224 protein-coding genes, 2 tRNA genes, 1 other RNA gene, 1 pseudogene, 1 riboswitch and 1 other annotated feature (2 of these 230 only partly in view) are annotated in these 225635 nt (G+C 58.1%); of the genes and pseudogenes, 122 read left to right on the forward strand and 106 right to left on the reverse strand.

Annotated features, from left to right (window positions below; genetic code table 11):
* A protein-coding gene (locus tag JL05_RS14480) for a YdfD/YebW family protein (protein ID WP_004934567.1) crosses the window boundary here: on the reverse strand, positions 1 to 145 show its 5' portion. It extends 47 nt beyond the left edge of the window; the window shows 145 of its 192 coding nt (coding positions 1-145); its start codon is at positions 143 to 145; its stop codon lies off the left edge, out of view.
* Positions 146 to 373: 228 nt separating this feature from the next.
* On the opposite strand from JL05_RS14480, the gene lysM reads away from it, so the two are divergent.
* The 5 genes from lysM to JL05_RS14495 all read left to right on the forward strand — a co-directional run bounded on the left by lysM (position 374) and on the right by JL05_RS14495 (position 3257).
* A complete protein-coding gene (gene lysM, locus JL05_RS14485) occupies positions 374 to 820 on the forward strand; it encodes a peptidoglycan-binding protein LysM (RefSeq protein WP_015378169.1) in 447 nt (148 codons plus the stop codon).
* Between the two features lie 265 nt (positions 821 to 1085).
* The gene (locus JL05_RS25585; RefSeq protein ID WP_004934560.1) at positions 1086 to 1241 is read left to right on the forward strand and encodes a hypothetical protein; all 156 of its coding nucleotides are present in this window, start codon (positions 1086 to 1088) and stop codon (positions 1239 to 1241) included.
* Positions 1242 to 1264: 23 nt separating this feature from the next.
* Positions 1265 to 1429, forward strand: a complete 165-nt coding sequence (locus JL05_RS25590; RefSeq protein ID WP_004934557.1) for a hypothetical protein — start codon at positions 1265 to 1267, stop codon at positions 1427 to 1429.
* A 105-nt stretch (positions 1430 to 1534) separates the two neighbouring features.
* Positions 1535 to 2476 (forward strand): pirin family protein, encoded by a 942-nt coding sequence (locus tag JL05_RS14490; protein WP_033632812.1) that lies wholly within the window; start codon positions 1535 to 1537, stop codon positions 2474 to 2476.
* A gap of 427 nt (positions 2477 to 2903) precedes the next feature.
* Entirely contained in the window at positions 2904 to 3257 is a 354-nt protein-coding gene (locus tag JL05_RS14495) for a DUF1304 domain-containing protein (protein ID WP_033632813.1), read from the forward strand.
* A 21-nt stretch (positions 3258 to 3278) separates the two neighbouring features.
* Here the strand turns inward: JL05_RS14495 and JL05_RS14500 are convergent, their stop codons facing one another.
* The gene (locus JL05_RS14500; protein ID WP_004927697.1) at positions 3279 to 3665 is read right to left on the reverse strand and encodes a helix-turn-helix domain-containing protein; all 387 of its coding nucleotides are present in this window, start codon (positions 3663 to 3665) and stop codon (positions 3279 to 3281) included.
* Between the two features lie 446 nt (positions 3666 to 4111).
* Positions 4112 to 4324 carry a YccJ family protein gene (locus JL05_RS14510; protein WP_004927694.1) on the reverse strand — a complete coding sequence of 71 codons (213 nt, stop codon included), beginning with the start codon at positions 4322 to 4324 and terminating at the stop codon, positions 4112 to 4114.
* A gap of 184 nt (positions 4325 to 4508) precedes the next feature.
* Here JL05_RS14510 and JL05_RS14515 point away from each other — a divergent pair, with 184 nt between their 5' ends.
* Positions 4509 to 4748, forward strand: a complete 240-nt coding sequence (locus JL05_RS14515; RefSeq protein WP_004927692.1) for a DUF2766 family protein — start codon at positions 4509 to 4511, stop codon at positions 4746 to 4748.
* Positions 4749 to 4788: 40 nt separating this feature from the next.
* Here the strand turns inward: JL05_RS14515 and JL05_RS14520 are convergent, their stop codons facing one another.
* Positions 4789 to 5022: a YobH family protein gene (locus JL05_RS14520; protein WP_004927690.1), complete on the reverse strand. Its 234-nt coding sequence runs from the start codon at positions 5020 to 5022 to the stop codon at positions 4789 to 4791.
* A 176-nt stretch (positions 5023 to 5198) separates the two neighbouring features.
* Between JL05_RS14520 and mgrB the strand changes: the two genes are divergently transcribed.
* Positions 5199 to 5342: a PhoP/PhoQ regulatory lipoprotein MgrB gene (gene mgrB, locus JL05_RS14525; protein WP_016927395.1), complete on the forward strand. Its 144-nt coding sequence runs from the start codon at positions 5199 to 5201 to the stop codon at positions 5340 to 5342.
* A gap of 81 nt (positions 5343 to 5423) precedes the next feature.
* Entirely contained in the window at positions 5424 to 5699 is a 276-nt protein-coding gene (locus JL05_RS14530) for a YebO family protein (RefSeq protein ID WP_033632816.1), read from the forward strand.
* A 39-nt stretch (positions 5700 to 5738) separates the two neighbouring features.
* Here JL05_RS14530 and fos read toward each other — a convergent pair whose 3' ends face one another.
* Entirely contained in the window at positions 5739 to 6146 is a 408-nt protein-coding gene (fos, locus tag JL05_RS14535; protein WP_033632817.1) for a fosfomycin resistance glutathione transferase, read from the reverse strand.
* Between the two features lie 170 nt (positions 6147 to 6316).
* Here fos and JL05_RS14540 point away from each other — a divergent pair, with 170 nt between their 5' ends.
* The 3 genes from JL05_RS14540 (at position 6317) to JL05_RS14550 (ending at position 8467) form a co-directional block, all read left to right on the forward strand.
* Complete coding sequence (locus tag JL05_RS14540) at positions 6317 to 6619, forward strand: phage protein NinX family protein (RefSeq protein WP_004927682.1); 303 nt, start codon at positions 6317 to 6319, stop codon at positions 6617 to 6619.
* A 74-nt stretch (positions 6620 to 6693) separates the two neighbouring features.
* Complete coding sequence (locus tag JL05_RS14545) at positions 6694 to 6930, forward strand: DUF4060 family protein (protein WP_004927680.1); 237 nt, start codon at positions 6694 to 6696, stop codon at positions 6928 to 6930.
* Between the two features lie 175 nt (positions 6931 to 7105).
* A complete protein-coding gene (locus tag JL05_RS14550; RefSeq protein ID WP_033632818.1) occupies positions 7106 to 8467 on the forward strand; it encodes an amino acid permease in 1362 nt (453 codons plus the stop codon).
* 46 nt (positions 8468 to 8513) lie between these two features.
* On the opposite strand, the gene JL05_RS14555 is transcribed toward JL05_RS14550, so the two are convergent.
* Positions 8514 to 8804 carry a hypothetical protein gene (locus JL05_RS14555; RefSeq protein WP_033632819.1) on the reverse strand — a complete coding sequence of 97 codons (291 nt, stop codon included), beginning with the start codon at positions 8802 to 8804 and terminating at the stop codon, positions 8514 to 8516.
* Between the two features lie 219 nt (positions 8805 to 9023).
* Here JL05_RS14555 and JL05_RS14560 point away from each other — a divergent pair, with 219 nt between their 5' ends.
* The gene (locus JL05_RS14560) at positions 9024 to 10058 is read left to right on the forward strand and encodes an MBL fold metallo-hydrolase (RefSeq protein WP_015378161.1); all 1035 of its coding nucleotides are present in this window, start codon (positions 9024 to 9026) and stop codon (positions 10056 to 10058) included.
* Positions 10059 to 10142: 84 nt separating this feature from the next.
* On the opposite strand, the gene JL05_RS25395 is transcribed toward JL05_RS14560, so the two are convergent.
* Positions 10143 to 10433, reverse strand: coding sequence for a hypothetical protein (locus JL05_RS25395; RefSeq protein WP_139182584.1), 291 nt, complete (start codon positions 10431 to 10433; stop codon positions 10143 to 10145).
* A 306-nt stretch (positions 10434 to 10739) separates the two neighbouring features.
* Here JL05_RS25395 and JL05_RS24900 point away from each other — a divergent pair, with 306 nt between their 5' ends.
* Positions 10740 to 10856 carry a DUF2627 domain-containing protein gene (locus tag JL05_RS24900; protein ID WP_002211058.1) on the forward strand — a complete coding sequence of 39 codons (117 nt, stop codon included), beginning with the start codon at positions 10740 to 10742 and terminating at the stop codon, positions 10854 to 10856.
* Between the two features lie 41 nt (positions 10857 to 10897).
* The gene (gene cspE, locus JL05_RS14565; protein WP_002221949.1) at positions 10898 to 11107 is read left to right on the forward strand and encodes a transcription antiterminator/RNA stability regulator CspE; all 210 of its coding nucleotides are present in this window, start codon (positions 10898 to 10900) and stop codon (positions 11105 to 11107) included.
* Positions 11108 to 11161: 54 nt separating this feature from the next.
* On the opposite strand, the gene pgeF is transcribed toward cspE (JL05_RS14565), so the two are convergent.
* A complete protein-coding gene (pgeF, locus tag JL05_RS14570) occupies positions 11162 to 11878 on the reverse strand; it encodes a peptidoglycan editing factor PgeF (protein ID WP_033632820.1) in 717 nt (238 codons plus the stop codon).
* Positions 11879 to 12039: 161 nt separating this feature from the next.
* Between pgeF and rlmA the strand changes: the two genes are divergently transcribed.
* The gene (gene rlmA, locus JL05_RS14575) at positions 12040 to 12858 is read left to right on the forward strand and encodes a 23S rRNA (guanine(745)-N(1))-methyltransferase (protein ID WP_033632821.1); all 819 of its coding nucleotides are present in this window, start codon (positions 12040 to 12042) and stop codon (positions 12856 to 12858) included.
* Between the two features lie 62 nt (positions 12859 to 12920).
* On the opposite strand, the gene mntP is transcribed toward rlmA, so the two are convergent.
* The 5 genes from mntP to manX all read right to left on the reverse strand — a co-directional run bounded on the left by mntP (position 12921) and on the right by manX (position 17090).
* Positions 12921 to 13490, reverse strand: a complete 570-nt coding sequence (mntP, locus tag JL05_RS14580) for a manganese efflux pump MntP (RefSeq protein WP_004927615.1) — start codon at positions 13488 to 13490, stop codon at positions 12921 to 12923.
* Positions 13491 to 13501: 11 nt separating this feature from the next.
* A riboswitch (yybP-ykoY riboswitch) is annotated at positions 13502 to 13685 on the reverse strand.
* 218 nt (positions 13686 to 13903) lie between these two features.
* Positions 13904 to 14362, reverse strand: coding sequence for a DUF986 family protein (locus JL05_RS14585; protein ID WP_033632822.1), 459 nt, complete (start codon positions 14360 to 14362; stop codon positions 13904 to 13906).
* A gap of 53 nt (positions 14363 to 14415) precedes the next feature.
* A complete protein-coding gene (locus JL05_RS14590; protein ID WP_015378157.1) occupies positions 14416 to 15258 on the reverse strand; it encodes a PTS mannose transporter subunit IID in 843 nt (280 codons plus the stop codon).
* Between the two features lie 15 nt (positions 15259 to 15273).
* Positions 15274 to 16074 (reverse strand): PTS mannose/fructose/sorbose transporter subunit IIC, encoded by an 801-nt coding sequence (locus JL05_RS14595; RefSeq protein ID WP_033632823.1) that lies wholly within the window; start codon positions 16072 to 16074, stop codon positions 15274 to 15276.
* Positions 16075 to 16130: 56 nt separating this feature from the next.
* Positions 16131 to 17090: a PTS mannose transporter subunit IIAB gene (gene manX / locus JL05_RS14600; RefSeq protein ID WP_031299690.1), complete on the reverse strand. Its 960-nt coding sequence runs from the start codon at positions 17088 to 17090 to the stop codon at positions 16131 to 16133.
* Between the two features lie 562 nt (positions 17091 to 17652).
* Between manX and JL05_RS14605 the strand changes: the two genes are divergently transcribed.
* Entirely contained in the window at positions 17653 to 19197 is a 1545-nt protein-coding gene (locus JL05_RS14605; protein WP_033632824.1) for a TerC family protein, read from the forward strand.
* Between the two features lie 16 nt (positions 19198 to 19213).
* Here the strand turns inward: JL05_RS14605 and JL05_RS14610 are convergent, their stop codons facing one another.
* From JL05_RS14610 to pabB, 4 genes are all read right to left on the reverse strand, one after another.
* Positions 19214 to 20800 carry an EAL domain-containing protein gene (locus tag JL05_RS14610; RefSeq protein WP_033632825.1) on the reverse strand — a complete coding sequence of 529 codons (1587 nt, stop codon included), beginning with the start codon at positions 20798 to 20800 and terminating at the stop codon, positions 19214 to 19216.
* Positions 20801 to 21068: 268 nt separating this feature from the next.
* Entirely contained in the window at positions 21069 to 22433 is a 1365-nt protein-coding gene (gene sdaA, locus JL05_RS14615; RefSeq protein WP_004927589.1) for an L-serine ammonia-lyase, read from the reverse strand.
* A gap of 446 nt (positions 22434 to 22879) precedes the next feature.
* Positions 22880 to 23458 (reverse strand): CoA pyrophosphatase, encoded by a 579-nt coding sequence (locus JL05_RS14620; RefSeq protein ID WP_033632826.1) that lies wholly within the window; start codon positions 23456 to 23458, stop codon positions 22880 to 22882.
* On the reverse strand, positions 23455 to 24828 hold the full coding sequence (gene pabB, locus JL05_RS14625) for an aminodeoxychorismate synthase component 1 (protein ID WP_033633639.1): 1374 nt from the start codon (positions 24826 to 24828) through the stop codon (positions 23455 to 23457). The genes JL05_RS14620 and pabB overlap by 4 nt, the downstream gene beginning before the upstream one ends.
* Before the next feature lie 523 nt (positions 24829 to 25351).
* Here pabB and JL05_RS14630 point away from each other — a divergent pair.
* Positions 25352 to 26353: a glycosyltransferase gene (locus JL05_RS14630; RefSeq protein WP_033632827.1), complete on the forward strand. Its 1002-nt coding sequence runs from the start codon at positions 25352 to 25354 to the stop codon at positions 26351 to 26353.
* Positions 26354 to 26423: 70 nt separating this feature from the next.
* On the forward strand, positions 26424 to 26663 hold the full coding sequence (locus JL05_RS14635) for a YoaH family protein (RefSeq protein ID WP_015378151.1): 240 nt from the start codon (positions 26424 to 26426) through the stop codon (positions 26661 to 26663).
* 34 nt (positions 26664 to 26697) lie between these two features.
* On the opposite strand, the gene purT is transcribed toward JL05_RS14635, so the two are convergent.
* The gene (purT, locus tag JL05_RS14640) at positions 26698 to 27876 is read right to left on the reverse strand and encodes a formate-dependent phosphoribosylglycinamide formyltransferase (RefSeq protein WP_033632828.1); all 1179 of its coding nucleotides are present in this window, start codon (positions 27874 to 27876) and stop codon (positions 26698 to 26700) included.
* A gap of 246 nt (positions 27877 to 28122) precedes the next feature.
* Here purT and cspE (JL05_RS14645) point away from each other — a divergent pair, with 246 nt between their 5' ends.
* The 5 genes from cspE (JL05_RS14645) (at position 28123) to yebF (ending at position 31053) form a co-directional block, all read left to right on the forward strand.
* The gene (gene cspE / locus JL05_RS14645; RefSeq protein WP_004927572.1) at positions 28123 to 28332 is read left to right on the forward strand and encodes a transcription antiterminator/RNA stability regulator CspE; all 210 of its coding nucleotides are present in this window, start codon (positions 28123 to 28125) and stop codon (positions 28330 to 28332) included.
* 147 nt (positions 28333 to 28479) lie between these two features.
* Complete coding sequence (gene dbpA, locus JL05_RS14650) at positions 28480 to 29862, forward strand: ATP-dependent RNA helicase DbpA (RefSeq protein ID WP_031299688.1); 1383 nt, start codon at positions 28480 to 28482, stop codon at positions 29860 to 29862.
* A gap of 88 nt (positions 29863 to 29950) precedes the next feature.
* On the forward strand, positions 29951 to 30274 hold the full coding sequence (locus tag JL05_RS14655) for a YebG family protein (protein WP_004927565.1): 324 nt from the start codon (positions 29951 to 29953) through the stop codon (positions 30272 to 30274).
* A 39-nt stretch (positions 30275 to 30313) separates the two neighbouring features.
* Complete coding sequence (gene yqfB / locus JL05_RS14660) at positions 30314 to 30622, forward strand: N(4)-acetylcytidine aminohydrolase (RefSeq protein WP_021503892.1); 309 nt, start codon at positions 30314 to 30316, stop codon at positions 30620 to 30622.
* A 71-nt stretch (positions 30623 to 30693) separates the two neighbouring features.
* Complete coding sequence (yebF, locus tag JL05_RS14665) at positions 30694 to 31053, forward strand: protein YebF (RefSeq protein ID WP_015378148.1); 360 nt, start codon at positions 30694 to 30696, stop codon at positions 31051 to 31053.
* Positions 31054 to 31110: 57 nt separating this feature from the next.
* Here the strand turns inward: yebF and JL05_RS14670 are convergent, their stop codons facing one another.
* The 5 genes from JL05_RS14670 to mdtH form a co-directional block, all read right to left on the reverse strand.
* Positions 31111 to 31674, reverse strand: coding sequence for a lipoprotein (locus JL05_RS14670; protein WP_033632830.1), 564 nt, complete (start codon positions 31672 to 31674; stop codon positions 31111 to 31113).
* A 152-nt stretch (positions 31675 to 31826) separates the two neighbouring features.
* The gene (locus JL05_RS14675) at positions 31827 to 33467 is read right to left on the reverse strand and encodes an ABC1 kinase family protein (protein ID WP_033632831.1); all 1641 of its coding nucleotides are present in this window, start codon (positions 33465 to 33467) and stop codon (positions 31827 to 31829) included.
* A gap of 32 nt (positions 33468 to 33499) precedes the next feature.
* Entirely contained in the window at positions 33500 to 34147 is a 648-nt protein-coding gene (grxB, locus tag JL05_RS14680; RefSeq protein ID WP_033632832.1) for a glutaredoxin 2, read from the reverse strand.
* A 127-nt stretch (positions 34148 to 34274) separates the two neighbouring features.
* Entirely contained in the window at positions 34275 to 34523 is a 249-nt protein-coding gene (locus JL05_RS14685) for a hypothetical protein (protein ID WP_004929632.1), read from the reverse strand.
* Between the two features lie 73 nt (positions 34524 to 34596).
* Positions 34597 to 35802 (reverse strand): multidrug efflux MFS transporter MdtH, encoded by a 1206-nt coding sequence (gene mdtH / locus JL05_RS14690; RefSeq protein WP_033632833.1) that lies wholly within the window; start codon positions 35800 to 35802, stop codon positions 34597 to 34599.
* A 346-nt stretch (positions 35803 to 36148) separates the two neighbouring features.
* Here mdtH and rimJ point away from each other — a divergent pair, with 346 nt between their 5' ends.
* From rimJ to murJ, 4 genes are all read left to right on the forward strand, one after another.
* A complete protein-coding gene (gene rimJ, locus JL05_RS14695) occupies positions 36149 to 36733 on the forward strand; it encodes a ribosomal protein S5-alanine N-acetyltransferase (protein WP_004929636.1) in 585 nt (194 codons plus the stop codon).
* Between the two features lie 9 nt (positions 36734 to 36742).
* Positions 36743 to 37390: a YceH family protein gene (locus JL05_RS14700; RefSeq protein WP_033632834.1), complete on the forward strand. Its 648-nt coding sequence runs from the start codon at positions 36743 to 36745 to the stop codon at positions 37388 to 37390.
* The gene (locus tag JL05_RS14705; RefSeq protein WP_033632835.1) at positions 37383 to 38303 is read left to right on the forward strand and encodes a Gfo/Idh/MocA family protein; all 921 of its coding nucleotides are present in this window, start codon (positions 37383 to 37385) and stop codon (positions 38301 to 38303) included. The genes JL05_RS14700 and JL05_RS14705 overlap by 8 nt, the downstream gene beginning before the upstream one ends.
* Before the next feature lie 106 nt (positions 38304 to 38409).
* Positions 38410 to 39945 (forward strand): murein biosynthesis integral membrane protein MurJ, encoded by a 1536-nt coding sequence (gene murJ, locus JL05_RS14710; protein WP_033632836.1) that lies wholly within the window; start codon positions 38410 to 38412, stop codon positions 39943 to 39945.
* Positions 39946 to 40007: 62 nt separating this feature from the next.
* Here murJ and argS read toward each other — a convergent pair whose 3' ends face one another.
* Positions 40008 to 41738: an arginine--tRNA ligase gene (gene argS / locus JL05_RS14715; RefSeq protein ID WP_015378141.1), complete on the reverse strand. Its 1731-nt coding sequence runs from the start codon at positions 41736 to 41738 to the stop codon at positions 40008 to 40010.
* Positions 41739 to 42568: 830 nt separating this feature from the next.
* Here argS and JL05_RS14720 point away from each other — a divergent pair.
* Positions 42569 to 43135, forward strand: coding sequence for a VOC family protein (locus JL05_RS14720; RefSeq protein ID WP_033632837.1), 567 nt, complete (start codon positions 42569 to 42571; stop codon positions 43133 to 43135).
* On the opposite strand, the gene JL05_RS14725 is transcribed toward JL05_RS14720, so the two are convergent.
* Complete coding sequence (locus JL05_RS14725; RefSeq protein WP_033632838.1) at positions 43132 to 44280, reverse strand: MalY/PatB family protein; 1149 nt, start codon at positions 44278 to 44280, stop codon at positions 43132 to 43134. The genes JL05_RS14720 and JL05_RS14725 overlap by 4 nt on opposite strands.
* A 101-nt stretch (positions 44281 to 44381) precedes the next feature.
* Here JL05_RS14725 and cutC point away from each other — a divergent pair, with 101 nt between their 5' ends.
* A complete protein-coding gene (gene cutC / locus JL05_RS14730) occupies positions 44382 to 45140 on the forward strand; it encodes a copper homeostasis protein CutC (protein WP_015378138.1) in 759 nt (252 codons plus the stop codon).
* Between the two features lie 131 nt (positions 45141 to 45271).
* Here cutC and JL05_RS14735 read toward each other — a convergent pair whose 3' ends face one another.
* Positions 45272 to 47092 (reverse strand): putative phage tail protein, encoded by a 1821-nt coding sequence (locus tag JL05_RS14735; RefSeq protein ID WP_033632839.1) that lies wholly within the window; start codon positions 47090 to 47092, stop codon positions 45272 to 45274.
* Positions 47093 to 47530: 438 nt separating this feature from the next.
* On the opposite strand from JL05_RS14735, the gene JL05_RS14740 reads away from it, so the two are divergent.
* Together JL05_RS14740 and JL05_RS14745 are read left to right on the forward strand one after the other, a co-directional pair.
* Positions 47531 to 47935: a YuaE family lipoprotein gene (locus JL05_RS14740; RefSeq protein WP_033632840.1), complete on the forward strand. Its 405-nt coding sequence runs from the start codon at positions 47531 to 47533 to the stop codon at positions 47933 to 47935.
* Positions 47932 to 49905: an FKBP-type peptidyl-prolyl cis-trans isomerase N-terminal domain-containing protein gene (locus JL05_RS14745; RefSeq protein WP_050501249.1), complete on the forward strand. Its 1974-nt coding sequence runs from the start codon at positions 47932 to 47934 to the stop codon at positions 49903 to 49905. The genes JL05_RS14740 and JL05_RS14745 overlap by 4 nt, the downstream gene beginning before the upstream one ends.
* A 36-nt stretch (positions 49906 to 49941) precedes the next feature.
* On the opposite strand, the gene cmoB is transcribed toward JL05_RS14745, so the two are convergent.
* The 5 genes from cmoB to JL05_RS14770 form a co-directional block, all read right to left on the reverse strand.
* Positions 49942 to 50913, reverse strand: a complete 972-nt coding sequence (cmoB, locus tag JL05_RS14750) for a tRNA 5-methoxyuridine(34)/uridine 5-oxyacetic acid(34) synthase CmoB (RefSeq protein WP_015378134.1) — start codon at positions 50911 to 50913, stop codon at positions 49942 to 49944.
* Positions 50910 to 51653, reverse strand: coding sequence for a carboxy-S-adenosyl-L-methionine synthase CmoA (gene cmoA, locus JL05_RS14755; protein WP_033632842.1), 744 nt, complete (start codon positions 51651 to 51653; stop codon positions 50910 to 50912). The genes cmoB and cmoA overlap by 4 nt, the downstream gene beginning before the upstream one ends.
* Before the next feature lie 102 nt (positions 51654 to 51755).
* Entirely contained in the window at positions 51756 to 52151 is a 396-nt protein-coding gene (locus tag JL05_RS14760) for an MAPEG family protein (RefSeq protein WP_004932387.1), read from the reverse strand.
* Positions 52152 to 52253: 102 nt separating this feature from the next.
* Entirely contained in the window at positions 52254 to 53069 is an 816-nt protein-coding gene (locus JL05_RS14765; protein ID WP_139182589.1) for a DUF72 domain-containing protein, read from the reverse strand.
* A gap of 53 nt (positions 53070 to 53122) precedes the next feature.
* Positions 53123 to 53701 (reverse strand): hydrolase, encoded by a 579-nt coding sequence (locus tag JL05_RS14770; RefSeq protein ID WP_033632844.1) that lies wholly within the window; start codon positions 53699 to 53701, stop codon positions 53123 to 53125.
* A gap of 254 nt (positions 53702 to 53955) precedes the next feature.
* Between JL05_RS14770 and JL05_RS24905 the strand changes: the two genes are divergently transcribed.
* From JL05_RS24905 to ruvB, 7 genes are all read left to right on the forward strand, one after another.
* Positions 53956 to 54147 (forward strand): FmdB family zinc ribbon protein, encoded by a 192-nt coding sequence (locus tag JL05_RS24905; RefSeq protein WP_033632845.1) that lies wholly within the window; start codon positions 53956 to 53958, stop codon positions 54145 to 54147.
* A 74-nt stretch (positions 54148 to 54221) separates the two neighbouring features.
* A complete protein-coding gene (gene aspS / locus JL05_RS14780) occupies positions 54222 to 56006 on the forward strand; it encodes an aspartate--tRNA ligase (protein WP_033632846.1) in 1785 nt (594 codons plus the stop codon).
* Positions 56006 to 56452, forward strand: a complete 447-nt coding sequence (gene nudB / locus JL05_RS14785; protein ID WP_004932373.1) for a dihydroneopterin triphosphate diphosphatase — start codon at positions 56006 to 56008, stop codon at positions 56450 to 56452. Before aspS ends, nudB begins: the two co-directional genes overlap by 1 nt.
* Before the next feature lie 19 nt (positions 56453 to 56471).
* Positions 56472 to 57215 carry a YebC/PmpR family DNA-binding transcriptional regulator gene (locus JL05_RS14790; RefSeq protein ID WP_004932370.1) on the forward strand — a complete coding sequence of 248 codons (744 nt, stop codon included), beginning with the start codon at positions 56472 to 56474 and terminating at the stop codon, positions 57213 to 57215.
* Positions 57216 to 57272: 57 nt separating this feature from the next.
* Positions 57273 to 57794: a crossover junction endodeoxyribonuclease RuvC gene (gene ruvC / locus JL05_RS14795; protein ID WP_004932367.1), complete on the forward strand. Its 522-nt coding sequence runs from the start codon at positions 57273 to 57275 to the stop codon at positions 57792 to 57794.
* A gap of 112 nt (positions 57795 to 57906) precedes the next feature.
* Positions 57907 to 58521 carry a Holliday junction branch migration protein RuvA gene (gene ruvA, locus JL05_RS14800; protein ID WP_004932365.1) on the forward strand — a complete coding sequence of 205 codons (615 nt, stop codon included), beginning with the start codon at positions 57907 to 57909 and terminating at the stop codon, positions 58519 to 58521.
* 19 nt (positions 58522 to 58540) lie between these two features.
* On the forward strand, positions 58541 to 59545 hold the full coding sequence (gene ruvB / locus JL05_RS14805; protein WP_033632847.1) for a Holliday junction branch migration DNA helicase RuvB: 1005 nt from the start codon (positions 58541 to 58543) through the stop codon (positions 59543 to 59545).
* Between the two features lie 61 nt (positions 59546 to 59606).
* Here ruvB and znuB read toward each other — a convergent pair whose 3' ends face one another.
* The gene (znuB, locus tag JL05_RS14810) at positions 59607 to 60392 is read right to left on the reverse strand and encodes a zinc ABC transporter permease subunit ZnuB (RefSeq protein ID WP_015378131.1); all 786 of its coding nucleotides are present in this window, start codon (positions 60390 to 60392) and stop codon (positions 59607 to 59609) included.
* On the reverse strand, positions 60389 to 61147 hold the full coding sequence (znuC, locus tag JL05_RS14815) for a zinc ABC transporter ATP-binding protein ZnuC (protein WP_004932357.1): 759 nt from the start codon (positions 61145 to 61147) through the stop codon (positions 60389 to 60391). The genes znuB and znuC overlap by 4 nt, the downstream gene beginning before the upstream one ends.
* Before the next feature lie 78 nt (positions 61148 to 61225).
* Between znuC and znuA the strand changes: the two genes are divergently transcribed.
* From znuA to lpxM, 3 genes are all read left to right on the forward strand, one after another.
* Entirely contained in the window at positions 61226 to 62170 is a 945-nt protein-coding gene (znuA, locus tag JL05_RS14820; RefSeq protein WP_033633640.1) for a zinc ABC transporter substrate-binding protein ZnuA, read from the forward strand.
* 21 nt (positions 62171 to 62191) lie between these two features.
* On the forward strand, positions 62192 to 63514 hold the full coding sequence (mepM, locus tag JL05_RS14825) for a murein DD-endopeptidase MepM (RefSeq protein WP_004932347.1): 1323 nt from the start codon (positions 62192 to 62194) through the stop codon (positions 63512 to 63514).
* Between the two features lie 149 nt (positions 63515 to 63663).
* Positions 63664 to 64632, forward strand: a complete 969-nt coding sequence (gene lpxM / locus JL05_RS14830) for a lauroyl-Kdo(2)-lipid IV(A) myristoyltransferase (protein WP_004932345.1) — start codon at positions 63664 to 63666, stop codon at positions 64630 to 64632.
* Between the two features lie 49 nt (positions 64633 to 64681).
* On the opposite strand, the gene JL05_RS14835 is transcribed toward lpxM, so the two are convergent.
* The 3 genes from JL05_RS14835 to JL05_RS14845 form a co-directional block, all read right to left on the reverse strand.
* A complete protein-coding gene (locus JL05_RS14835; protein WP_033632848.1) occupies positions 64682 to 65563 on the reverse strand; it encodes a leucine-rich repeat domain-containing protein in 882 nt (293 codons plus the stop codon).
* An 84-nt stretch (positions 65564 to 65647) separates the two neighbouring features.
* Positions 65648 to 67090, reverse strand: a complete 1443-nt coding sequence (gene pyk, locus JL05_RS14840) for a pyruvate kinase (protein WP_004932339.1) — start codon at positions 67088 to 67090, stop codon at positions 65648 to 65650.
* A 189-nt stretch (positions 67091 to 67279) separates the two neighbouring features.
* Entirely contained in the window at positions 67280 to 68152 is an 873-nt protein-coding gene (locus JL05_RS14845; protein WP_021503871.1) for a MurR/RpiR family transcriptional regulator, read from the reverse strand.
* Positions 68153 to 68599: 447 nt separating this feature from the next.
* Between JL05_RS14845 and zwf the strand changes: the two genes are divergently transcribed.
* The 4 genes from zwf to mdtI all read left to right on the forward strand — a co-directional run bounded on the left by zwf (position 68600) and on the right by mdtI (position 72108).
* Positions 68600 to 70075: a glucose-6-phosphate dehydrogenase gene (zwf, locus tag JL05_RS14850; RefSeq protein WP_033632849.1), complete on the forward strand. Its 1476-nt coding sequence runs from the start codon at positions 68600 to 68602 to the stop codon at positions 70073 to 70075.
* A 154-nt stretch (positions 70076 to 70229) separates the two neighbouring features.
* Positions 70230 to 70871: a bifunctional 4-hydroxy-2-oxoglutarate aldolase/2-dehydro-3-deoxy-phosphogluconate aldolase gene (locus JL05_RS14855; protein ID WP_004932329.1), complete on the forward strand. Its 642-nt coding sequence runs from the start codon at positions 70230 to 70232 to the stop codon at positions 70869 to 70871.
* A 552-nt stretch (positions 70872 to 71423) separates the two neighbouring features.
* Entirely contained in the window at positions 71424 to 71792 is a 369-nt protein-coding gene (gene mdtJ / locus JL05_RS14860; protein ID WP_004932327.1) for a multidrug/spermidine efflux SMR transporter subunit MdtJ, read from the forward strand.
* A complete protein-coding gene (gene mdtI / locus JL05_RS14865) occupies positions 71779 to 72108 on the forward strand; it encodes a multidrug/spermidine efflux SMR transporter subunit MdtI (protein ID WP_004932324.1) in 330 nt (109 codons plus the stop codon). Before mdtJ ends, mdtI begins: the two co-directional genes overlap by 14 nt.
* Positions 72109 to 72170: 62 nt before the next feature.
* On the opposite strand, the gene JL05_RS14870 is transcribed toward mdtI, so the two are convergent.
* Complete coding sequence (locus JL05_RS14870) at positions 72171 to 72515, reverse strand: RidA family protein (RefSeq protein ID WP_015378124.1); 345 nt, start codon at positions 72513 to 72515, stop codon at positions 72171 to 72173.
* A gap of 133 nt (positions 72516 to 72648) precedes the next feature.
* Here JL05_RS14870 and yoaA point away from each other — a divergent pair, with 133 nt between their 5' ends.
* The 5 genes from yoaA to rnd all read left to right on the forward strand — a co-directional run bounded on the left by yoaA (position 72649) and on the right by rnd (position 79138).
* Positions 72649 to 74565, forward strand: coding sequence for a DNA repair helicase YoaA (gene yoaA, locus JL05_RS14875; protein WP_004932318.1), 1917 nt, complete (start codon positions 72649 to 72651; stop codon positions 74563 to 74565).
* 79 nt (positions 74566 to 74644) lie between these two features.
* On the forward strand, positions 74645 to 75346 hold the full coding sequence (gene tsaB, locus JL05_RS14880) for a tRNA (adenosine(37)-N6)-threonylcarbamoyltransferase complex dimerization subunit type 1 TsaB (protein WP_033632850.1): 702 nt from the start codon (positions 74645 to 74647) through the stop codon (positions 75344 to 75346).
* Positions 75347 to 75446: 100 nt separating this feature from the next.
* Positions 75447 to 76037, forward strand: coding sequence for a Slp family lipoprotein (locus tag JL05_RS14885; RefSeq protein WP_033632851.1), 591 nt, complete (start codon positions 75447 to 75449; stop codon positions 76035 to 76037).
* A gap of 209 nt (positions 76038 to 76246) precedes the next feature.
* A complete protein-coding gene (gene fadD / locus JL05_RS14890; protein WP_033632852.1) occupies positions 76247 to 77935 on the forward strand; it encodes a long-chain-fatty-acid--CoA ligase FadD in 1689 nt (562 codons plus the stop codon).
* 81 nt (positions 77936 to 78016) lie between these two features.
* On the forward strand, positions 78017 to 79138 hold the full coding sequence (rnd, locus tag JL05_RS14895) for a ribonuclease D (protein ID WP_033632853.1): 1122 nt from the start codon (positions 78017 to 78019) through the stop codon (positions 79136 to 79138).
* 237 nt (positions 79139 to 79375) lie between these two features.
* Here rnd and minE read toward each other — a convergent pair whose 3' ends face one another.
* From minE to minC, 3 genes are read right to left on the reverse strand one after another with little or no spacing between them, the layout of a single operon-like run.
* Positions 79376 to 79645, reverse strand: coding sequence for a cell division topological specificity factor MinE (minE, locus tag JL05_RS14900; protein ID WP_004932303.1), 270 nt, complete (start codon positions 79643 to 79645; stop codon positions 79376 to 79378).
* A 3-nt stretch (positions 79646 to 79648) separates the two neighbouring features.
* The gene (minD, locus tag JL05_RS14905) at positions 79649 to 80461 is read right to left on the reverse strand and encodes a septum site-determining protein MinD (protein ID WP_004932300.1); all 813 of its coding nucleotides are present in this window, start codon (positions 80459 to 80461) and stop codon (positions 79649 to 79651) included.
* A gap of 25 nt (positions 80462 to 80486) precedes the next feature.
* Positions 80487 to 81182: a septum site-determining protein MinC gene (gene minC, locus JL05_RS14910; protein ID WP_033632854.1), complete on the reverse strand. Its 696-nt coding sequence runs from the start codon at positions 81180 to 81182 to the stop codon at positions 80487 to 80489.
* Between the two features lie 136 nt (positions 81183 to 81318).
* Here minC and JL05_RS14915 point away from each other — a divergent pair, with 136 nt between their 5' ends.
* From JL05_RS14915 to ycgN, 4 genes are all read left to right on the forward strand, one after another.
* On the forward strand, positions 81319 to 81591 hold the full coding sequence (locus JL05_RS14915; RefSeq protein ID WP_004932294.1) for a YcgL domain-containing protein: 273 nt from the start codon (positions 81319 to 81321) through the stop codon (positions 81589 to 81591).
* An 88-nt stretch (positions 81592 to 81679) separates the two neighbouring features.
* Positions 81680 to 82642: a lytic murein transglycosylase gene (locus JL05_RS14920; RefSeq protein WP_238545867.1), complete on the forward strand. Its 963-nt coding sequence runs from the start codon at positions 81680 to 81682 to the stop codon at positions 82640 to 82642.
* Positions 82643 to 82700: 58 nt separating this feature from the next.
* Positions 82701 to 83357 (forward strand): fumarylacetoacetate hydrolase family protein, encoded by a 657-nt coding sequence (locus tag JL05_RS14925; protein WP_033632856.1) that lies wholly within the window; start codon positions 82701 to 82703, stop codon positions 83355 to 83357.
* Positions 83358 to 83479: 122 nt separating this feature from the next.
* On the forward strand, positions 83480 to 83926 hold the full coding sequence (ycgN, locus tag JL05_RS14930) for a cysteine cluster protein YcgN (RefSeq protein WP_004932284.1): 447 nt from the start codon (positions 83480 to 83482) through the stop codon (positions 83924 to 83926).
* A gap of 113 nt (positions 83927 to 84039) precedes the next feature.
* Here the strand turns inward: ycgN and JL05_RS14935 are convergent, their stop codons facing one another.
* The 3 genes from JL05_RS14935 to nhaB all read right to left on the reverse strand — a co-directional run bounded on the left by JL05_RS14935 (position 84040) and on the right by nhaB (position 87720).
* On the reverse strand, positions 84040 to 84801 hold the full coding sequence (locus JL05_RS14935; protein WP_033632857.1) for an aspartyl/asparaginyl beta-hydroxylase domain-containing protein: 762 nt from the start codon (positions 84799 to 84801) through the stop codon (positions 84040 to 84042).
* Between the two features lie 702 nt (positions 84802 to 85503).
* Positions 85504 to 86034 (reverse strand): disulfide bond formation protein DsbB, encoded by a 531-nt coding sequence (gene dsbB / locus JL05_RS14940; RefSeq protein WP_033632858.1) that lies wholly within the window; start codon positions 86032 to 86034, stop codon positions 85504 to 85506.
* A gap of 120 nt (positions 86035 to 86154) precedes the next feature.
* On the reverse strand, positions 86155 to 87720 hold the full coding sequence (gene nhaB, locus JL05_RS14945) for a sodium/proton antiporter NhaB (protein WP_033632859.1): 1566 nt from the start codon (positions 87718 to 87720) through the stop codon (positions 86155 to 86157).
* Between the two features lie 243 nt (positions 87721 to 87963).
* Between nhaB and fadR the strand changes: the two genes are divergently transcribed.
* A complete protein-coding gene (gene fadR / locus JL05_RS14950; RefSeq protein ID WP_004932271.1) occupies positions 87964 to 88683 on the forward strand; it encodes a fatty acid metabolism transcriptional regulator FadR in 720 nt (239 codons plus the stop codon).
* Positions 88684 to 88739: 56 nt separating this feature from the next.
* Here fadR and JL05_RS14955 read toward each other — a convergent pair whose 3' ends face one another.
* Entirely contained in the window at positions 88740 to 90275 is a 1536-nt protein-coding gene (locus JL05_RS14955) for a SpoVR family protein (RefSeq protein WP_016927460.1), read from the reverse strand.
* A gap of 298 nt (positions 90276 to 90573) precedes the next feature.
* On the opposite strand from JL05_RS14955, the gene zinT reads away from it, so the two are divergent.
* The gene (zinT, locus tag JL05_RS14960; protein ID WP_033632860.1) at positions 90574 to 91224 is read left to right on the forward strand and encodes a metal-binding protein ZinT; all 651 of its coding nucleotides are present in this window, start codon (positions 90574 to 90576) and stop codon (positions 91222 to 91224) included.
* A gap of 46 nt (positions 91225 to 91270) precedes the next feature.
* Here the strand turns inward: zinT and JL05_RS14965 are convergent, their stop codons facing one another.
* Entirely contained in the window at positions 91271 to 91588 is a 318-nt protein-coding gene (locus tag JL05_RS14965) for an antibiotic biosynthesis monooxygenase family protein (RefSeq protein WP_033632861.1), read from the reverse strand.
* Positions 91589 to 92127: 539 nt separating this feature from the next.
* Between JL05_RS14965 and JL05_RS14970 the strand changes: the two genes are divergently transcribed.
* Positions 92128 to 93432 carry a D-amino acid dehydrogenase gene (locus tag JL05_RS14970; RefSeq protein ID WP_028127472.1) on the forward strand — a complete coding sequence of 435 codons (1305 nt, stop codon included), beginning with the start codon at positions 92128 to 92130 and terminating at the stop codon, positions 93430 to 93432.
* A 76-nt stretch (positions 93433 to 93508) separates the two neighbouring features.
* Positions 93509 to 94582 (forward strand): catabolic alanine racemase DadX, encoded by a 1074-nt coding sequence (gene dadX, locus JL05_RS14975; protein WP_033632862.1) that lies wholly within the window; start codon positions 93509 to 93511, stop codon positions 94580 to 94582.
* Between the two features lie 8 nt (positions 94583 to 94590).
* Here dadX and JL05_RS14980 read toward each other — a convergent pair whose 3' ends face one another.
* The 3 genes from JL05_RS14980 to JL05_RS14995 form a co-directional block, all read right to left on the reverse strand.
* A complete protein-coding gene (locus JL05_RS14980; RefSeq protein ID WP_033632863.1) occupies positions 94591 to 95784 on the reverse strand; it encodes a multidrug effflux MFS transporter in 1194 nt (397 codons plus the stop codon).
* 77 nt (positions 95785 to 95861) lie between these two features.
* On the reverse strand, positions 95862 to 96422 hold the full coding sequence (locus JL05_RS14985) for a 3'-5' exonuclease (RefSeq protein ID WP_033632864.1): 561 nt from the start codon (positions 96420 to 96422) through the stop codon (positions 95862 to 95864).
* 306 nt (positions 96423 to 96728) lie between these two features.
* Positions 96729 to 97211: a hypothetical protein gene (locus tag JL05_RS14995; RefSeq protein ID WP_004932246.1), complete on the reverse strand. Its 483-nt coding sequence runs from the start codon at positions 97209 to 97211 to the stop codon at positions 96729 to 96731.
* A 225-nt stretch (positions 97212 to 97436) separates the two neighbouring features.
* On the opposite strand from JL05_RS14995, the gene JL05_RS15000 reads away from it, so the two are divergent.
* Positions 97437 to 97730 carry a hypothetical protein gene (locus JL05_RS15000; protein WP_015378107.1) on the forward strand — a complete coding sequence of 98 codons (294 nt, stop codon included), beginning with the start codon at positions 97437 to 97439 and terminating at the stop codon, positions 97728 to 97730.
* 264 nt (positions 97731 to 97994) lie between these two features.
* On the opposite strand, the gene JL05_RS24910 is transcribed toward JL05_RS15000, so the two are convergent.
* Positions 97995 to 98171 carry a GhoT/OrtT family toxin gene (locus JL05_RS24910; protein WP_015378105.1) on the reverse strand — a complete coding sequence of 59 codons (177 nt, stop codon included), beginning with the start codon at positions 98169 to 98171 and terminating at the stop codon, positions 97995 to 97997.
* A gap of 826 nt (positions 98172 to 98997) precedes the next feature.
* Here JL05_RS24910 and JL05_RS15010 point away from each other — a divergent pair.
* Positions 98998 to 99687 carry an alpha/beta hydrolase gene (locus JL05_RS15010; protein WP_004932239.1) on the forward strand — a complete coding sequence of 230 codons (690 nt, stop codon included), beginning with the start codon at positions 98998 to 99000 and terminating at the stop codon, positions 99685 to 99687.
* A 181-nt stretch (positions 99688 to 99868) separates the two neighbouring features.
* Here JL05_RS15010 and JL05_RS15015 read toward each other — a convergent pair whose 3' ends face one another.
* The 3 genes from JL05_RS15015 to yeaG form a co-directional block, all read right to left on the reverse strand.
* The gene (locus JL05_RS15015) at positions 99869 to 100099 is read right to left on the reverse strand and encodes a biofilm development regulator YmgB/AriR family protein (protein ID WP_004932237.1); all 231 of its coding nucleotides are present in this window, start codon (positions 100097 to 100099) and stop codon (positions 99869 to 99871) included.
* A gap of 337 nt (positions 100100 to 100436) precedes the next feature.
* Entirely contained in the window at positions 100437 to 101705 is a 1269-nt protein-coding gene (locus JL05_RS15020; protein WP_004932234.1) for a YeaH/YhbH family protein, read from the reverse strand.
* A gap of 132 nt (positions 101706 to 101837) precedes the next feature.
* Positions 101838 to 103772 carry a protein kinase YeaG gene (gene yeaG / locus JL05_RS15025; RefSeq protein WP_004932230.1) on the reverse strand — a complete coding sequence of 645 codons (1935 nt, stop codon included), beginning with the start codon at positions 103770 to 103772 and terminating at the stop codon, positions 101838 to 101840.
* A gap of 426 nt (positions 103773 to 104198) precedes the next feature.
* Between yeaG and JL05_RS15030 the strand changes: the two genes are divergently transcribed.
* Positions 104199 to 104963 carry a MipA/OmpV family protein gene (locus JL05_RS15030; RefSeq protein ID WP_015378103.1) on the forward strand — a complete coding sequence of 255 codons (765 nt, stop codon included), beginning with the start codon at positions 104199 to 104201 and terminating at the stop codon, positions 104961 to 104963.
* A gap of 94 nt (positions 104964 to 105057) precedes the next feature.
* On the opposite strand, the gene JL05_RS15035 is transcribed toward JL05_RS15030, so the two are convergent.
* A complete protein-coding gene (locus JL05_RS15035) occupies positions 105058 to 105933 on the reverse strand; it encodes a D-hexose-6-phosphate mutarotase (protein ID WP_021503854.1) in 876 nt (291 codons plus the stop codon).
* 194 nt (positions 105934 to 106127) lie between these two features.
* Positions 106128 to 107123, reverse strand: coding sequence for a glyceraldehyde-3-phosphate dehydrogenase (gene gapA, locus JL05_RS15040; RefSeq protein WP_016927474.1), 996 nt, complete (start codon positions 107121 to 107123; stop codon positions 106128 to 106130).
* Between the two features lie 348 nt (positions 107124 to 107471).
* Here gapA and msrB point away from each other — a divergent pair, with 348 nt between their 5' ends.
* Together msrB and JL05_RS15050 are read left to right on the forward strand one after the other, a co-directional pair.
* Positions 107472 to 107885: a peptide-methionine (R)-S-oxide reductase MsrB gene (gene msrB, locus JL05_RS15045; protein WP_004932219.1), complete on the forward strand. Its 414-nt coding sequence runs from the start codon at positions 107472 to 107474 to the stop codon at positions 107883 to 107885.
* Between the two features lie 63 nt (positions 107886 to 107948).
* Positions 107949 to 108221: a YeaC family protein gene (locus JL05_RS15050; RefSeq protein ID WP_004932218.1), complete on the forward strand. Its 273-nt coding sequence runs from the start codon at positions 107949 to 107951 to the stop codon at positions 108219 to 108221.
* Positions 108222 to 108264: 43 nt separating this feature from the next.
* Here JL05_RS15050 and chiD read toward each other — a convergent pair whose 3' ends face one another.
* The 4 genes from chiD to sppA form a co-directional block, all read right to left on the reverse strand.
* A complete protein-coding gene (chiD, locus tag JL05_RS15055) occupies positions 108265 to 109542 on the reverse strand; it encodes a chitinase ChiD (protein WP_033632865.1) in 1278 nt (425 codons plus the stop codon).
* A gap of 233 nt (positions 109543 to 109775) precedes the next feature.
* Positions 109776 to 110408: a bifunctional nicotinamidase/pyrazinamidase gene (gene pncA / locus JL05_RS15060; RefSeq protein ID WP_033632866.1), complete on the reverse strand. Its 633-nt coding sequence runs from the start codon at positions 110406 to 110408 to the stop codon at positions 109776 to 109778.
* A 22-nt stretch (positions 110409 to 110430) separates the two neighbouring features.
* A complete protein-coding gene (ansA, locus tag JL05_RS15065; RefSeq protein ID WP_016927477.1) occupies positions 110431 to 111447 on the reverse strand; it encodes an asparaginase in 1017 nt (338 codons plus the stop codon).
* 93 nt (positions 111448 to 111540) lie between these two features.
* The gene (gene sppA, locus JL05_RS15070) at positions 111541 to 113397 is read right to left on the reverse strand and encodes a signal peptide peptidase SppA (protein WP_033632867.1); all 1857 of its coding nucleotides are present in this window, start codon (positions 113395 to 113397) and stop codon (positions 111541 to 111543) included.
* Positions 113398 to 113557: 160 nt separating this feature from the next.
* On the opposite strand from sppA, the gene JL05_RS15075 reads away from it, so the two are divergent.
* The 5 genes from JL05_RS15075 to JL05_RS15095 all read left to right on the forward strand — a co-directional run bounded on the left by JL05_RS15075 (position 113558) and on the right by JL05_RS15095 (position 118646).
* Complete coding sequence (locus tag JL05_RS15075; RefSeq protein WP_033632868.1) at positions 113558 to 114109, forward strand: NAD(P)H nitroreductase; 552 nt, start codon at positions 113558 to 113560, stop codon at positions 114107 to 114109.
* A 157-nt stretch (positions 114110 to 114266) separates the two neighbouring features.
* Entirely contained in the window at positions 114267 to 115310 is a 1044-nt protein-coding gene (gene selD, locus JL05_RS15080) for a selenide, water dikinase SelD (protein ID WP_033632869.1), read from the forward strand.
* An 8-nt stretch (positions 115311 to 115318) separates the two neighbouring features.
* Positions 115319 to 116428 carry a tRNA 2-selenouridine(34) synthase MnmH gene (gene mnmH, locus JL05_RS15085; RefSeq protein ID WP_033633641.1) on the forward strand — a complete coding sequence of 370 codons (1110 nt, stop codon included), beginning with the start codon at positions 115319 to 115321 and terminating at the stop codon, positions 116426 to 116428.
* Positions 116428 to 118353 (forward strand): DNA topoisomerase III, encoded by a 1926-nt coding sequence (locus JL05_RS15090; protein WP_004932196.1) that lies wholly within the window; start codon positions 116428 to 116430, stop codon positions 118351 to 118353. Before mnmH ends, JL05_RS15090 begins: the two co-directional genes overlap by 1 nt.
* On the forward strand, positions 118350 to 118646 hold the full coding sequence (locus JL05_RS15095) for a YnjH family protein (RefSeq protein ID WP_033632870.1): 297 nt from the start codon (positions 118350 to 118352) through the stop codon (positions 118644 to 118646). Before JL05_RS15090 ends, JL05_RS15095 begins: the two co-directional genes overlap by 4 nt.
* Before the next feature lie 21 nt (positions 118647 to 118667).
* On the opposite strand, the gene JL05_RS15100 is transcribed toward JL05_RS15095, so the two are convergent.
* The 8 genes from JL05_RS15100 to JL05_RS15130 form a co-directional block, all read right to left on the reverse strand.
* Positions 118668 to 119069, reverse strand: coding sequence for a pyrimidine (deoxy)nucleoside triphosphate diphosphatase (locus JL05_RS15100; RefSeq protein WP_021503849.1), 402 nt, complete (start codon positions 119067 to 119069; stop codon positions 118668 to 118670).
* Positions 119070 to 119113: 44 nt separating this feature from the next.
* Complete coding sequence (xthA, locus tag JL05_RS15105; RefSeq protein ID WP_004932192.1) at positions 119114 to 119920, reverse strand: exodeoxyribonuclease III; 807 nt, start codon at positions 119918 to 119920, stop codon at positions 119114 to 119116.
* Positions 119921 to 120021: 101 nt separating this feature from the next.
* Entirely contained in the window at positions 120022 to 120594 is a 573-nt protein-coding gene (locus JL05_RS15110) for an LOG family protein (RefSeq protein WP_004932190.1), read from the reverse strand.
* Between the two features lie 191 nt (positions 120595 to 120785).
* Positions 120786 to 120913, reverse strand: a non-coding RNA gene (locus tag JL05_RS24450) — RtT sRNA.
* A 47-nt stretch (positions 120914 to 120960) separates the two neighbouring features.
* Positions 120961 to 121045: transfer RNA gene (locus JL05_RS15115), tRNA-Tyr, on the reverse strand.
* A 97-nt stretch (positions 121046 to 121142) separates the two neighbouring features.
* Positions 121143 to 121227 (reverse strand) — tRNA-Tyr (locus tag JL05_RS15120).
* 175 nt (positions 121228 to 121402) lie between these two features.
* Positions 121403 to 122251: a formyltetrahydrofolate deformylase gene (purU, locus tag JL05_RS15125; RefSeq protein ID WP_004932187.1), complete on the reverse strand. Its 849-nt coding sequence runs from the start codon at positions 122249 to 122251 to the stop codon at positions 121403 to 121405.
* Positions 122252 to 122319: 68 nt separating this feature from the next.
* Positions 122320 to 122784 carry a YchJ family protein gene (locus tag JL05_RS15130; RefSeq protein ID WP_033632871.1) on the reverse strand — a complete coding sequence of 155 codons (465 nt, stop codon included), beginning with the start codon at positions 122782 to 122784 and terminating at the stop codon, positions 122320 to 122322.
* Positions 122785 to 122902: 118 nt separating this feature from the next.
* Here JL05_RS15130 and rssA point away from each other — a divergent pair, with 118 nt between their 5' ends.
* From rssA to JL05_RS15155, 5 genes are all read left to right on the forward strand, one after another.
* Positions 122903 to 123805 (forward strand): patatin-like phospholipase RssA, encoded by a 903-nt coding sequence (gene rssA, locus JL05_RS15135; protein ID WP_033632872.1) that lies wholly within the window; start codon positions 122903 to 122905, stop codon positions 123803 to 123805.
* A gap of 103 nt (positions 123806 to 123908) precedes the next feature.
* Complete coding sequence (gene rssB / locus JL05_RS15140) at positions 123909 to 124922, forward strand: two-component system response regulator RssB (protein WP_004932178.1); 1014 nt, start codon at positions 123909 to 123911, stop codon at positions 124920 to 124922.
* 213 nt (positions 124923 to 125135) lie between these two features.
* Positions 125136 to 126053 (forward strand): UTP--glucose-1-phosphate uridylyltransferase GalU, encoded by a 918-nt coding sequence (gene galU / locus JL05_RS15145; protein ID WP_033632873.1) that lies wholly within the window; start codon positions 125136 to 125138, stop codon positions 126051 to 126053.
* A 40-nt stretch (positions 126054 to 126093) separates the two neighbouring features.
* Entirely contained in the window at positions 126094 to 127437 is a 1344-nt protein-coding gene (locus tag JL05_RS15150; protein ID WP_004932175.1) for a UDP-glucose dehydrogenase family protein, read from the forward strand.
* 9 nt (positions 127438 to 127446) lie between these two features.
* Positions 127447 to 128457, forward strand: coding sequence for an NAD-dependent epimerase (locus JL05_RS15155; protein ID WP_015378092.1), 1011 nt, complete (start codon positions 127447 to 127449; stop codon positions 128455 to 128457).
* A gap of 186 nt (positions 128458 to 128643) precedes the next feature.
* Here the strand turns inward: JL05_RS15155 and hns are convergent, their stop codons facing one another.
* A complete protein-coding gene (hns, locus tag JL05_RS15160; protein WP_004932170.1) occupies positions 128644 to 129051 on the reverse strand; it encodes a histone-like nucleoid-structuring protein H-NS in 408 nt (135 codons plus the stop codon).
* A 700-nt stretch (positions 129052 to 129751) separates the two neighbouring features.
* Between hns and JL05_RS15165 the strand changes: the two genes are divergently transcribed.
* Positions 129752 to 130336, forward strand: a complete 585-nt coding sequence (locus tag JL05_RS15165) for a thymidine kinase (protein ID WP_015378091.1) — start codon at positions 129752 to 129754, stop codon at positions 130334 to 130336.
* A gap of 119 nt (positions 130337 to 130455) precedes the next feature.
* Here the strand turns inward: JL05_RS15165 and adhE are convergent, their stop codons facing one another.
* On the reverse strand, positions 130456 to 133128 hold the full coding sequence (gene adhE / locus JL05_RS15170) for a bifunctional acetaldehyde-CoA/alcohol dehydrogenase (RefSeq protein ID WP_033632874.1): 2673 nt from the start codon (positions 133126 to 133128) through the stop codon (positions 130456 to 130458).
* Between the two features lie 531 nt (positions 133129 to 133659).
* Between adhE and JL05_RS15175 the strand changes: the two genes are divergently transcribed.
* The 7 genes from JL05_RS15175 to oppF all read left to right on the forward strand — a co-directional run bounded on the left by JL05_RS15175 (position 133660) and on the right by oppF (position 142376).
* Complete coding sequence (locus tag JL05_RS15175) at positions 133660 to 134304, forward strand: YchE family NAAT transporter (RefSeq protein ID WP_015378089.1); 645 nt, start codon at positions 133660 to 133662, stop codon at positions 134302 to 134304.
* Positions 134305 to 135000: 696 nt separating this feature from the next.
* Positions 135001 to 136638, forward strand: a complete 1638-nt coding sequence (locus JL05_RS15180; protein WP_033632875.1) for an ABC transporter substrate-binding protein — start codon at positions 135001 to 135003, stop codon at positions 136636 to 136638.
* Positions 136639 to 136786: 148 nt separating this feature from the next.
* The gene (oppA, locus tag JL05_RS15185; RefSeq protein WP_033632876.1) at positions 136787 to 138424 is read left to right on the forward strand and encodes an oligopeptide ABC transporter substrate-binding protein OppA; all 1638 of its coding nucleotides are present in this window, start codon (positions 136787 to 136789) and stop codon (positions 138422 to 138424) included.
* An 82-nt stretch (positions 138425 to 138506) separates the two neighbouring features.
* The gene (gene oppB, locus JL05_RS15190; RefSeq protein WP_004932150.1) at positions 138507 to 139427 is read left to right on the forward strand and encodes an oligopeptide ABC transporter permease OppB; all 921 of its coding nucleotides are present in this window, start codon (positions 138507 to 138509) and stop codon (positions 139425 to 139427) included.
* Between the two features lie 14 nt (positions 139428 to 139441).
* On the forward strand, positions 139442 to 140350 hold the full coding sequence (gene oppC, locus JL05_RS15195) for an oligopeptide ABC transporter permease OppC (protein ID WP_004932149.1): 909 nt from the start codon (positions 139442 to 139444) through the stop codon (positions 140348 to 140350).
* Positions 140351 to 140361: 11 nt separating this feature from the next.
* Positions 140362 to 141378: an ABC transporter ATP-binding protein gene (locus JL05_RS15200; protein ID WP_015378086.1), complete on the forward strand. Its 1017-nt coding sequence runs from the start codon at positions 140362 to 140364 to the stop codon at positions 141376 to 141378.
* Positions 141375 to 142376: a murein tripeptide/oligopeptide ABC transporter ATP binding protein OppF gene (gene oppF / locus JL05_RS15205; RefSeq protein ID WP_004932143.1), complete on the forward strand. Its 1002-nt coding sequence runs from the start codon at positions 141375 to 141377 to the stop codon at positions 142374 to 142376. The genes JL05_RS15200 and oppF overlap by 4 nt, the downstream gene beginning before the upstream one ends.
* A 73-nt stretch (positions 142377 to 142449) precedes the next feature.
* Here the strand turns inward: oppF and JL05_RS15210 are convergent, their stop codons facing one another.
* Entirely contained in the window at positions 142450 to 142773 is a 324-nt protein-coding gene (locus JL05_RS15210; RefSeq protein WP_004932139.1) for an HI1450 family dsDNA-mimic protein, read from the reverse strand.
* A gap of 56 nt (positions 142774 to 142829) precedes the next feature.
* Positions 142830 to 144290 carry a cardiolipin synthase gene (cls, locus tag JL05_RS15215; protein ID WP_004932137.1) on the reverse strand — a complete coding sequence of 487 codons (1461 nt, stop codon included), beginning with the start codon at positions 144288 to 144290 and terminating at the stop codon, positions 142830 to 142832.
* 242 nt (positions 144291 to 144532) lie between these two features.
* Here cls and JL05_RS15220 point away from each other — a divergent pair, with 242 nt between their 5' ends.
* Positions 144533 to 144709, forward strand: a complete 177-nt coding sequence (locus tag JL05_RS15220; RefSeq protein ID WP_025159792.1) for a YciY family protein — start codon at positions 144533 to 144535, stop codon at positions 144707 to 144709.
* Between the two features lie 152 nt (positions 144710 to 144861).
* Positions 144862 to 145299 (forward strand): IS200/IS605 family transposase, encoded by a 438-nt coding sequence (tnpA, locus tag JL05_RS15225; RefSeq protein ID WP_033633558.1) that lies wholly within the window; start codon positions 144862 to 144864, stop codon positions 145297 to 145299.
* A 78-nt stretch (positions 145300 to 145377) separates the two neighbouring features.
* On the opposite strand, the gene JL05_RS15230 is transcribed toward tnpA (JL05_RS15225), so the two are convergent.
* A complete protein-coding gene (locus JL05_RS15230) occupies positions 145378 to 145869 on the reverse strand; it encodes a Dps family protein (RefSeq protein WP_004932132.1) in 492 nt (163 codons plus the stop codon).
* A gap of 200 nt (positions 145870 to 146069) precedes the next feature.
* Entirely contained in the window at positions 146070 to 147542 is a 1473-nt protein-coding gene (gene smfY / locus JL05_RS15235; protein ID WP_033632877.1) for a multidrug efflux MFS transporter SmfY, read from the reverse strand.
* Between the two features lie 127 nt (positions 147543 to 147669).
* On the opposite strand from smfY, the gene JL05_RS15240 reads away from it, so the two are divergent.
* Entirely contained in the window at positions 147670 to 148233 is a 564-nt protein-coding gene (locus JL05_RS15240; protein ID WP_033632878.1) for a TetR/AcrR family transcriptional regulator, read from the forward strand.
* A 143-nt stretch (positions 148234 to 148376) separates the two neighbouring features.
* Here the strand turns inward: JL05_RS15240 and JL05_RS15245 are convergent, their stop codons facing one another.
* The 5 genes from JL05_RS15245 to JL05_RS15265 form a co-directional block, all read right to left on the reverse strand.
* Entirely contained in the window at positions 148377 to 149384 is a 1008-nt protein-coding gene (locus tag JL05_RS15245; protein WP_033632879.1) for a substrate-binding domain-containing protein, read from the reverse strand.
* A gap of 33 nt (positions 149385 to 149417) precedes the next feature.
* Entirely contained in the window at positions 149418 to 150395 is a 978-nt protein-coding gene (locus JL05_RS15250; protein ID WP_016927501.1) for an ABC transporter permease, read from the reverse strand.
* 76 nt (positions 150396 to 150471) lie between these two features.
* A complete protein-coding gene (locus tag JL05_RS15255; RefSeq protein ID WP_004932117.1) occupies positions 150472 to 151977 on the reverse strand; it encodes a sugar ABC transporter ATP-binding protein in 1506 nt (501 codons plus the stop codon).
* Positions 151974 to 153491, reverse strand: a complete 1518-nt coding sequence (gene xylB, locus JL05_RS15260; RefSeq protein WP_033632880.1) for a xylulokinase — start codon at positions 153489 to 153491, stop codon at positions 151974 to 151976. The genes JL05_RS15255 and xylB overlap by 4 nt, the downstream gene beginning before the upstream one ends.
* 4 nt (positions 153492 to 153495) lie before the next feature.
* Positions 153496 to 154530: an NAD(P)-dependent alcohol dehydrogenase gene (locus JL05_RS15265; RefSeq protein ID WP_033632881.1), complete on the reverse strand. Its 1035-nt coding sequence runs from the start codon at positions 154528 to 154530 to the stop codon at positions 153496 to 153498.
* A 228-nt stretch (positions 154531 to 154758) separates the two neighbouring features.
* Here JL05_RS15265 and JL05_RS15270 point away from each other — a divergent pair, with 228 nt between their 5' ends.
* Both JL05_RS15270 and JL05_RS15275 read left to right on the forward strand, forming a co-directional pair.
* A complete protein-coding gene (locus tag JL05_RS15270; protein ID WP_033632882.1) occupies positions 154759 to 155313 on the forward strand; it encodes a D-lyxose/D-mannose family sugar isomerase in 555 nt (184 codons plus the stop codon).
* A 71-nt stretch (positions 155314 to 155384) separates the two neighbouring features.
* The gene (locus JL05_RS15275) at positions 155385 to 156386 is read left to right on the forward strand and encodes a LacI family DNA-binding transcriptional regulator (RefSeq protein WP_015378079.1); all 1002 of its coding nucleotides are present in this window, start codon (positions 155385 to 155387) and stop codon (positions 156384 to 156386) included.
* A 24-nt stretch (positions 156387 to 156410) separates the two neighbouring features.
* On the opposite strand, the gene JL05_RS15280 is transcribed toward JL05_RS15275, so the two are convergent.
* Positions 156411 to 157355: a DMT family transporter gene (locus tag JL05_RS15280; RefSeq protein WP_033632885.1), complete on the reverse strand. Its 945-nt coding sequence runs from the start codon at positions 157353 to 157355 to the stop codon at positions 156411 to 156413.
* Positions 157356 to 157446: 91 nt separating this feature from the next.
* Between JL05_RS15280 and JL05_RS15285 the strand changes: the two genes are divergently transcribed.
* Complete coding sequence (locus JL05_RS15285) at positions 157447 to 158292, forward strand: LysR substrate-binding domain-containing protein (RefSeq protein ID WP_033632887.1); 846 nt, start codon at positions 157447 to 157449, stop codon at positions 158290 to 158292.
* Between the two features lie 109 nt (positions 158293 to 158401).
* Here the strand turns inward: JL05_RS15285 and JL05_RS15290 are convergent, their stop codons facing one another.
* Complete coding sequence (locus JL05_RS15290) at positions 158402 to 158698, reverse strand: YciI family protein (protein WP_004932096.1); 297 nt, start codon at positions 158696 to 158698, stop codon at positions 158402 to 158404.
* Between the two features lie 175 nt (positions 158699 to 158873).
* Between JL05_RS15290 and JL05_RS15295 the strand changes: the two genes are divergently transcribed.
* Both JL05_RS15295 and tonB read left to right on the forward strand, forming a co-directional pair.
* Positions 158874 to 159527: an epoxyqueuosine reductase QueH gene (locus tag JL05_RS15295; RefSeq protein WP_015378073.1), complete on the forward strand. Its 654-nt coding sequence runs from the start codon at positions 158874 to 158876 to the stop codon at positions 159525 to 159527.
* Between the two features lie 236 nt (positions 159528 to 159763).
* Positions 159764 to 160507 carry a TonB system transport protein TonB gene (gene tonB / locus JL05_RS15300; RefSeq protein WP_033632889.1) on the forward strand — a complete coding sequence of 248 codons (744 nt, stop codon included), beginning with the start codon at positions 159764 to 159766 and terminating at the stop codon, positions 160505 to 160507.
* Between the two features lie 67 nt (positions 160508 to 160574).
* Here the strand turns inward: tonB and yciA are convergent, their stop codons facing one another.
* Together yciA and JL05_RS15310 are read right to left on the reverse strand one after the other, a co-directional pair.
* Positions 160575 to 161003, reverse strand: a complete 429-nt coding sequence (yciA, locus tag JL05_RS15305) for an acyl-CoA thioester hydrolase YciA (RefSeq protein ID WP_004932085.1) — start codon at positions 161001 to 161003, stop codon at positions 160575 to 160577.
* Positions 161004 to 161079: 76 nt separating this feature from the next.
* Positions 161080 to 161619: a septation protein A gene (locus tag JL05_RS15310; RefSeq protein ID WP_004932082.1), complete on the reverse strand. Its 540-nt coding sequence runs from the start codon at positions 161617 to 161619 to the stop codon at positions 161080 to 161082.
* A 221-nt stretch (positions 161620 to 161840) separates the two neighbouring features.
* On the opposite strand from JL05_RS15310, the gene JL05_RS15315 reads away from it, so the two are divergent.
* Positions 161841 to 163544 (forward strand): SulP family inorganic anion transporter, encoded by a 1704-nt coding sequence (locus tag JL05_RS15315; protein ID WP_033632891.1) that lies wholly within the window; start codon positions 161841 to 161843, stop codon positions 163542 to 163544.
* Positions 163545 to 163596: 52 nt separating this feature from the next.
* Here the strand turns inward: JL05_RS15315 and JL05_RS15320 are convergent, their stop codons facing one another.
* Together JL05_RS15320 and JL05_RS15325 are read right to left on the reverse strand one after the other, a co-directional pair.
* Positions 163597 to 164349 (reverse strand): YciC family protein, encoded by a 753-nt coding sequence (locus JL05_RS15320; protein WP_004932079.1) that lies wholly within the window; start codon positions 164347 to 164349, stop codon positions 163597 to 163599.
* Positions 164350 to 164383: 34 nt separating this feature from the next.
* Entirely contained in the window at positions 164384 to 164824 is a 441-nt protein-coding gene (locus JL05_RS15325; protein ID WP_033632893.1) for a YkgJ family cysteine cluster protein, read from the reverse strand.
* A gap of 286 nt (positions 164825 to 165110) precedes the next feature.
* Here JL05_RS15325 and ompW point away from each other — a divergent pair, with 286 nt between their 5' ends.
* Positions 165111 to 165743: an outer membrane protein OmpW gene (gene ompW / locus JL05_RS15330; protein WP_016927514.1), complete on the forward strand. Its 633-nt coding sequence runs from the start codon at positions 165111 to 165113 to the stop codon at positions 165741 to 165743.
* Positions 165744 to 165787: 44 nt separating this feature from the next.
* Here the strand turns inward: ompW and JL05_RS15335 are convergent, their stop codons facing one another.
* The 6 genes and pseudogenes from JL05_RS15335 to JL05_RS15365 form a co-directional block, all read right to left on the reverse strand.
* Complete coding sequence (locus JL05_RS15335) at positions 165788 to 166102, reverse strand: BON domain-containing protein (RefSeq protein ID WP_004932073.1); 315 nt, start codon at positions 166100 to 166102, stop codon at positions 165788 to 165790.
* 216 nt (positions 166103 to 166318) lie between these two features.
* Positions 166319 to 167125: a tryptophan synthase subunit alpha gene (gene trpA / locus JL05_RS15340; protein WP_033632895.1), complete on the reverse strand. Its 807-nt coding sequence runs from the start codon at positions 167123 to 167125 to the stop codon at positions 166319 to 166321.
* The gene (trpB, locus tag JL05_RS15345) at positions 167125 to 168315 is read right to left on the reverse strand and encodes a tryptophan synthase subunit beta (protein WP_016927517.1); all 1191 of its coding nucleotides are present in this window, start codon (positions 168313 to 168315) and stop codon (positions 167125 to 167127) included. The genes trpA and trpB overlap by 1 nt, the downstream gene beginning before the upstream one ends.
* 41 nt (positions 168316 to 168356) lie before the next feature.
* Complete coding sequence (trpCF, locus tag JL05_RS15350; RefSeq protein WP_172402668.1) at positions 168357 to 169718, reverse strand: bifunctional indole-3-glycerol-phosphate synthase TrpC/phosphoribosylanthranilate isomerase TrpF; 1362 nt, start codon at positions 169716 to 169718, stop codon at positions 168357 to 168359.
* 3 nt (positions 169719 to 169721) lie between these two features.
* A pseudogene (gene trpD, locus JL05_RS25760) lies at positions 169722 to 171318 on the reverse strand (bifunctional anthranilate synthase glutamate amidotransferase component TrpG/anthranilate phosphoribosyltransferase TrpD).
* On the reverse strand, positions 171318 to 172880 hold the full coding sequence (locus tag JL05_RS15365) for an anthranilate synthase component 1 (RefSeq protein WP_033632897.1): 1563 nt from the start codon (positions 172878 to 172880) through the stop codon (positions 171318 to 171320). Before JL05_RS15365 ends, trpD begins: the two are co-directional and overlap by 1 nt.
* A 24-nt stretch (positions 172881 to 172904) precedes the next feature.
* Positions 172905 to 173008: a sequence feature (Trp leader region), on the reverse strand.
* 239 nt (positions 173009 to 173247) lie between these two features.
* On the opposite strand from JL05_RS15365, the gene rnm reads away from it, so the two are divergent.
* The 5 genes from rnm to rluB all read left to right on the forward strand — a co-directional run bounded on the left by rnm (position 173248) and on the right by rluB (position 177279).
* On the forward strand, positions 173248 to 174129 hold the full coding sequence (rnm, locus tag JL05_RS15370) for an RNase RNM (RefSeq protein WP_033632898.1): 882 nt from the start codon (positions 173248 to 173250) through the stop codon (positions 174127 to 174129).
* A gap of 48 nt (positions 174130 to 174177) precedes the next feature.
* Positions 174178 to 174798, forward strand: coding sequence for an L-threonylcarbamoyladenylate synthase (locus JL05_RS15375; RefSeq protein ID WP_004932058.1), 621 nt, complete (start codon positions 174178 to 174180; stop codon positions 174796 to 174798).
* A gap of 115 nt (positions 174799 to 174913) precedes the next feature.
* A complete protein-coding gene (locus tag JL05_RS15380; protein WP_004932057.1) occupies positions 174914 to 175273 on the forward strand; it encodes a Rap1a/Tai family immunity protein in 360 nt (119 codons plus the stop codon).
* Positions 175274 to 175422: 149 nt separating this feature from the next.
* Complete coding sequence (locus tag JL05_RS15385) at positions 175423 to 176220, forward strand: alpha/beta fold hydrolase (RefSeq protein WP_033632899.1); 798 nt, start codon at positions 175423 to 175425, stop codon at positions 176218 to 176220.
* 162 nt (positions 176221 to 176382) lie between these two features.
* Positions 176383 to 177279: a 23S rRNA pseudouridine(2605) synthase RluB gene (gene rluB, locus JL05_RS15390; protein ID WP_015378049.1), complete on the forward strand. Its 897-nt coding sequence runs from the start codon at positions 176383 to 176385 to the stop codon at positions 177277 to 177279.
* Between the two features lie 39 nt (positions 177280 to 177318).
* Here the strand turns inward: rluB and cobO are convergent, their stop codons facing one another.
* Together cobO and JL05_RS15400 are read right to left on the reverse strand one after the other, a co-directional pair.
* Positions 177319 to 177909, reverse strand: a complete 591-nt coding sequence (gene cobO / locus JL05_RS15395; protein WP_004930707.1) for a cob(I)yrinic acid a,c-diamide adenosyltransferase — start codon at positions 177907 to 177909, stop codon at positions 177319 to 177321.
* A 13-nt stretch (positions 177910 to 177922) separates the two neighbouring features.
* A complete protein-coding gene (locus JL05_RS15400; RefSeq protein WP_033632900.1) occupies positions 177923 to 178684 on the reverse strand; it encodes a YciK family oxidoreductase in 762 nt (253 codons plus the stop codon).
* 359 nt (positions 178685 to 179043) lie between these two features.
* On the opposite strand from JL05_RS15400, the gene sohB reads away from it, so the two are divergent.
* Positions 179044 to 180090 carry a protease SohB gene (sohB, locus tag JL05_RS15405; RefSeq protein ID WP_004930703.1) on the forward strand — a complete coding sequence of 349 codons (1047 nt, stop codon included), beginning with the start codon at positions 179044 to 179046 and terminating at the stop codon, positions 180088 to 180090.
* Between the two features lie 51 nt (positions 180091 to 180141).
* Here the strand turns inward: sohB and JL05_RS15410 are convergent, their stop codons facing one another.
* Positions 180142 to 180393 carry a YciN family protein gene (locus JL05_RS15410; RefSeq protein WP_004930700.1) on the reverse strand — a complete coding sequence of 84 codons (252 nt, stop codon included), beginning with the start codon at positions 180391 to 180393 and terminating at the stop codon, positions 180142 to 180144.
* Positions 180394 to 180820: 427 nt separating this feature from the next.
* On the opposite strand from JL05_RS15410, the gene topA reads away from it, so the two are divergent.
* The 3 genes from topA (at position 180821) to cysB (ending at position 185376) form a co-directional block, all read left to right on the forward strand.
* Entirely contained in the window at positions 180821 to 183418 is a 2598-nt protein-coding gene (gene topA / locus JL05_RS15415; protein ID WP_015378045.1) for a type I DNA topoisomerase, read from the forward strand.
* A gap of 174 nt (positions 183419 to 183592) precedes the next feature.
* Positions 183593 to 184030: an IS200/IS605 family transposase gene (gene tnpA / locus JL05_RS15420; protein ID WP_033633558.1), complete on the forward strand. Its 438-nt coding sequence runs from the start codon at positions 183593 to 183595 to the stop codon at positions 184028 to 184030.
* 371 nt (positions 184031 to 184401) lie between these two features.
* A complete protein-coding gene (gene cysB / locus JL05_RS15425; RefSeq protein ID WP_004930690.1) occupies positions 184402 to 185376 on the forward strand; it encodes an HTH-type transcriptional regulator CysB in 975 nt (324 codons plus the stop codon).
* 65 nt (positions 185377 to 185441) lie between these two features.
* Here cysB and JL05_RS15430 read toward each other — a convergent pair whose 3' ends face one another.
* Positions 185442 to 186299: a DUF6216 family protein gene (locus JL05_RS15430; protein WP_134942537.1), complete on the reverse strand. Its 858-nt coding sequence runs from the start codon at positions 186297 to 186299 to the stop codon at positions 185442 to 185444.
* Positions 186300 to 186600: 301 nt separating this feature from the next.
* On the opposite strand from JL05_RS15430, the gene acnA reads away from it, so the two are divergent.
* On the forward strand, positions 186601 to 189273 hold the full coding sequence (gene acnA / locus JL05_RS15435) for an aconitate hydratase AcnA (protein ID WP_021503816.1): 2673 nt from the start codon (positions 186601 to 186603) through the stop codon (positions 189271 to 189273).
* Positions 189274 to 189329: 56 nt separating this feature from the next.
* On the opposite strand, the gene ribA is transcribed toward acnA, so the two are convergent.
* Entirely contained in the window at positions 189330 to 189923 is a 594-nt protein-coding gene (gene ribA / locus JL05_RS15440) for a GTP cyclohydrolase II (protein ID WP_004930678.1), read from the reverse strand.
* Positions 189924 to 190202: 279 nt separating this feature from the next.
* Here ribA and pgpB point away from each other — a divergent pair, with 279 nt between their 5' ends.
* The gene (pgpB, locus tag JL05_RS15445) at positions 190203 to 190964 is read left to right on the forward strand and encodes a phosphatidylglycerophosphatase B (protein ID WP_033632902.1); all 762 of its coding nucleotides are present in this window, start codon (positions 190203 to 190205) and stop codon (positions 190962 to 190964) included.
* A gap of 22 nt (positions 190965 to 190986) precedes the next feature.
* Here pgpB and JL05_RS15450 read toward each other — a convergent pair whose 3' ends face one another.
* Positions 190987 to 191781 carry a DeoR/GlpR family DNA-binding transcription regulator gene (locus JL05_RS15450; protein WP_004930674.1) on the reverse strand — a complete coding sequence of 265 codons (795 nt, stop codon included), beginning with the start codon at positions 191779 to 191781 and terminating at the stop codon, positions 190987 to 190989.
* A gap of 388 nt (positions 191782 to 192169) precedes the next feature.
* Between JL05_RS15450 and JL05_RS15455 the strand changes: the two genes are divergently transcribed.
* The 11 genes from JL05_RS15455 to lapB all read left to right on the forward strand — a co-directional run bounded on the left by JL05_RS15455 (position 192170) and on the right by lapB (position 203038).
* Entirely contained in the window at positions 192170 to 192973 is an 804-nt protein-coding gene (locus JL05_RS15455) for a transketolase (RefSeq protein WP_033632903.1), read from the forward strand.
* A gap of 2 nt (positions 192974 to 192975) precedes the next feature.
* Positions 192976 to 193881, forward strand: a complete 906-nt coding sequence (locus JL05_RS15460; protein ID WP_004930670.1) for a transketolase family protein — start codon at positions 192976 to 192978, stop codon at positions 193879 to 193881.
* Between the two features lie 10 nt (positions 193882 to 193891).
* Positions 193892 to 194692 (forward strand): GolD/DthD family dehydrogenase, encoded by an 801-nt coding sequence (locus JL05_RS15465; RefSeq protein ID WP_033632904.1) that lies wholly within the window; start codon positions 193892 to 193894, stop codon positions 194690 to 194692.
* 63 nt (positions 194693 to 194755) lie between these two features.
* On the forward strand, positions 194756 to 195688 hold the full coding sequence (locus JL05_RS15470) for a D-ribose ABC transporter substrate-binding protein (protein WP_033632905.1): 933 nt from the start codon (positions 194756 to 194758) through the stop codon (positions 195686 to 195688).
* Between the two features lie 64 nt (positions 195689 to 195752).
* Positions 195753 to 196370 (forward strand): DUF2291 family protein, encoded by a 618-nt coding sequence (locus JL05_RS15475; protein ID WP_033632906.1) that lies wholly within the window; start codon positions 195753 to 195755, stop codon positions 196368 to 196370.
* Between the two features lie 9 nt (positions 196371 to 196379).
* A complete protein-coding gene (locus JL05_RS15480; protein ID WP_033632907.1) occupies positions 196380 to 197879 on the forward strand; it encodes a sugar ABC transporter ATP-binding protein in 1500 nt (499 codons plus the stop codon).
* Positions 197880 to 197889: 10 nt separating this feature from the next.
* Complete coding sequence (locus tag JL05_RS15485; protein ID WP_004930657.1) at positions 197890 to 198954, forward strand: ABC transporter permease; 1065 nt, start codon at positions 197890 to 197892, stop codon at positions 198952 to 198954.
* Positions 198947 to 200470 carry an FGGY family carbohydrate kinase gene (locus JL05_RS15490; RefSeq protein WP_033632908.1) on the forward strand — a complete coding sequence of 508 codons (1524 nt, stop codon included), beginning with the start codon at positions 198947 to 198949 and terminating at the stop codon, positions 200468 to 200470. Before JL05_RS15485 ends, JL05_RS15490 begins: the two co-directional genes overlap by 8 nt.
* On the forward strand, positions 200467 to 201264 hold the full coding sequence (locus tag JL05_RS15495) for an SDR family oxidoreductase (RefSeq protein WP_004930652.1): 798 nt from the start codon (positions 200467 to 200469) through the stop codon (positions 201262 to 201264). The genes JL05_RS15490 and JL05_RS15495 overlap by 4 nt, the downstream gene beginning before the upstream one ends.
* Positions 201265 to 201556: 292 nt before the next feature.
* The gene (locus tag JL05_RS15500; protein ID WP_033632909.1) at positions 201557 to 201859 is read left to right on the forward strand and encodes a LapA family protein; all 303 of its coding nucleotides are present in this window, start codon (positions 201557 to 201559) and stop codon (positions 201857 to 201859) included.
* Positions 201860 to 201865: 6 nt separating this feature from the next.
* On the forward strand, positions 201866 to 203038 hold the full coding sequence (gene lapB / locus JL05_RS15505; protein WP_015378034.1) for a lipopolysaccharide assembly protein LapB: 1173 nt from the start codon (positions 201866 to 201868) through the stop codon (positions 203036 to 203038).
* A 61-nt stretch (positions 203039 to 203099) separates the two neighbouring features.
* Here the strand turns inward: lapB and JL05_RS15510 are convergent, their stop codons facing one another.
* Together JL05_RS15510 and bhsA are read right to left on the reverse strand one after the other, a co-directional pair.
* Positions 203100 to 203399 carry an Arc family DNA-binding protein gene (locus tag JL05_RS15510; RefSeq protein WP_033632910.1) on the reverse strand — a complete coding sequence of 100 codons (300 nt, stop codon included), beginning with the start codon at positions 203397 to 203399 and terminating at the stop codon, positions 203100 to 203102.
* Between the two features lie 172 nt (positions 203400 to 203571).
* Positions 203572 to 203832: a multiple stress resistance protein BhsA gene (bhsA, locus tag JL05_RS15515; RefSeq protein ID WP_015378032.1), complete on the reverse strand. Its 261-nt coding sequence runs from the start codon at positions 203830 to 203832 to the stop codon at positions 203572 to 203574.
* A gap of 329 nt (positions 203833 to 204161) precedes the next feature.
* Here bhsA and pyrF point away from each other — a divergent pair, with 329 nt between their 5' ends.
* Positions 204162 to 204890: an orotidine-5'-phosphate decarboxylase gene (gene pyrF, locus JL05_RS15520; protein WP_004930640.1), complete on the forward strand. Its 729-nt coding sequence runs from the start codon at positions 204162 to 204164 to the stop codon at positions 204888 to 204890.
* Between the two features lie 10 nt (positions 204891 to 204900).
* Positions 204901 to 205227: a stress response translation initiation inhibitor YciH gene (yciH, locus tag JL05_RS15525; protein WP_033632911.1), complete on the forward strand. Its 327-nt coding sequence runs from the start codon at positions 204901 to 204903 to the stop codon at positions 205225 to 205227.
* Positions 205228 to 205415: 188 nt separating this feature from the next.
* On the opposite strand, the gene osmB is transcribed toward yciH, so the two are convergent.
* The 4 genes from osmB to JL05_RS15545 form a co-directional block, all read right to left on the reverse strand.
* On the reverse strand, positions 205416 to 205634 hold the full coding sequence (gene osmB, locus JL05_RS15530; RefSeq protein ID WP_004930634.1) for an osmotically-inducible lipoprotein OsmB: 219 nt from the start codon (positions 205632 to 205634) through the stop codon (positions 205416 to 205418).
* A 271-nt stretch (positions 205635 to 205905) separates the two neighbouring features.
* Positions 205906 to 206652 (reverse strand): DeoR/GlpR family DNA-binding transcription regulator, encoded by a 747-nt coding sequence (locus JL05_RS15535; protein ID WP_004930631.1) that lies wholly within the window; start codon positions 206650 to 206652, stop codon positions 205906 to 205908.
* Between the two features lie 50 nt (positions 206653 to 206702).
* Positions 206703 to 209135, reverse strand: a complete 2433-nt coding sequence (locus tag JL05_RS15540; protein WP_033632912.1) for a formate C-acetyltransferase/glycerol dehydratase family glycyl radical enzyme — start codon at positions 209133 to 209135, stop codon at positions 206703 to 206705.
* Between the two features lie 4 nt (positions 209136 to 209139).
* Positions 209140 to 210039, reverse strand: coding sequence for a glycyl-radical enzyme activating protein (locus JL05_RS15545; RefSeq protein WP_033632913.1), 900 nt, complete (start codon positions 210037 to 210039; stop codon positions 209140 to 209142).
* 149 nt (positions 210040 to 210188) lie between these two features.
* Here JL05_RS15545 and fsa point away from each other — a divergent pair, with 149 nt between their 5' ends.
* Positions 210189 to 210854: a fructose-6-phosphate aldolase gene (gene fsa / locus JL05_RS15550; protein ID WP_015378028.1), complete on the forward strand. Its 666-nt coding sequence runs from the start codon at positions 210189 to 210191 to the stop codon at positions 210852 to 210854.
* 48 nt (positions 210855 to 210902) lie between these two features.
* Here fsa and JL05_RS15555 read toward each other — a convergent pair whose 3' ends face one another.
* Positions 210903 to 212969 (reverse strand): carbon starvation CstA family protein, encoded by a 2067-nt coding sequence (locus JL05_RS15555; RefSeq protein WP_033632914.1) that lies wholly within the window; start codon positions 212967 to 212969, stop codon positions 210903 to 210905.
* A 385-nt stretch (positions 212970 to 213354) separates the two neighbouring features.
* Here JL05_RS15555 and JL05_RS15560 point away from each other — a divergent pair, with 385 nt between their 5' ends.
* Entirely contained in the window at positions 213355 to 214518 is a 1164-nt protein-coding gene (locus JL05_RS15560; RefSeq protein ID WP_033632915.1) for a M20 aminoacylase family protein, read from the forward strand.
* A gap of 51 nt (positions 214519 to 214569) precedes the next feature.
* Entirely contained in the window at positions 214570 to 215859 is a 1290-nt protein-coding gene (locus tag JL05_RS15565) for an MFS transporter (protein WP_373365532.1), read from the forward strand.
* A 74-nt stretch (positions 215860 to 215933) separates the two neighbouring features.
* Here the strand turns inward: JL05_RS15565 and JL05_RS15570 are convergent, their stop codons facing one another.
* Together JL05_RS15570 and gloA are read right to left on the reverse strand one after the other, a co-directional pair.
* On the reverse strand, positions 215934 to 217868 hold the full coding sequence (locus tag JL05_RS15570) for an exoribonuclease II (protein ID WP_033632918.1): 1935 nt from the start codon (positions 217866 to 217868) through the stop codon (positions 215934 to 215936).
* A gap of 186 nt (positions 217869 to 218054) precedes the next feature.
* Positions 218055 to 218582, reverse strand: a complete 528-nt coding sequence (gene gloA / locus JL05_RS15575) for a lactoylglutathione lyase (RefSeq protein WP_004930603.1) — start codon at positions 218580 to 218582, stop codon at positions 218055 to 218057.
* Positions 218583 to 218681: 99 nt separating this feature from the next.
* Here gloA and JL05_RS15580 point away from each other — a divergent pair, with 99 nt between their 5' ends.
* Entirely contained in the window at positions 218682 to 219536 is an 855-nt protein-coding gene (locus tag JL05_RS15580) for a LysR family transcriptional regulator (protein ID WP_015378022.1), read from the forward strand.
* A 15-nt stretch (positions 219537 to 219551) separates the two neighbouring features.
* Here the strand turns inward: JL05_RS15580 and JL05_RS15585 are convergent, their stop codons facing one another.
* On the reverse strand, positions 219552 to 221858 hold the full coding sequence (locus JL05_RS15585) for an FdhF/YdeP family oxidoreductase (protein WP_033632919.1): 2307 nt from the start codon (positions 221856 to 221858) through the stop codon (positions 219552 to 219554).
* A 282-nt stretch (positions 221859 to 222140) separates the two neighbouring features.
* On the opposite strand from JL05_RS15585, the gene dacD reads away from it, so the two are divergent.
* Together dacD and JL05_RS15595 are read left to right on the forward strand one after the other, a co-directional pair.
* Positions 222141 to 223310, forward strand: a complete 1170-nt coding sequence (dacD, locus tag JL05_RS15590; protein ID WP_033632920.1) for a serine-type D-Ala-D-Ala carboxypeptidase DacD — start codon at positions 222141 to 222143, stop codon at positions 223308 to 223310.
* A 65-nt stretch (positions 223311 to 223375) separates the two neighbouring features.
* The gene (locus tag JL05_RS15595) at positions 223376 to 224281 is read left to right on the forward strand and encodes a LysR family transcriptional regulator (protein ID WP_033632921.1); all 906 of its coding nucleotides are present in this window, start codon (positions 223376 to 223378) and stop codon (positions 224279 to 224281) included.
* A 43-nt stretch (positions 224282 to 224324) separates the two neighbouring features.
* On the opposite strand, the gene JL05_RS15600 is transcribed toward JL05_RS15595, so the two are convergent.
* Entirely contained in the window at positions 224325 to 225509 is a 1185-nt protein-coding gene (locus JL05_RS15600; RefSeq protein WP_033632922.1) for a CMD domain-containing protein, read from the reverse strand.
* A gap of 17 nt (positions 225510 to 225526) precedes the next feature.
* On the opposite strand from JL05_RS15600, the gene JL05_RS15605 reads away from it, so the two are divergent.
* Positions 225527 to 225635: the 5' portion of a hypothetical protein gene (locus JL05_RS15605; RefSeq protein ID WP_004930590.1), read on the forward strand. Its footprint extends 149 nt past the window's final position; only the first 109 of its 258 coding nucleotides appear in the window; it begins with the start codon at positions 225527 to 225529; its stop codon lies off the right edge, out of view.

Below are 225635 nucleotides of genomic sequence, written 5' to 3' on the forward strand. Positions count from 1 at the left end.
ACTCTTCCATGGGATAACAGCCGGCGTGTCGCAAGTTCTGTTCCTTCATCGCGACCAGGCATTGCGGCTCGTCGCGCAATATATCGACCACCATTTCACTGCAGCCGCCATCCAGATAACAGACAAACATCACCAATGCGTACATCGTCGCACGCCTCCTTCGTCGAGTTGCCTTGTCTGCAACAGTGTAGGTAGAAAAGCGCGATTTTTCAGCATCATTGCACGATAAGTCGCCATGGAAACGCCGCTGACGACACTTTCGGAATACTCTACCCGTTTCTGACGCCGTGAGCGGATGGCATATCCTTTTGTCGATGCTAAGCTTAACAAGCCTTACTTAAACGAATTACTGCAACCATCAAAAGGAGTGAATATGGGCTTGTTTAACTTCGTCAAAGAAGCGGGCGAAAAACTGTGGGATACAGTCACCGGCAATGCCTCCGCCGAAGATCAAAGCGCCAAACTCAAGGAGCATCTCGATAAGAGCGGCCTGCCGGGCACTGACAAAGTGAATGTGCAGGTGGTCGATGGTAAAGCCGTAGTGACCGGCGACGCCGTCAGCCAGGAGTTAAAAGAGAAGATCCTGGTGGCTATCGGCAACGTGGCGGGTATCAGCGGTGTGGAAGACAAGGTGGCGGTAGCGCAATCCGACGCCGAGAGCCGCTTCTATACCGTGAAGAAGGGCGATACGCTGAGCGCGATCTCTAAAGAGATGTATGGCAACGCCAATCTGTACAACAAGATTTTCGAAGCCAACAAGCCGATGCTGTCGAGCCCGGACAAGATTTATCCGGGGCAGGTGTTGCGTATCCCGCAATAACGCGTCGGTCTACCCTGGCCCGGTTACGTACCGGGCTTTTTTTTGTCCTCTGCAATCGGCGTCTCTTATTTCCCTGCGATCTCCATGCCAGTGACATCTCCCCTGTGTACTTGCTCGCTCACCGGCAGGCGCGGTGTTGACCCTGATGGGGAAAATTGATAGCGTCATCCCCCGGTTGAGGCCGGAGCGACCAAGTCAGCGACGTTGGCGCCTTATTCTGAGGGGATGTTTTGCCCCGCCAAACAGCAACGCAGCAGTTGAACGAGTGAAAACCGATTTAGTGAAACAAGAGCGTAACGCCTCAACGGATAAAAATTATCGAGAAACCTTGGGTGATGCGCAATTTGCGATCGTCGTGTTGGCGGTGGCGTCCTGCTCACTGATTATCTTTACGCTGGCGGTCACGCTGTGGGTGACCTGACGCGATTAACTAGGGGAGATAAAATGGAGCCTAATCTCCATGATGAAACCAAACTGCTGGCGATCATCGGCCTGTTGGTGTCCGTGCTGCTGGTGGTATCAATTCTCTTTGGCGTGACCTATTTCTCCGATCTCAGGCACGCGCATGACGATATAGACATCAAGAGCTGCTATATCAAAGCCCCCTGAACCGCGCGAACGTGCCTGCACGTCGCCGCTCTGCGGGGGAGCTGTCCTGTGTTAAGCTTGGGCGGTTACCCTTGGCGAATCGGCGCCATTCAGGAGGTCTTTGCGATGAGTCAGCCACGTCCTACGCTCTCTTCACCTTCACGCGAGTGCCCCGTCGTTGACGGCGTGCGCCAGATACAACGTATTGCCGTGCGTAACGCCGAAGTGGGGGGCATTCCGATCAACCGCGCGTTGCCAACCCGGGAGCGGCGCACCGTCGGCGCCTGGTGTTTTCTCGATCACGCCGGGCCGACGGTATTCAACGGCACTTCACCCGGCATGGATGTGGGGCCGCATCCGCACACCGGGCTGCAAACGTTCACCTGGATGATAGAAGGTGAGGTGCTGCACCGAGACAGCCTTGGTAGTGAGCAGGTGATTCGCCCGGGTCAGGTTAACCTGATGACCGCAGGGCACGGCATTGCGCATACGGAACAGTCGGTGGGTGAGCAACGGCGATTGCATGCTGCGCAATTATGGATCGCGCTGCCGGCCGAACATGCCGACATGGCGCCACGCTTCGATCATTATCCTGACTTGCCGCAATGGCAGAATAACGGCGTGAATCATCGTTTGTTGGTCGGGGAATTTGGCGCGTATCGTTCACCGGTGTTCACTCTTTCGCCATTAATCGCCATTGATCTGGAATGGGAAGAAGCGGCAAGAATCGAATTGCCGTTGCGCGATGATTATGAAATCGGCTTTTTGCCCCTTATTGGTGCATTTGAACTTAATGATGAAACCTTTTCACCTGATGAATTCGCTTATTTGGGCATAAAGAATAACTCTATTGGGTTAAATGCACGGAAGGGGAGCCGGGGATTACTCATCGGTGGGGCGCCATTAAACGAAGAGATCCTTATCTGGTGGAATTTCGTTGGCCATACCAAGGCTGAAATTACTCGGGCTCAGCATGATTGGGAACAAGGCGCGCCGCGTTTCCCGCCGGTTAGCGGTTATTCTGGTGAGCGCATGACCGCACCGCGCCTGCCCTGGAACGATGTTTGATAGCGTTAGGATATAATCGCCGCGATTATTCGGCTTATTTCGCTCTAATAAGGCGTAATTAATGTGATCGCGGCTCCAGCTTTACGACAATATAAGGTTTCTCGGCGGAAAAGTGATCTGGCGCATATAACGACAGTGAGAAGAAGTTTAGGATAATCCTCAGGAAGTCAGGTTGTCTCCCGTCAGTCAGATGTCAGTGAGGTCATTATGAGTCAGGTACTTTATCGTGCAAGATTGTCCCATGTCGTGGTTGCCACGGCGCTGTTTTGGGTCTCTGTCGCGGCATTGTTGGTCGCCGTATTAAACTAACCTCAAAAAATGACTCCTGCATAAACCCGCTTCGGCGGGTTTTTTTATCTCCGCCGATGGGGAGGCGAGCGAAGGTGTTTATAATTGATGGCATCTTCAATAAACGACTGGAACCATCATGAAGTTCTTTGCCGATATTTTGCTGCTGCTCATCGCAGCGCTCCATCTTTATATCCTGGTGCTGGAAATGTTCCTGTGGCGTACGCCCCTCGGCAGGCGCGCATTCGGCACAACGGCGGAGTTCGCCGCAGCCACGCGGGTGTTGGCCGCCAATCAGGGGTTGTACAACGGCTTTCTGGCGCTGGGCCTGGTATGGGGCTATTGGCGTGAAGATGTGGCGCTGCAGCTGTTCTTTCTCGGGTGTGTGCTGGCGGCCGGGGTGTTCGGCGGGTTGAGCGCCAGCCGCAAAATTTTGTGGGTGCAGGCGCTGCCGGCCGCGATCGCGATGCTGGCGGTCTGGGGGGCGCGTTAACCCGCCGACTTGCGGCGAGCTTCAGGCGGATTTTTGGTGAATGACGTGCAGCGGCGGATCGATGTGCAGATCAACGCTCAAATCCTGGCGGAAATCATAGGGTGTGATATTAAAACGCTTTCTGAACATGTAGGTGAAGTGGGACTGTGAACCGAAGCCAAAGTCCAGGGCGATGTCGAAGATCGACGCTTCACTGCTGCGCAGTTGATAGACTGCGCCGGCCAGACGGCGTTCGCGAATGTATTTACCGAGCGAAATCCCTGTCGCTTCTTTGAACAGCTTCTGCATGTGCCACAGCGAGTAGCCGGAGTACTCGGCCAGCTCTTCGAGATGGATCACTCGTCCGAGGTGAGTTTCGACCCATTTGCTGAGGGCGCAGACCAACGAGAGGTGGTGTTCTTGTATCATCAGTGCGTCAGTGTGAGACCTACATAGCGGTGAAGTATACACAACTTGCCGCCGTGGACAAAAATGCCGCCGGTGACGGAGGGCAATTATTCGGAAAAACCGTTTGACCGCCGCTTGTCAGCCGAAAGGAAAAACGGCTAATCTGAGACTGTCGCCGCCGCGGTGGGGGACGCAAAGAAAGCCGCAGCAAGAACCGCCAAAACAGAGTCAGCCGTAACAACTCAACGTTGATGGGGTGATCGCATGTTAATGACAGTGATTATTACTCTGGTTGTAATCGTGGGCGTCGGCGCTTTTATGGCGACGCCGGTGATGAGCATGAAGAATGCGGAAAGTGTGGGAGGTGAAGAACCGTGAGAGCAAGAAGACATGCACGCCGCTGAGCGGGGCGAGCGCTAATCGGGAAAGCCTGGGTCAGAAACCCGGGCTTTTTGTTGCGTAACCGCTCAAACGTTTTTCCGCTCGACGGTTTCTTCTCCCCAATAAAGCTGGTCGGCGGTGGTTTTGGCAAAGGCCTTTTCCAACGCCTCATCACTGCCTTCTTCCCAGATTTTCTGCGCCAACACTTCATCGTTCCCTGCCAGCTCAAAAATGGCTTCGGCGATTTCCACCGAAGTTTCACGCACTGTCGCCCAGGATTTCACATTGTGATTCGCCATAACTTTCTCCTGTTGGTTGTGGCTTGCGGGTGGTTTTTACCACCGCCATGCAGCAAGTATAGGCCAATCCGCCGCAGGCTTTTGCCCGCCGGTGCGCAGAATGGGGAAAAAGACGGGGAGTGCGGGCAATGGCGCGGATGCCATGCTATTCTGTGCGGCGTTTGAATCAAGAAGGAAATTTATTATGTCTGACATGCTGAGCAACGAGCAGGAACTGGCTTCCGATCTGGTCGCTTGCCAACTGGTCATCAAACAGATTCTGGACGTTATCGACGTGATTGCGCCGACCGAAGTGCGCGACAAGATGGCGGGTCAGCTCAAAAGCATCGATTTCTCCACGCATCCTGCCGGCGCCGATCCGGTGACCCGCCGAGCGATTGACAAGGCGATTGCGCTGATCGAGATGAAGTTTACCCGCAACTGAGGCGGGGCCGCCGCAAAGCGGCGGCGTCGGGCGGTGGCGGTTAATCCACCACCGTTTCGATTTTCTTGAACAGCGGGCAGTCGGCTACGCCGATGAAACCGTTGTCGCCATTCACGTACTGGGCGATCGCCACGTTGCGCGCCGTCAGGTATTTGCACTGCAACCCCAACCCGCCAACGTTTTTGTTGCTGCCGATCAGCACGCCGTAGCCAGAGATCAAAAAGCCGCCGTAAATGACCGCCAACACCAATACCCACTTAATCAATTTGCTCATCGTATTTCCTCGTTATCCCTGAGGGTTCATCTAGCCACGGCGCCTATGCGAGGGCAAGGGTAACAGTCTGAAAACCGGGCGATAGCCAGAAATCTAAACGGAAAGTTAAACTTCGTTTAACTTCGCTGTGATAACATGCGCGATAGGTTACCAAGATAACAATGAGGCTGCTAAATTTGTTGCGAAAAAAAATCCTCGTGATAATGACGGCCGTCGCTGCCTGCCTGTTTTTCTACCTGCTGGCGCTGGACAGCTATTGCGACGATGGTGGAAATTTTGCGTTGGGCATCTGTTCGGTAACCCGCTTCGTGCCCTGGTAAGCAATTTTTGGCAGGGATGTTCGCACGGCCGCCGCGAGTGTTAAGATGGCTGTCTGAATTTCGCAGTAGATAGGGTTGTCCATGTACGATTTAGGTTTTGGCCAGAACGGCCTGTTGTCGCTGGCCCTCGCCGCCGTGGCGTTGCTGGCCGGGCTGTGGGTCTGGTTCCTGGTGAACCGCGCCAGCGTGCGCGCCAATGAGCAGATTCGCCTGCTGCAGGAGATTGCCGAGCAACAACGCCAGCAAACGGCGCTGTTGAAGCGTATGGCGCACCGCGCCGGCGCAGACGGCGCCGCTGCTGCTGACGACGAACTCAACCCCGCGCTGGATTTCAAAGGTTTCATCCCCGAACGTTGAGCATGATGCCCCGGCCGACGGCAGCGTCGCCGGGGCGCCTCAGTAAAACACCATGCCCTGATACGGCTTTTCCCGGCATGCCGTCAGGCGGCTGGCCAAATCGCCGGCATGGATCTCCAATTGATGCCCATCGGGATCGAGAAAATAGAGTGATTCGCCTTCGCTGCGATTGCTTTTCCACTCTTCGACGCCGGCCTGGCGCAACCGCTCGCTGACCTGCTCAATGTGTTCCGGCGCGACGCTGAAGGCGTAATGGGTGTAATCGCGCTCGCGTTGTTGCATGCGCGTTTCATCCAGCGACAGGCATAGCCACAACGGCCCTAACGACAGATAGGCGCCGCCTTGCCAGCGGGCGTGCGGGATAAATCCCAACAGATGACGATAAAAATCGAAGCTGCGATCGAGATTGCTGACGGCGAGCGTCAGATGGTTAAGGCCGGTCAACATGCATGCGTTCTCTGGGCGCTGAACAGGGAGAAAAGTTTACGCAGGCGCTAAGGAAAGATAAAGGGGACAAAGCATTAGTAGAGATAATGTGAAAACCGGCGGCGCTGTCATAAAACTGTCGTACAGACATCGTAATGTAGCGCGAACCTTACGAAAGCTGGATGAAGCCGATGATTAAATGGTACGAAGAAAGCGATGCCGAAGTGAACCGCAGCATTGCGCTGCTGACCGGAGAGAACCCGGACAAGTGGTATCCCTACGGTGGTGTGAAAGGTAAAGATTACTGCAAGAATCCCTCCGATGCCTGGCCGATCATTTGCGCCAACAAAATCAGTCTGAACCCCGACAACCAAAGCGACAGCCCGCAGTGGCAGGCGCGCATGAGCACTCAGGGCGGTGAATGGCAGGCGGACAGCGCCAGCCCGCTGCGCGCGGCGATGATCTGCTTCCTGATGAGCCGACAGGCTAACTGAGTCGAACAATACCGGTGATTGGTAAGAGTTTCTCCTTTTTCTAATAACAGAGCTGTCGTTGGCGGAGGCTGTTTATGAAGCGCATTATCAAAGGTGATAAAAACTTGTCTCATCTGGTGATTGCCCATGCGGCGATCGATCGTCATGCCGAAAGCTTCGGCCAGCGCCGTCAGGGCTGGCCCTCGACCTACCTGATAAAATATCAAAACGATCGCGTGGCGGTGGAAGTGGTCACGCGTAGCCAATCTTATGTCGCCACGCTGATGATCGGCGCGCGCAATCTGACCAAACTGTGCGGTATGCCTGGCTAAACGCTGCCGTTATCCGCTTTCTCGCGGTAAAAAAATCGCGCTCCGGCCTGCCGTCTCGGGGCGCTTCTCCTTGATGCTCACGGGGTTAAGTGTTAAAAAGCCGCCCGCAGATACATTTATTGATTGGTGAAATCTTGGCCGATAGCGGCAAGGGTATACGCCATATGAGGATAAGATGGGCGGTCAGCATCAGGATACTCCGCTAAAACGCGGTTTAAAAAACAGACACATACAGCTTATTGCCCTCGGGGGCGCCATCGGTACCGGTTTATTTCTCGGCATTGCGCAAACCATTAAAATGGCCGGCCCCGCCGTGCTGCTGGGCTACGCCATCGGCGGTTTTATCGCGTTTTTAATCATGCGCCAGCTGGGTGAAATGGTGGTGGAGGAGCCGGTCGCCGGCTCTTTCAGTCACTTTGCCTATAAATACTGGGGCGATTTCGCCGGCTTCCTTTCCGGCTGGAACTACTGGGCAATGTTCATTCTGGTCGGCATGGCGGAATTGACCGCCGTCGGCATCTACATTCAGTACTGGTGGCCGGAGATCCCCACCTGGGCCTCTGCCGCGCTGTTTTTCGTGCTGATCAACCTGATTAACCTGGTGAACGTGCGCCTGTACGGCGAAACCGAGTTCTGGTTCGCCATCATCAAGGTGGTGGCGATTGTCGGCATGATCGTCTTCGGCGCCTGGCTGTTGGCCAGCGGTAACGGCGGGCCGCAGGCCAGCATCACCAACCTCTGGCAGCAGGGCGGCTTTATGCCGCACGGCTTCTCCGGGCTGGTGATGGCGATGGCGGTGATCATGTTCTCGTTCGGCGGGCTGGAGATGGTCGGCATCACCGCGGCGGAAGCCGCCGATCCGCGTCGCAGCATTCCCAAAGCCACCAATCAAGTGGTGTACCGCATCCTGATCTTCTATATCGGCTCGCTGACCGTGCTGCTTTCGCTCTATCCGTGGGGGCAAGTGGTGGAGGGCGGCAGCCCGTTCGTGCTGATCTTCCATGCGCTGAACAGCAATCTGGTGGCAACGGTGCTCAACGTAGTGGTATTGACCGCCGCGCTGTCAGTTTACAACAGCGGCGTTTATGCCAACAGCCGCATGCTGTTCGGGCTGGCCAGCCAGGGCAATGCGCCGCAGGTGCTGACGCGCGTGAATAAACGCGGCGTGCCGGTGCTGTCCATCGCGCTGTCGGCGTTGATTACCTCGATCGGCGTGCTGATCAACTACCTGATGCCCGGCAAGGCGTTTGAGCTGCTGATGGCGCTGGTGGTGTCAACGTTGGTGATCAACTGGGTGATGATCTGCCTGGCGCACCTGAAGTTCCGTGCCGCCAAGAACCGCCAGGGTGTCATCCCCAGCTTTAAGGCGCTGTGGTATCCGTTCGGCAACTACCTGTGCCTGGCGTTCCTCGGCCTGATTCTGGTGATCATGTATTTCAGCGAAGGGATCCGCATTTCGGTGCTGCTGATACCGGTATGGGTTGCGGTGCTGTGGTGCGGGTTCATGCTGACGCGCCGTAAAGGCGCCAAGCGTTAATCTGCGTGCTGCGGAGGCGTATTGCCCGCCTCCGCTTCTTTTCTCGTTAGCCGCGCGGCATAAAGGCGCGGCCCTCGCCGTGACCCCGCCCCAGCAGTTTCCGGCACAGCAGCAGCAGGGTGCTGATGATGTCGATGGTCACCACGCTGAGCATCAGCAGGGTCAGCATGAAGAACCCGAGCAGCGAACCGCCAAGCAGCACCAGCGGTGCAGGCACGCGCACGCGGCGCAGCTTCATGGCGAAATACATTTTCCAGTATTGCTTCTGCGCCAGCAGCGCGCTACGAATACGGCGCCCCAGGCCTGCGCCTGATTTGCGGGATGTCGAACGACTCATAACTTCTCCTTTTCTGTATGCCCTACAAGTCAATCACAAAGATCTTAAGAGAGTCTTAACGGGCTCTTGGCGGCCCTGGCTTTCCACCGGAGTGAGACAACAGCATACGGCAAAAGGTCCCGAGATGCAGCGCACGGCTGACAAAGTGCGAGCTTCATCGGGTTTGTTACACTGAAAGTCATGCCCGTGCAGGGCGCTGTGGTCGGGAGAAAAGGCAGGATGAAAAGAATCAACCGTTATTACGACGCGGCCAAGGCGCATCATACGCCGGAGGGATTTCGCAACCTGGAACCTTCGCGGCGCCAGGAGGGCGATCTTCGGCGTTGGCAAGATGAACGCAAGCGGCAGGGGCTGCCCAGGCCGCCGCAGCAGGGTTACGCGCAATTTACCCAGCGCTGGTGGCAGCCTGCCGATCTCAGTGGCAGCGACGACAGCGTCTGGTGGTTGGGGCATGCCTCGATGCTATTGCGATTGAGCGGCCGCTATATCCTGATCGATCCGGTATTGTCCGAACGTGCATCGCCGCTGAGCTTTTACGGCCCAAAGCGCAGAACGCCGCCGCCGTTGACGGTGGGGCAACTGCCGGCGGTGGATGTGGTACTGATCTCCCATAACCATTATGACCACCTCGACAGGCGCACGGTACGGCAATTGGCGCGGCGTTTCCCGCAGGCTGAGTTCATCGTGCCGTTGGGGTTGAAGCGCTGGTTTCGACGCTACCGGCTGAAGGTGCATGAACTGGACTGGTGGCAGAGCCTGTCACTGGGCGAGCTGACGGTCTATGCCACGCCGGCGCGGCACTGGAGCATGCGCACGCTGTGGGATCGCAATCGCTCGCTGTGGTGCGGGTGGGTGATCCACCATCCGGCGCTACGGTTTTATTTTTCCGGCGACAGCGGTTATTCGGAACGGCTGGCGGAGATCGGTCAACGGCTGGGGCCGTTCGACGTGGCTGCGCTGCCGATCGGCGCCTATGCGCCGCGCTGGTTTATGCAGGAGCAGCATATGGATCCGCAGCAGTCGGTGGCGCTGTATCGCGAGCTGAATCAGCCGCGAGCCATTCCCATCCATTGGGGAGTATTTGAACTGGCGGATGAGTCGCTGGACGAACCGCCGCAGCAGCTGAACCTGGCCCTGAGCGAGGCGGGGTTGGAGCAGCATCAATTCCTCCCGCTGAAGATTGGCGAGCGCATCGCGTTGCAGGGCTCATCGCCTGCGTTACCTAATCACCCGGCGGCGCAGCGGGATGAATAAAGTCAATGGTTTGAAAGCGCAGCTGTAATTAGCAGAATTGATAAGTGCGGGTGGTGATTCAAATAACCCCCGTGTTTTCAGGATTTAATTCAACGTTGAACTTTCGTTATTGATAAGATTATTCCGGCTATTGAGGTTAATGACATTCGGATTATTTATGATGAGCCCACCGGCAGCGGAAGATGTGCCGGCGCTTTGCATGCTTATGCATCCGTTGTGCAGGGCAGAGACGTTGCCGCCGACCCGTGCGCCGTTCTCGCCCGCGCCGTTTGGCGGCAGGCCGGAAAGCCGATGATGAATGGGCTTTCCGGCGGTAAATGGTCGGAGGAGCGATGAATAAATTGGCCCCCGTTCATCGATATTCAAATGTTGCATATCACATTCCATAAAGATTCAAATTTTTTAACGCTATAAGCGGCAAAAAAGCGGAAATGATGAGACGCAAAGGCGTCAATACGATGAAAGTTTTGTTAAAACTCCAGCAGAATGCGGGGTCTGGCGCAGTGATTTTGGCAAGCAGAAAATAGCCGATGCTTCAACATCTTTTGGCCTATTTAAGCAAATGTTGCGCTCGACCGTTTCAAATATGTGCGACATGTCGTTCAGTGATTAAAAATGGCTTGCCATCGCATACAGAGTATGTGATAACGCATCTGGGTAAAACGAGGTACAGTTCTGTATATGTGTGGCATTTTCAGTAAAGAAGTTCTGAGTAAAGACGTTAGCGTTGAATACCGCTTCTCTGCCGATCCTTATCTTAGTGCCTCAAGCAGTAACGACTCTAGTTTGTCTATGTAACGCCCTCGGGCGGTTTAAACAATCCAAAGGAAATACTCAAGATGGCAAAGATCAAAGGTCAAGTTAAGTGGTTCAACGAGTCTAAAGGTTTCGGTTTCATCACCCCGGCTGACGGCAGCAAAGACGTGTTCGTACACTTCTCTGCAATCCAGGGTAACGGCTTCAAAACCCTGGCTGAAGGCCAGAACGTTGAGTTCGAAATCCAAGATGGCCAGAAAGGCCCATCTGCAGTAAACGTTACTGCTATCTAATCAGCGTCAGCTGTACAAAAAGCCCGCCTTCGCGCGGGCTTTTTCGTTTCCGTGTCATCCGGTGGCGATGATGATGCCGGCGTACTGGTTGCGGTCTTTGATCCCCGGATGCGTCGGATCCTGCGCGCGCCGGTGGCTGTTGCGGCGATGGCTGGTGTATTTGAAGCGCTGCGGCCGCTGTGGGTCGACGTCCGGCGTGCAGATGGTGCAACTGCCGGCGCGGTCAACGGCGGCGAAGCCGAGCGCCGCCAGCTTGTATTCGGCAATTGCGGCCAAATCGAGATGCCGGTAATGCGGGCTGATCAGCGTGGCGGGCAGCGGCAGGCGCTGTTTAAAACTCTCCACCAGCGCTTCATCGACTTCGTAGCAGCACGGGCCGGCGGCAGGGCCGATGGAGACGACCCAATCGGCGGTGTCGCCGTCCTGGCGAATGCGTGCTGCCATCTGTTCCAGAATGCCGTCCAGCAGCCCGCGCCAGCCGGCGTGCACCGCAGCGATGGCGCTGCCGTCACGGCGGCTGAACAGCACCGGCAAACAGTCCGCCGTCAGTACGCTGAGCAGAATGCCGGGCTGGCGAGTATAGAAACCATCGGCCTCGCCGCATGCCTGCGCCGGCTGCAGCACATCGACGATGCGGGTGCCGTGCACCTGTTTTTTTTCCGGCAGCGTGGCGCTGTAGGGCAGCAGATGCCCGGGCAGCAGCGCGAGTTTGCTGCCGAAGCCGTGCTGAATGTGGGGCACCGCATCGAGCAGCGCGGAACGATCGCTCATAAGTTATGTTCACCTGCATGAGAAAACAGACTCTCAGTGTAGCCAGCTTTTTCCCCGCTTGGCCAGGTGTTGTTGGCGACGAAAGCGAGCGGGGATGCGCCTTGCATCAAGCCGACGCCTTCTTTAGACTAGCCGCGCCCTGTCTTTCTGGAAGCCCATTCATGTCTTATCAATGCCCCCTGTGTCATCAACCGCTGCATTTTTCCTCACAACACTGGCGTTGTGACGGCAATCATCAGTTCGATCAAGCCAAAGAAGGTTACGTGAATCTGCTGCCGGTGCAGCACAAACGATCGAAGCAGCCGGGAGACAGCGTAGAAATGATGCAGGCACGGCGCGCGTTTCTCGCCGGCGGATATTATCAGCCGTTGCAGGCGCAGGTGGCCGAATGGCTGGATTCGGCGCTGGCGGCCGATGCAGGCGCGTTATTGGACATAGGCTGCGGGGAAGGGTATTACACCGCCGCCGTGGCCACACGGCTGGCTCAGGAGCGCAATATGGCGGTCTATGGGCTGGACGTCGCCAAGGTGGCGATCCGTTATGGCGCCAAACGTTATCCGGCGGTCTCGTTCTGCGTTGCCTCCAGTCACCGTTTGCCGTTCGCCGACGGGGCGTTGGACGCGGTCTTGCGCATTTATGCGCCTTGCAAGGCGGAGGAGCTGGCGCGGGTAGTGAAGCCGGGCGGCGTGGTGCTGACGGTTTCGCCGGGCCCGCGTCATCTGTACCAGCTGAAAGAGCAGGTGTACCAGCAGGTGCAGCTGCATGCCGAACAGGATGAACAGTTCGCCGGTTTCGACTGTCAGCGCAAAGAGGCGCTGGCCTATACGATGACCCTACCGGGCGCGCAGGCCGCCAATCTGCTGCAGATGACCCCGTTCGCCTGGCGCGCTACGCCGGAGGTGCAACAGCGGTTGGCCGAGGGCGGCGAGTTTGTGTGCGAGACGGATTTCGTGTTGGCGTTGTACCGACGTCGCGCTTAAGGGGTCTTGAACTCAGAAACAAAAAAACCTGCCGCGGCAGGTTTTTTTGCAGTTCGGTCGCCTCAGGCCAGGTAGCCGAGGTGCTCCAGCAGGATGTTGACGCCGATGCCGATCAACACCACGCCGCCGAGGATTTCGGCGCGTTTGCCCAGCAGCGGGCCGATAAAGCGGCCGATCATCATGCCCAACGTTGCCATGATCATGGTGGCGCAGCCGATGGCCATTGCGGTGTGCACGATGTTCACCTGCAGGAAGGCCAGACCGACGCCGATCGCCATGGCGTCCAGGCTGGTCGCGATAGCGGTGGCCACCAATATCCAGAAGCCGTGGCGTTTGACCTTCTCTTCTTCGTCGGGCCTGTTGCGCACCCCTTCGACAATCATGCGCATGCCGAGAATGAACAGCAGCGAGAAGGCGACCCAGTGATCCCATTCCATGATGTATTGGCTGGCGAACAGGCCGATGGCCCAACCGATGAGCGGGGTGATTGCTTCGACCACGCCGAAGATCAGACCGGTGCGGATCGCTTCGCGAAAGCGCGGCTGATGCAGACTGGCGCCTTTGCCGATAGAAGCGGCGAATGCATCCATGGACATGCCGAAAGCGAGAATAAGCGTTGCTGAAAGGTTCATGTGAAATAGCCTCGGCCGGGTGGCTCCATATACACGTAACCCACCCCCAACCAAACGACGGAGTTACGTGTCTATGGTCTCGCCAACCTTACCTGGCTGCCCGCACCACGTTTCATACGACGAAACGAGTATGTTGATACGGGCGTTTCTGGCGCTTTATTCTCCAGAAACCGGCTACTCCCCAATGACGGCGCAACCATACCATATTATTTCCGCTACCGACAACTTTATTCTGGCGCGATTTTTGTTCTTAATTGAGACTCGTTTTCATTAATCTGAGTTCATGTGGGAATATAATGTAGACGTGGGTAAAAATGTTGCAGAAATAATAGTCGGAAATGAAATGGCGCTGCTGATTAATTACCCACAGACAGCGCAAGGTTTGAGCGAGAATGAAATTAATTTCCCTTTATTTATTGATTATCAACGAAAAAATTGTATATCTTCTCCAGGTCATCCAATTGCGTCACCTGAACTAACAGCCGGCGCTGCTCCAGGTCGATGGCCAGAATGCCGTCCTCCGATAAATTCATGGCTTTAATGCGGTTATATTCGACAAAAACATTGGCGAAGAAAAAACCGTGCGCTTTAAACACCATTTTGGGCGAGCGGATATAAGCAATATAGATGGCGAGCAGCGCCAAAGAAATAAGCAGATAAGTGGTTAATGGCGCGCCGTTGGCGGTGACGTTACGGTAAATCAGAATGGCGATCAGGCCGACGAAAATCAGGCTGTCGAGGCGGTTGCGGCGTTTGAGCGGCACTTTGAGCCGCGTTTTGCCTTTCAGCAGATCCATGCCGAATTCGTCGTACAGCGAATACAGCAACAGCAGGGCGATAAACAGCATCAGTACGGCGTCGGTCAGTGACATCTCTTGCTCCACACATAAAAAAGCCGGGGGTTGCCCCCGGCCGTTTCGAACGATTACAGGCCCAGCAGGCCAATCCAATAGCCAAAGATACCGATGACGAAGAAGCCTATGATGATCCACAGTGCGTTGACTTTCTTGCGCAGCAGCCACATACAGGCGAAGGTCAACAGCAGCGGCACCAGGCCCGGCATCAGCTGGTCGAGGATGGTCTGCACCGTGGTGACGTTGGTATGCCCGGTCTGGTCGGTGATCTTGGACACCACCAGCGGGATATTCACGTGCGTCCACTTGTTGACCAACGCGCCCATGACAAACAGGCCGAGAATGGACGCTCCTTCCGTCAGTTTCTGCAGGAAGCCGCCGCCCATGTCGTTGACGATATCCACCCCTTTACGGTAACCGTAGGCCACGCCGTAATAGCGGGTCAGCAGGCGCACCAGGTTGAACAGCACGAAGAACAGGATCGGTCCGAGCAGGCTGCCGCTCATGGCGATGCCCGCCCCAAGCGCGGCGAATACCGGCCGCACGGTGCCCCAGAAGATCGGGTCACCGACGCCCGCCAGCGGCCCCATCAAACCAACCTTGATGCCGTTGATTGCGGCGTCGTCGATCGGTGCGCCGTTGGCGCGTTGCTCTTCCATCGCCATGGTCACGCCGAGCACCGGTGCCGCCACGTAAGGGTGAGTGTTGAAGAACTCCAGGTGACGCTTGATCGCCTGTTTGCGGTCGTCATTGTTTTCCGGATACAGGCGACGGATCACCGGCACCATCGAGAAGCAAAAACCCAGCGCCTGCATGCGTTCGAAGTTCCATGAACCCTGGAACAGGTTCGAGCGCAGGAATACGCCGCGAATATCGGCCGGCGTGAGTTTCTTTTGAGCAGTTGTATCAACCATTTCTCTCACCTATTCCTAGTCGAGTTCGTTATCGAGATCGTTCGCGTTAGCCGGGCTGGCCTGGACAACCTGAGACTTGTTGTATTTCGGGCTGAGCTGGATATACAGCACGGCCATCACCACGCCGATGACGCCGAGCGCCACCAGGTTGAAGTTGGTGAAGGCGGCGGTAACGAAACCGAGATAGAAGAACGGCATCAGGTAGCCGGCGCGCATCATGTTAATCACCATCGCGTAACCGACCACCACGATCATGCCGCCGGCGATGTTCAGGCCGCTGGTGACCACTTCCGGGATCGAGTTGAGCAGGGCGTGCACCCCGGCGGTGCCCACCGAGATGGCGACGATGACCGCCGGGATGGCGATACGCATTGCCTGCAGCAGCAGGGCGCCGACATGGATCCAGCTGATGGCGCGCAGGCTGCCGCGCTCCGCCGCGCTGTCCGCTGCGTGCTGGAAGGCCACGGTGAGGGTTCGCACGATGATGGTTAATACCTGGCCGGCCGCCGCCAGCGGAATGGCCAGGGCGATACCGGCGCCGACGCTTTGCCCGCCGGCGATGACCAGGATGGTCGAGATGATGGACGCCAGGGCGGCATCCGGCGCGACCGCCGCGCCGATATTCATCCAGCCGAGGGCGATCATTTCCAGCGTACCGCCGATGATGATGCCGGTTTTCATATCGCCGAGAATGAAGCCGATCAGGGTACAGGCGACCAGCGGACGGTGGAACTGGAACTCGTCGAGGACGGAACCCATCCCGGCGATACAGGCAACGATAAATATCAGCACAATCTGAAGAGTGGTGATCTCCATTGCACTTCTCCTATGACCAAAAAAGCTCTGAGTAAAATAATCAGCGGCTGGCGCCACTAATTGAGTTTGTTAATCAGGTCCATCATTTTTAGCCGGCTGTCGGACGAGACCTTACGCACCTCCAGCTCGATACCGCGATCGTTCAGTTTCTTAAACGCTTCGATATCTTTTTCATCGACGGAAACGGCGTTGTTCACCTGGGTTTTTCCCTGGCGGAATGCCATGCCGCCGATATTGACGGATTGAATATCCACGCCGCCTTCCACCAGCCGCCAGACGTCGGTCGGGTTGGTAAACAGCAGCATCACGCGGTCGTTGGCGTATTTGGGGTTGTTCCAGACGCGGATGGCCTTCGCCACGTCCACCACGTGGGCGGTGACGCCCGGCGGGGCAACCTGAGTCAGCAGGGTTTTGCGTACATGATCGGCGGCGACTTCATCGCTGACGACGATAATGCGGCTGACGTTGGTCTCTTTGGTCCAGCGGGTGGCGACCTGGCCGTGAATCAAGCGGTCATCGATGCGCGCCAGGCCGATTTTCATGTGGTCGTTCGGCCCCAGCGGCGCCTGAGGGGCAGCGGCTTTGGCGACGGGCGCCACGGGTTTTGCGGGTTCTTCCTGCGGTTTTTTCAGCGCTTTCACGCCTTCTCGGCCGGTTTCCAACGCCAGCGCCACCAGTTCATCGAAAGCGGGGTTGTCGTCCCGCGCCATGAAGGTTTCCACCAGCATCGGGATGTTGACCCCGGTGACGACCTCATAGTTTTCTTTGTCGACCGCAATGCGGCTGGCGGCGTTGAACGGGCTGCCGCCCCAGGTATCCACCAGGAACAGCACACCGCCGCTGGTATCCAATCCACTGATTTTTTCGTTGTACTTGACGATTAACGTTTCGGCATTCTCACCGGGAACGAAGTCTATAAAGGCGACGTTGTCCTGCTCGCCCAATAGCATCTCCGCCGTTTTCAGCAGTTGTTCCGCTGCAGCCCCGTGTGTGCCGATGATAATAGCTATTGCCACTCGCTACCTCCTCGTTGAACTCCAGGCGCGGTTTGTGTCGTTTCTCCGCGCCGTCTTGGCAGTCACTTCCGCGGTTCAGATACATTATGGTAGAAAAAAAGAAACGCACGCCTAACATTTCTCACGCAGTATCAAATGCCTGTGCGTGATATTTCACGAACGCGAGATTTATTTTAGTGAGTGAAAAAATATTTTTTGTGACGCTGCTCCGCTATTGAATGCTCGGAGAAATCTTAGCTGTCGCAGACGATATGGCGTGGCGTCACCCTAAACCGCCGTTGAAAAAGCCGCTTTGTCCCCCAGAAAAATCCTGATACAGTAATTTCCTCTTTCATCACTAAGGAGTGAAGGGCCTCAGCCCTCCCTATGGACTGTCACCGAAGTAACTGTTTTTCCAGGTTTCACCCGCCACCTGCTGGCGTTGCATATGCTGTTCGGCCCTTCGGCCATCTCCCGGTAATCCCATCCCGTCACTTTGCTATTGTCGACTGCGCCCATGCAGCGGCGGCATCGTCACGTCTGAGCGGCGTGCGCTCATTCCCACTTTTTTCTGGAGTCTGATATGGAATTTTTAATGGACCCCTCTATTTGGGCGGGGTTGCTTACGCTGGTGGTGCTGGAAATCGTGCTGGGCATCGACAACCTGGTGTTCATCGCCATTTTGGCCGACAAGTTGCCGCCGAAGCAGCGCGATAAAGCGCGCATCATCGGCCTGTCGCTGGCATTGCTGATGCGTTTGGGCCTGCTGTCGGTGATCTCCTGGATGGTAACCCTGACCACGCCGCTGTTCTGCGTCGGCGATTTCAGCTTCTCCGGCCGCGATCTTATCCTGCTGTTCGGCGGGGTATTCCTGCTGTTCAAGGCCACCATGGAGCTGCATGAACGGCTGGAAGGGCAGACGCACCAGGATGGCGCCAACCGCGGTTACGCCAAGTTCTGGGCGGTGGTGGTGCAAATCGTGATCCTTGACGCGGTGTTCTCGCTCGATGCGGTGATTACCGCCGTGGGCATGGTGAACGATCTGCCGGTGATGATGGCGGCGGTGGTGATCGCGATGGCGGTGATGCTGCTGGCGTCCAAACCGTTGACCAACTTCGTCAATGCGCACCCGACCATTGTGGTGCTGTGCCTGAGCTTCCTGTTGATGATCGGTCTGAGCCTGATCGCCGAAGGCTTCGGCTTGCATATTCCTAAAGGCTATCTGTACGCCGCGATCGGCTTCTCGATCCTGATTGAATTGTTCAACCAGATCGCGCGTCGCAACTTTATCAAGCATCAGGCGCGTCGCCCGATGCGCGAGCGCACCGCGGAAGCGATCATGCGCCTGATGGGGCAGCAGCGTGCGCAGCAGGCGGACGACGCGGTGGCGTTGCCGAGGGATGAAACCTTTGCGGCGGAAGAGCGTTATATGATCAGCGGCGTGCTGACGCTGGCCTCGCGCTCATTGCGCAGCGTGATGACGCCGCGCACTGACATCTCCTGGGTCGACTGCGAGCGCTCCCGTGATGAGGTGCGCGCACAGTTGCTGGATACGCCGCACAGCCTGTTCCCGGTGTGTCGCGACTCTGTGGATGAGATCGTCGGCGTGGTACGCGCCAAGGATCTGCTGGTGGCGCTGGAGCAAGGGGAAGATATCGCCGAGTTTGCCGCCCGCACGCCGCCGATCGTGGTGCCGGAAACCATGGATGTCATCAAGCTGCTGGCGGTGCTGCGCCGCGCCAAAGGGCGCCTGGTGGTGGTCACCAACGAGTTCGGCGTGGTGCAGGGGCTGGTGACGCCGCTGGATGTGCTGGAAGCGATTGCCGGCGAGTTCCCGGACGAAGATGAAACGCCGGACATCGTGGCGGAAGGCGACGGCTGGCTGGTCAAAGGCGGGACCGACCTGCACTCGCTGGAACAGGCGCTGGCCTGCGATGACCTGGTCAGCCCAACCGCAGACTACGCCACTCTGGCGGGGCTGCTGTTAGCCCACTACGGCCAGATGCCGGTGGTGGGGGACACCATTGAACTGAACCACCTGCGTTTCGATATCGTCGAGGTCTCCGACTATCGCATCGAGTTGGTGCGTGTCACCCGCATCGTCTTCGACGAACCGGCGCATTCGTAACCCACCCGCCGGAGGCTCAGGCCTCCGGCGTATTTTCTTCTGTTTTCCTGACGCGCGATTCGTACTGCTGCAACCACAGCGGGAAAACGTGGATCGGCATCGGCTTGGCGAAATAATACCCCTGCAGGGCATTGACTTCGCGTGAGCGCAGATAGTCGGCCTGTTCCGCCGTTTCTACCCCTTCAGCCACCAGCTTCAGCTTCAGCCGCTGCGCCAGCGTAATGATGGTATCGGTCACCGTGGCGTTGACCGCGTCGGTACCGATGGCCGCGGTAAACCCGCGGTCGATCTTTAACACGTCCGGGCTAAGGTTCTTCAGGTAGCTCAGCGAGCTGTGGCCGGTGCCGAAATCGTCGATGGCCAGCATGATCCCCATGTCTTTCAGCGTCCGGATCTGGTCATGCTGGATCGCCGACAGCGCGGTGCGTTCGGTCAGCTCCAGCATCAGTGACGGCATCGGATGCGCCGGTAGCCAAATCCGGCGGATATCGTCGATGATGTTGAGCGTTTTAAAGTGTTCGGCGGCGACGTTGATGCTGATGTAGAACGACGGTCGCGGCGGGAACAGCTGCAGATTTTCCGTCACGGTGTTCATCAGATAACGGGTCAGCGGAATGATCAGCTCATGCTGCTCGGCCAGCGGAATAAACACGTCGGGGGAGATCCACCCTTGCCGCTTCTTTTTCCAGCGCAGCAGCATCTCGACGCCGGCGCAGCGCCCGGTGTCGCTATGGATGATGGGCTGGCAATAGACGCGGAACTCGCGATGGGTGATGGCATGGCCGATGTGATAAGACAGGCTCATGCGGTTAGCGGTGAGCAGATAGACCACATAGGCGGCCAACAGGCTGATCAGCAGCGCCAGCGGGATATGGCGCGGCAGTGCGGAAAGCGCCAGCATGCCGATCTGCGGGCCGAACAGCGAAATCGAGAACGGGTATAGCGCAGAGCCGGCGGTGTAGCGCAGATCGTTGGTCAAGGTGTCACGGCTCAGGATTTCACGTCGGCCGTATTCCAGGCTGCTGTCAGCCACGTTCAGCACCACGCGCTGAACGTAAGGCTCCTGCGGCTCGAGTAAAAAGTTGGACAGCAGCTCGATATTAAACACGTGCAGCACGCCGCTGGTTTTATCGTGGGGGGATGGCGTCCACATCACCAGCGTGGGCAGGCCTTTGCTCACCGCCAGCGAGGGGCGCAGCGCCAGCCTGGCGTTGCTGTTGACGAAGGTCGGCATTACCGCGGCCAGCTGATAATGACGGGAACCAAACAGGCTGGAGCAGTAAATAATGCCGTTTTTTACCAGCAACATGGCGCGTAGCGCCTGATTCTGCGCGGCGCGAAAGCGCAGGGCCGACGAAACGTTCTCGCAGGGCTGGTCCAGCATGTCCATGCTGCGCTCCGCCTGCAGCTGAGCCGGCGTCAACAACTGGTTGAGCTTGCCGACGGTGCGGGTGGCCAATGTCTGTTGGCTCAGCTCGATACTTTTGACCTCTTGATAGTAACGGGTATACAGCGATACCAACAGAATAGCCGCGCCCACCGCTCCGGCCAGCAGCCAACGGTAATAACGATATCGGGACGCGGCGAGGTGGGTCATCAACATCCGGTAAATCCTTGTTCGGTAATCCAGCCCCGAGTCACGGTCAGGTCATAGATCCTTAAGTTGCGCTCGGCTAATTCTAGCCTGAGGTTATACAAGATTGATGGTAACTCAGTAAATTATTTCGATTTGGCAAAACAGAAGGTCAATTTGCAGGCTAACCGCCGGATCGATGAGAGAAATGCAGGATTTTTTCTGGTGACATTGTCACAAAAGGCGGCCAATGAATTGATTACCCATAAAAAACCCCGCCGGGTGGCGGGGTTGTCTGTCAGTCGCATTGCACCTTGATTGCCAGGCCGCCGCGTGACGTTTCGCGGTACTTGGCGTTCATGTCTTTGCCGGTTTCGTACATGGTCTCGATCACCTTATCCAGCGAAACGCGCGGCTCGCTGGTGCGGCGCAGGGCCATGCGGGCGGCGTTGATCGCCTTGACCGAAGCGATGGCGTTGCGCTCGATGCACGGCACCTGCACCTGGCCGGCGACCGGGTCACAGGTCAGACCCAGGTTATGTTCCATGCCGATCTCCGCCGCCACACAGACCTGCTCAGGGCTGCCGCCCAGCAGTTCGGCCAGACCGGCCGCCGCCATGGAGCAGGCAACGCCCACTTCACCCTGGCAACCGACTTCGGCGCCGGAAATGGAGGCGTTCATCTTGTACAACGCGCCGATCGCACCCGCCGCCATAAAGTAGCGGATGTAGATATCCGGGCTGACGGACTCGATGAAGTGATCGTAGTAAGCCAGCACCGCAGGCACGATGCCGCAGGCGCCGTTGGTCGGCGCGGTGACCACGCGGCCGCCGGCGGCGTTTTCTTCGTTAACCGCCAGCGCGAACATGTTGACCCAGTCGATCACGTTCATCGGATCGCTGGACAGTTTGTCCGACGCCACCAGCATGCGGCGCAGCGCGGAGGCACGGCGCGGTACGCGCAGCGGCCCCGGCAGTACGCCTTCGGTGTTCAGACCGCGATCGATACAGGCGCGCATGGTTTGCCAGACGTTGCCGAAGTAGGTCTCGATCTCTTGCTTGCTGTGCAGCGCCAGTTCGTTCTGCATCACCATGCCGGACAGCGACAGGCCGGTCTCGCGGCAGTGGTCGAGCATTTCGCGCGCGGAGTTGAACGGATAGGGCATTTGCAGTTCTTGCTCGGCGGCCTTGCCGAAATTCTCCTCGTCGACGATGAAACCGCCGCCGATAGAGTAATAGGTCTTGCTGTACACTTCTTTATCGCCGGCGAAGGCGTGGATCTGCATGCCGTTTTCGTGCAGCGGCAGGTTGTCGCTGCGGAAGACCATGCCGCCGTCGCGCGGGAAATCGACTTCATGCAGGCCGTTGGCCAGCATCAGGCGTTGACGTTGTTCTACATCGCGAATAAAACCCGGAATGCTATCGATATCGACAGTGTCCGGCATGTTGCCGGCCAGGCCGAGAATGATGGCGATATCGGTATGGTGACCTTTGCCGGTCAATGAGAGTGAGCCGTAAACGTCTACGGCAACACGCGTGATAGAAGGCATCAGGCCTTTATTTACCAGATCGTCGACAAACTGTTTGCCGGCTTTCATCGGTCCAACCGTATGAGAGCTGGACGGGCCGATGCCGATCTTAAACATGTCGAAAACGCTAATCACGCTAAAACTCCTTAAAGAGACGTATTGTTATGGCTGCGGCGGTCAAAAACCGCGCAGGGAACAGCGATATTGTAAAAGGGCCGTGCGGGTTCGGCTGCCTTTTTCGCATGAAATTAAATAATCCGTGGTGTCGCTTTTTTTACTGATTACCCGGGGCGAACCCTTGTGCGGGGTATCCGCTTTCGCCCAAGCTCCATTAGCGGTAATCGCGCCAGCTTTCCGTGCTGAACGCCGCCGGCTTAATCCCTGTTTCTACAGTGGTTTATCTCGGACGGTGGTATTTTACAGGTATTTCGTAAGGTTTAAGAGAGGGTTTACAGTTTTTTTAAAACCATTCAACCGAAACGGTAGTTGAAAAAGCGATCAAATGAAGTGATAGCGATCGCTTTACCCGCCGCGGAGGCCGGCAACCGTGCCAGATTGCGAGTCAGATCACGTAATGCGGGCTAAATACTGACCTGTTGCGCCAGGCGCCGAATGATGGCGGCGGTCAGCCCCCAGATAAACTGGCTGTGATACCAGGAGAGGTAGATGCGGTGCGTATGGCCGGCGCGATGAATATCCAGCGGATAGTAACGCGACAGGGTCAGCGCTTCCCGCAGGGGCATCTCGAACACGTCCGCCACTTCGCCTTCATTGGCGTGGAACTGCACGTCCGGCGGGATGAGGCCGACGATAGGGGTAACCTGAAATCCGGTGCTGCTGTCGAGCGGCGCCATTTGGCCGAGGACAGTCACCGCTTGCGGCGGTATCGCCACTTCTTCCTGCGCTTCTCGCAGCGCCGTGACGATCGCCGATCCGTCTTCGGCGTCGGTTTTGCCGCCGGGGAAGGCCACTTGACCGGCATGTTTGCGCAGCGAGTCGGCACGGCGGGTCAACAGCAGCGTCGGCTCGGCGCGGCAGACGATCGGGATCAGCACCGCCGCCGGGCGCACATGGTGCGAAATCTGCGTCGCCTGCGGCAGCTGCAGTTGAAAACGGCTGATAAAGGCGTGCAGTGAGGCCGATGAGTTCGATGGGATCACGACAGGGCATACTCCCCTAGCTGCGGCAAAATGCGGCCGACCTTGTCGAAGGTCTCCTGGTATTCCGCCTGCTCCTGGCTGTCCGCTACGATGCCGCCGCCGGCGGAGCAGTGGATGCGACCGTTTTCGGTGACGAGCGTGCGAATGGTGATATTGGTGTCCATGGTGCCGCAGGCGCTCAGGTAACCGATGCTGCCGCAATAGGCATTGCGGCGCTGCGGCTCCAACTCTTCGATGATTTCCATCGCGCGCACCTTGGGCGCGCCGGTGATCGAACCGCCGGGGAAGCAGGCGCGCAGCAGTTTGGCCGCCGAGGTATGGTTTGGCAGGGTCGCGGTGATGGTGCTCACCAGGTGATGCACGGCGGGGAACGGCTCCACGGCGAACAGTTCCGGCACCCGTACGCTGCCAGGCTGGGCGACGCGACCGATATCGTTGCGCAGCAGATCGACGATCATCAGATTTTCAGCGCGATCCTTGGGTGAATCGGCCAAACGGCGAGCCTGCGCGGCGTCCTGCTCCGCGTCCGCCAGCCGCGGCAGCGTGCCCTTGATCGGGCGGGTTTGGATACGCTGCTGCTCCAGCCACAGGAAGCGCTCGGGAGAGACGCTCAGTACGCTGTTGTGCGGCAAGCGCAGGAAGGCCGAGAACGGCGCGCGGTTGCAGGCGCTCAGGCGGCAGAACGCCTGCCATTCATCCCCCTGATAGTCGGCGGAGAATCGTTGTGCCAGATTAATTTGGTAACAGTCGCCGCTGCGCAGGTAGTGCTGAATACGTTGGAATTTCTCGCCGTATTGTCGCCGGCTCATATTGGCGCGCCAGTCGCTCAGCAGCGTGAAAGGGCGTTCTGTAGGTGCGGTTTGGCTATTGAGCCAGCGCCAGCGCTGCTCCACATCGCCATAGCTGAGCAGCGTCAGGGTTTGCAATTGGTGGTCGGCGATCGCTGCCCAGTCATAAATGCCCACTGCCATATCCGGCAAAGCGAGGTCGGCTTCGGCCAACTGCGGCAGGGTTTCCACCCGGCGCCCAAGATCGTAGCCGAACAGTCCCAGAGCTCCGCCCTGAAACGGCAGGTCCGGATTAAACGCCGGCTGCCAGCCTTGCGCCGCCAGTTGCTGCTGCAGCAAGGAGAACGGATCTTCCTGCGACTGAATGGTGACGCCGTCACTTTCGATTTGCGTGTCGGCACCCTGGGTGGTGAGTGTCACGCGCGGTTGTGCGACCAGGATATCGAAACGGTTGTGCGAATGGTCGGCAAAGCCCGAATGCAGCAGCATCGCCCAAGGCTGCGATGAAAGCGGGGCGAAAAGCGTCATCAGGGCACGGCGGCTGTAGGGCAAAGATTTTATGTTTGGGGCGGTTACGCTCATGAACGTCAATAAACCTGGCTGTGAGGACGGCGATATCTGGCGGCTAGTGTGCCATAGACGGCCACGTCATGCATGTTTTGCCATGCGAGACATGCAGCACACCTCACATAAACGGTAGTTCAATAAACCTGAAATAAGGCATTTTTTGCGCCATTGTTTATACTTCGATATGTTAAAAATTTAACGTCAAAATAACTGGAAGCATTTTTCACCGAGGGCGCAAGACCCGAGAAATATAAAAAAAGATTCGTTAATTTCATAAATTTATTATTTCTGCTTGTTATTAGAAGCGGGGGAGATGTTGCTATGCCCGATTTTAGCCAACGTCGCCACCCTTTGGAATTAATGGATTAATTACTCAGCGCTTTTCTGGCGCGGGTTTGAGAAAGAAAGGCCAGTTCGGTCCCATTAGCCAGCGCGGGAATTTGCAGGTTTCACGCCTATCCCAAGCGTACGCAGACCGAATGAGTCTTTTAGAAAAATAAAATTATTATTTTGTTACATTATTATTGAAGAGCTGACTATGTCGTTAATGCTGAGCGTGATCGTCCCGATGCACAATGCGGGGGAATTATTGGAGCCTTTCCTGGCCTCGCTGTTGGCCCAGCGCGAGCAACGGTTGGAGGTGATCATCGTCAACGATGGTTCCACTGACGGTTCAGGAGAGATCGCGCACCGTTACGCGGCGGTACATCCGCATATTCGTGTGATCGATCAGGCCAATGCCGGTGTTTCTAACGCGCGTAATGCCGGGCTTGCCATTGCCCAAGGCAAATATGTGGCGTTTCCCGATGCCGACGACTTGCTGGCGCCGGAGATGTATTCCACGCTGCTGGAACAGGCGGAAAAACACCAATTAGACGTGATGCAATGTAATGGCGAGCGCTATTTCACCAGCCAAGATGAATTGCAGCCGATTTTTCCCGAGGCGCGTTTGCGTACCACCGATGTTATCAGTGGCGTGCAGTGGTTTGAACGTGCGCTGAAATCGCGAAAGTTTATTCACGTTGTATGGCTGGCAATATATCGCCTCGACTTTATTCGCCAGCATCGGCTTTATTTCGAGCCGGGGTTACATCACCAGGATATTCCCTGGACGACAGAAGTCATGTTTAATGCCAAACGGGTCAAATATTTAAGTACGCCGCTGTACCGTCAACGGGTGCACGACAAGTCGATCAGTAATCGTCGGCGCATCGGTAAGGCGAACGTGGAGTATCAACGCCACTATATGAAAATCGTCGAAATGCTGGAGCGGCTCAACCAGCGCTATGCGGGCACTATCGTCATTCGTCCGGCTTTCCATTGGCAAATCACCCGCGAAGCGCTGGGCATTTGCCACAGCATTCGTCGCGAACCGGAACCGGCTGCTCAGAGTCAGATCACCGAAGAGTTCTATCAGCGCGGTATCGACAGAGCGATGTTCGCCAATGCGCGCGGCCTGAAGCAGGGGTGGCATGTCATGCTGTGGCGGCATCGCCTGAAGCAGTGGCGCAACGATAACGGCTGTTCGCAACCGGCCTGACGCACCAGACGTTGGGATCCGCCGCTTTAGCGCGTATACTCCTTCTCCCTTTTGCCGGAGAGAACGACACATGCATGCAGGTATGCCATTACTGAATCACGCGGAGCAGCAGGAAGCGGCGGATCGCATCCATCAACTGATGGAGCAGGGCATGAGCAGCGGTGAGGCCATTGCTCGCGTTGCGCAGGAAATTCGCGAGAAGCATCAGGGTGCTCAGGTTGCGGTATTGTTCGATGACGAAGACGAGCAACATGAGGCCGCACCGGAGGCGTCGCGGGATGACGATGCTGAAGAAGACGAAGACTATTGACGTTATCGGGGCCGCGCAAGCGGCCCCGTGAGTATCAGCCGTTGACCGTCACGGCGGCGGCGGCTTGTTTCGCTTGCTCCACCGCCAGTTCCGTCGTGTTGGCCGTCGCCAGCGCTACGCCCAGACGACGTTGCCCGGCGATCTCCGGTTTGCCGAACAGGCGCAGCTGGTTGTGCCCGCGCAGCGCATTTTCCAGTCCGCTGAAACGCACATCGCTGCTGGTGAGCTGCGGCAGGATCACCGCCGAAGCGGAAGGGCCGAACTGGCGGATGGCGCCAATCGGCAACCCGAGAAACGCGCGAACGTGCAGGGCGAACTCGGACAGATCCTGTGAGATCAACGTAACCATGCCGGTATCGTGCGGCCGCGGAGACACTTCGCTGAAGATCACATCGTCGCCGCAGACGAACAGCTCCACGCCGAACAGGCCGAATCCGCCCAGGGCTTTCACCACCTTCTCCGCAATAGCCTGAGCACGGCTCAACGCCGTGGCTGACATGCGCTGCGGTTGCCAGGATTCGCGATAATCTCCGTCTTCCTGACGATGGCCGATCGGCTCGCAGAAATGTACGCCGTCCACGGCGCTGATGGTCAGCAACGTAATTTCAAAATCAAATCTTACCAACCCTTCGACGATCACCCGGCCGCCGCCGGCACGTCCACCCTGTTGCGCGTAATCCCAGGCGCTTTGCAGCTGCTCAGGCGCGCGGATCAGGCTTTGTCCTTTGCCGGAAGAACTCATCACCGGTTTGACGATGCACGGATAGCCGATGTGCTCGACCGCCTGCCGGAAAGCCGCTTCGCTGTCGGCAAAGCGATAGCTGGAGGTAGGCAGGCCAAGTTCTTCCGCCGCCAGACGGCGGATGCCTTCGCGGTTCATGGTCAGGCGCGTGGCTTCGGCGCAGGGCACCACGCGTTGGCCCTGACGTTCAAGTTCCACCAGCATGGCGGTGGCGATCGCTTCGATTTCGGGAACGATATAGTCCGGCCGCTCTTGTTCGATAACGGCTTTCAACGCGTCACCGTCCAGCATATTGATGACGTGACTGCGGTGCGCCACATGCATGGCGGGGGCGTCGGCATAGCGATCGACGGCGATCACTTCCAGACCGAGGCGCTGGCATTCAATGGCGACTTCTTTACCCAGCTCCCCGGAGCCGAGCAACATAACGCGGGTGGCGGAAGGGCGCAGGCCGGTTCCAATCGTTAACATAGTTTCGTACCTGGATTGGTGAAAGTAAGCGGATTGATGATCGGCGGGCAGTATATACGAAAACGATTGCGTTCACAGCCGCCGCGCCAGGTTTGTTGCTAACTTACTGTTTTTATAACAAGCAGAAATATTTGCCCTGCCTGGGCGATTGTGCGTTAATAAGCGACGGCGAAAGAAGGCCTATATATAGCAAGGTTTTCGCGTCTCGTGCCGTCAAGGCAGGTTTATCAAGTAAAGGAAACACAAATGAGCAAGATCACTGGTCACGTTAAATGGTTCAACGAAAGCAAAGGTTTCGGCTTCATCACGCCTGCCGACGGCTCTAAAGACGTTTTCGTTCATTTTTCCGCTATCGTTAGCGATGGTTTCAAGACTCTGGCTGAAGGCCAGCAGGTTGAATTCTCCATCCAGGACAGCCAACGTGGCCCAGCCGCAGCCAACGTCGTTGCGATTTAACGACTGAGCCGCCAAGAAACCCGCCGCCGGCGGGTTTTTTTATGCCCGCTGCCCGTAACGCCGCCCATCTCTGTTATCATTTACCGCTGATTCGGCGCCAACCTGCGGGCGCGCCGCCATTCCATTCGTCATATAAGAGTTATCGCCGTGAGCACAGTTTCTTTTTCTTCCCTGCCTCTGCCAGCCGAACAGTTGGCCAACCTCAACGAACTGGGGTACGCCAAAATGACGCCGGTGCAGGCCGCCGCGTTGCCCGCTATCCTGCAAGGGCGAGACGTGCGCGCCAAGGCGAAAACCGGCAGCGGCAAAACGGCGGCATTCGGCATTGGCTTGCTGAATAACATCGTCGTTACTCAGGTTGCCACGCAGGCGCTGGTGCTCTGTCCCACTCGCGAGTTGGCCGATCAGGTGAGCAAAGAGCTGCGTCGCCTGGCGCGTTTCACGCAAAACATCAAAATTCTGACGCTGTGCGGTGGCCAACCGATGGGGCCGCAGCTCGACTCGCTGGTGCACGCGCCACACATCGTGGTGGGGACGCCGGGGCGCATTCAGGAGCATCTGCGCAAGAAAACGCTGCTGCTGGACGAGCTGAAGGTGTTGGTGCTGGATGAGGCCGACCGCATGTTGGATATGGGTTTCGCTGACGATATCGACGATGTGATCAGCTACACGCCGCCGCAGCGTCAGACGCTGTTGTTTTCCGCCACTTATCCGGCGGGCATCGAACGCATCAGCGAGCGTGTTCAGCGTCAGCCGCTGAGCGTCGAAGTGGACGATGACGAAGCGCAGACCGCTATCGAACAACGCTTTTATGAGACTACGCGCGAGCAGCGTCCGGCGCTCCTGGTGTCGGCCATTCGCTACCATCAACCCGCGTCCTGCGTGGTGTTCTGCAATACCAAGCGCGATTGTCAGACAGTGCTTGAGGCCCTGGAGGCCCGCGGCATCAGCGCGCTGGCGCTGCATGGCGATCTGGAGCAGCGCGACCGCGATCAGGTGTTGGTGCGCTTCGCCAATCGCAGTTGCCGAGTGTTGGTGGCGACCGACGTCGCCGCTCGCGGGCTGGACATCAAAGAGCTGGAGCTGGTGGTTAACTACGAACTGGCGTTCGATCCCGAAGTGCATGTGCACCGTATCGGCCGCACCGGCCGCGCCGGCATGAGCGGGCTGGCGATCAGCCTGTGCACGCCGCAGGAGATGGCGCGGGCGCATGCGATTGAAGACTACCTGCAGATGACCGTCGATTGGGCGCCGGTGTCCGAGCTGAGCGGGGCGGCCAACGGCTCGCTGGAGGCAGAGATGGTGACGCTGTGCATCGACGGCGGCCGCAAGGCGAAGATCCGTCCCGGCGATATCCTTGGCGCGCTGACCGGCGATGCCGGGCTGACGGCGGCGGAAGTGGGCAAGATCGACATGTTCCCGGTGCATGCCTACGTCGCGATCCGTAAAGCCAGCGCGCGCAAGGCGTTGCAACAGCTGCAACAGGGCAAAATCAAAGGCAAGAGCTGCAAGGTGCGGCTGCTGAAATAAGCCGAAGGCGGGCGGCGGTTTGCCCTCCCGCCATTATCTATTTATACTGTATGTAATTACAGTTATTTGAGTATTTGAGGACGCACGCATGGCGGTTGAAGTTAAATATGTGGTGGTGAGAAACGGTGAGGAAAAAATGACTTTCGCGAGCAAGAAAGAAGCCGACGCCTACGACAAAATGCTGGATCTGGCGGATAACCTCGGAGAGTGGCTGCAACAGGCGCCGCTGAACCTGGACGACGAACAGCGCGAAGGGCTGAGCTTCTTCCTGGCAGAGAATAAAGATGCGCTGGGTCTGATTCTGCGCGGCGCTTCACCGGCGGAAACCCTCAAGAAACCGGCGGAAGCGAAAGCGAAAAAAGCGGCCTCTAACTCAAAAGAGGGATCTGCGTCAGAAAAGCAAGCGGCATAATGACTTATGTTGCGGTGTTGTGATGAAAAAGGATCTAAAATGAGCCGTGAAATAACTTTCTTCAGCCGCTTTGAGCAAGATATTCTGGCCGGGCGCAAAACCATCACCATTCGGGATGCCAGTGAGTCGCACTTCGAACCGGGCGAGGTATTGCGCGTAAGCCGCAATGAAGACGGCGTATTTTTCTGCTTTATCGAAGTGCTGTCGGTAACGCCGGTGCGCCTGGACGCGCTGACTGAACGCCACGCACAGCAGGAGAACATGTCGCTCGGCGAACTGAAGCAGGTGATCAAGGAAATCTATCCGGGCCTGGATTCGCTGTTTGTCATCGAGTTCGTCAAACGGTAAACCCTTTGCCGAAACCCTGTTGTGAGCCAGGGATGGGCGCCCGGATAGCGCTAATCACAACGGGAGGAGATATGAAAAAAACGGGTTTGGCTATCGCCTTGTTGGCCATGATGGGAGCATCGACTGCGGTGTGGGCGCAGGATCACGAGCAGCGCGCCGCCAAGGTGGGGCAGTGTGCGGGTCTGCAGCCGGCGGATATCGCCGCCCAGGTCAAGCGCGACTTCTTGCAGAACCGCATCACGCGCTGGGAATCGGACAAAAAGCTGCTGGGCACCGCCACCCCGATCGCCTGGGTCAGCCCGGATGCCATCACCGGCAAGGATCAGGTATGGCAGGTGCCGTTGACGGTGCGTGGCACCAAGGCAGATAAAACCTACAACGTGACGCTCAACTGCAACACCGGCGAGATCGCCTACAGCGCGCCGCAGTAACGCTTTTTTGGCAATAAAAAGCCCGCCTGGCGGCGGGCTTGATGTCCCCAGACGGCGTCAGTCGCTGAACGGTATCACCAACTCACCCGGTTTCACTTCCAATCCCTTCGCCAGTTTTTTCGCCAGCGCTTCGGTTTTGCTGTTGTCAGGATTCAGCACATAAGCCGGTTTTTGGTCGAAGTAAGACTTCAGTGACTGGTTCAGATATGGCGTCAGCGCTTTCATCACCGTCTGCATTTTTTCCGGCTGCACGCTGTAATCGGTCAGTTCCATGTCTTTCAGGTAAATGGCGCCCTGTGCGCGGTCGTAAACCGGCTGCGCTTTCAGCGTCAGCTTCAGATCCGCGGTCTGCGGGCCGAGAATCGACGTGATGTTGACCTTGGCGTCGCCGGAAAGGGTGACTTTTCCCGGCTCGCTGCGGCCGATCTGGCTTTGCAGCTGCGTCAGCACGATGTTGGCGTCCACCAGGCCGGGCACGCCGATCTGCTTCTGATAGTCGTTATGTTTCTGCAGGTAATCATTCACTTCCTGCTCGCTCAGGGTGTACTGGGTCAGTTGATTGCAACCGGCCAATACGCCGGCGAACAGCAGGGCGGCTGCGCCCATCAGGATCTTCTTCATTAATGCCTCATTGCGACTGCTGGCGAAAAGTGCTGCAGATAATTGATTAATCATTATAAACGTTCCGCCTGCGCGTGAAAACGGCAGGCGGTGATGTGCAGAGGATAGTGCGCGCAAAAGCGGGCGACACCTATCGGATAACGCCGAAAGCGTCAGCTCCGCAATCGCAGCGCCAGGAGGATCACGCCGGCCAGGCAGGCCGCGGCCCCCAACAGCGGGAACAGCGGAATGCCCCACAACTGCAGTGAGGAGTGCATCAGATAAGGCGCCAGGCCCAGGGCGAAAGCGGCGGTGACAATGGCGATAGCCAGGGTGACGGCGGCGCGTTCCAGCGCTTTGCTCAACTGGCCGAGATTACTGACGTTGATATCGGCATTGAGCTGCCCGCGTTTTAGGCGGCGCACCAACAGCCGCAGGGTTTGCGGCAGTTCTTCCCCGGCGTCGAGCGCTTCCCCGCCCAGGGCCAACAACCGCTGGCGCACGGCGTCAGGGGCATAGCGTTGCAGCACCGTTTGTTGCAGCATCGGTTTGAGCGTGGCGACGATGTCAAAGGCTGGATCCAATCGGTGCAGCACGCCGTCGGCGGTGATTAACGCCTTGAACAGCAGCACCAGATCGGGCGGCAGCGCCAACTGGTGTTCACGCGCCATCACCAGCAGGTCGGTCAGAGCCTTGCCCAACGTCAGGGTGGCGGCGGCCTGTTTGTCGAGAAAGTTTTGCGCCGCCAGCTCCAGATCCATCAGATCCAGCGGTTCGCTGTCCGACCAGGCGATCAGCGTGTTGACGATGCCTTCGGACTGACGATCGGCGATGGCCTGCAGCAGCAGAAGCAACTGATTGCGCCGCCGCTCAGACAGTTGGCCCACCATGCCGAAGTCGATAAAGCCGACGCGGTCACCGCTCAGCGCCATGACGTTGCCGGGGTGAGGATCGGCGTGATACAACCGATGCTCCAGCACCATGCTCATAAAGGCGCGCGCGCCGCGTTGCGCCAGCAGCGGGCCGTCAAAGCCCGCCGCCGCCAATTGCTGAGGGTTCTCCGGCGCGGTGCCGGGCAAGTACTCCTGCACTAACAGACGTGGAGACGACCATTGCCAATAGATTTTTGGCACGACCACATCGGGTTCATGCGCGAACATCCCGGCGACGCGATCGCAGTTATGCCCTTCGTGAGTTAAATCCAGCTCATGATTGAGCGCCGTCGCCAGCGCTCTGACCATCTGCCGCGGCCGATAGCGTGCCAGCGTGGGGCTCTGCTGCTCCACGGTTTCCGCCAGCGAGGCCAGCAGCCGCAGATCGGCGTGGATGGTTTTCGCCAAACCGGGCCGCAGCACTTTCACCACTACCTGTTCGCCGCTGTGCAAGCGGGCGCGGTAAATTTGCGCCATCGACGCCGCGGCCAGCGGCGTGCGATCGAATTCGGCGAACAGCCGCTCGGGCTCATCGCCCAGGTCGGCAACGATCTGGGGTGCCAGCGTTTTCCATGGCAGCACCGCTGCCTGGCTGTGCAGGCGATCCAGTTCGTCGGTCCAGGCGGGATCCAGAAGATCAGAACGCGTGGCCAGGATCTGGCCGAATTTGACGAAGGTCGGGCCCAGCGCCTCGAGCGCTTCGCGCAGCCGCTCGGGCAGGGTTTGTGCGTCCTGTTGGGCGGATCCAGCGCGGGCGCCGCGCAGCAAAGCCCCCAGGCCCAGCAGACGCAGAACGTCTTGCAGGCCGTAACGAATCAGAACGGAGGTAATTTCCTTCAGCCGCGCCCGATCGCGAGCGGTGGCGAGCACCATTTTCAGCATCAGTACGCCCTATCCTTTGGGTTATTCAAACGTTATTGTTCCATGTCCAGCAGCAACGGCACCTCGCAGCGCTGCGCCATGCGGTTGCGGTAGGTTTCCACGTTCTCCGGCAGCGCGACCCCGGCGACGATCGACAACGAGCGCAGCAGCGGGAACAGGTGGATATCGTCCTCGGACAGCTCGCCGTTTACCGCTTCGGCGGAGACGATCAGCGGTGACAGGGTTTGCAGATCGGCCTCCAGCTGGGCGATCAGATCGGCGCTGTTGGCGAGATGCTCGGCGAAATCACCGATTGACGCCTGCTTTTTATCGATAAAATAACGGCGGGCGCTGTCGGTGGCGAACTCTTCGAAATCGGCATGCGCAATACGCGGCAACAGCAATTTTGCGCTGTACCCGCCGACCCGCTGCAGCCACTCGGCAATGGCCGGGTTGGTGCGGCCGGTCAGCACCGGCTTGCCGTCCAGGTTATCGACATAGCGCACGATATCCAGGCTTTCCGGCATCGCTTCGCCGTTGTCTTTGACCAGGATAGGCACCATTTTTTGGCCGATCAGGTTGAACGGAGTCGTCTCATCGTCGTTGAGCAACGTGACCAGACGAATCGGCAGACGTTTCAGGCCAAAAATCATGCGGGCTTTAACGCAGAATGGGCAATGATCGTAAATGAACAGTTTCATGCTTGCTCCGGGTTGTCAGGTTTTAACAGCAATAGTTACCACAGCTTATCGAGGCTGTCTTGACGTGCGTGTGTTGGATGGTGCGTTATTGCGATATTGCCCACGCACCGGCGCGGGCTAGGGGGCGTTATTTCTTGGCCGGTACCGAGTTGAGCACATCGATCAGGTGAATGCGAGCTTCTTCCAGGTCGATTTTGTCACGTTCGTTGGCGGCGGTGACGACCTGCAGCTGTTTGATAATATCGTTTTTCAGGCCGGCGTCGCTGGCGAGGATATGGGCCAGAGCCTTTTCCACCAGGGTGGAACGCGCATAAATCATGCGCAAGTTCAGTATCATATGTTCGAGTAGTTGCGGTAATTTTGCTTCTTCACTCATGCCGACGGGCTCCTGTGGGGGTTTTTACTAACAGGATAGCAGCTGTTGCCGATTCGGCCGGATTTGTATGGCGTTAACCGCCGCGCAGCATCATCGATGCACTGCGCCGCGGGCTGAACTGCCAGTACAGCGCCAGCAACGTAGCGAAGCCCACTGCCCCAAGCAGCAACCAGGGTAGCTCCGGCATGTTCATCGTGCGTCCGGTATCGTACATCCAGCCGCCGCCGGTGTAACCTAACGCGCCACCCAGCGCCAGACCAAGGCGGCTAAAGCCCATATAGCTGCCACGCGCACGTGGATCGGCCAGCGAAGCGCTCAGCGTTTCGCGCGCCGGTTCGGCGATGATCGAACCCAGGTAGAAACAGCAGATCAGCGTGAACACGCCTTGCAGGCTGCTGGCGAGGCCGATCGGCAGCAGGCTGAGCGTCATCAGCAGCAGGCCCGCCATCAGGCGTTGTTCAAGCCGAAAATGTTTTTCACCCCAACGCGCCAGCGGATAGAGCAGCGACAGCGACAGCGCCGCTTCGATCGCGTACATCCATTTCACCGCCGCCGGTGAGCCGGCGATTTCATTGACCACGATCGGCAGCATCAGCATCACCTGTACCGCCAGCATATAGTAGCCGGTCAGCGTCAGGACATAGGTGAGGAAGCGGCGATCGCGCACGACCCGCAACATGCCTTCTTTCATCGGCACGCGCACGGTGGAGATGCGGTAAGCCGGCAGTAGCCAGGCGTTCCAGCCGGCGGCCAGCACGAAGATCGCCGCCCCGACCCAGCAGACAAAGTGGAAATCGTACTGCAGCAGCCAACTGCCGATCAGCGCGCCGACGACCGCACCGGCGCTGTCCTGCATCATCAGCAGCGAGAAAAAGCGGCCGCGTTCGTGCGGACGGGTCAGTTTAATCACCAAAGCGGTGCGCGGCGGATCGAACAGCGTGCCGCCGAGGGCGGACAGCGCGCAGGAGAACCACAGGATCCACGGCGCATCGGCCATCGCCATGGTGGCGAAACCGGCGGCGCGCAGCAGCATGCCGGTGACGATCATCGGCTTGGCACCGAAGCGATCGGCGATGGCGCCGCCAAAGATGCCGAGCCCTTGTTGCAGCAGCTGACGCAAACCCAGCGCGATGCCGACGATCAACGCCGCCCATCCCAATTGATCGACGAAGCGGATCGAAATAAGCGGGAACACGACAAAGAAGCCTAAAACCACCAGCAGGTTGTCGAGCAACAGAAAATATTTACCCAAGCTGCGCGCTTGCGATACCAGAGACATGCTTCACCATGAGCAATTAAGAGAGAGGGGGAAGGCAACCCCACCATTCTCTACTCAATTGCCGGACGGCGACAGGTGCGGAGTAGATAATATTTTTTTATCGTCAAGGTGTTACCTGTGCTGCAAAATGGGCGGAAAAACGCCGTAAAACGCGTATTCGGCGATTTACTGAGCGACCGAGGTTTTACCTCGGGGGCGGGCTACGGTTATATTGAATGCAGGGAAGTGCGGTTCTGAAGCGCTATTGGCAAAATAAAATCATGCCATCAGATCGGCATCGGATGATTATCCACGCGGCTTCCCAATAAATACTTCTTATCGAACCGTTTTGACTGCGGGGGAAATGATGTTCGGCTACCGCTCTGCATCGCCAAAAGTACGCCTTACTACCGACCGGATGGTGGTCCGTTTAGTGCATGAACGGGATGCCTATCGTCTGGCGGATTATTATGCCGAGAACCGAGCCTTTCTCAAACCCTGGGAGCCGGTACGCGACGAAAGCCATTGTTATCCTTCCGGCTGGCAGGCGCGTCTGGGCATGATCGCTGAAATGCAAAAGCAGGGCAGCGCCTACTATTTTATCCTGCTCGATCCAGAAGAGCAGGAAGTGCGCGGCGTGGCGAACTTCAGCAACGTGCTGCGCGGTTCGTTTCACGCCTGTTTCCTCGGTTATTCGCTGGGGGAGAAATGGCAGGGGCAGGGGCTGATGTTCGAAGCCTTGCAGTCCGCCATCCGCTATATGCTGCGCCAACAGCGCATGCACCGCATCATGGCCAACTATATGCCGCACAACCAGCGCAGCGGCGCATTGCTGACGCGTCTGGGATTCGAACGCGAAGGTTACGCCAAGGATTACCTGCTGATCGACGGCCAGTGGCAAGACCACGTTTTGACGGCATACACCAATAAAGAGTGGCTACCCCCACGTTGAGGCCAAACGATGAAATATGAATTGAACGCCAAAGAGGCCCGGGTCATCGGCTGCCTGTTGGAAAAACAGGTGACGACGCCGGACCAATACCCGCTTTCGCTGAATGCCATTACGCTGGCATGCAACCAAAAGACCAACCGTGAACCGGTGATGGATCTGAGCGAAAGCGAGGTGCAGCAGCTGCTCGATCTGTTGCTGCGCAAACATTTCCTGCGCACCCTCAGCGGATTCGGCAACCGGGTAGTGAAGTACGAGCAGCGGTTTTGCAATTCCGAATTTGGCCAGCTGAAACTTTCGCCCGCCGAACTGGCGGTGATTGCCACCTTACTGCTGCGCGGCGCGCAAACGCCCGGCGAGCTGCGCACCCGTACCAATCGGATGCACGAGTTCAGTGATGTCAGCGAGGTCGAACAGGTGTTGCAACAGCTGGCCACGCGAGAAGATGGCCCGTTCGTGGTGCGCCTGGCGCGTGAGCCGGGCAAGCGCGAAAGCCGATTCATGCATCTGTTCAGCGGCCAGATTGATGAAGCGCCGCCGGCGGCGTTCGAATCCGAGGACGACGGCGAACTGAGCGCCAGGGTTAGCGCATTGGAAAGCGAAGTGGCGGAACTGAAACGGCAGTTGCAACACCTGTTGGTGAGGGATGCGAATGACTAAATTGCGTGTAGGCGTGGTGGGATTGGGCAGTATCGCGCAGAAGGCTTACCTGCCAATCCTCGGCCAGGCGGCGGATTGGTCGCTGGTGGGCGGTTTTTCGCCCAATCAGCAAAAAGCGCAGCCGCTGTGCGATAGCTACCGCATGGCCTGTTTCTCCCGGCTGGACAGCCTGGCCGAACAGTGCGACGCGGTCTTTGTTCACAGCAGCACCGCCAGCCATTTTTCGGTAATAGGCGAGCTGCTGAACCGCGGCGTACACGTTTACGTCGATAAACCGCTGGCGGAGACGCTGGAGCAGGGCGAGCAGTTGCTTGAGCTGGCCGAGCGGCGAGGCAAAACGCTGATGGTGGGGTTCAACCGGCGTTTCGCGCCGCTTTACCGGCAGCTCAAGCAGCAAATGAACCAGCCGGCCTCCATTCGCATGGATAAACATCGGGCGGACAGCGTCGGCCCGCACGATCTGCGTTTTACCCTGTTGGATGATTACCTGCATGTGGTGGACACGGCGCTGTGGCTGGCGGGCGGCGGCGAGCAACTGCTGAGCGGCAGCGTGCGCACCAACGCCGCAGGCGAAATGCTGTACGCCGAGCATCACTTCGCCTGCGGCGATACGCAGGTGACGACCAGCATGCATCGCCGCGGCGGCAGCCAGCGCGAAAGCGTGCAGGCGGTGACAGACGGCGCGCTGTATCAGTTGACCGATATGCGCCACTGGCTGCGTGAAGATGCGCAGGGCGAGTTGGAACAACCGGTGCCTGGCTGGCAAAGCACGCTGGTGCAACGCGGCTTCGACGGTGCGGTGCGGCATTTCCTTGATGCCGTCGCCAATCAGAGCGCGCCAGAAACCGGCGGCGAACAGGCGCTGCTTGCCCAGCGGGTGGTCGAGCGTTTGCTGCGGGATAACTCTATGTAACATCTGGCGGTAGCTATTCTTTTCCGGATGCGTAAACTGAGCCGATTGTTTCACTGACGCCTGCTGTTGCAGGCGTTGATATTTACGGTACCTATCAGACAACCACATGAACCTACTCAAATCCTTGGCTGCCGTCAGCTCGATGACGATGTTTTCGCGGGTGTTGGGCTTTGCCCGCGATGCGATCGTCGCGCGGGTGTTCGGGGCCGGCATGGCAACGGACGCCTTCTTCGTGGCGTTCAAACTCCCGAATCTGTTACGCCGTATCTTTGCCGAAGGGGCATTTTCGCAGGCCTTCGTGCCGATCCTGGCCGAATACAAAAGCCAGCAGGGCGACGAGGCGACACGCACTTTTATCGCCTATGTCTCCGGGCTGCTGACGCTGGTGCTGGCGGTGGTGACGGTGCTGGGGATGTTGGCCGCGCCCTGGGTTATCTATCTCACCGCGCCGGGCTTTACCGATACGCCCGACAAGTTTGCCCTGACGTCGGCGCTGCTGCGCATCACATTTCCCTATATTCTGTTGATCTCGCTGGCGTCGCTGGTGGGGGCGATCCTCAATACCTGGAACCGCTTCTCGATCCCGGCCTTTGCGCCAACGCTGCTTAACGTCAGCATGATTGGCTTCGCGCTGTTCGCCGCGCCGTATTTCCACCCGCCGGTGCTGGCGCTGGCGTGGGCGGTGGTAGTGGGCGGCGTGCTGCAACTGGGTTACCAGCTGCCGCACCTGCGCAAGATCGGCATGCTGGTGCTGCCGCGCATCAAATTGGGCGATGCCGGAGTCTGGCGGGTAATGCGTCAGATGGGGCCGGCGATCCTTGGGGTGTCGGTCAGCCAAATCTCGCTGATCATCAATACTATCTTCGCATCGTTCCTGGTATCCGGCTCGGTGTCCTGGATGTACTACGCCGACCGCCTGATGGAATTTCCTTCCGGCGTGTTGGGCGTGGCATTGGGCACCATCCTGCTGCCGTCGCTGGCCAAAAGCTTCTCGAGCGGCAACCACGATGAGTATTCGCGCCTGATGGATTGGGGGCTGCGCCTGTGCTTCCTGCTGGCGCTGCCGAGCGCCATCGCGCTGGGCATTTTGGCCAAACCGTTGACCGTCTCGCTGTTCCAGTACGGCAAGTTCAGCGCCTTTGACGCGGCGATGACGCAACGCGCGCTGGTGGCTTACTCGGTGGGGCTGATGGGGCTGATCGTGGTTAAAGTGCTGGCGCCGGGCTTCTATTCGCGGCAGAACATCAAAACGCCGGTCAAGATCGCTATCATCACGCTGATCATGACGCAGGTGATGAACCTGGCGTTTATTGGTCCGCTGAAGCATGCCGGCCTGGCGTTGTCGATCGGCTTGGCGGCTTGCCTGAACGCCTCGCTGCTGTATTGGCAGCTGCGCAAGCAGAAGATCTTCCAGCCACAGCCGGGTTGGGCGCTGTTCCTCACTAAGCTGGTGATCGCCGTGCTGGCGATGTCGGCGGTGCTGATTGGCGTGATGTGGCTGATGCCGGCCTGGGATCAGGGCAATATGCTGGAACGTTTGCTGCGTTTGGCGGCGGTGGTGGTGGCCGGTGTCGTGGCCTACTTTGGCGTGCTGGCCGGGTTGGGCTTCCGCCCGCGTGATTTTGCGCGCCGCGTCGCCTGAGCCGAATGCAAGAACAAAAAAAGGTCGCCTTGGCGACCTTTTTACTTTCCGCGCGGTGCGGCTTACATACGTTCGACGGTTTCGATACCCAGCGTATCCAGGCCGGTTTTCAGCGTTTTAGCGGTCAGCAGCGCCAGCTTCAGGCGGCTCTGACGGGTTTCTTCGCTGTCGGCGTTCAGGATCTGGCAGTGCTCGTAGAAGCCGGAGAACAAGCCGGCCAGATCATACAGGTAGCTGCACATGACGTGAGGCGTGCCTTCACGTGCGACGGTGGTGAGCACCTCTTCGAACTGCAGCAGGCGGGTAGCCAGCGCAATTTCACGCTCTTCGGTCAGCGTCAGCGGCAGTGTCAGGCTGCTTTCGTCGATCCCGGCGCGCTTGAATACCGATGCCACACGGGTATAGGCGTATTGCATATAAGGCGCGGTATTGCCCTCGAAGGCCAGCATGTTGTCCCAGTCGAAGACATAGTCGGTGGTGCGGCTTTTCGACAGATCGGCGTATTTCACCGCGCCGATGCCGACCACGCGGGCCACGGTCTTCATTTCGTCTTGCGGCATATCCGGGTTTTTGCCGGCGATCAGCTGTTCGGCGCGTTCGATGGCTTCATCCAGCAGATCGGAGAGCTTCACCGTGCCGCCCGAGCGGGTTTTGAACGGCTTGCCGTCTTTGCCCAGCATCATGCCGAACATGTGGTGTTCCAGCGAGACGGACTCCGGCACATAACCGGCCTTGCGCACGATGGTCCAGGCCTGCATCAGGTGCTGATGCTGACGGGAGTCGATGTAATACAGAACGCGGTTGGCGCCCAGAGTTTCGTAGCGATACTTGGCGCAGGCGATATCGGTGGTGGTGTAGAGGTAGCCGCCATCCTTTTTCTGGATGATGACGCCCATCGGGTCGCCGTCCTTGTTCTGGTATTCGTCGAGGAACACCACGGTGGCGCCTTCGCTTTCCACCGCCAGCCCTTTGGCTTTCAGATCGGCGACGATGCCCGGCAGCATCGCGTTATACAGGCTTTCGCCCATCACGTCGTCTTCGGTCAGCGTGACGTTCAGGCGGTTATAGGTCAGCTGGTTTTGCGCCATGGTGATGTCGACCAGCTTGCGCCACATTTTCAGGCAGTACTGATCGCCGCCCTGCAGCTTCACGACGTAAGCGCGCGCACGCTCGGCGAACTCGGCGTCTTCGTCGTAGTGTTTTTTGGCTTCGCGATAGAACTGTTCCAAATCGGACAGGCCCATATCGCTGGCGTTTTCGTTCTGCATTTTTTCCAGGTAGGCAATCAACATGCCGAACTGAGTGCCCCAGTCACCGACATGGTTGGCGCGAATCACTTTATGGCCCAAAAACTCCTGGGTACGCGCCGCGGCGTCGCCGATGATGGTGGAGCGCAGGTGGCCGACGTGCATCTCTTTCGCCACGTTCGGTGCGGAGTAGTCGATAACGATGGTTTGGGGCTCAACCGGCGCAATGCCCAGCTTCGGTGCGTTCAGCACCTGATCGGCCTGGCGGGCGACCCAATCGCTGTTCAGGAAAATGTTGATAAAGCCGGGACCGGCGATTTCCACTTTACCGGCGACGTCGCCGAGATCCAGCAGTTGCACCACTTTTTCCGCCAGCTGACGGGGCGGCATGCCCAGCTTTTTGGCGACTGACATCACGCCGTTGGCCTGGTAATCACCAAACTGCGCCTTGGCGGAAGGGCGGACCTGCGCTTCGCAATCGGCTGGCGCGCCAGCGGCGATCAGCGCCTGGCTGACTTTATCTGAAAGAAGAACCTGAATATTCACCGGGTTACCTTAATGACGAACGAGGGGCTGAAGCCAGCCCCTGCGGGATTCAACGGTGGCGGGCGCGATGTGCGACCGCCACAAAACAGCCTGTAATTGTAACCGATCTGACGGAGCCCGTCAGCAGTTGGCGCGGCCGCTGCGATGAAACAGTTGTCGAGGGCGGCGCGTTGATTGCCGGAAGGTGAAAGCAGAATGATCTGAACAGAATGTACGAAGGGGAGAGTTGCGAAGCTAGCGCTTTTTATTGCGGCGACCGGCATCCAGCGTGTTGGCGCTGCGTGATTTGAAATGACGGTAGATGGCGTATACGGCGATAATTATCAACACCAAGGATATCGTCAGCAATAACATAATGATCATCTCGAATTTAAATTTCCTCCAAAGTAGCTGAGTTGTCTTGGTGAATCAATTGCCCGGGGGTAAATTAAGATAATCCTTAGTTTCACATCAATTAGTGGGGTTTATTGTCTTCTTTTACAATAGGTTGTGCTTATGGTTTTATGTGGTTTCGATAAGTGGATCAGGTTTGATTAAACCAGACTATTCAATCGAGTTGCCCAATGGACTGCAGAGAGTTTTGTGCAAAATAACTTAAATCATAGCGTCATGAAGAAAAGGTATAATGGCTTGCGAAAAATCTTATTTTTTATTTTTCTGTTGCTTTAATAAGCTGTCATCTTAATAAGGGACTGGTTTTTTTATTCTCCCCGTCCGCAACCAAAAATCATTCTGAACTGCCGCCGAAAAACGTCGTAACGGTGGCGAGCACTGCCGCCACCGTGTAAATTACCGCGTTTAACTTTGCGCTCCGTTGTTTTGAGGTTTCTATGACCACTCCCTTGCAGGCCATTGCCGAGCTTGACGATCTGAAGCTCGATTTGCCGCGTTTCGAGCAGGCGCTGCATCAATTTGCCGCCAAATTGCGGCTTGATCTGGCCGCGTTCACCGCCGATCACATCTCCCTGCGCTGTCACCAGAATGCCACCGCCGAACGTTGGCGCCAGGGGCTGATGCAGTGCGGGACACTGCTATCCGAATCGATGATCAACGGGCGGCCTATCTGTCTGTTCGATTTGTCTCAGCCGCTGGCCGTAGGGCCGTGGCGGATAGACTGCATCGAGCTGCCGTATCCTGGGGAGAAATGCTATCCGCACGAAGGCTGGGAACACGTCGAATTAGTGCTCAGTGGTGATCCTCAGACGCTGTACGCTCGGGCGTTGAGCCACCTTGCCGATGAGGCATTGTTGGCGCCGGGGATCAAGCTGAAGCAAAGCTCGCCAAAAGGCGAGGGCGAGCGGCTACCGAACCCGACGCTGGCCATCACCGACGGAACGGTCACGATCAAGTTTCATCCGTATTCCATTCGAGACATCGTCGCCAGCGAACAAGGTTAGCCAGGCAGCGCCGCACAGGCTCGCGCCATGCGATCGAGCGCTTCATCGAGCAGGGCCCATCGGCAACCAAAATTAAGCCGTACAAAGCGCCGATCGCCGAAGTCCAAGCCGGCGCTTAACCCAACGCCCGCACGTTCGAAGAACTGATGCGGGTTATCTACCGGCAGCGCGCTGCAGTCTATCCAGGCCAGGTAGGTGGCCTCGACGGGCAGCAACGTCAATCCCGGCATGGCGTTGATACGCTTTGTCAGACGATCGCGATTGGCGCGCAGATAAATCAACTGCTCATCCAGCCAGGGTTGTCCGTATTGATAAGCCGCCTGCGCCGCCACCAGCGCCAACAGATTGACCTCCGGCACGATGCCGCTGCGCGCGCGTTTCAGCTTTTGTCGCAATGCTTCGTTGGGAACGATCGCCATTGAGGCGCCGAGCCCGGCGAGATTAAACGTCTTTGACGGTGACATCAGCGTCACGCTGCGTTGGGCCGCGTCTTCATTCAGGGTGGCGAAGGGGATATGCCGCGCGCCGGGCTCAAGCAGCAGTTCGCAGTGGATTTCATCCGAACAGACGATTAAATCGTGTTCGCGAGCGAACTGATGGTGCTGCAACAACTCCTCTCGGCGATACACGGTGCCACCGGGGTTCTGCGGGTTGCACAGCAACAGGAGTTTTTCGTTGCCGTTGAGCTGATCATGCGTCGAGGAAAAATCCAGTCCCCAACGTTGGTTGACCGCTGTTAGCGATACCGGAAGGTGTTTACGCCCGGCGAATTTGGCCGCTTTGCGAAACGGCGGATAAATGAGCGAGGGGGCCAGCGTGCTCTGATGTTCTTCGGTGCAGGCCCGCACGCACAGGTTCAGGCCACACACCAGGCCAGGCAGGAAAATGATCCATTCAGGCTTGATGTGCCAATCGTAGCGCTCTACCATGCGGCGGATAAAAACCTCAATAAGATCAGGGGATTGGTGGGTGTAGCCGAATACGCCGTGTGCTACGCGGCGCTGCAAGGCTTCGATCACCGCCGGCGGTGAGGTGAAATCGCTGTCGGCGACCCACAGCGGGATGATGTCGCTGCCGCGATATTTATCCCACTTAACGCTGTCACTGTGACTGCGGTCTACCCATTGATCAAAATTGAATGCCATAGTGATAACCCTGAGCCGGTTTATGCCTATGCATGAGCCTACGTGAGAAATGAAGAAATGAACAATTGCCGCCGTATGTTGGCCGTTATCTGGGGGTGACAATGATAAAACTGGAAGTTTGTTGCTTTAGCGTCGACTGTGCGCTGACGGCCGAACGGGCGGGCGCCGATCGCATCGAGTTGTGCGCCAGCCAGAGCGAAGGGGGATTGACGCCGAGCTATGGCACGCTGCGTCTGGCGCGTGAGCGGGTTGCGATCCCGGTGCATCCGATCGTTCGCCCGCGCGGTGGCGATTTCTGCTACGGCGCGGTGGATTTCGAAGTGATCAAACAAGATATCCGCCAAATTCGCGAGATGGGGTTCCCCGGCGTGGTGGTTGGCATGCTGGACGACGAAGGGCACATCGATCTGCCGCGCATGCGCGAAGTGATGAGGCTGTGCGAAGGCATGGCGGTGACGTTCCATCGCGCGTTCGATATGTGCCAGAATCCGATGGTGGCGCTGGAGCAACTGACCGAGCTGGGTGTGGCGCGCATTCTGACCTCCGGCCAGCAGCAGAGCGCCGAACTTGGCCTGCCGTTGCTGCGCGATTTGCGCCAGGCCAGCCAAGGCCCGGTGATCATGGCGGGTGCCGGCGTGCGCCTCAGCAATCTGCATAAGTTTGTCGATATCGGCCTGCATGAACTGCACAGCTCTTCCGGCCATCTGGTGCCGTCGACCATGCGTTATCGCAAGGCGGGCGTCACCATGTGTTCCGATAACGAATTTGACGAATTTAGCCATTATTGCGTGGATGGCGAAATGGTGGAGGCGATGAAAAACGCGCTGGCCTTGGTTGATCCTCTGGCGCAAAGCGCATAAACACGCAGTTAGCCGCGTTTGACAACCGGTTTCCGGGCCGTAAGACCCCTTTGCGTGTCACTGAGCCCTCGGCGATCACGCAAGTACCAGGCCCCGGCGTTTTGCCGGGGCTTTTTTTATGCCGCGAGAGACTATTGCAACGTGTCAGGCGAGAAGTCGAAGATTTCACCCGGGCTAATGCCGCAGGCTAAAATGCGCACCGTATTATTGCCACTGCCGGGATTGACCAAGATATCGTGGATAGTGCGATTGTTGTTCATGACAAAACGCGCGTAGTAAAGGTTGCCGATGCGTATCCAGGGAATAGCCTGATTGCTCTCGACAGTGTCGGTATAGTTATCGTTGAACGAGCGGGCCCAAATGCCAGTCGAAGCTTGCGCGGTAGATTGATCGCCGATAGAGGATGCGATGGCCCAGAATGTCCTCGGTCCCATGCTCCGATGAATACGTTGACCCAAACCTTTGTAGGCCGGGTTGTCGCCAGTGGCTGTCAGAAGATTGCTGTCTACCGTCAGTTTCCCGTCGATAAACCAGCCTGTAGGCTGATTATCAGCACCGATGGCGATCAGATTGCTGTTCGTCAAATAATTTAGCGGGGCCTCATGCAGCTGATAACTGCGCTGTGCAATGCTCAGTGTGCCTCTGAGAATGTTGTAACCCGCTTCATTGTTCAGACTGCCGTTTGTCCACATTGGCATAACGGTGTTGCTGAATGAGAGTTGATACCCAGCGTTAGCTTCGAAGCGAATAGCCTGGGGCGACAGTGTGCCCTTGGGCCCATTGGCGGTAGCGAAGTTAACATTACTGATTTGAACTGGGGTGATATTAGATTGGCTGGTGGATTTTCTTAATACCAGGAATCCCCCAACGGCATCACCATAATCATTGATGTAGGAACCGTTGGCGATTTGAATATTGGCGGAGGAATCTGAGTCGATATCGATGCCGGTACCATTTCTGTCTGCCATGAAATTGCTTAGGCTGAGACCGCCTAAATAGGAAGTTCCTTGTGTTGTGGTTTTGATAAAGATCTTTTTGCCATAAGAGAATACATTCACCATAAACGTATTGTCGTGGCGATCGAAATTGAAAGCACAAGAACCGGCTACGGCGATAGAGGCAGTAACCGCGTTTTCTGTCGGACGCACGACATTGGCATTGACGTGAACATTGGTAAATCTGTTGATGTCCCTGCTTTCATAAACCCTGTAGTCGCAGCGGACTGCCCAACCGTAGATATTCTCAAAGTTGTTGGCTTCTCCTCGAGCTTCAACAAAGTCATAGGCGCCTACATAACGGCAGTTGGCGACTGACAGAGCGCCACCTGCCGTAATGGTGGCACCGTATTGAACGAATGCCTCCGGCTGGGTGGCAGTATATTTTTGATCCGGGTAGAGGAACGACCAACCATCAAAGACAACATTCTTATCGCAGGCGAAACAAACCGTACCCGCGGGTTTCTTGATAATGAAAGCACTGTCGTCCGCAAGGCCTGCCCGATTAGGACCATTGCTTGTGAGGCTTGCAGGGCCTTGAGCAATACCGCGACGGGAGCCTCTCACAGTGACGCCGCTAGCGACGTTGATAGGCTGAGCACTGGTCAGCAGATATTGAGCATTTTCCGAAGCATAGACCACTTTGTTTTTTAAACTCGCGGCATAGTTTAATGTCGCGCTGATTGCTGCATCCGAGGCGGAGGCACCACTGGGATCGGCGCCGAAGTGATCGAAACTAAGTTTCTGCTCCAGTCGTTTCCAGCGGGCTCCTCCCGATGTAACCACCACGGTGCCGTTATTGTCCGCACTGGTTGTATCCGTTTTCGCATAATAGAATTCTCCGCCGCCGGCGAAACGTCCGGCGGAGTGAGAAACTAAAAAGACAATCTGGTCATCTGTAACTGGCGTCAGATTACGCAATTCACTGATATTATTTACACTAATCATATTGCTCATGGTATTTCTCCTGTTGGTTGGCAACATGATTGTCAATCAGACGGGACGATTGAAACAGTCGATAAGGTTTGTAGGACGCTGATACAGCGTAAAGTCAGGCCCCGGCGTTTTGCCGGGGCTTTTTTTATGTTTTGTAAAGACCATTTGCCCGTTTCAACGCGGTATCTCGGTCGACCAAGCCCCCATATCTTCTTGCGATCGTCATGTCCTGCTGATAAGTTTGTGAGTTAAAATCCTTTAAATATCATAATATTAAATGATTTTTTTGTATGTATTGATGCGGTGAATTATTGGCGTCATGCCTCTCAACGCTGCGTCTGCGTTTTCATGTCCGAACACAGCCTGGCTGATGGCCGGAACATCACAGCACCAATGAGGAGAGCCGTCGGCGCAGCCACAGAGCACGTCGACGGCGGACTTTACAAGGAGATAACGATAATGACCCGAACGGCACACTGTTTGACCGCTGCGCTTTTGCTGACGTTGGCCCTGACCGGCTGCCAGACCGCCAAGCGGCCTGTTTCTACATTGAGTAAGCCGCCCAGCGCAGAAGAAGTTGCGGAGCAAGATAAGCGGCAGCGTGAGGCCGAGCGCATGCAACAGTGCCAGCGCGAACTGGATGCCATGCGCGGCATGGATAACGAGAAATATCAGAAATTCAAACGCGAGTTCGATACCTTGATGAGCGGCGCCGCGCAGTATGCCGGGGTACGTCAGCGGGTCAATACGGGCACGCAGGAAACCGTCGACGCGCTGTATCGTTATCGCACCAGCCGTCTCTGCGCAGACATCAGTTCTGCCATGATGACCGGCCTGGCTGAGCGCGGAGAACGCGCCCAATGACCCCTCGTGCAAGAAAGGCATTACTGAGCCTGATGATACCGCTGGCGTTTGCGCCAGCGGTGGCCGCGGCGGATGACGATGTGCCGGCGTTATTGCAGTTTGCCGAGCGTTATCAGCGGCAGGATGCACCGGCGGCTGATACCGTGGTTACCCCATCTCGGGAAACCCAAAAGCCGGCGTCCCGGCCGATTCAGATTCGTGAAACGGCTGCGCAGAGAAAGCAACTGACGCAGCTGCAAAAGGCGCTGCGTGAGAAAGAGACTCGATTGGAACAACAGCAAGCCGCTATTCAATCACTGCAGCAGGAGCTGACCGCGCTGCGCGTTGCGTCATCCCTGACGGCTGCCGATAAACCGGCACCTGCTCCCGATCTGAGCGCGTTGAGCGACTTCGCCAGCGGCGTGCGACAGGCGCTGAATCTGACGCCGCAGGAACGCAAGGCTCAGGCGCAGATCGCCGAAGCGCAAGCCGCGTTAGCGCGGCAAAAGCAACAAACCGCGGAGCGAGATCGGCGCATTGCCTTGCTGGAACAACGGCTGGCGGCCTTGCCTAAACCAGCGGAAAACGTTCGGCAGCAGGTTTGGGAGGAGAAGCTGGCGGCGGCGCAAACCGCCAACGATAAAGCGCGTCAGCGTTATGAACAGGACAAAAAAGCGGCCGCTGCTGAGCTGGAACGACAGAAGGCCGAAGCCGCCAAGTTGACGGGGGAACTGCAGCGGCAGCTGGCACAACTGCAGAAAGAACAGGGTGTCCAACGACAACAGGAGGGGCAACAAGAGAAAAGCCTGAAGACAGCGCTGGCGCAGCAACAGGCCGAAGCCGCCAAGTTGACGGGGGAACTGCAGCGGCAGCTGGCACAACTGCAGAAAGAACAGGATCTCCAACGCCAACAGGCCGAAAAACAGGAGAAAAACCTGAAGATGGCGCTGGAGCAGCAAAAGACCGAGACCGCCAAAGCGACGGGGGAACTTCAGCAGCAACTGGCAGCGCTGCAAAAAGAGCGTGATGACCAACGCCAGCAGGCCGAGCAGCAAGAGAACAGCCTGAAGGCGGCGCTGGCAAAGCAGGCGATAGAAGCCGCCAAAGCGACGGAGGAACTGCAGCGGCAGTTGGCGCAACTGCAGGAAAAAAACAAAACGCAAACCGAGCAGGCCAAAACGCTGGAACAACGTCTGGCGGCGGTGACGGCGGAAAGCGCGCAGGCAGCGCAGAAGAGGGATGAAGCGACGCAACGGGCGGATAAAACGGCGGCGGAGCTGGCTGCCGCCCATCAGGCTCAGCAAGCTTTGCAAGACGAACTGAGCGGGCTGAGATCGCGGGCCAAATGGTTGCCGGAGGTGAAAACGCTGAAGAAAAAGCCGGAACAACAGAGCTATGCTGCCGGCGTCGCCCTGGGGCGCGATATCCAAACGATGCTGGCGGAGCGTAAAAATTGGGGCATCACACCCGATAAAACCGTGCTGCTGGCCGGCGTGATCGATACCTTCAACGGCCATTACCAGTTGAGCGATGCGCAGCTGACCCGCGCATTGGCGGAGTCGGAAAAAGCGGTGAACGACGCCAGAAGCCAGACGGCGAAGAGGCAAACCAGCAAAGGCGAAGCGTTCGTTGCCGAGTTCAAAAAGAAGAAGGGCACGCAGAAGTCGCCAGCCGGCTTCTGGTATCGCATCGATTATGCGGGTGATGAAACCATTGCGGAAAACGCGCGGGTGGATATCGTGGTGAAAGAGAGCTTAACCGACGGCAGCGTGATCCAGGATATGGATCGCAGTGGAAAGGTGATGTCTCAGCCGCTTTCCGCCTATCCGCCGTTGTTCCGCGAGGCGATCGGCCATCTGAAAAATCACGGTTCGCTGACGATGGTGGTGCCTCCGGAGTTGGCGTACGGTGAAACGGGCTATGCGCCGCAGATCCCGCCGAACGCGACGATGGTGTATGAGCTGCGGATTGTCGATGCCGGCAACGGGTAAGTTGAGGCCGGCGCAGGCCGGCCCGATTAGCAAGCGCTAGGGCTTTTTGGCGGTCAATACGGCGCGCAGCGGCGCAGGATAGCCTTCAACCGTTTTGCTGCGGTCGTTCGGGTCGAGGAATTCAGCCAGCGACTCGCTGGTCATCCAGTCTGTACGGCGCTGTTCTTCGAGGCTGGTGACGCACATATCGGCGATTTTCACGTCGACGAAGCCGCATTTCTCCAGCCAGCATTTCAGCGCTTCGGCGGAAGGAATGAAATACACGTTGCGCATCTGCGCATAACGGTCGCCCGGCACCAGCACCTGGTGGCGATCGCCTTCCACCACCAGCGTTTCCAGCACCAGTTCGCCTTCAGCTACCAGCTGATTTTTCAACTGATACAGATGATCGAGCGGCGAGCGGCGGTGATACAGCACCCCCATCGAGAACACGGTGTCGAATGCCGCCAGTTCCGGCAACTGCTCGATGCCGAGCGGCAGCAGGTGGGCGCGCTGATCGCCGCCCAACAGCTTGCGCACCGCTTCGAACTGGCACAGGAACAGCTGCATCGGATCGATGCCTACGGCAAAGTGTGCGCCGGCGCCGATCATGCGCCACAGGTGATAACCGCTACCGCAGCCGACGTCGAGAATGGTGCGTCCGGCCAACGGGGAGATGTGCGGCAGCACGCGATCCCACTTCCAGTCGGAATGCCATTCGGTATCGATATCGATGCCATACAGCGAGAACGGCCCTTTACGCCACGGCATCAGGGTGCGCAGCATTTTCTCGACGCCTTCACGCTGGCCCGGTGACAGGCCAGGCTCCATCTCAGCGCGCACGCCGTGCAGCAGATCGAGACGGGTGGGGGTCAGCGTCGGCAAATGCTCCACCGAGTTGAACCACTGCTTGAATTTGCCGTGCAGCGATTCGCGTTGCCAGGCGCTCAGCTGCGCGGGCAGCGTATCCAGCCAGTGGCTGAGGGGGCTCTTGGCAATGCGCTGATAGAAATCACCGAATTCGATCATTGCGCATCCCCCGCTTTCAGGGCGATCAGCGAACCGAAGTTGAAGCACTGGAACCACACTTCAGCATGCTCGAATCCGGCCTGTTGCAGACGCGCCTTGTGCGCCTCCACCGAATCGGTCAGCATCACGTTTTCCAGCATGCTGCGTTTTTGGCTGATCTCCAGCTCGCTGTATCCGTTGGCGCGTTTGAAATCGTGGTGCATGTTGAACAGCAGCTCGCCGACTTCGGCGTCTTCAAAGCTGAACTTCTCCGACAGCACCAGCGCGCCGCCTGGGCGCAGGCCACGATAGATTTTCTCCAGCAGGCGCAGGCGATCGGCCGGCTCGAGGAACTGCAGCGTAAAGTTCAGTACCACCATTGAGGCGTCTTCGATGTCGATGTCGCGAATGTCGGCTTCGATGACATCAACCGGCGTGTCAGCGCGGAAGGCGTCAATATGGCGGCGGCAACGTTCTACCATCGCCGGCGAATTGTCGACGGCGATGATATTGCAGCCGGGCACCTTGATATTCCGCCGCATTGACAGCGTCGCCGCGCCCAGCGAGCAGCCCAGGTCATACACCCGGCTGTCGGGTTGCACAAAACGTTCGGCCAGCATGCCGATCATCGAGATGATGTTGGAATAGCCGGGAACGGAGCGTTGGATCATGTCGGGGAATACTTCGGCGACGCGTTCGTCGAAGGTCCAATCGCCCAGTTTGGCGATGGGGGCGGAGAAAAGAGTATCGCGGTTTGGCATAGCGGCAAATCAGTTCAGAATTCGAAGCTGCGTAGTCTAACAGAAAAGCGCAAAAAAGCGGAGCGGAAGCAGGCGGCGCGGCCGCCTGATGATAAAACGGGATCAGTGCAGGCTGAAAATCAGATCCCAAGGCAGATAGAAGATATTTGCCAGAACCATCAACAACAAAGAGATATAGGTCGCGGCCATGCCTGAACGGCGCCAACGAACCTCGCGGTTGCGTAAACCGTAGTAATGCACCAACCGCCCGGCCATCAGCATCAGGCCGCAGAGGTGAATCATCCAGATTTCTGCGCCGTTCATTTCCATGATCACCAGCAATACGGCAGCGATAGGAATGTATTCAACGGCGTTGCCATGCACGCGGATGGCGGTCTGCAATTCGTAGAAACCGCCGTCGCCGTAGGCTACGCGGTACTGCATCCTTAACCTGACTACGTCATAAGAGAGTTTGATCAACAACAATGCGCCGAGCACCACATAAAGCGCGCTTACCATTTTTAACTCCGTTCCCTAACCAAAACTGGCAGCCAGCATCATAGCCGTCATTGTATTCACTGTCGCGGGGAAATATTTGATGTTATTGGTCAGATTAATAGGTCAAAACAGTGCATCTTGTTCTGGCCAGTCTGGCGGCGCAGGCAAAGCAGGGATCGCCAGGCGCAACTGCTGCCAAATTTTTTGCGCCTGCTGGGGCGAATCGCCGTTGTCCGGCGTATGAATAAACAGATAGGGCTGATGCTGTTGCTGCCACAGCGGCAGTTTTTGTTGCCAGGCTTCGAACCAGCGCAGGTTATCGGCCAGTTGGTCACCGCCGATAAAGCGCACCAACGGTTGGTCGGCGGTGACCAGAGCGTGTACCGGCAGCTTCGGTTTTTTCTGCTGGGCATCGCGCACGGCGGCGGTATTGGGGGCGGCGTGATGCACCGGGCGGCTGTCGAGGATCACCCGATTGATGCCGCGCTGGTGTAACCCCTGATTCAACGCGCGCTCTTCCTCACCCTTGGCGAAAAACGCCGGATGACGCACTTCTACGCCGTAAGTGAATTCCTGCGGCAGGCTTTCGAAGAACTGCCACATGCGCGGCAGCTCATCGGGGCCGAAGGCGGCGGGCAGCTGCAGCCACAACTGGCCGATGCGCTGATGCACCGGGCCCAGGCAGTGGTAAAATGCCTGTAGCTCGGCGGCGCAGTTGCGCAGGGCGGCCTTGTGGCTGATGTCCGACGGGAATTTGAAGCAGAAGCGAAAATCGTCGCCGGTCATGTCGCGCCAGCGCTGCACGATTTCCAGTTTCGGCAGCGCGTAGAAGGTGGTGTTGCCTTCCACGCAGTTGAAGTAGCGGCTGTAATCCGCCAAATCACGCAGCCCGATACGATTCCAGGCTGAATGTTGCCACTGCGGCAGTCCGATGTAGATCACGGCGTCGTCTTCCTTTACTTGTGCTTGGTTTATCAGGCTACAACTTAACGTTACCGCTCGAGCGCGGCAAGAATTTCGCCGGTGTCGCGCACCCGCGCCAAACGCGGGAAGATGTGTTCGAACGCGAAGCGGTGCATTTCCGTGTTCTGCGCGCTGCAGACGTCTTCGGCGATCACCAGCTCATAGCCGTGCTCCCAGGCGGCGCGGGCGGTGGATTCCACGCCGATATTGGTGGATATGCCGCCCAAGACTACGGATTTGATGCCGCGGCGGCGCAGCTGCAAGTCCAGATCGGTGCCGTAGAAGGCGCCCCATTGGCGTTTGGTGATCAGAATATCGTTGTCGCAGACCGCCAGCGGCGCGGGGAATTCCCACCAGCTGGCCGGCAAACCGCCGGCGGGCGCGGGAGCCGGTTTATCCACCGGTTGTTTCAGCGCCTCGGCGAAGGAGTCTGACCAACCGACGCGCACCAACAGCACCGGCGCGCCCAGCATGCGAAAACGGGCGGCCAGCAGGGCGGCGTTCGCCACCACCTGGTCGGCGCCGTGCGGGCCGCCGGCGTAAGGCAGAATGCCGTTTTGCAAATCGATCAGCACCAGAGCGGTGGTTTGGGCGTCAAGTTTCAGCATGGATTTCATCTCGTTGCGAAGTGGATAAAAACTGTTCGGCGCGTCGGGCGAGCTGCGTTCGGCGCAAAACCGGGGGAGAATCAGGCTACGTGAAAAAACTGTCGCAGGTTAATGGGAAATTTGTTAACCGATGTGTTGATTCGAACAAAAACGCGCCATTTAGTGCAGTAACAATGCTGTGTTCGCACTTATCGGGCGGATGAATTTCCTTTATAATGACTCCCTTTTTTCAACACTCTTTAATCCAACGACCTATGCCGATTTATGAATATGCATGTGGTGCTTGCAACCATCGGTTAGAGAAATTGCAAAAATTTTCCGATGCGCCGCTGGCAGACTGCCCGGCGTGTGGGCAGCCCGCGTTGACCAAGTTGATTTCATCTTCCGGTTTCCAGCTTAAGGGCACCGGCTGGTATGCGACGGATTTTAAACCGGGCAACAAGTAGAATTTATCAGATAACAGCCGCGCGACAGGGGCGCAGTAGCCCGGCGCGGCATCGGCTGTGTAAAAGGATAGCGTATGCGTACTGAATATTGCGGGCAGTTGAATCTGTCCCACGTGGGCCAGGAAGTCACTCTGTGTGGTTGGGTCAATCGTCGTCGCGATCTGGGCGGCCTGATCTTTATTGATATGCGCGACCGCGAAGGCATCGTGCAGGTGTTCTTCGATCCGGACCAGAAAGTGGCGTTCGACAAGGCCTATGACCTGCGCAATGAGTTCTGCATCCAGATCGTCGGCACCGTGCGTGCGCGTCCGGACAGCCAGATCAATAAAGATATGGCTACCGGCGAAGTGGAAGTGTTCGCCCACGCGCTCGAGATCATCAACCGCTCCGAGCCGCTGCCGCTGGACTCCAACCAGGTCAACAGCGAAGAAGCGCGCCTGAAATACCGTTACCTCGATCTGCGTCGCCCGGAAATGGCCGAGCGTCTGAAGACTCGCGCCAAAATCACCAGCTTCGTACGCCGCTTTATGGACAGCCACGGTTTCCTCGACATCGAAACGCCGATGCTGACCAAAGCGACGCCGGAAGGCGCCCGCGATTACCTGGTGCCGAGCCGCGTGCACAAGGGCAAATTCTACGCGCTGCCGCAGTCTCCGCAGCTGTTTAAACAGCTGCTGATGATGTCCGGCTTCGATCGTTACTATCAGATCGTCAAATGCTTCCGTGACGAAGACCTGCGTGCGGACCGTCAGCCCGAATTCACCCAGATCGACGTCGAAACCTCCTTCATGACCGCCGAGCAGGTGCGTGAAGTGATGGAGAAGCTGGCGCGCGAACTGTGGCTGGACGTGAAGGGCGTGGATCTGGGCGATTTCCCGGTCATGACCTTCGCCGAAGCGATGCGTCGCTTTGGTTCCGACAAGCCGGACCTGCGTAACCCGCTGGAGCTGGTGGACGTGGCCGACCTGGTCAAGGACGTCGAGTTCAAAGTGTTCTCCGGCCCGGCCAACGACGACAAAGGCCGCGTGGCGGCGATCCGCGTACCGGGCGGCGCACAGCTGACCCGCAAGCAGATCGACGAGTACGGCGCTTTCGTCAACATCTACGGCGCCAAAGGCCTGGCCTGGCTGAAGGTCAACGACCGCGCCGCCGGCATGGAAGGCGTGCAGAGCCCGATCGCCAAATTCCTCAGCGCGGAAGTGCTGGAAGCCGTCCTGGCGCGCACCGGCGCGCAGACAGGCGACATCCTGTTCTTCGGCGCCGACAGTTTCAAGATTGTCACCGATGCGATGGGCGCGCTGCGCCTGAAGCTGGGTCGCGATCTGGGGCTGACCCAACTCGACAGCTGGGCACCGCTGTGGGTGGTTGACTTCCCGATGTTCGAAGAAGACGAAGAGGGCGGCCTGGCGGCGATGCACCACCCGTTCACCTCGCCGCGCGACATGAGCCCGGAAGAGCTGGCCGCAGCGCCGGTCAACGCCATCGCCAACGCCTATGACATGGTGATCAACGGTTACGAAGTGGGCGGCGGTTCGGTGCGTATTCACCGCAGCGAAATGCAGCAGACGGTATTCAGTATTCTGGGCATCGACGAACACGAACAGCGCGAGAAGTTCGGCTTCCTGCTGGACGCGCTGAAGTACGGCACGCCGCCGCACGCCGGCCTGGCTTTCGGCCTGGACCGTTTGGTGATGCTGCTGACCGGCACCGACAACATCCGCGACGTCATCGCCTTCCCGAAAACCACCGCGGCGGCCTGTCTGATGACCGACGCACCGAGCTTCGCCAACCCGGCGGCGCTGCAGGAGCTGGCGATCAGCGTGGTAAAGAAAGCCGGTGCGGAACAAGAGAGCGAGTGATGAGTTACAAGCGCCCTGAATCTATCCTGGTAGTGATTTACGCGAAATCCAGTGGTCGGGTGCTGATGTTACAGCGGCGCGACGATACCGAGTTCTGGCAGTCGGTCACCGGCAGCCTGGAACAGGATGAGTCGCCGCCGCATGCCGCGCGGCGTGAGGTCATGGAAGAAGTGGGCATCGATATCGAAGCAGAGCACCTGCCGTTGTTCGATTGCCAGCGCTGCGTGGAGTTTGAACTCTTTGTCCATTTGCGACATCGCTATGCGCCGGGAACCACGCGCAATAAAGAGCACTGGTTCTGTCTGGCGTTGCCCGAGGAGCGCGATCCGGTGATTACCGAGCATCACGCTTACCAATGGCTTGAGGCGGCCGAGGCCGTGAAGTTGACCAAGTCGTGGAGCAATCAGCAGGCGATTGAAGAGTTCGTGATCAATTCAGTCCAGTAGTTTTTTTCGGAGATTTTTTATGGCAGGTCATAGTAAGTGGGCCAACACAAAGCACCGTAAAGCGGCGCAGGACGCCAAGCGCGGTAAAATTTTCACCAAGATTATTCGTGAGCTGGTCACGGCCGCCAAGCTGGGCGGCGGCGATCCGGATTCCAACCCGCGTCTGCGCGCGGCGATGGACAAGGCGCTGTCGAACAACATGACGCGCGACACCATGAACCGTGCAATCGCGCGCGGCGTGGGCGGCGATGATGATACCAATATGGAAACCATCATCTATGAAGGTTACGGTCCTGGCGGCACCGCCGTCATGATCGAATGCCTGAGCGACAACCGCAACCGCACCGTGGCGGAAGTGCGCCACGCCTTTACCAAATGCGGCGGCAACCTCGGCACCGACGGTTCCGTGGCTTATCTGTTCACCAAGAAGGGCGTGATCACCTACGCACCGGGCCTGGATGAAGACAGCGTAATGGAAGCGGCGTTGGAAGCCGGTGCGGAAGACATCGTGACCTATGACGATGGCGCCATCGACGTGTTCACCGCCTGGGAAAGCCTGGGCGCGGTGAAAGACGCGCTGACCGCGGCGGGCTTCGAAGCCGAAGCGGCGGAAGTGTCGATGATCCCATCGACCAAGGCCGACATGGACGCGGAAACCGCGCCTAAGCTGTTGCGCCTGATCGATATGCTGGAAGACTGCGACGACGTGCAGGAAGTTTACCATAACGGTGAAATCTCCGACGAAGTGGCGGCGACGCTGTAATCCGGTAAAACGGGCGCCGCCGTTCGGCGGCGCCGTGCATGCAAGGTGGATGTAGATATGGCGATCATACTCGGTATCGATCCCGGCTCGCGCGTCACCGGCTATGGCCTTATCCGCCAGCAGGGGCGCCAGTTGAGCTATATCGCCAGCGGCTGCATCCGCACGGTGGTGGACGACATGCCGACGCGGCTGAAGCTGATTTACGCCGGCGTCAGCGAGATCATCACCCAGTTTCAGCCCGATTTCTTCGCCATCGAACAGGTGTTTATGGCCAAGAACCCGGATTCGGCGCTCAAGCTCGGCCAGGCGCGCGGCGTCGCGATCGTGGCGGCGGTGAATCAGAACCTGGAAGTGTTCGAGTATGCGGCGCGGCAGGTCAAACAAACCGTGGTCGGCACCGGCGCGGCCGAAAAGGCGCAGGTACAGCACATGGTGCGCTCGCTGCTCAAACTCTCGGCAAACCCGCAGGCGGATGCCGCGGATGCCCTGGCCATCGCCATCACCCACTGCCACCTCAGCCAGAACGTGCTGCGAATGAGCGAAGGGCGGCTGAACCTGGCGCGCGGGCGTTTGCGCTGACGCGAAACGATGATTGCTCAGGCTGGATATTCATCCAGCCTTTTTTATGTTATAAGCTTTACCAGCAACGGCATGGCAGGGCGCCATGCCCGGTCATTCTGCAGGAGGGTAAATGATAGGTCGTCTCAGAGGAAATATTCTGGAAAAGCAGCCGCCGCTGGTGTTACTGGAGGCGAACGGCGTGGGTTATGAAGTGCACATGCCGATGACCTGCTTTTACGAGCTGCCGGAACTGGGGCAAGAGGCCATCGTGTTTACCCACTTCGTGGTGCGTGAAGACGCGCAGCTGCTGTACGGTTTCAACGACAAGCAGGAGCGCGCGCTGTTCCGCGAGCTGATTAAGGTCAACGGCGTCGGGCCGAAACTGGCGCTCGCCATCCTGTCGGGCATGTCCGCGCAGCAGTTCGTCAGCGCGGTGGAGCGCGAAGAGATCACCGCACTGGTCAAGCTGCCGGGCGTGGGCAAAAAAACCGCCGAGCGCCTGGTGGTCGAGATGAAAGACCGCTTCAAAGGGCTGAACGGCGATCTGTTCAACAACAGCAGCGAGATCAGCCTGCCGGCCGCCGCCGACAAAACGCCGGAAGCGGACGCAGAAGCCGAAGCTGTCTCGGCGCTGGTGGCGCTGGGCTATAAGCCGCAGGAAGCCAGCCGCATGGTCAGCAAGATTGCCAAGCCGGGCGCCGACTGCGAAACCCTGATCCGCGACGCGCTGCGCGCCGCCCTGTAAGGCCGAAAAGGGGTAGATAATGATTGAAGCCGATCGCCTGATTTCCGCCGAACCGATCAACGAAGAGGAGATCCTCGATCGCGCCATTCGTCCCAAGCTGCTGACCGAATACGTCGGCCAGCCGCACGTGCGCGAGCAGATGGAGATCTTCATTCAGGCGGCCAAGCAGCGCGGCGACGCGCTCGACCATTTACTGATCTTTGGCCCGCCGGGGCTGGGGAAAACCACCCTGGCCAACATCGTGGCCAACGAAATGGGCGTAAATTTGCGCACCACTTCTGGCCCGGTGTTAGAGAAGGCGGGCGATTTGGCGGCGATGCTGACCAACCTCGAACCGCACGACGTGTTGTTCATCGACGAAATTCACCGTTTGTCACCGGTGGTGGAAGAAGTATTGTATCCGGCGATGGAAGACTACCAGCTGGATATCATGATCGGCGAAGGGCCGGCGGCGCGTTCGATTAAGCTCGATCTGCCGCCGTTTACCCTGGTGGGTGCCACCACCCGCGCCGGTTCGCTGACCTCACCGCTGCGCGATCGCTTCGGCATTGTCCAGCGGCTGGAGTTTTATCAGGTGGCGGATCTGCAGCACATCGTCTCGCGCAGCGCCGGGTGCCTGGGGCTGGAGCTGTCCGACGAGGGCTCCCATGAAGTGGCCCGCCGCGCGCGCGGCACGCCGCGTATCGCCAACCGCCTGTTGCGCCGGGTGCGCGATTTCGCTGAAGTGCGCGCCAACGGCGTGATCAGCGGTTCGGTAGCGGCGCAGGCGCTTGATATGCTCAACGTCGATGCCGAAGGCTTTGACTATATGGATCGTAAACTGCTGCTGGCGATTATCGACAAGTTTACCGGCGGCCCAGTCGGGTTGGATAACCTGGCGGCGGCGATCGGTGAAGAGCGCGAAACCATCGAAGACGTGATTGAACCGTTTCTGATCCAGCAGGGCTTTATCCAGCGCACGCCGCGCGGCCGTCTGGCGACGCAGCACGCCTACCGGCACTTTGGTCTCGAACGCGAAGAGTAAATTTTTAATCCGCCAATAAGAAAGGGCCGCAGATGCGGCCCTTGTCATATCCCGGCTTTAATCAAGCCTGTTGTTTTTTGAACAGGCTCAGCGTGAACAGCACGGCAGCGCAGAGCACCACCGAAGGGCCGGCCGGCGTATCGTAAAATGCCGAGAAGGCCAGGCCGCCGGTAACCGCCACCATGCCGAGCAGTACCGCGACGCCCGCCATCTGCTCCGGCGTGCGCGCGAAGCGGCGAGCGGTGGCCGCCGGAATGATCAGCAGTGAGGTGATGATCAGCGCGCCGACGAATTTCATCGCCAGGCCGATGGTCAACGCGGTGACCAGCATCAGCACGGTACGTGCCCGCGCCAAATTGACGCCGTCGACGTGCGCCAGCTCCGGGCTGATGGTCATCGACAGCAGATCTCGCCATTGCCACCACAGCACCAACAGCACCACGGCGACGCCGCCGGCGATCATCACGATGTCGCTCAGCGTGACCGACAGCAGATCGCCGAACAGGTAGGCCATCAGATCGACCCGCACGTTGGACATCAACGCCACCACCACCAGACCCAGCGACAGGGCGCTGTGGGCCAGAATGCCGAGCAGGGTATCCACCGAAAGTTGCGGGCGGCGTTCCAGCCACACCAAGGCCAGAGCCAGCAGCAGCGTAATGGCGATCACCGCATAGAAAGGATTGATGTCCAGCAGCAGACCAAAGGCGACGCCGAGCAGCGAGGCGTGCGCCAGGGTATCACCGAAGTAGGACATGCGGCGCCAAACCACAAAGGAGCCCAGCGGCCCGGCGGCGCTAGCCAGCAACACCCCGGCCAGCCAGCCGGGAAGTAACAATTCGATCATGCTTCGCGGCTCCCGGTTTTCTTCAAGACAATTCTTCCTTGCAGGTCGTGGCGGTGGTTGTGATGGTGGCGATACACCGCCAGCTGCTCTGCGCCGCGGTTGCCGAACATGGCGATGAATTCGGGATGCATCGAGACCACCTCCGGCGCGCCGGAGCAGCAGATGTGCTGATTGAGGCACAACACCTCGTCGGTTTTCGCCATCACCAGATGCAGATCGTGCGAGACCATCAGTACGGCGCAGCCCAGCTCCTTGCGCAGCTGATCGATCAGATCGTACAGCGCCAGTTGGCCGTTGACGTCCACCCCTTGCGTGGGTTCGTCCAGCACCAGCAGCTGCGGTTTATTCAGCAGCGCTCGCGCCAGCAGTACGCGTTGGTTCTCGCCGCCGGAGAGCTTTTGCATCGGCTGGTCGAGCAGGTGGGCGGCGTGCACGCGCTTGAGCGCCGGCAGAATGTCGGCTTTCTTTACGCCGGGTTTAAGACGCATAAAGCGGCTGACGGTCAGCGGCAGGGTGGCGTCGAGGTGGAGTTTTTGCGGCACGTAGCCGATGCGCAGGTCGGGCTCCCGCTCCAGCGTGCCGGCGGTTGGTTTGACCAATCCCAGCACCACGCGTACCAGTGTGGATTTGCCCGCGCCGTTCGGGCCAAGCAGCGTGAGAATACGGCCGGGCTGCAGGCTGAGGGAAATGTTCGACAGCACCTTGCGGCTGCCGAAGGCGACGGAGATATTTTTTAGCGTTATCAGTGTAGACATCTCGAGATTACAGGTTGCAGAACGAAGCGGATGTTATAATATCACGCCTTGTTGATGAAAACGATGGGATTACTGATGATGGCAAAGAAAAATAAATGGCTGCAGCGCACGCTGCTGGCCAGCGCACTGTTGATGGCCGGCCCGCTGAGCAGCGCTTCCGCTGCGGTGGTGACCTCGATTCGCCCCTTAGGCTTTATCGCTTCGGCGATCGCCGACGGCGTGACGCCGACCGAGGTGTTGCTGCCGGACGGCGCTTCGCCGCACGATTTTGCGTTGCGTCCTTCCGATATCCAACGCTTGCGTTCCGCTGACCTGGTGTTGTGGGTCGGGCCGGACATGGAAGCGTTCTTGAACAAGGCGCTGGTGCCGATCTCGGCGACCCGAAAGCTGGCTATCAGCGAACTGCCGGCGGTGAAGCCGCTGCTGATGAAAGGCGAAGAGGACGACGATCATGAACATGCAGGCGAAGCGCATAACCATGCCGATGACGATCATGGGCATCATCACGGCGAGTACAATATGCACGTTTGGCTGTCGCCGGAGATAGCAAAAGTGACCGCGATCGCGATTCACGACAGATTGTTGGAACTTATGCCGCAAAATAAGGACAAATTAGACGCAAACCTGCGCCAGTTCGAGAATCTGCTGACGCAAACTGACAAAAATGTTGGTAACATGCTTACGCCTGTGCAAGGTAAGGGTTATTTTGTTTTTCATGATGCTTACGGCTACTTTGAAAAACACTACGGTTTGAGTCCGCTGGGCCATTTCACCGTCAATCCCGAAATTCAGCCTGGAGCACAGCGCCTACACCAAATTCGAACACAGTTGGTTGAGCAGAAAGCGGTATGCGTTTTTGCTGAGCCACAATTCAGGCCGGCCGTAATCAATGCCGTCGCCAAGGGTACCAAAGTGCGTTCCGGAACGCTGGACCCGCTGGGCACCGGCATCGCGCTGGGGAAGGACAGCTACGGGAAATTCCTGACACAGTTGTCAAACCAGTACGTGAGCTGCCTGAAGTAAAGCTTATGAGGATAATATCGAGTGCAGCAGATAGTCCGAACTATCGCTCTGGCGTATAACAACCTGCCACGGCCCCACCGCGTCATGCTGGGGTCGCTGACAGTCGTCACATTGGCCGTCGCTGTTTGGCGGCCTTTTGTTTACCACCCAGAACACAACCCCATCGCCAAGAGCGTCGAGTTAGAATCCAGCCAGATGCGGTCATTGCTCCCTGAAGCCAGTGAACCGATAGATGTCGACCAACCCACCCCCGATGACGAAATCCCGCAGGATGAGCTGGACCAGAAGGATGCCGGCGATGATGGCGTGCATGAATATGTGGTTTCCACCGGTGACACCCTTGGCAGCATTCTGACGCAGTACGGCATCGATATGTCGGATGTCACCTTGCTGGCTTCGCAAAACCGCGATCTGCGCAATCTGAAGATCGGCCAACAGCTGTCGTGGACCGTGAACGACGCAGGCGATTTGCAGCAGTTGACCTGGGAGGTTTCCCGCCGCGAAACTCGCACCTATGATCGCGTCGGCAACAGCTTCAAGGAGTCAAAAGAGGCGCAGCAGGGCGAATGGCGCAACAACGTGATCAGCGGCCGGGTCAACGGCAGCTTCGTCAGCAGCGCCGGCGACGCCGGGCTGAGCCGTAACGAAATCAACTCGGTGATCAAGGCGTTGCAGTGGCAGCTCGATTTCCGCAAGCTGCGCAAAGGCGATCAGTTCTCCGTGCTGATGTCGCGTGAGCATTTCGACGGTAAGAAATCGCAAAGCCAGCTGTTGGGCGTGCGTTTGCGCACCGGCGGCAAGGATTACTATGCGATCCGCGCCGAAGACGGCAAATTCTACGATCGCCAAGGCTCTGGCCTGGCGCGCGGCTTCATGCGTTTCCCGACCATGAAACAGTTCCGCATCTCCTCCAACTTCAACCCGCGCCGCGTGAACCCGGTGACGGGCCGCGTGGCGCCGCACAAGGGCGTCGATTTCGCCATGCCGGTCGGCACGCCGGTGCTGGCGGTCGGTGACGGTGAGGTGGTGATCGCCAAACGCAGCGGCGCAGCGGGCAACTATGTGGCGATCCGCCACGGTCGTCAGTACACCACGCGCTATATGCACCTGAAAAAACTGTTGGTGAAACCAGGCCAGAAGGTGAAACGCGGCGATCGCATTGCGCTCTCCGGCAACACCGGCCGCTCCACCGGGCCGCATCTGCACTTTGAACTGTGGACCGGCCAACAGGCGGTGAACCCGCTGACGGCCAAACTGCCGCGTTCCGAAGGGCTGGGCGGCAAAGACCGCAGCGATTATCTGGCGCAGGTGAAGGAAGTGGTTCCTCAGCTGCAGTTGGATTAACGCCCCCTTTTTCCGGCGCTTCGGCGCCGTTAATTTCATCGGCCTGATTGCGGGCCGATGCTGTTTTACCTGGGCGGTTCGCGGTTGTTAATTGCAAAATCGGTGCTGGCAATTATGATTAGCCGAATCGCTAAGCCAAGAGCATGTGCATGCAAAACGAGAAGAAATCGAACGTAGAGTTCATTCCGCAGTTTCAAAAAGCCTTTTTATATCCGCGCTACTGGGGCGTGTGGTTGGGAACCGGTCTGATGGCCGGCATTTCGCTGGTGCCTGCGCGCCTGCGCGATCCGGTGCTGGGTGCGGTCGGCAAACTGGCCGGCAAGCTGGCGAAGGGCGCGCGCCGTCGTGCCCGCATCAACCTGCTGTATTGCTTGCCGGAATTGCCGGAAAGCGACCGTGAGCACATTATCGACCAGATGTTCGCCTGCGCGCCGCAGTCGATGGTGCTGATGGCGGAGCTGGCCTGCACCAAGCCCGAGAAAGTGCTCAAGCGCGTGCGTTGGCACGGTGAAGAGGTGTTGGACAAGATCCGGGCGGAAGGGCGCAACGTGATTTTCCTGGTGCCTCACGGCTGGGCGGTGGATGTGCCGGCGATGTTGATGGCCGCGCGCGGCCAACCGATGGCGGCGATGTTCCACAACCAGCGCAATCAGCTGATCGACTACCTGTGGAACGCCGTGCGTCGTAAATTCGGCGGCCGCATGCACGCGCGCAATGACGGCATCAAACCCTTTATCAGTTCAGTGCGCCAGGGGTATTGGGGTTATTATCTGCCCGATCAGGATCACGGCGCTGAGCACAGTGAGTTTGTCGACTTCTTTGCCACCTATAAAGCGACCTTGCCGGCGGTCGGGCGGCTGATGAAGGTATGCCGTGCGGCGATCGTGCCGTTGTTCCCGGTGTACGACGGCAAAACCAGCATGCTGGATATCTATATTCGCGAGCCGATGGACGATCTGGCCGAAGCCGATGACCCACGGATTGCCCGCCGTATGAATGAAGAAGTGGAAAACCTGGTGGGCCCGAACCCGGAGCAGTACACCTGGATCCTCAAACTGTTGAAGACGCGCAAAGAAGGGGAGATTGAACCCTACTCGCGCGACGATCTGTATCGTTAATCCTTTCTACCGCTAACGCCGGCAGGGTCACATCCCGGCCGGCGTTTCTTCAGATGTGTACCCTACAGCCGCGAGCCCGCAGGATGTCGACGATTTTAGGCGTGTGGGTGAAATCATTCCAGCGCAGATCAAGCTTGCGCAGTCGACTCAGTTCGCCGAGGCTTTCCGGCAGATCGCTCAGGCGGTTGGCGCGCAGATCCAGGCTTCTCAGCGCCGTCAGCTCACCGATATTTTCCGGCAGGCGCGTCAGCTGGTTGAAACGCAGGTTCAACTCGCTCAACCGCGGCAGCCGGCAGAAGGCTTCCGGCAGTTCGGCGATGGCGTTGCTGGCCGCGTCGAGTATCTCCAGCCCACCGAGCTGTGCCATTTCCGCCGGCAGCGCGGTCAGGGCATTTTTCATGATATGCAGTTCGCGCAGCGCGCGCAATTGCCCGATTTCGCCGGGCAGGCTGCCGATGCGGTTGTTGTATAAACGCAGCTCCTGCAATGCCGCAAGCCTCGGTATCGCCAGGGGCAAAACGGCCAGGCGGTTGTCGGTCGCATTGAGGTAAACCAGTTGCTGTAGCTGCGCCAGCGAGTGCGGCAGATCGCTAAAGCCGTTATCGCTCAGGTAGAGGTATTTCAACCGATGCAGTTGGCCCAGCTCTTCGGGGAGCTCGCTGGCGCGATTGTGGCCGAAGTCGAACATCTCAAGCTGTTGCAACTGGCCAATCTCCGGCGGCAGGCGGTCGAGCTGATTGCAGGAGATGTTCAGCACCTGCAGGTTGCGGTGTTGCAAGATGGAGGCGGGGAAGGCCGTCAGCTGATTGTCGTACAGGCTGATTTTGCGCAGCGCATGGCCGGTTAGCTGCGATTCGTCGAGCTGCGTCAGACCGCGCCCATCGAGATCGAGTGCATCACCGGTCGAGGCTGGATTGCGTTGGTGGAGCATGGCGTTCTCCGTCGTTTATGGCGGTGTCAGGGCAAAAAAATGCCGGCCAACGTGAGCCGGCCGGCATGTCGTCTGCGGCGTGGATTACTCGACGCGCAGAATACGGCTGGTATTGGTGGTGCCGACGGTTTCCATCACGTCGCCCTGGGTGACGATCACCAGATCGCCGGAGACCAGGAAGCCTTTGTCACGCAGGCGATTGACGGCTTCATTGGCGGCGATCACGCCGTCTTTGTGGCTGTCGAAATATACCGGCGTCACGCCGCGATACAGCGCGGTCAGGTTAAGCGTGTGCTCATGCCGCGACATGGCGAAGATCGGCAGGCCGGAGCTGATGCGCGACATCATCAGCGCAGTGCGGCCGGATTCGGTCATGGCGATCAGCGCGGTGACGCCTTTCAGGTGGTTGGCGGCATACATCGAAGACATGGCGATCGCCTCTTCGATGTTGTCGAACTGTACGTCCAGGCGGTGTTTGGAAACGTTGATGCTCGGGATCTTCTCGGCGCCCAGACAAACGCGCGCCATCGCCGCCACGGTTTCCGCCGGGTATTGGCCAGCGGCGGTTTCCGCCGACAGCATGACGGCGTCGGTGCCGTCCAGCACGGCGTTGGCCACGTCCATGACTTCGGCGCGGGTCGGCATCGGGTTGGTGATCATCGACTCCATCATCTGGGTCGCGGTGATCACTGCGCGGTTCAGGGTGCGGGCGCGGCGGATCAGTTTCTTCTGAATGCCGACCAGTTCCGGATCGCCGATTTCGACGCCCAGGTCGCCACGGGCGACCATCACCACGTCGGAGGCCAGAATAATGTCGTCCATCGCTTCGTCGGTGCAAACTGCTTCGGCGCGCTCAACCTTGGACACGATCTTGGCGTTGCAGCCGGCATCGCGCGCCAGGCGGCGGGCATAGTTCAGATCTTCACCGGTACGCGGGAAGGAGACCGCCAGGTAGTCGACGCCAATCTTGGCGGCGGTCACGATGTCCGCCTTGTCTTTTTCTGTCAGGGCTTCGGCCGACAGGCCACCGCCGAGTTTGTTGATGCCCTTGTTGTTGGACAGCGGGCCGCCGACGGTCACTTCGGTAAACACTTTCATGCCCTGAACTTCGAGCACTTTCAGCTGAACGCGGCCGTCATCGAGCAGCAGGACGTCGCCCGGCACCACGTCGGCTGGCAGGCCTTTATAGTCGATACCGACTTTTTCTTTATCGCCTTCGCCTTTTGACAGGTTGGCGTCCAGCAGGAATTTATCGCCCACGTTGAGGAAGATTTTGCCTTCCTTGAAGGTGGAGACGCGAATTTTCGGCCCTTGCAGATCGCCGAGGATAGCGACGTGACGCCCCAGTTTAGCAGCGATTTCGCGCACTTTGTCAGCGCGAGCCTGGTGATCTTCCGGGCTGCCGTGGGAGAAGTTAAGCCGAACTACGTTGGCACCGGCGGCAATGATCTTTTCCAGATTATTGTCGCGGTCTGTAGCCGGACCCAGGGTGGTAACGATTTTGGTTCTTCTGAGCCGTCTGGACATGTATTACTCCGTTGACTGGTGAAGCAAATATTGGTGTTGCGATAACGTCGGATAACGAAACCAGGCGTGAAATGTAATTTTACAACACTGATATTTCACCCGGGTTACCCGCATGAGCATGTTAACAGGGTACCGCCTCTGATGCCGTCATTCAAATGTCTGTTGAACGGCGATTTTTTCTTCGTCGGGTCACGAATCAAAACTGTTGGGAATGACCACGCCTTTATCAAAGCGCGATTCTTTGAGCGCTTCTTTGACCCGCTTCAAGTTATCTCTGAATTTAGCCCCTCGGCGCAAGGTAAATCCGGTGGCAAGCACGTCAATGAGCGTTAATTGCGCGATCCGCGACACCATCGGCATGTAAACGTCGGTGTCTTCGGGCACGTCGAGCAGCAGGGCCAGGGTCGCCGCCTGGGCGAGCGGGGTGTCGCGCGAGGTGATAGCCAGTACCGTGGCGTCGTTCTCCCGCGCCAGGTGGGCCATCTCCACCAGATTCTTGGTGCGGCCGGTGTGTGAGATCAGCACCACCACGTCGCCTTCGCTGGAGTTCATGCAGCTCATGCGCTGCATGACGATGTCATCAAAGTAGACCACCGGAATGTTGAAGCGGAAAAATTTGTTCATCGCATCGTGCGCCACTGCCGCGGAGGCGCCCAGCCCGAAGAAAGAGATCTTTTTTGCCTGGGTGAGCAGGTCAACCGCACGATTGATTGCGGCAATATCCAAATTTGCCTTTACTGTATCCAGGCTGGCCATTACCGATTCGAAGATCTTGCTGGTATAGGAATCGACGCTGTCATCTTCCTCAACGTTACGGTTTACGTAGGGCGTGCCGTTAGCCAGGCTTTGGGCGAGATGCAGTTTGAAATCGGGAAAGCCTTTGGTATCAAGGCGGCGGCAAAAGCGGTTGACGGTAGGTTCGCTGACGTCGGCCATGCGCGCCAGCGTGGCGATGCTGGAGTGAATGGCGGTCTGCGGGGAGGCCAGGATCACCTCGGCGACTTTCCTTTCAGATTTGCTCAGGCGTTCCAGATGGCTCTGGATTTTGTCCAGCGTATTCATATAACGAGAGTCACTCATGGTTTTATCCCTGTGGCTTTCAAGCAACAGCGTCGAATTTCGCCCGTGTTCGCCGTGCAAGCAGACGCCAAACGAGCGGCTGTAACCTGGAATCGATAGGGTATGTCGATTTCAAACAAAGGAGAAATCAATGCCGGTTTAGTGAAAATATACTACGTGCTGGTAACCGTTGGCAGTCTCGACACGGCGTATGCAGGGTTTTTTCACCAGAATATGACCTGTGTCTAACTTTCATAATGGTAACAGAGCGTCAAAAAAGACGAAAAATTACAGTTTTGCCCGTGGTGAGGGCGTTGGCGTAGATTGGCGCTTTCCACTGGAATCTTGAAGCCTTTTTTTCTGCTTTGCTCCGGGTTTGCTGGCCGTAGTCAAACAGAGTACATTAGTAATGTAAGAAAATTACAAATATCCTGCAACGAGGAGATGAACATGGCGGTAACCTCTACAGCCCAGGCGTGTGACCTGGTTATTTTCGGCGCGAAAGGTGATTTGGCGCGCCGTAAGCTGCTGCCTTCCCTGTACCAGTTAGAGAAAGCCGGACACATCCACCCGGATACGCGGATCATCGGCGTCGGCCGCGCGGAGTGGGATAAACAAGCCTATACCGAAGTGGTCAAGGAAGCGCTTGGCACCTTCATGAAGGAAAAACTGGATGACGAACTCTGGGCCACGCTGAGCGCGCGCCTGGACTTCTGCAACCTGGACGTCAACGACAGCAAGAACTTTACCAAATTGGGTAAAATGCTGGTTCAGAAGCACCGCACCACCATCAACTACTTTGCCATGCCGCCAAGCACCTTTGGCGCCATCTGCAAAGGGCTGGGCGAAGCCAAGCTGAACCATGAGCCGGCGCGCGTGGTGATGGAGAAACCGCTGGGCACCGATTTGGCGTCCTCACGCGTGATCAACGATCAGGTGGCGGAGTACTTCAACGAATCCCAGGTTTACCGTATCGACCACTATCTCGGCAAAGAGACGGTGCTGAACCTGTTGGCGCTGCGTTTCGCCAACTCGCTGTTCGCCTCCAACTGGGATAACCGCACCATCGATTCGGTGCAGATCACCGTAGCGGAAGAGGTGGGCATCGAAGGGCGTTGGGGTTACTTCGACCAGGCCGGCCAGATGCGCGACATGATCCAGAACCACCTGCTGCAGATCCTGACCATGATCGCCATGTCGCCGCCGGCGGATCTGACGACCGACCGCATCCGCGACGAGAAGGTGAAGGTGCTGCGCTCGCTGCGCCGCATCGATCAGACCAATGTCCGGGAAACCACCGTGCGCGGTCAGTACACCGCCGGCTTCGTCCAAGGCAAGAAAGTGCCGGGTTATCTGGAAGAGGAAGGGGCGAACAAGAGCAGCAGCACCGAAACCTTCGTCTCTATCCGCGTGGATATCGACAACTGGCAGTGGGCCGGCGTGCCGTTCTACCTGCGTACCGGTAAACGTCTGCCGACCAAATGTTCGGAGGTGGTGGTGTACTTCAAAAACCCGCCGCTTAACCTGTTCAGCGATTCTTACCAGCAGTTGCCGCAGAACAAGCTGACCATCCGCCTGCAGCCGGACGAAGGCATCGAAATTCAGGTGCTGAACAAGGTGCCGGGGCTGGATCACAAGCACCGCCTGCAGACTACCAAGCTGGACCTGAGCTTCTCGGAAACCTTCAACCAGGAGCACGTGGCGGACGCCTATGAGCGCCTGCTGCTGGAGACCATGCGCGGCATTCAGGCGCTGTTCGTGCGCCGCGATGAAGTGGAAGAAGCCTGGAAGTGGGTCGACTCCATCATGGACGCATGGAAAGCCGACAACGAGGCGCCTAAGCCTTACCAGGCGGGTACCTGGGGGCCGGTGGCGTCGGTGGCGATGATCACCCGCGACGGCCGCTCCTGGAACGAGTTCGAATAATGCGTAATGCCGGCAGCCTGTCTGCCGGCTTTTTTTTGCCTGCGATCTGCGCGCGGGCCTCATCACTTACGGTACGGCCGGACGTCCGCGCATTTGTGCGGAGCCCTGTGGCAGGGGCGTGCCATTGTTAACCGCGAGTAATGGAGAAATAACGATGAAAAACTGGAAAACCAGCGCCGAGCAGATCCTGACGGCGGGGCCGGTGGTGCCTGTTATCGTGATCAACAAGCTGGAGCAGGCGGTGCCGCTGGCGAAAGCGCTGGTTGCCGGCGGCGTGCGGGTATTGGAGGTGACGCTGCGCACCGCCTGCGGGCTGGAGTCTATCCGCGCTATCGCCGAAGAGGTGCCGGAGGCGATCATCGGCGCCGGTACGGTGATCAACCCGCAGCAGCTGCGGCAGGTGACCGAAGCCGGGGCGCAGTTCGCCATCAGCCCAGGGCTGACCGAGGCCTTGCTGCAGGCGGCGACGGCGGGACCCATCCCGCTGATCCCGGGCATCAGCACCGTGTCTGAACTGATGCAGGGCATGGATCACGGCCTGCGCGAATTTAAATTCTTCCCGGCGGAAGCCAACGGCGGCGTGAAGGCGCTGCAGGCGATCGGCGGCCCGTTCCCGCAGGTGCGTTTTTGCCCGACCGGCGGCATTACGCCAAACAATTACCGCGATTATCTGGCGCTGAAAAGCGTGCTTTGCATCGGCGGTTCCTGGCTGGTGCCGGCGGACGCGCTCGAAAAAGGCGACTATGCGCGCATCACTGAACTGGCGCGCAGCGCCGTCAGCGGCGCCGCGTTGTAACCCGCGCTAGGCCTGGGGTTGGCGCTTATTTGCTCACCCGCGGATATCGCAAGGCTCAACCCTTTGTTGAGCCTTTTTTAATTTTTATCGTGATTAACTTTCTTATTTTTAACCCGTTTTTTTCTGCTTTTTGATGAAAACGGCAGTTTGCTTTCTTATTTTGGCTGTGGTAAAAATATCTCAGTTGAAAATTTTACTTTTATGAGGATATTGGGCAAATCGCACGGTGTGCGGCTGATAATAGAGAACTATTATGATGACTATTAACGGAACTACCCTCAGAACCTCTACGTGCCAACTCTTCCTGTCTGCGATCCTTGCCAGTGAGCATCACTGGTGCAGCGAGCTATAGCGTCTTTCTCCCTTAACCGGTGCGGGTAGCGGGCTTAGGCCTTCGTTCTACCGTTCAGCCGGGCAAACATTCTTTTTGCGTTTGGGTCAGTTTATCCCCAGGGATCTCTGCGTCTTGCGCGCCGTACTGTGGCCGTTCGACGAGATAAATCGGGATAAATATGCCTTGGCGCGCGTTATTCGCCGTTTGGGAGAAAAATTATGATTTATTGGATCTTTTTAGGTTTGGCCATCATGACCGAAATCATCGGCACCTTGTCGATGAAATACGCCAGCGTCAATGGCGGCATGATTGGGCATATCGTGATGTACGTGATGATCACCGCGTCTTATGTGTTGTTGTCAGTAGCGGTAAAACGCGTGGCGTTGGGCGTGGCCTATGCGCTGTGGGAAGGCATCGGCATTCTGTTCATCACCCTGTTCAGCGTGCTGTGGTTCGACGAGCCGATTTCGGCGCTGAAGGTGCTGGGTCTGGCTACGCTGATCGCCGGCATCATGCTGGTGAAATCCGGCACCCGCAAAGAGCGAAAACAGGTCAGCCCGCGAGGTGACAACCATGCAACAGTTTGAGTTGTACCATATTGGGTTTCTGGGATTGGCCATCGTGCTGGAAATCATCGCCAACATCTTCCTGAAGATGTCGGACGGCTTCCGTAAAATTTGGCTGGGGCTGTTGTCGCTGCTGTCGGTGCTCGGCGCGTTCAGCGCCCTGGCGCAGGCGGTGAAGGGCATCGATCTGTCGATCGCTTATGCGTTGTGGGGCGGTTTCGGTATCGCCGCCACCATCGCTGCGGGCTGGATCATGTTCGGCCAGCGGTTAAATGCCAAAGGCTGGATCGGCCTGGCGCTGTTGCTGGCGGGGATGGTGATCCTTAAACTGTCCTGATAGCGGGCAATAAAAAACCGCAGGCGTTGCCGTCTGCGGTTTTTTTTCGTCTGCGCTCAGGCTTACAGCGCGGCGATGATTTTGATTTCCACTTTATATTTCGGATTCATCAGCTGCGCCTGCACGGTGCAGCGTACCGGCGCGCTGCCGGCAACCACCCAGGCGTCCCAGGCGGCGTTCATCGCGGCGAAGTCGGCGGTATTGGCCAGGAAGATGGTGGCGTCCAAAATGCGGCTTTTATCCGAGCCTACGCGCGCCAGCAGCACGTCGATGGCTGCAAGGGCGTTGGCGGTCTGCGCGGTCGCGTCATCATCCAGGTTCTCCGGCACGCTGGTATAGTAAACGGTCTCGTTGTGCACCACGGCTTCGGACCAGCGCTGATCGGGATCAATTCTTTCGATATTCATTTGCTTATCTCCATATCATAGTCCCGCTAAGGGTAGCACAGCCGGTGATGAAAAAGCGCGGCGATAAAGTGGGTGGTAGCCGGGCGGCAGGCTTGGCATAATCACCGCTGAATGACACCGGCAGAGAGACAGCGTGACAGACGATTTTGCAACAGACGGCGCATTGGCGCAGGCTATCAAGGGATTCAAACCGCGTGAGCCGCAGCGGCAGATGGCGCAGGCCGTCACCGAAGCGATCAATTTCAAGCAGGAACTGGTGGTGGAAGCCGGCACCGGCACCGGCAAAACCTTCGCTTATCTGGCGCCGGCGTTGCGCGCCGATCGCAAAGTGATCATCTCGACCGGTTCGAAAGCGTTGCAGGATCAGCTGTATGCGCGCGATCTGCCCACCGTCGCCAAGGCGCTGAAGTACAAAGGCAAGCTGGCGCTGCTGAAGGGGCGCTCCAACTACCTGTGTCTGGAGCGTCTTGAGCAGCAGTCGATGGCCGGCGGGGAGCTGGCGGGGCAGACGCTGATCGATTTGGTGCAGCTGCGCAAGTGGTCGTCGCAGACCAAAGAAGGCGACATCAGCACCTGCAGCGAAGTGGCGGAAGACAGCTTCGTCTGGCCATTGGTGACCAGCACCAATGACAACTGTCTCGGCAGCGATTGCCCGCTGTATCAGGATTGCTTCGTGGTTAAAGCGCGCCGCCGCGCGATGGATGCGGATGTGGTGGTGGTGAACCATCACCTGTTCCTGGCGGATATGGTGGTGAAAGAGGGCGGTTTCGCCGAGCTGATCCCGGAAGCCGAGGTGATGATTTTCGATGAGGCGCACCAAATCCCCGACATCGCCAGCCAGTATTTTGGCCAGCAGCTCACCAGCCGCCAATTGTTGGATCTGGCGAAGGACATCACCATCGCCTACCGCACCGAGGTGCGCGATGCCGCCCAACTGCAAAAAAGCGCCGATCGTCTCAGCCTGAGCACGCAAGATTTTCGCCTTAATCTGGGAGAGCCGGGTTTTCGCGGCAATCTGCGTGACGTGCTCGGGGAGCCGAACGTGCAGCGCGCTTTGTTGCTGCTCGATGACGCGCTGGAGCTGTGTTACGACGTCATGAAACTGTCGCTGGGGCGTTCGGCGCTGCTGGATGCCGCCTTTGAGCGCGCCACGCTGTACCGCGCGCGCCTCAAACGCCTCAAGGCGGTGACGGAGCCGGGCTACAGCTATTGGTATGAGTGCAATTCGCGCCACTTCGTGCTGGCGCTGACGCCGTTGACGGTGGCCGATCGTTTCCGCGAAATGCTGGACGAGAAGCCGGGCAGCTGGATCTTTACCTCGGCCACGCTGTCGGTCAACGATCAGCTGGGTCACTTCACCGAACGGTTGGGGCTGACCAAGGCCAAAACGCTGCTGCTGCCGAGCCCGTTCGACTATGCCAAACAGGCGTTGCTGTGCGTGCCGCGCTTTTTGCCTTCGCCGAATCAGCCCGGCGGGGCGCGCCAGCTGGCGCGCATGCTGCGGCCATTAATCGAAGCCAACAACGGCCGCTGCTTCTTCTTGTGCACCTCGCACCAGATGATGCGCGAGCTGGCGGAAGAGTTTCGCGCCACGATGACGCTGCCGGTGCTGTTGCAGGGGGAAACCAGTAAAGGCCAGCTGTTGGCGCAGTTCGTCGCCGCCGGTAACGCGCTGCTGGTGGCGACCAGCAGCTTCTGGGAAGGGGTGGACGTGCGCGGCGATGCGCTGTCCTGCGTCATCATCGATAAACTGCCGTTCACGTCACCGGACGATCCGTTGCTGAAGGCGCGCATTGAAGATTGCCGCCTGCGTGGCGGCGATCCGTTCAATGATGTGCAGTTGCCGGATGCGGTCATCACCCTGAAACAGGGCGTCGGCCGTTTGATCCGCGACACCGACGATCGCGGCGTGCTGGTGATTTGCGATAACCGTCTGGTGATGCGCCCTTACGGCGAGGTGTTCCTCAATAGCCTGCCGCCCACGCCGCGCACCCGCGATCTGAAGCAGGCAATCGCCTTCCTGCAGGCCGCCGACACGTCGGCCACGTGAAAGATGAAGGGCTTACGGGGCTGTGCTACAATGCGCGCCCTGTATGAAAAACCCAGTTTTATTCCCGCCAGAGGTTGGCATGTCCACGCGAATTTTAGCGATCGATACCGCGACGGAAGCCTGTTCCGTCGCCGTCTGGAATCAAGGCGAAATCCACGCCCTGTTTGAGCTGTGCCCACGCGAGCATACGCAACGAATTTTACCTATGGTGCAGCAGGTGCTGGCGGAATCCGGTCTGGCGCTCAACCAGCTCGATGCGCTGGCCTTCGGCCGTGGCCCCGGCAGCTTTACCGGGGTGCGCATCGGTATTGGCATCGCTCAAGGCCTGGCGCTGGGCGCCGATCTGCCGATGATCGGCGTTTCCACGCTGCAAACCATGGCGCAGGGCGCCTGGCGCGTCAGCGGCGCGGAGCGTGTGCTGGCGGCGATCGATGCGCGCATGGGCGAGGTCTACTGGGGGCAGTTCGAACGCCAGGCGGACGGCCGCTGGTTGGAAAGCGAAAGCGAGGCCGTGCTGTCGCCGGCGCAGGCGCTGGAGCGTGCGCAGCGCCTGCAGGGCGAATGGGCCCATGTTGGCACCGGGTGGCAAACCTATCCCGACTTGGTCAAGGGTTCCGCGTTGAGCGTACGTGACGGCCAAATGCTGTTGCCGCAGGCGGAAGACATGCTGCCGCTGGCGCTGCAGGCCTGGCAAGAAGGGCTGGCGGTAGCGGTGGAAAACGCCGAGCCGACCTATCTGCGCAATGAAGTCACCTGGAAAAAACTGCCGGGCCGCGACTGATCGCGGCGTATTGTGCTGATGTTGATGCCGGGCGATGAGGGGTTGCAACTTGAACGATGAAACGCGGTCAAAGTTACAGCCATTTCAGGAGATTGCGACCATGTTAATCCGCACTGCAAGTAAAAAGCTGTCGCTGCTGGCCGTCGCCTGCGGCGCGCTGGTTTTATCCGGGTGCGTCACCGTACCGGATGCGATCAAAGGCTCCAGCCCTACGCCGGTGACTCAGCTGTCCTCGGTACAAAATGCACCCAACCTGTTTACCGGCGCGGAAGCCCGTTTCGGCGGCACCGTGGTAAACGTCGCCAACGAACAAGGGCGCACGCTGCTGGAGATAGCGGCGGTGCCGCTCGACAGCGGTGCGCGGCCGATACTGGGTGAACCGTCGAACGGTCGCTTGCTGGCCACGGTGAACGGCTTCCTCGAACCGGTCGATTTCAAAGGCCAACTGGTGACCGTCGTCGGCCCTATCACCGGCCTGAAAGAGGGGCGGATCGGCATGACGCCGTATCGCTTCGTAACGATGAACGTGACCGGTTTCAAGCGCTGGCATCTGGTGCAGCAGGTGGTGATGCCGCCGGCGCCGATGGGCCCTTGGGGCTGGCGCGGAGGTCCGTGGGGACCCGGTTGGGGCGCAGGCTATGGCTGGTACAACCCTGGCCCGGCACAGGTGCAAACCATCGTAACCGAGTAGCATACGCTTGATGTGAACACATTTGACAGGGCGGCTCAGGCCGCCCTTTTGTTTTTTGGGATAAGGAATATCCGACAATTAGTGACGTACATCGCAACCTGAATAATGTTTAAAACCCGAACTGGTCTGCTGAGTTAAAATATTGTTATGGTTAGGCTGCGAGTTTGAGGGCTGCGATGATAATTAGTAATGATTTCAGGAGTAATACCTTGGATAAGGTCTGGTTAAAACGGTATCCGGCAGATGTGCCCGCAGAGATTGATGCCGATCGCTATTCGTCGTTGATCGAAATGTTTGAGCATGCCGTGCAGCGCTATGCCGATCAGCCCGCCTTTATCAATATGGGCGAGGTGATGACCTTCCGCAAACTGGAAGAACGCAGCCGGGCTTTCGCGGCTTACCTGCAAAATGAACTGGGCCTGAAGAAGGGCGACCGCGTCGCACTGATGATGCCTAACCTGTTGCAATACCCCATCGCCCTGTTCGGCATTCTGCGCGCCGGCATGGTGGTGGTCAACGTCAACCCGCTGTATACCCCGCGTGAGCTGGAGCACCAGTTGAACGACAGCGGCGCCAGCGCCATCGTCATCGTGTCCAACTTCGCCCATACGCTGGAAAAAGTGGTGTTCAACACTCAGGTTAAGCACGTGATCCTGACGCGCATGGGCGATCAGCTGTCGGCCGCCAAAGGTACGCTGGTCAACTTCGTGGTCAAGTACGTCAAGCGTCTGGTGCCCAAATACAACCTGCCGGACGCCATTTCATTCCGCAGCGCGCTGCAGCGCGGCCGCCGCCTGCAGTATGTAAAACCGGACATCATTAATGCCGATCTGGCCTTCCTGCAATATACGGGCGGCACCACCGGGGTGGCGAAGGGCGCGATGCTGACGCACCGCAACATGCAGGCCAACCTCGAGCAGGCCAAGGCCGCCTATTCGCCTCTGTTCCGCGAAGGGCAGGAACTGGTGGTGACGGCGTTGCCGCTGTATCACATTTTCGCGCTGACGGTGAACTGCCTGCTGTTTATCGATCTGGGCGGGCGCAATTTGCTGATCACCAACCCACGCGACATTCCAGGGCTGGTGAAAGAACTGGGCAAATATCCGTTCACCGCCATGAGCGGGGTGAATACGCTGTTCAACGCGTTGCTGAACAACGAAGAGTTCCACAAGCTCGATTTCTCTACGCTGCGTTTCTCGGTCGGCGGCGGCATGTCGGTGCAAAAAGCGGTGGCCGAGAAGTGGGAGAAAACCACCGGTAAACACCTGCTGGAAGGTTATGGCCTGACGGAGTGCGCGCCGTTGGTGGCCGGTAACCCTTACGATCTGAAACACTACAGCGGCAGCATCGGCCTGCCGGTGCCGTCGACGGACATTCGTCTGGTGGACGACAATGGCCAGGATGTACCGCCGGGCGAACCGGGCGAACTGTGGGTCAAAGGGCCGCAAGTTATGTTAGGCTATTGGCAGCGCCCGGGCGCCACCGACGAAGTGCTGAAAGATGGCTGGTTGGCGACCGGCGATGTGGTGACCGTAGACGAGCAGGGGTTCGTGCGCATCGTCGACCGCAAGAAAGACATGATCCTGGTCTCCGGTTTCAACGTTTACCCGAACGAGATCGAGGACGTGGTCAGCCAGCATCCGAAAGTGCTGGAATGTGCGGCGATCGGTGTGCCGAGCGAGGTCTCCGGCGAAACGGTGAAGATCTGCGTGGTGAAGAAAGACGCCTCGCTGACCAAGGAAGAGCTGCTGACCCATTGCCGTCGGCACCTGACCGGGTATAAAGTGCCTAAAATTGTTGAGTTCCGCGATGAACTGCCGAAGTCTAACGTCGGCAAGATTTTGCGGCGAGAACTGCGCGATGAGCTAAAAACGCCGAAGCCGGCCGATGCCGCCTAGGTGTCGCTCTCGCGCCTGACTATCAACAACGCCGGTGAATGCCGGCGTTGTTGTGTTTGAATCCTACAAGAGAATGATGTTTTGAATTATCAGTTGATCACTACCGATGCCGGATTGCAGCAGGTCTGCGAGCAGGCGAGAAAGCATGCCCAGATTGCGCTGGACACCGAGTTTGTCAGAACGCGCACCTACTATCCGCAGCTGGGCCTGATCCAGCTCTACGACGGTGAACAACTCTCCCTTATCGATCCTCTGCCGATCAAGCAATGGCAGCCGTTTGTCGACCTGCTGGCCGACACCGCCGTGGTGAAGTTCCTGCATGCCGGCAGTGAAGATCTCGAAGTGTTTCTCAACGCCTTTAAAACGCTGCCGACGCCGATGGTCGATACCCAGATCCTGGCGGCCTTTACCGGCCGGCCGCTCTCCTGTGGCTTCGCGACGCTGGTGGCGGAGTACATGAAGGTTGAGCTGGACAAGAGCGAGTCGCGCACCGACTGGCTGGCGCGCCCGCTGACTGAAAGACAGTGCGTGTATGCGGCCGCCGACGTGTTCTATCTGCTGCCGATGGCTAAACAGTTGGTGCAGGAGACCGAAGAGGCCGGTTGGACCGCGGCGGCCAATAACGAGTGCCTGCTGCTGTGCCAGCGCCGTAGCGAGACGCTGGCGCCGGCATTGGCCTACCGCGAAATCAGCAACGCCTGGCAGCTGCGCCCGCGTCAGCTCGGTTGTCTGCAGAAGTTGGCGGAATGGCGGCTGCGCCAGGCGCGTGAGCGCGATCTGGCGGTGAACTTTGTGGTGCGTGAGGAGAACCTGTGGCAGGTGGCGCGCTATATGCCGTCTTCGCTGGGAGAACTGGATTCGCTGGGTCTGAGCGGGCCGGAGATCCGTTATCACGGTAAAACGCTGCTGGCGCTGGTGGCGGAGGCCGAAGCGCTGGACGAGTCCGAGTTGCCGGCGCCGTTGGCCAACCTTATCGATCAGCCGGGCTACAAGAAGGTGTTCAAAGACATCAAGGCGGCGATCGCCACCGTCAGCGAGCAAAGCGGGTTGAGCAGCGAGCTGTTGGCATCCCGTCGCCAAATTAACCAATTGTTGAACTGGCATTGGAAACTGAAGGACGGCGAAAGTCGCCCTGAATTAATCAGCGGCTGGCGCGGCGATTTATTAATGGCGCCGTTGCAGGACATCCTGAAAGATTATTAATCGCTGATTATCACCAGGGCAGGGTAGGGAAACTCTGCTCGGGTGAATATAGGCAGGAAATAATGCGTTGAAGGTAAATCTGGCCAGAATTTACTTTAAACGAGGTGGCGGCAAAGTTAATTGGGAATTGTCCCAAAGGGAAAAATCGATTTTTTGCTGCCGATAATGCTTAATAACTGGATGCACATACAGTTACCCCCTGCATAAAATATACAGGGGGTAATTAATGCGTCGCAATCATTTAGCTGCTTCTTCCGATTCCGGCAATGTCACGTTAAGTTCAAGTACCGAAATATCGTCCCCTTTCTGCTCGAACTGCACGTGCAGCATTTCAGGATCGATCTGAATGTATTTGCAAATAACCGCCAGAATATCGCGTTTCAAATCAGGTAGATACGGGGGCTCACTGTCCCCGCGGCGACGCTCAGCGACGATAATCTGCAGCCGTTCCTTGGCTATATTGGCTGTCTGTTTTTTGCGGGACAGAAAGAAGTCTAATAAGGCCATGGTTTATCCCCCAAAAAGGCGTTTCAGGAAACCCTTCTTCTCTTCTTCAATGAAGCGGAATGGGCGTTCTTCCCCCAACAAGCGGCAAACGGTATCGTCATACGCCTTACCGGCGTCTGACTCGGCATCCAGAATGACAGGCTCACCCTGGTTGGAAGCGCGCAGTACGGACTGGTCTTCCGGGATTACGCCCACCAGCGGAATGCGCAGGATTTCCAGCACGTCTTCCATGCTCAGCATGTCGCCACGGCTGACGCGGCCCGGGTTGTAACGGGTCAGCAGCAGGTGTTCCTTGATAGGCGATTCGCCTTTCTCAGCGCGGCGTGATTTGGAAGAGAGAATGCCCAGGATACGGTCGGAGTCGCGTACCGAAGACACTTCCGGGTTGGTGGTGATGATAGCTTCGTCGGCGAAATACAGCGCCATCAGCGCACCGGTTTCGATACCGGCCGGTGAGTCGCAGACCACGAAGTCAAAATCCATCTCGCCGAGATCGTTGAGGACTTTTTCAACGCCTTCACGGGTTAACGCGTCTTTGTCGCGTGTCTGCGAAGCCGGCAGGATATAGAGGTTTTCAGTGCGTTTGTCTTTGATCAACGCCTGATTCAGCGTGGCATCGCCCTGAATCACGTTCACGAAATCATAAACTACCCGACGTTCGCAGCCCATGATCAGGTCAAGATTACGCAGACCGATATCGAAATCGATCACGACGGTTTTCTTGCCTTTTTGGGCCAGGCCGGTAGCGATGGCCGCGCTCGAAGTGGTCTTGCCAACGCCCCCTTTACCCGATGTAACAACAATAATGCGTGCCATGAAATGGATTCCTTGTCAAAAGGGCTTAATTTAAAGGTTGTATGGTTAAAGCGTTATCCAACAGGCTGAGTCGTACGGCCTGCCCGAGGTAATCGGACGGGATTTGGTCGCTCAACCAGTACTGCCCTGCGATAGAGACTAGCTCAGCCGCCAGGTGGGTGCAAAAAATCTGACATTGCGTGTCGCCTGACGCGCCTGCCAGTGCGCGACCGCGCATCATGCCGTAGACATGAATATTGCCGTCGGCAATCAATTCGGCGCCGGCGCTGACGCTGCTGGTCACGATAAGATCGCTGTTGCGGGCGTAAATCTGTTGGCCGGAGCGGACAGGCGTACTGATGATGCGCGTTTTGGCGGGGGCGTTATCCGCCACCACGGGCGCTGGTGCAGGCTCCGGCGCCGCCATTTTCTGGCCTTTGCCTTCGCTCAGCAGCGGCAGCCCGGCGCGGGCTATCGCGCGCTTTTGACGCTCATCTCTGCAACCGCTGATACCCACAACGCGCAGACCTGCTGCCGCGACAGCCTGTTGAAGTTCTTTCCAGTTCGCATCGCCTTCCAGCGTTGCGACGTTGATAACAACAGGGGCGTTTTTCAGAAAAGCGGGCGCTTGCTCAACTTTTTCCTGTAACGCCTGGCGTATTACCTCGGGCTGCGAATTATGCAAATGAACAACCGATAGGGTAAAACTGCTGCCTTTTAGCTCAATTGGCGATTGTGACATCTATCCTGACTCAGTCTCAGCAACTTTAAATCCCCGGAATACCACTCGGGGTGCGATATTCCGATGTACTATAAGCATGTTATAGTCAGAGTTATATCCAGGCAAGACGCTCCCTCAATTAAATAGAGTTAAAAAAATGCTTTGTGTGATCTATAGAAGCCCGAAACGCGATCAAACTTATCTTTATGTCGAAAAAAAAGACGATTTCTCTCGTGTGCCGGAAGAGCTGATGAAAAGTTTCGGCGTGCCGCAATTCGCCATGATGCTGTCGCTCGATGAGCGCAAAAAATTGGCCTCGGCGGATATCGAAAAGGTGAAGCAGGCGTTGAAAGACGAAGGCTATTATCTGCAGTTCCCGCCGCCGGTTGAAAACCTGCTCAATCAGCATCTGGCGGGCGATAAGGCCTGAGACAGTCGCCACGGCCAGGGGAGGCGCGATGACACGTTCGGCGAGAAAGACCGTATTGGCCGCCTGGTTGGCGCTGGGCGGGGTGCTGATGCCCGGCGCATCGCAGGCGGCGCAGGAGACGACGCTGGCGGCGAGCGGCCGCGATCCGGCGCAGTTCCCGGCGTATGTCGATCAACTTAAGCGCCGGGCGCGGGAACAGGGCATCAGTCAGACCACCCTTGATCGCGCGTTTGCGCAAATCCATTTCGTCGATCGGGTGATCAAGGCCGATCGCAATCAGCCGGAGCAGAAGGTAACCCTGGACGACTATCTACGGCGGGTGATGTCGCCCGCCAAGGTGCGCCAGGGGCGCGAACTGTATCGGCTGCGCCATGCGCAATGGTTGCGGGCCAGCGAGCGCTATCGGGTGCCAGGGCGTTATATCATCGCGCTGTGGGGGATGGAGAGCGCCTACGGCAAGATTCAGGGGCGGGAAGACGTGGTGTCTGCGCTGGCGACCTTGGCGTTTGAAGGGCGCCGTGAAGCTTTTTTCAGCCAGGAACTGATGGCGGCGCTGCAGATAGTTGAGCAGGGGCACGTCGGCGATACGCCGCTGAAAGGCTCCTGGGCCGGCGCGATGGGGCAATGCCAGTTTATGCCGAGCTCCTTCTTGCGCTACGCTGCGGATGGCGACGGCGACGGGCGCATCGATATCTGGAATAACATTGACGACGTTTTCGCGTCTACAGCCAGCTATTTGTCCAAAGAGGGTTGGCAGCCCGGCATCGGTTGGGGGCGCGAGGTCAAATTGCCCGCCGGTTTCAACCCGGCCGAACTGGGCCTGAAAGACGCGCAGGCGCGCAGCGTCAACGACTGGCAGAAACGCGGCGTGCGCCGCGCGGATGGCAGTGCGTTGCCGCATGCCGTGCAGCGCGGTTGGATTATCGCGCCGGATGATCTGCAGGGGCGGACGTTCCTGGTCTATGATAATTTCCGCACCCTCATGCACTGGAATCGCTCTTACTATTTCGCTCTCGCCGTGGGTATGATGGCAGACGCGATCGGGCATTGATCCGGCACACCAATAATCGGCTTGGCGCGCCAAGCCTCTACAGTTTGGGAGAAGCGGTATGTATCAACATAGAGACTGGCAGGGTTCGTTGCTCGATTTCCCGGTGAACAAGGTGGTCTGCGTCGGCAGCAACTACGCCGATCACATCAAGGAAATGGGCAGCGCGGTGTCCGTCGAACCGGTGGTGTTTATCAAACCGGAAACGGCGTTGTGTGATATTCGCCAGCCGGTGGCCATCCCCAAAGAGTTCGGTGCGGTGCATCATGAGGTGGAGCTGGCGGTATTGATCGGCACGCCGTTGAAACAGGCCAACGAAGATCGCGTTGCGCGGGCGATCGCCGGTTACGGTGTGGCGCTCGATCTGACGCTGCGCGATCTGCAAGCGGGCTTTAAAAAGGCCGGTCAGCCGTGGGAAAAGGCCAAGGCCTTCGACGGTTCCTGCCCGATGTCGGGATTTATCCCGGTGGTGGAATTCGGCGATCCGCAAAACGCCGAGCTGTCGTTGACCGTCAACGATCAATTGCGCCAGCAGGGCAATACGCGCGACATGATCACGCCAATCCTGCCGCTTATCAGCTACATGAGCCGCTTCTTCACGCTGCGCGCCGGTGACATCATCCTGACCGGCACGCCGCAGGGCGTGGGGCCGATGGCTTCCGGCGACATGCTGAAAATCAGCCTGAACGGCAAAATGCTCAGCACCCGGGTGATCTGATTTCTCCTTGCCGCCGACATCGTCGGCGGCAAAGCTTGCATCTTGTGGCTAAAATGTCTATATAGTCCCCCCTCGAACCTGCGCGCAGGTGACTTATCCATTTACCGAAACCGGACGCTAACATGTCACAACTCGCTTTTTGGCAACAGAAAACGCTGGCGGAAATGTCAGAACAAGAGTGGGAATCGCTGTGCGACGGGTGCGGGCAATGCTGTTTGAATAAGCTGATCGACGAAGATACCGACGAGATTTATTTTACCAACGTAGCCTGCAACCAGCTCAACATCAAATCCTGCCAATGCCGTAACTATGAGCGGCGCTTCGAGCTGGAAGAAGACTGCATCAAACTGACGCGCGAGAACCTCACTACCTTCGATTGGCTGCCGCCGACCTGCGCCTATCGCCTTATTGGCGAAGGCAAGCCGCTGTTTCCCTGGCACCCGCTGATCAGCGGCTCCAAAGCGGCGATGCACGGCGAGCGCATCACGGTGCGGCATATTGCGGTGCGCGAGAGTGAAGTGGTGGACTGGCAGGATCATATCCTCAACAAGCCGGACTGGGCCAGATAACGCGGATACCTTGACAGATGTTGCTAGGCAACACGAGTTTTAATGCCAGAGGGCGGCGTGTTAAGACATTCCGCCCTCTTGGCTATTGAGCTTACGCGCGTGAGACTCTTGCTTCACGCTTTTTTATCTCGGCGATGCCAGTTGGCCAGATTTTTCAGCGGCTGCTTCACATACGGGCTGGCTTTGATCAGGCTGAACAGCAGTTTATTCACCGCCGTGCCCACTTTGTCCATTGGCCGGTCGACATCGAGAAACAGCACCGCACGCAGCTCGTCGGTATCATTGCGGACCTCGTGTTCATAAGAATCATCAAACAAAATCACCTTGCCTTCATCCCAGTGCAGAATTTGGTCGTCAACGCGGATCCAGAGCTTGTCCCGATCCTTTGGCACGATCAATCCCAGATGCGCGCGCACGACGGCTCGAGTCGGGCCCTTGTGGGGCACGATGTGATAGTGCGGTTTGAGGATTGAAAACATGGCGGTGCGCATGCCCGGGATCTCGCTGACCGCCTCTGCCGTGCGCGGGCAGATGGCGCAGTTTTCATCAACCCGTTGCCCGTAGACAAACAGCCCGAAGGTTTTCCAGTTATCTCCTTTAGAGATGCGTTTCTGATCCGGCGATATTTGGTGGAACGCTGGGATATCCTCCGGGTGCTCCAGCAACCGATCCAACTCCTCGCGAATGGCCGGCCAACGGGCTTCCAGCGCCGTCACCCAATGAAATTCATGATTACCGATCCGCGGCGTGGTGGAGATGAGCGAATGGCGAGTCTGAAATTCGCCGTTCCAGCGCAGGAATTTTTTCCCGGCTTTGAGCAGCATGCGCCGCAGGAAGGGGCGCTGAGACGAAGGGGGCAATGTGGTATCCGGCATAGTATCGTGTCCTTGATGTAATATGATGTGCTGTAGTCAGCCAAAACCTGGCTCACAGGAAGAAAGGGTGAAAGTCAACACGTCATTTAGCATAGGGAAAGCATCGCGAACGATTTTAATCTTTAGTGCGCGAATAGCGTTGATGCTTGCTGCCGGATAGAGGCAAATTCCAACAATTTATTTAAGGATGGTAAGGGCTTGTGTGAGGGAGGAGGGGGGGAAAAAAGCCCCTGCAAAGATGAGGGGCAAGACACACAACAACACCAGGGAAATCGGTAGTACTCACTTTGCCGATACTATAAGGATTTTATGGGTAAACTTCACCAAAATATTGTGCTCTGAATGTGACAAAGGTGCAGTCGTTCATAAGTAACGGTAATTTATTGATGCTCGAAGGCTGAAAGGAAGGTGCCAGAGTGGCCAGTTTTTAGTCGCCGATATCGCAGAAGCTTAATGTTATGTAAATTACGCGCTTAACTGTGCCGGGATGCTTCTTTTTAAACGATAAGTTGGGTAATTTGGCCGCTCTCCCGCAAGTTCGAGAGTATAACAATGAAAATGATCCGCCTGTTTGCCGTAGCTGGAGCGCTGATCGTGCTCGTTTACTTCCTTACACATACCTGAGGTGGCTTTATCTCGGAATGTGGCAGCAATACCTAAAAAAACGGCGCCTTCCGGCGCCGTTTTTTGTTTGTCTGCCGATCAGTGGCCGAACAGGTCGCGGCGGCGTGGGCGAACAAACTGCGCGATCAGCACAATCAGCGCCACCAGCAGATAGGCGCCGAAGATGCCGACCAACCATTGCGGCATTTCCAACGTCAGGAATTGCCATTGACGCACGGAGCAGTCACCGGAAGCGTGGAACACCGCCGGCAGCCATTTGTCCAGCGGCAGCCATGACGGGAAGCTGACGAAGAAATCGCAGGTATTGAATGGCGAAGGATGCAACTGGATCATGGTGTGCTTCCACGCCAGCTGTACGCCTTCCCAGGCGCTGTAGATCCACAGCAAGATCGCCGCGTAGCGCAGCGGCGTTTTCGGCGCGATGGCGCCCACCAGCGAGGCGCCGAGGATACCGAACAGCGCGCAACGCTCGTAAATGCACATCACGCACGGCTGCAGCAGCATAACGTGCTGGAAATAGAGCGCGACCAGTTCCAACACCAACGCTGTCAGGGCCATCAGCAGCCAGGCGCCGCGTCCTTGTGAACAGCGGTTAAAGAATTGCAACATATCTAGATTCTTCCATGCAGTAAGCAATTGAACCGGCAGTGTAAACCAATTCCTCTTCGCTGCCAGCCACCTGGGCCGGATTCAGCGTAAAAATAGTCGGTTCACCCTGCCGGCGCCGTCTCAGTGGCCGACGGCGTCGATGGACGGCAGCGTCAGCCAATGCCACTGCGTCAACAGCTCGGTCGCCGGTTCCAAGGTGAACTGGACGCACAGCAGGCCAACCACCGTCAGCACCACCGTATAAGGCAGGGCCATCCATACCATGCGGCCATACGACAAACGCACCAGCGGCGCCAGCGCAGACGTCAGCAGAAACAGAAACGCCGCCTGCCCGTTAGGGGTGGCGACCGAGGGCAGGTTGGTGCCGGTATTGATGGCGACCGCCAGCAGCTCGAACTGCTTCAGCCCGATAGCGCCGGTTTCCAGCGCGGTGCGCGCCTCGTTGATGTAAACCGTGCCGACGAACACGTTGTCGGAAACCGACGACAGCAGGCCGTTGAACAGGTAGAACAGCGAAAGCTGAGAAGCGGGCTCGGCGCGCAGCACAAACTGGATCACCGGGCTGAACAGGTGCTGCTCGATGATGACCGCGACCACGGTGAAAAACACCGTCAGCAGCGCGGTGAACGGCAGCGCTTCCTGGAACGCTTTGCCGATGGCGTGCTCGTCGTTCACGCCGCACAGGGAGGTGGCGAGAACGATCACCGACAGGCCAATCAGCCCCACTTCAGCCAGGTGGAAGGCCAGCGCCAGCACCAGCCAAACGCCGATCAGCGCTTGCATCACCAGTTTGAGTCGTTCTTGTTTGCTACGGCCCGCAGTGGCCTTGCGGTCATACTCTTTCAGCACGTCGCGTACCGCTTCCGGTAGCTGCGCGCCGTAGCCAAACAGGCGAAAACGTTCTACCAGCCAACAAACCAGCAGGCCGCACACCAACACCGGCAGCGTGACCGGCGCCATTCGCAGGAAGAAATCGATAAAACCCCAGCCCGCGTTTTTGGCGATGATCAGGTTTTGCGGCTCGCCTACCATGGTCATGACACCGCCGAGCGCGGTGCCGACGCCGGCGTGCATCAGCAGGCTGCGCAGAAAGGCGCGGAATTGCTCCAGCGTCTGTTTGCGCTCTTCGCCGGTAAAATCGCTGTCATCGCCGATGTCGCCGTCGGGGCGATTCGACGTCACGTTGTGATAGATGGAATAGAAGCCGGTGGCCACGCTGATCACCACCGCCACGACCGTCAGCGCGTCGAGGAAGGCGGAAAGAAAGGCAGCGGCCAGGCAGAACGCCAGCGACAGCAGCGTTTTCGAGCGGATGTTGAGCAGCAGCTTGGTGAACACGAACAGCAGCAGTTGCTTCATAAAGTAGATGCCGGCCACCATAAAGATCAGCAGCAGCAACACGTCCAGATTGTGTTCGATCTCCTGCGAGACCTGCGCCGGGCTGGTCATGCCGATGGCCACGGCCTCGAGCGCCAGCAGGCCGCCCGGCAGCAGCGGGTAGCATTTCAGCGCCATCGCCAGGGTAAAGATGAACTCGACCACCAGCAGCCAACCCGCGATAAACGGGCTGGCGAAAAAGAACACCAGGGGGTTGATCGCCAGAAAAATGAGAATGGTCAGTTTGTACCAGTCGGGAGATTGCCCCAGAAAATTTTTGAGCAGGGCGCTACGCAGGGTTGTTTCCATTGTGCTCTATGCATCCTTCAATCAGTCGTAGCACGTACCCTAACAATGCGGCGGGGGCGTGCGCAACCTGAGCTTGTTTTACGATGAGAAAATTCCTGCGACCGGTATTTTTGCTCGTTTTTTGCCACGTTATGCACACTTTCGTTTATTGTTTTTCGCTCACGCTATGTCATGTCAGCACGATCTGGTATGATGAGCTGATTACTTTTACTGATTTTATCGTCGCAACGGAACGTCAAACACATGGTCATAAAGGCGCAGAGTCCTGCCGGTTTCGCGGAAGAGTACATTATTGAGAGTATTTGGAATAATCGCTTCCCCCCTGGCTCTATTTTGCCCGCGGAGCGTGAGCTTTCGGAGTTGATTGGCGTCACGCGCACCACGTTACGTGAAGTGTTGCAACGTCTGGCCCGCGATGGCTGGTTGACCATTCAGCATGGCAAACCGACCAAAGTGAACAATTTTTGGGAAACGTCCGGCCTCAATATCCTTGAGACGGTGGCCCGTCTCGATCACAAAAGCGTCCCTCAGCTGATCGATAACCTGCTGTCCGTGCGCACCAATATCGCGTCGATCTTTATTCGCGCCGCGGTGCGCAATCATCCTGAGCAGGCCCAGGAAGTGTTGGCGAAGGCCGCCGAGGTAGAAGATCAGGCGGACGCTTTCAATCTGCTCGATTACGAGATCTTCCGCGGTCTGGCGTTCGCTTCCGGCAACCCGATCTACGGCCTGATCTTCAACGGTCTGAAAGGGCTGTACACCCGCGTGGGCCGTTACTACTTCTCCAATCCGGAAGCGCGCAAGCTGGCGCTGGCCTTCTACAGCAAGCTGTCCACGCTGTGCCATGAGAAATTGTACGACCAGGTGATGGATACCGTGCGCAGCTACGGTAAAGACAGCGGAGCGATTTGGCAGAGCATGCAGGGCACCATGCCGAGCGATCTGACCGAAGCGCGTCGTTAATCGCGAGTCAATGAAAAAGAAAGGGCGCCATGCGGCGCCCTTTGTCGTTGTGGCGGTTACAGCGGCGTAGGCCGCGGCGGGCAGCGATCGAGCAACTCTACACTGCCGTCTTCATTTTGCTGCTCGAGGATCACGTCGAAGCCCCACAGGCGATGCAGGTGCTTCAACACGTCGCGGCGGCTCTTATCCAGTGGCGCGCGTTCCTGCGGGATGTAGCGCAATGTCAGCGAGCGGTCACCGCGCAGATCCACGTTCCAGATCTGAATGTTCGGCTCATGGTTGCTCAGGTTGTATTGCGCCGACAGCTCCTGGCGGATCGCCCGGTAACCGGCTTCGTTATGGATCGCGGCAATCTCCAGATAGTTGTTGCGATCGTCGTCCAGCACGGTGAACAACCGGAAATCGCGCATCACTTTGGGTGACAGGAACTGGCTGATAAAGCTCTCGTCCTTGAAGTCGCGCATGGCGAAGTGCAATGTCTCCAGCCAGTCTTTTCCGGCGATGTCCGGGAACCAGTAGCGGTCTTCTTCGGTCGGCGATTGGCAGATGCGCTTGATGTCCTGGAACATGGCGAAGCCCAGCGCATAAGGGTTGATGCCGTTATAGTACGGGCTGTTGTACGGCGGCTGATACACCACGTTGGTGTGGCTGTGCAAAAACTCCAGCATAAACCGCTCGGTCACTCGGCCCTCGTCGTACAGATGGTTGAGGATGGTGTAATGCCAGAAGGTGGCCCAACCCTCGTTCATCACCTGAGTCTGCTTTTGCGGGTAGAAATACTGGCTGACTTTGCGCACGATGCGCAACACCTCACGCTGCCAGGGTTCCAGCAGGGGTGCGTTCTTTTCGATAAAATAGAGGATATTTTCCTGCGGTTCGCTCGGATACCGGCGCGCCTGCTCCGGCGACTCTTCGCGTTCAACGCGTGGCAAGGTCTTCCATAACGTATTCACCTGGCTTTGCAGATACTCTTCGCGGCTTTTCTGGCGCGCTTTCTCTTCCACCAGGGAGATTTTCTGCGGGCGCTTGTACCTGTCGACCCCATAGTTCATCAGCGCATGGCAAGAGTCCAGCAGTCGCTCCACTTCATCGACGCCGTAGCGCTCTTCGCACTGGCTGATGTAGTGGCGGGCGAACAGCAGATAATCGACGATGGAGCTGGCGTCGGTCCAGCTGCGGAACAGATAGTTATTCTTGAAGAACGAGTTGTGGCCATAGCAGGCGTGCGCCATCACCAGCGCCTGCATGGTGATGGTGTTCTCCTCCATCAGGTAGGCGATGCAGGGATTGGAGTTGATGACGATTTCATACGCCAGCCCTTGCTGGCCCTGTTTGTAGCGCTGTTCGGTTTCGATGAACTTCTTGCCGAAGGACCAATGGGTATAGTTGATCGGCATGCCAACGCTCGAATAGGCGTCCATCATCTGCTCGGAGGTGATCACCTCGATTTGATGGGGGTAGGTGTCGAGTCGGTAATGCTTGGCGACGCGGTCGATCTGCTCCAAATACACCTGCAGCAGTTCGAACGTCCAGTCCGGTCCATCGCTCAGACGTTTATCATCCTTAACCTTTTCATGTGTTGAAGTAGTCATCAGCGCACCCTCATTATTCACGGGTCTTGCTCAAACGGCAGACCCTGTAACAAGCATAGTTCAAGTCATAATTAACCATTGCAAATCAGTGAAATAAAAATGCCGGTACGCAAAGGAGCGAACGGCGGTCAATCCGGCGCCCGTCCCGGCAGAAGGCGGTGCGGCACCACACTTCCTCTTCGAGTATAACCCTGCGGCAGGGGGGCGCAACACAATGCCTGTTGCACGACAAGGATTGAAAATGGTTATGTTATATTGTAACTTTTAATTTTTCCCGATAACGGACAAGGAGCGCATTTTGGCGAGGCATTTTGGCAAACTGGCGGTGGCGCTGGCCGCGTTGTTTATCAGCGGGCAGGCATGCGCCCACGGGCATCATTCACATGGCAAGCCGTTGACGGAGGCGGAAAAAAAGGCGGAGGCGGGGATGTTCGACGATAAGGACGTCAAAGATCGCGACCTGGCCGACTGGGAGGGCGTGTGGCAATCCGTGTATCCCTATCTGCTCAATGGGGATCTTGACCCGGTGTTCAAGAAGAAAGCGGCACAGGACAAGCGCAAGACCTTCGCCGAAGTGAAGGCGTATTACCGCAAAGGGTATGCCACCGATGTGGATACCATCGGCATTGAAAACGGCGTCATGGAATTTCACCGCGGTGACCAATCCAGCGCCTGTCAGTATAAGTACGCCGGGCATAAGATCCTGACGTATGTTTCCGGTAAAAAGGGTGTGCGTTATCTGTTTGAATGTCAGGATGCCGGCAGCCTGGCGCCGAAATTCGTGCAGTTCAGCGATCACATTATCGGCCCGCGCAAATCGGCGCATTTCCATATCTTTATGGGCAACACGTCGCAGGAAGCGTTGCTGAAAGAGATGGATAACTGGCCGACTTACTACCCATTCCAACTGCAAACCAAAGAAGTCGTGGATGAGATGCTGCATCATTGATGCTGCTCGTTCCCGCAACCACAAGCCCGCCTGTGTGGGCTTGTGCTCAGTCAAACGGTCTGATTTGCAGGTAATCGTCCGTCACTTCCATTTCAAATAGCGTTTTATCTGCCAACAAGGTCGCACGCATTCGTTCCCGGGCTTGCCGGTAGCGTTCATCCAACTGAATATCACCGGCGCTTTCCCATGCGACTCGGCTTGGCCATTGCGCATAGCCGATAAACTGCCCGCCCACATCCCGATGCAGGCGCGAGCCAAGGCTGCCGCGCTGCAGATAGATACCTTGGGTCAACGCCAGCCAAGCCTGGCGAAAGGCGTGTTCGTGTCCGGGTTTGACTGAAAACTGGTAGATGGCGATGAACATAAGACGTTCTCCACAATAGCGACGGTGTGAACTTTAGGCGCTGCTTCTGGCTTTAACGTTCATATCGTGCTGCAGCGTTCAACATAAACGGGCGGGCCAAGGGCTCGGGTGTTTTATTCCGGCACTGAAAGCAAGGTTAACGGCAGCTGAAATTTTGCGCGATTTTTCTGCTGCGGAGGGAGGGGGCTCTCTTTGTTTGTTATGTTGGTATTTTTTATTTTATTGGGTTTTTATTCTGTTTAAATGTTGGCTGGTATTTTTATATTCTGTTAAATCAATGTTGCTTATTACGCCTTTTTTGAGTGCTATCATTGATAGCGTTGATATCAATTCAGTGGCGGTATGACGCTATAATCCCCTCTAAACCGCATCTTATCGCTATTTGCAGACGGCTATTGCAAATACATGGCCCATCGACGATAAATTAATTGTGAATATTGTCACGTTTGATGACGAAGTTGTTGGACGGATTTTTTCACTGAGTTAATTTCCTGTAAGCAGAAGATTATGCTTTGTGAAGCCTTGGGCTGGAGTCAGCGATGCGAGTGGTAATTTTAGGTAGTGGAGTGGTGGGCGTAGCCAGTGCCTGGTATTTGGCGAAGGCGGGGCATGAGGTGACGGTGATCGATCGTCAGCCAGGCCCCGCACTGGAAACCAGCGCGGCGAACGCCGGGCAGATTTCACCGGGTTATGCTGCCCCCTGGGCGGCGCCGGGCGTGCCGCTGAAGGCCATCAAGTGGATGTTCCAGCGCCATGCGCCGTTGGCCATCCGCCTCGACGGCAGCAGCTTCCAGCTGAGCTGGATGTGGCAGATGTTGAAAAACTGCAACACCGAACACTACATGACCAACAAAGGCCGCATGGTGCGCCTGGCGGAATACAGCCGCGATTGTATCAAGGCGCTGCGTCAGGAAACCGGCATCCAGTACGAAGGTCGCCAGGGCGGCACGCTGCAGCTGTTTCGCACTCAACAACAGTTCGAAAACGCCGCGAAAGACATTGCGGTATTGGAAGATGCCGGCGTGCCTTACCGGTTGCTGGAAGCCGGCCAGCTCGGCAGCGTCGAGCCGGCGCTGGCGCAGGTGGCGCACAAGCTGACCGGTGGCCTGCAGTTGCCGAACGACGAAACCGGCGATTGCCAGCTGTTTACGCAACAGTTGGCGAAGATGGCAGAGCAGGCGGGCGTCACCTTCCTGTTCAACCGCAGCGTCGATCGTCTGCTGGTGGAGGGCGACAAGATCGCCGGCGTGCAGTGCGGCGAGGAAGTGTTCAAGGCCGACAGCTATGTGGTGGCGTTCGGCTCGTACTCCACGGCGCTGCTGCGCGGCCTGGTGTCCATTCCGGTTTACCCGCTGAAGGGCTATTCGTTGACTATTCCTATCACCGACGAAGCGGCGGCGCCGTTCTCTACGGTATTGGATGAGACGTATAAAATCGCCATCACACGCTTCGACCAGCGTATTCGCGTTGGCGGCATGGCGGAGATCGTCGGTTTCAATACGCAGCTGGAGCAAAAACGGCGCGAAACGCTGGAAATGGTGGTGCGCGATCTCTACCCGAACGGCGGCCGAGTGGAAGAGGCGACGTTCTGGACCGGCCTGCGGCCGATGACGCCGGACGGCACGCCAATTGTCGGCCGCACCTCGCTGAAGAACCTGTATCTCAATACCGGGCATGGCACGTTGGGCTGGACGATGGCCTGTGGCTCCGGGCAGTTGTTGTCCGATCTGATGTCCGGCATTACGCCGGCGATCCCTTCCGATGACCTGGCGGTGGCGCGTTACAGCGCCGGGTTTCGTCAGCAACACGCGGTTCCGCTGAACGACGTGCATCCCGCACGTTAATCGTTGACTCTGTCATAGACTTTCCCGGCCACGCGCAGGCGCGCGTGGCCGCCGTACGCTGCCCCAAGGAGAAGCGATGCCCCGTCCCATAACCGCCACGATGCATCTCGGCGCGATTGAAAATAACCTGCAGGTGGTGCGCCGTTTCGCCCCCGGCGCCAAAGTCTGGGCGGTGGTCAAGGCTAACGCCTATGGCCACGGCATCAAACACGTTTGGCGCAGCATGGCGCAAACCGACGGCTTCGCCATGCTGGATCTGGCCGAAGCGGTGCTGCTGCGCGAGTCGGGTTGGCAAGGGCCTATCCTGTTGTTGGAAGGCTTCTTCCAGCCGCAGGATCTGGCGTTGCTTGATCGTTATCGCCTGACGACGGCGGTGCACAGCGACTGGCAACTGGCGGCGATCGCCGACGCCACGCTGAACGCGCCGCTCAATGTCTATCTGAAAGTGAACAGTGGCATGAATCGGCTGGGGTTCGCACCCGAGCGGCTGCATGAGGTGTGGCGCAGGGCGCAGGCGGTAGCCAACATTGCCGAGCTTACGCTGATGAGCCATTTTGCCACCGCCGACGGCCCTGAAGGCGTGACGCAGCAGATGGCCACCATCGAGGCGGCGGCTACCGATATACCGCTGCCGCGCTGCCTGGCCAACTCGGCCGCCACGCTGTGGCACCCTTCGACCCACGGCAGTTGGATCCGTCCTGGGATCGTTCTCTATGGCGCTTCGCCGAGCGGTTGCTGGAATGACGTTGCGACGACGGGGCTGCAGCCGGCGATGACGCTGAGCAGTGAAATCATCGGCATTCAGCAGCTGAAGTCTGGCGATCGTGTGGGTTACGGTGGTCGTTACAGCGCCGCAGGCGCACAGCGTATCGGCGTGGTGGCCTGCGGTTACGCCGACGGCTATCCGCGTCATGCGCCGACCGGTACGCCGGTATGGGTTGGCGGCGTGCTGACGCGCACCCTGGGAACGGTATCGATGGATATGCTGGCGGTGGATCTGACGCCCTGTCCGCAAGTCGAACTGGGCGCCGAAGTCGAGCTGTGGGGGAAACGTCTGCCGGTGGATGAGGTGGCCACGGCGGCAGGGACGTTAGGCTATGAACTGCTGTCGGCGTTAGCGGCGCGAGTGCCGGTCGCCATCGAGGCCTGAGCCGGGGCTTAGGCGACTTTTCTGATCTGCCCTTTAATCTGCTTGCTGAGCCGCCGCGCGTGCAGCGCCAGCAGGCAGCCCGCCAGCATCACCAGCGCCAGCGACAGCTTGGGTTGCAGCGGCAACGCCATCGCCACCAGACCCAGCGCGGCGCCGCCCGCCATCTGCACGAAACCGACCAGCGCGGACGCGACGCCGGCCTCATTGGAGTAGGGTTCCAACGCGTAGCTGGTGGCCGGGCCCATCACGAATGCCAACCCGGCGCAGGCGCTGGCGACGGGCAGCATATACGCCAGCCAGTGCGTTTGCGCCGTCGCGGGCAGCAGCATGACGCCCAGCAGCAGGCCCAGACAGCCCAGCCCCATCAACATGCCGCCGGTCGCCAGACAAACCGGGCGGCCGACCTTGTGGATGATGCGGTTGGCGAAGAAGCTGACCAGCATGATCCAGAAACCGTTGGCGCCGAACACCAGCGAGAATTGCAGCGGCGTCAGGCCGGCGGTGCCCATCAGCACGTTCGGTGCCAGAGAAACGTAGGTCAGCGCCATGCCCATCGCCCCGGAGTTCACCACCGCAAAGGAGAGAAAACGCCGTTCGCTGAGGATGCGCGCGTATTGACGCACCGGCAACCCCTTGACCGGCACGGTGTCGGCGGGGCGAGTTTCCGGCAGGCGCAGCGCGATGAGCGCCAACACCAGCAGCGCGTAGCCGACCAGAAACCAGAAGGGCGCGCGCCAGCCGAAGGCTTCGGCGAGCAGGCCGCCGAGCAGCGGCGCCAGCGCCGGGATGATGTTCAGCGTGCCGTTAAGAAAGCCGAAAGCGCGGGCGGCGTCGTCGCCATTCAGGCGATCGCGCACGCCGCTGAAGGCGACGACGGCGGTGCAGCAAACGGCCACCCCTTGCAGCAGACGCGAAGCGATGAAAATCGTCGGGCTGGTGGCCAGCGCCGCCATCGCGGCGCCGATCATGTAGAGGATAATGCCGGCCAGCGCCACCGGTTTGCGGCCATAGTTATCCACCAGCGGGCCGGCGATGAGCTGGCCGAGGCCAAGTACCAGAATAAATAGCGATATGGTGGATTGGATCAACGCTTCGCTGCTGCCCAGACCGACGGCAATAGCGGGAATCGTCGGCAGATAAAGATCGATGCCTAATGGGCCGAGCAGCACCAGGCTGAGAAGCATAAACAGAAACTTTTGCATAACAGAAAAGGCACGTCCGAGTGACAAAGAGGGCTAGAGTAGAGACTCTGGCGGCAAATGAAAAGGGGCAAAGCGGGTCAGCGCTGCGCCCCCTGACGATAATAGAGCGCCGAGACGGTATCGGCCACATAGCGGGCCTGGTGGCGAGCATCATCCAGCGCACGATGCGGCATACCTTCGAACGGGCGAGCCTTTTTCGGGTTAAAGCCATGCAGTTCCGCCAGCGTGATCACCGTGCGCACGTCCTGAGTATCCCAAAACTTCCACGGGCAGGGCATTTCCAACTGCTGGAAGGCGTGTTCGAGGATCGCGCAGTCGAACTCTTTGCCGTTGCCCCAGACTTTCACCGTGTCGGTGCTGTTCATATGGATAAAGCGGCTGAGGCTGCTCAGCACGCGCTTCAGGCTCTCGGTGCCGCCGAAGGCCTGTTTGCGCGCTTCATCGGACTGTTTCGCCCACCAGGCGACCGTGTCCAGGCTGATGGTACGGCCCGGTTGGTCTTTCTGACTGCTGACGGCGGTTTCGAATTCGGCGCCCAGCGCCCCGGTCCGGGGATCGAAAAACACCGCCGCAACCACCAGAATGACGGCGCTGGGTTTTATATCCAGGGTTTCAATGTCTAACATCAGATGGTGCATCGGCGTTTCCGGTGGTGGGCGTGGTGGCTTAATGTTACTACAGAACGTGCGCCGATGCGGCCGGTGCGCACATGAAATCCTTTTAAAGCGCCTCGTTCAGGTTATGATGCTCGTGATACTCTTGTCAGGTTGGTCGCTATCGGTGAGAACGCTTATCTTTATTCTGTGCATGGCCGGCTACTTGCTGTTGCTGGGCTACCTTAGCATGTTCGTCACGGACAAGATCTGTGAGAAGGCGGGTAACTACACCAAAATATGCCGCGTCGTAGACATTTCCGAACCTCATATTCCCAAATAGCCCCCAGTTTATCCCAGATAGTCGGTGGTAATCAGCGGCGTCAGGATGGCAGCCAGCGCCGTGAGCGCCCCCCATTGCCGCCAGCCCAGCCGCGCCAGCCAGTCATGCCGCTGCGGCGGCGTGGACAGTTGCCCGACGGCTACGGCGCCGGTCAGCAGCAGCGTCAGAATCAGCAGCACCAGGCAACGGCTCACCAACGTGAACTCAACATGCAGCACATTGGCGTAATACAGGCGCATCAGAATAAAATAGCTCAGCAAGATCCAGGCGAAAACGACGTTCTTCTTGAGCACCTGCTGCAGCATCAACGCGAGAAACAGGCTGTGAAACAGCGACAGCAGCGGGGCCTCGATCGGGTGCCGAACGCAGACGTTGTAGACCGCCATATAAATGTTGAAAACCAGCAGGATATAGATCACATAAATATACCAGCCGTAGATGACCTTGAGCTTTTTCGGGGTCGGCGGCAGGGAGAGTGCGTCCGGTTTCATTAATGCCTCCTGATGATGCCATGTAAACGCTGTGCTTGAAGACGGCGCGGCGACATCGTAATTTAAAATCCACAGGGTATATATCACCCGAGCGCTAAATGACAATTAAACGCGGGATCGGCTTTATTTCCGCGTTGGCCTGGAACTCTTTTGCGCCCGCGGGGTCGATTGGCGTACGAATGCCTGGCGGTTTTTGCATTATGATGACAGATATAATTTATTGATATGAAAGATTATAAAAACACTTCGGGCACAAAAATTCTGCTGCTGTTCAGCCTGGCGTTTTATACGCTATTGCCACCGTTGCTGACGGCGGTCGTGTTCAACCGTTTCAATCTTAATCCGTTCGCGATCGTCAAATTTTTTCACTTCAACCCGTTTTTGGCCGATCGGGGCATACCCGGCTATCAGACTTTCTTCTACTTGCTGATGCTATGGTTGGGGTTGAACGCTTTGCTCTGGCTGCTGGTGTGGGGGGCGGGGCGATTGTATCAACGCTGGCGATCGCCGCGCGGCTGATAGTTTCTCAAAGGGGAAAGTTGCCTGGGGAAATGACTTTGCATTCAATAATGAGACGTATTATCATTTTATTCGCCGGTGAGGGGAAAAGGGTTGTCTCCTTCTGTGCCCCCCGATCCGGCACGACATTGCTCACATTGCTTCCCGTTTTCATGCCAGCCTTGCGCTGGCACTTTTTTATCCCACGCCAAAAACCATGACGCCGGTGGTCAGCCTCTTTTCATTAATATGACTGTTTAAAAGCCAGCGCGCGGCATTGGGGCGTTAGAACAGCGAAAACAGCAACACCACCGGCAGGCTCAACGGCCAGGTTAACCCGATGGTCAGTGCGCTGATACAGCGAATTTTGACGGTGTCCCGGCTAACCAGGTAGGTGAAAACCATAGAAACTAACAGACCAATAAAATAACAGTATTGCGTTGCAACCCACAGCGGCGACATGAAACCCGATCCCAGTTGTATTTTTACGCGCGAATTCTAGGAGCTTGGCGGGTGATAATCAATGACCAAAGGCCCTTTATTCAAACCTTTATCCATAAGTATGCATAATTTATTTCTATAAAGAACGTAGGGTTATTAGCGGCTTTATGTTTATTGCCAAAAGAAATCAACAGCATAGTTACCGGTAACATCTTGCGTCAGGCAAGCCATCCTTCTGGAGTGAACTCCGCTGAGCAGTTAAAGAGTCGGTGAAGGGGGAAACGCGGTGGGGTTATGACTCATAAAAATTAATGATGTATTTGCGGACGGCAAGGCTAAGGTGAGGTGGCGTCGGGTTTGGCGGTACGTGAACCCTTCAGGCGCCGGTTTTAGCGCATCGGTCGCGATGCGCCGCTTGCCCGCCAGGGAGGGGGATGGTTGTCGTTACGGGTTTAATGAATGTTAAGACCGTAGACGAACAGCCACGAAAACAGCAGCGCCAGCAGGCATGCCATAAAAACGATGGAGATCATTTCCTTCACAACTTCATTCCTTTTCCCGGTGAGCCAAATTTACTTCTCTTTGTTTTTGCGCGAAATTTTAGATCGGTATGGGTAAAAATCCTAGTTTTAATCCTGTTTTTTCCCGGCCTTGCGGCGTAAGCCGCTTCGATAAGCCGTGGCGGCGGTGGGAAATCGGGGACGTTAACTCGTCGTAGCTATTGCTGAACGCCATGAGGCTGACTATATAAAAGGGGGACTGCGTGGCGTCGAAGGCAGCCAGGCTCGCCCCTTGCGGGGCCGTTCATCTGCCTGCGGCGCTTTCCTATGAGATGAAGGAGTCGGCAATGAGCACAAAACCAACTATCGTGCTGGTACACGGATTCTGGGGCGGCGCCGCGCACTGGAGTAAGGTCATCATCGAGTTGTCGCGCAGGGGATATACGGCGATTCATGCGGTGGAAATGCCGTTGACGTCGCTGGCTGAGGATGCGGAACGTACGCGTAAGATGGTCGCGCAGCAAGCGGGACCGGTATTGTTGGTCGGGCACTCTTACGGCGGTGCCGTGATCACGGAAATGGGCAACCAGCCTAACGTGGTTGGCCTGGTCTACATCGCCGCGTTTGCGCCGGATGCCGGTGAAAGTGCCGGCGGTATTACGCAAGCGCATCCTCCTGCGGCAGTCGAGAATCTGGCCCCGGACAGCGACGGTTATCTGTGGATTAAAACCGACAAGTTTCACGAAAGCTTTTGCCAGGATCTGACCGCCGACGAGGCATTGGTGATGGCGGTGGCGCAGAAGGCCCCGCTGGCCGATACCTTTGGCAACACCATCGGCGAGCCCGCCTGGAAACATAAGCCGTCATGGTATCAACTTTCCAGCGACGATCGAATGATAGCGCCGGAGAATCAGCGGCGCATGGCGCAGCGGCTGCAGGCCAAGAAAGTGATGGTGCTGAATGCCAGCCATGCCTCGCTGGTTTCCCATGCCGATGAGGTGGCGGGTTTGATTGACGAAGCGGCAGGTTTGAAATAAAGCAGGGGCAGGAAGGCTCGACATTCTGCGGCAGATTATCCCTTCGCTGCCTATTACGCCGGACGAAAGCGCCGGCGTAATAGGCGCTAATTAGGGATAAGCGCTGATATCGTTATAACAGCATCATCAACACGACGGCGGCGGTAATAATGGCGTAGAGGTCTGCCTTACGCATATTGCCTTAGCGCCCGTTAACGCCGATCATTTCTATTGCCGCGCGATGCAGCCGCTGAAAATAGTCATCGGGCTGCTTTTCTATCTCCTGGATAAGGCTGGCGAGCAGGTTCTGTTTGGTTATCGGCTTGTTGGCGGTCAACACCAGCAGCACGTTTTTGCCGAGCAGGCAACATATTTGCTTATGGTATTCATCAACATCGTGCTTGTTGAGGCCATAGAGGGTGTAGTCGATCATGATGTCTAACCTGCTGACAGGTAAATGCCCGCCGCAGCGGGCTGAGAAGCCATAGAAAAATAAAATGATGCAAATTTCGCTTAGGAAGAGACTTAAGCGATGGGGTAACGATAACTGAATGGGAATATTCCTATCAAGCCGTGCGGGGGTAGCGGCGGATGTTTAGGAATAACCTCAGAAGAACAAATAATAGAGAGAACCGTTCTGGGGAATCTGACTTATTATTGTTGTTGCCATTGTTTAAAAAATAAACATGGGTTTTGCAAATGTATAATGCGAAAAAGAAACAGCCGGAAAACGGTGCTTTCCGGCTGTGGTGACATTCACGCGGCGTTATTCACACGGTCTGTTTACGGAACAGTTCGCGGAATACCGGATAGATATCGTCCGGTTCGCGGATATGCTGCATGGCGAAGTTGTCGAATTTCGCCTGCAGATCCTCGTATTCGCGCCACAGCGTTTGGTGAGCGCGGCGAGTGATTTCTATGTAGCTGTAATAACGCACCATCGGCAGGATCTTTTTCGCCAACAGCTCATGACACAGCGGTGAATCGTCGGCCCAGTTGTCGCCGTCCGACGCTTGCGCGGCATAGATATTCCATTGCGCCGGGTCATAACGCTCTTCGACTACGTCATTCATTAACTTCAGCGCGCTGGAAACGATGGTGCCACCGGTTTCCTGCGAATAGAAGAACTCCTGTTCGTCCACCTCTTTCGCCTGGGTGTGATGGCGAATGTAGACCACCTCGACGTTTTTATAGGTTCGGCTCAGGAACAAATAGAGCAGAATGTAAAAACGCTTGGCCATGTCTTTGGTCGCCTGGTCCATCGAGCCGGACACGTCCATCAGGCAGAACATCACCGCCTGGCTGGAGGGCTCCGGCCGGCGCTCATAGTTTTTGTAGCGCAGGTCGAAGGTATCGATAAACGGCACGCTTTCGATTTTCTTGCGCAGTTCGGCAATTTCCTTGCGCAGCCGCTCCTCTTCCAGCAATTGCACCGGCTCGGTATTTTCCAACTGGGTCAGCGCATCTTCCAGCTCGTGCAACGCGCGTCTTTTACCGGCGGTCATGGCGGTTCGTCGCGCCAGCGAATTCTGCAGCGAACGCACGACGCTGATGTTGGCCGGCACGCCATTGGCGGTATAGCCGGCACGATGGGTTTTGAACTCGGTCAACTGCTTGTACTGATTCTTTTTCAGATTGGGCAGGGCGAGATCCTCGAACAAAAGATCGAGGTACTCGTCTTTGGAGATCTGGAAGACGAATTCATCCTGGCCTTCACCGTCCTGGCTGGCGTTGCCCTGGCCGCCGCCACCGCCTGCGCCGCCCTGAGGCCGCTCAACGCGATCGTTCTGCACGAAGTGGTCATTGCCTGGGTGAACGCGATGGCGTGTGCCGCCGCGCCCCTGATGAAACATCGGTTCGTTGATATCGTCAGTGGGGATGGAGACCGATTCCCCGCTGTCTACGTCGGTGACCGAACGCTTGTTGATGGCTTCGGCAATCGACTGTTTGATTTGCGACTTGTAACGGCGCAAGAAGCGCTGGCGGTTCACCATGCTCTTGTTTTTGCCGTTCAGCCGTCGGTCAATGAAATAGGCCATACTTCCCCCAAACGACGTTGCCAACTCTTCATGTCCCGGTCGCGACAGCGCAATGTGTAAGCCCCTCCTTGGGCTGCGCTGCAACGTCCATGACTGTGGACATGGCCCTGATAATGCCGCTTACCTGAGGCGTTATGAGGATTTTCTGACCCGCAGATACCATTCACACAACAGGCGCACCTGCTTGCGGGTATAGCCTTTCTCCATCATGCGGTCGACGAAGTCGTCGTGTTTTTTCTGCTCGTCTGTCGAGGTTTTGGCGTTAAATGAAATCACCGGCAACAGCTCTTCGGTATTGGAGAACATTTTCTTCTCGATCACGGTGCGCAGCTTCTCGTAGCTGGTCCAGTTCGGATTGCGGCCGTTGTTGTTGGCGCGGGCGCGCAGCACGAAGTTCACGATTTCGTTGCGGAAATCTTTCGGGTTGCTGATACCGGCCGGTTTTTCAATTTTCTCCAGTTCGGCGTTCAAAGACTCGCGGTCGAACAGCTGACCGGTGTCGGGGTCGCGATACTCCTGATCCTGGATCCAGAAGTCCGCGTAGGTCACGTAACGGTCAAAAATGTTCTGTCCGTATTCCGAGTAGGATTCCAGATAGGCGGTCTGGATCTCTTTGCCGATAAACTCGGCGTATTTCGGGATCAGATAGCCTTTCAGATGTTCGAGGTATTTCTCGGCCAAATCCTGCGGGAACTGTTCGCGTTCGATCTGCTGCTCCAACACATAGAACAGGTGCACCGGGTTGGCTGCCACCTCGGCGTGATCGAAGTTGAATACCCGCGAGAGGATTTTAAAGGCGAAACGGGTGGAGAGGCCGTTCATGCCTTCGTCAACCCCGGCGTAGTCGCGGTACTCCTGATAGGACTTGGCTTTCGGATCGGTATCCTTGAGGCTTTCGCCGTCATACACGCGCATTTTCGAGTAAATGCTCGAGTTTTCCGGCTCTTTCAGCCGCGACAGCACGCTAAAGCGCGCCAGCGTTTCGAGGGTGCCCGGCGCGCAGGGCGCGTGAGTCAGCTCGCTGTGATCCAGCAGCTTGTCGTAAATCTTGATCTCTTCCGACACGCGCAGACAGTAAGGCACCTTGACGATGTACACGCGGTCGAGGAACGCTTCGTTGTTCTTGTTGTTACGGAAGGTCACCCACTCGGATTCATTGGAGTGCGCCAGAATAATGCCGTTGAACGGCAGGGCGGAGATGCCCTCGGTGCCGTTGTAGTTACCTTCCTGAGTCGCCGTCAGCAGCGGATGCAGCACTTTGATCGGCGCTTTGAACATCTCGACGAATTCCATAATCCCCTGGTTGGCGCGGCACAGTGCGCCGGAATAGCCGTAGGCGTCCGGATCGTTCTGCGCGTGGTTCTCCAGCTTACGGATGTCCACTTTACCGACCAGCGCCGAGATGTCCTGGTTGTTCTCATCGCCCGGTTCGGTTTTGGCGATGGCGATCTGCTCCAGGATGGAAGGGCGCACCTTCACGACTTTAAACTTGGTGATATCGCCGCCGAACTCGTGCAGGCGCTTCGCCGCCCACGGCGACATGATGGTGCCGAGATAGCGACTTGGGATGTTGAACTCTTTTTCCAGGATTGAGGCATCTTCCTGAGGGTTGAACAGGCACAGCGGATGATCGTTGACCGGGCTGCGTTCGCCGTTGGCGCTGAGGGTGTAGATGGGCACGCGCTGCATCAACGCTTTAAGGCGTTCTGCCAGTGAGGATTTACCGCCGCCTACCGGGCCCAGCAGGTAAAGGATCTGTTTCTTCTCTTCCAGGCCCTGCGCGGCGTGCTTCAGGTAAGAGACGATCTGTTCGATGGCCTCTTCCATGCCGTAGAATTCTTCGAAGGCCGGATAGCGTGCGATCACGCGGTTGGAGAACAGGCGCGACAGGCGTGATTCTAGCGCAGTGTCGACCATCACAGGTTCACCGATAGCCATCAGCAGACGTTCGGCCGCGTTGGCATAGGCACTGCGATCTTGCCGGCAAATGGTAAGAAATTCCTGCAGTGTGAACTCTTCGTCCTTGGCAGCTTCGTAGCGCTGGCGATAGTGGTCAAATATGTTCATGATGCCCGTCCTTTCGTTATTAGCACAGGTTAAAGAGAGCGTGTGATAGTGTTCTGGCTCCCGAAAGATGAGAATACGCCTGAGTACAGCAACCCGTATGCCAACTTGGTGCGCTTATTATCGCGAGTTGCGCTGTATGCCACTGGGCCCAGGATAAATTCACCTTCTGATTTAAGCTTAGTTTGCTTGCCGGAAAATTTCCTGCCGTAGAAAAAGCTTTTTTTAAGTCATATCAATGACTCAGTTATTGCCGGGATAACCAAATGCCTTGTCTGGCGCGGCCTGCGGGATAAAACGTCATCGTTCCGCCATGATTAATTCATAATTCCGCTATAAGTTATTCGATCTTGGTCGTTTTCCTTTGTAAAGATTAGGCGCGCAACTAAATTTTCACATAAACTATCGCGGTTATTAACCCTGTAATTTATGGAAAAAGAACCAGTGAAGATTTCAAAACTCAAAACGCTAGCAATTATCGCTTCCGCAATGGTTTGTGCGCAAAGTGCTCAGGCGGGGACCTGGTCACTCGGTGCTGCCGCGCTGGTTAGCCCGGACGCGTATCGCGGTTATCAGGACCGCGTTTATCCGGTGCCCGTCATCGACTATGAAGGTGACGACTTCTACTTCCGTACTCTGACCGCCGGTTACTACCTGTGGAAAGATCAAGAAAATCAGCTGAGCATCATGGGGTATTACACGCCATGGGGCTACCGTCCGGGCGACAGCGACGACGATCGCATGAAGCGTCTCGACAAGCGTCGCGGCACGCTGATGGCCGGCCTGGCCTATTCACACAACGCAGAGTGGGGCACCCTTCGTACCACGTTCACCGGCGACACGCTGAACAACAGCAACGGGCTGGTGGGCGATGTCGCTTATCTGTACAAGTTTGATCTGGACGCGCTGACGCTGGTCCCGGGCGTGGGCGTGATGTGGAACAGTAAGAACCAGAACAAATATTACTACGGCGTCAGCGCCAATGAATCACGCCGCAGCGGCCTGGACAGCTACACCCCTGGCGATAGCTGGGCTCCGTATCTCGAGCTGAGCGCCAATTATCAGATCAACAAAAGCTGGAACGCCTTCTTCGTCGGCCGCTATGTGAAATTGTCGGATGAAGTGAAAGACAGCCCGATGGTGGATAAATCTTACACCGGTTTGTTGATGACGGGTGTGAGCTACACCTTCTAATCACGCATTGCACAACTATCGTGCATGTCGTGCATCAAAAAGGGGCGCCGGCGCCCCTTTTGCACATCTGTAGTGCGCTTCCGCGCACGGTTCCTCAGGCCTTCTTACGACTGCGGAAGGTGACACCCAAACGGGCGGGTTGCTCGCCGGCAGCGACCAGCGGTTTGCTGACGCGCCCGGTCTCGATGCAGACCATGGTCTTGTAACCGTCGTTCGGCATATCCCCCATGCTGCAGGAGAGTTCCACGCCGGGGTTCCAGGCGATGACGTCGCTCATATGATGGTGGTGAACCTCGATGGTGCGAGCGAGTGCCGGATCGCGGATCTGGCTGAAAGCTTCCGGGCGGGTATAGACGCGGTCGGTTTGGCCGATGAATGTCACTTCACCCGTCTGATGCGCCTCTGCGCCGCCCGCCACCTTGTCGATATAAGGCTCGCCCAGGCCCGCCACGCTGACCCGATCGATGTCGCCGACCTGGAAGTAACTGTGCAGCGCCGCCGTGGCTTGATAATCGCCGTGCGATTCCAGCTCGATCTCGCACTCTTCACCCAGCTTGAAGCGAGCAATCAGCGTGAAGGCGTGCGGCCACAGTTTGCGGGTCTGCTCATTGTCTTTCAGCGTAAAGGTCAGGATGACGCCGTTCTCATCTTCATCGTGCGCCGTCAGGCTCCAGGGCTGGTTGCGGGCAAAGCCGTGGGAGGGTTGCGCCACCGGGCCGAACCACGGCCAGCAGATCGGCACGCCACCGCGGATGGCCTTGCCTGTGGCGAAAGGCGTGTTGTTGCTGAGCCAAATCACCGGCTGCTCACCGCTGGGCTGCCAGGCCAGCAAATGCGCGCCTTGCAGCGCGACGGCCGCGCGCACTTTCGGGTGCGACACCACAACCACGCCCAGCTCATCGAGTTGCCGCTGGCTGATATAAGGAGAAATTTGTTCGGAAACGGGCAGGGTGAAAATTTTCTCGTTCATTTCATGACCTATTGTTTGCCGGAGATAGAAATGGACCCTATTAGCTTTCGGGTCACAACCAGGCCCTCAGGCGCATGCTTAGACAGTGACTGAGGTGAGTGTGTGCAGCGAACAACGCTGTGACTCGAAAGATGACGGGTAAAAAAAGGGCGACAAAAAAATGTCGCCCTCATTATCAGCTTAACATCATGCCATTACTTGGAGATGTGAGCGATCAGATCCAGAACCTTGTTGGAGTAGCCGGTTTCGTTGTCGTACCAGGAAACCAGTTTCACGAAGTTGTCGTTCAGTGCGATACCGGCTTTGGCATCGAACACGGAAGTCAGCACTTCGCCGTTGAAATCGGTGGAAACCACGTCGTCTTCAACATAGCCCAGAACGCCTTTCATAGAGCCTTCAGCGGCGTCTTTGATGGCTTTCTTGATTTCTTCGTAGGTAGCCGGTTTTTCCAGACGCACGGTCAGGTCGACAACGGACACGTTAGGCGTCGGTACGCGGAACGCCATACCGGTCAGTTTGCCTTTCAGCTCTGGCAGAACCACGCCAACCGCTTTCGCTGCGCCGGTAGAAGAAGGGATGATGTTCTGGGATGCGCCGCGGCCGCCGCGCCAGTCTTTGTGAGACGGGCCATCAACGGTTTTTTGAGTCGCGGTGGTGGCGTGAACGGTGGTCATCAGGCCTTCAACGATGCCGAAGTTGTCGTTGATGACTTTAGCCAGCGGCGCCAGGCAGTTGGTGGTGCAAGAGGCGTTGGACACGATGTCCTGGCCGGCATATTTGTCAAAGTTGGCGCCGCGAACGAACATTGGGGTCGCATCTTTGGATGGGCCAGTCAGAACCACTTTTTTAGCGCCGGCGGTGATGTGTTTACGCGCGGTTTCGTCGGTCAGGAAGATACCGGTCGCTTCAGCAACCACATCAACACCCACTTCGTTCCACTTCAGGTTAGCCGGGTCTTTCTCTGCGGTAACACGGATGGTTTTGCCGTTAACAACCAGGTGGCCGTCTTTAACTTCTACCGTACCGTTGAAACGGCCGTGAGTAGAGTCATACTTCAGCATGTAAGCCATGTACTCTGCGTCCAACAGGTCGTTGATTGCAACGATCTCGATGTCAGAACGCTCTTGAGCAGCACGGAAAACAATGCGACCGATACGGCCAAAACCGTTGATACCTACTTTGATAGTCATATATTCCACCAGCTATTTGTTAGTGAATAAAAGGTTGGTTGTAAAATTACAAAAACCTTACCCAGCGTCAAGCGGAATCGTGTCAATACTTGCGGCAAGTCAAACCGGAAGGGTGGTTTTGCACGCTTATTGCACAGTCCATTTGCGCTCGGCCTCATCCGTTATATGGGGACAAGCCGCCAAGTATAAAGTCAGCATACGCAAGATGTGTGATCGTTATCACATATCATCGTGACGTGGCCTTTATGGGCTACAGTTTAGGCCAAAAACCCCTGCAGAGGTGTTAATTTTTTGTTATTATTAATCATTGTTTTCGTTGACATTATCCACATTCAGAGATAAGCACAAATGGCTAAAGAGACAACCCCCGGTCATCCGGTCACGGAACTGAATGAAATCCAACGTTATGTGACGCAACAGCGTGGCACCGAAGCGCCGTTCAGCGGCAAATTGCTGCACAACAAGCGCGAGGGCGTGTACCATTGCCTGTGCTGTAACCAGCCGCTGTTCTATTCCGAAACCAAATACGATTCCGGCTGCGGCTGGCCGAGCTTTTATGAGCCGGTTTCCGCCGATGCAATCCGTTATCTTGATGATAATTCACATAATATGCATCGTGTTGAAATCCGCTGCGGCCACTGCGACGCGCATCTGGGGCACGTTTTCCCTGATGGCCCGCAGCCGACTGGCGACCGCTACTGCGTCAACTCCGCCTCGCTGAGTTTCACCGATGGCGAAAATGGCGACCAAACGGCCGGTTAAGTGGTAATTTAATCAACAAAATCGATTCAGCTAATTATTCATCTGTAAGCGAGAAGGGCTCTGATGGACGTAAAAGATCTGATTGCGGCGATGACGCCCGAGATATACCAGCGCCTGGTGCAGGCGGTTGAGCTGGGCAAGTGGCCGGACGGCGTGGCGCTGACGCCTGAGCAGAAGGAAAACAGCCTGCAGGCGGTGATGCTGTGGCAGTCGATGAACAACGTCGATCCGCAGCACATGAGCATCGGCACCGACGGGCAGATCGTGATGAAGAGCAAGCAAGAACTGAAGCAGCAGTTTGTTGCCGAGCCGCTGGTCAAACTTAAACCGCAGTAAGCTGTCCCTAAAGCGGGGCGATGGCGACATCGCCCCCGTCGATTTACCGTTTCTCGCCTTTTATTCCCAGCGACTCCGCCAGCTGTTGCGCCAGCCGGTTATTGTCGTCCGCGCCGTACTCCCAGAACATCGCTCCCCCCAATCCCTGGCTTTTGATGTACTCGGCTTTGATAGCCACCGAACGCGGGTTCTCGTAGGAGATAGCGAACAGCGGTTTGCCTTCGGCGGATTGCAGCGTCAGGTATGGCACTTTGGCGTCGTCATCCCAGTGTTCGCGGAAACGCTGCTGCGGATCGTTGAGCAATTTGCTGACGATATCGTGGTATTTAAAGTAAGTGTCTTTGCTGAGATCCAACCCCAGCGTGCGGAACAGAGCGGTTTCTCGCGCACTGAAATAAGGCTGCGTCACCGGATGTTTGGCGGCGTCCGGCTTGTCCCAGTCGATGCCCGGCTCGGTCGCTCGTTTCGGCACCCGGCCGTAGAAACCGATACCCAGGTTCATCTGCGCCGGTTTTAATCCGGCGGCCAGATAATGTTTTACCACGGAATCGGCGCTGTAGCGGTCGGCGGCGGCTACGGTTGGCCAACGCGTTGAATCGTACAGGTTGGCATTGAAGTACTGCGTGCCGTAAGCCATATCGTAGGTCATCAGATTGATGTAGTTGAGGTAAGGGGCAATGCTTTTCACATCGACCCATTCCTGCGGGCTTTTGACGTTGGCCCCGACGGCGATGGTTAACAGCTTGCCTTTACCCAGCACCTGATGAAGCTCTCTCAGCAGCAGGGTGAAGTTGTCGCGGTCTGCCGGTTGGCTTTCCACCAAACCCCAGGCGCCGTTTACCGGGTATTCCCAGTCCAGATCGATCCCATCCAGCCGGTACTGTGCGATCACCTGCAACGCGGAGCGAATGAATATCGCCCGGTTTTCCGCGGTGGCGGCGGCGCCGGAGAAACCGCGTGCGCCCCAGCCGCCGACCGACAACAGCACTTTCAGCTCGGGGTTCTGTTTGCGCAGCACCGGCAGACGTTGCAGATCGGCCGTGACTTTCGGCGACAGGTAGATCTGGTGACGGCGAGCGGGGTCTTTCAGCGCCGCATTGGTTTCGTCTTTCTCGTCGTTGTAGATCAGGCCGAACGAATAGTTGAGATGGGTGATTTGCGTCACGTCCAGCTTGTCGATGTCGCCACCGGGGCCGGCGGTGACATCGCCGCCGCCGTTGAAGTAGCCGACGGAGAGATAGGCCGCCTGGGCCGTGCTTGCGCCGGCCATAGACAACTGCACCGCCGCCAGCAAAGGCAGCAGTTTTCGGGTTATTTTCATGTCTGTCTCCTTGTGGTCGGCAAGGCCGACCGTACCGCCAGGGGCGGGCACAATAAAGCCGGGCTCAGTGGGCCCCGGATGCGTATAACCGATTGACGCCAAAAGCGTCGCAGCCATAACAGCAAAAGCGCCTGCCGGTCACAAGCCGTTGGGGAAGAAGAAAGGTGGTATTGTGAGCGGCGTCGATAATTTCGCCGCTGCGTAGAGAGGGCGCCGGTGGCGCCCGAGAGGATTTAGTTGGCGAGAAACTGTGACAGGGTAACTAGCTGTGCGCCGGCGCGCGCCATGTCCTGCAGCGCTCGTTCACTGTCGCCCGGCTGCAGATTCACGCCGCGGCAGCCGTCGACGATCACCTGCGTCGGATAGCCGGCAGCCAGTGCATCCAGCACGCTAAACTTCACGCAGTAGTCGGTCGCCAGGCCCATGATCGCCAGCCGCCGGACGCCCTGCGAGTGCAGCCAGCCGTGCAGTTCGGTCTGCGCCCGGTGGCCGTTATCGAAGAACGCGCTGTAGCTGTCGATGCTCGTATCCTGCCCTTTGCGAAAAACGGCATTGATGTGTTGCCGCTGCAATTGAGGATGAAAATCGGCGCCGTGGCTCCCTTGCACGCAGTGCACCGGCCACCACACCTGCGGCAGGCCTTCCAGCTGGCCGAGGGTGCCGACCTGCGCATGGGAGTTCACCGCAAAGCTGCGGTGATTGGCGGGATGCCAGTCCTGGCTGGCTACCACCGGCTCGCCCCGCGCCAGGCAGGCGGCGATAGCCTGATTGGCGACCGGGATGACGGCGTCGCCCTCCGTGACCGCCAGCGCGCCGCCGGGGCAGAAATCGTTTTGCAGATCGATCAACAACAGGGCCGTTTTCATCGCCGCTCCAGAGTTCAGTAGGTTAACCGTTGATGCTCAGCTCGCCGCGCAGATCTTGCTGCATCAGGGCGCGGATTTGTTCCGGCGTCAGCGGCTGGCTCAACAGATAGTGCAGCTTGGTCAGGGCGGCTTCCACCGTCATGTCGAAACCGCTGATCACCCCGGCATGCGCCAACGCGTTGCCGGTGGCGTAGCCTTCCATATTGACGCGCCCGGAGATGCACTGCGTCAGGTTGACCACCACGATGCCGCGTTCAGAGGCCGCACGCAACTCGTCGATCAGCTCGGCCTTCTGTGGCGCGTTGCCGACGCCGTAGGAGCGCAGGATCAGCGCTTTGACCGGCTGCAGCAGGAAGTTGCGCACCACCGCGCCGGAAATGCCCGGATAGATGGTGACCACGCCGATCGGCTGCGGCGTGATGTCATGCACCTGCAACGCGCCGTTGCAAGCCGGGCTGTCGATGCCTTGCTGGCGGCGAATGTGGATGCCGGCTTCCAGCAGCGGCGGCAAATTCGGGGAGGCGAAGGCGTCGAAGCCGTCGGCGTGCGCTTTGGTGGTGCGGTTGCCGCGGAACAGCTTGTTGTTGAAGAACAGGCTGACTTCGTTCACCGGATGGTTGGCCGCCAGATATAGCGCGTTGAGCAGGTTGGTTTGGCCATCGGAGCGCAGCTCCGCCAGCGGGATCTGCGAGCCGGTGACGATCACCGGTTTGGCCAGGTTTTCCAGCATGAAGGAAAGCGCAGAGGCGGTGAACGCCATGGTGTCGGTGCCGTGCAGGATCACGAAGCCGTCGTAGCGATCGTAGTTCTGCTTGATGTCGTCGGCGATGTGCTGCCAGTCTTCCGGCGTCATGTCTGAAGAGTCAATCAATGGCGCGTATTCATGAATGGTGAAATCCGGCATCTCCGGCCGATGGAATTCGGGCATCAGCGCCAGCTGGCGCTGCAGGTGGCCGGAAACCGGGATGTAGCCGTGATCGGAACGCTGCATGCCGATGGTGCCGCCGGTGTAGGCGACGTAAATGGATTTCTTTTGCATGGTTATGATTTTAACAAAGATAAGATGGGCTGAATTATAGGGACATGGCGGCAGAAAAAAAGCCCGGCGGTGGCCGGGCTGCAGAATTATTTGTTAGCGGACTTCTCCGCAGGTGAGACAGATCGCATAACGGTTTTGCGGATCGTTCAGGTTATTGAACAAGCCCGGTTGTTCTTTCACCGCGTTGGCGACCGAAGCCAGCGGGGCGGGCAGCATGGCCTGAATCGCGGCCGGCAGCATGGCGTGAATGGAAACGCCAAACTGGCTGAGCACCATATCGCTCAGGCTTGGGGTATCGACGAACCAGTCGAGCTGCCACTGCTGCAGCTTTGCCAGCTCGGCGGCTTTCTTCACCGCGTCGTCGAAATCGCCCAACTGATCGACCAGGCCGTTGGCCTTGGCGTCGCTGCCGAGCCAGACGTGGCCCTGTGCGATTTTGTCAACCTGCTGCGGGGTCATCTTGCGTGATTTGGCGACCAGATCGAGGAAGTTCTTATACCCGTTTTCGATATTCAGCTGCATCATCTGCGAGAACTCCTGCGGCAGCGCCTTGGTGACCGCGATATCGGCCAGCGGCGAGGTCGCCACGCCGTCGGTGTGCACACCCAGCGTATCCAGGGTTTTCTCGTAGGTATTGATGATGCCGAAAATGCCGATAGAACCGGTCAGGGTGCTCGGGCTGGCGATGATATAGTCGGCCGGCGTCGAGACCCAGTAGCCGCCCGACGCGGCCATGCCGCCCATCGACACCACCACCGGTTTGCCGGCGGCGCGCACGGCGGCCAGCTCGGAGCGGATCACTTCGGACGCGCTGACGCTGCCGCCTGGGCTGTTGACGCGGAACACCACGGCCTTGACGGCCGGATCCAGACGCGCCTGGCGCAGCTCGGCGGCGGTGGTGTCCGCCCCGACGTTGCCCGGCGTCTGCTGGCCGTCCATGATGGCGCCGTTGGCGAACACCACGGCGATCTTGCCGCCCTGGTTGGCGTCCGGCTTCGGCTGATAGTCGTAGATGCTGATGGCGTTGAAATCGTTCGCCTGTTTGTCCCAGCCGAAGGTCTTGACCAGCTGATTTTCGATCGCGGTGCGCGACGCCAGCTCATCCACCAGCTTATTGTCCAGCGCATAGCGGGCGGTGTCGCCACCGGCCGCCTGCAGGCCGCTCAGCACGCCGGCTGCGCCCGGGAACAGCTGCTGCGGCGTCAGCTGGCGGTTGGCGGCCACGGTCTCCAGGTAGTTCTGCCACAGGCCGCCGATCCAACGGCTGTCCGCTTCGCGCGCCGCCGGGGACATATCGTCGCGGATCAGCGGTTCGACCGCCGATTTATAGGTGCCGACGCGGAAGATATTGGTGGTGACCTTGAGCATGTCCAGCAACGACTTGTAGTACAGGTTGTTGGTGGCGAAACCGTGCAGATCGACCGCGCCCTGCGGCGACAGGTAGACCTTGTTGGCGTAGCTGGCCAGGTAGTATTGCGTTTGGTTGTAGCTGTCGCCGATGGCGAAGATCGGTTTGCCGCTGTCGCGGAACTCGCGCAGCGCTTTGCCGATATAGCGCAGCGACGGCTGATCGGCGCCGGCGAAGTCATTCAACTGCAACACCATGCCGGTAATGTTTTTGTCGTCTTTGGCCTTGCGGATACTGTCGACTACATCGAACAGCGAGTTTTCCTGCAGGCGGCTACTGGAGGCGCCCAACAGTTCGCGGCCCCATTGCCGCACCCGGTTGTTTACCGAAGGCTGATCGACCACCACGCCGCTTAAATCGACCAGCAACGCGCCGCGCGCCGGGGCCGCCGAGGTGGAGGAACTTTGGAAGGACAGATAGATGCCAACCCCAACCAGGATCAGCAAGACCAGGAACAGGTTAAGGATCAGTTCCCTGATAAAATTCAGCAGACGCCATGTCCACCGGAAAATGCCGGCAAAAATTTGCCACAATGTGCGCATGTGCTCTCCAACAAGAGTCGAGAATGTTCCGCTATCCTAATGAGCGGCCGGGTAAATGTCAGCTTTAAATCGTGGCACACGGACGCTATCGCCGAGGCTGTAACTCGTCGTTTAGCTATGTTAACGTGGCCGGAATGAAAATTGTTATCAGGAGTTTACAATGGATGCTCTGGATCTTTTATTGAATCGCCGCTCGGCTTCGCGCCTGGCGGAACCGGCGCCGGCGGGGGAAGTGCGCCAAAATATCATCAACGCGGGCCTGCGTGCGCCCGATCACGGCGCGCTGCAGCCGTGGCGTTTCGTGATGATCGAGAATCAGGGTCTGGAGCGCTTCAGCCAGCTGCTGCAGGCGGCGGCGAAGCAGGATCGGCTGGACGAAGCGGCGATTGAAAAAGCCGCCAAGGCGCCGTTCCGCGCGCCGCTGATCATCACCGTCATCGCGCATTGCACTGAGGAAACCAAGGTGCCGCGCTGGGAGCAGGTGGTTTCCGCCGGTTGCGCCGTGCAGGCGATGCAGATGGCGGCGCTGGCGCAGGGCTTTAACGGCATCTGGCGCACCGGCGCCTGGACCGAGCATGCGCTGGTGCGCGAAGCCTTCGGCTGCCGCGAGCAGGATGAGATCGTCGGTTTCCTCTACCTGGGCACGCCGCAGCTGAAGGCCGCCACCAAAGTGACGCCGCCGGACAGCACGCCTTTCGTCAGCTATTTCTAAGTTTTTTCCAACGGGGTGCGGCGAAAATGCGCCAAACCCCGCAAAATTGCATGGTTTCTGAGCAGGCCGCTCGCTTATCCGCGGCGCGCTCTTATCAATCCCCTCGGCAAGCGCTACCCTATGTTATCTTGAGTGCCGTTACCGAAGGGAGTGGACTATGACATCGCCAGCGATCCGTTTAACCCAGTACAGCCATGGCGCTGGCTGCGGCTGCAAAATCTCACCGAAAGTTCTCGAAACCATCTTGCACAGCGAGCGGGAAAAATTTGTCGATCCGCGTCTGTTGGTCGGCAATGAAACCCGCGACGACGCGGCGGTGTATGACATCGGCAACGGCGTCGGCATCATCAGCACTACCGACTTCTTCATGCCGATCGTCGACGATCCGTTCGATTTCGGCCGTATCGCCGCCGCTAACGCCATCAGCGACGTGTACGCCATGGGCGGCAAACCGATCATGGCGATCGCCATTCTCGGCTGGCCAATCGCCAAACTGCCGCCGGAGGTGGCGCAGCAGGTGATCGACGGCGGACGTTTCGCCTGCCAGCAGGCGGGGATCGCGCTGGCCGGCGGCCATTCCATCGATGCGCCGGAACCTATCTTCGGCCTGGCGGTCACTGGCGTGGTCAACACCGAGCGAGTGAAAAAGAACAGCGCCGCACAGGCCGGGGCGCAACTCTATCTGACCAAGCCGCTGGGCATTGGCGTGCTGACGACCGCCGAGAAGCAAAGCAAGCTGCGCCCTGAACATCAAGGGCTGGCGACGGACGTGATGTGCCGCCTGAATAAGCCGGGCGCCGACTTTGCCGAAGTGGCGGGCGTCACGGCGATGACCGATATCACCGGCTTTGGCTTGCTGGGCCACCTGAGCGAGGTATGCCAGGGTTCCGGTCTGCAGGCGACGGTCTGGTTCGATCGGGTGCCGAAGCTGCCGCTCGTCGAGGCGTATATTGCCGAGGGCTGCGTGCCGGGCGGCACCGGGCGCAACTTCGACAGCTACGGCCATCTGGTGGGCGAGATGAGCGATTTGCAGCGTCAGCTGCTGTGCGATCCGCAAACCTCCGGCGGTTTGCTGTTGGCGGTATTGCCTGAGGCGCAGGCGCAGGTGCTGGCGATTGCCGAGCAGCATGGCATCACGCTCAATCCTATCGGTGAGCTGCATGCCGCACAGGCAGGTAAACCGCTGATCGAGGTTGTGTAGTGTCCAAGATGCAAGGCAGGCCGGACAGCGCCGATTATCAACGCATTTTTCTGCAGGACGTGCCGCTGATTGACGTGCGTGCGCCGATCGAGTTTCAGCAAGGCGCCTTCGCTCAGGCTGTGAACCTGCCGCTGATGGTCGACAGCGAGCGGCAGGCGGTGGGCACTTGCTATAAGCAGCATGGTCAGCAAGCGGCGATTGCGCTCGGCCACAGCCTGGTGAACGGCAAACTGCGGGAACAGCGCACCGCCGCCTGGCTGGCGGCCTGTGCGCAGCGACCCGAAGGTTATATTTACTGCTTCCGTGGCGGGCTGCGCTCACAGCTGGTGCAGCAATGGCTGCATGAGGCCGGCGTCGAGTACCCGCGTATTACTGGCGGTTATAAGGCGCTGCGCAATTATCTGCTCGGCGTGTTGGCGCAAAGCGCGGCATTGCCGATGGCCCTGGTGGGCGGCAATACCGGCAGCGGCAAGACGCTGCTGGTCAACGAACTGGCCGACGGCGTCGATCTGGAAGGCGCGGCGCGCCATCGCGGTTCATCTTTTGGCCGAACGCTGGCGGGGCAAAGCTCACAGATCGATTTTGAGAATCGTCTGGCTGTGTTATTGCTGAAAAAACAGCATGGTGGCAGCCGCCGTTGGGTGCTGGAAGACGAAGGGCGGATCATCGGCAGCAACAATCTGCCGTTGCCGTTGTTCAACGGCATGCAGCAGGCACCGGTGGCGGTGATCGACGATCCGTTTGATATTCGCCTGGCACGCCTGCAGGCCGAATATATCGACGGGATGCGCGAACAGTTCGAACAGGCCTATGGCGTGGAAGAAGGCTGGTGGCAGTACGACGACTATCTGCATCACGGCCTGTTCGCCATTCGCCGCCGGTTGGGCCTGGAGCGCTTCCAGCAGCTGACGCAGCGGCTGGAAGCGGCGTTGCGGGCACAGCGTCTCAGCGGCCAGGGTGACGCGCACCGCGAGTGGTTGGCGCCCTTGTTGCAGCAGTACTACGATCCGATGTATTGCTATCAGTTGGAAAAGAAAGCCCAGCGGATCGTCTTCCGTGGGAACTATGCAGAAGTAAGAGAATTCTTGATGACGTTCAGCCAGAAAAACGGTGATTAATGCGACTGTTCATAGCCGAGAAACCGAGTTTGGCGCGCGCCATTGCCGACGTCTTGCCCAAGCCGCATCGCCGCGGCGACGGTTATATCGCCTGTGGCAACAACGACGTGGTGACCTGGTGCGTCGGCCACCTGTTGGAGCAGGCTCAGCCTGACGCCTATGACAGCCGCTATGCGCGCTGGTCGTTGGCAGACCTGCCGATAATTCCCGAAAAATGGCGGTTGCAGCCGCGGCCTTCGGTCAGCAAACAGCTCAACGCCATTAAAAAGTTGCTGCTCGAAGCCGATGAAGTGGTTCACGCCGGCGACCCGGATCGCGAAGGGCAACTGCTGGTGGATGAGGTGCTGGACTACCTGGATTTGACGGCGGAAAAGCGCCAGAACGTGCGCCGCTGTCTGATCAACGATCTCAACCCGCAGGCGGTGGAGCGTGCGGTTGAACGCCTGCGCGACAACCGTGATTTCATTCCGTTGTGCGTGTCTGCGCTGGCGCGTTCGCGCGCCGACTGGTTGTACGGCATCAATATGACCCGCGCCTACACGCTGCTGGGCCGCAACGCCGGTTACGACGGCGTGCTGTCGGTAGGCAGGGTGCAGACGCCGGTGCTCGGATTGGTGGTACGGCGTGATGAAGAGATCGAAAACTTCGTGCCAAAAGACTTCTTTGAGGTCAAGGCGCACATCGTCACGCCGAAAGAAGAACGCTTCGTGGCGCTGTGGCAGCCCAGTGAGTCCTGTGAGCCTTATCAGGACGAAGAGGGGCGTTTGCTGCACCGGCCGTTGGCGGAGCATGTGGTCAAGCGCATTGAAGGCCAGCCGGCTCTGGTCACGTCTTATAACGATAAACGGGAATCGGATACCGCGCCGCTGCCGTTTTCGCTCTCCACGCTGCAAATCGAAGCGGCACGGCGTTATAACCTCAGCGCGCAACAGGTGCTGGACGTTTGCCAGCGGCTGTACGAAACCCACAAGTTGATTACCTATCCGCGTTCCGACTGTCGCTACCTGCCGGAAGAGCATTTCGCCGGCCGCCACGCGGTGCTGAACGCCATCAGCGTGCACCAGCCCGAGCTGTATCCGCAGCCGGTGATCGACAGCGATCGCCGCAACCGTTGCTGGGACGATAAAAAGGTCGACGCGCACCACGCCATCATTCCCACCGCCCGCGCCGGCAAGATTAATCTGACGCAGGATGAGCGGAACGTGTATGGGCTGGTGGCGCGCCAGTATCTGATGCAGTTCTGTCCGGATGCGGTATTCCGCAAATGTGTGATCGAGCTGGATATCGCCGGCGGCAAATTTATCGCCAAGGCGCGATTCCTGGCGGAAGCCGGCTGGCGTACGCTGCTGGGCAGCAAGGAGCGTGACGAGGAGAACGAAGGTGCGCCGCTGCCGGTGGTGGCTAAAGATGATGAGCTGTTGTGCGAGCGCGGTGAAGTGGTGGAGCGCCAGACGCAGCCGCCGCGGCCGTTTACTGACGCCAGCCTGTTGTCGGCCATGACCGGCATCGCGCGGTTCGTACAAGATAAAGCGCTAAAGAAAATCCTGCGGGCGACCGATGGTTTAGGTACGGAAGCGACGCGAGCGGGGATCATAGAATTGCTGTTCAAGCGGGCGTTTCTGTACAAGAAGGGACGCTATATTCACTCCAGCGAAACCGGGCGCGCATTGATTCACTCGCTGCCGGATCTTGCTGCACGCCCTGATATGACGGCCAACTGGGAAGCCACGCTGACGCAAATCAGCGAGAAATCCTGCCGCTATCAGGACTTTATGCAGCCGTTGGTCGGCACGCTGCAAGAGCTGATTTATCAGGCCAAGCAGAGCCGGGCGAGCATGGCGTTTCGTGGATTGCCGCCGCCGCCCTCCAGCGGAGGCAAAAAACGCAGGAAAAGCGCCGGCAAGGCGCAGGAGAAGAGTGAATGAAGCGTGGACTCACTGGTGTATTGGCTGCCGCGGCCCTGATGTTTTCCGGCCTGGCCGCCGCCAATCGCGGCGATGTGGACGTGGTGCTACCGGTTTCGCCGGAGATCTGGGGCGCGGCCAAAAGCGGCGACAATCCGCCGCCGGCGCAGCCCTGCAGCCGTTGTTGCGTCTACCAGAATCAGAACTATTCCGAGGGGGCGGTGCTCAAAGTCGAAGGGGAAGTGCTGCAGTGCGTGCGTGAGCCTAATACTATCGGCACCAACCCCTTGATTTGGGTACGATTAAAGAAGTGACGATGTAACCTGTCACCGCGCTCAGCGCGCTTCGCCTTGCGCGGCGAGATAATCCGCCAACAGTGGAACGTCAGCGGGCGCCAGGGGGTATTCCTGCGCCTGTTGCGGCGTGACCCAGACCAGCGCCGAATGGCAGCGCTGTTGCAGTTCACCGGAGAACTCCGCGACTCGCCAGGCATGCAGTCGGATGATGCGTTCGCCTTGCCGCCACTGATTGCTGCCCACATAGTTGCCGATACGGGCGCTAATCCCCAATTCTTCATCCAGCTCGCGCGTCAGCGCCTCCGGCTGGCTTTCGCCGGTTTCAACCTTGCCGCCGGGAAACTCCCACAGGCCGGCTTGATCGCTGCCTGCGCCGCGCTGGGCGAGCAAAATACGCCCATTTTGTTCCAAAATGGCGGCTACTACGTCGATAATTTTCATTGGCTTCACAGAATAAAACCCCGGCGAGCGCCGGGGGGATGGGGTTACAGCGTGAATTCCGCCCAGACCGGCGCATGGTCAGAAGGTTTCTCCATGCCGCGGGTTTGGTAATCAATGCCGGTGGCGATGCAGCGCGAAGCCAGCGGGGTGCTGGCCAGCAGCAGATCGATACGCAGGCCGCGGTTGTCGTCGAACCCTTTGGAGCGGTAGTCGAACCATGAAAACTCGTCGTTGCGCCCCGGGTTGGCGTGGCGATAGGTATCCACCAGGCCCCAGTTCAGCAGGCGATCCATCCATTCGCGCTCTTCCGGCAGGAAGGAGCACTTGCCGGTGCGCAGCCAGCGTTTGCGGTTGTCTTCGCCGATGCCGATATCGTAATCACTCGGGCTGATATTCATGTCGCCCATGATCAGCACCGGGGATTCCGCCGACAGCTGCTGCTCCAGGTAGTTTTGCAGATCCTGATAAAAGCGTGTTTTAGCCGGGAATTTGATCGGATGGTCGCGGCTTTCACCTTGCGGGAAGTAGCCGTTGATCACCGTCAGCGTGCCCTGCGGCGTAGCCAGATCGGCCATGATGATGCGACGCTGCGCGTCTTCTTCATCGGTTGGGAAACCGCGGCGTACGGCCAGGGGCTCCGCTTTGGTCAGCAGCGCCACGCCGTAATGGCCTTTTTGCCCGTGATAGAACACGTGATAGCCGTGCTGGCTGACTTCTTCCAATGGGAACATGTCATCGTGAACTTTGGTTTCCTGCAGACCGATCACGTCGGGCTGGTGCTGTTCGATAATTGCCGCCAGCTGATGCGGACGCGCGCGCAGTCCATTGATATTAAAAGAGACAAACTTCATGAGCGGTGCCGTTTTCACGAGAAAAATGTGCTGTGATAGTAGCAGAGTTTGGCGGGAAATGTAACGCAGACAGCGGCAGGACCGCTGACTGCGCAGCGGGTTTATTTCGCCCAGCGGTCGTAATTTTTAGGTTGATAGTCGTCAAACTGTTGCAGCAGCGTCTGTGCCGATTCGCTGATGTGCAGGGTGCCGAGATAGTCGTGACGCATAAAGCCCTGATCGGCGACGTGCTCGAGGAACTGGCTCAGCGGGCGGTAGAATCCGTTGACGTTCAGCAGGCCGACCGGCTTGTTGTGATAGCCGATTTGCCCCCAGGTCCAGATTTCAAACAGCTCTTCCAGCGTGCCGATGCCGCCGGGCAGGGCGATAAAACTGTCCGCCAGCGCCGCCATACGGGCTTTGCGCGTATGCATGTCTGGCACCACTTCCAATTCAGTCAGGCCGCGATGCGCCGTTTCCGCTTCAACCAGGCGCTCGGGGATAATGCCGACTGCCTCACCGCCTGCGGCCAACACCGCGTCCGCCACGATCCCCATCAATCCTTTTTTGCCGCCGCCATAGATTAAACGGCGCCCCTGTGCGGCCAGCAGTTGCCCCAGTTGACGAGCCTGCTCGGCATAAGCGGGATTGACGCCTTCGCTGGCGCCACAAAAAACGCAAATATTGTTTCGCATCCACCTGTTCCTTACTGCACTAAAGAAGCCAGTGGTATAGCGAATTGTCGGCCGGAGTTCAAGTTACGGCTGGGAGAGAGGAACAAAACGGCTGGATGAAAGCGGTTAATAAGGGGAGATAACTTGATTTATTGATACGAGAACATTGGATGCAACGTGTTTTAAGTAGGGGTGGAATTTTCTGCAAGGGATGATGGTGGGGGAAGGATGATTCGTCGCTGCGCGACTCACCCTGCGGGCCGCGCTGAAGCGCGTTGTCTCACTGCGTGAGACTCGAACCTTGGTCGAAGCTTCTCATCCTTCCCCAATACGGAACATTATGGAAGTGATGTGTTTTAATTAGGCTCGGGGATTTTCTGCAAGGGATGGTGGTGGGGGAAGGATTCGAACCTTCGAAGTCAGTGACGGCAGATTTACAGTCTGCTCCCTTTGGCCGCTCGGGAACCCCACCATGGTATTCATGGATTTACAAATTGTTGTTCCGGTTTTATCCGGAAGAAACCTGGCCGGTTTCTTTTACTGCGTCTTCGCTCCTGGCGGAGAAAAGATGGTGGTGGGGGAAGGATTCGAACCTTCGAAGTCAGTGACGGCAGATTTACAGTCTGCTCCCTTTGGCCGCTCGGGAACCCCACCATATACATGGCTATTTAACTGGCCTTGCTTGCGAGAGCGCTGTCTCGGTAAGCGGGGCGCATCATATCAAATGAAGCGGATGTGTAAAGTATTGAAATGCAGAAAATGAATCGTTTGCCGTTTTTTTATTCTTGGCGGTGCATCCCTGAACGAAATGCACCGATTTATTGAACGATTACAGAATAACGGTGCGGTTGCCGTAGACGAAGACGCGCTGCGCCAGCACCTGATACAGGGCGCGGCTGAGCACGTTTTTCTCCACGTCGCGGCCGGCGCGCATCATATCCTCGGCAGAATAGGTGTGATCGACGTGGATCACGTCCTGCATGATGATCGGGCCTTCGTCGAGATTGTCGTTAACGTAATGGGCAGTGGCGCCGATGATTTTCACTCCGCGCTCGTAGGCCTGGTGATAAGGCCGTGCGCCGATAAACGCCGGCAGGAACGAATGGTGAATGTTGATTACCTGATTCGGATAATGTTGCACGAAGGCCGGGGTCAGCACGCGCATATATTTGGCCAGCACCACGTAATCCGGCTGATATTGATCGATCTTGGCCGTCATTTCGCGGTCGTGCTGTTCGCGCGTCAAGCCTTCGTGGCTCACCAGATGGAAAGGAATATCGAAACGCTCCACCAGCGTTTGCAGCGTGTCGTGGTTACCGATTACGGCGGCGATCTCAACGTCGAGGCCGCCATAGGCGCTTTTCATCAACAGGTCGCCCAGGCAGTGCGCCTCTTTGGTGACCAGCACCACGATGCGCCGACGTCCGGTGCTGTGCAGTTCACGCAGCGAACCTTCCGGCAGCGCGCTGTCCAGATCGGCCAGCAGCGTGTTGTCGTTGAAAATGCCTTCCAGTTCGGTGCGCATGAAGAAACGCCCGGTGCGGTGATCGACGAACTCATTGTTCTGGACGATATTGAGTTCGTGCTTGTAACAGATGTTGGTGATCTTGGCGATCAGCCCTTTGGCGTCCGGGCAGATGGTGCGTAACACTTTCCGTTGTACATTTTGGTGTGGCATGGGTTTGAGGATCCTGTCTGATACTGAACGGCCTGTCTGCGCAGGCGTAAACGTGAAGCGCCGGCCGGTTAGCGCCCGCAGCACTTCTTGTATTTTTTCCCTGAGCCACAGGGACACATCGCATTTCGGCCGGGCTGGGGGTTGGTGCCGTCGATATAATACCAACGTTGATCGCGACGAAGGAAGCGCGAGCGCTCATGCATCGCCTGCGGCTCGCCGCTTTCGCCATCGGTGAAACGGGCGATGAATTCGACGAAGCCTTCATCCGGCTCATGACCGGCTTTCTCTTCCACGATCGTCAGGCCCAGCCACTCGGTATTCTTAAAACTGTCGACGATGGCATTGCGCCACGCTTCGGCGCCGCAGTCGGGGTGCCAGGTGGCGATCAGATAGTCGACGTTATGATTCACGTAGGCGGTGAAGCGTGAACGCATCAGTTGGCCGGGCGTCGGCGCCGGCTGACTGCCGCTGATAAAAGGGGCGCAGCACGCGTTATACGCCAGTCCGCTGCCGCATGGGCATGATTCGGGCAAAATAACTCCTGAGAAAACGAGGCTGAAAATGAATTTAGCGCATATGTTACCTAACAATATTCGTCAGTGACAATCTACCCTGAAAGCAGAGAACACCGTTTACCGAGAGGATGACGCGATGCGGCAAATCAAGATCGGACTGGCGCTGGGAGCGGGCTCGGCTAAAGGCTGGGCGCACATCGGCGTGATCAATGCGTTAAAGAAGCTGGGGATTGAGGTCGATATCGTTGCCGGCTGCTCTGTCGGCGCGTTGGTGGGCGCCGCGTTCGCCAGCCATCGCCTGCCGGCGATGGAGCAGTGGGTGCGATCGTTCAGCTATTGGGACGTGATTCGCCTGATGGATTTTTCCTGGCAGCGCGGCGGCCTGTTGCGCGGCGAGCGGGTGTTTAACGCCGTCGGACAGCTGCTGAAGATCAATGATATCGCCGATTGTGCGTTGAAGTTCGGTGCCGTGACGACCAATCTCAGTACCGGGCGTGAGCTGTGGCTGACCGAAGGCGATATTCATCAGGCGATACGCGCCTCCTGCAGCATGCCCGGCCTGTTGGCGCCGGTATGGGCCGACGGCTATTGGCTGGTGGATGGCGCGGTGGTCAATCCGGTGCCGGTATCGCTTTGCCGCGCCATGGGCGCCGATATCGTCATTGCGGTCGATCTGCAGCATGACGCGCACCTGATGCAGCAGGATCTGTTCTCGATACGTATCGAGGAAGAAGGCCCGGACGATGCGCCTGCGGCTACCTGGCGCGGGCGTCTGCGGGAACGCGTCGGCAGAATGCGCAAGCGCAAACCGGCGACGACGCCGACGGCGATGGAGATTATGAGCACATCGATTCAAATGCTGGAAAATCGCCTGAAGCGCAACCGGATGGCGAGCGATCCGCCGGATGTCTTGATCCAGCCTTTTTGCCCGCAAATCTCAACGCTGGATTTTCACCGCGCCGATGAAGCGATCGAGGCGGGGTTGCTGGCGGTTGAAAAACAACTGGATCGGTTGTTGCCGTTGATAAAAAATAGATAATTCTCGGTTCTTGGTTGGCAATGCGCAGTTGGTCTGTTTCAGACGAGCATAAGTGACCTTTTTGAGCCACTATTACACTATGGAAAGGGACGAGGCTCGGCTGATGGCATTACCACTCACTCACAAGCGCATCTTGATCGTTGAGGACGAACAGGTTTTTCGTTCCGTGCTGGTCGGTTATCTGACCTCGCTGGGCGCTGAAACCGGCGAGGCGACCAACGGTTTACAGGCGCTGAGTGCCGTCGATGACTTCAAGCCGGATCTGATTCTGTGCGATCTCGCGATGCCGGAAATGGGCGGTATCGAATTCGTTGAACACCTGCGTTTGCAGGGGCTGCAGATCCCGGTGCTGGTGATCTCGGCCACCGACAAGATGGCGGACATCGCCAAGGTGCTGCGGTTGGGCGTGCAGGATGTGCTGCTCAAGCCGCTGACCGATCTCAATCGCCTGCGTGAAGCGGTGCTGGCGTGCTTATACCCCAATATGTTCACCTCCCAGGCGATTGAAGAGGTTGAACTGTTTCAGGATTGGGATGCATTGAGCAAAAATCCTTCCGAAGCCGTCAAACTGCTTAAGCAACTGCAGCCGCCGGTACAACAGACCATTGCGCATTGCCGGATCAACTATCGGCAGTTAACCACCGGCGAAAATCCCGGCCTGGTGCTGGATATCGCCGCCTTGTCAGAAAAGGACCTGGCATTCTATTGCCTGGACGTCACGCGCGCCGGCGATAATGGCGTATTGGCGGCATTGCTGTTGCGCGCATTATTTAATGGGCTGCTGCAGGACCATCTGGCTAATCAACAGCATCGTTTGCCGCAAATGTCGGCATTGTTAAAGCAGGTTAATCAATTATTGCGGCAGGGGAAATTAGACGGTCAATTCCCTCTGTTGTTGGGATATTATCACGCCGAAAATAAAAACCTGATTCTGGTTTCCGCCGGGCTGCATGCCAACGTCAATACCGGTGACAATCAAATCCAGCTGAGCAACGGCGTGCCACTGGGGACGCTGGGGGCTACCTACATGAATCAGATCAGCCAGCGTTGTACCGCCTGGCAATGTCAGGTATGGGGCAGCGGTGGCCGATTGCGACTGATGCTCAGCGCTGAATAGCAGGCAGCGATCGGCGCGATCTTAAGCTATTTACTTATCTGTAATTAAACCGTTTATTTATTCTCCGGATTATCCGAACGGGTAATAGTCCTAAATGTTTTCTATTTGTGTTCTGGTTAATGCTCGGCGCGCATAAGCTGGTATACTCCGAAGGTTTTTTTATATCGAGCCCAAGCTCATAAAATGAGCGCTTTAGCTTTAAGAGAGGAAATAATGCCTGCTGTAAATCGCAAAGTCAGAAAAGCCGTGATCCCGGTTGCAGGCTTGGGTACGCGGATGTTGCCGGCCACCAAAGCCATTCCGAAAGAAATGCTGCCGCTGGTTGATAAACCTCTGATCCAATACGTCGTCAATGAGTGCATTGCGGCGGGGATTAACGAGATTGTGCTGGTCACCCACTCCTCCAAGAACTCGATCGAAAACCATTTTGATACCAGTTTCGAACTCGAAGCGATGCTGGAAAAACGCGTCAAGCGCCAATTGCTGGACGAAGTGCAGTCGATCTGCCCGAAAGGCGTTACCGTGATGCAGGTTCGTCAGGGTAATGCCAAAGGCCTGGGGCACGCGATTATGTGTGCCTACCCGATGGTGGGCGATGAACCGGTCGCGGTGGTGCTTCCGGACGTGATCCTCGACGAATACAGCGCCGATCCGAAAAAAGACAACCTGCACGAAATGCTGCAGCGCTTCGAAGCCACCGGCGTCAGCCAGATCATGGTTGAACCCGTGCCGCATAAGGATGTCGGAAACTACGGCGTAGCCGACTGTAAGGGCGTTGATTTGCAACCGGGCGAAAGCGCGCCGATGGTCAGCGTGGTTGAGAAACCGTCACCGGATAAAGCCCCTTCCAACCTGGCGATTGTCGGTCGTTATGTGTTGTCCGCCGATATTTGGCCGCTGTTGGCGAAAACGCCTCCAGGCGCCGGCGATGAAATTCAGCTGACTGACAGCATCGAAATGCTGATGCGGCAGGAAACGGTGGAAGCGTATCACCTGAAAGGCGTGAGCCATGATTGCGGTAACAAGCTGGGTTACATGCAGGCCTTCGTGGAGTACGGCATGCGTCATGCCAGCCTGGGCAAAGAGTTTTCTCAGTGGCTGCAACAGGTTGTTGCCGCTGACAAGAAGTAATTTGATCTTTCGTCTTAATTTGAAAAACTAGGATTTTCACATGAAAGTAACAGTTTTTGGTATTGGTTATGTGGGGCTGGTACAGGCTGCCGTGCTGGCTGAAGTTGGCCATGATGTTATGTGCATCGATGTTGACGAACGAAAAGTCGAGAACCTGAAAAAAGGGAATATCCCGATTTTTGAACCGGGCCTGACGCCGCTGGTACAGCAAAACTATGAGGCTGGGCGCCTGCATTTCACCACCGATGCCAAAGCGGGCGTGGCGCACGGGAATATCCAGTTTATCGCCGTCGGTACGCCGCCGGATGAAGACGGTTCCGCCGATCTGAAATATGTCACCGCGGTGGCGCGCACCATCGCCGAGCACATGACCGATCGCAAAGTGGTGATCGACAAATCTACCGTGCCGGTCGGTACGGCGGACAAAGTGCGTCAGGTGATGGCGGAAACGCTGGCAAAACGCGGCAGCAACGTGCCGTTCGACGTGGTGTCCAACCCTGAATTCCTGAAGGAAGGCGCTGCGGTGGCTGACTGCATGCGCCCTGAGCGCATCGTGATCGGCACCGATAATAAAGAGGTGATCGAGCCTATTCGCGAGCTGTACGAGCCGTTTAACCGCAATCACGATCGTATGATCATGATGGATATCCGCAGCGCGGAGCTGACCAAATATGCCGCCAACTGCATGCTGGCGACCAAAATCAGCTTTATGAACGAAATGTCCAACCTGGCGGAAATGTTGGGCGCGGACATCGAGAAAGTGCGTCAGGGCATCGGTTCCGATTCACGCATCGGTTATCACTTCATCTATCCTGGCTGTGGCTACGGTGGTTCTTGTTTCCCGAAAGATGTTCAGGCGCTGATCCGCACGGCGGAGCAGATCGGTTACCAACCGAAGCTGTTGCAGGCGGTAGAGCAGGTCAACTACCAACAAAAAGACAAGCTGAACAGCTTTATCAAAGACTATTTCGGCAGCGATTTGAAGGGCAAAACCTTCGCACTGTGGGGTCTGGCGTTCAAGCCGAATACCGATGACATGCGTGAAGCGTCCAGCCGTGTGCTGATGGAGCAGCTGTGGGCTGCCGGCGCCACCGTTCAGGCCTACGATCCGGAAGCGATGAACGAAGTTCAGCGCATCTATGGCCAGCGCGACGATTTGAAGCTGATGGGTACCAAAGAGGCTGCGTTGCATGGCGCCGATGCTCTGGTGATCTGTACCGAATGGCAGAATTTCCGCGCGCCGGACTTTGATGTGATTAAGGGCGCGTTGAAGCAGCCGGTGATCTTCGATGGACGTAACCTGTACGATCCTGAGCGTTTGGCGAATCGCGGCTTTACCTACTATGCGATTGGCCGCGGTGCCTCGATTAAACCGGTTATTTAAGGAGTGGGCATGAAATTCCTGGTTACAGGCGCCGCAGGGTTTATTGGTTATCACGTTGCAGAGCGTTTGTTGACCGCCGGGCATCAGGTTGTCGGCATCGATAACCTGAATGACTATTATGACGTGGGCCTGAAAATGGCCCGTCTGGACAGACTGGCGGATAAGCCGGGATTCCGCTTCATCAAGTTGGATTTGGCCGATCGTGAAGGCATGGCGACATTGTTCGCCGAGCATCAGTTCCAACGAGTCATTCATTTGGGTGCCCAAGCCGGCGTGCGTTATTCGCTGGTCAACCCGTTGGCTTATGCGGACGCTAACCTGATCGGTCATTTGAACGTTCTGGAAGGCTGCCGTCATAATAAGGTCGAGCATTTACTTTACGCTTCCTCCAGCTCTGTTTATGGCCTCAATCGCAAGTTGCCGTTTGCTACCGAAGATTCTGTCGACCACCCTGTGTCACTGTATGCGGCAACCAAAAAAGCCAATGAGCTGATGTCACACAGTTACGCTCATTTATACGGTCTCCCGACGACGGGGCTACGCTTCTTTACCGTATATGGTCCCTGGGGGCGTCCGGATATGGCGCTGTTCAAGTTTACCAAGGCCATATTGGCGGGGGAGAGCATCGATGTATATAACCACGGTGAAATGCACCGTGACTTTACTTACATTGATGATATCACCGAGGCGATTGTGCGGCTGCAGGCGGTTATTCCGCAGGCAGATCCGTCATGGACCGTTGAACAGGGATCGCCGGCGACCAGTTCCGCGCCGTATCATGTTTATAATATCGGCAATAACACCCCCGTTAAACTGATGGAATATATCACGGCGTTGGAGCAGGCTTTGGGGCTAACTGCCCGCAAGAATATGCTGCCAATGCAACCTGGCGATGTGATGGATACCAGCGCGGATACCGCGGAGCTTTATCGTGACATTGGTTTTAAGCCGGAAACCAGCGTTGAAGAGGGTGTGAAGCGCTTTGTTGATTGGTATAAGGCATTCTACCAGGTTCAATAATTGAACGAGGGTATATGCGACAAAGGGGCCTTAGGGCCCTTTTTTATCGCGTGAACCTCATGCAAGGAACAAAATGCGAATTAGGATATTTACTAAAAGGAAAGGGGTGAGGCAGGATCGCGGCGATAAGCTTTAAAATGAAAAGGCCCCCCGCAGGGAGCCTTTCAGATACGGGCTGAATCGCTATTACAGCAGGAAATCGTCCAGAGATTTACCTTGCTCTTCGATAGCTTTCTTAATCACCGCTGGAGTACGGCCTTGGCCGGTCCAGGTTTTCAATTCGCCGTTTTCGTCTTTATATTGGTATTTAGCAGGACGTGCTGCGCGTTTTGCTTTACCGGCAGCCTTGTTGGCAGCCATGGTTTGCAGCAGTTCATTCGGATCGATACCGTCAGCAATCAGCATTTCGCGGTATTGCTGCAGTTTACGGGTGCGTTCTTCGATTTCTGCTTGAGCCTGGCTGTCTTCTTCGCGACGTTCGTTCACAACAACTTCCAGTTTCTCGAGCATTTCTTCCAGCGTTTCCAGTGTGCATTCTCTTGCCTGGGCGCGCAGAGTGCGGATGTTGTTCAAAATCTTTAATGCTTCGCTCATTGTCCTAGTCTCAAATTATATTGGTGGGGGGCGTCTCGATAATAATAGAGCGCTATTTTCTTTTCTGCAATAGCCAAATTGACTTGAATACTCAAATTTACCTTTTAAAAAACCGTTAATCGGATCTGTCCGACTAATATAGGAAGGGCTGTTAACTATTACCCTTGTCGCACTTAAGTCAAAATTTCAGCAGGCATGCTTTAAAAGGCGCGTGTCGCAAGGCTTTCATCGATAAGTTATCGCCGTAATTTATATCAATATTACAATGGGTTCTGTGGGCTTAATCACGTCATGGCAAGGCAGACATTGTAAACAATAGGGGTATATAGGTAAAGATTGCGTCAGGAAACGTCGGGGACAGCGGAGGTGATTAAATGCCCTGTATTGGCCCCGTGTATAATAGACTGGCGCGCCGTTGCGGTTGCGGCACCCGCCGCGGCGAAAGGGTGATTATGCATTAATGGGCAAATGATCGCGGTTAACCATTAGCAAGAATTAATAGTGATGACAGGCATACATTATCCTGTAAATAGCTGTAAAAAGAACGGGCCGACAGAACGATATGTTTCGCTTGAAAGCGCATTATTACGGCGAACGCAATATTCGTTCGCTTTGGGCTGAGCCTGGGGGGCGGTTTATGGTACACTTACCGTCCTAATCGACATTTGAATATTTCTTATACCATCGGAGTTGCGGGGCCATGGCTCAACTTTATTTTTATTACTCTGCGATGAATGCCGGCAAGTCCACCGCGCTGCTACAGTCTTCATATAACTATCAAGAACGTGGTATGCGCACGCTGGTGTTCACTGCGGAGATCGATCACCGCTTTGGCGTAGGTAAGGTCAGCTCGCGCATCGGTTTATCCTCGCAGGCCCAGCTCTATAACAACGACTCGATGCTGTACGCCATGATTCAGCAAGAGCATCAACAGCAGCCGGTGCATTGTGTACTGCTGGATGAAAGCCAGTTCCTGACCAAGGCGCAGGTTGAGCAATTGTGCGATGTGGTGGACCAACTGGACATTCCCGTATTGTGCTACGGCCTGCGTACCGATTTTCTCGGTGAGCTGTTTACCGGCAGCCAATATTTGCTGGCCTGGGCCGATAAGCTGGTGGAATTGAAAACCATCTGTCACTGCGGGCGCAAAGCCAATATGGTGTTGCGGTTGGATGAAAACGGCCAGGCGATGCACGCCGGTGAGCAGGTGGTGATTGGCGGTAACGAGAGCTATGTCTCCGTCTGCCGCAAGCATTATAAAGAGGCGATTCACTCCCTGGAGTAGGGGAGAAAACGCCGCCAAAGCCCGCTGAGGCGTTTTGGCGGCGTGAGTCGAAATGCAGCGCCTCCGGCGCAATAAAAAACCCGCCGTTTGGCGGGTTTTTTTATCGGTTCACGAAACCGTTATTTCTTGGGCTTCTTTACCGCGGCTTTGGCTGCAGCCGGAGCTGCCGCTTCCTCTTCGACTGCTTCGCTGAATTCGCGGCCGTAGAAGGTATCCAGCATGATTTGCTTCAGTTCGGCAATCAGCGGATAGCGTGGGTTGGCGCCGGTGCATTGGTCGTCGAACGCGTCTTCCGACAGCTTGTCGACTTTCGCCAGGAAGTCCGCCTCCTGCACACCCGCCTCACGGATGGAGGTTGGGATGCCCAACTCGGTTTTCAGCTCGTCCAGCCAGGCCAGCAGTTTCTCAATCTTCTGCGCGGTGCGGTCGCCCGGTGCGCTCAGGCCGAGGTGGTCGGCGATTTCAGCGTAGCGGCGGCGCGCCTGAGGGCGGTCGTACTGGCTGAAGGCCGTCTGCTTGGTCGGGTTGTCGTTCGCGTTGTAGCGAATGACGTTGGAAATCAGCATCGCGTTGGCCAGGCCGTGCGGAATGTGGAACTCCGAACCCAGTTTGTGCGCCATGGAGTGACAAACCCCGAGGAAGGCGTTGGCGAAAGCGATACCGGCGATGGTGGCGGCGTTGTGCACGCGTTCACGGGCAACCGGGTTTTTCGCGCCTTCTTTGTAGCTGGCCGGCAGATACTCTTTCAACAGTTTCAGCGCCTGCAGCGCCTGGCCGTCGGAGTATTCGTTCGCCAGCACCGAGACGTAGGCTTCCAGCGCGTGGGTCACCGCATCCAGGCCACCGAAGGCGCACAGGGATTTCGGCATGTTCATCACCAGGTTGGCGTCGACAATCGCCATGTCCGGGGTCAGCGCATAGTCGGCCAGCGGGTATTTCTGCCCGGTGGCGTCGTCGGTCACGACCGCGAACGGCGTGACTTCCGAACCGGTGCCTGAGGTTGTGGTGATGGCGATCATTTTCGCTTTCACGCCCATTTTCGGGAATTTGTAGATACGCTTGCGGATGTCCATGAAGCGCAGCGCCAGATCCTCGAAGTGGGTTTCAGGATGTTCGTACAGCACCCACATGATTTTCGCGGCGTCCATCGGCGAACCGCCGCCCAGCGCGATGATGACGTCCGGTTTGAAGGAGTTCATCTGCTCGGCGCCTTTACGCACGATGCTCAGCGTCGGATCGGCTTCCACTTCGAAGAACACTTCGGTTTCGATGCCGTGAGACTTCAGAACCTTGGTGATCTGGTCAGCATAGCCGTTGTTGAACAGGAAACGGTCGGTCACGATGAAGGCGCGTTTCGCCCCGTCGGTCGCCACTTCTTCCAGCGCGATAGGCAGCGAGCCACGGCGGAAGTAGATCGATTTCGGAAGTTTGTGCCACAACATGTTTTCTGCTCGCTTCGCTACAGTTTTCTTGTTGATCAGGTGTTTAGGTCCGACGTTTTCAGAGATGGAGTTGCCACCCCAGGAACCGCAACCCAGCGTCAGCGAAGGCGCGAGTTTGAAGTTGTACAGGTCGCCGATACCGCCCTGAGAAGCCGGGGTGTTGATCAGGATGCGAGCCGTTTTCATTTTATCGCCGAAGTAGGCGATGCGAGCCGTTTGGTTATCCTGGTCGGTGTACAGGCAGGACGTGTGGCCGATACCGCCCATGGCGACCAGTTTTTCGGCTTTGGCGACCGCGTCTTCGAAGTCTTTGGCACGGTACATCGCCAGGGTAGGCGACAGTTTTTCATGTGCGAAAGGTTCGGACTCGTCGACCAGCTTCACTTCACCGATCAGCACTTTGGTGTTGGCCGGCACTTTGATGCCTGCCATTTCGGCGATTTTCGGTGCGGATTGCCCGACGATGGCCGCATTCAGACCGCCGTTTTTCAGGATGATGTCCTGCACCGCTTTCAGTTCTTTACCCTGCAGCAGATAGCCGCCGTGGGAAGCGAAGCGTTCGCGTACCGCATCATAGATAGCGTCAACGACGATGACCGACTGTTCGGAAGCGCAGATAACGCCGCTGTCGAAGGTTTTGGACATCAGGATAGAGGCGACCACGCGCTTAATGTCTGCGGTTTCGTCTACCACGACCGGCGTATTACCGGCGCCGACGCCGATGGCGGGTTTGCCGGAGCTGTAGGCGGCTTTCACCATGCCCGGGCCACCGGTGGCCAGGATCAGGTTGATGTCAGGGTGGTGCATCAGCTGGTTGGACAGCTCGACGGTAGGTTGGTCGATCCAACCGATGATGTCTTTCGGCGCGCCGGCGGCGATAGCGGCTTGCAGCACGATATCGGCGGCTTTATTGGTGGCATTCTTCGCACGCGGGTGCGGCGAGAAGATGATGCCGTTGCGGGTTTTCAGGCTGATCAGCGCTTTGAAGATCGCGGTAGAAGTTGGGTTGGTGGTAGGGACGATACCGCAAATCAGGCCGATAGGTTCGGCGATGGTGATGGTACCGAAAGTGTCATCTTCAGACAGGATGCCACAGGTTTTTTCATCTTTATAGGCGTTGTAGATGTACTCGGAAGCGAAGTGGTTTTTGATCACTTTGTCTTCGACGATACCCATTCCGGATTCTTCCACGGCCATTTTGGCCAACGGGATACGGGCATCAGCAGCGGCGAGGGCGGCAGCGCGGAAGATTTTATCCACTTGCTCTTGAGTGAAGTTGGCATATTCGCGCTGGGCTTTTTTGACACGTGCGACAAGCTCGTTCAGTTCAGCGACATTCGTTACAGCCATAATGCTCTCCTGATAATGTTAAACTCTTTCAGTAAATAAGCCGTGCGAGCCACTAGTATAGTCATAACGGGAATAGACGGTGATTCGAATACCGGGGGGGTCCCGCGTTATTTCTTCGCATGCTGCTGATTTGCTTAAAGAGCTTTACCCTGCGCCAACCGGAGGGGCAGGCAGTGAAGAGAACGGAACCGGCTGGATTGCCACCGACTTTGTTCTACTCCCTGACTACGACTAAGAGCTTACCCACTGTTGGGTAGTTAATTTGTGATCTAAATCATGAAAAGTGCAAGCTGACACCTTTCAGCTTGACGGTGTTGAGAGTGGTTATCAATAACTGTGATCGATGACTCTTTTTTCAACATAAAAAATCAAAAGGCCATACATCACTTTAACAAAGGGCATTTGTTTTGTTGCCTAACTTGCTGGTAGTCAAAAATGCTGCTCTGGCCGGATGGATTACCCGCGGCAATTCCATTACATTAGCGCGCATAGGCAGCACACCTTTTTATAGCACTTAACGCGGAGCCATCTGTGGGCCAATCTCTGTTGGATCTTTCCGGCTTTATCAAGTTCTTTGTCGGTCTGTTTGCGCTGGTCAACCCGGTGGGCATCTTGCCGGTGTTTATCAGCATGACCAGCTACCAGGCGGAAGCAGGGCGCAATAAAACCAACCTGACCGCCAACCTGTCGGTCGCCATTATTCTGTGGACATCGCTGTTCCTGGGCGAAGGGATCTTGCGGATGTTCGGCATCTCCATCGATTCGTTCCGCATCGCCGGCGGTATTCTGGTGGTGACCATCGCCATGTCGATGATCAGCGGCAAGCTGGGAGAAGACAAACAGAACAAACAGGAAAAATCGGAGAGCGCGATCCGCGAGAGCATCGGCGTGGTGCCGTTAGCGCTGCCGCTGATGGCGGGGCCGGGGGCGATCAGTTCCACCATCGTGTGGAGTTCCCGTTATCACAACTGGCAAAGCCTGCTCGGCTTTACGGTCGCGATCGCCTTGTTCGCCTTTTGCTGTTGGTTGTTGTTCCGCGCCGCGCCGCTGTTGGTGCGTTTGCTTGGGCAGACCGGCATCAACGTGATCACCCGTATCATGGGTCTGTTGCTGATGGCGCTCGGGATCGAGTTTATCGTTACCGGCATTAAGGCGATATTCCCCGGCCTGTTGTAATACCCTTTGTTTAGCCGCGCACCTTTCGCCTTGGCGCGGCTAAAATTAATTTTAAAGTTTAAATTATTTATTGGTTCGCATTATTATAGTGCACAGGATGAATAAAATTTATGCGGTTGCACTCTTATGTTGCATAAATCTCATGTTGCTGTGCAAAAAAAACGCTAAGCGTTATTTCAGACACTTTTCTTCCCCCATTTCCACGCGTTTTGCCCCCGTTCAACGGTAAAGCTGTTGTTAAATTAATCACATCATTCTGTGGGGCTTGTCTCACTTTCATCCAGGTGTTATTAGTGATTAACCGACCATAGGCAGGTGTTTGTTCTTTGAATGTCCGGATTGTTAACTGAATGTTTCTTTGTGCGGTAATGAGATTGCGTTGATGGTTTCAAATGAAATGATTTCGTCTTTTTTTTCTTTAAAATCATAGCGATGATTTTGTTTCTCTGCGCCATCGATCTTGGGGGCCGGATCGGGCTTCGTGCGATAAAAGAGAATTGCTTAACATTTTCGTAAAATTTATTGGCTATGGAATTTGGCTTCTGCTAATTTCCGAGCAACTTTCCCGTGGTCAATTAACTGAAATGCGCCATAAAAACGGGAATGATTTTTGCTGGTATCCGTTTATTTAGAATTCTTATAAACACTTCACAAACTTCGATAAGCGATGCTTGTCGGTGAAAAGGAGCCTCGATTATGCAGCAAACCCTGAAGCGCACTTCTTTGACCTTGTTGATTAGCGGCGCGCTGAGCGTCGGCGCCATAAATAGCAGTTTGGCGGCGGAAGTGCCGGCCGGCGTTCAGTTGGCGCAGCAGCAGAATATTGTGATCAACAACGGCAGCGAAGTGGCTTCATTGGATCCGCATAAGGTCGAGGGCGTACCGGAAAGCAATATCATTCTTAACCTGCTGGAAGGGCTGGTGAGCACCGACGCCAACGGGCATGTGGTGCCGGCGGCGGCGGCGAGCTGGGAAAACCAGAATTATCAGCAATGGACCTTCCACCTGCGCCCCGGCGCGGTGTGGAGCGACGGCAGCCCGGTGACCGCGCAAGACTTCGTCTACAGCTGGCAGCGCCTGGCCGATCCGAAAATCGCCTCGCCCTATGCCAGCTACCTGCAATACACCAAAGTCGACAATATCGACGATATCCTGACCGGTAAGAAGCCTCCACAGGCCCTCGGCGTCAAGGCGCTGGACGCCCAGACGCTGCAGGTGACGCTGAGCGAACCGGTGCCGTATTTCATCAGCATGTTGAGCCACACGTCGCTCAAACCGGTGAAGCGCGCGGTAGTGGAGAAATTCGGCGACAAATGGACGCTGCCCGCCAACTATGTCGGCAACGGCGCTTACCGTCTGAAAGAGTGGGTGGTGAACGAGCGCATTGTGCTGGAGCGCAGCCCGAGCTACTGGAACAACAAGCAGACGGTGATCAATCAGGCGACCTTCCTGCCGATCGCTTCCGAAGTCAGCGACGTCAACCGCTTCCGCAGCGGCGAGATCGACATCACCAACAGCGCCATTCCGCCGTACCTGTACGTCAAAATGAAGCGCGAAGTGCCCGAGCAACTGCACGTTAACCCTTATCTGTGCACTTTCTATTACGAACTCAATAACCAGCGGGCGCCCTTCACCGATCCGCGGGTGCGTGCGGCGGTGAAGATGACGCTGGATCGCGACATCATCGCCAACAAGATCATGGGCCAGGGGCAGATCCCGGCCTACAGTTTCACGCCAACCTTCACCGAAGGCGCCAACTTCACGCAGCCCGCCTGGGCCGGCTGGAGCCAGGAACAGCGCAACGCCGAAGCCAAGAAACTGCTGGCGGAAGCGGGTTACAGCGACGCCAAGCCGCTGAAATTCTCGCTGCTGTACAACACCTCCGATCAAAACAAACAGCAGGCGATCGCCGCCGCGTCGATGTGGAAAAAGAATCTCGGCGCCGACGTCACGCTGCGCAATCAGGAGTGGAAGACCTCGCTGGAAAGCCGCCATCAGGGGCAATACGACGTGGCGCGCGCCACCTGGTGCGGGGATTACAACGAACCGAGCGCGTTCCTGAACCTGGTGCTGTCCAACAGCAGCATCAATACCGTGTTTTATAAGAGCCCGGCGTTCGACGCCATCATGGCCGCCACCCTGAAGGCGCCGGATGAGGCCGCGCGCGCCGCGCTCTATCAGCAGGCAGAAGCGCAGCTGGACAAAGACTCCGCGTTGATCCCGGTGTATTACCGCGTCAGCGCGCGGTTGATTAAGCCGACGGTAGGCGGGTTCACCGGCAAAGATCCGCTGGACTATACCGACGTTAAGAATCTGTACATTATCAAGCAGTAAAAGGGGTATTCCTCACGCCGAGGCGCTGGGGAATATAGGGAAGGCCGGCCGCCGCATTCGTTCCGCGGCGGCGGGAAAACAGAGTCCGCTTACGGGCAACGCAGGTTCCACGAAGAGCCTGTGATAATAAAAACTGGAGTCGATAAGTATGACCAACATCACGAAGAAAACCCTCATTGCCGCCGGCGTCATCGCTGCGCTCGGCATCACAGCAACCACCGGCGCTTTCGCCGCCGACGTTCCTGCGGGGGTGCAGCTGGCGGATAAGCAAGAAATCGTCAAAAACAACGGTTCCGAAGTGCAGTCGCTGGATCCGCATAAAATCGAGGGCGTGCCGGAAAACAACGTGACCCGCGATCTGATGGAAGGCCTGGCGAACAACAGCCCGGACGGTTCCATCGTGCCGGGCGTCGCGGAAAGCTGGGATAACAAGGATTTCAAAGTCTGGACCTTCCACCTGCGCAAAGACGCCAAATGGTCCAACGGCAAGCCGGTGACGGCGCAAGATTTCGTCTACAGCTGGCAGCGCGTAGTGGATCCGAAAACCGCGTCGCCTTACGCCAGCTACCTGCAGTACGCCCATGTGGAAAACGTCGATGACATCATCGCCGGTAAAAAAGACAAGTCGACGCTGGGCGTGAAGGCCATCGACGACCACACTTTCCAGGTGACCCTGAGCGAGCCGGTGCCTTATCTGGTTGAAATGACCCCGCACTACGCCATGAAGCCGGTTTATAAAGAGGCGGTGGAGAAATTCGGCGAGAAGTGGACGCTGCCGGCCAACTACGTCAGCAACGGCGCCTACAAACTGAAAGACTGGATTGTCAACGAACGCATCGTACTGGAACGCAACCCGGAATATTGGGATAACGCCAAAACCATCATCAATAAAGTGACGTTCCTGCCTATTTCGTCGGAAGTGACCGACGTTAACCGCTACCGCACCGGCGAAATCGACATGACTTATAACAACATGCCGATCGAACTGTTCCAGAAGCTGAAGAAAGAGATCCCGAAAGAGGTGCACGTCGATCCTTATCTGTGCACCTATTACTACGAAATCAACAACCAGAAGGCGCCGTTCACCGATGCGCGCGTGCGTGAAGCGCTGAAGCTGGGTATGGATCGCGACATCATCGTCAACAAGGTGAAAAACCAGGGCGATCTGCCGGCCTACAGCTTTACGCCGCCATACACCGACGGCGCCAAGCTGACCGCGCCGGAGTGGTTCGGCTGGACGCAGGAAAAACGCAACGAAGTGGCGAAGAAACTGCTGGCGGAAGCCGGCTACGGCCCGGGTAAACCGCTGACCTTCTCCCTGTTGTACAACACATCAGACCTGCACAAGAAGCTGGCGATCGCCGCCGCCTCCATCTGGAAGAAAAATCTGGGCGTGGACGTGAAGCTGGTGAACCAGGAGTGGAAAACCTTCCTGGATACCCGTCATCAGGGCACCTATGACGTGGCGCGCGCCGGCTGGTGCGCCGACTACAACGAACCGAGTTCGTTCCTGAACATGATGCTGTCCGACAGCAGCAGTAACACCCCGCACTACAAAAGCGCCGAGTTCGATAAGCTGATGGCCAACGTGTTGACCGCGAAGAGCAAAGACGAGCGCGCCGATCTGTATCAGAAAGCGGAAGTTCAGCTGGATAAAGATTCCGCCATTGTTCCGCTGTATTACTACGTGAACGCCCGTCTGGTGAAACCTTACGTCGGTGGCTACACCGGCAAAGACCCGCTTGATAACGTGTACGACAAAAACCTGTACATCATCAAGCATTGATACGGTAAGCGCCGGCGGCCTGGCCGCCGGCCCATGTTGAGAATAATAAGCCGTCATCAGGCTGTCGCACAGGGTTAGGGCAATGCTTAAATTTATACTTCGTCGCTTGTTGGAAGCGATCCCGACACTATTTATCCTTATCACCATCTCATTCTTCATGATGCGCCTGGCGCCCGGCAGTCCATTTACCGGGGAACGCGCATTGCCGCCGGAAGTCATGGCGAATATCGAAGCCAAATATCATTTGAACGACCCGATCTGGAAACAGTACGGTCATTATCTGGCGCAGCTTGCGCAGGGAGACTTCGGCCCGTCCTTTAAATACAAGGATTATTCGGTCAACGATTTGGTGGCCAGTTCTTTCCCGGTCTCCGCCAAGCTCGGCCTGGCCGCGTTTCTGCTGGCGGTGGTGCTGGGCGTGAGCGCCGGTGTGATCGCCGCGCTGAACCAGAACACCAAATGGGACTATACGGTGATGGGGTTCGCCATGACCGGGGTGGTGATACCCAGTTTCGTGGTGGCGCCGCTGTTGGTGCTGATCTTCGCCATCACGTTGAAATGGCTGCCGGGCGGCGGCTGGAACGGCGGTGCGCCTAAGTTCATCATCTTGCCGATGGTGGCGTTGTCGCTGGCCTATATCGCCAGCATCGCCCGTATCACGCGCGGCTCGATGATTGAAGTGCTGCACTCCAACTTCATCCGCACCGCGCGCGCCAAAGGCTTGCCGATGCGTCGCATCATTTTCCGCCACGCGCTGAAGCCGGCGCTGTTGCCGGTGCTGTCCTACATGGGCCCGGCGTTCGTCGGGATCATCACCGGTTCAATGGTGATCGAAACCATCTACGGTCTGCCGGGGATCGGCCAGCTGTTCGTTAACGGCGCGCTGAACCGCGACTACTCCCTGGTGTTGAGCCTGACCATTCTGGTGGGCGCTCTGACCATTCTGTTCAACGCGATCGTCGATGTGCTGTATGCGGTCATCGATCCGAAAATCCGTTATTAATCTGGAGCACGCGAATGATGTTGACTAAAAAGAACAGCGAAGCTCTGGAACACTTCAGCGAGAAGCTGGAAGTGGAAGGGCGCAGCCTGTGGCAAGACGCGCGTCGGCGTTTTATGCACAACCGCGCGGCGGTCAGCAGCCTGTTCATACTGGCGCTGATCACTCTGTTTGTGGTGCTGGCGCCGATGCTGTCGCAATTCGCCTACGACGATACCGATTGGGCGATGATGTCCGCCGCACCCAGCGTTGAATCGGGGCACTATTTCGGCACCGACTCCTCCGGGCGCGATCTGCTGGTGCGCGTGGCGATCGGCGGGCGCATCTCGCTGATGGTCGGCGTGGCGGCGGCGCTAGTGGCGGTGATCGTCGGCACCCTGTACGGCGCGATGTCCGGCTATCTGGGCGGCAAGATCGACTCGGTGATGATGCGCCTGCTGGAGATCCTCAACTCCTTCCCGTTCATGTTCTTCGTGATCCTGCTGGTGACCTTCTTCGGCCAGAATATCCTGCTGATCTTCGTGGCGATCGGCATGGTGTCGTGGTTGGACATGGCGCGTATCGTGCGCGGCCAAACCCTCGGTCTGAAGCGCAAGGAGTTCATCGAAGCGGCGCTGGTGTGCGGCGTATCCACGCGCAACATCGTGCTGCGGCATATCGTGCCTAACGTGCTCGGCGTGGTGGTGGTGTATGCCTCGTTGCTGGTGCCGAGCATGATCCTGTTCGAATCCTTCCTCAGCTTCCTGGGGCTGGGCACGCAGGAGCCGCTGAGCAGCTGGGGCGCATTGCTCAGCGACGGCGCCAACTCAATGGAAGTTTCACCGTGGTTGCTGCTGTTCCCGGCGGGTTTCCTGGTTGTCACTCTATTCTGTTTCAACTTCATCGGCGATGGCCTGCGTGACGCCCTCGACCCGAAAGATCGTTAAGGAGTGCCACCATGAGCACCATTGAACATCCTGAGATGCAAACCGCCGTCGGCGTTAAAGCGTCGCCGCTGCTGGACGTGAAAGACCTGCGCGTCACGTTTTCCACCCCGGACGGCGACGTGACGGCGGTGAACGATCTGAACTTCGATCTGCGCGCCGGTGAAACGCTGGGCATCGTCGGCGAATCCGGCTCCGGCAAATCGCAGACCGCGTTCGCCCTGATGGGGTTGCTGGCCAGCAATGGCCGCATCGGCGGCTCGGCCAAATTCAACGGCCGCGAAATCCTCAACCTGCCGGAAAACCAGCTCAACAAGCTGCGGGCCGAAGAGATCTCGATGATCTTCCAGGACCCGATGACCTCGCTCAACCCGTATATGCGCGTTGGCGAACAGCTGATGGAAGTGCTGATGCTGCATAAGAAAATGAGCAAAAGCGAAGCCTTTGAAGAGTCGGTACGCATGCTCGACGCGGTGAAAATGCCGGAAGCGCGCAAGCGCATGCGCATGTATCCGCATGAGTTTTCCGGCGGCATGCGCCAGCGCGTGATGATCGCCATGGCGCTGCTGTGCCGGCCGAAGCTGCTGATCGCCGACGAGCCGACTACCGCGCTGGACGTGACCGTTCAGGCGCAGATCATGACGCTGCTCAACGAGCTCAAGCGCGAGTTCAACACTGCCATCATCATGATCACCCACGATCTGGGCGTGGTGGCCGGCATCTGCAACAAGGTGCTGGTGATGTACGCCGGCCGCACCATGGAATACGGCAGCGCGCGCGAGGTGTTCTACCAGCCGAGCCACCCGTACTCCATCGGGTTGTTGAACGCGGTGCCGCGCCTCGACGCCGAAGGTGAAGCGTTGCTGACCATTCCCGGCAACCCGCCGAACCTGCTGCGGCTGCCGAAAGGTTGCCCGTTCCAGCCGCGCTGCCCGTACGCCATGGAACAGTGCGCGAGCGCTCCGCCATTGGAGCAATTTGGGGAAGGGCGCCTGCGCGCCTGCTTTAAACCGGTGGAGGCGTTGGTATGACAGCGGTAACCGACAAGAAAGTGCTGCTCGAAGTGGCCGATCTGAAAGTGCACTTCGACATTCATGACGACAAGCAGTGGTTCTGGCAGCCGCCGAAAACCCTAAAGGCGGTCGATGGCGTTACGCTGCGGCTGTTCGAGGGGGAAACCCTGGGCGTGGTCGGCGAATCCGGCTGCGGCAAATCCACCTTCGCGCGCGCCATCATCGGTCTGGTGAAGGCCACCAGCGGGCGCGTCGCCTGGCTGGGTAAAGATCTGCTGGGCATGAACGACGCCGATTGGCGCAAAACCCGCAGCGATATCCAGATGATCTTCCAGGATCCGCTGGCTTCGCTCAACCCGCGCATGACCATCGGCGAAATCATCGCCGAGCCGCTGCGCACTTACTACCCGAAAATGCCGCGTCAGGAAGTGAAGGACAAGGTCAAGGCGATGATGCTGAAGGTCGGCCTGCTGCCTAACCTGATCAACCGTTATCCGCACGAGTTCTCCGGCGGCCAATGCCAGCGCATCGGCATCGCGCGCGCGTTGATCCTCGAACCGAAGCTGGTGATCTGCGACGAGCCGGTTTCCGCGTTGGACGTGTCGATTCAGGCGCAGGTGGTAAACCTGTTGCAGCAGCTGCAGCGCGAAATGGGGCTGTCATTGATCTTTATCGCCCACGATTTGGCGGTGGTGAAGCACATTTCCGATCGCGTGCTGGTGATGTACCTGGGTCATGCGGTGGAGCTGGGCACCTATGACGAGGTGTATCACAATCCGCAGCACCCTTACACCAAGGCGCTGATGTCGGCGGTGCCTATTCCGGATCCGGACAAGGAGAAGGAAAAGCAGATCCAGCTGTTGGAAGGGGAGCTGCCTTCGCCGATCAACCCGCCGTCCGGCTGCGTGTTCCGCACCCGCTGCCCGATCGCCGGGCCGGAGTGCGCCAAGACGCGTCCGCTGCTGGAGGGCAGTTTCCGTCATGCGGTTTCATGCCTGAAGGTCGATCCGCTGTAATGCGCCGCTAGCCGGCAACAAAAAGCCCCGCTGAGTCAGCGGGGCTTTTTTTATCCGAAATATGAGCGGCGAATCACTCTTTCCACAGAATGTGGCACAGCTTGTGGTCTTTCTCGCGGCAGATCAGCACGCGGGCGAACACGTCGTTAATCGGCTCGCCGTCGCTGTCCGCCAGACCGATCACCACTTCGGCGAAGAAGTCCGGATTCAGGTCGTAATCCACGTGCTCGCTCCAGTCTTCGGAGGGGTCGTACAGTTCTGCGCCGCCGCGCTCTTCAAACTGCAGATTGAACAGCAGAATATCCGCCGGATCCAGATTGTCGCCGGCCAATTCGAGGAAGATGTCGTAGGCCTGTTCCAGCGTTTCGTCTTCGGTAAGGCGGTTATTCAAATCCATAAAAAAATCCTGATAACAAATGATTTGGCGCTATTAAAGCACGCTCGCCGCGGCTTTTACAGCAACGGGCTGAAAAAGTAGAACAGGCGCTCGACCAGGCGATGCCAGAATGGCCGCTTCAACCACTCTTTGGCGTTCAGCAGCTTGGAACGAGCGATGTAATCTTCCTGCACGCAGGCCAGATCGCTGCCGAAGCCGTCGTCGTCGATCACCAGGGTGATCTCGAAGTTGAGCCACAGGCTGCGCATATCCAGATTGACGGTGCCGACCAGGCTGAGCTGGCCGTCGACCAGCACGCTCTTGGTGTGCAACAGGCCGCCTTCGAACTGATAGATTTTCACGCCGGCTTCCAGCAGCTCGGAGAAGAACGCCCGGCTGGCCCAGCGCACCATCATCGAATCGTTGTCGCGCGGCACGATGATGCTGACCTCAACGCCGCGCAGAGCGGCGGTGCAGATGGCGTGCAGCAGATCGTCGCTCGGCACGAAGTACGGCGTGGTCATGATCAGCTGCTCGCGCGCGGAATAGACCGCGGTCAGCAGCGCCTGGTGGATCATCTCCTCGGGGAAGCCGGGGCCGGAGGCGATCACCTGAATGGTGTGGCCGCTTTCCTGCTCGAACGGCATGATGTTGACGTCCGGCGGCGGCGGCAGAATGCGCTTGCCGGTTTCAATCTCCCAGTCGCAGGCATAGACGATGCCCATCGTAGTGGCCACCGGGCCTTCCATGCGTGCCATCAGATCGATCCATTGGCCGACGCCCGCATCCTGCTTGAAATAGCGCGGATCGACCATGTTCATGCTGCCGGTATAGGCGATGTAGTTGTCGATCAGCACCACCTTGCGGTGCTGGCGCAGATCCATGCGGCGCAGGAATACGCGCAGCAGGTTGACCTTCAGCGCTTCGACCACTTCGATGCCTGCGTTGCGCATCATCGCCGGGTAGGGGCTGCGGAAAAATGGCAGGCTGCCGGCGGAGTCCAGCATCAGGCGGCAGTGTACGCCGCGCCGCGCGGCGGCCATCAGCGATTCGGCCACTTGATCGACCAGGCCGCCGGGCTGCCAGATATAGAACACCATTTCGATGTTGTGGCGCGCCAGCTCGATGTCGCGGATCAGCGCTTTCAACGTGTCGTCGGTAGTGGTGAGCAGCTGCAGCTGGTTGCCCTTGACGCCGTCGATGCCCTGGCGGCGGTTGCACAGCTGGAACAGCGGTTCGGCGACTTCACTGTATTCGGTGGCGAAGATGCGGCGGCTCTCTTTCAATTCCTTCAGCCAGCGCGCGGTCGACGGCCACATGGCCTTGGCGCGCTCGGCACGGCGCTTGCCCAGATGCAGTTCGCCGAACGATAAATAGGCGACGATGCCGAACAGCGGCAGAATATAGATAACCAGCAGCCAGGCCATGGCAGAGGGAACCGCACGGCGTTTCATCAAAATGCGCATTGTCACGCCGGCGATCAGCAGCCAGTAGCCGAACACCATGAGCCAACTGATTACGGTATAAAATGTTGTCATAAAGGCGAAAAATCCCGTTCGCAAACCACCAATGATGAGTGTACGCACAGATCGGGCAAGGCGAAACCTTTTATCGGCGCTTATGTTACATAAATATGATGAAGTTAAGGCACTTGCCGAAATTGAAAGGGCGGCTTTTGCCCGCGTGGCGTCCGCTGTGCCGCCGATAACGGCGGCTTGGATCGCGGGCGGAAAGGGCTATAATGCCCGCGGTTGGCATTAGACGAACGAGTGACGGAATTATGAGACGCAGTAGAAATGAAGTGGGCCGCTGGCGCATGTTGCGGCAGAGCCAACGTCGGCGGCATCGCTGGTTGGAACGCCAGTCGTGCAGCAATCGCCATATTATCCGGGTGCGGCGCCGCCTGGACGATCAGCATCGGCGCGCGCTGCTGTTTGCGGTATCCTGCGAGTGGTAAAACGAAAACAGTCCCTTAAGGGACTGTTTTGTTGTAAGCCTTAAACCACCTCCTAAGGAGGTGGTGATTGAACCTGTGAGGCTCTAGCCTGAAGGAAACCCATGCCGGAATATTCCAGCTTACTCACCACAAGTAAGAAGGAAATCACCAACATGGGTTTATACAGGAGTTCATCACATGTGTTCTGGCGTTGCAAATACCACCTGGTTTGGACGCCAAAGTATCGATTTAAAATCCTCCGCGACAAGGTGGGCAAAGAGCTCTACCGAACAATTTATATCCTCTGCAACATGAAGGACTGTGAAGTTCTTGAGCTAAATATTCAGCCAGATCATGTGCATCTGGTCGTGATAGTCCCCCCGAAGCTATCGATTTCGACGTTGATGGGCGTCCTGAAAGGACGCAGTGCAATCCGGCTTTACAATCGTTTCCCACATATACGAAAGAAGTTGTGGGGCAATCATTTTTGGGCAAGGGGATACTTTGTCGATACGGTAGGGGTAAACGAAGAAATTATCAGGCGATACGTGAAGTATCAGGATAAGAAGGACCAAGAGATCGAACAGCAGATGGAGCTGTTGCAGGATTAACTCGAAAATGGCCCCCTTTTAGGGGGCGTCGTGTAAAGCCACCTCCTCAGGAGGTGGTCTTTTACTATGGCGTCTGAGTTATTTGCCCAAATAGGCGTTGAGCATCCAGACCTGTTTTTCCTGCTCTTTGATGTAATCGCTCATCAACGACGCGGTGCCTTCGTCGCCGGCGTCTGCCGCCACCGTCAGCAGCTCACGCTGCTGTTGCAGCAAGATTGAATACCCTTCCAACAGGCCGCGCAGCGTGCCCTTATCATCGGTCACGTTGGTGTGTTCCTTGATGTCGGCGGTTTTCAGATAATCGCTGAAAGCGTGACGCGGCTGCGAGCCCAACGTCAGAATACGTTCCGCCAGCTCATCTACCTTGGTCAGCAGATCGTTATATGTCTCTTCGAATTTCGCGTGCAGTTCAAAGAACTGCGGGCCGGTAATGTTCCAATGATAGCCGCGCACGTTCATATACAGCACCTGATAATTCGCCAACAGCGCATTGAGCGCTTCGGCGAGTTTTGCCGATTGTTTACTGTCAAGGCCGATATGGGTTTTCGCTGCTTTCTTTGCCGTTGCCATAATAATCTTCTCCTGATTATTTGTTCCGATAGTAGACAGAATCAATTTCCATAGCTGTTACAGTAACCGGATTTATCGCAGGGTTAAATACGATAACAGGCATTATTGCCATCGCTCAAACCGATGACGATAAATCCGTCGAGCAAATTGCCGAATCAGTTTACGCAGGTTCCGCAGGCGAAAAAAGCCGCTTTTCTCGGTTACTTGCGCAGCGCCAGTTTTACCACACCTGCGCCCAGCGCCATTAACAGCGCGGCGGCGATCAGTACCGAAATAAAGGCGCGATCAAAGGCCAGACGCGCCAGCTGCGTCAACTGCTGCGCGCGATCGGCCGCCATTCCGGCCGCCAGGCGCAACGCTTCGTCGATGCTGTCGTAGGCTAAATCGCTGACCGGCAGCTCCGCCGGCAGCGCCAGAGTGTGGCTGTAAACCGCCGTCATCAGCCCGCCGAGCAATGTCACGCCCAGCACGCCGCCCAGCTCGTAGGAGACGTCTTCGATGGACGCCGCCATGCCGGATTTCTCCTCCGGTGCGTTCAGCATGATGGCGGTGGAAGCGGCGGTGATCACGCCGCCGAGGCCAAAGCCCACCAACGCCAGGCTCACCAGCTGCGGCGCTATGCCGCTCTGAGACAGCAGGGCGAGGGCGGCAATGCCGAAGGTGGTCAGGGCGAAACCGCCGAGGATGATGCTGCGTTCGCCGTAGCGCGGCAACAGTAAACCGGCCATCGGCCCCGCCAGCGCCGAGGCCAGCGGGATCGGCAAGATGAACAGCGCCGCCTGCAGCGGACTGAGGCCGAGCACCAGTTGCAAGCGTTGGCTGAGCACCAGCTCGACGCCGATCAGCGCCACCATCGACAGCAATGCCACGCCGATGCCGCCGGCGAACAGCCGGTTGCGGAACAGAGAGAAATCGATCATCGGGTGGGCGCTGCGTTGCTGACGACGCACGAACAGCACCAGGAACAACACGCCGATCGCAGCCGCCGTGAGCAAGGCGCTGACGTCAGGCGCCGGCTTGCTCAATTCTTTCAGCGCATAGATAGCGCCGACCAGGCCTATCATGATCTGTATCGAGCCAACGATGTCGGCGGGGCGCGGGTTATCGCCGCCGCAGCGCGGGATCAGTTTCCATGCCAACGGCCAGACCAGCAACACCACCGGCACATTGATCAGGAACACCGAGCCCCACCAGAAATACTCCAACAGCAGGCCGCCGACCACCGGGCCGATGGCCGCGCCGCCGGAGGCCACCGACGCCCAGATGCCGATCGCCAGCGCGCGTTCGCGTTCGTCGGTAAAGACGTGGCGTACGATGGACAGCGTGGCGGGCATCATCATTGCCGCGCCAACGGCGAGGAATACCCGCGCGGCGATCAGCCACTCGGCGGTAGGCGAGAAAGCGGCGCACAGCGACGCGACGGCGAACACCGGCAGCCCGGCGAGAAACAGCCGTTTATGGCCGATGCGATCGCTCAGCATGCCGGCGCCAGGCAACAGACCGGCCACCACCAACGGGTAGGCGTTGACGATCCAGAGTTTTTGCGAGGCGCTGGCGTCCAGCGCCTGGGTTAAACGCGGCAGAGCGGTATATAACACCGTCATATCGATGACGATCAGGAACAGGGCGCTGGCGACCATCGTCAGGATCAACCAGCGGTTCTTGGCGTACATAAGTCATAATCCAGTTAAAGTGGGCGGCGCGAAGGCGCCGCCATTCGGGTAACCCTCCGGCGATGCCGGGTGATATACTGGTGATAATATATATCCATACGTTCGTATTGAAAAGAAGGGTTTCTTAATGGGACGTCAACGCAGCATCGATCGCGACAAGGTTTTGGACACCGCCGAAGAGATCGTCGCCACTCAGGGGGCCGCCGGTTTGACCATCGACGCCGTCGCCAAAGCGATGGGAATCTCCAAGGGCGGGGTGCAGTACTGTTTCGGCAGCAAAGACGCCCTGATTGACGCCATGTTCGATCGCTGGGGCAGTGCCTACGAGACGCTGTTCGCCGCTATCGCCGGTGACGATCCTTCACCGCAGACCGGCGTGCGGGCGCATATGCTGGCGACGCAAAGCTCGGATCAGACCGCCAGCGCCAAGGCCGCCGGGCTGATGGCGACGCTGATTCAAACGCCGGAGCATCTGGTGAGCACGCGCGAATGGTATCGCAGCCGCATCGCCGGTTTGGATTTGACGACGGAGGAAGGCAAGCGCGCGCGCCTGGCGTTTCTCGCCACCGAAGGCGCCTTTATGCTGCGTTACTTTGGTTTGATGGATATCGATCAGGCGGAATGGGAAACGATGTTCACCGATATGCAGGCGTTGATTTTAACTGAGGGTGCCTATCGCACTGATAGCTAGTAAAGCCCGCAGTGAAAGGCGTATGTTTATCGCACAAGATATTCCCTCGAAGAACTTTTTAGCCAGCCACTCCGTGCTGGCTTTTTTTTTGTTTGCAGGCAAGCGTCCCAGCGGGGCCCCCTGAAGGCAGGGGGCGGGGGAAATTATTTACGGGCGTCCAACAGCGACTGGGCGTTCTCTGCGGTAACGACGGTCCACGGAATGTAGTAATGCTTCTGCGTGCCGCCTTCCCATTTCAGATCCTTGGCGTATTGTTTCCAGATCTCCGACTGCGGTTGATAGCTTTCCCCTTTCACGGCGCGCAGCGCGACGTCGATGGAACCCTGCATCTGGCCTTTGGCATCTTGCAGAATAGAGACCATTTCACCGGCCTGCACCGCATGAATCGCGTCGGAAACGCCGTCAACGCCGGCAATCGCGAAGTCCTTCACATTCAGGCCGGCGCCTTTGATCGCCTCGATAGCGCCCAGCGCCATCTCGTCGTTTTGGCCAATCACGCCGTTGATTTTGCCCCGGTGTTTCTGCAGCCAGTTTTCCATCAGCGGCTGCGCTTCCGCGCGTGACCAGTTGGCCGTTTTACGTTCAAGTACGGTGACCTGGCCGACGCCGCACTCGGCAATCGCTTTATCATTGCCCTTGCCGCGCTGGATCTCGCCGCTGCCGCCTTTCGGGCCTTCGATAATCACCACGTTCACCTTTCGGTTCTTGCAGTCGAGTTTGTCCAGGACGGCTTTGGCTTCCAGGTATCCCCCCAACTCGTCATTAGACACTACTTCAGACGTCATCGCGTCCGTGTTCAGGCGCGCGTTGGTGACCACCACCGGAATTTTGGCTTCGTTGGCATTAGTGACGATATCGATATTGGCCTCAAAATCCATCGGGTTGACGATAATGGCATCGGCGCGCGTCTGGATAGCGGTGGCGGCCTGATCGTTTTGCACCGAGGCATCATAACGCCCATCATAGAAGGTCAGCACGGCTTCGCCGCTTTTCACCGCCGGGTGCTCCTTGCCGAACCTTTCCATCAATTGCACGAACTCGGCTTTGTTGCCGTACATCAATACCGCGATTTTTACCGGGGCGGCCTGAACTGCCGACAGGCTACCGAGCATCATGGCAGAGGCAAACAACGCTATCTTGGTCTTATTCATGGTTTTCTCCTGGTAGAGTTGGGTCTGATGTTATTAATCGCGCTGTTGCTTACGCGATGGGTCGAGCAATACGGCAAGAACGATCAATGCGCCTTTGATAATTTGTTGGTAGTACGATTGCACGCCGAGCAGATCGAGGCCGTTATTCATCACCCCGATAATCAGCACGCCGAAGAAGGTGCCGACCAGCGTACCGACGCCGCCGGCCATGCTGGTGCCACCGATCACCACCGCTGCGATGGCGTCCAGCTCATACCCTGCGCCGGCGTTGGTCTGCGCCGAACCGGTGCGTGCGGTGAGGATCAGGCCGGCGATGCCGGCCAGCGCGCCGCACAGCGTATACACCAGTATTTTGATGCGCGTGACGTTAATCCCCGAGGTGCGCGCGCTTTTTGGGTTGCCGCCGACGGCGTAGATGTAGCGCCCGAAGAGGGTTTTATTCAGCACCAGCCAGGCGAGGGCGAACAGCACGATGAAGATGATGACCGGCACCGGAACGCCGCCGACATAACCATTGCCCAACCAGCGGAAATCGCTGTTCAATTGCGAAACCGGATTGCCGTTGGTGGTCAACATGGTTAAACCGCGCGCCGCAGAGAGCATGCCCATGGTGACGATAAAGGGTTGCAGCCGGTAGCGAGCCAACACGGTGCCGTTCACCAGGCCGCAGACGATCCCGATGCCCAGCGCCACGATCAGCGGCGCCATGACGGCGGTCGCGGTGTCGCCGATAGCCAATCCGCTGTTGTTGGTGGCGAAGCGGGCGGCGACGATCCCGCTTAGCGCCAGCACCGAGCCCACGGAGAGATCGACGCCGGCCGTAATGATGACGAAGGTCATGCCGATCGCCAGAATGCCGTTGATCGAGACCTGGCGCAGGACGATCAGGGTGTTTTCATTGCTGAGAAAATAATTGCTGCTCCAGGCCCCCTGGGCGACCTGATATTCGCCAATCAGCGCCACGATCAGGCACAGCGCGAAGAAGGCGATGATAATGCCGTATTTGTGCATACGGCGCTTATTGCGGGTGAAAAATGAAATTCCTGGTGATAAGGAGTGGGCGCTGCTCATTTTTTTTCTCTCTCTGTTAAACCGCAAGTTTCATCAGTGCTGCCTGGGTCGCATCGGCTGCCGAAAGCTCACCGGCCAACTGCCCGTCACGAAACACCAATATGCGATCGCTCATGCCGATAATTTCCGAAAGCTCGGAGGAAACCATGATGATCCCCTTGTTTTGCAAGGCGAACTCCGACATAAATCGATAGATCTCTTTCTTGGCGCCGACGTCGATGCCGCGCGTCGGCTCGTCGAGCAACAACACCTCCGGATCCAGCAGCGCCCAGCGGCCCAGCACCACTTTTTGCTGGTTGCCGCCGCTCAGGTTGCCCACGGGCTGTTCGCCGTCGTGGGTTTTAACGTTGAAGCGCTGGATCATGTCGCGGGTTCGCGCTTGCTCCCGTTTCTCGCTGACGAACCCCATTCGGCTGATGCCGGCAAAAGAGGCGATATTGATGTTTTCACTGACGGAACGGCACAGCACCAGGCCGGTTTCCTTGCGATCTTCCGTCACGTAGGCAATGCCGCTGTCGATGGCCTCTCGCGGGGAATGGCGGTTCAGCGTCTTGTCGCCCAAACGGATCGTGCCGCTGTCGGCATGCTGAATGCCGAAAATAAGATCGAGAAATTCGCTGCGGCCCGATCCCACCAGCCCGTAGATGCCCAGGATTTCACCGTGCTTAAGCTGCAGGCTGATATCCTTTATCTTGCTGCGCCAACATAGGCCGTTGACCTCCAGCAAGACCTCTTCGCCGGGCTGATTGAATTTGGCGAACTCGCTGTCGTACTCGCCGCCGATAATGTGTTCGATCAACTGCTCACGGGTAATGTCGGCGATATAGCCTTCATGGATATAGGCGCCGTCGCGGAAAATGGTGTAGCTGTCCGCAATTTGAAATATCTCTGACAAACGGTGAGAGACGTAAATAATGCCTTTACCTTTCGCCGCCAATTGCTGAAGCGTCTGAAAGATTTTTTGCGCATCCTCCTCGCCAATCGCCGAGGTGGGTTCATCCATGATGATGATGTCGGCATTGGCATGCGACAGCGCTTTGGCGATCTCGACCAGCTGCTGCTCGGCGACGCTCAGGTTGCGCATTTTCTCTCGGGCGTCGATCTTGAAATCGAGTTCCTTGAGCAGGCTGGTGGTGCGTTGATTGAGCGTGGCGAAATCGACGAACCCCAGGCGTCTCGGCTCACGGCCCAGCCAAATGTTTTCGGCCACCGTCAGATCCGGGATCGCGCTCAGTTCCTGCTGCACGATGGCGATGCCGGCGTTGAGGGCTTCCCGGGGATGATGAAATTCACAGCGTTGGCCATTGATAAAAATGTCGCCGCCATCGGGTTGAATAAAGCCCATCAGAATGCTGAGAAAGGTGGATTTACCCGCGCCGTTGCCGCCGCACAGGGCATGGATGGAACCACGCCGCAGGCAAAACTCCGCATTCTTGAGCGCCACGACCGGGCCAAAGGCTTTTCTGACGCCGCTGACCTCCAGCAGGTAGGCGGGCGCTTGCGTATGGGGATCTCGCGTCACAGTTGCACCTCCGGGTAGGTCTGCTGCAAGCGTTGCAGGTACCGTTGATAAAGCGTCTCGTATTGCGCTCGTCTGCCGGCATGTGGCCATGCGCGTGTGGCCTCATCCAGCGCAACGAAACGTTGGCACAGTTCGGACAGCAACGCGCCGGCATTCCGCAGCGGATCGTCGGCTAACGTCGTCGCCCACATCGCCTGAATGGCGCCGCCCAGCGCAGCGGTCTCTTTGGCTTTCAGACAGACCACCGGGCACCCCATCACGTCCGCGACGATTTGTCGCCAGGCGGCGCTGCGAGCGCCGCCGCCGGTGAGGCGGATCTCGCGCGCTTCAATGCCCTGACGGCGAAACAGTTCGATGCCATAGCGCAGGCCATAGGTGGCGCTTTCGACCACCGCCAGGCAGAGATTGGCGCGGGTAAAATTGTCGCTATCGAGGTTATGCAGACTGGCGCGCGCGTGAGGCAGCGGCGGAACGCGTTCGCCATTGAAGAACGGCAGCATCTCGACACCGCCTGCGCCGGGTGAGGCCTGCGCCAATAAACCGTTAAAGCCGGCAAGGTCTTCGTCCAGCAGCGTTTGTACCGCGGTGGTGGCCGAGGTGACATTCATGGTGCAAATCAATGGCAGCCACCCGTTGGTGCTGGAGCAGAAGCCGGCAATCATGTCTGATTCCGCCGCGACGGGGGAGGCAGACCAGGCGAATAGCGTGCCGGAGGTGCCCAGGCTCAGGGTGAGGGTGCCGGCCTCGATGTTGCCGGAACCGATGGCCGCCATCATGTTGTCGCCGCCGCCGGTCGATACACGCACCGTTGGGCCGAGGCCGAGTTTTTCCGCCGCGGCGGGGCGCACCGTGCCGATGCAGCACTCCGCGTTTTTGAGCGGTGGCAGGGCTTGCCACAGACGGCCGCTGTCGTCGATGAGATCGACGGCGGCTTTGCTCCAGCTACGGGTGCGCACATCGAACAACCCGGTGCCGGAAGCGTCGCCATATTCCGCTACGCGCTCTCCGGTCAGCCAGAAGTTCAAATAATCATGAGGCAACAATACGGTGTGCAGTTTTGCCCACAACGCAGGATGGTGTGTCTTGAACCAAAGGATTTTTGACGCGGTATAACCGGTGGCGATCCGCAGGCCGAGTGTTTCCAGCGAGCCGTTGGCACCGCCGAGCTGCTGCAGGAGCCGTTCGTTTTCCTCTGCGGTTTCGGTATCGCACCACAGCTTGACGCTGTGCAGCACGTTGCCGTCTGCGTCCAGCGGTACAAACCCATGTTGTTGGCCCGAAACCCCCAGAGCATGAATTTCCCCGGCATCAATACCGGCGTTAGTCACGGCTTGGCGAAAAGCGATGACCAGCGCCTCGATCCACCAGTCGGTCTCCTGTTCGCGCCGGCCATTGGCTTGGCTGATGAGACGGTGAGGGGCGTTGCCCTCACCGAGGATCACGCCCTGTGTGCTGTCGACAATCACGACTTTCGTGCCTTGCGTACCGCAGTCTATGCCAGCATAGAGCGCCATAGGATCACTCCATTTCCAGCATGATTTTGATGTCTGAGGCATGTCCCGCCGCCGCGCGCTCGAAGGCGGCCACGCTGTCGGAGAACTTGTAGGTTTGGCTTATCAACGGCTGGACGCGCAATTTGCCGCTGCTCAACAGCCGCAGCGTGCGCGGGTACATGTTGGCGTAGCGGAAAATGGTCTTGAAGGTGATTTCCTTGGCCTGCGCGGCGACGATATCCATCGGCGCGGCATCGATCGGCATGCCGACCAGCACGGCGGTCGCTCCTGGCGCCGCATGTTCGGCCAGCGTAGCGATGGCCGGTTTTGCGCCGCTGCATTCAAACACGACATCGGCGCCATTGCCGCTGGTGAGCGCGGCCACTTTCCCCGCCAGGTCGCCGGTTTTGATATTGACGGCGTGCAGCCCCTCATAACTGGCCGCAACGGCGAGTTTTTCGTCAAACAGGTCGCAAATAATGACGTCCGAGCAGCCGCCCGCCAGCGCCGCGAGAGCGGTGACCACGCCGATCGGCCCGGCGCCGATCACCAGCGCGATATCGCCGGGTTTGATCCCGGCTTTGGTGGCTGCTTGCATGCCGATGGCTAAGGGTTCCACCATGGCGCCTTCGGCGAAACTGACGTTGTCCGGCAATTTGAACGTGAAGGCGGCGGGGTGGATAACGGTTTCGCGCAGGCAGCCGTGCACCGGCGGCGTCGCCCAGAAGCGCACGGCCGGATCAAGGTTGTAAAGGCCGGCGCGCGTCTGCGCCGAGTTGAGATCCGGAATGCCGGGTTCCATGCAAACGCGATCGCCGATACTGAGGTGAGTGACGTTTTTACCTGTCGCGAGCACCACGCCAGAAGCTTCATGGCCGAGCACCATCGGGGCGTTAACCACGAACGGGCCAATGCGGCCATGTTGGTAATAGTGCACATCACTGCCGCAGATGCCCACGGAATGAATTTTTATCTGCACATCATCGGGCCCCAGCGTTTCGGCGAGCTGGACGTCCTCGATAGCGATTTCCCCCGCCTTGGCCAACACTAATGCTTTCATATTGCCTCCTGGTGAATCATTTTTATGGTAACGATATCATTTCAATGCGGCGATAGTGGGCCAAAGCGGGTGGTTAAACTGTGATCGATGTTGGAATTACTCGATGGGAGTTAATTTTGCTGGTGGGTTGTTATTCAATATGGGGATGAAGATCACAAAATCGGCGATGTAATGACGGTTTTAATATCAGCATTCTGATATCGATACCGTCACTTTGCAGGGGAAATGATGAACAAACAACAACGTGCCATAGCCGCTACGCTGGAATATTTGCGCGAGGCGGACATCGTTCTGACCGAAGAAGAGCAGCAACGTATTGAAATTGCGACATTTGGCTTGGCCGACTATCCTGTCTCAGGGCTGCAGCTGCTGACCTATGTCAACTCACCTCGGTATTGTGCGAAAGAGTTGGTGCTGTTTCCTGAGCAGACTTGCCCAGAGCATTTGCATCCTCCTTTTGCCGGCACGCCCGGCAAGCAAGAGACGTTTCGCTGCCGTTGGGGCGAGGTGTTTCTGTTTGTCGACGATGAAAACCTGATGCTTAATGACGCCGGCGGTGAACCGGTATGCCGGGTGCCGGAAGGCGCGGAGCAGTGGTATACCTGCAATCGCTATATCCTCTTGCGGCCTGGCGAACAATACACCATCGTGCCCAATACCCGGCACTGGTTTCAGGCTGGAAAGCGGGGGGCGGTGGTGTCCGAGTTCTCTTCCGAGAGCCGTGACGAGCTGGATATCTTTACCGATCCCCGGATTAACCGGCTGGCAGGCGTAAACCATTAGCGCCACGATGAAAGTTCTGTCATGATGTTGTTAATGGTACAAAATGATAACTTTAAGCTAAGGAGCTGCATTTGGCGGTGGGGCGAGGACGGAAAGCGACGCTGGCTAGCGTGGCCGCACAGGCAAACGTCAGTAAAATCACCGCGTCGCGGGCATTTTCACAGCCGGACAAGGTTCATCCGGAAACGCTGCGCCGCATTCGGGAGACCGCTGCCGAACTCGGTTATGTGGTCAATGCTGCGGCGCGCAACCTGCGGGCGAAAAGCAGCAGAACCATCGGCATCGTCAACCCTGATATGGCCAACCCATTCTTTGGCGGCCTGACGCGGTTGATGACGCTTGAAGCGCAAAAAATGGGATATGACACCCTGGTGTTCGATTCCTATGAGTCTCAGGAAAGCGAAGACAGAATCATCGACAAACTGATTGGCTACAACGTCGATGCGATCATTCTCTCGGTCATTTCCAACGATCATCTGTACCAGCCTTCCTATCTAAAGCGGTTGGAAACATTGAATATCCCGGTGGTATTGATCGACCGTGAGCTGGACAATCGCCACTGCAGCGGGGTGTATATCGATAACCTGGACTGCGGTCTTCAGGCGGGGCGCTGGCTTCTGGAACAGAAAGCGCAGCGGGTGGTGGTGGTGTCCGGGCCGGAGAACTCCAACGTTGCACGGGACAGGGTCACAGGGCTGCAGGCGGCGCTGCAAGGGAAAGTGGCGTCGTTTGAAGTGCTGTATGCCGATTTCTTTATGGATGTCGCCTGGCAAGAGACGAGCCGTTGGCTGGCCAATCACCGCGCCCCGGACTTTTTCGTTGGCTGCAATAACCAGATTTCCCTGGGCATTATCAAAGCCTGCATCGAACACCGGCTGCCGTTGATGCAGGAGGTGTCGCTGTTCAGCATCGATGAGGTTTCACATGCCGAGATCTACGGTTTTCATTTCCCGTGCGTGTCACACGACTTGCAAGAGATCGCCTGGCAAGCGTTGAATCTGGCGATCCGTCGTATTGCCGACCCCGAGATCAAGCCGGGCAAGGTGGTGGTGCGGGGAAAACTCGTCGCATAACGGCGCCGCCTTTCGCCTTATCCGTCATTTTTCAGCGCGTTGCGCTGTTTTGGGCTCATCCCGCCCGGCGGGACGGATTAGCAGCCATAAACCGCTTCCTGCCACCGCCGCGCCTAGCAGCATGGGCCAGGAAAGGGGTTCATTGAACATTAACCCTGCCCAGCAGAAGGTGACGAAGGGGCTGAGAAACAGCAGGCTCGTCACGCGCAGCGCAGAAGTGTGCCTTAGACAAAACCAGTACAGACCGTAGCCGGCCAGCGTCGCCAGTAGCGCGGTCCAAAGCACGCCGATCACAAACCCCGTCGTTACCGTTGGCAGCAGCGGGCCTTCCGCGCCGGCCATGGCGGCGAAAGCCAGCGCGGAAACCGCGCTTTGTATCCCCAGCGAGGCTGGCAAACTCATTGCTTGCGTCTGCGGCAGCCGTTCCTGCCACAGCGTTGCCAGCGCCAGCGCCAACATCCCCGCCAGCGGCAACAGGTAACTCCACAATGGGGCGTCTCCCCATGAGATGGCGCTGCCGGTCGCCAGCGTTACCCCGCTAACCCCCAAGGCTAACCCGGACCAAACGCGGCCATCGGGCAAGCGGCGTTGCAACAGCATGCTCAGCAGCGTGGTGCCGAGCGGGAGCAAATCGGCGATGAGCGCGGCCAACCCGGCCGGCACGCCATATTCGATGCCTTTGCTGACGCCGGTCAGGTAACCGGTCATGGCGAGCAACCCAATCCCGGCGTGAACAGCTATCGTCAGCGGAGATGCGCGCCTGATGGCACGCACACTAAGCGGCAGCAACGCGAACGCGACCACCACGCAGCGCCAGAACGCCACCAGCAACACCGGCGCGTAATCGGCGGCGAAGCGGATGCCGACGAAGCCGGAGCTCCAGGCCACGATCAGCAGGACCTCGGCCGCAGCCAGCCAGAGGGCGGCTTTGCCGCTGTGGGAAGAGGGGCGAAATGGTGGCAGGGACATGATGGTCACCTCCTTTCCGCCCGATGGTAGTGAGTGGCTATAATTTAATAAATCGAATAATTTTCGTTCAGTTGTTTAATGGGGTTAAATCATGCGGCCGACATTGGATATCGATCTCTTGCGCACTTTTCACGCTATTGCGCGTTTGGGGCAATTTCGCGCGGCGGCGGCATTTGTCAATCGCAGCCCCGCCGCCGTGAGCGTGCATATCCGGCGCCTGGAACAGGTGGCGGGCGGCCGCTTGCTGGAGCGTGACAATCAGTCCGTGGCGTTGACGCCGCTGGGCAACAAGCTGCTGGCCTCGACGCTTGGGCTGCTGAGCGCCCATGACGATATTCTGCGGGAACTGCAGGGCGCGCCGCTAAGCGGCCATATCAAATTGGGGTTGCCTGATGAGTACGCTTCCCATGTGATAGGCCATATTTTGCCGCGGTTTGCCGACAGTTTTCCCGCAGTGGAACTGGAGGTCTCTACCGCTGCCAGTCAGGCGCTGGCGGAACAAGTTGGCCGTAATCGGCTGCATCTCGCGCTGGTGGTTCAACCCGCGGGGAAACCGTGCCAGACACCGCTCGCGGTGACTGCGCCGGTGTGGGCCGGAGGCCGTTCGCTGGCGCTGCAGGCTAACCGGCCACTGCCGCTGGCGTTGCATGCCGCCGATTGCCCTTATCGTGAGGCTATGATCGATGCATTGACCAGGGCGGGAAGGCATTGGCGAGTGGTTGTGAGCAGCCCTTCGGCCAGTGTGGTGGCGGCTGCCGTCGAGGCAGGATTGGCCGTCACGCTGCTCGACCGCGCACGGGTTTCGGCGGCGATGCGGATACTCGACGAATTGCCGTCGGTCGCACCACATGAAGTGCAACTGCTCCGTTCTGCCGCGGCCGCCAGCCAACCGGCGGTGGCGGTGCTGGAAAGCGTCATCGGTGAGTATTTACGGTAGGGAACATGAATATCGGCAAGACGAATCGAGCACGAAGGTGGCGGAGAGAGGTGGCTGGCGCCGGGAACGCTGTATCGCGGGGCGTTCCCGGTATTGGGCGGTCTGGATATCAGAACACCTGTTTGAACGGTTTCACCGTCACGTCGGCGTAGACGCCGGCGGCGATATAGGGATCCTGCTGTGCCCAGGCCTGGGCTTCCGCCAGCGAGGCGAATTCGGCGATCACCGTCGAACCGGTAAAGCCGGCGGCGCCGGGATCGTTGCTGTCGATGGCCGGGTTAGGGCCGGCGACCACCAGACGGCCGGCGTCGCGCAGCGCCTGCAGGCGCGCCAGGTGCGCCGGGCGCACCGCCAGACGGTTTTCCAGCGAATTGGGAACGTCTTGCGCGTAGATCAGATAAAGCATGTTTCACCTTTAAAATCATGGCTATAAAACGGTGCTACCAAGGTAGCGCAAAAGGCGCGGCAGGGGAACGGCATAGGGCGAATTTCCCGGCGGATTGGCGCTTATGCCTTGAAGCCGCTACTTTTTATTCGTATAGTGCGGCGCGCTTAAACTGATATGCCATTGAGGTGAGGACATGACGGAACTGGTAAGGGAAAAACTCGATTTGCCGGCGGGCAAAAACAAACTGCTGCTGCATTCGTGCTGCGCGCCCTGTTCCGGCGAGGTGATGGAAGCGATTCAGGCCTCCGGGATCGAGTATGCCATTTTCTTCTATAACCCCAACATTCACCCGCAAAAAGAGTATCTGCTGCGTAAAGAAGAGAACATTCGTTTCGCTGAGCAGCACGGGGTGCCGATTATCGATGCCGATTACGACACCGACAACTGGTTCGCCCGCGCCAAGGGGATGGAGAATGAGCCGGAGCGCGGCATTCGTTGCACCATGTGTTTTGATATGCGTTTCGAGCGCACGGCGCTGTATGCGCATGAGCATGGTTACGACACTATCTCCAGCTCGCTGGGCATCTCGCGCTGGAAGAACATGCAGCAGATCACCGACTGCGGCATCCGCGCGGCGGAAAAGTATCCCGATCTGGTCTACTGGGATTACAACTGGCGCAAGAAGGGCGGTTCGTCGCGCATGATAGAGATCAGCAAGCGCGAACGCTTCTATCAGCAGGAATACTGCGGCTGCGTCTATTCGCTGCGCGACACCAACCTGCACCGTAAGGCGCAAGGGCGGCCGCTGATCAAGCTGGGCGTGCTTTACTATGGCGATGAAGAATAACGCTGACTCACCGAAATTAACCCGCTCCGGCGGGTTTTTTACTTTTTGACGCCTGGCCAAACGTTAATGAAGCGTGTCCCCCCGGCGGTAAAAAAGCAACGGCCAGGTTAATATCCTTATGAGTTTGCTGGTTTTCGCCGCGCATACTGACGATTAAAGCGATAGTTTGCCTTTCGTTATTGAATATGATTGCTATTTGCATTTAAACTTGGCGAACCAGAGGAAACAGAATCATTATGCCGCTAAAAAAGATGTTCCTTAATCGCCGTATATCCGTGCCTTTCGTCTTATCCGTAGGCCTGCACAGCGCCCTGGTGGCGGGATTGCTTTACGCTTCGGTAAAAGAAGTGGTGGAGCTGCCGAAGCCAGAGGACGCGCCGATCAGCGTCATGATGGTCAATACCGCCGCGATGGCCGAACCGCCACCGCCGGCACCGGCCGAACCGGAGCCGCCGCAGGTCGAACCTGAGCCGGAGCCAGAACCGGAACCTATTGTGGAGCCGCCGCCGAAGGCGATTGTGAAGCCGGAGCCGGTCAAGCCGAAACCGAAACCCAAGCCGAAGCCGAAGGTCGAAAAACAGGTGAAACCGGAGCCGAAAAAAGTCGAGCCGCGCGAACCGTCGCCGTTCAACAACGACTCGCCGGCCAAGCCGATCGACAAAGCGCCGGTGAAACAGGCGCCTGCCGCGCCGGTGCAGGGCAACTCGCGCGAGCTCGGCCCAAGGCCGATCAGCCGCGCCAATCCGCTCTATCCGCCGCGGGCCCAGGCTTTACAGATCGAAGGCAGCGTGCGGGTGCAGTTTGATATCGACAGCGACGGGCGCGTCAGCAACGTGCGTATCTTGTCGGCCGAACCGCGCAACATGTTTGAGCGTGAAGTGAAGCAGGCGATGCGCAAATGGCGCTATGAAGCCAAAGAAGCGAAAGATCGCACCGTCACTATCCGCTTCAAGTTGAACGGCACGACCGAATTGAACTGAGTTTGGTCATACCAAAAAGAAAGGGTCGCCTCGGCGACCCTTTTTGCATTTGCAGTGTAGCGTCAGTTTATTCTTCGAAGCCGACGCGGAAATTCATTTTGCCCTCAGGCAGCGCGCGCGAGTTGCCTTCCGCATCGACCGCCACATAGGTGAACACCGCTTCGGTCGCCCGGTAGCGCTGGCCGATCGGGGCGGAAGAGACTTTTTTGACCCACACTTCGATATTGATGGTGATCGAGCTGCGTCCGGTGCGGATGCAGTGCGCATAGCAGCAAACCACGTCGCCTACCGCCACCGGTTTCAGGAAGGTCATGCCGTCTACGCGTACCGTCACTACGCGCCCTTCGGCGATCTCTTTTGCCTGGATGGCGCCGCCGATGTCCATTTGCGACATCAGCCAGCCGCCGAAGATATCACCGTTGGCATTGGTATCGGCCGGCATCGCCAGCGTGCGCAGCACCAGCTCGCCGCTGGGTAAAGGTCGTTGTTGTGTCATAGCAGTCTGCTTTTAAAAGGAGGGAATAACATCATACTGCCCGCGGCAAGCGCCGCAGGCATTAACAATTTTGTAACTATTTTTTCTGTTCTTCCGGCATGTGCCGGTAAATATAGATACCGCTGAGGAGGGTGAAGACCAATGTCAGCACCGTCAGGCCAAAGACTTTGAAATTGACCCAGACGCTTTGCGGCAGCCAGAAGGCGACATAGATATTCGCCAGGCCGCAGGCCAGGAAGAACACCGCCCAGGCCAGGTTGAGGTTGCTCCACACTTTGTCCGGCAGCGTCAGCTCTTTACCCAGCATGCGCTGAACCAGCGGTTTTTTGAGCACCCATTGGCTGATCAGCAGCGCCAGCGCGAACAGCGCGTAAATCACCGTGACCTTCCATTTGATGAACAAATCGTTGTGGAACACCAGCGTCAGGGTGCCGAACACCAGCACCATCAGGAAGGTGATCAGCGTCATCTTCTCGACCTTGCGGTATTTCACCCAGGTGAACACCAGCGCCAGCGCGGTGGCGACAATCAACGCGCCGGAAGCGACGTAAATGTCGTACAGCTTGTAAAAAGCGAAAAAGACAATTAGCGGGAGGAAATCAAGAAACTGCTTCATAAATCAATCCATCATCTGTTCATCGGCCGACTATACCGGATTCGGCGAGCTCTGTGTACCGCCGGGCGTTGCCGATTATCGGCGTTTGGCCGGCGGATTTCTGCCGCGAAAGCAGGAATTTGCATAAACTTACGCAAGAAAGCGCGGGTGCATTGCCAGCGCGGGCCGCAGGCCGCATAGTAAGCGTCATAATAACCAGATAATTTACCGCGGAAAACAGCATGCAGTGGAAACCTCTCCAGGCCCTGACGCCTGGTTTGACGCATTTATTGGGCTATCAACGCAGCTGGCTCAAGCCGGATATTCGCGCCGGTCTTTCCGTCGCCGCCGTGGCCTTGCCGGTGGCTATCGCCTACGCAGAGTTGGCCGGGGTCAGCCCGGTGGTGGGGCTCTATTCCTGCGTCTTGCCGATGGTGGCCTATGCGCTGTTCGGCTCGTCACGCCAGCTGATCGTCGGGCCCGATGCCGCCACCTGTGCGGTGATCGCCGCGGTGGTGACGCCGCTGGCGGCGGGCAATATGGAACGCCATTGGCAATTGACCATTATGATGACCGCCATGATGGGCGGTTGGTGCCTGCTGGCCAGCCGGTTCAAGCTGGGGGCGCTGGCGGATCTGCTGTCGCGGCCGATCCTCAGCGGGCTGCTGAACGGGGTGGCGATCACCATTATCGTCGATCAGATCGGCAAGGTGTTGGGGTTTACGATGCGCCCGGCACAGTTGATCGAGCGCATCTACGCGCTGCCCGGTAACCTGCTGCACAGCGACTGGCTGACGATGGCGGTGTCGTCGCTGACGCTGGTGACGCTGCTTGGATTTAAAAAATGGCGGCCTAATTGGCCGGCGCCGCTGTTCGCTATCGTGCTGGCGGCGTTCGTGACCTGGGCGGGCGGCCTGCAGCAGCATGGCGTGGTGACGGTGGGCGGTTTCAGCGGCGTGCTGCCGATCGTCCAGTGGCCGGACTTCCAGCCCGGTTTGCTGCGCGATATGGTGATCCCGGCGCTTAACCTGGCGGTCGTGAGTTTTGTCAGCATGATGCTCACCGCCCGCAGCTTCGCCGCCAAAAACGGTTATGAGGTGAACGCCGATGCTGAGTTTCGCGCGCTGGGACTGGTGAATATCGTCTCTGCGCTGTCGCAAGGTTTCGCCATCAGCGGCGCAGATTCTCGCACCGCGGTGAATGACGCCAACGGCGGCAAGAGCCAGTTGGTGTCGATCATCGCCGCCGCTGTCATCGCCTTTGTCTTGCTGTTCCTGATGGCGCCGTTGCAGTTTATTCCTGTGGCGGGATTGGGTGTGGTGCTGATGTATGCGGCCTGGTCGCTGCTGGACATCCGCGGCATCTGGATCTTGCGCCGTCGCAACGCGCAGGCGTTCCGCCTGGCGCTGTTTACCTTCCTCAGCGTGCTGTTGGTGGGCGTGATCAGCGGCATCGGGCTGGCGGTGTTGCTGGGGCTGATGCAGTTTCTGCGCACCGTCTTCCGGCCGACGGAACAACTGCTGGGCGTCAATGATGAAGGTATGATCCATTCCATGGGCAATAACAATGGGGTGAAGGCGGTACCTGGCGTCATGATGTATCGCTTCAATTCGCCGCTGACCTATTTCAACGTGGCGTATTTCAAACGCCGTATCCTCAATTTGGTCGACGGCACGCCGTTCCAGCCGCGTTGGGTGGTGGTGGATGCGGTGGCCAGTTTTACCCATGCCGATATCAGCGTGCTGGCGGCTATCGATGAACTGAAACGCGATCTGTTACAGCGTAACGTAAGGCTGGTGCTGGCGGGGCGTCGCACCGAACTGACGCGTTGGTTCCGCATCAACCGCTTAGGACGCGATAAAGAGTTGATTCTGGTGCCGGATCTGTACCTGGCGCTGAAGCTGATTCAGAGTAAGGAGCAGGCGGAAGCCGCCGTGGTGGGGTAAACAAAAAAGGGGCGCGCCGAAGCGTGCCCCTTGGTTTTTGCTTACGCCGGCGTTAGCCGCGCAGCAGCATATACAGCCGGAACAGGTAGATCAACAGCAGGGCGGAGACCAGATTGCTCAACGCGGTCAGCACCACGCTGGCGACGTTCGGCGTCAGCACCGACAGATGGCTCACCAGGAACAGCACCAGCAGCTTGGCCGCCAGCCACAGCATCATCGCCGGCACAATCACGCGCGCATTGGCGAAAGCCAATTTGCTGCTCAGCTTGAGCGAAGCGAACACGCCTTTTTTATCGACGGAGGCGATCACCGGCGCCAGCGCGAAGGCGATAGCCATCAGCACGCCCGGCACCACAAACAGCGTCAGGCCGAGCTGGATCAGCAGGGTGCAGATAAACAGCAGCAGCAGCAGGCGCGGCAAGTCGGGCGCCGAGGCACCGAGCGCGCGCAGGGCGCTGGTGCGTTGCCCTTGCGACACCAGACGGATCAGCGTCAGCATCCCGCCGACCAGCAGCACGTTGCCGACCAGCGCAGAGAAGGTGGCGGCCGCCGACACTTTCAGCAACACCATCTGCTGTTCCGGCGTCATCTGCTGGATCACTTCCTGAATGCCCATGCCGGTAGACGAGGCGAAATCGCTGGTGGTGGCAGCGAGCGTCGCCAACTGTTCGGCATCAGGGCTGAAGGCCTGATTCAGCAGCACGGAGATAAACGCCGTCAACAGCGCCAGCATCAGGATGCTGGCCAGTTGGTTGCGTAAAAAGTTAAAACTGTCACGGTACAAAGCGTTGGCCGTGATAGGCATGCAGACTCCTTGGCGTCGGGAAAACAGAGATAAATCAGTGGGTGATTGTACCCTGTTCCACGCCGCTGTGGCACCCCGCGAATTGCACTACGCCTATTTCTTCAGCGATCGTCGTCTCAGGCAGCGAAAGCGGCAAGGGCACCGGCAACGGCGGCAGGCCGTAGCGTTCCCGGGCGCGATCGCAGGCTTCGTTGCGCAGGCCGTTTTCACCGGACTGATCGAACTCCCTGCACGGGCTGGGCCGATTAAGGTAGATCGAGCAGGAAACGGCTTTACCTATTTCACCGTCCAGCGCGCTGCAGCGGGGGGACTTGCTGTTGGTCCCCTGCATGCAGCGCAGGAACGGGGTCAAAGGCTCTGTTAAGGAAAGGGGAACGGTGCCGCCGCCGTCTTCGGCTTCGGCCCAATAGAATGACACTCGAAAATAACCGCAGCATGCGCCGCAGCTGACACAGGGATTAAGGATTTCGCTCATCTTGATTGCCCACCGACTCCTCACGGCACCAACCAAAACCAACACGGAAAATGAAATTACCTCAGCCGCATTTTTCTCCGCAACAGAAATTTGAACATGTAGATAATTTGCAACAAAATCGATTTTTTGATGCAGATCAATCCTTGATTTATTAGACGGTTAGGTAACCTTGTTTTTAGTAGGATTTTAAATTTTTACACATAAGATGTGATCTCGATGGGATCACAAATACCCGAAAGTAGGTATATTCCCCCTCGAGCGATTAACCACACAAATGGAATGGATAATGAAAAAGACAACTCTGATGGTATTGGCGACGATGATGGCGCCTATGTTGGCAAGTGCGCATCAGGCCGGTGATTTCCTGTTCCGCGCGGGCACCGCGACGGTGCGTCCAAATGCAGGTTCGGACAACGTGCTGGGGTTGGGTTCGCTGGATGCGAAAAACAACACCCAGCTCGGTCTGACCTTCGGTTACATGGTGACGGACAACATCGGCGTTGAGTTGTTGGCCGCAACGCCATTCCGCCACAAGGTTACGCTGGGCGGCACTGATTTGGCGACCGTTCATCAACTGCCGCCTACGCTGATGGCGCAATACTATTTCGGCGACAAGCAGGATAAGCTGCGTCCTTACCTGGGCGTCGGCGTTAACTACACCACTTTCTTTGACGAGAAGTTCAACGACTACGGCAAAAGCGCCGGGTTGAGCGACCTCGATCTGAAAGATTCCTGGGGCGTGGCGGCGCAGGCCGGCCTGGATTACAACCTGGATGAGCACTGGATGCTGAACATGTCGGTGTGGTGGATGAACATCGAAACCAAAACTCGCTTCAACGATGCGAACGGTGGGCACCACAGCTTCGATACGCGTCTGGATCCGTGGGTGTTCATGTTCGGGGCGGGTTACCGCTTCTGATGAAGGCCACAAACAGGGAGGCGTTGCGCCTCCCTGTGTCGGTATTATTTAAGTTGCATCACGTTTTCAACGGATTTCACGCCGGCAACGCCGCGAGTGACCTGCACCGCACGATTGGCGTCATCGCTGGACGTCACGAAACCGCTCAGCTGAACGCGCCCTTTAAAGGTTTCCACGCTGATCTCACGTGACTTGATGTTTTTATCCGCCAGCAGTGCCGATTTCACTTTGGTGGTGATCACCGTGTCATCGATATAACCGCCCGTTCCCTCAGATTTCGCCGTCGGCGCGCAAGCGCTCACCGCGACCGCCACAACGGCTGCCATGCACAAGGCCGAAAGGGTTTTAAAAAGCTTCATAAATTACTCTCCATGCAATGTTATGGTTGAAACTCGTACGGTTTTTCGCCGCAGCGAGCGCATTCCCCAAATCAAACGAAGAAATGCATAGCGAACAAAGTTCATTGTGAGACAAGACCTGCGTTTGTTCAAATTTTTGCTGTAAATAAATGGAACAAACTTTGAGGGGAAACAAGCTGTTAAAGCGAGCGCCGGCGGGGCGCTCGCTGGAGAGGATCACGCCCGGGTGGCGCGCTTCATATTGCTGACGAAGGCCGCCAGCTTGGTCAGCATCTCCGCCGGGTTGGCATGGTGCTGTTCGATGATTTTGACGATGGCCGAGCCGGAGATCGCGCCGGCGGCCCCGGCCTGCAGCGCGGCCTTCACCTGCTCGGGCTCGGAGATGCCGAAGCCCTGCAGCGGCGGCGCGGCGTGATACTCGCGCAGCTTGTTCACCAGGTGATGCAGCGGCAGCTGCGCCCGGCTTTCGGTGCCGGTGACGCCGGCGCGCGACAGCAGGTAGGTATAGCCGCGGCCGTGCGAAGCGATTTCGCGCAGCAGATCGTCATCGGCGTTCGGCGGGCAGATGAAGATTGGTGCGATACCGTGACGAGCGGCGGCGGCGCGGAACGGCGCAGACTCTTCAAACGGCACGTCGGCGACCAGCACCGAATCCACGCCCACTTCGGCGCAGCGTTGGTAAAACCCATCGATGCCTTTATGGAACACCAGATTAGCGTACATCAGCAGGCCGATGGGAATGGTCGGGTGCTTCTGGCGGATGACCGCCAGCATCTCGAAGCACTGGGTCGGCGTGACGCCGGCGGCGAAAGCGCGCAGCGTCGCGCTCTGGATGGTTGGGCCATCCGCCAGCGGATCGGAGAAGGGGATGCCCAGCTCCAGCGCGTCCGCGCCGGCTTCGATCAGGGTGTCGATAATCTGCAGCGACAGCGTCGGATTAGGATCGCCCAGCGTCACGAACGGGACGAAGGCGCCTTCCTTGTTGCTTTCCAGGCGTTTGAACAGTTGCTGATAACGTTCCATCAGATTTCTCCCCGTGCTTTCAAAATGTCGTGAACGGTAAATATGTCTTTGTCGCCGCGGCCGGACAGGTTGACCACCAGGATCTGTTCTTTCTGCGGCGTTTCACGGATCATTTTCAGCGCGTGCGCCAGGGCGTGCGAGGATTCCAGCGCCGGGATGATGCCTTCATGGCGCGACAGCGCCTTGAATGCTTCCAGCGCTTCGTCGTCGGTGATCGACACGTATTCGGCTCGGCCGATGCTGTTCAGGAAGGCGTGCTGCGGCCCGACGGACGGGAAGTCCAACCCGGCGGAGATTGAATAGGATTCTTCAATCTGGCCTTCGGCGGTCTGCATCATCGGCGCTTTCATACCGAAGTAGATGCCGACGTGGCCATGCTTGAGCGGCGCACCGTGCTGGCCGGTCTCGATGCCCAGGCCGGCAGGTTCCACGCCTATAAGCCCAACGTCGGCATCATCGATAAAGTCGGCGAACATGCCGATGGCGTTGGAGCCGCCGCCGACGCAGGCGATGACGGCATCCGGCAGGCGGCCTTCGCGCTCCAGCACCTGCGCTTTGGTTTCTTCGCCGATCATGCGCTGGAATTCACGCACGATGGTGGGGTACGGGTGCGGGCCGGCGGCGGTGCCGAGCATATAGTGGGCGGTTTCATAGCTGCCGGACCAGTCGCGCAGCGCTTCGTTGCAGGCGTCTTTCAGCGTAGCGGAGCCGCTGTGCACCGGGATCACTTCCGCGCCCATCAGCCGCATGCGGAAGACGTTCGGCGACTGGCGCTCAACGTCTTTGGCGCCCATATAGATGCGGCATTTCAGGCCGAGCAGCGCGCAGGCCAGCGCCGACGCGACGCCGTGCTGGCCGGCGCCGGTTTCCGCGATGATCTCGGTTTTGCCCATGCGCTTGGCCAGCAAGGCCTGACCCAGCACCTGGTTGGTCTTGTGTGCGCCGCCGTGCAGCAGGTCTTCACGCTTCAGATAAAGCTTGGTGTTGCTGCCGGCGGTGAGGTTTTTGCACAGCGTCAGCGCCGTCGGGCGGCCCGCGTAGTTCTTCAACAGATCGATAAATTCCGCCTGAAACGCCGGATCGCGCTGGGCGCTGACAAAGGCTTCTTCCAGTTGTTTCAGGGCCGGCATCAGAATTTGCGGCACGTATTGGCCACCAAATTCGCCGAAGTAGGGGTTAAGCAGCGTCATGAGAGTTCCCGTTATTATCCGTTATTAATATAGAGCCGTATTCAGTAGGCGCGCAGGGTCTGGAAGACCGAGGCCAGGCGCGCGGGATCTTTGATGCCCGGTTCGCTTTCCACGCCGGAGTTGAAGTCCAGCCCGGCGCAGCCGAGCTTGGCCGCTTCGACGCAGTTGTCGGCGCGCAGGCCGCCCGCCAGCATCACGTTAGTCAGATCTTCGCCTTGCAATACCGACCAGTCGAAGCGTTGGCCGGTGCCGCCGGCGCCGTTGTCGAGCAGGTAGCGATCGACATGCTGCAGATCGCGCGCCGGCACCCGATCTTTCACGCTCAGCGCTTTCCAGATGCGGCAATCGGCCGGCAAACGGGCGCGCAGGGCGCTGATATAGGCCTGGTCTTCCGCGCCGTGCAGTTGCACCGCATGCAGCCCGAGGCGCTCAACGGTCAACGCCACGGTATCGAGCTGGGCGTCGCAGAACACGCCGACATACTTCAGCGGCGCGCCGGAGATCACTTCGCGGGCGCGGGTGATGTCCACATAGCGCGGCGAACGGCCAACGAAAATCAGCCCGCCGTAGATGGCGCCGGCCTGATAGGCGGCGGCGGCGTCCTGCGGACGGGTCAGGCCGCACACTTTGTTGTCGCCCAGGATCACGCGGCGCACGGCGGCGCGCAGATCGGGTTCCGACATCAGCGCGCTGCCGATCAGGAAGCCGTTGGCGTAATGGCTCAGTTCGCGGATCTGCCCATAGCTGTTGATGCCTGACTCGCTGATCACCGTCACGCCATGCGGCACGCGCGGCGCCAGCTGGCGGGTGCGGTTCAGATCGATGCTCAGATCGCGCAGATCGCGGTTGTTGATGCCGACCACGCGCGCTTCCAGCGCGATCGCGCGCTGCAGTTCTTCTTCACTGATCACTTCGGTCAGCACGCCCATATTCAGGCTGTGGGCTACCGCCGCCAACTGGCGATACTGGTCGTCGGTCAACACCGACAGCATCAGCAGGACGGCATCGGCCTGATAGTAGCGCGCCAGGTAAATCTGATACGGATCGATGATAAAGTCTTTGCACAACACCGGTTGGCTGACGGTTTTACTGACCAGCGGCAGGAAATCGAAGCTGCCCTGGAAGTATTTCTCGTCGGTCAGCACCGAGATCGCCGAGGCGAAATCTTTATACACCGTGGCGATCTCTACCGGATCAAAGTTCTCGCGAATCAGCCCTTTGGAAGGCGAAGCCTTCTTGCATTCGAGAATGAAAGCCGTCCGGGTGCCCTGCAGCGCGTGATAAAAGCTGCGTTCGCTCGGCACGATGTCGTTCTGAAAGCCGGCCAGGGGCTGTTGCTGTTGTCGCGCCGCGATCCATTGCGCTTTGTCGCGGACAATCTTGTGTAGCACGGTTTCCTGCATCATTTATCCTCTTGCCGCCAGTGCGATGACACGCTCATAAGCCTGCCCGCTGTTGATCATATCCAGTGCCTGCCGCGCATTTTGGCGCAGGTCTTCATGTCCGAATAACTTCAGAAGCAACGCGACGTTGGCCGCGACCGCCGCGGCGTGCGCCGGCTCGCCTTTACCTTGTAACAGCCGCGCCAAAATGTCACGGTTTTCTTCCGGCGTGCCGCCCAGCAAGGCTTCCAGCGGATAGGTTTCTAATCCGAAGGACTGCGGCGTGAGCTGGTAGCTGCTGATTTCGCCGTTGTTCAATTCCGCCACGTGCGTCGGGGCGTGGATCGCCACCTCGTCCATGCCGCCGCCGTGAACCACCGCCGCACGCTGATAACCCAGCACGCGCAGGGTTTCGGCGATCGGCAGCACCAGTTCCGGGCTGTAAACGCCGATCAGCGCCAGCGGCGGGCGCGCCGGGTTGATCAGCGGGCCCAGCACGTTGAACAGCGTGCGGGTTTTCAGCTGCTGGCGCACCGGCATGGCGTGACGAAAACCGGTGTGGTACTGCGGCGCGAACAGGAAGCACACGCCGAGATCGTCCAGCGCCTTGCGCGCTTCTTCCGCCGGCAGATCCAGGCGGATGCCGAACGCCGCCAGCAGATCCGAAGAGCCGGAACGGCTGGAGACGCTGCGGTTGCCGTGTTTGGCGATCTTCGCGCCGCACGCCGCCGCCACGAAGGCGCTGGCGGTGGAAATATTGATGCTGTTGGTGCCGTCGCCGCCGGTGCCGACGATATCGGCGAACAGATAGTCAGGGCGCGGGAACGGCTGAGCGTCGTCAAGCAGCGCTTTGGCGGCGCCGGCGATCTCTTCCGGGCGCTCGCCGCGGACTTTCATGCTGATCAACGCCGCCGCCAGTTGGCTCGGCTCCAGCTCGCCGCGCACGATGGCGCTGAACAGCTGTTGGCTTTCCTGCTGGCTCATCGACTCGGCGCGGTACAGTTTCTCAAGAATAGGTTGCATCGTCGTGTTCCTTATATTACTTCGCCAGCGCCCAGGCCAGGGTCTGCTCAAGCAGGCGCGCGCCGTGGGTGGTCAGAATCGATTCCGGGTGGAACTGGAAGCCGCACACGCGGCGGCGGTCGTCGCGCACCGCCATCACCATTTCGCCGAAACGGGCGTTGACGGTGAGATCGGCCGGGATATTGCTGCCGACCAGCGAATGGTAGCGCGCCACCGGCAGCGGATTGGCCATGCCGGCGAACATGCCTTCGCCATCGTGAGCGATCGCCGAGGCTTTGCCGTGCAGGATCTCGCCCGCCTGGCCGACCTGGCCGCCATAGGCTTCGACGATCGCCTGGTGGCCGAGGCAGATGCCGATGATCGGCAGTTGGCCGCGCAGGCGTTGCAGCAGTTCCGGCATACAGCCCGCTTCGGAAGGGGCGCCAGGGCCGGGCGACAGCATCAGCACCGGCTGTTCCATCTGTTGCAGACGCTCGATGATCACCTCGGCGGCGATCTGATTACGGTAAATCACCACCTGGTGGCCGCTGGCGCGCAGCTGATCGACCAGGTTGTAGGTAAAGGAATCGACGTTGTCGAGCAGCAGGATATCGGCCATCAGAACACCTCCTTGGCATGGTGCGCAGTGGCGATGGCGCGCAGCACGGCACGGGCTTTATTACGGGTTTCGTCGGCTTCCGCCTGCGGGATGGAATCCAGCACCACGCCGGCGCCGGCCTGCACGGTGGCGATGCCGTCTTCAACGTAGGCGGAGCGAATGACGATGCAGGTATCCAGATCGCCGGTGGCGGTGAAGTAGCCCACCGCGCCGCCGTAGCTGCCGCGGCGCGTGCCTTCGGAGGCGGCGATCAGCTGCATCGCCCGCACTTTCGGCGCGCCGCTGAGGGTGCCCATGTTCATGCAGGCCTGGTAGGCGTGCAGCACGTCGAGATCGGCGCGCAGGGTGCCCACCACGCGGGAAACCAGATGCATGACGAACGAATAGCGGTCTACTTTGGTCAGGTCGGCCACGTAGCGGCTGCCGGCCTGGCAGATGCGCGCCAGATCGTTGCGCGCCAGATCGACCAGCATCAGGTGCTCGGCAAGCTCTTTGTGGTCGGTGCGCATTTCCAGCTCGATGCGGCTGTCGAGATCCAAATCCAGCGACCCATCGGCACGGCGGCCGCGCGGGCGGGTGCCGGCGATCGGGTAGATTTCGATTTGGCGATTGCCCGCATCGTATTTCAGCGCGCTCTCCGGCGAAGCGCCGAACAGGGTGAAGTCATCATCCTGCATGAAGAACATGTACGGGCTGGGGTTGTTGTCTTTTAAGGTTTGGTAGGCCGCCAGCGGCGCCGGGCATGGCAGGGAAAAACGGCGCGACGGCACCACCTGGAAAATCTCGCCGTGGCGGATCGCTTCCTGCAGCTCGCTGACTACCGCGCCGTACTCTTCGTCGCTCTGGTTACAGCTCAGCTGCATGTTCTCCAGCTTTTGGTGCGGGATCGGCTGCGGGGGTTGTTGCAACTCGGCCTGCAGCTGTTCCAGACGCTGCTGCAGGCGCTGTGTCTCGCTCGTTTGTTCGCTGAAGACGCTGGCCTGCAGGCGGGCCGAGCCGCGCTGGTGATCCAGCACCAGCAGAGTTTCCGCCAGATAGAAGCAGAAGTCCGGGCAGCGTTGATCCTGGCGCAGCGCCGGCAGGTTTTCAAAACCGGCGACCAAATCATAGGCGAACAGGCCGCCCAGCATCACGGCTTCGCGCTCGTCCGCCGGAGAGTCGACCAGCGTCAGCAGCGTGCGCAGCGCGTCGAACACCGACAGTGAACGCAGGCGGGCGTCTTCGTCCTGCACCGCGTCGATCGCCGGGAAGGTCAGTTCGCGGCCGTTGGGGCGTGCCTGATTGCGCACTTGGGGCGGCAGCGCTTCGTCCAGCAGCGGCAGCAGCGCCGCGCCGTTGGCGGTCAGCGCCTGCACGCTGACGGTGTGGCCCAGTGCGGTAATGCGCAGCGCGCTGTCGATCACCAGCAGGCTCTGCAGATTCTGTTTGCTGTTGATTTCCGCCGACTCCAGCAGCAGGGTGGCCGGACGGGCGCCGCACAGCTGGTGGAAAAGGGTGGTGGGATCGCCCCGGTAGCTGGCTTGCGCCTTCAGCAATGTCAGTTGTGGTTTGGTGTTCATCATCGGTGGTTCCAGTGAATTCTGTCCATAAAAAAGCCCGCATCAGGTGCGGGCTCAGGAAATCTGCATTGTCAGATGACAGCTATGCGCGATTACACCGCCCGCAAGAGGGAGGTACGCCACCAACCGTGAAGAGAAATGTATGTGTTCATTTGCAGACTCTCTTTGTTAACTCTCATCCGACACGGCCGTTGCCGTGAACTTGTGTACTAGTTAACTGGTTCGCGAAGGCAAAGTCAACCCTCTTTTTGCACAATGTTTTAGCGGTCAGCGTGAATTCTATTCATCGTCTGCCTGGCGCAGAATAGATTTCCGTCCGGCCGCCGATCGCGGGTATGATAGAAAACCAAGCCATTGCCGGATAGCCGTTTTGACAGACAGTAACCCCCCATCCATCGCTTTTACTCTGTACGACCTCCACAGCCACACGACCGCCTCCGACGGCTACCTGACGCCGACGCAGCTGGTGCTGCGGGCGGTAGAGATGCGCGTGGGCGTGCTGGCGATCACCGATCACGACACCACCGCAGGCTTGGCTGAGGCCGCCGCCGCCATTGCGGAGCAGGCGTTGCCGCTGCGGCTGGTCAACGGGGTGGAAATCTCGACGCTGTGGGAAAATCATGAAATTCATATCGTTGGGTTGGGCATGGACGTCGCGCACCCGGCGCTGGTGGCGCTATTGGCGGAACAAACCGAACGTCGCAACCGGCGGGCGCAGGAGATCGGCGCGCGTCTGGGTAAAGCGCGCATTCCCGACGCCTATGCCGGCGCCCAGCGGTTAGCGGGGGCCGGTGCGGTGACCCGCGGCCATTTCGCCCGTTACCTGGTGGAGATTGGCGTGGCGGACAACATGGCGCAGGTGTTCAAGAAATATCTGGCCAAAGGCAAAACCGGCTACGTGCCGCCGCAGTGGTGTACAATAGAACAAGCCATTGATGCGATTCATCAATCGGGCGGCCAGGCGGTGATAGCGCATCCCGGCCGTTACGATCTGACCGCGAAGTGGTTGAAACGTTTGCTGGCGCATTTCGCCGAACACGGCGGCGACGCCATGGAAGTGGCGCAGTGTCAGCAGGCGCCGCATGAGCGCTCGCAGTTGGCGAAATACGCCCAGGACTACCGCCTGTTGGCCTCGCAAGGATCTGATTTTCATCAGCCTTGTTCGTGGATCGAACTGGGCCGCAAACTGTGGCTGCCGGGCGGGGTCGAGCCGGTGTGGCGCGATTGGCCGCAGCCTGGCGAGGCGGTCTGATTTTTCGCGCGTGGCAACGCGCGCGGGCATCATTTTTAGGAGCAAGTCATGAGTCAGCTTTTTTATATTCACCCGGACAACCCACAGCCGCGTTTGATTAACCAGGCGGTTGAGGTGCTGCGCAAGGGCGGGGTGATCGTTTATCCCACCGATTCCGGCTACGCGCTGGGTTGCATGTTGGAGGAGAAGGCGGCGATGGAACGCATTTGCCGCATCCGTCAGTTGGACGGCAACCACAATTTCACCCTGATGTGCCGCGATCTGTCCGAGTTGTCGACTTATGCGCACGTCGATAATACGGCGTTCCGCCTGATTAAAAACAATACGCCGGGCAACTACACCTTCATTCTGAAAGCGACCAAAGAAGTGCCGCGCCGCCTGATGAATGAAAAGCGCAAAACCATCGGCCTGCGCGTGCCGTCGAACCCGATCGCATTGGCGCTGCTGGAGGCGCTGAACGAACCGATGATGTCCACCACCCTGATGCTGCCGGGCAATGATTTTGCCGAGTCCGATCCGGAAGAGATCAACGATCATTTGGGCAAGGTGGTCGATCTGGTGATCCACGGCGGCTTCCTCGGCCAACAGCCGACCACGGTGATCGATCTGACCGAATCCTCGCCGGAAGTGGTGCGTGAGGGGGCGGGCGACGCGGCGCCTTTCCGTTGATGTCAATTGTTGCCACCTTGCCCATTGTCTGAAAATCGGCTGAAGCGACGCTATTTCGCGTGAAAGCCGCTATTCTTGAAGACTTCAGAATTGATAATGGGCAGGATGCGCAGCAATGATTAAACAGGTTTCTTTTTTAGCGGCCTTATTATTTTCCTCAATGGCAAATGCGGGGTTTTATTCGGGCAGTGGTCTGCTGGCGGAATCCAGCGGTTACGTAAAAAATAAAAGCGGTGAAGCCACCGTGGCCGAAGCGCTGAATGGCGGCATGTTCATGGGATACGTCGCCGGCGTATTCGATACTTATTCCATGCAGGGCAATCGCAATATCTGCCCGGAAGCCGGGATGAGCATCGGCGTAGCCGCCGACGCGGTGATGCAGTATTTGAACGAGCATCCTGAGCAACTGCATTATTCCGCACCGTCGGTGATCATGCTGGCGTTAAGTGCCGCCTATCCCTGCGTGCGTCATTAAGTTCCCATTCCAATTAGTGCGCATTTTTTCATAAGATGCGCCCAGGGGGCTTTCCGCACGAACTTCAATAGATCAATACTTGCTGCGCTGTCACCTTATCCCCGTCGGTATTCCCCGAACGGGTCGGGGAGAGACGCGCAGGAGGTAATATGACCGCATTTCACAGTGCCAACATGATACTCGACTATCAGGATGTCGGCTCAGGGCCGCTCACGTTGGTGTTGCTGCCCGGCTGGTGCGAACCGAAAACCGTGTTTGAGCCGTTCATCGCTCTGGCGGCCGAACGCTATCGGGTGATCAGCATCGACTGGCGCGGCCATGGCCTGTCGTCAAAAGCCACGGAGATGTCGCTGACGGCGGACGACTTGCTGGAGGATGTGCGCCAACTTCTGACGGCGCTGTGTCTGGATAACGCGGTCACTCTGTCGGTGGCGCACGCCAGCTGGCTGGCGGTAGCGTTGGCCGAAGCGTTGCCGCAACGGGTACGGGGCATGGTGTTTCTCGACTGGATCATGACGCGGCCGGAGCCGGCGTTCTTTACGGCGGTGAGCCGCATGCAGCAACCGCAGCAGTGGCTGGCGGCACGCGACGCCTTGTTCGACTTTTGGCAGGGCGGTATCCGCCACGATCGGGTCAAACGCCATCTGGAGGTCGAGATGGCGCAGGAGGATTACCGGCTTTGGCGTGCCGCCGGGGTGGCCATCGAACAGGCCTACCGGCAATTCGGCTCGCCGCTGCAACGCCTGGCGGGCATGAGCGCGCCGCCGCCGTGCCGGCACATCTACTCGTTGGATCGCCGCGACGACTACCTGCGGCAACAGCAGGCATTTGCCGCCGAGCAGCCGTTTTTCTCCGTGGTGCGTCTAGGGGAGGCCCGCACTCACCTCGGTATTCTGGAACGGCCTGACGCGGTGCTGTGGGCAGTGGAGGATTTTTTGGCGCCGTGAACGCCGCCTGTGGGGGCCACCGCCGATAAAGTGGGTTTCAACACCTTAGAAAGCCTGTATAATACGCGGTTCGATCCTGATAAACGTATTATTACCGTGGTGGCGATTGGCCGCGGCGGTTATCCCCCCGACGCCTGTGAAGGCGACATTAGAGGTTGCTCAATGAGCGAAAAGTTACAGAAAGTTTTAGCGCGCGCCGGGCATGGCTCGCGTCGTGAAATCGAAACCATGATTGAAGCCGGGCGCGTCAGCGTCGACGGCAAGGTCGCCAAGCTGGGCGATCGCGTTGAAGTGACCCCGGCGATGAAAATTCGTCTGGACGGTCATGTCCTGTCGATCAAAGAGTCCGAAGAGGTGGTTTGCCGGGTGCTGGCTTACTACAAACCGGAAGGCGAGCTGTGTACCCGCAGCGATCCTGAAGGCCGCCCGACGGTGTTCGATCGCCTGCCGAAGCTGCGCGGTTCGCGCTGGGTGGCGGTAGGGCGCCTGGACGTCAACACCTCCGGTCTGCTGCTGTTCACTACCGATGGTGAACTGGCCAACCGTCTGATGCACCCGAGCCGTGAAGTGGAGCGCGAATACGCGGTGCGCGTGTTCGGCCAGGTCGACGATGCGAAAGTGAAGCAGCTGAGCAAAGGCGTGCAATTGGAAGACGGCCCGGCCGCATTCCGCACCATCAGCTTCCAGGGCGGTGAAGGCCTCAATCAGTGGTACAACGTGACCCTGACCGAAGGCCGCAACCGTGAAGTGCGTCGCCTGTGGGAAGCGGTGGGCGTGCAGGTGAGCCGCCTGATCCGCGTGCGTTACGGCGACATTGATCTGCCGAAAGGCCTGCCGCGCGGCGGCTGGGCCGAACTGGATCTGCCGGCGATCAACTACCTGCGCGAGCTGGTGGAGTTGAAACCGGAAACGGTCAGCAAAATGCCGGTGGAGCGTGAGCGCCGCCGCGTGAAGGCCAACCAGATCCGCCGCGCGGTCAAGCGCCACTCGCAGGTGGCCGGCAGCGGCCGCCGCAGTGCGCCAGGCAGCAAACCAGGCAAGCCAAGCAAACGCAGCTAATCCCGCCATTCTGGCCCCGTTCGGGGCCAGAACGTTTTGTTACCAATCGATCCCTTGTTGCGCCTTCACGCCCGCGTCGAACGCGTGTTTCACCGGCCGCATCTCCGTGACCGTATCCGCCAGTTCCAGCAGATCGCGATGGCAGCCGCGCCCGGTCAGGATCACCGTTTGATGCGCAGGGCGTTGCAGGAGCGCTTCCTTCAGCTCTTCCAGTTCCAGATAGCCGTAGGTCAGCATGTAGGTCACTTCGTCCAGCAGCACCAGATCCAGGCTGCTGTCGGCCAGCATGCGTTTGCCGTGCTGCCACACCGCCTGGCAGGCGGCGGTGTCGCCGGCCTTGTTCTGCGTTTCCCAGGTGAAACCGGTGGCCATCACCTGAAATTCAACGCCGTGTTGCTGCAGCAGATTCTTTTCGCCATTGGGCCATTCGCCCTTGATGAACTGGATCACCCCGGCGCGCATGCCGTGGCCGACCGCGCGGGTGACGGTGCCGAAGGCGGCGGTGGTTTTGCCTTTGCCGTTGCCGGTAAACACCAGCAGCAGGCCGCGGGTGTCCTGCGCCGCGGCGATGCGCGCATCGACCTGTTCTTTCAGGCGCTGCTGGCGCTGTTGATGACGATCTTCCGCCATGAAACGCTCCTGCTTATTCGGCTGCGCCGGGTTTGCGGTTCGGCTGCGCGTCGAAGCTCATGCCGGTTTTGCGGCGGCTGTCTTCGCCCATCAAATACAGATACAGCGGCATGATATCGGTCGGGGTTTTCAGCTTGTTCTTGTCTTCGTGCGGGAAGGCAGATGCGCGCATTTTGGTGCGAGTGCCGCCCGGATTGATGCAGTTCACCCGCAGATTGCGGTTTTTGTACTCGTCGGCCAACACCTGCATCATGCCCTCGGTGGCGAACTTCGACACCGCATAGGCACCCCAGTCTGCGCGGCCGGTACGCCCGACGCTGGAGCTGGTGAACACCAGTGAACCGGCGTGGGATTTCAGCAGCAGCGGCAGCAGCGCCTGAGTCAGCATAAAGGTGGCGTTGACGTTAACCTGCATCACTTCTTGCCACATGGTCATCGACAGGTCGGCCATCGGCGCGATGTCGCCGAGCAGGCCAGCGTTGTGCAGCACGCCGTCAAGGCGGGGGATCTGGCGCGCCAGATCGTCGGCTATCTGCCGGCATTGCTCCTGAGTGGCGTGCAGCAAGTCCAGCGTCACCACCAGGGCCGGGGCACCGCCCTGGGCTGCGATCTCTTGTTGTACCGCCAGCAGTTTGCTCTCGGTGCGCCCCAGCAGCACCAACTGGGCGCCGAAGCGCGCGTAGGTCAGCGCCGCTTCACGGCCGATGCCGTCGCCGGCGCCGGTGACCAAAATGATACGTTGTTCGAGCAGATCTTGTTTGGGTTGGTAATGCACGATAAATCCTCGCCTGGGTGGCTGTTCTCCCGCAGATATCGGGGAGCAAGGGTGAAACGCGCGGCCGGGGCGGGAGCGAAGGCTCGACCGTCTGCGGGCCGCGCAGCGAATCTGTCTCATCATATTGATGAATAATGGGTGTTATATGCCTTAATCCGCGGGCATTTTCAATGCGTAGCAGGCTGAAATGGCATTCTTTTGTAACAAAAGCGCGGCGGTGGCGGCTTGGTTCGGCCGTAAATCGTCCCCATAGTGATGCTCTGTGCGCAATGAATTTTCATTTAGCCGCGACAGCAGCCGCTGCGGTTGGCTAAAATGGAAATAAGCATACTAACAACCTGTAAATAAAGGCGGAATCTGTGGAGTTTATATCTGTTTATGGCCTGTTTCTGGCCAAGGTCGCCACGGTGGTGCTCGCCATCGCCGCGTTGGCCATCCTGGCGGTCAGTTTGGGGCAACGCAAGAGCCGCCAGAAAGGGGAGCTGCAGCTGACCGATCTCGGCGAACAGTATCGCGAGATGCAGCGCGATATGCGCCTGGCGCGCATGGATGCCGCCGAGCAGAAGGTTTGGCTGAAACAGTTCAAAAAGCAGACTAAATCTGATGACAAATTGAAGAAACAGCGCGCCAAGTCCGGCGCGGTGGAAGTGGCCAAGCCGTGCCTGTATGTGCTGGACTTCAAGGGCAGCATGGACGCGCACGAGGTCACCTCGCTGCGCGAAGAGATCTCGGCGGTGCTGGCGGTGGCGTCGGCGCAGGATGAAGTTCTGTTGCGCCTGGAAAGCCCTGGCGGGGTGGTGCACGGCTACGGCCTGGCGGCTTCGCAGTTGGAGCGCCTGCGCAAAGGCGGCATTCGTCTGACGGTCGCGGTGGATAAAGTGGCGGCCAGCGGCGGCTACATGATGGCTTGCGTTGCGGATCGCATCGTGGCGGCGCCGTTCGCCATCATCGGTTCCATCGGCGTGGTGGCGCAGATCCCGAACTTCCACCGCCTGTTGAAAAAGAACGATATCGACGTGGAGTTGCACACCGCCGGGCAATTTAAACGCACGCTGACGCTGTTTGGCGAAAACACCGAACAAGGGCGCGAGAAGTTCCGAGAAGATCTGAACGAAACGCACGAGCTGTTCAAGCGCTTTGTGCATGAGCAGCGCCCGTCGCTCGACATCGACAGCGTCGCTACCGGTGAGCACTGGTTCGGTTCACAGGCGAAAGAGAAGGGCCTGATCGACGCCATCGGCACCAGCGATGATTTGCTGATCGCCGAGCTGGATAACCACGAAGTGATCGCCGTGCGCTATACGCGCCGCAAACGCCTGATGGATCGCTTCACCGGCAGCGCGGCGGAAAGCGTCGATCGTTTGCTGCTGCGCTGGTGGCAGCGTGGGGAAAAGCCGTTGTTGTAACGGCAACGAGAGCAGGAATCAACGGGGGCCAGGTGCCCCCGTTTTCTTGTCTTAATCGACCAGGTGGTATTTTTCCGAAAGCAGGTGAGCCAAATGTTTAAACATATTAAATACCGCGGTGGTTTTGGCGGTGGGCAATCCATCGGCATCCAAAAAGTATTCGCCGCGAAAAACTAAAACGCCGCTTTTTTGTTCAACGTCGGTGGCGATCATGCCGTGCAGATAATCTTCGTGTTGGCGGATGATGTTATTTGCTTCCGCCAGCAGGGCCTCGCGGCCGATAGGTGCAGTATTCGTGCGCATTTATTAGACTCCAAACTAAAAACTCTGCGCATATTCTAACGCCGGTTCGCTTTTATCCGCAAACCGACTAAGGTTTATTTGCCGTCTGGATGGCCATGGGCGGCCGCCGGTTGGCGAAATCGGACTTTCCATGCTAATTAGGTTGCGTGACGCTTTTTATCAGGTACAGTGTGGGATTTTGCGGCGTCGGGTGGAAGGTTTTGTTTACGCCATGAATAAAACTCACACAGCCATACTTCTGGGGCATGGGTGAATAGCAGGCAGGATCAACAACTTGCGTTCAGGTTGAGCAGTTGGGCAACCAAAAGAAAAAAATCTGTTGATCTCTTGCCAGACTGCCGCAATATAAAAAAAGAGACACGAATTGCCGCGGCACGGCGAGATAAAAGACTTCTTTTTAGAAGAAATAAATTAGGTAAAGGTAAATATGGGTAAAGCTCTCGTAATAGTTGAGTCCCCGGCAAAAGCCAAAACTATTAATAAATATTTAGGAAGTGACTACGTGGTGAAGTCCAGCGTCGGTCACATCCGTGATTTGCCGACCAGTGGCTCAGCCAGCAAAAAGAGCGCTGACTCAACCGAAGACAAAGCCAAGAAAAAAGTTAAAAAAGATGAGAAGGCGGCGCTGGTAAATCGCATGGGCGTCGACCCTTACCACGGCTGGAAAGCGCATTATGAAATCCTTCCGGGTAAAGAAAAAGTGGTCGCCGAGTTAAAATCGTTGGCGGAAAACGCCGACCACATTTATCTCGCAACCGACCTTGACCGCGAAGGGGAAGCCATCGCCTGGCACCTGCGGGAAGTGATCGGTGGGGATGACAAACGCTTTAGCCGCGTGGTGTTTAACGAAATCACCAAAAACGCGATCCAACAGGCGTTCAAACAGCCGGGCGAGCTGAACATTGATCGCGTCAACGCGCAGCAGGCGCGCCGGTTTATGGACCGCGTAGTGGGCTATATGGTCTCGCCGCTGCTGTGGAAGAAAATCGCCCGCGGCCTGTCCGCCGGCCGAGTGCAGTCGGTGGCGGTGCGTCTGGTGGTTGAGCGTGAACGCGACATCAAGGCGTTCGTGCCGGAAGAGTACTGGGAGCTGCATGCCGATCTGCTGGCGAAGGGTGAAACCGCGCTGCAGATGGAAGTGACCCATGCGCACGACAAACCGTTCAAGCCGGTCAACCGCGAGCAGACGCACGCCGCGGTCAAGTTGCTGGAAAAAGCCCGCTACACGGTGCTGGATCGCGAAGACAAACCGACCAGCAGCAAGCCGGGCGCGCCTTTCATTACCTCCACGTTGCAACAGGCCGCCAGCACCCGCCTGAGCTTCGGCGTGAAGAAAACCATGATGATGGCGCAACGGCTGTATGAAGCCGGCCACATCACCTATATGCGTACCGATTCCACCAACCTGAGCCAGGATGCGCTTAACATGGTGCGTGGCTACATCGGCGACAACTTCGGCGATAAATACCTGCCGAAGGCGCCGAATCAGTACAGCAGCAAAGAGAATTCGCAGGAAGCGCACGAAGCGATCCGTCCTTCGGACGTGAACGTGCTCGCCGAACAGCTCAAAGACATGGAAGCGGACGCGCAGAAGCTGTATCAGCTGATCTGGCGTCAGTTCGTCGCCTGTCAGATGACGCCGGCGCAATACGATTCCACCACGCTGACGGTAAAAGCCGGCGATTATCAGCTGCGCGCCAAGGGCCGTACGCTGCGCTTTGACGGCTGGACCAAGGTGATGCCGGCCCTGCGCAAAGGCGATGAAGATCGCACGTTGCCGTTCGTCGAAATCGGCAGCGAGCTGGATCTGCAGAAACTGATCCCGAGCCAGCACTTCACCAAGCCGCCGGCGCGCTACAGCGAAGCCTCGCTGGTGAAAGAGCTGGAGAAACGCGGCATCGGCCGTCCGTCCACCTACGCCTCCATCATCTCGACCATTCAGGATCGCGGTTATGTGCGGGTGGAAAGCCGCCGTTTCTATGCCGAAAAAATGGGCGAGATCGTCACCGATCGTCTGGAAGAGAACTTCCGCGAGCTGATGAACTATGACTTCACCGCACGCATGGAAGACGGCCTCGATGAGGTCGCCAACAACCAGGCCGAGTGGAAAGCGGTACTGGACGAGTTCTTTGTCGATTTCAGCGAGCAGCTGGAAACGGCGGAGAAGGATCCGGAAGAAGGCGGCATGCGGCCTAACCAGATGGTGATGACCAGCATCGACTGCCCGACCTGCGGCCGCAAGATGGGCATCCGTACCGCCAGCACCGGCGTGTTCCTCGGCTGTTCCGGCTACGCGCTGCCGCCGAAGGAACGTTGCAAAACCACCATCAACCTGGTGCCGGAAGCGGAAGTGCTCAACATCCTCGAAGGCGACGACGCGGAAACCAACGCGTTGCGCGCCCGCCGCCGCTGCCAGAAATGCGGTACGGCGATGGACAGCTATCTGATCGACAACCAGCGCAAGCTGCACGTCTGCGGTAACAACCCGGCGTGTGACGGCTATGAGATCGAAGAGGGCGAGTTCCGTCTGAAAGGCTATGACGGCCCGGTGGTGGAGTGCGACAAGTGCGGCTCGGAAATGCACCTGAAAATGGGGCGTTTCGGCAAGTACATGGGCTGCACCAACGAGAACTGCAAAAACACCCGCAAGATCCTGCGTAACGGCGATGTGGCGCCGCCGAAGGAAGATCCGGTGCCGTTGCCGGAGCTGCCGTGCGAGAAGTCCGACGCCTATTTCGTGCTGCGTGACGGCGCTGCCGGCGTGTTCCTGGCGGCCAACACCTTCCCTAAATCGCGCGAGACCCGCGCGCCGCTGGTGGAAGAGCTGGCTCGCTTCAAGGATCGTCTGCCGGAGAAACTGCGCTATCTGGCCGATGCGCCGGTGGCGGATGCCGAAGGCAACAAAACGCTGGTGCGTTTCAGCCGTAAAACCAAGCAGCAGTACGTCTCCTCTGAAAAAGACGGCAAGGCGACCGGTTGGTCTGCGTTCTACGTGGACGGCAAGTGGGTCGAAGGCAAGAAGTAGGGGCGATGCCCTGCCTGCAAGATGAAAAACCAGCCCCGGCGGCTGGTTTTTTATTGTAAGCCTTAAACCACCTCCTAAGGAGGTGGTGATTGAACCTGTGAGGCTCTAGCCTGAAGGAAACCCATGCCGGAATATTCCAGCTTACTCACCACAAGTAAGAAGGAAATCACCAACATGGGTTTATACAGGAGTTCATCACATGTGTTCTGGCGTTGCAAATACCACCTGGTTTGGACGCCAAAGTATCGATTTAAAATCCTCCGCGACAAGGTGGGCAAAGAGCTCTACCGAACAATTTATATCCTCTGCAACATGAAGGACTGTGAAGTTCTTGAGCTAAATATTCAGCCAGATCATGTGCATCTGGTCGTGATAGTCCCCCCGAAGCTATCGATTTCGACGTTGATGGGCGTCCTGAAAGGACGCAGTGCAATCCGGCTTTACAATCGTTTCCCACATATACGAAAGAAGTTGTGGGGCAATCATTTTTGGGCAAGGGGATACTTTGTCGATACGGTAGGGGTAAACGAAGAAATTATCAGGCGATACGTGAAGTATCAGGATAAGAAGGACCAAGAGATCGAACAGCAGATGGAGCTGTTGCAGGATTAACTCGAAAATGGCCCCCTTTTAGGGGGCGTCGTGTAAAGCCACCTCCTCAGGAGGTGGTCTTTTACTGGTGAAAAGGGGCAAACGGATCTATCCTTTGCTGTTTTTATCCCTCCGACATCGCCGTTTCACGTTGATACCCATGCAAAATAATCGTTATCATAGTGTGACGCGGATCTATACTTGAAGCTGCATCGTGGTATAGTGGTTATATAAAAAATTTTTTTATTATTAAAGCTTATTAACAACGGCGTTTTCTTCACCATCAGGGTAGAACACGGGGTTTATGGCTTGTGAGTTTCAGCATACCGGGGCGACACCGATATACCTGGCTGCGGGTAAGCCGCAGTGTTTAACCTAGGATGGTATAAGATATGAAATTGCAGCAGCTTCGTTACATTGTGGAAGTGGTTAACCACAACCTGAATGTCTCCTCGACGGCAGAAGGGCTCTATACTTCTCAACCCGGCATCAGCAAACAGGTGCGCATGCTCGAAGATGAGCTGGGCATCCAGATTTTCGCCCGCAGCGGCAAGCACCTGACCCAGGTCACCCCCGCCGGCCAGGAAATCATTCGCATCGCGCGTGAAGTGTTGTCCAAAGTAGACGCCATCAAAGCCGTTGCCGGTGAACACACCTACCCGGACAAAGGCTCGCTGTACGTCGCCACCACGCATACGCAGGCTCGCTACGCCTTGCCCAACGTGATCAAGGGCTTTATCGAGCGTTACCCGCGCGTCTCGCTGCACATGCATCAGGGCTCGCCGACGCAGATCGCCGAAGCGGTCTCCAAGGGCACCGCCGATTTTGCCATCGCCACCGAGGCGCTGCACCTGTACGACGATCTCATCATGTTGCCGTGCTACCACTGGAACCGTGCGGTGGTGGTGAAGCCCGATCATCCTTTGGCGGGCAAAAGCAGCATCAGCATTGAAGAGCTGGCGGCTTACCCCATCGTCACTTACACCTTCGGCTTTACCGGCCGCTCGGAGCTGGACACCGCCTTCAACCGCGCCGGCCTGACGCCGCGCATCGTCTTCACCGCCACTGACGCTGACGTCATCAAAACCTATGTGCGTCTGGGATTGGGGGTGGGGGTGATCGCCAGCATGGCGGTGGATCCGGTGCAGGATCCGGATCTGGTGACGGTGGATGCGCGCGACATCTTCACCTACAGCACCACCAAAATCGGCTTCCGCCGCAGCACCTTCCTGCGCAGCTACATGTACGATTTCATTCAGCGCTTCGCGCCGCACCTGACGCGCGACGTGGTCGACAGCGCGGTGGCGCTGCGCTCCAACGAAGAGATAGAGGCGATGTTCAAGGACATCAAGCTGCCGATTAAATAGGTTCAGGTTGGCAGAGCGTCCGTCAAAACAGGAGGGGTTGTCCCTCCTGTTTTGTTTGCTGCCGCTTACGACACATCTTGGTTATTCGTCGGGGGTTGAGACTGAGGTAAAGCGTTAACGTGTTGGTTGATGCGCTTATCCAACGCTTTGGCCCGTTTGGCGGCGACGATCGTTATAACAGCCAGGTAAAGCAGATAAAGGCTTGATGCCAAAAGAGTCCATCCTATTCTCTTTTGTACTTTGACATCGGCGCGCCGTTCACTGTCATCACCGGTGGTGAGTCGATAACAGATTGATTGTACCTCACTTTCCAATAGACCCACCTCGGCGGCGCGGTGAAAAGCATCGCGGACGCCGCATTGCTCTCGTGTCAGTTCCCATTTTTTGTCTGATGTGAACGGAATAAACAGATCTGAGTTTTTCGCATAATCTTTGCCCAACAGAAAACTGTGCGTGGTCTGTTTGAACTCATACCAGGCTTCATTGGTGATTGTCAGTTTCGTTGCGGCAATGGTAATGAAGTACAAAAGCACGATAGATACGGCAAGGTAGGCAAACTCGATGGCGCTTGCCAGCCTAATTTTCTGATCTTTAGGGGTAAATCTGTCCTTTATGCGCCGCAACTCATACATTGCGACGTCTTTGTTCTTCATCCAATGCAGCGTTGCCTCAATTTCCGTGAGGTTTCTTACCTTGATGCCGTAATGGTAAATAAAGCGATGCACCTCATACTGTTCACTGTCGAATGTTTTGATGCTCTCATATTGGCTGCCCTTACCGCGTAGTACTTTATCCCACAAGAATTTGAGCAGAATATACCCCGAACGCGTGCGATAGATAATAATGATAAATAAAATCAACGGTATGAGTGATGTTGCCGCTACCATTAGATTTTGGAAAGTTGGATCGATGGTGATATTCAAAATGTGCTCCATGCGCGTGCTTTATTGTCAGAATGTTCAATATCGCTGATGTATCGGGGAATGCCGATTGAAATTATCGCGCATGCTCGATGAAACCGTTTCATGCGGCGTTGGCGTTTCAGGCACGGAGCGGCGGTTAAGGTAACTCGCTGACACTCTTCACATTAACTTCTGTGATTGTTCCCGCCTATCGTTGTGATCAAATCGTGTTGTTATCAAAACGTTAACTTATCTTTGTGGTATCTTTAAACAAGACCTCACTGATTACCCTGTTTTAATCACAATAAGAAATGGAGGAGCTATGTCGTCCGATCTTCGTGAAACAAGCCTGGATAAGCTGGTTGCGCTGAATAGCGAATATTACTACTACAGTCTGCCGCTGGCGGCGAAGCAGCTGGGTGATATCGACCGGTTGCCGAAATCAATGAAAGTGCTGTTGGAGAACCTGCTGCGCCATGTGGATGGCGATACCGTGCAGGTTGACGACCTCAAGGCCATCGTCGCCTGGTTGCAAACCGGCCATGCTGACCGTGAGATCGCCTACCGTCCGGCGCGCGTGCTGATGCAGGATTTTACCGGCGTGCCGGCGGTGGTGGATCTGGCGGCGATGCGCGAAGCGGTACGGCGGCTGGGCGGCAATGTCGACCAGGTGAACCCGCTGTCGCCGGTGGATCTGGTGATTGACCACTCGGTCACCGTCGATGAATTTGGCGACGATAATGCCTTTGAAGACAACGTGCGCATCGAAATGCAGCGCAACCACGAGCGCTACACCTTTCTGCGCTGGGGGCAGAAGGCCTTCAACCGCTTCCGCGTGGTGCCGCCGGGCACCGGCATTTGTCACCAGGTTAACCTCGAATACCTTGGCCAAACGGTGTGGCACAGCGACGAAAGCGGCCGCCGCGTGGCCTATCCGGATACGCTGGTGGGCACCGATTCCCACACCACCATGATTAACGGCCTGGGCATTCTCGGCTGGGGCGTGGGCGGCATCGAAGCGGAAGCCGCGATGCTGGGCCAGCCGGTGTCGATGCTGATCCCGGACGTGGTCGGCTTCAAGCTGACCGGCAAGCTCCGCGAGGGCATTACCGCCACCGATCTGGTGCTGACCGTCACCCAAATGCTGCGCAAACACGGCGTTGTCGGCAAGTTCGTCGAGTTTTACGGCGACGGCCTGGCCGATCTGCCGCTGGCCGATCGGGCGACCATCGCCAACATGTCGCCGGAGTTCGGCGCCACCTGCGGCTTCTTCCCGGTGGATGACGTTACGCTCGGCTATATGAAGCTCAGCGGCCGCAGCGCCGAACAAATCGCGTTGGTGGAAGCCTACGCCAAGGCGCAGGGCATGTGGCGCAATCCGGGAGATGAGCCGGTATTCACCAGCTCGCTGGCGCTGGATATGTCGACGGTGGAGGCGAGCCTCGCCGGGCCGAAACGCCCGCAGGATCGCGTGGCGCTGCCGAATGTGCCGCAGGCGTTCAAGGCTGCTACCGAGCTGGATATCGGCGGCCACAAGGCCAAGACAGACAGCAAAACCTTTACGCTGGACGGGCAGCAGCACGAACTGCGCGACGGCGCAGTGGTGATCGCGGCGATCACCTCCTGCACCAACACCTCCAACCCGAGCGTGATGATGGCGGCCGGCCTGTTGGCGAAAAACGCCGTCAAGAAAGGGCTGCGCAGCAAACCCTGGGTAAAAACCTCGCTGGCGCCGGGTTCCAAAGTGGTGACCGACTACTTCGACAGCGCCAAACTCACCGCTTATCTGGAAGAGTTGGGGTTCAACCTGGTGGGGTATGGCTGTACCACCTGCATCGGTAACTCCGGCCCGCTGCCGGATCCGATCGAGCAAGCGATCAAAGAGGGCGATCTGACCGTGGGCGCGGTGCTGTCGGGCAACCGCAACTTCGAAGGGCGCATCCACCCGCTGGTGAAAACCAACTGGCTGGCCTCGCCGCCGCTGGTGGTGGCTTATGCGCTGGCGGGCAGCATGAAGATCGATCTGACCAAAGAGCCGCTGGGCGAGGGTAACGATGGCCAGCCGGTCTACCTGAAGGACATCTGGCCGAGCAGCCGGGACATCGCTCAGGCGGTGGAAGAAGTGCGCACCGAGATGTTCCACAAGGAGTACGGCGAGGTGTTCGACGGCGATGCCAACTGGCAGGCGATCCAGGTGACCGGTTCGGCGACCTATCAGTGGCAGGAGGATTCTACCTATATCCGCCATCCGCCGTTCTTCAGCACCATGAAGGTGAAGCCGGATCCGGTGCAGGACATCAAAGATGCGCGCATTCTGGCGATTCTGGCCGACTCGGTGACCACCGACCACATCTCGCCGGCGGGTAACATCAAGCGCGACAGCCCGGCGGGGCGTTACCTGAGCGAGCATGGCGTAGCGCCGCAGGATTTCAACTCCTACGGTTCACGCCGTGGCAACCACGAAGTGATGATGCGCGGCACCTTCGCCAACATTCGCATCCGCAACGAAATGGTGCCGGGCGTGGAAGGCGGCTATACCCGCCATATTCCTTCGCAACAGCAGCTGTCTATCTACGACGCCGCCATGCAGTATCAGCAGGAGAAGGTGCCGCTGGCGGTGATCGCCGGTAAAGAGTACGGTTCCGGCTCCAGCCGCGACTGGGCGGCGAAGGGGCCGCGCCTGCTGGGCGTGCGGGTGGTGATTGCCGAATCCTTCGAGCGTATTCACCGCTCTAACCTGATCGGCATGGGGATTTTGCCGCTGGAGTTCCCGCAAGGGGTGACGCGTAAAACGCTGGGGCTGACCGGGGATGAGCAGATCAGCGTTGGCGGCCTGCAACAGCTGCAGCCGGGCCAGACGGTGCCGGTGCACATCACCTATGCCGACGGGCGCAAGGAAGTGGTCGACACCCGGTGCCGCATCGATACCGGCAATGAGCTGACTTACTACGAAAACGACGGCATCCTGCACTATGTGATCAGGAAAATGCTGTAATTAATCAATAAAAAGGGCGCCGTAAGGCGCCCTGATTGTTTCCGCGGCGGTGGCGATCACTTCTGGTCGAGCAAATGGCCCATTTTGGCGGCCTTGGTGGCCAGATAGCGTTCGTTCTTCGGGTTGCGGCCGACGATCAACGGCACGCGTTCGCTGATGTTGATACCGGCTTCGGTCAGGATCTCGACCTTTTTCGGGTTGTTGGTCAGCAAACGCACCGCGTCGACGCCCAGCAGTTTGAACATGTCGGCACACAGGGTGAAGTCGCGCTCGTCGGCGGCGAAGCCGAGCTGGTGATTGGCTTCCACGGTGTCTGCACCCTTATCCTGAAGGGCGTAGGCGCGGATCTTGTTCAACAGGCCGATATTGCGGCCCTCCTGGCGATGGTACAGCAGGATGCCGCGGCCTTCTTCCGCAATTTGCTCCAGTGCGGCTTCCAGTTGAAAACCACAGTCGCAGCGCAGGCTGAACAACGCGTCGCCGGTCAGGCATTCGGAATGCACGCGTGCGAGCACCGGCGCTTCGCCGGAAATATCACCGAATACCAGTGCCAGATGGTCATGTCCGGTCGCCAGTTCTTCGAATCCTACCATCAGGAAATCGCCCCAAGGTGTCGGCAGTTTAGCCTCTGCCACCCGTTTCAGCTGCATGTCACTCTCCACAAAAACCTACGATTCAATCATTGTCGCGCATCCTAAGTCCGGTTCAGTAAATTGACCAAGACTAAAACGTGCTACGCCGATCTCTATTTCGTTAATTATCGGCTATTTTGCCACAACTTCTTGCCGGGCGGTGCTCAGCAAACCAGCAGATGGCGTTTTCTGGCCACCTATTATTGCGATAGGTTTTGTATCTGTTTAATTTTTCGCGTGTTATCAATATTGCACTCTTGTTACACTGCAGCCTGATTCACGCAGAGGAAAACGGGAATGTATGAGATAGCAAAACGTACGGCGGGCGGCGCGTTGCTGCTGCTGTTGATGCCGCTGGTCGTATGGGCATCCGGCTGGCATTGGCAGCCCGGCGGCAATGATCGGCTGCTCAAAGCGCTGTTCTGGGTGACCGAAACCGTAACCTCGCCGTGGGGCATTCTGACCAGCGCTGTCCTTTGCGGTTGGTTTTTGTGGTGCCTGCGCTTTCGGCTGAAGGCGGCCATCGGTCTGGCGCTCCTGCTTTCCGCCGCGTTGGTGATTGGGCAGGGGGTTAAGTCGTTGATCAAGGATCGGGTGCAAGAACCGCGGCCGTTTGTGGTATGGCTCGAGCAAACCCACGGAGTGGACGGAAAATATTTCTATTCGCTGCATCGCAAAGAGCGCAGCGCGCTGGTGCGCGAGCAACTGCAAGACCAGACGCTGGTGCCGAACTGGCTGCGCAAGCACTGGCAGTTTGAAACCGGCTTCGCTTTCCCGTCGGGGCATACGATGTTCGCCGCCACCTGGGCGCTGTTGGGCGTAGGGCTGCTGTGGCCGCGCCGTCATTATAAAACCGTTGCGCTGCTGATGGTGTGGGCAACGGGGGTGATGGGCAGCCGTCTGCTGCTGGGCATGCACTGGCCGCGCGATCTGGCGATGGCTACGCTGATCAGTTGGCTGCTGGTGGTGGTCACCTGCTGGCTGGCGCAGCGCTGGTTCGGCCCGCTGACGCCGCCGCCACAAGAGCAGCAGGAAATCGCGGCGCGCAAGCCGGAATAAGCATTCTTCACGCAGGCGCCAGTCAGGCGTCTGCCACCAATACCTTAACGCCTACCTGTTCAAATGCCTGCCTGGCGGCATCGCCAATTCCGTTATCGGTAATCAAATAGTCGATATGTTGCCAGTCACAAGGCAGCGCAAACATTGAAACCTTATCGATCTTGCTGGAGTCGGCCACCACATACACCGTGTTGGCCGCATTGATCATCGCCATTTTCAGTTTGATGTCGGTTTCGCTTGGGAAACTGAGGCCGTGACGGGGCGAGATGCAGGCCGTCGCGAGGAACAGTTTCTGCGCCAGCACGTTTTCGAAGAAGCTGGCGGCCTTGTCCCCGGAAGTGGAGAGCGTGGGAAATTTGAATGAGCCCCCGGTCAGCAAAATATTCACGCCCGGCTCGCCACCCAGCTGCAGCGCAATATTGACGCCGGTGGTGATAACGGACAATTTCTTTATGTGATTCAGGTGATTGGCGATAGCCGTGGTGGTGGTGCCCGAATCAAGAATGATGGTGTCGCCCGGTTCGATAAAACCGGCGGCGAGCTTGCCGATGCGATCTTTGGCGGTCAGGTTAACCTGGCGTTCCAGCAGCATGGCGTGGGTATTTTGCTTGCCATCAACCAGGGTGGCGCCACCGTGGAAACGCTGCACATAGCCTTGTTGCTGCAGGATCCGCAGGTCGGTACGAATGGTCGCCTCGGTTAGCTTGAAGGTATCGGTAAGCATTTTGACCGTCGCTGAGCCGTCTTCGCGGATCATGTCGAGGATCTTTTCGCGTCGTTGCTGCATTTCCGCCAGCTGTTCGCTTTTGCTTTTCAATCGAAAGACTCCTGCACCTGTCAGTTTCCGCCGCGCGGCTTGCCACGGCAACTCCTTATTGATGCGCTGAATTTTAGCTTGCGATTATTGATAAAGCTATGGATAAACCCGGTTAATCCCTATTGATTTTTATTCGAAAGTCTTTTGCGTCGGCGATTTTCAACGATAAAAACTAAGGAAAAGCAGCTTTGTGGTTTTTATTTTATTGTTATATATGAATTTATATGAGTTTTAGCGTTGTCTGTTAAGTGCTTTTGTTTGAAATTTGATCTTGCCCACATTAATTATCGTTTTTGCTGCATATGATTTCCATTCGAAAATCAATGGCGAGTTAACGGATCGCTTTCGATGCGATAACGATAATCAAGGCGTTTATGCAGAGGTGACGATGGACTTTCAGGCGATTAAAAACACGGCGCGCCAGGCGCGCCGATATGTGGTGACCATGAACCATAAGGCAGGCAAGGGCCATACCGGCGCCGATCTGTCGGAAATCGACATCATCTGCACCTTGTATATGGCGGTGATGGATCGCAGCAATGCCCGGCCCGATCAGGATCGGTTCATTTTGTCTAAAGGGCATGGCGCCGGCGGTTTTTACTGCAGTTGTGCGGCAATGGGCTTGCTCGATCCAGCGGTGCTCGATCAGTTCATGGGCGACGACACCCTGTTGGCCGGGCATCCGGTGCGGCAAAAGCTGCCGGATCTGGTGGAGATTAACTCCGGCGGTTTGGGGCATGGGCTGCCGATCGCCGTGGGGTTGGCGCTGGGCAACAAGCTGGCGGGGCGTGCGCATCGCCGCGCTTTTGTGTTGCTGGGCGACGGCGAACTGGCGGAGGGGGCCAATTGGGAGGCGGCGATGGCGGCCAGTAAATTCAAACTGGACAACCTGATCGCCATCGTCGATCGCAACCGGCTGCAGCTGGCTGGCAAGACGGAGGCCATCATGCCGCTGGAACCGCTGGCGGAAAAATGGCGCGCTTTCGGTTTTGAAACTCTGGAGTGCGACGGCCACGATCCGGCGGCGCTGGTGGCGGCGATCCAACGTCCGAGCCAGGACAAGCCGCGAGTGATCTTGGCCAATACGGAAAAGGGGCACGGTGTGTCGTTTATGGCTAACGTTGCCGCCTGGCATCACGCGGTACCGGACGAGCAACAGTTGGCGCAGGCGCTGGCGGAACTGGAGGGGTAAATATGCAGGATTTACGCGATGCCGTGGTGACGGCGTTGATCGAACAGCAACGAGCGGGTGCAGATCTGAGCGTGATGGTGGCGGATTCCACGTCCACGTCGAAAATCGCGCCTTTTGAACAGGCTTATCCGGAGCGGGTGGTGAACGTCGGTATTGCCGAACAAAACATGGTGGGCATGGCCGCCGGCATGGCGCTCAGCGGCCGCACGGTCTTTACCGCCAACGCGGCACCCTTCCTGTTCGCTCGCTCTAACGAACAGATGAAAAATGATGTTTGCTACACGGGGACCAACGTGAAAATGCTCGGCTTGAATGCCGGATTCGGCTATGGGCCGTTGGGGGCGACGCACCACTGCATGAACGATATCGCCATCGCCCGCACGCTGGGCAATCTCTGCATCTATGCGCCGGCGGATGCGCGGCAAGCGGCAGAGATTGTCCGTTATGTTATCGCACAACCCGGCCCAGCCTATATCCGCATGGACAGCGACAAGTTGCCGGTATTGAACGCGGACTATCACTTCCGTCCCGGAGAACCGGAGGTGTTGCATCAGGGGGGCGACAGCCTGGTGTTTTGTCTGGGGACGGTGGCGCATGAGGCGATGAAGGTACTGGCATTGGGCGACAACCCGACCATCGTTTCTCTCCCTTCGCTCTGGCCACTCAATGAGGCGGCGGTAGTGGCGTTGATACGCTCGCACCGCCGGGTGTTGACCATGGAGGAACATGCGCTCAGCGGTGGTTTAGGCACCATCATCGGTGAATTGTTGCTGCGGCACCAACTGCCGCAGCCGTTTACTGCGCTGGGCATGCCGGCTTACGAGTTTACCCACAGCAGCAGTCGGGCGGCGCTGCGGCGGCAATACGCCATCGATGCGGCAGGATTGCACGCTCAGTTAACGCAATAGGGGGAATGCGATGGAGCGGAACGAATACGACGTTAATTTACGCTACGGTGTCGATAGCCGGATGTCGCTGGCAGGGAAGGTTGCGGTAATCACCGGCGGTTTGGGCGGCATCGCGATGGCCGCCAATCGCCTGCTGTTGGAAAAGGGCGCGCGCCTGGTGTTGATGTATCCGCCCTTTGAACAGGACAAGGCCGCGGCGGCGCTACGAGAGTTGGGTGAAGAACAGGTGTTCTGTCAGGTGTGTGACGTGACCGACCCCGACTCGGTAGTTGCCGCCTTCAACGCGGCTGAGCGGCGCTTTGGCCGGCTCGATATCCTGGTCAACTGCGCCGGCTACGTTAATTTGCAGCCAGCGACGGAGGTCACGCTCAAGGAGTGGCAGCGCCATTTGGCGGTCAACCTCACCGGGCCTTTCCTGTGCTCGCAAGAATTGGCGCGCCGCGCGATAACCGCCGGCCACGGCGGGAAAATCATCAACATCGCGTCGCAGGCGGCCTCTATCGCCATTGACGATCACTGTGCCTATACCTCTGCCAAGGCGGGGCTGCTGGGCATGACCAAGGTGATGGCCAAAGAGTGGGCGCCACACGGCATCACCGTCAACACCTTATCGCCCACCGTAGTGCTGACGCCTATGGGAGAGAAAGCCTGGCGCGGCGAGAAGGGCGAGGCGATGAAAAAGCTGATCCCGCTGGGGCGCTTTGCCTATACCGATGAAATCGCAGCGGCGATCCTGTTTTTTGCCAGCAACGGCAGCGACATGATCACCGGCGCGGATCTGATGATCGACGGCGGTTTTACCATTTGGTAAGCGGCAACCGCAGCGATCGCCAACACCAGACGATGTTCAACACAACGATAAGAGAACACCATCATGAGAAAAATAGCCACTTACCTTACCCTGCTCACCGGTTTTGCCTGCACCTCTGCCATGGCGGCGGAAAAGGGCACGATCGCCATCCTCGTCAACTCGTTGGACAATCCTTATTACTCCGCGGAAGCCAAGGGGGCCGAGGCCAAAGCCAAGTCTCTCGGCTACCAGACGCTGGTGCTGTCGCACGGCGAAGACGTCAAGCGCCAGGGGGAGCTCATCAGCCTGGTTATCGGCCGCAAGGTTCAGGGCATCATTTTGGATAACGCCGATTCCCAGGCCAGCGTCGCCGCCGTGCAGCAGGCGAAAAACGCCGGTATTCCGGTGGTGCTGATCAACCGCGAGATCCCGGTCGATGGCGTGGCGCTGGCGCAGATTACCCATAACAATTTCCAGGCCGGCTCGGACGTCGCCAACCAGTTTGTGGAAAAAATGGGGGAAACCGGCAAATACGCCGAGCTGACCTGCAATCTGGCGGACAATAACTGCGTTACGCGTTCGCAGTCGTTCCACAACGTGATCGACCAATATCCCGAGATGGTCAGCGTGGCGCGTCAGGATGCCAAGGGCAATCTGCTGGAGGGGAAACGCATTATGGACAGCATCCTGCAGGCGCATCCGGACATCAAAGGCGTGATTTGCGGCAACGGCCCGGTGGCGCTGGGCGCAGTGGCGGCGCTGAAGGCCGCCGGCCGGCAGGATGTCACCGTGGTGGGCATCGACGGCAGCAACGATGAACGCGACGCCATTCTCAACGGCAACCTCTACGCCAGCGTGATGCTGCAGGCGCAGGCGATCGCCGCGCAGGGTGTTGAGATCCTGGACGGCTATTTCCAATCCGGCAGCTATACCGGCAAGGAGCGCGTGATGTTCCGCGGCATCCTGATCGGCAAAGACAATGCACAACGAGTCAGTGACTTCAACTTCAAACCGTAACCCGCGCTGAGCGGCGTCTTTCACCACCCCGTCCTGGCGGCGGGGTGCGTTCGGAGGTGTTGTTATGTCGATGCGCATTGCGTTGACCGTCATCGTCGTCGTGGCGTTGAGCGGTTGTCGTATCGTCTCGGAGAAAAAGCTGGCGGAGCTTCGCTCCCCGGTGAATCCCCATGTGGCGCAGGCGGCGGAGATTTACCGCAGCCAAATCGCCCCGCAAGTGGTCAAAACGGCGCAGCCGCTGGGCGAGCTGATCGCCCGGATCGCCCAGGCCAAGGATTTTGACAGCGTCTGCGGCCAACTGGGGTACCGCGCTCAACCGGAGTTTCCTTGTTATTTCAACGTTAAGGTCAGCGGTGAAATTGCGTCGGTCAACACCCGTTCACGCAGCGGAAAAGTAACGCTCAAACTGACCGATGCGCCGCTCAGCAGCGTAGAGGTGCAGATCGGGCCGGTTTATCGCGGCACGGCGTTGCGCGACAGCTATCGCGGCCTGAGTTACAGCGATTTCAATGACCAGGCGCTGTTCGGCGATTTTGCCAGGGCAATTAACCAGGCTTCGATCGACGAACTGACCGGCTTCCAACCCAAGGTGGGTGACCACATTACCGTGTATGGCGTATTCAGCAGCTGGCAGGCGCCTGCCGAGCCGCTGTTGATCACGCCGGTGCGCATTCAACCTTAAGGGGGCGTGATGAGCGATCCGATCATTATTCAAACGCGCAACGTTTCGCGTCTCTATCCGGGCGTCACCGCGTTGGATAGCGTGAGTTATCAAGTGTTTCGCAATCAGGTCAACGTGCTGATCGGCGAAAACGGCGCCGGCAAGTCGACCATGATGAAGCTGCTGGCGGGGGTGGAAACCCCGTCCTCCGGCACCATCGAGCTGGAGGGGCAAGCGGTGACGTTAACCTCCACGCAGCAGGCGGAGCGGCTCGGGATCAGCATTATTTTTCAGGAGCTGAACCTGTTCCCCAACATGTCGGTCATGGACAACATTTTTATGGCCAATGAGTTCTTCCAGCGTGGCCGTATCAATGTGGACTATCAGTATCAGCTGGCCAAATCCTTGCTGCAGCGGCTGGAATTGGATATCGACCCACATACGCCATTGGGCAGCCTCGGTATCGGCCATCAGCAACTGGTTGAAATTGCCCGTGCCCTGGCGAAGGACACCCGAGTGCTGATCATGGATGAGCCGACGTCGGCGCTGAGTCAGGCTGAAGTGCGCACGCTGTTTCGGGTGATCGCCGATCTGAAGAAACGCGGTGTCACCCTCATCTACATTTCTCACCGACTGGAAGAGCTGATGGAGATTGGCGATCGCATCACGGTGTTTCGCGACGGGCGTTTTGTCGCCGCCGAGCCGGTCAGTAACGTCAGCATTCCGTGGATCATCGAAAAGATGGTGGGGGAAAAGAGCAAGCACTTTGATTATTGCGCGGCAGAGCAAGGGGATGAAGTGCTGAAGGTCGAACAGCTGACGCTGCCGCGTGAAAACGGCGGCTATTGCCTTAACGACGTCAGTTTTTCACTGCGCAAAGGGGAAGTGATCGGCATTTATGGCCTGTTGGGTGCCGGCCGTACCGAACTGTTCAAAGTGCTCAACGGCGTGATGCGCCAGACTGCAGGCCGCATTTTGCTCAATGGCAAAAGCGTGGAACGGTTGGGGTTTCGTCAACGCATGGCGTTGGGCATGGCGCTGGTGCCGGAAGACAGGCAAGCGGAGGGGCTGGTGCAGATGATGTCGATTAAGGCCAACATGACCCTGGCCAGCCTGGGGCGTAATGCGCTACGGCCGTTGGCGTCGGCCGGGGAGTGCGCGTTGGTCGATGGCATGATCGAAAAACTGGCGATCAAGGTGAGTGACCGGGAGCTGCCAATCACCAGCCTGAGCGGCGGCAATCAGCAGAAAGTGGTGTTGGGCAAGGCGCTTCTGACCGGGCCGCAGGTGGTGTTTCTCGATGAGCCGACGCGCGGAATCGACGTCGGTGCCAAAACGGACGTTTACCACCTGATTGGCGCGATGGCGCGTCAGGGGTTGGCGGTGATGTTCTCTTCGTCGGAGCTGGATGAGGTGGTCTCACTGGCCGACCGGGTGATGGTGATGGCGGACGGGCAGTTGACGGCCGATCTGCCACGCGAGCGGGCCGATCGCGAAACGCTGATCCGCGCCTCCACCCCTCACGCATAAGGATAAGGCAATGCAAACCAAGTATCGGTTGTATATGTATTTGCTGCAGGCGCGTACCTTTATCGCCCTGTTGCTGGTGGTGCTGTTCTTCAGCAGCATGGTGCCGAATTTTCTGACCGTCTCCAATTTGCTGATCATGACGCAGCACGTAGCGATCACCGGGCTGCTGGCGGTTGGCATGACGCTGGTGATCCTTACCGGCGGCATCGACTTGTCGGTCGGCGCGGTGGCGGGGTTGTGCGGGATGGTTGCCGGTGCGCTGTTGACCGTCGGTATCCCGCTGTGGGATGGCAATCGGCTGTTTCTCAACGTCTTTGAAGTGATCGGCGCGGTGGCGTTGTTGGGCGTGCTGTTGGGTTTGATCAACGGCACGCTGATTACACGGCTCGGCGTTGCGCCGTTCATTTGCACCCTGGGTGCAATGTACGTGGCGCGTGGGGCGGCATTGCTGACGGCGGACGGCAAAACCTATCCCAATCTGGTGGGCCTGGAAGCGCTGGGCAACACCGGTTTCGCGGCCCTGGGATCCGGCACCTTTCTGGGGATTTACAACCCGATTTGGCTGATGTTGGCCATCGTGTTGTTAGGGATCTATCTCACCAAGAAAACGCCGCTGGGTCGTTATATCTATGCGATTGGCGGCAATGAGCCGGCGGCGCGGCTGTCGGGGGTGCCGATTGCCAGCGTAAAAATGTTCGTCTATGCGTTTTCCGGGCTGTGTGCGGCGCTGGTGGGGCTGGTCATCGCTTCTCAATTGCAAACTGCGCACCCGATGACCGGCAATATGTTCGAGATGGACGCCATCGGCGCGACGGTGCTGGGCGGTACGGCGCTCAGCGGTGGCCGCGGCAGGGTATTCGGTTCGATCATCGGCGCCTTTGTGATCGTTTTTCTGGCGGACGGCTTGGTGATGTTGGGCGTCAGCGAGTTCTGGCAAATGGTGATTAAAGGGCTGGTGATCGTCACCGCCGTGGTGATTGACCAGTTTCAGCAGCGTTTGCAGAGCAAGGTCATTCTGATGCAGCGCCTGGAAAAAAAAGCGGTGCAGCCGCTGGCTGAGGTGAGCCATGGTTAAAGCGGATTGCATTGTCGCGTTGGACGAGGGCACCAGCAACGCCAAGGCCGTGGTGGTGGATGCGCGGGGTACGATCGTCGCCAAAGCCAGCAGGCCACTGACGCTGCAGACGCCGCAGCCCGGTTGGGTGGAGCAACGGGGCGAGGCCTTGCTGGCGGCCTCTCTGGCGGTATTGCGGGAGGCTATTGCGTTGGCCGGAGCATCCCGCATTGCCGGTATCGCCATCAGCAACCAGCGTGAAACCGCCATCGGCTGGCGGCGTTCCAACGGCCAGCCTATCGGGCCAGCCTTAACTTGGCAATGCGCGCGTTCCGCCGATTTCTGCGAACGGCTGCGGCTCGATCGGCAGGAGGAAGCGGTGCGCCGCGCTACCGGCTTGCCGCTTTCACCGTTGTTCTCGGCGTCGAAAATGCGCTGGTTACTCGATCACTGCGAAGAGGGACAACGGTTGGCGGAGAACGGCGAGCTGTGCCTGGGCACCATCGATGCCTGGCTGCTGTGGCAGTTGAGCGGGGGGCAGGCATTCGGCTGTGATGTTTCCAATGCCGCCCGAACTCAACTGCTGAATCTCGCATCCGGGGAGTGGGACGAGCAGATGCTGGCGCTGTTCAATATTCCCCGTCAGGCGCTGCCGACGATCCATCCTTCCAGCCATCTGTTCGGCGTGACGCTGGGATTGGAAGGCATTGCCGACGGCATTCCAATTGCTGCGATGGTGGGGGATTCACATGCGGCGCTTTATGGCCATGCGCTGGGTCAGGCTGGGCAGGTTAAAGCCACCTATGGCACCGGCTCATCGGTAATGGCGCCAATCGTCAAAGCGCAATGTGACACGAGCGCTCTGGCAACGACCATCGCCTGGCATGACGGTGGACGCATGCAGTACGCACTGGAGGGCAATATTCCTCACACCGGCGACGCTATTGCCTGGATGCTGGATATCGCCGCCATGCCGTCGGAGGGTGAAGCGCCGTTGAGTGAACTGCCCGTTCGTGTGCCCGACAGCGGTGGCGTCTATTTTGTACCGGCGCTGACCGGTGCCGGCGCACCCTGGTGGGATGAGCAGGCGCGCGGCGTGATTTGCGGGCTCAGCCGCGGCACGCGGCGAGAACATTTGGTGCGGGCCGCTTTTGAATCGGTGGCTTATCAAATCGCCGATGTGATTGGCGTACTGCGGCAACAACCGGGTTTTGCGCTGCAGGGGCTGATGGCTGACGGCGGCCCCAGCCGCAATGACTGGCTGATGCAGTTTCAGGCCGATCTGCTGGGTTGCCCGGTGTGGCGCAGCAACACGGCGGAACTGTCGGCCCTGGGGGCGGCTTTGATGGCGATGCGCAGCCTGTGGGGAGCTACCGATCGGCAACTGGCGGCACTGTTGCCTCAACATGATGAGTTTAAACCCGATATGCAGCGCCACCGGCAGTTGCAGGAAAACTACAGCGCGTGGCGGCAGGCGGTACAGCGCACCTTGTGGCGGCCGCAGACGGCCTCATTGATGACAGGAGAACAATCATGAATCGTGACTTCACGGGGAAAACCGTGGTGATTACCGGCGCATGCCGCGGCATTGGGGCCGGTATCGCCGAACGTTTCGCCAGTTTGGGCGCCAATTTGGCGATCGCGTCGAATGCGGATCGCATCCTGACCACGGCGGAAACGCTGCGCCAGCGTTATCGGGCGGAGGTGCTGTCGGTTATCCTCGACGTCACCGATGAAACACAGGTGGTTGATTTTTATCGTCAGGTCTGGGAGCGATTTGGTGCGATCGACGTTTCCATTCAGAACGCCGGGGTGATCACTATCGATCGTTTTGACCAGATGCCCAAAAGCGATTTTGAGAAAGTGTTGGCGGTAAATACCACGGCGGTCTGGCTCTGCTGCCGGGAGGCGGCCAAATATATGGTCGGCCAACGCCGTGGGCGGTTGATCAACACGTCTTCTGGCCAAGGACGTAACGGGTTCATTTACACACCGCATTACGCCGCCAGCAAAATGGGGGTGATCGGCATTACGCAGAGTTTAGCGCTTGAGCTGGCGCCACATGGCATCACCGTCAATGCATTCTGCCCCGGCATCATTGAAAGCGAGATGTGGGAATATAACGACCGCGTTTGGGGAGAAATTCTCAGCGGCCCGGAAAAAACTTACGGCAAAGGGGAGTTGATGGCCGAGTGGGTGGCGGGCATTCCACTCAAGCGTGCCGGTCAACCCGAAGATGTGGCGGGTCTGGTGACCTTCCTTGCCTCAGACGATGCCGACTATATCACCGGCCAAACCATCAATGTGGATGGTGGGTTAATCATGTCATGACGTGACCATGTCACAAAATAGGCGGCATCGGATCGGTGCCGCATTAACCGCTTACATTTTCCCGCCATTGCAATTCGCCCGGTTGCCCCCATATCCTTATAAATTCGACGTTTTGAGAAGCTTTCTCATCAATTTGTTCGCTAAGACCGTTTACTGCCGAATATGCCAGCAGATATGTGGTTTTATCGTGCGGCAGGGTTTCCCTGCCGCAGCGGGAAATGCTAACTTAAGGGTTAGGGACGCCACATTTTGGCATCGTTCATCCGATTCACTCGGCATCGCGGGAAAGAATGTGAAATATTTGCTGATTTTTTTGTTGGTTCTGGTGATCTTCGTGGTTTCCGTCACCTTGGGTGCGCATAACGATCAGGTGGTCAATTTTAACTATCTGGTTGCGCAGGGCGACTATCGCGTATCGACCCTGTTGGCCACGCTGTTTGGTGCCGGTTTCGTTCTCGGCTGGATCATTTGCGGCCTGTTCTACCTGCGCACGCGTATTGCGCTGGGTCGCGCCGAGCGCAAGATCAAAAGGCTGGAGCTGCAGCTTGAGCAGCCCGCTGAACCGGCGGCTCAGCCTGTTGTCAGCAAGGAATAATCCTCTATGTTAGAACTGCTGTTTCTGTTGCTGCCCGTGGCTGCCGCGTACGGTTGGTACATGGGGCGCAGAAGCGCTCAGCAGGATAAACAGCAAGAAGCCAACCGCCTGTCGCGCGAATACGTGGCAGGGGTGAACTTTCTGCTCTCCAACCAGCAGGACAAGGCGGTCGATCTGTTCCTCGACATGTTGAAAGAGGACAGCAACACCGTTGAAGCCCACCTGACGCTGGGTAACCTGTTCCGTTCGCGCGGTGAAGTAGACCGCGCCATCCGCATCCATCAGGCCTTGATGGAAAGCGCCTCCCTGACCTTCGAACAGCGCCTGCTGGCGGTGCAGCAGCTGGGCCGCGACTATATGGCGGCCGGGCTGTACGACCGCGCGGAAGACATGTTCAGCCAGTTGACTGACGAAGCGGATTTTCGCGTCTCGGCGCTGCAGCAGCTGCTGGTGATCCATCAGGCGACCAGCGACTGGCAGAAAGCGATCGACGTGGCGGAAAAGCTGGTCAAGCTGGGCAAAGAGAAGCAACGCGTCGAGATCGCGCACTTTTACTGTGAGTTGGCGCTGCAGGCAATGGGCAGCGACGATCTCGATCGGGCAATGAGCCTGCTCAAGCGGGCGGACGCCGCAGATAAACAATGTGCGCGCGTGTCCATCATGTTCGGGCGCATCTACATGGCGCAAAACGACTACGCCAAAGCGGCAGAGTCGCTGCAACGCGTACTGAGCCAGGATAAAGAGTTGGTCAGCGAAACGCTGCCGATGCTGCAGGAATGCTACACGCATCTGCCGGAACAACAGCACAACTGGGCCGATTTTCTTAAGCGCTGCGTGGAAGAGAACACCGGCGCCACCGCCGATCTGATGCTGGCCGAGATCATCGAGCAGCACGAAGGGCGCGACGTGGTGCAGGTCTATATCAACCGTCAGCTGCAGCGTCATCCCACCATGCGGGTGTTTTATCGGCTGATGGATTATCACCTGGCGGATGCTGAAGACGGCCGGGCGAAAGAGAGTCTGCTGCTGTTGCGCGATATGGTCGGCGAGCAAATTCGCACCAAGCCGCGATACCGCTGCCACAAATGTGGCTTCACCGCGCACTCGCTCTATTGGCATTGCCCGTCGTGCCGCGCCTGGTCATCGGTCAAACCGATCCGCGGTCTGGACGGGCAATAATGCGGCGGCGCGACAAAACAAAACGGGGCGATAAATCGCCCCGTTTTTTTATGTTCATCACTTACTTTTTCTTGCCGCCTTTGGCGCCGGTTTTCAACAGCTGACGCAGTTTCTTCAGCTCTTTCTGGCTCAGCGGCTGTTCAATCTCTTCTTCGGTGCTTTGATTGTCGATTTCGCCGTGGTGCAGCTCATCCGCTTTCTTGGTGGGTTTTTCAGCCTTGGCGGCGGGCGCGCTGAAACTGTTTTCCAGGCGCTGGCACACTTCCACGCTCAACGAAAATTCGTTTTCAGCGGCGGCGGCGCGGATTTTTTCCTTCAGTTCCAGAGGAATTTTAATGGTAAGTGTCGATATCTCGCTCATTTTGAAAGCCTTTCTGCAGGAAGATGCCTTCAAGCTAAGCCACTGGCGATCGGGTGTCTAGTGTGTAATAAAAATTTAATATTTATGTAACAAACGGAGGCGGGACAAATGCGGGTTTTTTAGGCGGGAAACAGAGGCAGGGCCCGAGCATGCGGGCCCTGTACCGGAAACATTATTTGTAGATGATCGCGGTGCCGCTCAGCATGTTGTTACCGCCGGCGGAGATGATGCGGTAGCTGCTGGCGCCCTGGGCATCCGCTTTAGCGGCCAGCTTTTTCTCCAGGCTGCTGAGGGTGGTCGCGTGGCCTGCGGAAACGATGCCGGTGGCGGTCAGGTTATCGGCCTGCTGGCTGCTGATCGGTTCAGCGGCGAAGGTGGCGAAAGAGGTCAGTGCGATAGCGGCTGCGGCTGCAAAATATTTGATGGTTTTCATGGGTGACTCCAGTCTGTTTATTTAGGAAGGAAGCCGTTCGCTTCCGATGTGGTGAATAATAAAGCATCCGTGCCGATTGAAAATCTGATAATGCTGAGCAAGTCATTCAAAATATCTGATTAACAATTTACGCATCTTTACGGCGTTTTACGCTGCGTGGTTTATTGCTGACGGGCGTTCATTGACGCGCCATGACAAAGGCGGGAGGTAACATGACAGAGCGTAGGTGCGCGCTGCGGCTGGGATTTCGGGCCCCCGACATGTAGAATGCGGCGGTCAGTTTCGCGGGTGTGTCCCTGATTATCTCCATTTTACAAAAGGTAGAAGAAATGAAGTCTGAAAATAACGCTAATAACAATGACTTAAAATCATCTCCAATCGTTGTGGCGTTAGATTACGCCGATAAGAACGCTGCGCTGGCGTTCGCCGACCGTATCGATCCGCAAGACTGCCGGCTGAAAGTGGGCAAAGAAATGTTCACGCTGTTTGGGCCGCAGCTGGTGCGCGATCTGCATGGGCGCGGTTTCGACGTGTTTCTCGACCTGAAATTCCACGATATTCCCAATACCACTGCGCATGCGGTAGCGGCGGCGGCCGAACTGGGCGTTTGGATGGTTAACGTCCACGCCAGCGGCGGCGCGCGCATGATGACTGCCGCTAAAGAAGCGCTGGCGTCATTCGGGACGGATGCGCCGCTGTTGATCGCCGTAACCGTGCTGACCAGCATGGAAGCGGAAGACCTGCGCGGCATCGGCATCGAGGCCAGCCCGGCGGAGCACGCCGAGCGCCTGGCGCGCCTGACCCGCGACTGCGGGCTGGACGGCGTGGTGTGTTCGGCACACGAAGCGCAGCGGCTTAAGGCGGCCTGCGGGCAGGCTTTCCAACTGGTTACGCCGGGGATCCGCCCTGAAGGCAGCGCGGCGGGCGATCAGCGCCGTATCATGACGCCGGTGCAGGCGCAGGCCGCCGGCGTGGACTATATGGTGATTGGGCGTCCGATCACCCAATCTGCCGATCCGGCCGCGACGCTGCGCGCGATCCGCGCCTCTTTGGCCTGAGGAAGCGATGATGAATGACGATAACAGCCGTCTGGTGTATTCCACGGACACCGGCCGCATCAGGCAGGAAGAGGTTAAACCGCAACGCGCCAAGGGCGATGGCATCGTGCGCATCCAGCGCCAGACCAGCGGCCGCAAGGGGAAGGGCGTGTGCCTGATTACCGGCGTCGATCTGGATGATGCCGCGCTCGACAAACTGGCGGCCGAGCTGAAAAAGAAATGCGGCTGCGGCGGCTCGGTGAAAGAGGGAGTCATCGAGATCCAGGGCGATAAACGCGAGCTGCTCAAACAGTTGCTGGAAGCCAAAGGCATGAAGGTCAAACTGGCGGGCGGTTGAGGTGAATCGCCATGCCGCGGTGCAATGCTGCGGCATGGCTAGAGGTTGTTGCTGCCGGGGGTTAACCCGTTAACGGCGAAAGAACTATAGACTTAACGTAAAACAGACCTGAAATCATCGTTATTGGTTAATACGTCAAAGCGCCAAGGCGCTTTTGCCCGCCTGTCGGCGTAGGGCTCTCGGTCAGGTTATTTACCTACCTGGTGACCGATAATGCCGCCCACCGCAGCCCCACCCAGCGTGCCCAACGCGCTGCCGTTGGTCAGCACTGCGCCGCCGACTGCACCGGCGCCGGCGCCGATAGCGGTGTTGCGATCGCGTTTGGACATGTTGGAACAGGCGCTCAGTGAAAACGCCAGAGTCAGAGCCAGAGCGGCGGTGGCGAAACGTTTATTGATAATCATCATAATGACTTCTCCTTAGCATTGGCTATATGGAAGTGCCCTATAAGTATAGGCGTTAACCATAAATCAGGCCTGCTGTTGATTCCCATGCGGTATCGATATAAAAAATGGCATTTTTTGTTAACGGCCGAATAATTAGCAGGTTACGGCCCAAAAGTCGCCGAAACTGAGTATAGGTTTCTCGGGAAGGATAAACAGGTAAATAGTCTTAAAATCCTGCGGTGCAAGGGGAAAGACGCGCGGCGTGGCCCGCGCGGTGCGGCGGTGGTCTGCGTTATTCGTTGACCAATTCCACCTGTACGCCCTGGCGTTTCAGCTGATGCTGATACTCCAGCGCCAAACGCGAATCGGTGATCACCCGGCTGATCTGCCCCGGCTGCGCCAGCGGATTGGGCTGGATCTGGCCGAATTTGCTGGAGTCCGTCAGCACGATATTCTCCACGCCCTTGGCCAGTACCGCGCTGACCACATCGGCGCGCATCATGTCGCGGCCGGTAAAGCCGGTTTCGGCCTGAAAGCCGTCAATGCCGATAAACGCCTTATTGAAATGCACCTGCTGAATGCACAGCCGCGTCAGCGGGCCGACCACGGTCTCGCTTTTCTTCTGGTACATGCCGCCCAGCACAATCACGTCGCAGTCGGTTTCTTTCAGCAGGTTGGCGATGTAGTGGCTGACGGTGATCAGCGTAATGCGCTTGCGTTCGGCGATGTAGCGCGCCAGCAGGGCGTTGGCGCTGCCGCTCTCGATAAAGATCGTCTCGCCGTCGTTGACCTGCGCGGCGGCGTATTGCGCCAGTCTCTGCTTGAGGGTGAAATTGGACATCATGCGGGCGTCGACGTCGTCGCTCTCCAACGCCACGGCGGAACCGTGCACCCGCTTCAGATAACTGCGCTTTTCCAGCAGGTTGAGATCCTGCCGGATGGTGACTTCCGAGACGCCCGAGGCGCGCGCCAGCTCATTGACGCTGATCCGCCGGCGATCGTTAACCAACTGCAATATGGTCTGTTGTCGTAAATTCATATCGGCCTGATGATGCGGCCGCCAAGGCGCGGCCGCTAAGAGTCAAAGGTTTAAAGAGTATGTTCTGTGCGCGCAATGATATCATCCTGCGCCTCAGGGGATAATGCGGTAAAGAAGGCGGAATAGCCAGCTACGCGAACCACTAAATCACGATATTGGTCAGGGTGTTGCTTCGCCGCCAGCAGCGTTTCGCGCGACACGATGTTGTACTGCACATGCCAGCCGCGGTAGCTCTCGAAGAAGGTGCGCAACATCAGCATCAGCTTTTCCCGGTCGCGCGGGTTGTCCAGCGTCGCCGGGTTCAGCTTTTGATTGAGCAGCACGCCGCCGAGGATCGCCTCGGTCGGCAACTTGACGAGCGAATTGAACACCGCCGTTGGCCCCAGGTGATCGGTACCGGACGCCGGACTGGCGCCTTCCGCCAGTGGCGTGTGCGCCTTACGCCCATCGGGCGTGGCCAGAGTGGCGGCGCCGAAGGGCACGTTGGCCGAGATCGACGACGTGCCGGCGTAGTAACCGCCGCCGATCGGCCCGCGGCCGAAGCGGGTGTTGCGATACTGCTTCAGTTCTTCGATATAGGTTTGGTAGGCGCGCACCAGCAGCCGATCGACCTCGTCCACGTCGTTGCCGTATTTGGGCGCGGCGTTGAGCAGCCGCTGGCGCAACTGCTCGCCATCCAGCCCGGCGAAGTCTTCGGCCAGCGCCGTCGCCAACTGCTGCTGGCCGATCGCCCCCTGGTCAAACACCAGTTTGCGCACCGCCGCGAGGCTGTTGCCCAGGTTGGCGATGCCGACCTGCAGGCCGGAAACCCAATCGTATTTGGCGCCGCCTTGCTTGATGCTTTTACCGCGTTCGATGCAGTCATCCACCAGCGCGGAACAGAGGATATCGTGGGCATTCTCTTCCAGCACGCTGTCCACCACGCATTCGATCTCGATCGACTTGCGCGTGTAGTAGCGGATTTGCCGATCCCAGGCGGCTAAGACCTGCTCGAAATCGGCGAAGTTTCCTTTGGATAGCGCCTGTTCCTGCGGCAGGAAGATCTGCCCGGAGGTCGCGTCGCGGCCCTGTTCCAGCGCCGCCAGCAGCACGCGGGCGAAGTTGATGAAGCTCATGCCGGTGCAGCGATAGCCCCATTTGCCGCCGACGGCGGTCTCGATGCAGCCGATGGCGGCGTAGTCGTAGGCGTCTTGCGGCTCAACCCCCAGTTTGATGAATTCGGGAATGACGATTTCGTCGTTGTTGAATGCCGGCATGCCGAAACCGCAGCGGATCACCTGCACGCAGGCGTCGAGGAAGTCGGCGCTCATCCCGGCATGGTAACGCACGCTGAGGTTGGGCTGAGTGGAGCGCAGGCGGCCGCAGGACTCGAGAATGGCGTAGGACAGCGGGTTGACCGCATCGCACGGCCGGCCGTCGACCAGCTTCTGTCCGCCGATGGTGACGTTCTGGTACAGCGGGCTGCCGGCGGAAGCCTTGGAATGCGAGCCGGAGCGGATCTTGTTGACCTCCAGCAGCTTTAGCCAGCAGCTGTGCAACAGCTCGATGGCGTCTTCCCGCGCCAGCTTTTGCTCCAGCTCCACGTCACGCCGATACCAGGGATAGAGGTATTGATCGAGGCGGCCGAAGGAAACCGAATGGCCGTTGGATTCGATCTGCAACGTCAGCTGGATGAAATAGCACAGCTGCAGCGCCTGCCAGAAGGTGTGCGGCGGGCGATGGGCGATCTGTTCACAGTTATCCGCGATGGCCAGCAGCTCGGTGCGCCGGCCAGTGCGCGGTTCGTTTTGCGCCATGTCGCGCGCCAGGCGGGCGAAGCGCAGGATGTGTTCGCTCAGCGCCGCCAGCATGATGTCGATAGCGTTGAGAAACTGCGCTTTGTGCAGATCTTCCCACACGGTCAGGCGCAGGCGGCTGCGGCGCGCGTTCACTTTTTCACGCAGGCCGTCGAGACCTAGCTCCAGCAACAGCGGGAAGTTGACCGCCAGGTGAGCATCGCCGGAGGTCATGTTGCCCTCGGCCTTGATGATGCCGGTAGCCAGCAGCGCCTTTTGCTCGTCGGTGAACATGCCGTAGCAGCGATCCTGCACCGTTTGGCCGCGCCACCAGGGACACAGACGATGCAAAATTGCCTTGTTCTCTTCGCTGACCGAAAAACCGGCGCCCGGCCGGTCGGCCAACTGGTCTATTTCGTTTTCTATCCAGCCGACGGTGTATTCGGGGAAGATCGGCGCGGCGCGCAGTTCGCTGGCCTGGTTGCCGACGATCAACTCGTCGTTGGCGATCCAGATGCTGCGTTTCGCCAGGTGGTTGGCCAGCGCCAGCGCGCGGCGCACCGGCAGCGGCCTGTCCTGATGCTGTTGATAGGCTTCGGTATAGTGCTGCGCGCGTTCGGTGCACACCGGCGGTTTGACGATGTGAATCAGCGCGTTCTTGTGCGCCTGAATGCGGGCGCTGAGGGTGGTCAAATCCAACGTGGTCATGGCGTTATCCTCGCAAAATGGCGGTCAGGCCTTTGGCGCCGGCATAGTCTTCGGCGAAGGCCAGCAGAGCGGGCGCGTCCAGCGGCGTGCGGGCGGCACGGTAGGGCTCGCCGAGCAGGTGGTACTTGTTGATGCCCAGCGTGTGGTACGGCAGAAAGTGGATCTCCGACACGCCGATCTCGTCGGCGGTGAAGTCGACGATCGCGCGGACAGAGCGGCGATCGGCGTTGAAATCGGGGATCAGCGGCACGCGCACGGTCATTGGCACGCCGTGCGCCGCCAGCCGGCGGAAATTGTTCATCACCCGGCGGGCGGAGCCGCCGGTCCAGGCTCTGAAGCGCGCTTCGTCGGTGTGTTTGAGATCGGCCAGCAGCAGATCCAGCCACGGCAATGAAGGCGCGATGTAACGCCACGGCACGTGCAGACAGGACTCGACGGCGGTGTGGATGCCGGCCTCGCGGCCGCGCCGCAGCAGTTCCGCCGCGATCTCCGGCTGCATAAAGGGCTCGCCGCCGGACAGCGTTAAACCGCCGCCGCTGCGCAGGTAGAAAGGCTTATCCCGCATCACCTCGGCCATGATATCGTCGGGGTTGACCGGGCTGCCGCACAGGCTGAGCGCGCCGGTCGGGCAGGTGGCGGCCAGGGCGGCATAATCGTCTGCGCTAATCAGCTCGCGTTGCAGCGTCAGCGGCCCGTCGGTGCGCTGCAGCCCTTGCGGACAGCGCGCGGCGCACAGCGTGCAGCCGCTCAGGCACAGACGCTCGTCAAACAGCAGGTCTGCGTGGCGCGAACGGCTTTCCGGGTTCTGACACCAGCGGCAGCTCAGCGGGCAGCCTTTTAAAAAGACCACGCTGCGGATGCCGGGGCCGTCATGGGTCGAGTAGCGCTGCAGATTGAAGAACATGAGTCACCCGTTTGGCATTGCTGAATCTTTCGCCATTAAAGGTGTTTCGAATGAAAGTTGAATTGATTTTGATCAAAGGTTGGCGGTTTTTTTGCCCTATGATGATCAGAGTTTGAATCCGCCCAGAGAACATGACACAGGAGTCCGTGATGGAGCTTTATCTCGATACCGCCGATGTGACCGCGGTAAAACGCCTGGCGCGCATTCTGCCGCTGCACGGCGTCACCACCAACCCGAGCATCGTGGCGAAGGAAGGCAAGCCGATCTGGGAAGTGCTGCCCGCGCTGCGCGACGCCCTCGGCGGCACCGGCAAGCTGTTTGCGCAGGTGATGGCGGCCGATGCGGAACGTATGGTGGCGGAGGCGGCGCTGCTCAGCCAGCGGGTACCGGGGTTGGTGGTCAAGATCCCGGCAACCGCCGAAGGGTTGGCGGCGATCAAGAAACTCAAAACGATGTCCATCCCGACGCTGGGCACGGCGGTATACGGCGCCGGGCAAGGGCTGTTGGCGGCATTGGCCGGTGCGGAATATGTGGCGCCTTACGTCAACCGCGTGGACGCGCAGGGCGGCGACGGCATCGAAATGGTGCACGAGCTGCAGCAGCTGTTGAGCCTGCATGCGCCGTCGGCGCAGGTGCTGGCCGCCAGCTTCAAAACGCCGCGCCAGGCGCTGGAGTGCCTGCTCGCGGGCTGTCAGGCCATCACCCTGCCGGTGGACGTCGCGGAGCAGTTCCTGAACGCGCCGGCTGTGCAGGCCGCGGTCGAGAAATTCGAACAGGATTGGCAGGGTGCGTTCGGCTCGACGCTGTTAGGCTAAAGCCAGTAAAAAGGGCGCCGCGGCGCCCTTGCTTGATGCTCGGTTCGTTTAGCTGCGGCCGGCCTCTTCCCTAAGCGCGGCGCTGACCTCGTGCGCCGTCGGTTGTTCGGAACGCAGCGCCCTGCGGATCGCGAAGAAGGCGGCGATCAGCATGGTCACCGCCACCAGCATAAAGAATCCGCACAGCGCGGCGTTGATCTGGTTGCTGAACACGATGGTCTCCATGTCCTTCAGCGACTTGGCCGGCGCAATGATCGTGCCTTGCTCGATGCCGGTAGAGAATTTCTTCGCCTGCGCCAGGAAACCGATGCTCGGTTTCTCATGGAAGATCTTCTGCCAGCCGGCGGTCATGGAGGTCACGAACAGCCAGGCGGTCGGCAGAATGGTGACCCAGGCGTAGCGCTGCTTTTTCATCTTGAACAGCACCACGGTGCCGAGGATCAGCGCCATCGACGCCAGCATCTGGTTGCCGATGCCGAACAGCGGCCACAGGGTATTGATGCCGCCGAGCGGATCGACCACCCCCTGATACACGAAGAAGCCCCAGCCGGCCACCGCCACCGTGGTGCCCGCCAGGTTGCCGAACCAGGAGCGGTTGTTGGCCAGCTGCGGCACCGCCACGCCCACCAGATCCTGCACCATAAAGCGGCAGGCGCGGGTACCGGCGTCGACGGCGGTCAGGATGAACAGCGCTTCGAACAGAATGGCGAAGTGGTACCAGAACGCCATCATCGCCCGGCTGTTGAACACCTCACTGATGATGTGCGCCATGCCCACGGCGAAGGTCGGGGCGCCGCCGGCGCGCGACAGTATCGAATTCTCACCCACCTCTTTGGCGATCAGCGCCAGCGTTTCCGGTGTGACGATAAAGCCCCAGCTGTTAATCACCTGCGAAGCATTTTCCACCGTGGTGCCGATTAGCGCCGCCGGCGAGTTCATGGCGAAGTAAACGCCCGGATCCAGCACCGAGGCGCAGATCAGCGCCATGATGGCGACGAAAGACTCCATCAGCATGGCGCCGTAACCGATAAAGCGAATGTGGCTTTCGCGCTCCACCAGTTTGGGCGTGGTGCCGCTGGAAACCAGCGCGTGGAAGCCGGAAATGGCGCCGCAGGCGATGGTGATGAACAGGAATGGGAACAGGGCGCCGGCGAACACCGGGCCGCTGCCGTCGATAAAGCGCGAAACCGCCGGCATTTTCATCTCCGGCATGGCGAAGACGATGCCGATGGCCAGACCGATGATGACGCCGATCTTCATAAAGGTCGAAAGGTAGTCGCGCGGCGCCAGCAGTAGCCACACCGGCAGCACCGAGGCGACGAAGCCGTAGATCACCAGCACCCAGGTCAGGGTGGTGCCGTGCAGCGTGAAGAACGGCCCCCAGTAGGGATCTTGCGCCACGTTGCCGCCGTAAATGATCGCCAGCAGCATCAGCACGAAGCCGATTACCGAGATTTCAGCGATCTTACCTGGACGAATAAAACGCATGTAGACGCCCATGAACAGCGCGATCGGGATGGTGGCGGCGATGGTGAACAGCCCCCACGGGCTGTCGGCCAGCGCCTTCACCACCACCAGCGCCAGCGCCGACAGGATGATGATCATCACCCCCAGCGCGCCGAGCATGGTAATCACCCCGGCGAACGCCCCCAGTTCCTGTTTAGCCATTTCCCCCAGTGAACGCCCGTCGCGGCGGGTGGAGATGAACAACACCAGGAAGTCCTGCACCGCGCCGGCCAGCATGACGCCGACCAGGATCCAGATGGTCCCCGGCAGGAATCCCATTTGTGCGGCCAGGATCGGCCCCACCAGCGGCCCGGCGCCGGCGATGGCGGCGAAGTGGTGGCCGAACAGCACCCATTTGTTGGTGGGCACGTAGTCCAGGCCGTCATTATGGCGTTCGGCCGGGGTTAGACGGCGGTCATCCAGTTCAAAGACCTTGTCGGCGATGAACCGGCTGTAGAAGCGGTAGGCGATGCTGTAGCAGGCGACGGCGGCGACCACCAGCCAGACGGCGTTGACGTGTTCGCCGCGGCTGAGCGCCAGCATGGCGAAGGCGAAAGCGCCGACCAACGCCACCAGCAGCCAGATAAGTCCGGACCTGATGTTTTTCATGAAACAACTCCTTGGCGTACAGAGGTAGAAATTGACGTTGTTATTAGGGATGACGTTTTAACAGTAGAAGTTTTGCCGCTGAACCGCGGCAGGTCGGATGAGAAATGTGAAGCAGGTGGGGTTTTGGTGTAAAAACAAGGCGATGAAACGCCGTTGGCGCAGGCTGCCGCCCACGCATTTCCGAACAGATTTTCATTCTGCACTTTTACTGCGCATGCAGCGAATCATCGCCGTTTTTTATCTGGGTGCGGCGTTTGTCGGCTTATTATTTCATCTGTAGAGGTGTGCCGAAATAAAATGGCGCGCATCGTGTTATACCTTTATTTTCATCCGCATGTTTATTCATTCATTAAATAAATAATAGGGAAAGAAAAGGGATTTAATTATGATAAATAAAGTTATTGAAGGGTATTTACCGCAGCTCACGGCGATTCGTCATGATATTCACCAGCACCCGGAGCTTGGCTTCGAGGAGTTTCGTACCAGCGATTTGGTGGCGGACTATTTGAGTTCGTGGGGCTATGAGGTGCACCGCGGATTGGCGGGCACTGGTGTGGTGGGGACGCTGCGGGTGGGTGACGGCGTGAAAAGCCTCGGGCTGCGCGCCGATATGGACGCCTTGCCGCTAGAGGAAAACAACGGCAAACCCTGGAGCAGCAGCGTAGCCAACCGCATGCATGGCTGCGGCCACGACGGGCATACCACCATGTTGCTTGGCGCTGCGCGTTACCTGGCGCAAACGCGCAATTTCAACGGCACATTGCATGTGATTTTCCAGCCGGCGGAAGAGACGCTGGATGGCGGTGCGCGCATGGTGGAACAGGGGCTGTTCGAACGCTTCCCCTGCGACGCCATTTTCGCCATGCACAATATGCCTGGGTTACCCGCCGGCGAGTTCTTTTTCCAGCACGGTCCCTTTATGGCTTCTTCGGATCAGATTGTGGTCACGATACAGGGGCGTGGCGGCCACGGCGCCATGCCGCATTTGACCGTCGATCCGGTGCTGGTGGCGTCGCACATTGTCATTGCGCTGCAGAGCATCGTATCGCGCAATACCAATCCGCTTGAAGCGGCGGTGATCACCGTCGGCAGCATTAAAGTCGGTGAGGCGGCTAATGTGATCCCTGATAGTGCGGAAATGAAGCTCAGCGTGCGATCGCTGGGGCGCGAATGGCGAACAACGCTGTTAACGCGCATTCCTGCGCTGATTCAGGCGCAGGCGCAAAGCTTCGGCGCCACGGCAATCGTGAACCACATCAACGGCGCTCCGGTATTGGTTAACGATGAGGCTATGACGCGCTTCGCGCATCAGGTGGCGCAGCAGCAGTTTGGCGCCGCGCGCGCGCACTACGGCGCTAAGCCGCTGATGGGCAGCGAAGATTTCACCTTCATGCTTGAGGCGCAGCCGCGAGGCTGCTATCTGCTGATCGGCAATGGCGACGGTGAAGGAAGCTGTATGGTGCATAACCCGGGATACGACTTTAACGATGAATGCCTGGCGGCGGGCAGCCATTATTGGGGCGCGCTGGCGGAAGCGTATTTAAAATAAGTCAGAAAAATAATAACAGGGAAGATAATAATGAGTGAAAATACGGCGGTGATGCAATCAGAAATAAACGCGCCGTCGAAGACGGGCGGCAAGAAAGTGATATTTGCCGCCTCCTTCGGTAATGCGCTGGAATTTTTCGACTTCGGCATTTATAACTTCTTCGTCATTTATATCAGTGTGCTGTTCTTTCCGCCGTCGAGCGATCCTAATCTGGCGTTGCTACTGGCGTTCGCCACGTTCGGCGTCAGTTTTATTATGCGGCCTCTGGGCGGTATTTTGATCGGCGCCTATGCCGATCGCCGCGGCCGCAAACCGGCGATGATCCTGACGATTTCACTGATGAGCCTGGGTACGGCGATGATCGGCTTTGCGCCGACCTACGCCAGCGCCGGCTATTGGGGAACCATCACGCTGGTGGTGGCGCGCCTTATCCAGGGGGTGGCGGCGGGCGGAGAGGTGGGGGCGTCGATGTCGTTGCTGGTGGAGTCGGCGCCGCCCAATCGGCGCGGCTTCTATTCCAGCTGGTCACTGGCGACGCAGGGCATCGCCAGCGTGATTGGCGGTGTGACAGCGCTGGGGTTGAGCGCCGCGCTGCCGCTGCTTTCGGGCGAACCGAACGCGATGGCTGAATGGGGCTGGCGCATTCCTTTCTTTATCGGCGTGGCGCTTGCTCCGCTCGGTTGCTGGCTGCGCCTCGGGCTGGAAAGCGACCGTCCGCCGATGCCGCGCACTCAGGAGCCGCCTGTGCAGCTGCGCCGGCACTCGCGTGCGGTGGTGCTCGGCGTGATGTTGACCATCGGCGCCACGGTTGCCACGTACATTTCTATGTATTATCTCGGTACCTTTGCGGTGAAGTATCTGGGCATGGCGCAGACTTACGGTTATGCCGCGATGCTGCTGGCCGGGATCATCACTTTCGGCGGCAGTTTGCTGGTAGGGGGCTGGTGCGATCGCTATGGCCGTCTGCCGCTGATCCGCTGGGCGCGGATCGCCATTTTGCTGCTGGCGTTGCCGGTTTTCTGGCTGCTGACGGTGGCGCCGCATCCGGCGGTGTTGCTGAGCGTGGTTACGCTGATGGTTGGGCTAACGACGTTGGGGTCTGTTCCCACGCTGTTGGTGATTTCCGAGCTGTTTCCGCAGCGGGTACGCGCGTTGGGGTTTGCGTTGGTTTATAGCCTTGGCGTCGCAATTTTCGGCGGCTTTGCCCAATACATCGCTTCACAGTCGATCGCGCTCAGCGGTTCGCTGCTGGCGCCCGCCGGCTATCTGATGTTGGCAACGCTGATCTCGCTGGCCGCGCTGCCGCTGTTGCGTGAAACCGGCGGCGATCCGCTGCGCTAGCAGACGCGGGGCGATAAAAACGCCGGCGGTTCTCACCGTCGGCGTTTTGCGTTGCGGCCGCTTCAGGTTGGCGTTCAGGCCGCAGGGCGGGCGATTACGCTGCGGGTTTCCATGCGCACTTCAGCGATGGTGACCTGCAAGGTGTCGCTCTGGCGGTAAACCACTTCACCTTTGATCTGCACGGTGCCGGTTTCCTGGCTGCACTGCATCTCGTCACGCACCGCGTGAATAAACGGCGCCGGGATGAAGGCAACCGCGCCGTTGTTCAGCAGGCGCACACGCAGGCCGCCGCGTGTCACGTCGATAATCTCGGCGTTGAAGCGGGTATCGGTACCGGCCTTGTCCTGCAGGAAGCGGGCGTACAGCCAGTCGCCGACGTCGCGTTCCGCCATGCGGTTCAGGCGGCGGCGTTCCGCCAGCTGCACCGTTACGTCATCCTGCGGTTTTTCGGCCGATTGCTGGTTGATGATTGCCTTCAGCAGGCGATGGTTGACCATGTCGCCGTATTTACGGATCGGCGATGTCCAGGTGGCGTAAGCCTCCAGCCCCAGACCGAAGTGCGGCCCCGGCGTGGTGCTGATCTCCGCGAAGGTTTGGAAGCGACGGATACGACTGTCAAGGAACTGAGTCGGCTGCGCATCCAGATGGCGGCGCAGTTCGCAGAAGCCCTCAAGGGTCAGCAGTTTTTCGGCTTCGGCTTCCACGCCGTTAGCCTGCAATACGGTGACCGCTTGCTCAACCAGCGCAGGATCGAAACCGGTGTGCACGTTGTACACGCCGAAGCCCAGGCGATCGCGCAGCACGATGGCGGCGCAGACGTTGGCGGCGATCATGCACTCTTCAACGATGCGGTTGGCGCTGCGGCGCTGCTCGGTGACGATCTCCAGCACGTCGCCTTTTTCACCCAGCACGAAGCGGTAGTCCGGGCGATCTTTGAATACCAGCGCATGCTGGTGACGCCAGGCGTTGCGCGCGTCGCAAACGCGTTTCAGCAGGGTGATCTGTTGTGCGATGGCGTCGCTCGGCGGCTGCCAGCCGGCAATGCCTTCCAGCCAGTCGGAAACTTCGTCGTACACCAGTTTGGCTTTGGATTCGATCTCGGCGGCGAAGAACTGAATATCGTCGCCCAGCGCGCCGTCGGCGGCGATGGTTACGCGGCAGGCCAGCACCTGGCGGCGCTCATTAGGGCGCAGCGAGCACAGGTTGTCCGACAGATCGCGCGGCAGCATCGGGATGTTAAAGCCCGGCAGGTAGTTGGTGAAGGCGCGCACGCGGGCGATATCGTCCAGCTTGCTGCCTTGCTCGACGTAGGCGGTCGGATCGGCGATGGCGATGGTCAACTGCAGCGAACCGTCAGCGTTGTCGGTCACGTACAGCGCATCGTCCATGTCCTCGGTGCTGGCGCTGTCGATGGTGACGAATTCGAGCGCGGTCAGATCTTCACGCACCAGCGCCGCGTTCGGCTCGCTGAGGGCCTGCATCTCCGGCGCCTCTTTTTCCAGGTTGTGACGCGCCAGCGTCACCCACCACGGGGCGAAATGGTCTTCACCGTTGGTGATAAACTGGGTCAGATCGGCGTTGAAGCCGCGATCGCCTTTCAGCGGATGGCGGCGCATTTCCGCCACCGCCCAGTCGCCAGCCTGGAAGTTGTGGGTCAATTCACGCACCGGGCGGCACGGAATCGCCTCTTTCAGCAACGGATGATCGGGCACGATGGACAGACGATCGTCGCGCTTTTGCACGCGGCCGACAAAGCGCGACAGGAACGGCTCGACCAGGGTTTCCGGCTCGGCGATTTCGCGCTCTTTCTCGGTGTGCAGGGTGGCGATAATGCGATCCCCGTGCATGACTTTCTTCATGTACGGCGGTGGAATGAAGTAACTTTTTTGACCGTCTACTTCAAGAAAGCCAAAGCCTTTCTCAGTCCCTTTCACGACGCCTTCAACGCGCGGGGTCTGAGAGTGAAGTTGCTGTTTAAGCTGCGCCAGCAGCGGGTTATCTTGAAACATATCGTCCAGTGAATGGGTTGTGAGTGGCAAGATTTGCGGCTGACAGTTTTACGCGAATCACCCGCTGCGAGCAAGCCTAACGTCACGGAACCCCGCGTTGCCGCGCGATTTTGCGCAAGAATGGTCAATCGAAGTGCGATAGATGAAAAACCCCGGCGCGAGGGCCGGGGTGAAGGAGGGGGGCAATCAGTCCTGCAGCGGCGTCGGCTGCAGGATTTCAATCCAGTAATCGTCCGGATCGCGAATGAACGCCACGTAGTTCATGCGGCCTTCATGCAGGCGTTTCTGGAAGGTGACGCCCAGGCGCTCAAAACGCTCACAGGCGGCGCGCACGTCCGGCACCGTGACGCACAGGTGGCCAAAGCCGCGCGGCTCGCCGTTGCCGTTGTGGTAGTGGAAATCCGCCTGATTTTCGGTGCCGTGGTTATGGGTCAGTTCGAGAATGCCCGGTTGGCTCAGCGCCCAGCGTTTGCGTTCGTCGTCATCCTGCGGGATCTGCTCGCGCGGGCTGCGCGTCAGGTAGCAGATGGTGAAAGCGGCTTCTTCGAACGTTTCCAGATAGACCGGGGTAAAGCCCAGTACGCGGGTATAGAAATCCAGCGCCTTGGTCAGGTCTTTCACGCGGATCATGGTGTGGTTGAACACGTAACCGTCGGTTACCGCGTCCGGTTGGGCCGCCACGCCGGGCAGCGTCAGTAGGTCATTCAGTGGCATCAGAGATCCTCCTCAGGGTGTCGGCAGACTGTAGATGAAATCGATGCTAATCTAAAGTGATTGTTTTTAACTAAAACACTAACTAAAAGTGAATGATAAATGAAGCTGAGTCAGCTGAAGTTTTTCTGCACCGTGGTGGAACACAAAACCATTGCCGCCGCCGCCCGCGAGCTGCACTGCGTGCCTTCCAACGTCACGCTGCGGCTGCGCGAGCTGGAGGAGTCGCTGGGCGGCGAGCTGTTTTTCCGCGACAAGAACCGGCTGTACGTGAATCCCAAAGGACGGCTGTTCTATCAGCAGGCGCGCGACATCGTGGCGCAGGCCGAGCGCAGCAAGCAGCTGTTCGCCGGCGAGCAACAGCATGGGCTGTTAAACCTCGGCGCGCTGGATTTTTCGCTGGTCAGTCACTTGCCGGCGCGCATTGCCCGGCTGCGCCGTTTACAGCCTCATTTGCACATCAACGTGCTGAGCCGCGACTCGCTGGTGCTGGAACGCATGTTGATCGACAGCGATCTCGATCTGGCGATCACCGACGGCCCAATTGAGCATCCGCTGCTGGCCAGCCAAAAGGCGTTTGACGAACGGCTGGTGCTGCTGATGCCGGCGGATGTCGGGCAGCCCGACGCCGCTACGCTGGCGCCGCTGGAGTTTTACACGTTCAGCCGCGAGTGCTCGTTCCGGCTGAAGGTCGATCACTGGCTGGCCTCGCGCGGGCTGAAACCTCGCATGACGCTGGAAATGGAATCTTATGCCGCGATGGCGGCCTGCGTGCAGGCCGGCTGCGGCGTCGCCTGCGTGCCGGGTTCGTTGCTGCCGCTGATCTTGCCGGCGCCGGGGCTGAAGGTGGTGGAAATGGGCGAGGAGGGCGTGAGCGATCTCTATTTCGTCTGGCGGCGGCATCAGCTGTCCGAGGAATTGCAGACTATCCTGGAAATATTGGCGCGCCCGGCGTGAACCGGGCGCGCGTTTTCAGGCGATGCGCAGCGACGGCTGCTGCTCGCTGCGGCGGATCACCACCGGAATCGACTTTGAGGTCGGGGTGCCGGTGCCGTCGCCGAAGCTGGCCAGCGGCACCAGCGGGTTGGTTTCCGGGTAGTAGGCCGCCAGATTGCCACGCGGGATGTCGTAACTCACCAGCTTGAATCCATCCACCTTACGCACCACGCCGTCGTTCCACAGGGTTTCTATCTCTACCCGTTCGCCATCCTGCAGGCCCAGCGCCGCCAGATCTTCCGGATGGATGAACAGCACTTCGCGCTGACCGTAAACGCCGCGGTAGCGGTCATCCAGACCATAGATGGTGGTGTTGTACTGATCGTGCGAGCGCAGCGTCTGCAGGGTAAACGGCGCTTGCACGTCGCCCAGCTGCGGGAACAGAGTAGTCGGCAGCGCGGCGTCGCTGAATTCCGCCTTGCCGCTCGGCGTGGCGAAGCGCAGTTCGGCGGCGGCATTGCCCAGGTAGAATCCGCCGGGCTGCTCGCAGCGCCGGTTGAAATCCTCAAAGCCGGGAATGGTGGCGGCGATATGATCGCGGATCAGCGAGTAGTCGTCGGCCAGTTCCAGCCAGTCCAGCTGCTGTGTGCCCAGCACCGCGTCGGCGATGCCGCAGACGATCGCCGTTTCCGAACGTTGCGTATCCGCCAGCGGTTTGCCGATGCCTTCCGAGGCGTGAACCATGCTGAAAGAATCCTCGACCGTGATGTACTGTGAGCCGCTGGCCTGCATGTCCAGTTCGGTGCGGCCGAGCGTCGGCAGGATCAGCGCGTCTTTGCCGGTCACCAGGTGGCTGCGGTTAAGTTTGGTGCTGATGTGCACCGTCAAATCGCAGTTGCGCAGGGCGCGGGCGGTGCGCTCGGTGTCCGGCGCCGCGGCGGCCAGATTGCCGCCCAGCGCGATCAGCACTTTCACTTCGCCGCGCAGCATTGCTTCGATCGCTTCCACCGTGTTGTGGCCCACCGCGCGATTGGCGGTGAAGTTAAAGTGGCGTTCCAGACTGTCGAGCAGCGCTTTGGGCGACTTCTCATCGATCCCCATGGTGCGGTTGCCCTGAACGTTGCTGTGGCCGCGTACCGGGCACAGACCGGCGCCCGGTTTGCCCAGTTGCCCGAACAGCAGCTGCAGGTTGGTGATTTCACGCACCGTCGCAATAGAGTGCTTATGCTGAGTCACGCCCATCGCCCAGGTGCAGATCACTCGTTCAGCGCCCTGGTAGGTGGCCGCCGCCTGGCGCAATTGCGCTTCGCTCAGACCCGATTGCGCGGTAATGGTCCGCCACTCGGTGGCGTCCACCTGCGCCAGGTATGCCTCCACGCCGACGCTGTGCCGCTCGATAAACGCCAGGTCAAACAGGGGGGGCTCACCGGCGGCCAGCCGCTGGCGGTGGGTTTCAAGCAGCGCTTTCACCATGCCGCGCACCGCCGCCATATCGCCGCCCAGATTCGGTTGGTAATAGGAGGAGCTGATCGGTGAGGATTTTGGCGTCAGCATCTGCACCGGATCCTGCGGATCGGCGAATCTTTCCAGCCCACGCTCGCGCAGGGTGTTAAAGCTGACGATGCGCGCGCCGCGTCGGGCGGCGTTTTTCAGGCTGTGCAGCATGCGCGGGTGGTTGGTGCCGGGGTTTTGACCGAACACGAAGATGGCATCGGCCTTTTCGAAGTCATCGATGCGGATGGTGCCTTTGCCGACGCCGATGCTCTGTTTCAGCCCAACGCCGCTCGCCTCGTGGCACATATTGGAACAGTCGGGGAAGTTGCTGGTGCCGAGCATGCGGCCAAACAGCTGATAAAGGTACGACGCTTCGTTGCTGGCGCGGCCCGAGGTATACAGCTCGATCTGGTTCGGGTTGTCCATGCCGTTGATGTGTTTGGCGATCAGCGCCAGTGCGTCCGGCCAATGAATAGGCTCATAGTGGTCGGTTTCGGCGTTGTAGCGCATCGGATGGGTGAGGCGCCCCTGGTATTCGAGGAAATAGTCGCTCTGCTGCTGCAGGGTGCTGACGCTGTGGGCGGCGAAGAACTCAGGCTCCACGGCGCTGCGCGTCGCTTCCCAACTGACCGCTTTGGCGCCGTTTTCGCAAAAGCTGAAGGTGCTGTGATTATCGTCGCCCCAGGCGCAACCGGGGCAGTCGAAGCCGCGCGCCTTGTTGACGCGCATCAGGTTGCGCATGTTTTTTAGCGTTTGTTTACTGTCTAGGACAAAGCGGGTGGTGGCTTCAAGCGAACCCCAGCCGCCCGCCGGGCCGGTATAAGGCTTGATTGACGGTTTGAATTTCATGGTGACACTTCGCAGGTGGTTGTAGCTAAAAAGTAAACGCTTTTTTATGCGTTTTGCGTATTTATGTCACAAGTTTAGGGGCGCGGCAGGCGGGCGTCTAATCGAATGGTGCAATGGCGGCATAGAGCATATCTATCGCAGATGGATGTTGACCTAAACAAATGGTTGCATAAAGACACCCGCTGCAAAAGAGTAATGGTTTCGCCTGAAATTGAATTCATGCAGTCTATCTCGCGGATTATATTGGCATTTTATTTAGCCTGCGGGTCAGAGGAACACAGCGTGAAGCGTTCAGTATCAGTAGTGATCGGCGGTATGTTACTGCCTTTGGCGGCGCAGGCGGCGGAAACGGCGTCCCATTTTCCCGCCATGACTCCGCCAGCGATAGACGCCGCCTCTTACGTTTTGATGGATTACACCACTGGCCAGGTGTTGGCCGCCGGCAATGCCGACGAGCGGCGCAATCCGGCCAGCCTGACCAAACTGATGACCGGGTTGGTGATCGACCATGCGCTCGACCAGCATAAGATTGGCCTCGACGATGTCGTCACCGTGGGGAAAGACGCCTGGGCGCAGGGCAACCCGGTGTTCAAAGGATCCTCGCTGATGTTTCTGAAGCCAGGTGACAGGGTCACGGTTCGCGATCTCAGCCGCGGCATCATCATTGATTCCGGCAACGACGCGTGCGTGGCGATGGCGGACTATGTCGCCGGAAGTCAGGCCAACTTCGTCAAGCTGATGAATGAGAAGAGCGCCCAGCTGGGATTGCAGAACACCCATTTTGAGACGGTGCACGGGCTGGATGCGCCAGGGCAGTTCACCACCGCCGGCGATCTGGCGGTGATCGCGCGCGCCATCATCATGAGCGAGCCGGCGGAATACCACATGTACAGCGAGAAATCGCTGACCTGGAACGGCATCACGCAGCAGAACCGCAACGGCCTGCTGTGGGATAAGACTCTGCACGTCGACGGCCTGAAAACCGGGCACACCGCCTCGGCCGGCTTCAACATCATCGCCTCCGCCACCGAAGGAGATCGCCGCCTGATCGCCGTGGTGATGGGCGGCAAAAGTTCCAAAGGCCGCGAGGAACAGGCGCGTAAGCTGTTGACGTGGGGGCTGCGCGACGTTACCACGGTGCACCTGTTCAGCGCCGGCCAGAGCCTGGGGGAAGAGCCGGTCTGGTACGGCGAAAGCCACCGCTTGCCGGTCGGCAGTGCGCAGGACCAGTCGCTGAGCCTGCCGAAAAGCGAGGCGGACAAACTGAAGGCGCAGTACGTGATCAATGCTGCGCGGCTGGAAGCGCCGGTCAACAAAGGACAAACCGTTGGCGAGATCCGCATCAGCGATAATGGCCAGGTGGTGAAAACCCTGCCGCTGGTGGCGCTGCAGGCGGTGCCGCAGGGCGGCGTGTTCTCACGCCTGATGGATTACATGAAGCTGAAGCTCTGACTCACCGGGCGAGCGACGACGCCCGGTGGTATACTGAGCGCGAATGCCGATCATTGAGCCGCGCTATGGATATTAAACAACTGATTTATTTGTGTAATTTAGAACGGGAACGCCACTTCGGCCGGGCGGCGGAGGCCAGCTTCGTCAGCCAGCCGACGCTGTCCATGCGATTGAAAAACCTGGAAAAAGAACTGGGCGTTTCGCTGATTAACCGCGGCAACCATTTCGGCGGTTTTACCGCCGAAGGCGAGCGGGTGCTGGCGTGGGCGCGTGAGATCGTCTCGGTTTACCAAGGGCTGAAGCTGGAGGTGGAGTCGCTCAAGCACGGTTTGCACGGTACGTTGCGCCTTGGCGTGGTGCCGCAGTGCAGCATCTCGGTGGCGGAAATGCTCAAGGCGGTCAGCGAGCGTTATCCGCATCTTGATTACCGGCTGGCGGTGCTGAGCGCCGATCAACTGTTGGAGGCGTTGACGGCGCATACCGTCGATATCGGCATCGGCTTTTTCGAGCTGTCGACGCTGAAGGAACTGCATTTTCAATCACAACCGCTGGTGGAAACCGGCGTCGAGCTGGTATTTCATCCGCAACACTTCCCTAAGCTGGTGGGCGACACGCCGTTGCCGCTGGAGGCGGTGGCCGCCTTGCCGCTGTGCCTGGCCGAGCCGACACGGTATTTTCGCCGCTATCTCGATCAGCACTTCCGCGACGCCGGGTTGACGCTGCACCCGCGGCTGGAGACTGCCTCTATCTTCCAGCTGCTCGAGGGCATTTTCGTCGGCTTGGGCTGCGGACTGTTCCCGCGCGGCCAGTTGCAATCGCCGCTGATGCCGGAACTGCAGCGGCGGCCGGTGGCCATCGCCGCCATGCCGCGTCATGCGGCGGTGGTGGTCGATATGGCGGAGCGCGCCACGCCGTTGGCGCAGAAGTTTTTCGATGCCGCCAGCGAGTGGTTGCGGCGGCAAAATATCTGAAGGAAGAATGTATTGCGTCCAGTAATTAGCCGCGTAGTGGTATTCAGTCGGTAGCGCTGAAAGATTCCGCATCGCCCAGCGTTTGGCGCAGGCGATTTTCCCAGGCGTAGAGCGCGGCGGTGAGGATCACTTCCAGCGCCTGCGCCTGATTCAGGCCGCTGTTGAACAACGGCTGCACGCTCTGCGGGGTAAATTTCTCCGGTGCGCGCGTCAGTTCGGCGGCGGTGTGGATCACCGCGCGTTTGACGGCATCCTCGGTAAATGCCAGCCCCTGAGGCAGCCCGGTGAACAGCGCCTGGGCCAGTCCGTCGTCCTGGAGCTCTTGCGTCACCGTGGATGCGCAATAGCGGCTGCCGTTGATGCGCGAGACCGCCAGCGTCGCCAGCGCCTTGAGGCGACTCGATAACCCATATCCTTCGGCATTGATGCCGTTGAACACCCCGTTGCGCTCGCGCAGTGCGGCGGCATCGTGCGCCAACAACAGATAATAAGATTCGGCGCGCGCCTGCGGGTGGCTCTGATCCAGCACGTCAAGCTGTTCGGCGGCGGCGGCTTCCGTGTCGATTGGCGGCAGACGCGCGGTCCAGCTTAACTCTTCGGCACTGAACGCGACGCCATCGGCGTCTTCGACGTTAGGGAAACCGGGCACCACCACTGCCGGCCGGCCGGCCAACGCCGCGACGCCCGCGACCACGCGCGCCTGATAGCTGACAAAACCGATGATTTGCGAAAAGGTGACGATATCCGCCGGGCTCAGCCCGACGTCGCCAAGCTGTTGCAGCGCCTTGCGGCAAATCAGCGTGGGCTGGCTGGCAAGCTGGCGGGCGTATTGGGTGATCTGGGCGAGGCGGATATTGCTTTCCCGGGAAGCGTCCGGGCTGTGCAGCGGGGCGAGGCGGGCGGCATAGTGGCTACAGAGCGACTGCACGCCCGTCACCTGGGCGACGGTCAGCGCGGTGCTAAGGCGATCGTAAGGTGACAATGTCACGTATCGTGATAATGGCACCTGATCGGGAAACAGGGCGTGGTAGCTGGCCAACGAGGCGCTGAACACGCCGGCGCGAGCGCGTAGCGCAGCGTTTAACGCTTCATCGGCGAAGGCGCCCAGCCCCAGCAGAAAGCGATCGCGAAGGGTGGCCGCCTGCGGTTCCAGCGGCGCATCGCCCCGCACGCTGCTTTGGGTTTCGTGATACCACTGGGCATTATGTTGTCGACGGAGTCGTTCCATAGGGTCAATCCTTAATCATGATCAACAGCCGCCGCTGCGCGCGGCAGCGTCGGCTGGACAAAGAGGCAACATGCCCGCAGGCGGGGCGAAAGGCGGTTTTAGCGCAGCTCATCACAGCAGAGGGCG

Origin of the sequence: Serratia nematodiphila DZ0503SBS1 (assembly GCF_000738675.1) — a bacterium.
GTDB lineage: Bacteria > Pseudomonadota > Gammaproteobacteria > Enterobacterales > Enterobacteriaceae > Serratia > Serratia nematodiphila.

Excerpts from the sequence above, each read along its gene's own strand:
- lysM (WP_015378169.1), top strand. The coding sequence starts at position 374 with ATGGGCTTGTTTAACTTCGTCAAAGAAGCGGGCGAAAAACTGTGGGAT.
- JL05_RS25590 (WP_004934557.1), top strand. The coding sequence starts at position 1,265 with ATGGAGCCTAATCTCCATGATGAAACCAAACTGCTGGCGATCATCGGC.
- JL05_RS14490 (WP_033632812.1), top strand. The coding sequence starts at position 1,535 with ATGAGTCAGCCACGTCCTACGCTCTCTTCACCTTCACGCGAGTGCCCC.
- JL05_RS14495 (WP_033632813.1), top strand. The coding sequence starts at position 2,904 with ATGAAGTTCTTTGCCGATATTTTGCTGCTGCTCATCGCAGCGCTCCAT.
- JL05_RS14500 (WP_004927697.1), bottom strand. The coding sequence starts at position 3,665 with ATGATACAAGAACACCACCTCTCGTTGGTCTGCGCCCTCAGCAAATGG.
- JL05_RS14510 (WP_004927694.1), bottom strand. The coding sequence starts at position 4,324 with ATGGCGAATCACAATGTGAAATCCTGGGCGACAGTGCGTGAAACTTCG.
- JL05_RS14515 (WP_004927692.1), top strand. The coding sequence starts at position 4,509 with ATGTCTGACATGCTGAGCAACGAGCAGGAACTGGCTTCCGATCTGGTC.
- JL05_RS14520 (WP_004927690.1), bottom strand. The coding sequence starts at position 5,022 with ATGAGCAAATTGATTAAGTGGGTATTGGTGTTGGCGGTCATTTACGGC.
- JL05_RS14530 (WP_033632816.1), top strand. The coding sequence starts at position 5,424 with ATGTACGATTTAGGTTTTGGCCAGAACGGCCTGTTGTCGCTGGCCCTC.
- fos (WP_033632817.1), bottom strand. The coding sequence starts at position 6,146 with ATGTTGACCGGCCTTAACCATCTGACGCTCGCCGTCAGCAATCTCGAT.
- JL05_RS14540 (WP_004927682.1), top strand. The coding sequence starts at position 6,317 with ATGATTAAATGGTACGAAGAAAGCGATGCCGAAGTGAACCGCAGCATT.
- JL05_RS14545 (WP_004927680.1), top strand. The coding sequence starts at position 6,694 with ATGAAGCGCATTATCAAAGGTGATAAAAACTTGTCTCATCTGGTGATT.
- JL05_RS14550 (WP_033632818.1), top strand. The coding sequence starts at position 7,106 with ATGGGCGGTCAGCATCAGGATACTCCGCTAAAACGCGGTTTAAAAAAC.
- JL05_RS14555 (WP_033632819.1), bottom strand. The coding sequence starts at position 8,804 with ATGAGTCGTTCGACATCCCGCAAATCAGGCGCAGGCCTGGGGCGCCGT.
- JL05_RS14560 (WP_015378161.1), top strand. The coding sequence starts at position 9,024 with ATGAAAAGAATCAACCGTTATTACGACGCGGCCAAGGCGCATCATACG.
- JL05_RS25395 (WP_139182584.1), bottom strand. The coding sequence starts at position 10,433 with ATGCAACATTTGAATATCGATGAACGGGGGCCAATTTATTCATCGCTC.
- JL05_RS24900 (WP_002211058.1), top strand. The coding sequence starts at position 10,740 with ATGTGTGGCATTTTCAGTAAAGAAGTTCTGAGTAAAGACGTTAGCGTT.
- cspE (WP_002221949.1), top strand. The coding sequence starts at position 10,898 with ATGGCAAAGATCAAAGGTCAAGTTAAGTGGTTCAACGAGTCTAAAGGT.
- pgeF (WP_033632820.1), bottom strand. The coding sequence starts at position 11,878 with ATGAGCGATCGTTCCGCGCTGCTCGATGCGGTGCCCCACATTCAGCAC.
- rlmA (WP_033632821.1), top strand. The coding sequence starts at position 12,040 with ATGTCTTATCAATGCCCCCTGTGTCATCAACCGCTGCATTTTTCCTCA.
- mntP (WP_004927615.1), bottom strand. The coding sequence starts at position 13,490 with ATGAACCTTTCAGCAACGCTTATTCTCGCTTTCGGCATGTCCATGGAT.
- JL05_RS14585 (WP_033632822.1), bottom strand. The coding sequence starts at position 14,362 with ATGTCACTGACCGACGCCGTACTGATGCTGTTTATCGCCCTGCTGTTG.
- JL05_RS14590 (WP_015378157.1), bottom strand. The coding sequence starts at position 15,258 with ATGGTTGATACAACTGCTCAAAAGAAACTCACGCCGGCCGATATTCGC.
- JL05_RS14595 (WP_033632823.1), bottom strand. The coding sequence starts at position 16,074 with ATGGAGATCACCACTCTTCAGATTGTGCTGATATTTATCGTTGCCTGT.
- JL05_RS14605 (WP_033632824.1), top strand. The coding sequence starts at position 17,653 with ATGGAATTTTTAATGGACCCCTCTATTTGGGCGGGGTTGCTTACGCTG.
- JL05_RS14610 (WP_033632825.1), bottom strand. The coding sequence starts at position 20,800 with ATGTTGATGACCCACCTCGCCGCGTCCCGATATCGTTATTACCGTTGG.
- pabB (WP_033633639.1), bottom strand. The coding sequence starts at position 24,828 with ATGAGCGTAACCGCCCCAAACATAAAATCTTTGCCCTACAGCCGCCGT.
- JL05_RS14630 (WP_033632827.1), top strand. The coding sequence starts at position 25,352 with ATGTCGTTAATGCTGAGCGTGATCGTCCCGATGCACAATGCGGGGGAA.
- JL05_RS14635 (WP_015378151.1), top strand. The coding sequence starts at position 26,424 with ATGCATGCAGGTATGCCATTACTGAATCACGCGGAGCAGCAGGAAGCG.
- purT (WP_033632828.1), bottom strand. The coding sequence starts at position 27,876 with ATGTTAACGATTGGAACCGGCCTGCGCCCTTCCGCCACCCGCGTTATG.
- cspE (WP_004927572.1), top strand. The coding sequence starts at position 28,123 with ATGAGCAAGATCACTGGTCACGTTAAATGGTTCAACGAAAGCAAAGGT.
- JL05_RS14655 (WP_004927565.1), top strand. The coding sequence starts at position 29,951 with ATGGCGGTTGAAGTTAAATATGTGGTGGTGAGAAACGGTGAGGAAAAA.
- yqfB (WP_021503892.1), top strand. The coding sequence starts at position 30,314 with ATGAGCCGTGAAATAACTTTCTTCAGCCGCTTTGAGCAAGATATTCTG.
- yebF (WP_015378148.1), top strand. The coding sequence starts at position 30,694 with ATGAAAAAAACGGGTTTGGCTATCGCCTTGTTGGCCATGATGGGAGCA.
- JL05_RS14670 (WP_033632830.1), bottom strand. The coding sequence starts at position 31,674 with ATGAAGAAGATCCTGATGGGCGCAGCCGCCCTGCTGTTCGCCGGCGTA.
- JL05_RS14675 (WP_033632831.1), bottom strand. The coding sequence starts at position 33,467 with ATGCTGAAAATGGTGCTCGCCACCGCTCGCGATCGGGCGCGGCTGAAG.
- grxB (WP_033632832.1), bottom strand. The coding sequence starts at position 34,147 with ATGAAACTGTTCATTTACGATCATTGCCCATTCTGCGTTAAAGCCCGC.
- JL05_RS14685 (WP_004929632.1), bottom strand. The coding sequence starts at position 34,523 with ATGAGTGAAGAAGCAAAATTACCGCAACTACTCGAACATATGATACTG.
- mdtH (WP_033632833.1), bottom strand. The coding sequence starts at position 35,802 with ATGTCTCTGGTATCGCAAGCGCGCAGCTTGGGTAAATATTTTCTGTTG.
- rimJ (WP_004929636.1), top strand. The coding sequence starts at position 36,149 with ATGTTCGGCTACCGCTCTGCATCGCCAAAAGTACGCCTTACTACCGAC.
- JL05_RS14700 (WP_033632834.1), top strand. The coding sequence starts at position 36,743 with ATGAAATATGAATTGAACGCCAAAGAGGCCCGGGTCATCGGCTGCCTG.
- JL05_RS14705 (WP_033632835.1), top strand. The coding sequence starts at position 37,383 with ATGACTAAATTGCGTGTAGGCGTGGTGGGATTGGGCAGTATCGCGCAG.
- murJ (WP_033632836.1), top strand. The coding sequence starts at position 38,410 with ATGAACCTACTCAAATCCTTGGCTGCCGTCAGCTCGATGACGATGTTT.
- JL05_RS14720 (WP_033632837.1), top strand. The coding sequence starts at position 42,569 with ATGACCACTCCCTTGCAGGCCATTGCCGAGCTTGACGATCTGAAGCTC.
- JL05_RS14725 (WP_033632838.1), bottom strand. The coding sequence starts at position 44,280 with ATGGCATTCAATTTTGATCAATGGGTAGACCGCAGTCACAGTGACAGC.
- cutC (WP_015378138.1), top strand. The coding sequence starts at position 44,382 with ATGATAAAACTGGAAGTTTGTTGCTTTAGCGTCGACTGTGCGCTGACG.
- JL05_RS14735 (WP_033632839.1), bottom strand. The coding sequence starts at position 47,092 with ATGAGCAATATGATTAGTGTAAATAATATCAGTGAATTGCGTAATCTG.
- JL05_RS14740 (WP_033632840.1), top strand. The coding sequence starts at position 47,531 with ATGACCCGAACGGCACACTGTTTGACCGCTGCGCTTTTGCTGACGTTG.
- JL05_RS14745 (WP_050501249.1), top strand. The coding sequence starts at position 47,932 with ATGACCCCTCGTGCAAGAAAGGCATTACTGAGCCTGATGATACCGCTG.
- cmoB (WP_015378134.1), bottom strand. The coding sequence starts at position 50,913 with ATGATCGAATTCGGTGATTTCTATCAGCGCATTGCCAAGAGCCCCCTC.
- cmoA (WP_033632842.1), bottom strand. The coding sequence starts at position 51,653 with ATGCCAAACCGCGATACTCTTTTCTCCGCCCCCATCGCCAAACTGGGC.
- JL05_RS14760 (WP_004932387.1), bottom strand. The coding sequence starts at position 52,151 with ATGGTAAGCGCGCTTTATGTGGTGCTCGGCGCATTGTTGTTGATCAAA.
- JL05_RS14770 (WP_033632844.1), bottom strand. The coding sequence starts at position 53,701 with ATGCTGAAACTTGACGCCCAAACCACCGCTCTGGTGCTGATCGATTTG.
- JL05_RS24905 (WP_033632845.1), top strand. The coding sequence starts at position 53,956 with ATGCCGATTTATGAATATGCATGTGGTGCTTGCAACCATCGGTTAGAG.
- aspS (WP_033632846.1), top strand. The coding sequence starts at position 54,222 with ATGCGTACTGAATATTGCGGGCAGTTGAATCTGTCCCACGTGGGCCAG.
- nudB (WP_004932373.1), top strand. The coding sequence starts at position 56,006 with ATGAGTTACAAGCGCCCTGAATCTATCCTGGTAGTGATTTACGCGAAA.
- JL05_RS14790 (WP_004932370.1), top strand. The coding sequence starts at position 56,472 with ATGGCAGGTCATAGTAAGTGGGCCAACACAAAGCACCGTAAAGCGGCG.
- ruvC (WP_004932367.1), top strand. The coding sequence starts at position 57,273 with ATGGCGATCATACTCGGTATCGATCCCGGCTCGCGCGTCACCGGCTAT.
- ruvA (WP_004932365.1), top strand. The coding sequence starts at position 57,907 with ATGATAGGTCGTCTCAGAGGAAATATTCTGGAAAAGCAGCCGCCGCTG.
- ruvB (WP_033632847.1), top strand. The coding sequence starts at position 58,541 with ATGATTGAAGCCGATCGCCTGATTTCCGCCGAACCGATCAACGAAGAG.
- znuB (WP_015378131.1), bottom strand. The coding sequence starts at position 60,392 with ATGATCGAATTGTTACTTCCCGGCTGGCTGGCCGGGGTGTTGCTGGCT.
- znuC (WP_004932357.1), bottom strand. The coding sequence starts at position 61,147 with ATGTCTACACTGATAACGCTAAAAAATATCTCCGTCGCCTTCGGCAGC.
- znuA (WP_033633640.1), top strand. The coding sequence starts at position 61,226 with ATGGCAAAGAAAAATAAATGGCTGCAGCGCACGCTGCTGGCCAGCGCA.
- lpxM (WP_004932345.1), top strand. The coding sequence starts at position 63,664 with ATGCAAAACGAGAAGAAATCGAACGTAGAGTTCATTCCGCAGTTTCAA.
- JL05_RS14835 (WP_033632848.1), bottom strand. The coding sequence starts at position 65,563 with ATGCTCCACCAACGCAATCCAGCCTCGACCGGTGATGCACTCGATCTC.
- pyk (WP_004932339.1), bottom strand. The coding sequence starts at position 67,090 with ATGTCCAGACGGCTCAGAAGAACCAAAATCGTTACCACCCTGGGTCCG.
- JL05_RS14845 (WP_021503871.1), bottom strand. The coding sequence starts at position 68,152 with ATGAATACGCTGGACAAAATCCAGAGCCATCTGGAACGCCTGAGCAAA.
- zwf (WP_033632849.1), top strand. The coding sequence starts at position 68,600 with ATGGCGGTAACCTCTACAGCCCAGGCGTGTGACCTGGTTATTTTCGGC.
- JL05_RS14855 (WP_004932329.1), top strand. The coding sequence starts at position 70,230 with ATGAAAAACTGGAAAACCAGCGCCGAGCAGATCCTGACGGCGGGGCCG.
- mdtJ (WP_004932327.1), top strand. The coding sequence starts at position 71,424 with ATGATTTATTGGATCTTTTTAGGTTTGGCCATCATGACCGAAATCATC.
- mdtI (WP_004932324.1), top strand. The coding sequence starts at position 71,779 with ATGCAACAGTTTGAGTTGTACCATATTGGGTTTCTGGGATTGGCCATC.
- JL05_RS14870 (WP_015378124.1), bottom strand. The coding sequence starts at position 72,515 with ATGAATATCGAAAGAATTGATCCCGATCAGCGCTGGTCCGAAGCCGTG.
- tsaB (WP_033632850.1), top strand. The coding sequence starts at position 74,645 with ATGTCCACGCGAATTTTAGCGATCGATACCGCGACGGAAGCCTGTTCC.
- JL05_RS14885 (WP_033632851.1), top strand. The coding sequence starts at position 75,447 with ATGTTAATCCGCACTGCAAGTAAAAAGCTGTCGCTGCTGGCCGTCGCC.
- minE (WP_004932303.1), bottom strand. The coding sequence starts at position 79,645 with ATGGCCTTATTAGACTTCTTTCTGTCCCGCAAAAAACAGACAGCCAAT.
- minD (WP_004932300.1), bottom strand. The coding sequence starts at position 80,461 with ATGGCACGCATTATTGTTGTTACATCGGGTAAAGGGGGCGTTGGCAAG.
- minC (WP_033632854.1), bottom strand. The coding sequence starts at position 81,182 with ATGTCACAATCGCCAATTGAGCTAAAAGGCAGCAGTTTTACCCTATCG.
- JL05_RS14915 (WP_004932294.1), top strand. The coding sequence starts at position 81,319 with ATGCTTTGTGTGATCTATAGAAGCCCGAAACGCGATCAAACTTATCTT.
- JL05_RS14920 (WP_238545867.1), top strand. The coding sequence starts at position 81,680 with ATGCCCGGCGCATCGCAGGCGGCGCAGGAGACGACGCTGGCGGCGAGC.
- JL05_RS14925 (WP_033632856.1), top strand. The coding sequence starts at position 82,701 with ATGTATCAACATAGAGACTGGCAGGGTTCGTTGCTCGATTTCCCGGTG.
- ycgN (WP_004932284.1), top strand. The coding sequence starts at position 83,480 with ATGTCACAACTCGCTTTTTGGCAACAGAAAACGCTGGCGGAAATGTCA.
- JL05_RS14935 (WP_033632857.1), bottom strand. The coding sequence starts at position 84,801 with ATGCCGGATACCACATTGCCCCCTTCGTCTCAGCGCCCCTTCCTGCGG.
- dsbB (WP_033632858.1), bottom strand. The coding sequence starts at position 86,034 with ATGTTGCAATTCTTTAACCGCTGTTCACAAGGACGCGGCGCCTGGCTG.
- nhaB (WP_033632859.1), bottom strand. The coding sequence starts at position 87,720 with ATGGAAACAACCCTGCGTAGCGCCCTGCTCAAAAATTTTCTGGGGCAA.
- fadR (WP_004932271.1), top strand. The coding sequence starts at position 87,964 with ATGGTCATAAAGGCGCAGAGTCCTGCCGGTTTCGCGGAAGAGTACATT.
- JL05_RS14955 (WP_016927460.1), bottom strand. The coding sequence starts at position 90,275 with ATGACTACTTCAACACATGAAAAGGTTAAGGATGATAAACGTCTGAGC.
- JL05_RS14965 (WP_033632861.1), bottom strand. The coding sequence starts at position 91,588 with ATGTTCATCGCCATCTACCAGTTTTCAGTCAAACCCGGACACGAACAC.
- JL05_RS14970 (WP_028127472.1), top strand. The coding sequence starts at position 92,128 with ATGCGAGTGGTAATTTTAGGTAGTGGAGTGGTGGGCGTAGCCAGTGCC.
- dadX (WP_033632862.1), top strand. The coding sequence starts at position 93,509 with ATGCCCCGTCCCATAACCGCCACGATGCATCTCGGCGCGATTGAAAAT.
- JL05_RS14980 (WP_033632863.1), bottom strand. The coding sequence starts at position 95,784 with ATGCAAAAGTTTCTGTTTATGCTTCTCAGCCTGGTGCTGCTCGGCCCA.
- JL05_RS14985 (WP_033632864.1), bottom strand. The coding sequence starts at position 96,422 with ATGCACCATCTGATGTTAGACATTGAAACCCTGGATATAAAACCCAGC.
- JL05_RS14995 (WP_004932246.1), bottom strand. The coding sequence starts at position 97,211 with ATGAAACCGGACGCACTCTCCCTGCCGCCGACCCCGAAAAAGCTCAAG.
- JL05_RS15000 (WP_015378107.1), top strand. The coding sequence starts at position 97,437 with ATGAAAGATTATAAAAACACTTCGGGCACAAAAATTCTGCTGCTGTTC.
- JL05_RS24910 (WP_015378105.1), bottom strand. The coding sequence starts at position 98,171 with ATGTCGCCGCTGTGGGTTGCAACGCAATACTGTTATTTTATTGGTCTG.
- JL05_RS15010 (WP_004932239.1), top strand. The coding sequence starts at position 98,998 with ATGAGCACAAAACCAACTATCGTGCTGGTACACGGATTCTGGGGCGGC.
- JL05_RS15015 (WP_004932237.1), bottom strand. The coding sequence starts at position 100,099 with ATGATCGACTACACCCTCTATGGCCTCAACAAGCACGATGTTGATGAA.
- JL05_RS15020 (WP_004932234.1), bottom strand. The coding sequence starts at position 101,705 with ATGGCCTATTTCATTGACCGACGGCTGAACGGCAAAAACAAGAGCATG.
- yeaG (WP_004932230.1), bottom strand. The coding sequence starts at position 103,772 with ATGAACATATTTGACCACTATCGCCAGCGCTACGAAGCTGCCAAGGAC.
- JL05_RS15030 (WP_015378103.1), top strand. The coding sequence starts at position 104,199 with ATGGAAAAAGAACCAGTGAAGATTTCAAAACTCAAAACGCTAGCAATT.
- JL05_RS15035 (WP_021503854.1), bottom strand. The coding sequence starts at position 105,933 with ATGAACGAGAAAATTTTCACCCTGCCCGTTTCCGAACAAATTTCTCCT.
- gapA (WP_016927474.1), bottom strand. The coding sequence starts at position 107,123 with ATGACTATCAAAGTAGGTATCAACGGTTTTGGCCGTATCGGTCGCATT.
- msrB (WP_004932219.1), top strand. The coding sequence starts at position 107,472 with ATGGCTAAAGAGACAACCCCCGGTCATCCGGTCACGGAACTGAATGAA.
- JL05_RS15050 (WP_004932218.1), top strand. The coding sequence starts at position 107,949 with ATGGACGTAAAAGATCTGATTGCGGCGATGACGCCCGAGATATACCAG.
- chiD (WP_033632865.1), bottom strand. The coding sequence starts at position 109,542 with ATGAAAATAACCCGAAAACTGCTGCCTTTGCTGGCGGCGGTGCAGTTG.
- pncA (WP_033632866.1), bottom strand. The coding sequence starts at position 110,408 with ATGAAAACGGCCCTGTTGTTGATCGATCTGCAAAACGATTTCTGCCCC.
- ansA (WP_016927477.1), bottom strand. The coding sequence starts at position 111,447 with ATGCAAAAGAAATCCATTTACGTCGCCTACACCGGCGGCACCATCGGC.
- sppA (WP_033632867.1), bottom strand. The coding sequence starts at position 113,397 with ATGCGCACATTGTGGCAAATTTTTGCCGGCATTTTCCGGTGGACATGG.
- JL05_RS15075 (WP_033632868.1), top strand. The coding sequence starts at position 113,558 with ATGGATGCTCTGGATCTTTTATTGAATCGCCGCTCGGCTTCGCGCCTG.
- selD (WP_033632869.1), top strand. The coding sequence starts at position 114,267 with ATGACATCGCCAGCGATCCGTTTAACCCAGTACAGCCATGGCGCTGGC.
- mnmH (WP_033633641.1), top strand. The coding sequence starts at position 115,319 with ATGCAAGGCAGGCCGGACAGCGCCGATTATCAACGCATTTTTCTGCAG.
- JL05_RS15090 (WP_004932196.1), top strand. The coding sequence starts at position 116,428 with ATGCGACTGTTCATAGCCGAGAAACCGAGTTTGGCGCGCGCCATTGCC.
- JL05_RS15095 (WP_033632870.1), top strand. The coding sequence starts at position 118,350 with ATGAAGCGTGGACTCACTGGTGTATTGGCTGCCGCGGCCCTGATGTTT.
- JL05_RS15100 (WP_021503849.1), bottom strand. The coding sequence starts at position 119,069 with ATGAAAATTATCGACGTAGTAGCCGCCATTTTGGAACAAAATGGGCGT.
- xthA (WP_004932192.1), bottom strand. The coding sequence starts at position 119,920 with ATGAAGTTTGTCTCTTTTAATATCAATGGACTGCGCGCGCGTCCGCAT.
- JL05_RS15110 (WP_004932190.1), bottom strand. The coding sequence starts at position 120,594 with ATGCGAAACAATATTTGCGTTTTTTGTGGCGCCAGCGAAGGCGTCAAT.
- purU (WP_004932187.1), bottom strand. The coding sequence starts at position 122,251 with ATGCCACACCAAAATGTACAACGGAAAGTGTTACGCACCATCTGCCCG.
- rssA (WP_033632872.1), top strand. The coding sequence starts at position 122,903 with ATGCGGCAAATCAAGATCGGACTGGCGCTGGGAGCGGGCTCGGCTAAA.
- rssB (WP_004932178.1), top strand. The coding sequence starts at position 123,909 with ATGGCATTACCACTCACTCACAAGCGCATCTTGATCGTTGAGGACGAA.
- galU (WP_033632873.1), top strand. The coding sequence starts at position 125,136 with ATGCCTGCTGTAAATCGCAAAGTCAGAAAAGCCGTGATCCCGGTTGCA.
- JL05_RS15150 (WP_004932175.1), top strand. The coding sequence starts at position 126,094 with ATGAAAGTAACAGTTTTTGGTATTGGTTATGTGGGGCTGGTACAGGCT.
- JL05_RS15155 (WP_015378092.1), top strand. The coding sequence starts at position 127,447 with ATGAAATTCCTGGTTACAGGCGCCGCAGGGTTTATTGGTTATCACGTT.
- hns (WP_004932170.1), bottom strand. The coding sequence starts at position 129,051 with ATGAGCGAAGCATTAAAGATTTTGAACAACATCCGCACTCTGCGCGCC.
- JL05_RS15165 (WP_015378091.1), top strand. The coding sequence starts at position 129,752 with ATGGCTCAACTTTATTTTTATTACTCTGCGATGAATGCCGGCAAGTCC.
- adhE (WP_033632874.1), bottom strand. The coding sequence starts at position 133,128 with ATGGCTGTAACGAATGTCGCTGAACTGAACGAGCTTGTCGCACGTGTC.
- JL05_RS15180 (WP_033632875.1), top strand. The coding sequence starts at position 135,001 with ATGCAGCAAACCCTGAAGCGCACTTCTTTGACCTTGTTGATTAGCGGC.
- oppA (WP_033632876.1), top strand. The coding sequence starts at position 136,787 with ATGACCAACATCACGAAGAAAACCCTCATTGCCGCCGGCGTCATCGCT.
- oppB (WP_004932150.1), top strand. The coding sequence starts at position 138,507 with ATGCTTAAATTTATACTTCGTCGCTTGTTGGAAGCGATCCCGACACTA.
- oppC (WP_004932149.1), top strand. The coding sequence starts at position 139,442 with ATGATGTTGACTAAAAAGAACAGCGAAGCTCTGGAACACTTCAGCGAG.
- JL05_RS15200 (WP_015378086.1), top strand. The coding sequence starts at position 140,362 with ATGAGCACCATTGAACATCCTGAGATGCAAACCGCCGTCGGCGTTAAA.
- oppF (WP_004932143.1), top strand. The coding sequence starts at position 141,375 with ATGACAGCGGTAACCGACAAGAAAGTGCTGCTCGAAGTGGCCGATCTG.
- JL05_RS15210 (WP_004932139.1), bottom strand. The coding sequence starts at position 142,773 with ATGGATTTGAATAACCGCCTTACCGAAGACGAAACGCTGGAACAGGCC.
- cls (WP_004932137.1), bottom strand. The coding sequence starts at position 144,290 with ATGACAACATTTTATACCGTAATCAGTTGGCTCATGGTGTTCGGCTAC.
- JL05_RS15220 (WP_025159792.1), top strand. The coding sequence starts at position 144,533 with ATGAGACGCAGTAGAAATGAAGTGGGCCGCTGGCGCATGTTGCGGCAG.
- tnpA (WP_033633558.1), top strand. The coding sequence starts at position 144,862 with ATGGGTTTATACAGGAGTTCATCACATGTGTTCTGGCGTTGCAAATAC.
- JL05_RS15230 (WP_004932132.1), bottom strand. The coding sequence starts at position 145,869 with ATGGCAACGGCAAAGAAAGCAGCGAAAACCCATATCGGCCTTGACAGT.
- smfY (WP_033632877.1), bottom strand. The coding sequence starts at position 147,542 with ATGTACGCCAAGAACCGCTGGTTGATCCTGACGATGGTCGCCAGCGCC.
- JL05_RS15240 (WP_033632878.1), top strand. The coding sequence starts at position 147,670 with ATGGGACGTCAACGCAGCATCGATCGCGACAAGGTTTTGGACACCGCC.
- JL05_RS15245 (WP_033632879.1), bottom strand. The coding sequence starts at position 149,384 with ATGAATAAGACCAAGATAGCGTTGTTTGCCTCTGCCATGATGCTCGGT.
- JL05_RS15250 (WP_016927501.1), bottom strand. The coding sequence starts at position 150,395 with ATGCACAAATACGGCATTATCATCGCCTTCTTCGCGCTGTGCCTGATC.
- xylB (WP_033632880.1), bottom strand. The coding sequence starts at position 153,491 with ATGGCGCTCTATGCTGGCATAGACTGCGGTACGCAAGGCACGAAAGTC.
- JL05_RS15265 (WP_033632881.1), bottom strand. The coding sequence starts at position 154,530 with ATGAAAGCATTAGTGTTGGCCAAGGCGGGGGAAATCGCTATCGAGGAC.
- JL05_RS15270 (WP_033632882.1), top strand. The coding sequence starts at position 154,759 with ATGAACAAACAACAACGTGCCATAGCCGCTACGCTGGAATATTTGCGC.
- JL05_RS15280 (WP_033632885.1), bottom strand. The coding sequence starts at position 157,355 with ATGTCCCTGCCACCATTTCGCCCCTCTTCCCACAGCGGCAAAGCCGCC.
- JL05_RS15285 (WP_033632887.1), top strand. The coding sequence starts at position 157,447 with ATGCGGCCGACATTGGATATCGATCTCTTGCGCACTTTTCACGCTATT.
- JL05_RS15290 (WP_004932096.1), bottom strand. The coding sequence starts at position 158,698 with ATGCTTTATCTGATCTACGCGCAAGACGTTCCCAATTCGCTGGAAAAC.
- JL05_RS15295 (WP_015378073.1), top strand. The coding sequence starts at position 158,874 with ATGACGGAACTGGTAAGGGAAAAACTCGATTTGCCGGCGGGCAAAAAC.
- tonB (WP_033632889.1), top strand. The coding sequence starts at position 159,764 with ATGCCGCTAAAAAAGATGTTCCTTAATCGCCGTATATCCGTGCCTTTC.
- yciA (WP_004932085.1), bottom strand. The coding sequence starts at position 161,003 with ATGACACAACAACGACCTTTACCCAGCGGCGAGCTGGTGCTGCGCACG.
- JL05_RS15310 (WP_004932082.1), bottom strand. The coding sequence starts at position 161,619 with ATGAAGCAGTTTCTTGATTTCCTCCCGCTAATTGTCTTTTTCGCTTTT.
- JL05_RS15315 (WP_033632891.1), top strand. The coding sequence starts at position 161,841 with ATGCAGTGGAAACCTCTCCAGGCCCTGACGCCTGGTTTGACGCATTTA.
- JL05_RS15320 (WP_004932079.1), bottom strand. The coding sequence starts at position 164,349 with ATGCCTATCACGGCCAACGCTTTGTACCGTGACAGTTTTAACTTTTTA.
- JL05_RS15325 (WP_033632893.1), bottom strand. The coding sequence starts at position 164,824 with ATGAGCGAAATCCTTAATCCCTGTGTCAGCTGCGGCGCATGCTGCGGT.
- ompW (WP_016927514.1), top strand. The coding sequence starts at position 165,111 with ATGAAAAAGACAACTCTGATGGTATTGGCGACGATGATGGCGCCTATG.
- JL05_RS15335 (WP_004932073.1), bottom strand. The coding sequence starts at position 166,102 with ATGAAGCTTTTTAAAACCCTTTCGGCCTTGTGCATGGCAGCCGTTGTG.
- trpA (WP_033632895.1), bottom strand. The coding sequence starts at position 167,125 with ATGGAACGTTATCAGCAACTGTTCAAACGCCTGGAAAGCAACAAGGAA.
- trpB (WP_016927517.1), bottom strand. The coding sequence starts at position 168,315 with ATGACGCTGCTTAACCCCTACTTCGGCGAATTTGGTGGCCAATACGTG.
- trpCF (WP_172402668.1), bottom strand. The coding sequence starts at position 169,718 with ATGCAGGAAACCGTGCTACACAAGATTGTCCGCGACAAAGCGCAATGG.
- JL05_RS15365 (WP_033632897.1), bottom strand. The coding sequence starts at position 172,880 with ATGATGAACACCAAACCACAACTGACATTGCTGAAGGCGCAAGCCAGC.
- JL05_RS15375 (WP_004932058.1), top strand. The coding sequence starts at position 174,178 with ATGAGTCAGCTTTTTTATATTCACCCGGACAACCCACAGCCGCGTTTG.
- JL05_RS15380 (WP_004932057.1), top strand. The coding sequence starts at position 174,914 with ATGATTAAACAGGTTTCTTTTTTAGCGGCCTTATTATTTTCCTCAATG.
- JL05_RS15385 (WP_033632899.1), top strand. The coding sequence starts at position 175,423 with ATGACCGCATTTCACAGTGCCAACATGATACTCGACTATCAGGATGTC.
- rluB (WP_015378049.1), top strand. The coding sequence starts at position 176,383 with ATGAGCGAAAAGTTACAGAAAGTTTTAGCGCGCGCCGGGCATGGCTCG.
- cobO (WP_004930707.1), bottom strand. The coding sequence starts at position 177,909 with ATGGCGGAAGATCGTCATCAACAGCGCCAGCAGCGCCTGAAAGAACAG.
- JL05_RS15410 (WP_004930700.1), bottom strand. The coding sequence starts at position 180,393 with ATGCGCACGAATACTGCACCTATCGGCCGCGAGGCCCTGCTGGCGGAA.
- topA (WP_015378045.1), top strand. The coding sequence starts at position 180,821 with ATGGGTAAAGCTCTCGTAATAGTTGAGTCCCCGGCAAAAGCCAAAACT.
- tnpA (WP_033633558.1), top strand. The coding sequence starts at position 183,593 with ATGGGTTTATACAGGAGTTCATCACATGTGTTCTGGCGTTGCAAATAC.
- cysB (WP_004930690.1), top strand. The coding sequence starts at position 184,402 with ATGAAATTGCAGCAGCTTCGTTACATTGTGGAAGTGGTTAACCACAAC.
- acnA (WP_021503816.1), top strand. The coding sequence starts at position 186,601 with ATGTCGTCCGATCTTCGTGAAACAAGCCTGGATAAGCTGGTTGCGCTG.
- ribA (WP_004930678.1), bottom strand. The coding sequence starts at position 189,923 with ATGCAGCTGAAACGGGTGGCAGAGGCTAAACTGCCGACACCTTGGGGC.
- pgpB (WP_033632902.1), top strand. The coding sequence starts at position 190,203 with ATGTATGAGATAGCAAAACGTACGGCGGGCGGCGCGTTGCTGCTGCTG.
- JL05_RS15455 (WP_033632903.1), top strand. The coding sequence starts at position 192,170 with ATGGACTTTCAGGCGATTAAAAACACGGCGCGCCAGGCGCGCCGATAT.
- JL05_RS15460 (WP_004930670.1), top strand. The coding sequence starts at position 192,976 with ATGCAGGATTTACGCGATGCCGTGGTGACGGCGTTGATCGAACAGCAA.
- JL05_RS15465 (WP_033632904.1), top strand. The coding sequence starts at position 193,892 with ATGGAGCGGAACGAATACGACGTTAATTTACGCTACGGTGTCGATAGC.
- JL05_RS15470 (WP_033632905.1), top strand. The coding sequence starts at position 194,756 with ATGAGAAAAATAGCCACTTACCTTACCCTGCTCACCGGTTTTGCCTGC.
- JL05_RS15475 (WP_033632906.1), top strand. The coding sequence starts at position 195,753 with ATGTCGATGCGCATTGCGTTGACCGTCATCGTCGTCGTGGCGTTGAGC.
- JL05_RS15480 (WP_033632907.1), top strand. The coding sequence starts at position 196,380 with ATGAGCGATCCGATCATTATTCAAACGCGCAACGTTTCGCGTCTCTAT.
- JL05_RS15485 (WP_004930657.1), top strand. The coding sequence starts at position 197,890 with ATGCAAACCAAGTATCGGTTGTATATGTATTTGCTGCAGGCGCGTACC.
- JL05_RS15490 (WP_033632908.1), top strand. The coding sequence starts at position 198,947 with ATGGTTAAAGCGGATTGCATTGTCGCGTTGGACGAGGGCACCAGCAAC.
- JL05_RS15495 (WP_004930652.1), top strand. The coding sequence starts at position 200,467 with ATGAATCGTGACTTCACGGGGAAAACCGTGGTGATTACCGGCGCATGC.
- lapB (WP_015378034.1), top strand. The coding sequence starts at position 201,866 with ATGTTAGAACTGCTGTTTCTGTTGCTGCCCGTGGCTGCCGCGTACGGT.
- JL05_RS15510 (WP_033632910.1), bottom strand. The coding sequence starts at position 203,399 with ATGAGCGAGATATCGACACTTACCATTAAAATTCCTCTGGAACTGAAG.
- bhsA (WP_015378032.1), bottom strand. The coding sequence starts at position 203,832 with ATGAAAACCATCAAATATTTTGCAGCCGCAGCCGCTATCGCACTGACC.
- pyrF (WP_004930640.1), top strand. The coding sequence starts at position 204,162 with ATGAAGTCTGAAAATAACGCTAATAACAATGACTTAAAATCATCTCCA.
- yciH (WP_033632911.1), top strand. The coding sequence starts at position 204,901 with ATGAATGACGATAACAGCCGTCTGGTGTATTCCACGGACACCGGCCGC.
- osmB (WP_004930634.1), bottom strand. The coding sequence starts at position 205,634 with ATGATGATTATCAATAAACGTTTCGCCACCGCCGCTCTGGCTCTGACT.
- JL05_RS15535 (WP_004930631.1), bottom strand. The coding sequence starts at position 206,652 with ATGAATTTACGACAACAGACCATATTGCAGTTGGTTAACGATCGCCGG.
- JL05_RS15540 (WP_033632912.1), bottom strand. The coding sequence starts at position 209,135 with ATGACCACGTTGGATTTGACCACCCTCAGCGCCCGCATTCAGGCGCAC.
- JL05_RS15545 (WP_033632913.1), bottom strand. The coding sequence starts at position 210,039 with ATGTTCTTCAATCTGCAGCGCTACTCGACCCATGACGGCCCCGGCATC.
- fsa (WP_015378028.1), top strand. The coding sequence starts at position 210,189 with ATGGAGCTTTATCTCGATACCGCCGATGTGACCGCGGTAAAACGCCTG.
- JL05_RS15555 (WP_033632914.1), bottom strand. The coding sequence starts at position 212,969 with ATGAAAAACATCAGGTCCGGACTTATCTGGCTGCTGGTGGCGTTGGTC.
- JL05_RS15560 (WP_033632915.1), top strand. The coding sequence starts at position 213,355 with ATGATAAATAAAGTTATTGAAGGGTATTTACCGCAGCTCACGGCGATT.
- JL05_RS15565 (WP_373365532.1), top strand. The coding sequence starts at position 214,570 with ATGCAATCAGAAATAAACGCGCCGTCGAAGACGGGCGGCAAGAAAGTG.
- JL05_RS15570 (WP_033632918.1), bottom strand. The coding sequence starts at position 217,868 with ATGTTTCAAGATAACCCGCTGCTGGCGCAGCTTAAACAGCAACTTCAC.
- gloA (WP_004930603.1), bottom strand. The coding sequence starts at position 218,582 with ATGCCACTGAATGACCTACTGACGCTGCCCGGCGTGGCGGCCCAACCG.
- JL05_RS15580 (WP_015378022.1), top strand. The coding sequence starts at position 218,682 with ATGAAGCTGAGTCAGCTGAAGTTTTTCTGCACCGTGGTGGAACACAAA.
- JL05_RS15585 (WP_033632919.1), bottom strand. The coding sequence starts at position 221,858 with ATGAAATTCAAACCGTCAATCAAGCCTTATACCGGCCCGGCGGGCGGC.
- JL05_RS15595 (WP_033632921.1), top strand. The coding sequence starts at position 223,376 with ATGGATATTAAACAACTGATTTATTTGTGTAATTTAGAACGGGAACGC.
- JL05_RS15600 (WP_033632922.1), bottom strand. The coding sequence starts at position 225,509 with ATGGAACGACTCCGTCGACAACATAATGCCCAGTGGTATCACGAAACC.